Source organism: Actinomadura citrea, from assembly GCF_013409045.1.
Taxonomy (GTDB): domain Bacteria; phylum Actinomycetota; class Actinomycetes; order Streptosporangiales; family Streptosporangiaceae; genus Spirillospora; species Spirillospora citrea.
Genome location: NZ_JACCBT010000001.1, coordinates 8824300 through 8992310, shown reverse-complemented (window position 1 = coordinate 8992310; position 168011 = coordinate 8824300). Strand labels below are relative to the sequence as shown.

The following is a 168011-nucleotide window of genomic DNA, read 5'->3' as shown; positions in this document are numbered from 1 at the left end:
TCGACGCCGCCACATGCGCGACGCGGCTGGCCGACTGGGTCCGGCGCGCATCCGTCGCCGAAATCAGTGACGTGCCCTCCCTGATCGTCCGGGTGCTGCGGGCCGCTCTGGAAGCCGAGGCCCACGCACCTGCGCGCGACCTCGCCCGAGCCGCCGCGCCAAGGCTGGCGCTCTCCCTCCACTGGGGATCGTGGACCGAGGTGCTCTCTCTCGGCTTGCGCGCCGCACGGGCACTCGGGTCGACTGAAGACGAGTCGTACTTCAAGAACGAGCAAGCAGCGCGATTGAAGGCGGCCGGCAAAGGCGCGGCGCTCGGCCTGGCCGCCGCGGCAGGGGCACACCACGCTCTGACGGCTCACGCGGCCCGCACCATCCCGAAACAGAAGGGCCCACTGCAGAAGTTGATCGCCAAACCCGCGGTCAGCGGGATCGCCGCCGCGACGGGGGTCGCCGCGGTGGTCGGCGGAGTCTCCTTCATGGGCACGCGAACGCCGACGTCCTTGTCCGGAAGAGAAGCGGCCCAGCCCCAGACGGTCGAGTCCTCGCCCCCCTCACCGCGAGGCCGCCACTCGACGTTCCGACCATCAGAACAGGACGGCGGAGAAGCCCCGCCCCGTAACGAGGTCGACCCGACGCACAAACTCGGACCCGAGCAGGACTCCGACCCGAAGAACTCATCCACACCGTCGTGCGATTCGATGCCGCACACCTTCTACCTCGGTGACATCTTCAGTTTCACAGTGCCGGAAAGATCCGGGTGGAAGCACTTCGAACGGGCCATCACGTGGGAGCCCTACCAGGGTTGGGAGAGGTGCTGGGGCGACGGTGATCTGGCAAGTCACACGGTGGTCGGGCCGGGCCGGCAGTCCTTCATCGTGAGGCCGCAAGGCTGCCCGGCCCAGCTCCGGCCAGGCCAGACCTGCCGCTTCTCCATCGACATCCGCATGACCGACTACATGCCGCGCTTCGCCTACATTCGCATTCCCGTCCCGGGGCGACCGTGGGGCATGAAATGGGAGCTCGCCGCAGAGGCGATGCCGCCAGACAGCCCCACCACCCAGCCGAGCCCGGACCCGTCCACGACCTGAGGGAGACACCATGGGGGAAGGAAACAACCTCCGGATCGGCAGCATCAGCGGCGACCTCAGCGGCAACGTCCTGAACGGCCAGAACATCGAACTGCACCAAGAGACGCCGCAGCCCCTCCCAGAGGAGTTCGCCGCCTTGGCAACCTATGCCCAGGCGGTCATCCAGGCACTTCCCGTCCTGGCCCTAGCAGCCGACCAGCAACAGTCTCTCCAGAACCACGCCGTCCAAATCCTCAATGAAATCCAAGCCCCTCAACCCGAACGCGCTCGTCTGACGCGCCTCCGAGCCTCTCTCCAAGCAGTCCTAGAAAACGCAGCAAGCAGCGCCCTGGCAACGGTCCTACTAACCATGACCACGCAATAGGTCAGCCACTCCAGACCGGCAGGCGCTTCAAGCCGACGAAACTGCCAGCGCGACAGTGCCATTAACCGGACCACTCCGGGACGGCTCGCCTGCAAATGCAGAATGAGAACGCTCGCATGTCGGGGCTAGGAGACAGCGACCACTCGACCACATGGCAGCCTGCGTAGAGATGATGTGAGGCTGGCCCGCACCCCCGGCGTGCCACTGAAGCGCGTCGACCCGGCCGCCCGGCTGGGATTGGTCCAGCCGGACGGTGTTGTGGCGGAGCGATCCCCCTCGCAAGACGCCGTGCAGGGGCCGCCGCCTGCAACCCCAACGCCGAGCTCGACGACGAGACCGATCATTTCGTGACGACCCCGATGCGGACATCGCAGGGGAAGGACCGACGACCCAGTCGCGAGTGGTCAGTGTCCATCTGGATACAAGAAGTCGCCCTGAGCTTCGTTTGCGCTCGGTGAGCCTGAGGGCACACTCGTCACGCAAAGTACTCGCGCGAACACAGCACTCCAGGATCCGAGGGAGCCCCCCATGGCGCGTTACGAGATCACGGTGGAGACCGGCAATGTCGAGAACGCCGGGACCGACGCCAACGTCCACATCACCCTCTACGGTTCGCTCGCCTCCGCGGGCCCGGTCAACCTGGACGACAGCAGGGACAACTTCGAGCAAGGCGCCATCGACCACTTCACCCTGGATCTGACCGAGGCCGGACGGCTGGAGACCATCGTCATCGGCCATGACAACTCGGGGAACAAATCCGGATGGTTCCTGAACCGGGTCACCGTCACCAAGGGCGGCGACACGGCGGAGTTCAGCGCCTACCGATGGCTCGCCACCGACGAGAACGACGGCAGAATCGAGGTGCGCTTGACGCGCCAGCAGTGACGAAAGGGACTCGGTCAGGCTTCGTAAGCACCACCGAGCGCACCCCACCTCTCTCCCGGACGTCGAGGAGATGAGCCTGTCGCTCAGTTAGAACTCAGGGCCCTAACTCGAAGGGAGAGTTAGGGCCCTGAACCATTCGTGCAGGCCGGATTTGAACCTACGGCCTCTTCATCCCGAAGGGCATATTGTGCGTTTTCTGCGGCTCGCAGAAAACGCTGGATCTCGATAAAATCCCAGGTAGATGGCCTGTTCGGCTGCCAGTGCGTGATCTCCAGGGTCACGCCATCACTCGCAGTCCGGGGTCAAACGAGGGTCAGATGATCAAGCCTGGGAGGCGGAAAGCCCATGGGGCAGACACGCAAGAGAGTGGGTAAGGACGGCAAGCCACGTTACACGGCCTACTACGACGACATTCGCGGCCAGCGAAGGTCTGCTGGAACCTTTGCGAGCAAGAAAGAAGCGGACAAAGCATGGCAGCGCGCCGAAGTTAAGGTCTCGGAAGGTAGAACCGGAGAACCTGCCCGCGGAAGGCAGCGATTCAGAGACTACGTCGAGAACACCTGGCTCCCGAACCACGAGATGGAGGCCAGCACCCGGGAGGGGTACACCTACGCCATCTACAAGCACCTCATGCCGGAGTTCGGCGGCATGCGGATGGTCGACATCCTCCCCGAGCACGTCCGAGCCTGGATCGCCAAGCTCAAGAACCAGGGCATGAAGCCCGTGACCATCCAGTGCAACAAGATCATCCTCAGTGCCATCTTCACCACGGCACTGGACGACCAGGTCACCTACCTGCACCCCTGCCGTGGGGTGAAGTCTCCGCCCATCGCGCGCAAGCCGCTCCAGATCGTCACGCCCGAGCAGTTCGATGACGTCTACAACGCCCTCCCCGAAGGCACCTTCCGCCTCCTCGCCGAAACCGAGATCGAGAGCGGCCTCCGCTGGGGCGAACTCAGCGAGCTGCGTCCCAGGGACCTCAACCTCAAGACGCGCATCCTCACGGTCAGCCGCACGGTCGTGGAGCTGAACCCGAAGTTCCACCCGGAGGGCGGCCACTTCCTCGTCAAGGACTACCCGAAGGACAAGGAGTACCGCCGCTTCAAGCTCAGCGCCCAGATGACCGAGAAGCTCGAAGAGCACATCAGGGCTGCGCGCCTCACCCGAGACGACCTCTTCTTCCACATGCCGCCCCAGGACAAGCCCCGCGCCCGCATCACCGAGATCCCAGACCCGGAGACACTCGGCCGAACCGAACCCAACGAGAAGGGACGCACCTACAACCACGGCACCCTCAGCGGCTACACGGCCGGCCACTGCCGCTGCGACTACTGCCGAGGCGCCTTCTCCCTCTACCGAGCCGCCCGCCGCGCCAACGGCAAAGACAACCCGCGCCCCCTCCGAACGCGCATGACGGACGGCCACATCCCCAACGACTGGTTCCGCCGCAACATCTGGAACCCGGCCATCGCCGCAGCCGGCCTCGACTTCAGGCCGACCATGCGCGACCTACGCCACGCCCACGCCTCCTGGCTCCTCAACGGCGGCGCCGACCTCCAGATAGTCAAAGAACGCCTAGGCCACGCCTCCATCGCCACAACAGAGCGCTACCTACACACCCTCCCCGACGCCGACGAAACCGCCCTGGAGGCGCTCGCCAGAACTCGCAGCAGGTCAAGCACTCGATAGCCGCGACGGGACTGTCTGAGAGCTGATCAACGGCTCACCCACAGACTTTCAGGCAGTCCCGTCGGGAGGGCTGTCTACTTAGCTGGCCGCAGGGGTGAGGTTCTCCCAATCGGCGCTGCCACCACCGACTTCGTCCATGAGAACGGGCACCAGACGTCCGTGGGTTCGACAACCTCAGCGCTCATGGCGCTGATCTAGTCCGTGATAAGTGGTTCCCTCGGAGACGGAGTTGACACATGGAGATGCGGGCGATCCGTTTCGAGGGTCGCATGCCCTGCTTTGGGGTATTCTCGACCGTCAAGTCCATGTGCTGTTGCACATCAAGTACCGTGACCGAGGCAAGCAGTTCAAGACCATGATGACCGCCCTTCATGCCGAACTGGCGCGACTTGGAGCAGAGCAGGCCACTGGACGGCACCGCAGCTGGAATAGGAGGTGAAAGCATATGACCACGGTCATTGAGCACATTCAAAGCGTGGATAAGGCGATCTGTGGAAATATTGAATCGCTGACGGATCAGCGAGCTCTATTGTCCCAGAACGTCCTTGCTCAGATCCGGAACCTGGTCGAGGGCGTCGCTGTTCGTCTACATGTGGGCAGGGATGACTCTGAGTACAAGTACGCGGTAATCGATCCAGGACTCGATTTCGTCAAGGCCAGTGGCAAGCTGAACTTCCTCGGGAAATTCCACAAGCTCCTACAGATCAGCGCGTCGCACTACACACTGGATGGGGACTCCTCGGAGCGCCTGATGCTCAAGTACTATGAGTACCTTCTGCGCATCCGGACCTTGCTATGGGAAAGTTGCGGGATCGCCGTACTGGCAAACCTGGAGTCGTTTCCGGTTGATCTGGACCCGTCGCTGCGCGAGTACCACGGAAAGATCGCTGCCAGAATCGAAGCCCTCCGTTCGACAGGATCGCGTAACGGAGTGCGAGATCGCTACTACATCCACAAGACGCGCCCGTTCTTCGTTGGCGGACGAATCTACTACGAGGTCACCTTCTACCGAGCCGTCAATCAGGTCAGCAAGTTCGACCGCCTCATTGCATTCACCGACATCGACATGACCGATAAGTACTCGGCCATGCTGACGCTCCAGCGTGACTCGATCGACGTCCTCGACCAGACGATGCCGATCACGATCATTCATGAGTGGGAGGTGTCGATCCGGCCTTGCGAGTTCGACAACTTCGCGCGACTCTTGGGCATCACCACCAACGTCCGGACCAGTTCCGTCGAGTACGGCTACCTGATGCGCGGCCTCACGGTGGGCTCGGGCAGCCTGCTCGACCTCATCGACATGCCCGACGACAAGTACGCGACCACTAAAGCCCAGGGCACAGCCAGGGTCACCAAAGCGCAGATCTTCCCCGTGCTGGACGAGGCACGCCGCATCGTGCGGTCGGCCGCTCCAGGACACAACGTCATCCGCTACCTCATGCTTCGGATGCACAACCGGGTTCTCAGGCCGCAATACCACGAGGAGAGCTGCGGCCGTCTGTCCGGGCTGAACCTTCCCTACGGCTGTATCCCATTTGACGATATGCCCTTCTGCACCTCACTGCCAGGACACAACCCGCGCTACTGGGACCTCGCTGAGAGCATCGACGCGACCGGCCGGAATCACGAACTGCTCGCCCGGCGAGTGCGAAACAACGTCGAGAGCCACGGAACGCTCTACACGCCCGCCTCCGATCTTGAGGAGTTCGGAGACGTCACCAAGCTGATTGCCATCCACAACGGCAAGCTCTACTACAAGCACACTGCGCGCCAGCTGGTGCAGGACAAGGGTTACGTCTTCGGCCGTGGATACGAGGACGACACTGTAGACATCGTTGAGAGACTCCAGGAGTATGCCTCGTCTGGGATCGACGGCTACACGGTGGCTGTCGAGCGCTGGCTGGATGAGGCGCCTCGCGGTATCGACGACGAAGCCAAGAAAAACGCGCTCAAGTCGCTGTTCAGTGAGTCGAAGGTGGCCCTGATCTACGGCGCGGCCGGCACGGGCAAGTCAACGATGGTCGACCACATCGCGAACTACTTCAACGACAAGACCAAGCTCTTCCTGGCTCACACCAACCCCGCGATCGACAACCTCAAGCGCAAGGTCACCGCTCAGGACTCGACCTTCCGGACGATCAGCAGCCAGATCCACCGGACCGCCTTGGACCCGGAGTATGACCTTCTGGTCATCGACGAGTGCAGCACTGTCAGTAATGCTGACCTGCTCAAGGTGCTGGACGAGACATCTTTCAAGTTGCTCGTCCTCGTCGGCGACGTCTACCAGATCGAGTCGATCAAGTTCGGCAACTGGTTCAGCATTATCCGTTCGTTCATCCCAAGCACTTCGGTGTCCGAGCTCACAACGCCGTTCCGAACCAAGAGCGAGTCTCTTCTGGGCTTCTGGGGCAAGGTGCGCAACGTCGAGGATGACCTCGCCGAGGTCATCGCCCGCAACGGTTACTCGACCGTACTCGACAAGTCTCTGTTCGAGGCTCAGCGCCAGGACGAGATCATCCTGTGCCTGAACTACGACGGGCTGTACGGCATCAACAATGTCAACCGCTTCCTTCAGAGCAGCAACCCGAATCCAGCGACGACCTGGCGTGTCTCCACCTACAAGGTCGGCGATCCTGTCCTGTTCAATGAGACCGAGCGGTTCCGGCCGGTGATCTACAACAACCTGAAGGGCCGGATCGTCGACATCGCCTACGCCCGGGGCCAGATCCAGTTCGACGTCGAGCTGGATCGACCGCTCACCGAGATCGACGTCGTCGGTGGAGAACTGGAGTGGGTAGAGGGCTCGACCGTGCGCTTCTCCGTTTACGACTATGACATCAGCGATGACGATGACGATTCAATCAACACCTCCGTGCCGTTCCAGGTCGCCTACGCCGTCTCGATCCACAAGGCGCAGGGTCTCGAGTACGACTCGGTGAAGATCGTAATTACTGATGCAAACGAGGGTGACATCACGCATAGCATCTTCTATACAGCCGTCACTCGGGCGCGCGAGAGCCTCAAAATCTTCTGGACCCCAGAGACCCAGCAATCTGTGCTTAAAAAGCTCAAGCGGGATGCAAGTACAAAGGATGTTGCGCTTCTGTCGAACCGTCGTGCACTTACACCCATTGCCAAGTCACGGTGTTCTTCGTGAGTCGGGGGTATGGGGCAGGTAGAAGACACTGAATGGCGGTGGTTCATGGCGGGGATAGTCGCGCAATGTTCAGCAGTAAGAACATCTGCCGCCGCGTGTGGTCGGTCTAGTCTTGTCCCTGGATGTAAGCGCAGCGTCGCAGGTGCGGCGGGCATGTGGAGATGTACGTCCGATAGCTGCAAGAGGTGCGACGCTCGGCAATCATGCGGCGGACCGACGAAAAGGCGTGAGCGGCCCGCACGACGGCATGCCCTGGGCGCCAGCGGCCGTGTCCTCGCCCTGTCCTGAAGGCTCATTGGAGAAGTTCATAGCGAAGCATCCAGATGTAGGCAGCTACAACGTTGCGCTCCTGACCGCGCGGCCGGGATCGGCCACGCGAATTTCGCGTCCAGGTTCTCGTTCACCGGTACGGTCTTGTCATGGGCGTACTAATCGACGAGCCTGTTGACGTCTTTTGCCGCCAAGCTCGGCGACGTTCCGACGAGCATCGGCAAGCTATGGCCGTAGCGGTGGAGCGCGACTGGCGATCCATTGCCGTCGGCATTCTCCGGCAGGAGCTTGACTCCTTGATCCGTGTGCACTATCTGCTCGACCAGTCCGACGCTGACAGATCTCGCATCATCGCCGAGTCAGTGTCCGGAATGAGGTGGCCTGCTTGGGATCGGCAGATGGTCCGTGCTGTGGAGAGCCAGTATGGCTGGGCCAGTGTCGTGTACGACTTCGGATGCAGCTTCATCCACCTGACCCGCGCTCACGACTATTTGGTGCGTGATCCATTCCAGGCCCTTTCGCTCGATGACCGTGAGATCATCGCGGACTTCCTGAATAGGTATCACCGAGACGCTCCTCTTGAACCAGTATCGACCGACTCGGCTTTTGATGACATCTACCCGTATCTTTCAGAAGTTCTGAAAAAAATCTCCACGAACCTTGAGCTTGCTCTGCAGAGGCTCCAGCAAGTAGTCCCCTCCTGACATCTTGCCGGGGCGAGGCCTTTTCTCGAGGTGGACCAGCTGAGGTGCTCCTGATCACGGGGTAGGCGCCAACACCTCTGCACCAGCGGAGCGCTACTCAGCCGTTCATGCCGCGGTCCGTCCACTGCTCCGCCGCTTCGGGACGACTCTTCGTCAACGCGGCAGTCCCAGCATCGGAGCCGTGATTGAGTGGTTGATCCGGATGATGGACGAAGCCTCCAAGCACTTGGCGCCAGTCGAAGACAAAGGCACATCGATGCCCGTCCCCAAGAGGGCAGCGGCGTCTCCAGTGGTGAGCGGGGGAAGCGACATAAAGCTGGATCGGTGCGTCGGCCTCCCGCCTGTCGCTTCGAGTCGCTCAGAGACTCGAAGCGACACATCAGCGCGGTGTGGGCAAACAGAGCGCGACGTACGCTAGGCGCTATGGGGGCGAACCTGCCCGCTGGGTGCGATCTGGTCGCGTATGGCGGGAACGCCGAGGACGTTGTGCTGATGCGGGCCTTCGGCGATCGGCCTGGCGGGTTCTTCGTAGATGTTGGGGCTGGGAACCCGGTTCAGGGGTCGCTGACCAAGAACTTGGTGGACCGGCTCGGATGGCGCGGGGTCAACATTGAGCCGCTGCCTGAGCGTTTCGAGAGCTTGCGGGCTGCTCGGCCGGGTGATGTGACGCTGGACGTGGCGATTGGGGAGCAGCCTGGTCTGGCGAGCTTCTTCCGGATCGTTCCAGGGCCTGGGAAGACTGGTGGCGGTGGCCTCAGCACGCTGGAGCCGGATGTGCTGGCGCTGCATTTGGCCGATGGATGGCGGTGCGAGGAGCTGCGCGTCGAGGTGACGCGGCTGGAGACGGTGCTGTCGGATTACGCGCAGCCAGGGTTCGATCTGTTGAAGGTAGATGTCGAGGGGTCTGAGGCGTCCGTATTGAACTCGGCGGATCTGGCGGCGTGGCGGCCGCAGGCGATCGTGATCGAGGCGACGGTGCCCTTGACCTCGCGTCCCAGCCATAACGAGTGGGAGCCGGGCGTGCTGGCGGCGGGGTATGAGTTTGCGTTGTTCGACGGACTGAACCGCTTCTACGCGCGAGACGACGAGCCTGAGCTCCGTGAGCGGTTGTCGGTGCCGGCCAACGTGCTGGACAACTACATCCCGTATCGATGGGCGGTGCGGCTGGGCTTGGCGGTTTAGAGGCTTAGCTCGTCTTCCACTAGTGCCAGTAGGTCCGGATGGTTGTCGCGCAGATGACGGGCTATCCACTGGCCGTCTGTGTCGGACAGTCCCAGGGCGGCGGTGTCGATGAAGCGCCGCAAGAGCATGAGCGGAAGCAGTGCGTCCAGGGCCGCCTGATCGACTTCGCCGTAACCCTCTAGGAGTGGTTCGGTCGACCCACCGTGTGGAAGGTCCACGGCAAGTGCCCAGGCCAGGTCGAGCATAGGCGGGCCCTGTTCGACGGCGCCGGGGTCCAGGATGCCGGTGAGGGTGTCGCCGTCGAACAGCGCGTTATGGCCGACGGCAACATCCCCGTGGATCGGCGTCATTGGCATCGCTTCGCAGGCGTCGCTGAAGCGTTGGGCGAGAGCAGGGTAGGCGCGAGGGGCAGCGCGGCGTGCCCAGCCGAGAAGGACGCCGAGTGCGCCGGGGTCGTCCAGCCGCAGGCCGGCGGCCGGGCTGTGCGAGTGCCACGAGCGCAGCATGCGTCCTAGCGCGCGCTGCTGCTCGAGAGTCGGGTGGTCGCTGTGTGTTCCGGGGAGCCGTTCGAGGACGGCCCACCAGGTGCCGCCAGGAACAGTGCCGTGGTCGAGGAGCCGTGGGGCCGGGATGCCGGTCGCGGTGCGGAGGTGCTCCAAGTGCAGGGCGGTCTCCAGGCGCTCGTGGGCGCGGCGCTGGAGCTTGATGACGGTGCGTTCCCCGTTGATGATGCCGTCATCGGCTTGCTGGACGGGTGGCCCATCGAATGCCGGAGAGGTGGACGCCGACCGCACAGTGCGATCGAGGACATCGCCGGGTAGCCGATTGGTAGGGATGAACGCCTCTCGGTCAGCCACGTCGAGCGGTGCGCACACACCGCGGTGCAGCCGCCGGAGCCGGTCTAGAGGCTGCTTCCAGCGCTGCACAGCGCTGTCGGTACTGTCCAGCCATCGCAAGGCCGCATCCCCTGGGACAGGGATGCTGGTCCACAAGCTGGTCACTTGAACCCAGACGGGTAGGCACTCGGGTTGCGGGCCTTGGGAAGACGCGCCAAGTCGCGTGGCGATGGTCGTGGCTCGGTCGATGCGTCCGTCGGCGGCGTATAGCAGTACCCGGATGGCTTCCGCGGGGGTGAGTTCCCCGGTGGCGCCGAGTTCTTCGTACTGGCGGGCTGCGCTTTCCAAGAGGTCTGCGGCCTGCGCGTGCTCGCCTCGCAAAGCGTGAGCCATGGAGGCGGCCAGGTCGCACTGGGCCACACCGATCAGTTCCCCGACGGAGGAGTTGAGGTCGCGGGCGCGGGGGACGAGGGCGAGGGTGCGGTCGGGGTCGAACCACATGAGTGCGAGGGCCAGGTGGCGCAGGGCGCGGGCTTCCCACAGCGGCGTTCCCGCGGCTTGGGCGGCTTCCAGCGTGGTCTCGAAGAGACGGGCGGCGTCGGCGAAGCGGGCGTTGTGGATGTAGGTGTGGCCGAGCATGTCGGCGACACGGATGCGGTCGAGGCCCTCGTCGGTGGCCTTGTCCATCAGTTCGGCGACCTGCCGGTAGTCACCGCGGCGAAGGGCGTTGTCGGCCAGGCCGAACAGAGCGCTCGCGCCGATCAGCGAGCCGTCGGGTGTGATCGTCGACAGGTGACCGATCGCTTCGTCCAGGTGCCCCGCGACGTGGGCGCGGGTGCCCAGTTCCCAGCGGTAGTAGTCGGCGAATGGGTCTATGGACTCGAGCGTTGCATGCTCACCGACCAACCTCCGCATCGCTTGGTAGCGGTCCTCAGCGTTGAGGTCGCCGCGGGTGGTCAGCCGAGCGACGGTGGACAGCCGCGTTAGCTCGGGTACTGCGTCCGGTGCGGGGAGGGACGCCAGGACCTGCCAGTGGCCGGCGACGCTCAGGCTGTAGGCGAGGTCCGCCAGCACTGGCGGCAGTACACCGTGCTCGATCGCGGCACGCAACAGCAGTAAGAACGCGGCGACGGTCCGGCGGCTCCGCTCAGCCAGCGAGGCCGACTCTTCCTCATCCCAGATCGACAGCGCGACCTTCGCGAGGTGGCTGATGGCGCACTGCAGGTGTTCGTGACGTTCGCTGAGTGTCCATCCATCGGGTGTGTGGGCGTCACAGTCCAGGACACTGCGTCGCAGGTTGTCGTGCAGCCGGTATGCGGGCCACACCGACTCCTCGCGCCGGACGAACGGGCGGGAGGTGAAGGCCTCGATCCGCCGGCGGCGGATGCCCGGGAGCATCGCTTGCAGCAGGTCGGCATCGAACGCTTCGAGTAGCGCGGCGGCACGCAGGAGGTCACGGTCGGTCTCCGACAGGTCCCTCATCGTCCGCAGCACCAGCTCGGGGAACCCGAGTCCGAACACCTCCGGGGGCGGTGTCTGGCCGCGCGCGAGGTACTGCCCGTACAGGCTCGCCGACAGGTCCAGATATAACGGTGACCCGCCGGATCCGGCGATCATCCGGTTCCGCACCGCCTCGTCGATCGCGGGGCGATCGTCCACGGTCAGCCGCGTCGTCAGATACTCGTTCGCGGACACCGGGTCGAAGCCGTCCAGCCTGAGCTGGACCGGTCCGGCGAGATCAGGCCAGCGGTGCGTGCCGCCGTAGGTCAGTCCAAGGGCACGGACCGGGTCGTGCCAGCCCAGCGGCAACCGGCTGGCCGCCAGGAACGCCACGCTCGGCATCAGGTAGACCAACCGCGAGACCAGGTCCTCCAGGCCGCCGCGCTCGGACGGCAGCCCTTGAACGATCTCCAGTGTGTCGAGAACGCACACCGCGAGTACGGGTCTCTTGGCGCGGGCGCGTTCCAGGTCGGCTGAAAGCAGGACGGGCATGTAGCCGAGCATCCGGTCGGGGTCGGGCTCATCGAGGATGGGGTCGAGCGCGGGCAACTCGTTGCGCAGCGACTTCAGCTTGGCCTTATGCGCCACGGTGCGTCCGAGCTTGTCCAAGACCTGGTAGGTGACGCTGATCGCGCCGAACCCGCCGAGGAACTGGTCGACGGTCCCGCTCACCTGATCCGCTGCTCGCCGTCCGTCCACCGACCCCTTGCCGAGAAAGGCGGCCAGCGACTCACCCGGATGCTTGCGCTCCCAGTAGAGGGCCAGCGCGACGTCGAAAGCCGGCCAGGAACGCGCCAGACCTCCCAGCCCAGCCCGGACGCGCAGTAGCAACGACTCGAAGCTGGAGCTGTCGGGGTCTGCGAAGTCCAGGACCGCGCACGCCCGATTCTTGGGAAGCCCGTCCAACTCTCCCCGAACCGCGAGGTCAGCGACGTGCCGCGTCAGGGTGGATTTGCCGATGCCGCCCTCTCCAGCCACCGCGAGGATGTTGACCGCGGGCCGCTGGAAGTCCATGAGCGCCTGGACGGGCCATTCACGTGCGGAGTGTTCGATCAACCAGCGATGACACCGATCGATCTGCTCCTCCCTGTTGGTGAACACCTCGTTGGTGGCGAACGGAGCCTCAGGCCCGTAGCCGAAGAACTGGTCGATGCTCACCGGAACAGCCGACCACATGGGACCGCTCGATGACAACGCCGTCCGCAGCGTGCCCTTTGCCAGGGGCGTCGTGAGCCAAGCGCTTGCGGGTTGTGGGCTGGCCTCGTGTGCTGGAGTACCTCTGGCCCTCCTGCGTCCAAGGTCGCTCTGCTTACGGCTGAGCCATGAAATCGAGCTCGTTCCTCTTCGCCCTGGCGACAAGGCCGGCAAAGCTGCCGATGGTAAGCGAGAGGTGCCCGCTGCTCGGGGCCTTGCTGTCTCGTAGACCGATGGCGTCGTCGAGCTGGGCGACCTCCACGCACTGGCCGCTCGTCCCATCGCTGGATCGGCTGCTCTTGCGCCACTGGGGGGAAGTCACGTCAAGGCCTCCATCAGATGCTTGATCAGGCTCCGACTGGAGTCTACGGGGAGGGAGACCGCCCCTATGCGGTCAAACCTGTCGAGCAGCCCGTCGACCTCGGCGGCCTCTGGGACGAGCCTTCCGCCGGTGGGGGCCTCGACGTAGCCGACCTGCCCCTCCCTGACCTTGATGACCTTGAACGGCCCGTCGAGCCCGGCATTCGCGCCCGCCGTGTTCGGGACGATCCGCAGCATCACGTTCGGTAGCTCTGACACCTCAAGCAGCTTGGCGAGTTGCTCCCGCATGACCGTCGTGCCACCCACCAGGCAGGCCATGGCTGTCTCCGCCAGGAGAACCCACAGATCGGCCGGGCTTTCCTTGGTCAGGATCTGCTGCCGCGCCATCCGCGCTTCCACCATCGCGTCTATCCCTGGCTCTCGCCCCTCAACCAGGAGGGCGCGTGCGTAGGCAGGCGTCTGCAGGAGGGCAGGAATCAGCTGGCCGCTGTAGATCCGCAGCACGGACGCGCGTCCCTCAGACTCCGTGAAGTTTTTGAACCAGTTGGGGTCGTGTCCGAGCCGCGCGTACCAAAGCATGATCGCGAACGTCCCGCCGGTGCTCCACCGCTCGTCGAGGACGGCCGCCTGAGCGTCGGTCAGCTTCGCTTCGCAGTTCTCCAGTCTGGAAATCGAGGAACGCGCACAGTTGAGGAGCTCGGCAAGGGCGTGTCCTGACATGCCGTGCTGCATGCGCTGGAAGCGCAGGTGGTGGGCCATCCACGCCCACATCGACGATCGCGGGTCGGGGGACTCGTTGATGTGCATCGTGTCTCCGTCCATCGGACGAATTTCCAGGTGATCCGAGGAATGGCGACACGGTAACTCTCGCGGAGCACGCTTGTCCCGGAAACTGCAGGTCAGAGCAGCAGGACGGGAATTCGATTATGTCGGACAAAGCAGAACAAGAACTGCATCCAAGGTGGCGCTGTCATCTCCTGACATGGCTGGCTGGCCAGTTGCCGCATCACCACGTACACCCCGAGGTCCTTGGTGTCGGCGAGAGAGCCGTCCTTCGTGTCACGAGCCGTCGGACCAACAAGGTCCGTTTCGTCGCCTGTGTCCCTGCCCCTCAGGCAGGAACGTGGGCCTGGGTGTGGTCTCGCGACTGGGCGCTGGTCACTGACCCTCGTGCCGTCCCCGCCATCGCGAAGGCGATGAGCTCATGACGACGTGGATCATTCTCGGTCGCGTAACCCTCCCGGCCACCCCCAAGAGCGTCGGTGAGGCCCGCCGGTTCGCCGCCGCGGTACTAGACGGCAGTGACCGCACCACCACGGCACAACTACTGATCTCCGAGGCCTGTACCAACAGCGTCAGGCACTCCGACTCCCGTCATGGCGGCTCGTTCACCCTCACGCTGTACGACTGCGGGAACTCCCTGCGCTGCGAGGTCATCGATGCGGGCGCCGCCACCATCCCCACTCGCCACCAGGGCTCCGAACCCCGCGACCACGGCCACGGCATCGTCCTCATCGAGACCCTTGCCGCCCGCTTCGGCTACGACACCGACACTGCCGGTCGCCTGCACACCTGGTTCGAACTGACCTGACGGCCCGCTCGCGTCGAGGCTGCGGCCACTGTCCCCCGTTGGTTCAGATTGGCGGGGTTGGGTTGCTGGGGACGAGCGGCGAGCCACGGTTGTGGTGCACACACCTTGACCAGCACGTTGGGAGCCTCATCGCGGAGTATCCCAGCGAGCCCGCCGCCACGATTGGCCGGCGAGACCGCGCCTCGATCCCCAGCTTCATCCCGAGCCTCCTCCATCGGCGAAGCGCACGCAGCGTAGGCGCGACTTGTCCCAGCCGTGCGTGCTGGCCCCGAGCGCCCTACCAACGGCCCGCCGCGCCCATCCGCCGGTGTGGACGGCGGCTGCGAAGCAGCGGCGGACGGCTCGTCCGCCGCGCGGCGGACGAGTGGACGGGCGCGGACGGCGTTAGGGCCACATCGACGCTTCCGGTTCGAGACTGACAGCGAAGCTGGCATCGGCGGCTGCCGGAAGCGAACAGCTGCCGTTCCGAATGTCGCCGCGACTCTGCACTGCTTGCCGGTCGGCTATGGGTGCTTGCGCGGGGACTCCCGCGAAAAATTACGGGAGTCAAGTGTCGCGGAGCCCACTCATCCTCGAGGGCAGATAACGTATCTCCTGTTCTCTGGAAACCAGAATTTCATGGCACTGAACGACATCCTTCGGTACGGCTTGGACTCTACCGACTGAGAATATCCTCAGTCGGTAGAGTCGAAGGGACGACCTAATAGAGGGCTGCAAGGTAGGGCCGTGTCGCGACACGGTATGGGCCCAGGATGATCCATACCGCGTCCCTTTGCTGAGTCGACCGGGCGCGGTCCGACGAGTACGGCAGGAGGTGGAACACGGACGAGGAGCAGGTCAGCAGGCAGAGCAAGCTGCAACGACGTTCGCAGCTCACAGGAGGGCGTCGACGAGATCGGGAGATGAGATTCCGAGTCAGCGAAGAGGAGTACAAGGAGATCTGTGAGGCAGCCCATCGAGCGGGCGCTGCCTACGGAACATTTATCGTCCACACCGTTCAGGCAGCCACTCGCCAGCACAGGCTCGGACAGCAACCGACCCTGGCGCTATGTGAGGAACTGCGCAGCATTGCGCGACAGCTGAACCGTATTGGTGTGAACATCAACCAACTGACTCGTATGGCGAACGCAACGGGACAGGCACCTCAAGAGCTATCCGCTTCGTTAACGTACCTGGAGAAGGTTCTCCGGAGAGTGGACGCCTCGTCTGTTGAGATAGGTCGGCTGCTGCGTTGATCGGGAAAGTGACGCGCGGCCAAAGCATCGCCCGACTGCTGTCGTACCTCTACGGATCAGGGAAACGTAACGAGCACGTCGATCCCCACCTTGTTGCGGGGTTCCGCCTGCCCGCAGCTCTGGAGCCCGGCACGGACACCAGAGGCGACCGCGACTACCGGCATCTAGTCGGAGTCCTCACCTCTCCACTCGACACCCTTCGCCACACACCGCTCGCCTTGCCGATCTGGCAGTGCTCGATTAGGGCAGCGCCCGCGGACCGACGCCTGTCGGACGAAGACTGGGCCGACATTGCTGAGGAGGTCATGCACCAGACCGGGTTGGCGCCGCGAGGCGATGACAGGGCATGCCGCTGGATCGCGGTCCGCCATGCCGAGGACCACATCCACCTCCTTGCCGTCCTGGCCCGCGAGGATGGACGCAACCCGAACCTTCGTCGCGACTACTTCAAGGTCGCCCATGCCTGCCACATCGTCGAAGACCGCTACGGCCTGACCCCAACCGCACCTGCCGACCGCACAGCAGCGCCCCGACCAACCCGAGCCGAGACGGAACTTGCTCACCGAAAGAAGTGGTCGGAACCGCCCCGCAGCACCCTCCGCCGGCACGTTGCCACCGCAGCTGCTGGAGCTGAGACCGAGGAGGACTTCTTCGTCGCCCTTGAGCAGGCCAGAGTGCTGGTCAAGGTCCGCGAGAGCGTCCGCACTCCTGGGGAGATCACGGGCTACGCGGTCGCGCTTCCCGGCCACACCAACCGAGAGGGGCAGCCGGTCTGGTTTGCTGGCGGCAAGCTCGCCGCTAACCTCACCCTTCCCAAACTCCGCTGCCGTTGGTCGGCTCCCGATGAAGGTAGGCATTTCGGCCAGCGCTCTTTCAGCCAAGCGAAGCTGACTCGCCAGGAGCGAGATGCCGCCTACCAACAGGCCGCAAGAGCCGCCGCGACCGCTACTTGGCAGCTGCGCCACATCCATGATCCCGCCGTTCGCGCCGACCTGGCAGCCGCGGCCTCCGACGTCTTACACGTAACCGCGGCCATCACCGGCAACCGGGAACTCGCCCGCGCGGCCGACTTCTATGACCGAGCAGCTCGCGAACCCTACGGGCGCCCACCCTCCGTTACGCCCTATGGCACGAACCTCCGTACGGTTGCGCGGGTTCTGGCTCTGTCCCAGATCGGAGGGTCGCACAGTCATGGCCCGAGCCTCGCCGGCGTCCTCTCCCACCTGATCGTGCAGCTCGCTGCCCTTATCGAAGCGATCGCGGAGCACCGGCAATCGCAGCAACGCTTCGCCCAAGCAGCCGCAGCCCGCAAGGCTGCTGCCCAGCTCACCCGACTCCGCCAACCGACTCCACGGCCAACAAACCCGACGTTGTTCCGGGCGCCGGCCAACGACACACACGACACAGCGCTGCGCGACTCGCTGCCGCCGGCTTCCCTCTGCCCTTCCCTACCCTGGAGGCAGATCGTCCCCACCGATCTACCCGGCCTGCGCCCACACCGCCGGCGCGCGCCAACCCTCGCCGCCCAGCGCACTAGCGACCAGAGAAGTTGGCGCCACACCGATAACGGTCGTGGCGTAACGACCGACGCCACCGCATACTAACGGAGCGTAAACAAGCGTAACGATACGCAGATGTGCGCCAGTGCGGCGTTCGAGACGACGAGCCTGCGCACCCTCACCCCACCACACAAGGAAGGCGAAGCCATGACGGACCACAGCCTCGGCACGTGCTCCAAGACCACAAGGAGTGACCCACATGACCGACGAAACGAAGGCTCACCCGACCGCTCGTAACGACGAAGACACCACGCGCCTCGCGACCAACCTGTACGAGCACGTTCGCCAGCTCAATCACGCCACTGTCGGCCCTCCGAGCCTCACCCTCCCCGCCACTGCGTACACCATCCTCGGTAACCTCAGCGCAGCCACCTACGGCCTCGATCAGGTGCTCCACCAGATCAGCCGCTTCCTCCTCCGGGAGCTGCAAGCCGACCGTCTCGGCCACGACCAGGCCGAAGACCTCGCGGAAGTCCTGAGCCGTCACGGGCAAGCTCTAGCCGAAGCCAGGCAGCACGCCCGAGCTCTCTGCGCGGCCCTCAGCAATGCCCAATCGGCCATCAATACCATCCACTCCCGCGCTACCCGCGTACGCGAAGCGCTCCCAACCATCGAGGTCAAAGCGCATGTGGACGACGCTGGCGTAGCAGCGGCGGCGAACGACTTTCCCAGACCGATCACCGATCCGACGCTCCTCGCACCGCCTCCTATCGGCGAACAAAACCACTCCATCCGCAGTCGCCGCGCAAGCACCCTGGAGGCCTGAGATGAAGCCGATGACCCACGAGGAGCTCGCCGCCCTTCCCACCACAACGACCATCGAGACCGCCGCCCGCGCCCTCGGCATCGGCCGAACCCGCGCGTACCAACTCGCCCGCGAGAACCGCTTTCCCTGCAGAATCATCCACATAGGCGCCACCTACCGAGTAGTGACAGCTGACCTGCAACTCCTCGTGTCCGGTACCGGCGGCGGCAGTCCCTAAGTTAGCTGTCAACTGATTTTAGTGCGGTGCTGAGCGAATAGCTGGTGTCGCTGGTGGTCGTCCTGGCCGATGAATGCTTTGAATTCTCCCAAGAGAAAGGCCACTTCGCCCGTTGAACGCTCTTTTTCGATCAACTCGAAGTCGTGGCTCAGATGAGAGAGCCGACGCTCCACCTCCGGCTGCACCAGCGGAGTCCCGTCATTCTCTAGCCTGGCGACCAACTGCTCGACCGTCATGGCCCGCTTCCGGCCGCGCAAGATCTTGTACACTGGGTCAAGGGTGACCTTTGTGCTCTCGATGAGGGAACGCTCCTTGGCAGTCTTCTGAATAGCTTCCTTGATTGCCACGCCGAGCGCTTTGGCGACAGGCGGGGGAAAAGCGTTGCCTATCTGCCGATACCTGGAGGTCTTGCCTCCGAGGAACTCCCATTCGGCAAAATCCTTACCGTACCAACCCTGGATCCGGGCAACCATCTCAACGGTGAGCATCGGGTGCTCGGCACCCTTGACTCTGGGGTTGGTCGGCCCAGGCGGGTCGTCGGCCACTCCCTTGGCGTCGACGCCCATGGCCGCCCAAGCTGCCTTGGCGCGCGTCGGGCCGAGGTCGGCACCGCCGTGTTTTTTGGAGCCACCTACAATAGTGGGTGCGATGTCATCGGCCTGCTTGATCCAGCTTTCGAGCTGTTCTGTGGTCCAGGTGCCCTCAGCCATCAAGTCCCGAAGCAATTCTCCGACTGTTTTAGGGCGCTCGATATGCGGCGTCGGCCAGTGGAAATGCCTAGCGTACTCGGGCTGAAGTGCCACTAGAACAAATCGAGGACGCAGCTGGGAAACGCCGAACTGGTCGGCTTGGAGCAACCTCCACTCGGCGATGTAACCGTCCTCGTGGAGTCGGTCGAGGACGTGCTTCCGATACGCGGTGAAGCGGTTCCCGCTCAAGCCTTTGACGTTTTCGAGGAGAAGAGCTTTGGGCTTAATGCGGCCGCACTGCTCGACTGCCCAAGCGAACAGGTCGCGCTCGTCGCTAGCGCCCAACTGCTTGCCTGCGATGCTGAATGGAGGGCATGGTACACCTCCGGCTAGCAGGTCTATATTGTTGTATTCGTCTAGATCCCAGCCCTCGTTGCTTTTGGAGTCCTCGCTGCGGTCAGAGTCCTCGCTGGGCTTCTTCCAGGTTCTCGGATCGGCTACATCGCCTACACGAACCGTGTCATTAGCTTCTTTTTCGTCGTATCCCAAGACTTTGACGAGGTTGTGGCGAAGTGTGCGAGCAGCATTCTCGTCCAGTTCGATCGCGAGGCGGTGGCGAAATCCGGCGCGTTCGAGGCCGAGTGTTTGACCACCTGCACCTGCGCAGATCTCTACGACCTCGAGCGGCTTGCCCTCGGCAGCTCCGGACAAGTTGTTCTCCCTCCAAGCACCGTTGAAACTCATATGCAGCTTTCACCCCGCGTATGCTTCAGTGCCTTCGTTGTAGTCTGGGGGGCTGGAGCGGGTCGTCCCACCATCCAGCATGCGACTGATGAGACCACGAGCTTACGGTCGGCCGGACCAGCCGTCGACTTCCGCCGCGCTCCTAGTGGAGCTCAGCCTCCAGTTGAGAAAGAACCTCAGCACGGGCATCCGCCGGCAGTCGTCGGTAGGCCGACCAGACTCGCTCGACGGGGGTGGAGACGCGGCGGTTGCGCTGGATATAGCGTGCAAGCCTTCTCCGCTCCGCTGGATCGAGGATCCGGATGTCGGCCAAGATCTCGTCGGCCCTGGCTGTGGCGTCAGGGCAGCCAGCTCGGCAGCGCTTGCACTCGGTGACGAGCAGCACCTCCTGGCGGCCGTCGGGGAGCACGGTGGTGCGTCGAGTTGCTGACAGCACCGCTGTCCTGTTGGGGTCATCCGGGTACTCCTCGCCGCCGGCGATACCGCAGACGGTGCACAGGAAGTCGTCACGCTCCAGGGTCGCCCTGATCTCCTTGGCGGACGCAGTGTTCCGGGGGCTCGCGGCACGCCGCTCTTTCGGATCCCAGACGGCTGCACCGATCTTGGCGAACCGCTGCTCCTCGGTGGTCAGGCTGGCGTCTTCCGTGTTGGCCAGGATGCTCCAGCCGTAGTCGCGGAGGTCGCGCACACGGCGGTCGATCTGCGAGACACCAGGGAAGGCGGCCCGGAGCTGCTCCTTGGTGAAGGTGTTGCCCTCCCCTACCTCCTGGACGAGCCACAGGGCAGCGCGGACCATACCGCCTGCTTTAAGTTCCGGGTCGTCCCAGGCGGGTGCGTTCACTCTGCCTCCCCTAACTACCGAGCGCTGGGTGTCTGCGGCACCCAGCGGCCGAGAGCGCTGGGTGCTCGAAGTCCACGGCGATCGCTACGCTAGCCCATTGGAGGGACATTGCTTATGGCTGCGAGTTTCGGCATTCCGCCTGAGGGCGAAACCATCAGGGCACTCGTCCAGGAGCGGCTGAAGCAGGCTGCGGCTGAGGACGGCGCCAAGATCACTGTCGAGTGGAGGGGCGCCGAGCAGCGGCACCTCTACGTGATCTCTATGCCGGTGGGCATGCTGTACTTCAACCCGGACACTCACCGTGTGCGTGCGCAGCGCACCCTCGATCCTGAACGCAACCAGGCCCTCAACGAGCGGCCGTGGAGTGAGGAAGGACAGGAGTACCTCCGCTACCTGCTGACCCGAGACCCGAAGGATCCGAGCAAGACCGATCCAGAGTACGCGGCGCTTCTCGAAGAACTAGAGGAGTTCGGCCAGCGGGACCCTGGGATCATCAGCCCGAACGGCATCCTGGTCGACGGAAACACTCGGTGCGCTGCGCTCAGAGAGCTGGGGAAGGAGCACATCCGGGTCGGAGTCCTGCCAGATGACACTAGTCGGCAGGACATCAACAGGGTCGAGCTCTCCCTGCAGCTTCGCCGCGATAAGCGCCGCGACTACTCGTACCTCAACAGGCTCATAGCGGTTGAGGAGGAGCTTGCCGCCGGACGCAAGCAGGAGGACATCGCCAGAGAGTTCAACATCAAGCTCCCAACCCTCCAACGGGACCGATGGGTCTACGAGTTGATCAACGATGCCATCGACCGCAGTAGGACCAAAGAGGGAATTGGCCTCCGCCTGGTGGATTTCGAAGACCACCAGGAGAAGCTGAGAGAGCTAGCGCGCGACTACGCCACGCTGGCTACGGCAGATCCCGACGGCGCTGAGCGGCTGAAGGAAGCGCGTCTTGCCATGGTGGTTCTCAACCTCCCCAAGACGACGCTCCGCCTTGCCGAAGCAAACTTCTATGAGCGCTATCTAGAGAAGCGGCTTCCTGAATCGCTTCGCTCAGACGGCGATGAGGGCGACGGCTCGGTCGGTATACCCGGGCTCGACGATGTTGTGGTCCCCGGAGATGCCGCTGACGTCAAAGCCGTCCGCGATCTCACCGACAAGCTTCTGAGAGCAGATGCGGCTAGAAGGGCTCCGGGCAAGATCCCTCCTGCCGAGGTCTCTGCTGCGAACACCATCTTCACCGAAGCCAGGGAGGTGTTCGAGACAGCAACCACCCTCGCTGGAAAGGACGCCCGGCTGCGCAAGCGGCGGATCGCCGTCCCGGAGCGGCTGACAGATGCAGCGGAGTTCATCGACCAGTGTGCTGCTGAGTTCGCAGAGGCGAGGGCTAAGCGCGCACTGGACGAGGAGACGTTCGACGATGCCTTGATCGCTCTGCGCGAGAGCCTCGCTCGCCTGGCCAAGCAGGCTGGCAGAACCTTCACGTCGCCTGGAGACGGCGTGGATTGGCTCCTCAACGCTACAAAGGACCGGTGAACGTGGACGCTGTTACCGGTCTAAGCCTCGAAATCGGTTTCGGCGACGACGCGGTTACTGCTCGGCTGCATGCGCGCAAGGACCGCGCATCGGACCTGCGGCGGCTGGCCTTGCGCTTCCAGAGCGGTGTCCAGCGTACGCCGACCATTCTCGACGTCGAGCTGGACGACCTGCTCAGCAACCTCCGTGCGCTCAGCATGTGGCCAGAGCCCAAGACTGTGCACTGGGAGCCGCAGCTGGCCAATCTCGCTAGAGACTCCACCGCTGACGCCCAGACTGTCGCCCAGCGGCTAGCGTCACCACCATCGGCCGCGGTTGAAGTTGCTCCTGAGGGCCTCCGCGACCTTCTCGGTCCCCTGTGGACAGGCAACCTCACGTCTTTCCAGCGCCGCGACATTGTCAAGCTCCTATCTCTGCGGCACGGCGCAAACTTCTCCGTCCCAGGGGCTGGCAAGACCCGTGTCGGTCTGGCTGTATTCCAAGCTCTGCGCCAGCAGGGCGATGTCGAGCGGTTGCTTGTCGTCGGTCCCAAGTCCGCCTACGAGTCCTGGCTGTACGAGAACAAGGTGTGCTTCAGCCGGCCTCTGCGGATGTCGCTGTACGGCAAGGCCCCTGATCCGTCAGCTGATGCTTTGATCATCAACTATGAGCGACTAGACGGCGCCCTCGACGAACTAGGTTCGTGGCTTTCGATGAGGCCGTCCCTGCTGCTGTTGGACGAAGCCCACCGGATGAAGGCTGGAGTCCGGGGCGTCTACGGATCAGCATGCCTAGCCCTCGGCCCTTTGGCCCGACGCAGACTCATTCTGACGGGTACACCAGCACCCAACGGTGCCAAGGATCTGGAGAACCTGCTCGGTTTCGTGTGGCCGGGCTTCGGCCGCCAGCAAGTGGTCCAAGCCGTCGGCGGCGGTGACCTCGCAAAGGCGAGCGAGGCCCTCCGCCCACTGTTCGTCCGTACGACGAAGCACGAGTTGGGCCTCCCCCCGGTCAGCACCAAGATCACACCGCTGGAGATGCCGCTCCTGCACAACGAGATCTACGAAGCACTCGTCGGCAGGTTCTCCGCGCGCGCCACTGGGTCGGAGGCCGACTTCCTAGCCTGGGGGAAGATCACGGTCTACTTGCTAATGGCCGCGACCAGCCCCGCGCTTCTGCACACAGGAACCACCCGCTATGAGCCGCTGGAATACCAGGTTCCGCCGCTGCAGGTGCCGAAGGGGACACCGCTGTTCGACCTTCTGCGGGACCTGCCAAGCTACGAGCTCTCGCCGAAGTACCGGGAAGCACTGGCCATCGTGGACGCGAACGCTGCTCAGGGACGGAAAACCCTGGTGTGGTCTACCTTTATCCGCAGCCTCAACACCCTCGAACGCATATTGAAAAGGTTCCGGCCGGCGCTGGTCCACGGCGGTACAGAGGACCGCCAGGCGGAGATCGATCGCTTCCGCAACGACCCCGACTGCATGGTGCTGCTTTCGAACCCGGCGACCCTCGGCGAGGGCATCAGCCTCCACCAGTGCTGCCACGACGCGGTGTACGTCGACCGGGACTTTGCTGCTGGCCGCTTCCTGCAAAGCATGGACCGGATCCACCGCCTCGGCCTGTCTCCCGAGGCAGAGACCCGGATCACCGTCCTGGCATCAGAGCAGACCATTGACGACGTCGTGAAGCTGCGGCTGGATGAAAAGCTCAACTTCATGGGGACAGTGCTGGACGATCCAGGCGTGAGGCAGCTCTCCGACCTCGATGAGGAACCGGCCGTCGGCGGCGGCCTTGACGAGGCCGACCTTCGGGCGCTGATGGGCCACGTCCGTGCCCGTACCGCCTGACCCCGTCCTGCGAGCCGCTTTCCGCTGGCTTGAGAAGCTGCCCCTCAACGGCCGAGCAAGGTGCCGGGCGCTGTTTACCACCCACGCGGAGTACAGCGACATCAGCCCTACGCAGTATGACGCCGCCTACAGATGGCTGGCGGAGGCTGGGCTGCTGCAAAATCCTGACGAGGCGCTGCCGGCCGGTGAGCTCATATTCCGAGCCGCCCTGCTTACTGGAGATGTCTCGTGGTTCCCGGATGCTGACGTCCATGTGCGCGTGCCGGCCGAGCTTCCCCTCGATGCGGCACGAGCCGCTGCGGCGCTCGGTCTAAGCGATTTTGAGGCTTACCAGGGGATCCACGCTCTGTGGGGCAAGGTCGATGCAGCCGAGCGTTCGCGGATCGGTGCCGCCGGCGAAACCGCCCTTGTAGAGCTGCTCTCGTCCTCAACAGCCGCGGGAATCGAGCATGTCGCTGCTTACTCCGACGGATACGGCTACGACATCGGGGTCCACGCCGGCCGGCATAGCCTGCACATCGAGGCCAAGGCCACCACACGCCGCAACCGCTTGACGTTCTTCCTGTCCCGTCGCGAATACGAGGTCATGCGGTGCGACCCGCTCTGGCAACTCGTCGTTCTGCAGCTCACAGACCGTTTCGCGATCAGAGCGATCGGTTCTGTTGCCAGTAGCTGGATTAAGGCCCAGGTGCCGGAGGACCAAGGATTGTATGGGCGCTGGGAAGCGTGCCGAGTGGAGGTGCCTGCAGAGCAGGCAGTAAGCGGGATCCCGCGGCTCGCTCCTGTTCTCGATCAAGAAGCCTCAACGCTGCTGCGCGGCTGAGATGGCCAGAGGCACTCAGCTGGCAGAGCGACGGGACTGGACAGCCTCGCAGACCGCGTGGGCGCAGTGGTCTGCTGGCTCGTGCTCCCAGAACCGCAGCACGAGCCACCCGGCGTTCGCGAGACGGGCATCCGTGTCGCGATCCCGCTCGACGTTGCGGCCGATTTTTCCCCGCCAGTACTCCGGGTTGGTCTTGGGCGGCACGAAGTGCTCCGGGCAACCGTGCCAGAAGCACCCGTCGATGAAGACAGCTACCCGAGTCGGCCGGAAGACCAGGTCCGCGGTCCTGCGCATCCCTGGGAGCGGCTTGGCTGCCACCCTGTACCGCAGCCCAGCTGCGTGGACCAGTGATCGGAGGGCGAGCTCAGGCGACGTGTCGCGATTGCGGTTTCCGAGCATGCTGCGGCGATTTGCAGCTGATGAGGCCCAAGAGCCTTCAGGGGGCTGCCAGGCCACGCCGGTCACGTCGCTATCAGTCGCGGGGCTTACCCGTCCCGTGTCGCGACGGCCCGAGCCCATATCTCCTCGAACTCCTGTCCGGTGATCGTACGAGGCCGGAACTCCTCATCGGCAGCGATCTCAGCTACTGTGCCCACGGGCGTCTCCGAGAGACTGGTCCCTGCAGCCTCATGGCGCTCGTCAGCGTACTGCAGGTGCCCGTCGCGGAACAGCTCGATCTTGCGAACCTCGTAGCCGTCGTCGCCGACCTCGCTGTAGATCTCGACTGGCTCCTCGCTGAAGCTGTGGACCCACTCGACTCTCAAGTACCAGACCATTCGTTCGCCCCCCAGGAGACGATCCTCCCATCGACCTGCAGCGGCTCGCGCCCGGGGACAAGGATGACGCAGCTCCTGCACTCAACCAAGGCAAGTCCCATGACGTCGACTTCAACGTAGTGCGTGAAGCGGCGCCCCTGCCACGGGACTCCCGCGAGGCGCCGGGACAGCTGGGCGAGGGACATCGCCCCTGGGGGTACATCGGAGAGATACTGGCCGTCGCCATAGCGCGCATCCTGCGGGTTCGCTTCCCGCAGAGACGGGAGCAGCGCACCGCTCACTCGAATGCCGTGCAGCCCTCGAGCGTCGGTGTAGTGCCACAGCGTCGCCTGCTCGCCTCGTCGAATGACCGCAGCTGCGGAGTCGTCCTTTTCCACGCAGGCAAGGCGATCAGTCTTGAGCACTCTGCGTCAACGGTTTCAACGCCCTGAAATATTTCACGGAACTGGGCTGCCGGTCACTGGCTCCTCGCATTCCAGCTGGTCGGCCGGTGGGATCCGCGGTTTGACTGCATGGAACGGCGAACCGTGCATGCAATGTGCAGTGCCGGTCCCTTCCAGTGTGCAAGAAAATGAAATACGGACAGTAGGGTGAAAAGCGTGCAGGGTGGGTGGACAGTCCGGGCATGCCGGACTAGTCTCCTGTCGTCATCGACTTCTCGGTACTGGGCAGTGAGGTGGTTCGGGAATGGAGCACCAGCAACACGCTGAATGGATACCTCGCGAGCAGACCCGCTTGGTCGGCGCCCTCCTCGAAGAGTCCGGCGTAGCCCAGAAGGTTATCTCAGGAAGGAGCAGGGAAGTGGCGGTGGCGTATAGGCTGCTGTGCCCTGACCTGCCGGGCGGTCTGGACCCTTCCACTGTCAGCCGCATGAAGACGGGCAGTGACCTAAGGAAGCTTAAAAGATGCAATCTCCGCTTGCTTCATCTGACGATCGCGTACGTCAAGTCTCCAAGAGGCGAGGAGAGGGCAGTCTCGGTCGGCGCAGTGGAAGAAGCAAACGACTTCGCTGATGCTGTGTTGCGTGCCGGCGGCGCGGTCGAGGAGTTGAAGCCTAGCTGCTTCAACCCAAATGATCCGCGCCATGATCGCGCGGCTGGGCTCTTCGGCGAGTATGGGATCAGTCTGCTTGAACGCGCAATCGCGCAGGATGACGAGAGATCCCTCCGGAAGATCGCTGTACTGCAGTGGCTTTCGGGCAACATCGATGATGCGCGCTACTGGAATGGCCGTGCGGGTAAAATGGCGTCGGGCACGCCGGAGGCCCTGGATGCCGAAGTCGCGGCATATGAGGCGTACTCCTCGGGTCGCTCGTACCTCTATAAAGGCCAAAGGGGGATTGCCGAAATCTATCTTGCGCTCGCGGCGGATGCAGGCCACAGGGATGCCGCTTTCCTGCTAGGCGATGCTCTTGAGGAGCTGCAGCGAAATGAGGAGGCTCGGCGTTGGTTCTCCACGGCGCAGAGCAACGGTCACGGCGAGGCTGGCAAGCGGCTTTCTGCCTTGGAAGAGGGGTCGCTGGAAGGCGACCTGCTAGACCTGTGCGGTGACATTGACGAAGGAGTGCTGGCCGAGGTTGACGATACCGACTCAGTGTCGGTAATTGGAGCTGATGCAGCCGCGAGCTATAGGAGGCAGATGTTGTGATATTGGTGTACGATACAAGCGGATCGACTAGACTGACTCAGTCGAGCTATTCTTTTAACATTTTCGCGTTATCAAAGGGGGGTGCCTAGCTGTATGACTTCAATTCTCGCCGCAGCCAGGAAAAAGTTCCATGACGACCTTGTCAATAGGCGTACACTTACGCTGTCGCCGAGTCATATTGCCTCCAATGCCGATAAAGGTCAAAAGACCAGCGTCGCTATAGCGGGAAGAATCGCACAGGATCTCGCCGCCCGCATCGTAGAGCAAAAAATACAGGGGCAGCGTGCGGGCCAGCAGTTCGAACAGGCTGTTGAGGTCTTTTTGAGGGAGACCTTTCCCTGTTTCCAATCACTACGCCCTGGCGATTGGACGATATATAACGTCGGCGGTTCCCGTAAAGAGTACCAGGTGGCCAAGTATGAGCCCTATACTCACCTGGCTGATCTGGCTCGCGCCGTCCAGAATGACCCGACCCTCGCCTCGGTATTGGGGAACTCATACGAGATTAGTCCCGACGTCCTGATCGTGCGGAGCCCAGAGTCGGACGAAGTGATTAATCGTGAACGAGAGCTTGTAGATGCCGAATTCGGGCGGTATGCCGTCATTCGAAGGGCGAACCAAAAGCGTGCGATCGTTCACGCTATTGTCTCGTGCAAATGGACTTTGCGAAGTGATCGCGCACAGAATGCGCGTTCCGAAGCATTGAATGTGATCCGGAACCGAAAAGGGCGCGCTCCGCATACTGTGGTCGTCACCGGGGAGCCATCACCGTCAAGGCTGGCCTCCCTGGCACTCGGAACCGGCGATATTGATACGGTGTACCACTTTGCACTGCCGGAGCTGATTGAGGCGGTTGGGGAGACCGAGAACGACGAGGCGATCGACATGCTCAACACCCTGGTAGACGGCAAACGAATCCGCGATATCACTGATCTGCCGCTGGATCTGGCCGTCTAGCCCTGCGCCCTGATGTCAGCTAGATCCGTGTAAGGCCCTCCAAAGAACGCGCTAGGCACTTGATGGGATCATTCACCTTTCCTCCGGCAGATACGGTTCAGTAGGCCGATTCGTTGGATAAGCGGGAGCAGGACTTCCGGGTTGGTGAACCAGACCGGTCCCCAGATCGAGTGGATGGCGTCCCAGTAGCCATCGGCGGTGGCAAGGTAGTCGAGGACGTCGCCGTGTTCGAAGTGTGCTTTGGGGAGGTGGGCCCAACGGGCACGGGCCTTCTGACACTGGGCTGGGAGATGTCCAAGCCGGTCGCAGTGATGCCCTTGGTGGTTATAGCGTCGCCTCGGCCGAGCCGAGCCCCAGGGCCGTCGTGGGATCGCCGAGTAGCTCGTCGCCGGGTACTGGGTCCAGACGAACGCGTTCTTGAGGGCTTCGTCGAGGGGTTGGTCTGTAACGCCTTCCGCGTGGTGGTCTCGTCTGGACCGTGGTCGGAGGCGGCATGTCGGCGGTTTCTCACGGGTGTGGGATGGCGCGGAGCCTGGTGTCACTGTAGCTCCGCGAGGTGCCGGCCGTCCGTCGGATGGGCGTGAGCCCGGCTGAGTGTTGGCTGCTGAGACGCTCTGTACGGCAGAGTTGGTCCCTGTGCAGCCGTGCTGGCCGTCGAGGCTGTGCGGGGTCACGAGGTTGTGATGGACGCGGCGGGCAGCTCGGCCCGCGATGCAGCCGTCCAGTAGACGACGATCCTGCGCTGCAGGAGTGTCGGGGCCACGGTTCAGATGGGGTATCGGAGGGGCTGAGATGTGGCCGCAGGGTGTCGGTGCGTGACCCTGGATGTCGTGGCGTCGCGTTCAGGGTCGGGGTCAGATGGGGGTCGAAAGATCTTGAGGCCGGTCTCCTTGGGGGAGAACCGGCCTCTGATCTGGCGTTTTCTGTCGGGGTGGCGGGATTTGAACCCACGACCTCTTCGTCCCGAACGAAGCGCGCTGCCAAGCTGCGCTACACCCCGGTGGTGGCTGCCCGGGAGTTGTACGTCCTCCCGGCGCCTAGTCCACCTTAGCGGATGCCGGGGAGTGCTGCGTCCCTGTTTTCCGGGCGGTGAAGGCGGTCACGGCGCCCGAGGTGGTGAGGGTGATGTCGGTCAGGAGGGCGGTCTCCAGCCAGGTTCGGAGGTCGGCCGCTGTTCCCGGGTTGCCGAAGGCGCCTTGGTGCTGGAGGAGCTTGATCAAGGGGTCTCGGCCGGCGCCCCTGACGAGGGTTGTGCCTTGGAGGGTGCCGCCTGGGCGTAGGACTCGGGTCAGTTCCTTGAGGGCGGCTTGGGGGTCCTCTAGGCAGTGGAGGCCGTTGTAGGTGAGGCACCGGTCGAAGGTGGAGGTGGGGAAGGGGAGGTTGTAGATGTCTGCCTGGACGAGGGTCGTTGTCTTGCGGCGGGCCCTCTTGAGCATCGTGTGGGAGAGGTCGGCGGCTACGTGGCGGGGGTTGTCGCGCACGGCCAGGCCGCCGCCGCAGGGGATGTCCAGGGTTAGGGCGGATGGGTCTTGGGCGGCTATGGCCATGTGCAGGTGGGTGATGTCGTAGTTCCAGAGGGCGCGGGCTCCCAGGCGGGAGAGGGGGCGGTTCTGGACGGCTACGTCGTACAGGGTGGCGAGGAGCGGGGCGGTCTTCCAGTTCACCGACGGGGGACGAGGGTGAGGAGGGAGGCCTCCGGGGGGCAGCAGAAGCGCATGGGGGCCTTCGGGGACGTGCCCAGGCCCGCGGAGACGTGGAGCCAGGAGCCGCGGTGCCTGTGGAGGCCCTTCACGCGGGGGCGGTCGATGCCGCAGTTGGTGGCCAGGGCGCCGTAGAAGGGGACGCAGACCTGGCCGCCGTGGGTGTGGCCGGCCAGGAGGAGGTCGTAGCCGTCGGCGGTGAAGCGGTCGAGGTTGCGGGGTTCCGGGGAGTGCATGATGCCGAGGTGGACGTCGGCCTGGGGGTCGACCGGGCCGGCGATCTTGTCGTAGCGGTCCCGGTTGATGTGGGAGTCGTCGATGCCGCCGAACTCGATGTCCAGTTCGCCGACCTTGAGGCGGCCGATGCGGTTGTTGAGGTCGAGCCAGCCGGCGGCCTGGAGGGAGGAGCCGAGCTCGCGGTAGGGGAGGTCGGGCTCGCGGCGGCGGCGGCCGTAGTCGGACTTGCTCGTGCGCCAGATGTAGCGGAGCGGGTTCTTCAGGACCGGGGAGTACAGGTCGTTGGAGCCGTAGACGAAGACGCCGGGGCGGTCGAGGAGGGGGCCGAGGGCGTCCAGGAAGGGGCCGATGGCGTCGCGGTGGGAGAGCGTGTCGCCGGTGTTGACGACGAGGTCGGGCTCCAGGGCGTCCAGCGAGCGGACCCAGTGGATCAGGCGGGACCGGCCGGGTGTGAGGTGCGCGTCGGAGATGTGCAGGATCTTCACCGAGGGGCGGCCCGGCGACAGCACCGGCACGTCGAAGCGGCGGAGGCGGAACCAGTTCCGCTCGATCAGCGAGGCGTACCCGAAGGTCGCGGCGCCCGCGCCCAGCACTCCCAGCGGCACGGCGTGGATCTTTCGCACGGCTCTCCCTTCTCAGGGGTCCATGCTTTCAGACATGGGCACCGGTCGGTAATCCTGATGAGGCGGAAGGTCGCGGACGGGCATGATGTTGTGCATGACCCTGAAGGAGAAGCTGGAGACCGATCTGTCGTCCGCGATGAAGGCGCGCGACGAGCTGCGGACGCGCACGCTGCGCATGGTGCTCACGGCGGTGAAGAACGAGGAGGTCGCCGGCAAGCAGTCGCGCACGCTTTCCGACGACGACGTCGTGAAGGTGCTCACGCGGGAGGCGAAGAAGCGGCGGGAGGCCGCGACGGCGTTCGGTGACGCGGGGCGCGAGGCGCAGGCGCAGGCGGAGCGGGACGAGGGCGAGGTGCTGGAGGGGTACCTGCCCGCTCAGCTGTCCGACGAGGAGCTGACGGCGCTGGTGGCGGACGCGATCGCCGAGACGGGCGCGTCGGGGCCCCGCGCGATGGGGCAGGTCATGAAGTCGGTGAATCCGAAGGTGGCCGGGCGCGCGGAGGGCGGGCGCGTCGCGGCGGAGGTGAAGCGGCAGCTCGCGGAATGAGAAAGGGCCCGGCTCGGCGCCGGGCCCTTTCGCGTCAGTCGCCGTCGGGCGGGGCGCCTCCGCCGCGCTTCTTGCCGGCGCTCACGTAGAGGATGACGGTGGTGCCGGGCGGGACGGAGGTGCCCGCGTCGGGCGAGGTGGACACGACCGTGCCCCTCGGCTGGTCGGAGTCGACGGAGCCGGACGCGACCTGGACGTTCAGGTCGGCGCCCTTGAGCTTGGCGGTCGCGGCGGCGACCGTGAGGCCCTTCACCTGCGGGACGTCCGTGGTGTCGCCGAAGTCGCGGGTCGGGGTCTGGAAACCGGGCGCGGGCTTGCCCGAGAGAGCGTTGCGCATGGACTGCTGCCACATGCCGCCGGGGATGTCCGCGCCGTAGACGCCGTAGACCTTGTACTGCCAGGGGCCGCGGAAGTCCCAGTAGGCGGTGGCGGCGGCGAGGTTCGGGGTGAACCCGGCGAAGACGGCGCAGGTGAACTCTTCACAGGTTCCGGTCTTGCCGGCGGCGGGACGTCCGATGCTGCGTCCGGCCGCGGTGCCCTTGGTGAGGACGCCCTGCAGGATCGAGTTCACCTTGTCGGCGACGTCCTGGTCGAGGGCCTGGTGGCAGTCCGGCTTGGGCAGCTTGAGCTTCTTGCCCTCGGGGTCGACGACCTCGGTCACCGAGACGGGGGCGCAGTACTTGCCGCGTGCGGCGAAGCCCGCGTAGGCGGCGGCGAGGTGCACCATGTCGATGTCGTTGACGCCGAGGACCTGCGACGCGATCGGCATCAGGGGGTCGCCGGTGGCCTGCTTCATCCCGAACTTCTCGGCCATCTTGACGGCGTTGCAGACGCCGACGCGCTTCTCCAGGACGGCGTAGAAGGTGTTGACCGAGTGCCAGGTGCCGGTCTTCAGGTTGAAGTTGCCCTTCTCGCTGTCGCCGGCGTTCGAGAGCGTCCAGGGACCGCCGCCGACCATGGCGTTCTTCACCTTCTTGCCGTCGAACATCCCGGTGTAGCGGCAGGGCTGGAACCCGCTGACCGTGGTGGTCTGCGGCGAGTTGATGGTCGTGCTGACCGGGATGCCCTGGTCGATGGCGGCGGCCAGGGTGAAGACCTTGAACGTCGAGCCCGCCGAGACGCCGCTTCCGCCGCCGTGCGCGGAGTCGGCGGGGAGGTTGATGGTCGTCCGGCCCTTGCCGGCGCCGTACCGCTTGCTCAGCCCGATGGCCCGGACCTTGCCGGTGCCGGGCTCGACCATCGCCTCGGCGCCGACGCGGTTGCCGCCGGGGGCGACGGTCCCGCGCAGGGCCCTGTCGACGGCGTGCTGGTCGTCCATGTCGAGCGTGGTGCGGATGGTGTAGCCGCCGCGGTTCAGCTTGTTGACGACGTTCTGCTGCTGCTTCGGCTTGAGCTGCCAGTACTTGCCGTCCGACAGGATGTTGAGCATGTCGTACTTCACGTACTCGCAGAAGTACGGCGCCTTGCTGGTCTCGCAGCCGCCGACCGGGTCGGTGCGGTTCAGCTGGATCGGCTTGGCGGCCTCCGAGTCGGCCTGCGCCTTGGTGATGTGACCGAGCTGCGCCATCCGGTAGAGGACGACGTCGCGCCGCTTGCGGGCGTCCTTGGGGTTGCGGATGGGGTCGAAGGCCGTGGGGTTCTGGGTGATCCCGGCGAGCAGGGCGGCCTGGCCGAGCCCCAGCTTGGACGCGGGGATGCTGAAGTACCGCTTGGACGCGGCCTGGACGCCGTATGCGCCGGCGCTGAAGTAGGCGACGTTCATGTAGCCCTCAAGGATCTGGTCCTTGGTGAGGCGCTGCTCGACGTCCAGCGCGTACCGGAGCTCGCGCAGCTTGCGTCCGACCGTGGGCGCGGTGACCTCGCGGTACTCCTCCTCGGTCTTGGCGCTGTCGACCAGGAGGTTCTTGACGTACTGCTGGGTGAGGGTGGAGCCGCCCTGCGTCTGCTCGGACTCGACGTTGGACGCCATCGCGCGGATGGTGCCCTTGAGGTCGAGCGCGCCGTGCTCGTAGAAGCGCGAGTCCTCGATGTCGACCATCGCCTGCCGCATGATGGGGGCGACCTGGTCGAGCCGGACGGACTCGCGGTACTTGTCGAAGAACGTGGCGACCTGCTTGCCGTTGCCGTCGTACATCACCGTCTTCTCGGACGGCGGTGTCGTCTTGAGCCGGCTGTCCATGTCCTCGAAGTTGTTGGCGGCGTCGCGGGCGGTCAGCCCCGCGCTGCCCACGGCGGGCAGCGCGATGAGCGCGACGATGAGGCCTGCCACCACCCCGGCACCTAGCAACCTGAACAGCGTGGACGCGGCCTGGGCCCGATCGTTCTTCGCAACGCGCACGGGGTCTAGGGTACGCGGGACGAGCAGTGCATTAGGGACAGGTCCCCCGGGGTTCGTGCTTTCCGGACCGGCTGATCAGGATCTTCGTCCGTTATGCCCCCATCGTGACAACCTGCGCGGTGTCTGGCGCGTCAACTGCAGGTAACTAGTCCGTTCCGGCGGTATGGCCCCGGTGGGCTATATCGAGAATGGGCCCAACGGGGGCTGTTGAAACGTCCCTCGCTTCCGTAAGTTCTTCCCCACGGCTTTCGTTTGGCGGCCTGACGTCCGCGCCCGTCCGGCCAAGGAGCGCAAATCGACACAGACCCTAGGGGAGTGGGGCCAAGATGTGGATCACGGATTGGACCGCCCGCGCCGCCTGCCGTAACGCGGATCCGGACGCTCTGTTCGTGCAGGGTGCGGCGCAGAACCGAGCCAAGCTCATCTGCCGCGGCTGCCCGGTGCGCACGGAGTGTCTCGCCGACGCTCTCGACAACCGGATCGAGTTCGGCGTGTGGGGCGGGATGACCGAGCGGGAGCGCCGAGCCCTGCTGCGGCGGCGACCGGATGTGCGCTCGTGGCGCGACCTGCTGGAGACCGCGAAGGAAGAGTACGAGCGGTCGGCGGAGATCGACGAGGAAGAACTCGTCGCCAGCGAAGAGCTCGTCGCAAGCTGAGTTCGACGGGTCCCCGGGGCCCGTCCGGCGGCGTCCGAGGATCGGCACGGTCCAAATAAAGCGTGGCCGGTAGGCCCGTACCACCCATTGGGTACGGGCCTATCGCCATGCCCGAAAATACGGGTTTTCGCTGATCAGAGTGCGAGATGGCGGAACGTCCGGGTAACGGCGCCGGAGTCCGGCCCGCGTGCAGTTCTCCGGCTGGACGTCAGGCGGCGGTGGGGGACGCGGTGGGAGCGGCCAGATCCTCGCCCACCTGGCGCAGGCCGTCGAGGTCGTGGACGTCCTCCGCCTGCGCCGGGACGGCCGTGACCGGCACGGTCGGGTGCGTCGACGCGAAGTGGTCGCGAAGGCGGTCCTCGCGGGCGGCCAGTTGCATGCGGTCGGTGTGCAGGCGCAGCAGGGCCGCGGTCAGCGTGTGCTCGCCGCGCTCCTCCAGCGTCTCGGCGGCGGCCTGGCTGCGGGCCGCCGACAGGACGTCGTCGGCGGTCTCGTGGACGCGGTTGACCACGAGACCGGCGAGCGGCATCCGCTCCTCGTCGAGGCGCTCGACGAAGTAGGACGCCTCGCGCAGGGCGTCGGGCTCGGGCGCTGCGACGACGAGGAACGCGGTGCCCGGGGTCTGCAGGAGCTTGAACGTCTTCTCGGCGCGCTCCCGGAACCCGCCGAACATGGTGTCGAAGGCGGCGACGAACGTCTGCACGTCGCGCAGCAGCTGGACGCCGAGGACCTTGTTGATGACGCCGGTGAACACGCCGAACCCGGCACTGATCACCTTGACGCCGAGGCGGCCGCCGGACTTGGCCGGGGCGGCGAGGATCTTCATGAAGCGGCCGTCGAGGAAGCGGCCCATCCGCTCGGGGGCGTCCAGGAAGTCCAGCGCGTTCCGGGACGGCGGGGTGTCGACGATGATCAGGTCCCAGGCGCCGGAGCGGTGCAGCTGCCCGAGCTTCTCCATCGCCATGTACTCCTGCGTGCCCGAGAGGCTGGACGACAGCGACTGGTAGAAGGGGTTGGCGAGGATCTGCTTGGCCCGGTCCGGGTCGGCGTGCGCCTCGACGATCTCGTCGAAGGTCCGCTTCATGTCGAGCATCATGGCGTGCAGCTCGCCGTCGCCGTCGATCTCGATCCGGCGCGGGTTGTTGTCGAGCTCCGACAGGCCCATCGACTGCGCGAGGCGGCGCGCCGGGTCGACGGTGAGGACGACGACGTCCCGTCCCCGTTCGGCGGCGCGCACTCCGAGGGCGGCGGCCGTGGTGGTCTTGCCGACCCCGCCCGACCCGCAGCACACGATGATCTTCGTGCGCGGGTCGTCGAGCAGCCCGTCGACGTCGAGCACCGGTGGGGTCTTGCCGGACTGGCTCATCGGTTCACCTCTGCCGGTCGGTCCCCGCCCGAACGGGGGGTCAGCCTCACCCAGGAGACGCCGCGGCCGGAGGCGTGGGCGGGGGCGGTCATGCGGCGCCCTGGTCGCGGAGGGCGGCGGCCAGGTCGTAGAGGCCCGCCAGGTCCATGCCGTCGGAGAGCTGGGGGAGGGTGTAGCGAGGCCGGTCGACGGAGTCCAGGCGCTCCTTCTCGCGGCGCTGGAGGGCGGTGCGGCGGGCGTGGTCGACGGCCTCCCCGGCGAGGACGGCGGCGATCGCCTCGGCGTCGTGCTCCAGGCCGGCGGCCTTCACGCCGCGGACGATCTCGTCGGTGTCCAGGGCCCCGGCGGCGGCCACGGCGAGGTCGTCCTCGGTGAGGACGGGCTGGTGCTCCATGTTGACGATCACGCCGCCGACCGGGAGCCCGACCGCGGTGAGGTCGCGGATGCCGTCCATCGTCTCCTGGACGGGCATCTCCTCCAGGAGCGTGACGAAGTGCACCGCGGTCTCGGGGCTGCGGACGACCTTCATCACGGTGTCGGCGTGGTTGCGGACGGGGCCGACCTTGGCGAGGCCGGAGACCTCGTCGTTGACGTTCAGGAACTTCGTGATGCGGCCGGTGGGCGGGGCGTCCATCACGACGGCGTCGTAGACGAACGAGCCGTCCTTCTTCTTGCGGCGCACCGACTCGGACGTCTTGCCGGTGAGGATGACGTCGCGCAGGCCGGGGGCGATGGTGGTGACGAAGTCGACGATGCCGAGCTTGGTCATCGCCTTCCCGGCGCGCTTGAGGTTGTAGAACATCTCGAGGTACTCGATGAGCGCCTCTTCGGTGTCGACGGCGAGCGCGTGGACGTCCCCGCCGTCCGGGGCGACGGCGACGCGGCGCTCCTCGTAGGGCAGGGGCGGGCAGTCGAAGAGCTGGGCGATGCCCTGGCGTCCCTCGACCTCGACGAGCAGCACCTTGCGGCCGCCGGCGGCGAGGGCCAGGGCGAGGGCGGCGGCGACGGTCGTCTTGCCCGTGCCGCCCTTGCCGGTGACCACATGGAGGCGTACGCCGTCCCAGTCGGTGTCTCTCGCGCTCACCCGATCGACCATATCGTTCACTCGTCAAACACTTGAGAGGGCGGTCGTCCTCATGCAAGTGATCCCTGACACGGTTCCCCCGCCCGGACGCTGTCATTCGGCCTGCCCGCGCGGTTAGCTTGAAAACGTGAACCGTGCTATGGACGGTTCCGTCCGGACCCTGACCGGTCCGGACGCCCGCCGGAGCTCCGGGGGCGCCTCCCGGGGCCCGGGCCCTCACGCGAAAGAGGTGCCGTGATGATAGCGGTAGCCCTGGTCATCCTGCTGATCGTCGTCGTCGGCGGCCTGATCGTCCTGGCGTCGTCCGTCCGCGTCGTGCAGCAGTTCGAGCACGGGATCGTGTTCCGGTTCGGGCAGGTCCAGCGGGACGGGCAGATGCGGCCCGGCGCGGTGCGCACCCCGGGCCTGACGGCGATCGTGCCGATCGCCGAGCGCATGCAGAAGGTCAGCCGGCAGACGATCACGATGGGGGTGCCCGGCCAGGACGGGATCACCCAGGACAACGTGAGCGTCCGCGTCGACGCGGTCGTGTACTTCCGGGTGATCGACCCGGTGAAGGCGATCGTGAACGTGCACAACTACCAGTACGCGGTGTCGCAGGTGGCGCAGACGTCGCTGCGGTCGGTGATCGGGCAGGCCGACATGCAGGAGCTGCTCGGCGAGCGCGAGAAGATCAACATGCGGCTGCGGGCGATCATCGACGAGATCACCGAGGGGCCGTGGGGCATCCTGATCGAGCGGGTCGAGATCAAGGACGTGTCGCTGCCGGAGGGCATGAAGCGGTCGATGGCCCGGCAGGCGGAGGCGGAGCGGGAGCGCCGCGCCCGCATCATCACCGCGGACGGCGAGTTCCAGGCGTCCAAGCGCCTCGCCGCCGCCGCGGAGATCATGTCGCAGGACCCGGCGGCCCTCCAGCTGCGCCTGCTGCAGACGGTCGTGGAGGTCTCCGCCGAGAAGAACAGCACGCTGGTCATGCCGCTGCCGGTGGAGATCCTGCGGTTCTTCGAGCGTGCCGCGGGCGGCCCGGGACGCTCCGAGGACGGCGGCGAGGGCAAGCCCGACCTCGGTGAGCGGCTCGCGAAGGCCGAGGAGGAGCTGGCCAGGGCCACGGAGCGGTCGTCGGCGCTGGAGTCGACCGAGGACGTCCCACCCGTCATCGGGCTGGACGAGCCCAAGCGCCGGGCGTCCGAGGTGGCCGCGCCGCAGGACGAGCAGCGGCGCGGCATCGGCGGCGGCGCGCCGGAGGCCGTGGAGGAGGAGCAGCCGCCCCGCTGACCGGCTCGCCTCACCGAGCCTGCGGCTGAGGTGAGGCGAGCGCGGCGTCCGGCGCGGCCACGGGCATGGTCAGGCGCCGGACGCCCGGTACCGCCGCCGTGCCCAGGCAGGCCGCGCCGACCAGGACGGCCGCCGTCCACAGCGGGACGGAGGGGCCCCAGACGGAGGCGGCCCACGGTGCGAGCGCGTAGCCGAGGGGCGCCGCGGCCAGCGACAGCAGCCAGTCGTAGGACGTCACCCGGGCCAGCGCCTGCGGCGGGATGGTCATCTGCACGACGGTCTCCCAGGTCGGGTTGAGGACGCCGAGGCCGGTGAGCGCCAGCCCGTAGGCCGCGACGAGCAGGGGCGCGGGCGCGGCGACGGCGAACAGGGCGAGGGGCAGCGCCAGCGCGGCCAGGCCCACGTTGGCGACGAGGACGGGACGGCGCGGGCGGACGCGGGCGGCCAGCAGCGCTCCGGCGACGAGCCCGGCGGCGCCCACCTGGACGGTCGCGATCCAGACCCCCTCGCCGCCGAGCCGATCGACGGCGAGGGCGGGGCCGAGGGTGAGCAGGACGGCGGACGTGCCGTTCCAGACGCCGTGCGCGATCAGGCTCGTCCAGTACCAGTCGCGCGAGCGGACCTCCGACCAGCCCTCCGCCAGGTCGGCCCGCAGTGAGCGCCGCGGGATCGGGACGTGCCGGACGCGCGCCAGGGCGAGGATCGCCGCGCTCGCGGCGAACGACGCCGAGTCCAGCAGGAACGTCCAGCCGGGGCCGATGGTCAGCACGAAGGTGCCGGCGAGGGCGGGGCCGGCCAGGCGGGTGGCGCCGTTGGCGACGCCCATCAGGGAGTTGGCCTTCTGCAGCCCGGAGGGCTCGACGGTGCCGGCGATCAAGGGTGAGACGGTCGGCGTCTGGAAGGCCGAGGCCGCGCCGCCGATCACCTGGGCGGCGGCGAGGTGCCACAGCCGAGGCTCGCCGCTCAGGAGTTCCAGCGCCGCGAACAGTTGCGCCGCGGCACCGGCGAGGTCGGTCGTGAGGGCGACGCCGCGTGCGTTCAGGCGGTCGGCGAGGACGCCCCCGAGGGGCAGCAGGAGCAGGCGCGGCACCATCGCGCAGCCGAGCACGAGGGCGAGCGCCGACGTGGAGCCCGTCGCCCGCAGGACGGCGAGCGCGAGGGCGGCGGGGACGGCGGCGTCCCCGGTCAGGGACAGGACGCGGGCGGCGAACAGCAGCCGGAAGTCCCGGCCGCGCAGGGGGTGGGTCATGGTCGAACAATATAGTTCGTTGTCGAACTAATCGCCAGGGAATTATTCTCCATCGAACGATGAAGGCGACTACGATCCCCGCATGGGTGACAGGGACCGGACCGACGACCACGTGGAGCGGTGGGCGCCGATCGTGCCCGACCTCGATCCCGACATCGAGGGCGCCGTGACCCGGATGGTCTTCTTCGTCAAGCACATCCGGCAGATGCGCGAGGAACTCCTCGCCGCCTCCGGCCTGCAGCGGCACGAGTTCGACACGCTGCACGCGCTCGCCGGGCGGCACGGCACCGCCGCGCCCTCCCAGCTCGCCGCCGACCTCGCCATGCCCCCGAACTCGATCACCGGCCGCCTGGACGCGCTGGAGCGCCGCGGCTTCGTCCGCCGGTCCCCGTCCGCCACCGACCGCCGCCGGGTCGTCGTCGAGTTGACCCCCGCCGGACGCTCCGCCTGGCGCGAGGCGATGGACGGCCTGGGCGTCGAGGAGACCCGCCTGCTCGGCGCCCTCGACCCCGCCGAGCGCCGCACCCTCGCCGACCTCCTCCGCCGCGTCATGCTCCGCGCCGAGCAGCCCGCCGGTCCGCCGCAGGGCCCTACGGGGTGAGGACCAGCCGTCCGCGCAGGCCGCCTGCTTCCAGCCGCGCGTGGGCCTTGGACGCCTCGGCGAGCGGGAGCGTGCCGGCGACGCGGGGCGTGAGGCGGCCCTCGTCCGCGAGCGCCGCGAGCCCGGCCATCGCCGCGGCGTCCGCGCGTATCCACACGTTGTGGACGGTGATCCCGCGCAGCGGGAGCGGGGTGGCCGGACCGCCGTTCACCGCCGCGAAGCTCCCGCCGTTCCGGACGGCGTCGAGGGCCGCTACCGAGAGGAGGGCCGCGTCGACGGCGCCGTCCACACCGCCCGGGACGAGCGCGCGGACGGCGTCCCCCAGGTGCGCCCCGCGCGGAACGAACATCTCCGCGCCGAGCCCGCGCACCAGTGCCTCGTCGGAGGCGGAGGCCGTGGCGGCGACGCGCAGACCGCGGTGGGCGGCCAGTTCCACCGCGTAGCCGCCGACGGCGCCCGCGGCTCCCGTGACGAGCAGCGTGGCTCCCGAGGGCAGGCCGAGGAGGTCGAGGGCCTGGAGGGCGGTCAGCCCGTTCAGCGGGATCGTCGCCGCCTCGACCGCCGGGACCGACCGCGGCGCGGGCGCGACGGCGTCCGCGTCCAGGACGATCGCGTCCGCGTAGGCGCCCAGCGGCACGTCGAGCCGGTCCTTGAGGCCGATGACCTCGTCGCCCACGGCGATCCGCGTCACACGCCCCCCGACCGCGTCGACGGTCCCGGCGACGTCCCAGCCGATGCCGACCGCGGGCCGCGAGCCGAACGGCGGCATCAGCCCCGCGCCGGCCAGCGCCCCCGAGCGGGTCGCGGCGTCGACCGGGTTGACCGCCGCGGCCGCCACCCGGATCCGTACCTGGCCGGGCCCCGGGACGGGCACCGGAGCGTCGGAGAGCTCCAACGCGCCGGGCCCGCCGGGTGTCCTCACGATGATCGCGCGCATGGCGGTGACTCCTCGGACGAAGTGGGTTCATGTGCGGGAGAGGCCCCGCACCGGCCACTGTCGCCGGAACAGCCGCGGGCCGGAAGAAGTTACTTCGGAGTGCGTTCGGCACCCGGAGGTGAACCCGCGGCATGGCCACGATGACGGCGGCGGAGCGTCGCGAGCAGGAGAAGGCGGCGTTCGACGTCTACATGGACGGATGCCCCACCCACCAGCTGATGGGGATCATCGGCAACAAGTGGAGCATGCTCGTCCTCGCCGACCTGGCGCACGGCGCACGCAGGTACGCCGAGGTCGGCAGGGCGCTCCCGGGGGTCAGCGCGAAGATGCTCACGCAGACGCTCCGCTCCCTGGAGCGGGACGGCTTCGTGGCGCGCAGCGTGACTCCGTCCGTGCCCGTCCAGGTCGAGTACACCCTGACGCGGCTGGGCGAACGGATCGTGCCTCTGCTGACGTCCATCCGGGAGTGGGCCGACCGGCACATCGACGAGATCCACGCGGCGCGCGAGCGGTACGGCGAGGGGGCCGGTCAGGCCGTCGGGGCGGACGGCCGATCGCTAGGGTGAGGGCCATGAAGAAGTGGGAGTACGCGACCGTTCCGCTGCTGGTGCACGCGACCAAGCAGATCCTCGACAACTGGGGCCAGGACGGGTGGGAGCTCGTCACCGTCCTGCCGGGGCCGAACCCCGAGAACCTCGTGGCCTACTTCAAGCGCGAAGTCCAGTAGCGGCCCGTCGGAACACCCCGTCGTAACGGACCTCAACGAGGAGGAATGCGCGATGAGCACGCCTGAAGAGCGGATCCGCGAGCTCGGCATCGAACTGCCGGAGGTCGTCCCGCCGGTCGCGTCCTACGTGCCGACGGCGCGGACGGGGTCGCTCGTCTACACCGCCGGCCAGATCCCGCTGGTCAAGGGCGAGCTGGGCGCCACCGGGAAGGTGGGCGCCGAGGTCAGCGCGGAGGAGGCGGCGCGCCAGGCGCGGATCTGCGCGCTGAACGCGATCGCGGCGCTGAAGGCGGAGGTCGGCGAGCTGTCGCGGATCGTGCGGATCGTGAAGGTCGTCGGGTTCGTCGCCAGCGCGCCGGACTTCCACGGCCAGCCGCAGGTGATCAACGGGGCGAGCGATCTGCTGGCCGAGGTGTTCGGGGACGCGGGCAGGCACGCGCGCAGCGCCGTCGGCGTCGCCGTCCTGCCGCGGGACGTGCCGGTCGAGGTGGAGCTGATCGCCGAGGTGGCGTGAGGCGCCGGGCTTGACGGAACGCCATTCGGTATGTCCGAATGGCTCGCCATGGGGATCACCAACGGACTCAAGCTGCCCGAGTCGTTCCGGGGGCAGGTCGAGGACATCCTGGAAGGCCGGACCGACCCGGTGGCCGCCAAGGACGCGGCGACCGTGGTCGTGCTGCGCGACCACGACGAGCACGGGCTCCAGGCGTTCATGCTGCGCCGCGTCCGGTCGATGGCGTTCGCGCCCGGCGCCTACGTGTTCCCCGGCGGCTCGGTCGACCCGCGCGACGGGGAGGCGGCGCTGGCGTGGTCCGGTCCGTCCCCCGCCGAATGGGGCAAGGCGTTCGACGCGGACGAGACGCTGGCCCGCGAGCTGGTGTGCGCGGCGGTCCGGGAGACGTTCGAGGAGACGCTCGTGCTGCTCGCCGGCCCGACCGGGGAGACGGTCGTGGACGACACGCGCGGCGACGACTGGGAGGCCGACCGGCAGGCGCTGCTGGACCGCTCACAGTCGTTCGGGGGGTTCCTCGACCGGCGCGGCCTCGTGCTGCGCTCGGACCTGCTGCGCCCGTGGGCGCACTGGATCACCCCGAAGATCGAGCGCAAGCGCTACGACACCCGCTTCTTCGTCGCCGCGATGCCGGCGGGTCAGCGGGCGAGGGACGTCAGCACCGAGGCCGACCAGGTCGCCTGGGTGAGCCCGGCGGAGGCCGCCGAGCGGGCGGCGCGCGGCGAGTGGATGATGCTGCCGCCGACGGTCGCGACGCTGGCGGAACTCGCCGGGTTCGCGACGGTGGCCGACGTGCTGGCCGCGCAGCGCGAGATCGTCGTGCAGGAGCCGGTCGCCGAGATCATCGACGGCGACGCCTACCTCGTGCTGCCCGAGGGCGTCGCGCGGCACTACCCGCAGGGCTGAGAACGTGTCCCGCCGGGTGCCCCTGACCCAGGCCCTCCTGTGGCGGCTGGCGGGCACCTCCGCGCTCCGGCGGCTGGAGCGTCTCGGCTGGAACCCGGCCCGTCACCCCGATCGCGCCTCGGGCAGGATGGGGGACATGACGGAGATCGACGGGATGGGTACCGACCGGGCGACCTGCGTGCTCGCCCCGAACCCGTCCGCCATGACCCTGGACGGCACCAACACCTGGATCATCGCCGAGCCCGGTGCCGCCGAGGCCGTCGTCGTCGACCCCGGGCCGAAGGACGGCGAGCACCTGCGGCGCGTCCTCCAGACGGTGGAGGCGCAGGGGCGGCGGGTCGGCCTGGTCCTGCTCACCCACGGGCACCCCGACCACTCCGCGGGGGCCGGGAAGTTCGCGAAGCTGGCGGGCGGCGGGGTCGGGGTGCGGGCGCTGGACCCCCGGCACCGGCTCGGCGACGAGGGCCTCGCGGAGGGCGACGTCGTCACCACGGGCGGCCTGGAGCTGCGGATCATGGAGACGCCGGGCCACAGCGACGACTCGCTGACGTTCTGGCTTCCGGCCGACGGCGCCGTCCTCACCGGCGACACCGTCCTCGGGTACGGGACGACCGTGCTGGAGGGGAGGCTCGGCGACTACCTCGGCTCGCTCGACCGGCTCCGCCGGTTCTCCGCCGACAGGGGGGCCGCGACCATCCTCCCCGGTCACGGGCCCAAGCTGGACGACCCCATCGCCGTCCTGGACCACTACATCGACCACCGCCGCGAGCGCCTCGCCCAGGTCGAGGCCGCCGTCGCCGCGGGCGCCCGCACGGCGCGGGAGGTCGTCGAGCGCGTCTACGCCGACGTGGACAGGTCCCTGTGGCCCGCGGCCGAGTGGTCGGTCCAGTCCCAGCTCGACTACCTCGCCGAGCGCGGGGCCGTCTGACCCCTCGGCTACTTCGAGCGCTTGCGGAGGCGCTCGATGTCGAGGATCACGACGGCGCGGGCCTCGATGCGCAGCCAGTTGCGCTGCGCGAAGTCGGCGAGGGCCTTGTTGACCGTCTCGCGGGACGCGCCGACGAGCTGGGCCAGTTCCTCCTGGGTGAGGTCGTGGTGGACGTGCAGGCCCGACTCCGACGGCTGGCCGAAGCGCTCCGCGAGGTCGAGCAGCGCCTTGGCGACGCGTCCGGGCACGTCGGTGAAGACCAGGTCGGCCATCACGTCGTTGGTCTTGCGGAGCCGCTGGGCGAGCGCGCGGAGCAGCTGCACGGCGACCTCGGGATGGCCGGTGAGCCAGGGCCGCAGGTCGTCGTGGCCGAGCCCGGCGAGGCGGCACTCGGTGACCGCGATGGCGCTCGCGGTGCGGGGGCGCGGGTCGAACAGCGACAGCTCCCCGAACATCTCGCTCGGGCCGAGCACGCTCAGCAGGTTCTCGCGCCCGTCCGGCGCCGTCCGGGTCAGCTTGATCTTTCCTTCGAGGACGACGTAGAGCCGGTCCCCGGTCTCGCCCTCGTTGAACAGCGTCTGTCCGCGGGCGAGACGCACCTCGGTCACGTTGGCGCGCAGCGCCTTGGCACCCTGCTCGTCGAGAGCCTCGAAGAGCGGAGCTCTGCTCAGAACGTCCACGTCGCGATCGGTCACGCTATTCCTCCTCGAACACCTACTTGCCTAGTGTGACGTACGTCCCACCGCGTACGTGAAGGCAGGGTCACGGCGCGCCGAAACGCGGGACCAGGGGTGATCCGTCCCGGGGGGCGCCCCCGATCCCGTTCGCCCAGTGTACGGACCACCGGGTGAATGCCGTCACACCGGTCTCATCGCCCGTTACGGGATGGCCCGGGCAGGGTAGCGGCCGTGCTTTAACCTGAGCGGATGCAGACGTCCGAGCCCGGGCCCACACCGCGCCGCCTGCCGAGGGGGCGCCACGCGCTTTCGCGCTCGGAGGTCGAGCGGGTGCACCGCGACCGGCTGTGCGGGGCCATGGCGGCGGCGATGGCGGAGAAAGGGTACGTCGGGACGTCGGTGGAGGACGTCCTGAAGCGGGCCAGGGTGTCCCGGCAGAGCTTCTACGCGCTGTACTCGTCCAAGCTCGACTGCTTCATGGCCGCCTTCAACCTGGCGGGTGTGCTGCTGCTGAAGCAGTTGGAGAGGGCTTCGCAGGGCGAGGGCGAGGGCGACGCGGCCGAGCGGAGGTCCTCGCAGGGCGAGGGCGGCGCGGCCGAGCGGTTCGAGCGCGTCTTCACCGCCTACCTGGAGGCGCTGGCGTCAGAGCCCGGGTACGCGCGGCTGTTCCTGGTGGAGGTGTACGCGGCGGGCCCGGAGGCCGTCCGGCGGCGGACGCAGATCCAGCGCGAGCTGGCGGTGGGCCTCGCCGACCTCATGGGCGTGACGGGCGACGCCGGCCGGTTCGCGTGCGAGGTCATCGTGTCGGCGGTGAGCTCGATGGTGACGCCGGCCGTCGCGGCGGGCGACATGGCGGCGCTGCGCGCGGTCGGGCCCCCGGTCATCGAGCACGTGCGCCTGCTGCTGCGCTCGGGCGTCCTGAACGGCTGATGCTCACCAGCGTGGTCGCGGTGCCGCGCGCGGGCGGGAGCGTGACGGTGAGCCGCCCGGTCGGCCCGGCGGCGGTCCTGATGACCTTGTGCGTCCTCCCGCGCGTCACGCCGATGACGAGGCGGGCGCCGGGGCGGTAGGACGCGGGGGTCGTGACGGTGGCGGCCCCGGCGGCGCGCAGGGCGAACCCCGTCGCGGAGGCGTTCGTCAGCGCGCTGAACTCCTGGGCCTTCGGCCGCTTGAGCGAGACCGTCCAGCCCCACTGCGTCCAGGTCGGGTCGACCGAGCGGTAGGAGGTCTTCGCGGGCGGGCGCGGCGGGGCGGCGAACGTCCGCATCAGCGGGCCCATGTGCTGCCGCAGGTCGCGGGCCCAGTACGGGAAGGTGTGGGTACCGAGCACGTAGTCGTCGTAGTGGCTGGGGATCTCCAGCGCTTCCAGCCGCCGGTGGAAGCTGGCGGTCGAGGCGTGCGCGAGGGCCTCGATGCCGATCGCGGCCGGGTCGGGGACGGGCGGGTCGAGCGGCCCCGGGAGACCGGTGGCGGTGTGGAGCGCGAGCCGCATCCCGCGCAGGTTGGGCGCGAGGGTCGCCGGGTCGTGCCCGCGCCAGCCGGCCGCGTTCGCGAGCCGGGAGCCGAAGATCGCGTCGGGGTTCACGCCGTTGTCGAAGGCCGCGACGTAGGACACGATCCCGGTCGCGCCGACGGAGACGACCGGGTCGTAGGCGATGTCGGGCGCCCCCGAGAACGACGCGGCGGACACGAACAGCGCGGGGTGGCGGGCGGCGTAGCTCATCGCCCCGAAGCCGCCCTGCGACAGGCCCGCGACGGCCCGGCCCTCCCGCCGGGAGACGGTGCGCAGGTTCCGGTCGATCCAGGGGATGAGCTGGGTGACGTGGAAGGTCTCCCACCTGGACGGACCGAGCCTGGTGCGCGGGTCGGCCCAGTCGGTGTACCAGCCGCCGCCGTTGCCGTCGAAGCCCCCGTCCGGCATGACGGTGATCAGCGGCCTACCGGCGGTGGTCCGCTCGGCGTCGCCGCGGGCGACCCAGTCGGAGGCGCGTCCGGACGTTCCGTGGAACAGGTACAGGACGGGGAAGCGGGCGCCGGGACGGCGGTCGTAGCCGGTCGGCAGCAGGACGCGCACGTCCACGGCCCGCCCCAGCGCGGCCGTGCTGACGCGGAGCGCGTACTGGCGGTCGTCGATGCGCCGCACGTTCACGACGTGGACGCCGCCGGAGTCGGTGAAGCGGACCGCCCGTCCCGCCGCGTGGGCGGGCATGGCGAGTCCCGCGGAGGTCGCGGTGAGGGTCAGGGTGAGCGCGAGGACTCGGGTGCGCATGGGGGCCTCCTCGGACGTGCCGGTCAGCGGCCTCCGGCGGGGCGGCGGGGCCGGTCGGGCTGGACGCGCAGCGTCGTGATCACGGTCGCGAGCATCTCGTAGTGGGCGGCGAGCATGGTCAGCTCGACGCACTCGCCCTCGGTGAGGTGGGTGCGCAGCCGCGTCCAGGTCTCGTCGTCCAGGTCCTGCTCGGCGTGGAGGCGGTCGGCGGCGGTGAGGATCGCGCGCTCGCGCGGCGTCCACCCGCCGGCGTCCGGACCGGCCTTGAGGCGTTCCACGTCCGGCTCGCGCACGCCCGCGCGGCGCGCGAGCCGGACGTGGTGGCCGAACTCGTAGTGGCAGTCGCGCAGGTGCGCGACGCGAAGGATCACCAGTTCGGTGTCCCGGCGCGGCAGGGTGCCGCCGGGCATGAGCCGCCCGGCGAACCACAGCCAGCCGCGGAACAGCCCGCGGCGGCGCGCCAGGGTCAGGAACAGGTTCGGCGGCCCGGTTCCGGCGGCGCGGCCCGCGGCGCGGCAGGCGAGCCAGTTGACCACTCCCACCTCGCGGATGCCGCCGGGAGTGGCACGGGGCGCCGTCACCGCTCGGGATCCGGCTGCGGCGTGGTCAGCTCGACCCGCTCGTTCCTGGCGATCTCCAGGATGTCGCGCAGCCCGCGCTGGACGAGGTGGTCGGCGACCGGCTGCACGGCCATCCGGACCGGCAGGACGCCGCCCACCCACCAGGGGGCGACGATCCGCCTGGACCGGCGGGCGATCCCGCGCTCCAGCGCGTCGATCCCCAGCTTCAGCGGCGCGACGCCGAAGGCCAGGCCGCTCCGGGGCGACGCGTCCATCAGGGCGGACGCGGCCTCGGTGCCGAACCCGCGGCGCGTCATGTCGGTGTCGAGCTCGGCGAAGTACGCGACACCGGCCTTCGCGCCCCACGGGCGCAGTTCGGCCCGCAGCGTGTTGCCCAGCGCCTCCACCGCGGCCTTGGACGCGCTGTAGGCGCCCAGCAGGGGCGCGTTGACGGCCGCGGCCAGGGACGACACGGCCAGCGCGTAGCCGCGTTCATGGCTGAGGTGGGGCCCGGCCGCGCGCAGCGTGTTGTAGACGCCCAGCACGTTGACCCGCAGGCTCTGCTCCATGACGGACGGGTCGCCGCCGATGACCGGCATCTGCGCGGCCACGCCCGCGTTGGCGACGACCACGTCCAGGCCGCCCAGTTCCCGGACGGCGCCGTCGACGACGTCCTCGACCGTGCCGCGGTCGGTCACGTCGCACGTCCACCAGGGCGCCGTCCCGCACCCGGCGGCGACGTCCGAGAGGAGGTCGGGCTCCAGCCCGGCGACCGCCACGCGCGCGCCGCGTTCGTGCAGCCGGGCGGCGAGCGCCGCGCCGATCCCCCGCGCGGCGCCGGTGATCAGCACGCGCCGTCCGGCGAGGGTCGCCGTCCAGCGGGACGAGTCCAGGATCATGCGGTGACCCTAACACTGGGGAACAGGGTTGTCTTTTTAAGATTGTTCACAAATCCACGTAATACGGGCGCGAGTCGGGTGTCTACTCCTGCGGTGAGCAAGCGACCTCCGAAGGTTGTGGTGAGATGCGTGCCTTGGGTTGGATGGCGTGGTGGTAGCGGGCGTGGGAACGCGGCCGGACGCCGACCTTCTGGCGGCCGCCGGGGAGGGCGACGAAGAGGCCTCGGACGAGCTGTTCCGGCGGCACCACACGGCGGTCCTGCGGTACGCGCGCGGGCTGGTCCGCGACCAGCACCTCGCCGAGGACCTGACGAGCGAGGCGTTCACCCGCACGTTCGCGGCGATGCGCCAGGGCGGCGGGCCCCGGGACGCCTGCAGGCCCTACCTCTACACCGTCGTGCGGAACACGGCCACCGACTGGGCGCGCGGCGCCCGTCGCACCGTCGTGACCGACGAGGTCGCCGAGTGGGCGTCGGACTCCGAGGAGGAGCCACCGGACGTCGACGAACTGGACGCGCTCGTCCGCGCCTTCCGGTCGCTGCCCGAACGGTGGCAGACCGTCCTCTGGTACACGGTCATCGAGGACGAGCCCGTCGGGCAGGTCGCGGAGCTGCTCGGCATGGAGAAGGGCGCCGTCTCCCAGCTCGCGTTCCGGGCGCGCGAAGGGCTCCGGCAGGCGTTCCTCGTCGCCGGCTCCGGGGGACGTCCCGAATGCGCGGAGTTCACCGCCCAGCTCGCCGCGAGCGTCCGCCGTCCCGGACGCCGGCGCAGCCGCGCCCTGCGCCAGCACCTGGAGTCCTGCGAGGAGTGCCGGCGGGCCTCCAAGGAGATGGCCGACATCAACGGGCGGCTGCGGCGGGCCCTGCCCGTCGGCGCCGTCCTGCTGGGGGCGCCGTCGGCGTCCCTCGGCCCTCTCGGGCCCCTCGCCCCCGCGGCGTCCCTGCCCGGCTGGACCCTTCCGGCCGCGGTGGCCGGCGGCGTCGCCACCGGCATCGCGATCATCCTGTTCACCACGGTCGGCGGCGGTCCGGGGGAGGACCCGCGCGCCGCACCGCCGCCCACGACGCCCACTCCGGCCGGCTCGGCACCGGAGGACGTCGCCCGGCCCGACTACACCGTCGGCACCCGGTCACCCGGTAGCGGCGCCCGGGTCCCCGGAGGTGGTGGCGACGGCGCGGCATCGTCCGGTGCGGGCCCCTTCCGCGTGCGGAGCACGACGCTGCAATCGTGCCTGGCGCCCAGCGGGACGTCCGTCGTGCAGCGCTCCTGCACCGACCCGGCGACCGGGTGGAAGCGCAGGAACACCGCCGGCGGCTTCACGCTGACGAGCAGTTCCACCGCCCGATGCCTGAGCCGCGGGACGCCCGCCGCGGGCGTCCCGTGGGAGGGCGGAAGCGAGTACTCGGTGGTCATGGCCGCCTGCGGCGGCTCGAACCAGGTCTGGAGGCTGGTGCGGGTAGCGCCGTCGGTCTACCGGCTCGCCAACGGCGACGGCTACTACCTCCAGGCGAGCTGGTCGGGTCTGAAGCCGGTGACGCTGAAACCGTCCTCCTACGCGGGCATGGCCGCCCAGGGCTGGGCCGTCGAGGCCACCGGCTGACCCCCCGGCTGACCGCACAGGCTGACCCTGTCGGCGGTCAGCCGTAGCTCAGGCGGTCGCGCGTACCGGCGGACTCGGGGGCGGGCTCGGCGTTGAGGGCGAGCCACGCGCGCAGGGCCATGTGCAGCTCCAGCCGGTCCGACGTCGCGTGCACGGCGTCCCCGAACAGATCGTCGAGCTGCCGCAGCCGGTACCGGACGGTCTGCGGGTGCAGGTGCAGGTGACCGGACACCTCCGTGGCGTTGAACCCGTGCTCCAGGCAGGCCAGCAGCGTCTCGGCGAGCCGGTAGCGCTGCGCCGGACGCGCGCCGAGCAGCGGCGCGAGCCTGCGGGCGATCACCTTCTCCACCAGCGCCCGCTCCCGCATCATCACCAGGATCGGCATGTGCCGCTCGGCCGGGATGGGCGTCGCGCCGCCGATCAGGCCCTGGCAGGCCAGGGCCAGGGTCTCGCGCGCCAGCCGCAGGGACGACCCGACCTCGCCGATCCCGCCCGCCGGGCCGATCGCGGCCGTCCAGCCGTGCAGCTGCCGCTCCAGCATCCGGGCGCGGCCGGGGCCCTCCGGATCCGGGACGATCAGGCAGGGCTCCCCCAGGTGCAGGCCCATCAGGACGTCCGGCGGCAGCGCCGGGTGCCGCGCGTCGGAGCCGTGCTCGCGGAGGGCGACGGCCGCTAACGCGCGAGGCAGCGGCCAGTCCGCCTCGCGGGCGGCCCCCTTCAGGTCCGCCGTGGAAGCGCCGTTCAGCAGCAGGTCGAGCAGGTGCCGCCGGTGGTCCTGGAGGGCGCCCGCGGCCCGCGCGGCGGCGTCCGCGTGGCCCTCGGCGACGATCGCCGCCAGCTGGTTCAGGTAGTCGAGTGCGGCGTTGGCGATGGCCGCGATGATCGCCGGGCTCGTCCGGCAGCCCATCCGCTCGGCGCGGTCGGTGAGCCGCTCGACGGCCAGGCCCGTCCCGATCCGCGTCGCCGCCTGCCAGGAGTCCAGCGTCCGTCCCTCGCTGGCCTCGCCGACCCCGATCTGCCGCCAGAACTCCACGACGTCCGCCGACGGGGCGGCCGGGTCGGCCATCAGCTCCAGGAAGTGCCCGATGGCGCACTCCACGCCCAGCTGCATCGCCTTGGCGTAGCGGGGATCGTGCGGCCGGACGAACTCCGGCAGCCGCCTCTGGATCAGGCGCACCGCCTCCGCGGCGATGCCCGGAACGTGCTCGCGAAGATCACCCGCGATCCGGGCGGCGCCCTCGAACGACAGGTCGAGCTCGATCCGCCGCACCGGAAGGCGGACCACCTGGCTGAGGTCGGACATGAGATCTCCTTCGGGGACGTCGTGCCCGGAGAGACGGCCCGCCCCCGCACCGATTACGCGGGTCGGCGCGACTTTCTCGTTCGGCCGGAACGAGGCCGCGAGGCTCTAGGCTGGCCGGTATGGCGACGGAGTCGACCCCGAAGGCGCGGGCTCGTAAGTGGAAGGACGAGACGCGGCTGGGGCTGGTGCGGCGGGCGCGCCGGATCAACCGGATCCTGGCCGAGACCTACCCCGACGCGCACTGCGAGCTGAACTTCGGCACCCCGTTCCAGCTCCTGGTCGCGACCGTGCTGTCGGCGCAGACCACCGACATGCGGGTCAACCTGACCACGCCCGCGCTGTTCGCCAAGTACCCCACCCCTGAGGACCTGGCCGCCGCCGACCCCGAGGACGTCGAGGCGATCCTGAAGCCCACCGGGTTCTTCCGCGCCAAGACCAAGTCGGTCATGGGCCTGTCGGCCGCGCTGCGCGACCAGTTCGACGGCGAGGTCCCCGGCCGCCTCGAAGACCTCGTCAAGCTGCCCGGCGTCGGGCGCAAGACGGCCAACGTCGTCCTGGGCAACGCGTTCGACGTCCCCGGCATCACCGTCGACACCCACTTCGGCCGCCTGGCCCGGCGCTTCGGCTGGACGGCCGAAGACGACCCCGTGAAGGTGGAAGAGGAGATCGGCGCCCTCATCCCGCGCAAGGACTGGACGATGCTGTCCCACAGGCTGATCTGGCACGGCCGCCGGATCTGCCACGCGCGCCGTCCCGCCTGCGGGGCGTGCCCGCTGGCGCGGCTGTGCCCGTCCTTCGGCGAGGGGCCGGTCGACGAGGAGACGGCGCGCAAGCTCGTCAAGCCCGGACCGTTCTCGTGAGCGGTGCCCCCGACCGCCCGGGAAGGAACGGGGCCGTTCCGGAGTTGGGACCGACGTGACCGACGCCGCCCCCGACTGCCCCGCCTGGCTCGACCGCTTCCGCTCCGAGGCGCCGAGGCTGCCCGTGCCGCCCGTGTTCCGGCCCGCTCCCGCCGCCCGCGCCGCCGCCGTCCTGATCCTGTTCGGCGAGGGACCGGTCGGCCCGGACGTCCTGCTCACCGAGCGCGCCGCCACCCTCAACAAGCACGCCGGGCAGCCCGCCTTCCCCGGCGGTCGCATCGACCCGACCGACGACGGCCCGGTCGCGGCGGCGCTGCGCGAGGCGTGGGAGGAGACCGGCGTCGAGCCCTCCGGCGTGGACGTGCTGTGCACGCTCCCAGAGCTGTACCTGTCGCACAGCGAGCACCGGGTCACGCCCGTCGCCGGCTGGTGGCGCGAGCCGTCGGAGGTCGCGCCCGGCCACCCCGGGGAGGTCGCGACGGTCGCGCGGGTCCCGATCAGCGAGCTGGTCGACCCTGCGAACCGGATGATGGTGAGGCACCCGTCCGGGATCAGGGTCGGCCCCGCGTTCCACGTCCGGGACATGCTCGTGTGGGGGTTCACGGCGGCGCTGCTGACCCAGGTGCTGGGCGCGGGCGGCTGGGACCGGCCGTGGGACACCTCCCGCGTCGAGGACCTGCCCGAGGACGTCGTGAGCCTCGCCGCGCGCGACCGAGGGGTGAACGTCGCCGCACGCGACTGAGCGGATGAACCTCGCCGCACGCGGCTGAGGCGTCTCGTCGTTTCCCACGAAATCGCCCGCCGGCCCGGCGGCCGTTCGTGCGCAGGTCAGGCGGGAGTTCGCGGTGGGTACGGCCGTCGTCACGGTCACGAGTCACCCCCGGCGGCTATCCGGCACGCCTCAAACTGGTCCATCGAGGGGACGTGAAGCGGCGGCGCGGACCTATACGGTGAAGCGGTGCTGCACGACCACATTCTCGACCTGATCCTGCTCGTGCTCGTCGTGCTGTTCGGAGTCTCGGGCTACCGGCAGGGCTTCATCGTGAGCCTGCTGAGCTTCGTCGGCTTCGTCGGCGGCGGCGTCATCGGGGTCCTGATCGCGCCGCCGATCGCCGAGGCCGCGGTGGACGGCGCCGCGCAGCAGGCGCTGCTCGCCATCGTGGTCGCGTTCCTGTCCGCCACCCTCGGGCAGCTCGTCGCCTCGTCCGTCGGCGCCGTCCTGCGCAACCGGGTGACCGGGATGAACGCCCGCACCGCCGACGCGGTCGGCGGCACGTTCGTCAGCGCGCTGTCGCTGCTGGTCGTCGCCTGGTTCTTCGGCAGCCTGGTCGCCAACTCCGAGTTCAAGCCCGTCCGTACGCAGGTCAAGGGCTCCTCGATCATCAACGGCATCAACGACGTGATGCCGCCGCAGGCGCAGACGTGGTTCGCCTCGTTCCAGGGGTTCGTCAAGAGCAGCGAGTTCCCGCAGGTCTTCAACGGCCTCGGCGGCGAGTCGGTGGTGCAGGTGCCGCCGCCCGACGAGTCCGTCCTGAACACCCGGGGCCTGAAGGCGGCCAAGAACAGCATCGTGAAGGTGGTCAGCACGGCGCCGCAGTGCCAGCGCCGCATCGAGGGCACCGGGTTCGTGTTCGCGCCGCAGCACATCATGACCAACGCGCACGTCGTCGCGGGCGCGCGCGGCTCCTCGGTGGTGGCGACGATCAACGGCGACACCAACCGCGGGCGGGTCGTGCTGTACGACCCGAAGCGCGACATCGCCGTCCTGTACGTGCCGGGGCTGAAGGCGCCGGCGCTGGAGTTCGCCAAGGAGGCCCGCGTCCGCGACAACGCGATCATCGCCGGGTTCCCGAAGAACCAGCCGTTCACGCCCGGGGCGGCCCGGATCCGCGCCCGGCAGACGGCGCGCGGGCCCGACATCTACCACTCCGGCCAGGTCAGCCGCGAGATCTACGCCATCCGCGGCAAGGTCGAGCCCGGCAATTCCGGCGGGCCGCTGCTGTCCACCGACGGCCGCGTCTACGGCGTCATCTTCGCCGCCGCCCTGGACACGCCGTCCACCGGCTACGCGCTCACCGCCGAAGAGGTCACGCCCGACGCGCGCGCGGGCGCCAACGCCACGAAGCCGGTCTCGACGCAGAGCTGCTCGGACTAGCGGGGGCTGCTCGGACTAGCGGGGGCTGCTCCGGCTAATCCGTGCTGAGGCGGAGTGTGATGGGGCCGTCATGAGGCTCTCGGGTCAGATCCCGTGCCTGCCGCACGATCCCTCGGACGTCGATGCCGTACGGAGGAGCCTCCTGGTACGGGACGATCCGGTCGGCGGCGCGGCTGAGGAGGGACTCGGCACCGCGTGCGTTTCCACGGCGGAGATGGGTTATCCCTACGGCGACCTGAGCGAGGCCCCGCCAGAGCTCCCGTTCGGACTCGGGGGCAGCCTTCCAGACCGCTTCCAGCACCTCATGAGCGTGGAACGGGCGGTCGGCGTCGAGAAGGCGCTGCGCCTCGACCAGGGCTTCGGCCGGTGGCATGTCGAGGTCGTCCGGCATCGTGGGTATGCCGGTCGCGCCGTGCGGCAGCGGACGTCCGTAAGCGTCCCGTGGGCGTGCGTTGCGTGGGCGTCCCGACTCGTCCCGATCCCGCATGCCTCCACGGTACGCGGGTTCAGCGTTCCGGCCCCGGGTCGGTCAGCCAGTCGAGGAGTTGGGCGTCGAACTCCTGCGGACGCTCCTGGTGGGGGAAATGCCCTGCGCCCTCTATGAGCGTCCAACGGTACGGGGCCTTCACGTAGCGTCCGGAGCCCTGCGCGCTGGCCGGGAGGGTGCACGTGTCGAGCGCGCCATGCACTTGGAGCGTTGCGGCATGGATGGGTGTGCGCATGCGGTGCGCGTAGCGGATGCCGTCCGGGCGGGCCTGGGAGCGGATGAGCCAGCGGTGGTACTCCAGCGCGCTGTGGGCGACCCCAGGGATCTGCACGGCCTTCCGTACGAGCCGCTCGGTGCGCTCGTCCGGCCAGTCCGGTCCCGACCAGTCGTGCAGGAGCTTCCCGACCAGGGCCGCGTCGTCGCGGACCAGGCGCTTTTCGGGCCACAGCGGCACCTGGAAGCCGAACGTGTGGCGCGCCGCCCAGCCCTGCCCGCGCGGGTCGCCGGCGACGGCCTGCCGCAGCCGCAGCGGATGCGGGGCGCCCACCACCGCCAGCCGCTGGACGATCTTCGGGTGGTAGACGGCCATCGTCCAGGCGAGCAGTCCGCCCCAGTCGTGCCCGACGACGGTCGCGTTCGCCTCGCCCAGCGCGCGGACGAGCCCGGCGGCGTCACCGGCCAGCGTGACCAGGTCGTATCCGCGCGGCGGCTTGTCGCTGCCGCCGTAGCCGCGCAGGTCGACGGCCGCCGCCCGGTAGCCCGCGGCGGGCAGCGAGACGAGCTGGTGGTGCCACGACCACCAGAACTCGGGGAAACCGTGCAACAGGAGGACGAGCGGCCCCTGGCCGGCCTCGGCGACGTGGAAGCGGGTCCCGCCGGCGCTGATCTGCCGGTGCGTCCACGGCCCGTCGACCTCGATCAGCGACGCCTCGTGCCCGGGCACGGCGCCGGTCAGCCCGTCAGCTCGGGATTGCCGGAGTCGCCGCGGTGGCGCAGGGCGGCGAGGTCGTCCTTGAGCGTCTTGCGGGTCCGCTTGGCCCCTTCGATCTTGCGGATGCGGAAGTACCCGATGGCGAGCAGGACCAGGGCGAGGAGCAGGTACACCCCGGCCACGATGAGGAACGCCGCCCAGTGCCAGATGCCGGCGGCCACGAGCCCGTAGGCGAACGCGATCGACAGCAGGATGACGATCAGCCCGCCGATCAGCGCGGCGATCGTGAACATCACGCTGCCCAGCGCGGCCTTCTTGGCGTCGGCCTTCAGTTCCAGCTTGGCCAGGTCCATCTCGGCCCTGATCAGGTCGGAGACGCTGCTCGACGCCAGGGCGACCAGCTCGCCGAGGGACTTGTCCTCGACGCGCTCGCCCGGTAGTGCCTCGGACATATGGCTTTTCTCCTTAGTCCGGGCGCGTGCGCAGACGCACCCTTCTCCGGAAGACGACGGCCGCGGCCGCCGAGGCGAGAACGCTCGCGATCAGGACCGCAGTCGTCACTCTCTCGAATTGTGACGGGTCGGTATAGGCCAAACCGCCGATCAGCAGCGAAACGGTGAAACCCACCCCGGCCAGAAGCGCGACTCCCGCGATCTCGTGCCAGTGCAGGTCCTCCCCGAGGGTCGCAAGGCCGAGCCGCACGGCCGTCCACGCCCCGCCGAGGACCCCCACGAACTTACCGACCAGGAGTCCGGCGATCACGCCGAGGGCCACCCGGTCGGTGAACACCGCGCCCAGCTGCGCCGCGCCGAGGCCCACGCCGGCCGACACGAAGGCGAACACCGGCACGGCCACGCCCGCCGAGAACGGCCGCAGCGCGTGGTCGGCGCGCTCGGCGTTCGTCGGCCGCCCGTCCGGTGTCTCCTTCGGGCTGGTGAGCATCCCCAGCGCGACGCCCGCGACGGTCGCGTGGATCCCGCTCCGCTGGAGGAAGTACCAGGCGAGGACGGCGACAGGCACGTACACCCACGGCGATCGGACGCCCCGGTGCTGAAGCCGCCCGTACACCCCGATCAGCGCCGCGCTGAGGAACAGCGGCGTCCAGTGCAGGGTGTCGGTGTAGAAGAGCGCGATGATGGTGATGGCTATCAGGTCGTCCACCACTGCCAGCGTCAGCAGGAACGCCCGCAGGGACGCCGGGCATGAGGTGAACGTCACGGCGAGCACCGCCAGCGCGAACGCGATGTCCGTCGCCGTCGGCACCGCCCACCCGCTGGACGCGCCCGGCGCGCCCGCGCTCACCGCCAGGAAGATCAGCGCCGGTACCGCCACCCCGGCCGCCGCCGCGATGACCGGCAGCGCCGCGTCCCGCGGATTGCGCAGCTCGCCGTGCGTCAGTTCCTCGCGCAGCTCCAGCCCGGCGATGAAGAAGAAGACCGCCAGCAGCCCGCTGGACGCCCAGTGCTGCACGTCCATATGGCCGAGATGCAGCCAGTGCGGATCGATCTCGAACGTCTGAAGGCTCTTGTAGGCGCCGTCCCACGGCGTGTTGGCCCACACCAGCGCCGCGACCGCCGCGAGCAGCATCACCACGCCGCCGATCGTCTCGGTGCGGAGCGCACTCGCGACCTGGATGCTGTAGCGGACGGTCGGACGGAAAGGCCACGTTGCTGCAACGCGGCGTTTCACGGGCGGGCGCGCCATAGAGAGAACCCCTGGGAAAGCGGCGGACGGCTGGACAAAGCCACGGCCCGCACGAGCACTACGGGACGTGCCTGCCGACCAGACTTCCCGGCGCACCTGGGGACATTTTACCTGGCCCGCTCATAGGAGAGCCCAATGCCCCCGGCTCGGCGCCGAAACGGCCCGCGCCCGGGTGTGCCGGGCGAGGGCCGTTTGCGGAGCCGGCGTGTGCCGCGAGGGTCAGTCGTCCGACTTGGCGCTGGGCAGCTTCTCGGAGATGAGGTCCATCACCGTGCTGTCCGCGAGCGTCGTGACGTCGCCGATGCTGCGGTTCTCCGCGACGTCCCGCAGCAGCCGCCGCATGATCTTGCCGGAGCGGGTCTTCGGCAGCTCGGGAACGATCATGATCTGGCGGGGCTTGGCGATCGGGCCGAGGGTCTTGGCGACGTGCTCGCGCAGCTCCCGGAGGAAGTCCTCGCCCTCGACGTCGCCGGCGTCGCCGCGCGGGATCACGAACGCGACGATGGCCTGCCCGGTGACCGGGTCCGTCGCGCCCACCACCGCCGACTCGGCGACCTTCGGGTGCGACACCAGCGCCGACTCCACCTCCGTCGTGGAGATGTTGTGCCCGGACACGAGCATGACGTCGTCCACGCGGCCGAGCAGCCACATGTCGCCGTCCGCGTCCTTCTTGGCGCCGTCACCGGCGAAGTACAGGCCCTCGAAACGCGACCAGTACGTCTTGACGTACCGCTCGTCGTCGCCCCAGATCGTGCGGAGCATGCTCGGCCACGGCTCCCGGACCACCATGAATCCGCCGCCGCCGTCCGGCACCGAGCGGCCCTGGTCGTCCACGACGTCCGCGGCGATGCCGGGGAGCGGGCGCATCGCCGCGCCCGGCTTGCCCTCGGTGATCCCCGGCAGCGGGCTGATCATGATGGCGCCGGTCTCGGTCTGCCACCACGTGTCGACCACCGGGGTCCGGTCGGCGCCGATGTTCCTGCGGTACCAGACGTAGGCCTCAGGGTTGATCGGCTCGCCGACCGACCCCAGCACGCGCAGGGACGACAGGTCGTACCGGGCCGGGATGTCGTCGCCCCACTTCATGAACGTGCGGATCGCCGTGGGCGCGGTGTAGAAGATGGACACCTTGTACTTCTGGATGACGTCCCACCAGCGGCCCTTGTCGGGGGTGTCGGGCGTCCCCTCGTAGATGACGCTGGTCGAGCCGTTGGCGAGCGGCCCGTACACGATGTAGGAGTGGCCCGTCACCCACCCGATGTCGGCCGAGCACCAGTAGACGTCCGTCTCCGGCTTCAGGTCGAACACCGCCCAGTGCGTGTACGCGCACTGGGTCAGGTAGCCGCCGCTGGTGTGCAGGATGCCCTTCGGCTTGCCCGTCGTCCCCGACGTGTACAGGATGTACAGCGGGTGCTCGGAGTCCATGGGCTCGGCGGTGTGCTCGTCGCTCTGCCGCTCGACGACGTCGTGCCACCACAGGTCGCGCTCGTTCTCGGCCACCTGCTCGCCGGTGCGGCGCACGACGAGCACGTGCTCGATCGTCGGTGCCTGCGCGACGGCCTCGTCCACGATGCCCTTGAGGTCGGACGGCTTGCCGCGGCGGAAGCCGCCGTCCGCGGTGATGACCAGCTTGGCCTGCGCGTCGTCGATGCGCGTCCGGAGGGCCTCCGCGGAGAAGCCGCCGAAAACCACCGAGTGGGTCGCGCCGATGCGGGCGCACGCCAGCATCGAGATCGGCAGCTCCGGGATCATCGGCAGGTAGATCGCGACCCGGTCGCCCTTGCGGACGCCCAGTTCGAGCAGGGCGTTGGCGGCCCTGTTCACCTCGCCCTGGAGGTCGGCATAGGTGAGGGTGCGGGAGTCACCCGGTTCCCCCTCCCAGTGGAACGCCACCTTCTCGCCGCGTCCGGCCTCCACGTGCCGGTCGACGCAGTTGTAGGCGACGTTCAGCTCGCCGCCCACGAACCACTTCGCGAACGGCGGGTTGCTCCAGTCCAGGACGTCGTCCCAGCGCTTCGTCCAGGCGAGCCGGTCCGCCTGCTCCGCCCAGAAGCCCAAGCGGTCCTCGGCGGCGCGCTCGTAGGCGTCGGCCTTGACGTTCGCCGAGGCGGCGAGGTCCGCGGGCGGGGGGAAACGGCGCGTCTCCTGCAGAAGGTTCGACAGTGTTTCTTGGCTCTGGCTCAACGCGAACTCCTTGCTAGCTCAAGCGGGGGTCGCCCGGTATCCCCACTTCACCAGGTAGGTCCCGGTCCCCACAAGGCCGCGATCCCGGGTGTCGGGGGGACGGGCGCGATCGGCGCATTCGGCTCCCGATCCTGCTTTGCGATGCCCGACACAGCGGGCCTTCCCACCTCCGGCGCCGGGGAACCGTTTCCGTTCCCCGCCCCGGTGGGCCGCTGCGTGGGTGCTCCGGACGACGGCATAAAGTCAGGCCGTGACCGATGCTCTAGCTGATGTTGCGAACCTTCCCGGCGTCGTCGACGCCGTCGACGAGGCGCGCAGGGCCGTGGACCGGTTGCTGGGCCACCGCGTCCTGCGGCGGCGCAGCGCCGAGGTGTCCACGGAGTCGGCGCTGCGCGGCGCCCGGGCCTCCGCCGTCCTCGACGGCGCCTCGGTCACGCTGGACGAGCTGCGCACCACCGACCACCCGTCCGACCCCGTCGTGCAGGGGGCGCTGCGCGTGTCGGCCGAGCTCGGGACGCTGACCGAGGTATGGCGCAAGGCGCCGCGGCAGGCACTGGCGCGCCTGCACGTCCTCGCTGCGGCGGACGCGGTCGACAGCGCCGATCTGGGACGTCCCCGCTCCGGCGATGGCGTCGTGAAAGACGTTCTCGGACTGGGCGAGCCGCCTTCGCCGTCCGAGGTGGCGGCGCGCCTGGACGCGCTGAGCGGGCTGCTGACCGAACCCACCAGAGCACCGGCTCTCGTGGTCTCGTCGATCGTGCACGGCGAACTCCTGACCCTGCGTCCGTTCGGCTGGGGAGACGGCATCGTCGCCCGTGCCGCCCAGCGGCTCACCCTTGTCGCACGCGGGCTCGACCCCAAATCCCTGGTCGCGCCTGAGGTCGGGCACCTCGAACTCTCCGACGAGTACGCCGAGGCCCTTCGCGCCTACACGTCCGGTACGGCGGAGGGCGTCGCGCGATGGATCGTCCACTGCTCCTCGGCCATCGCGGCCGCCGCGCGGGACTCGCAGGCCATCTGCGAAGCGTTCATGCGCGGCTGAGACCGTCACCTGGTAGGACCATGCTGGTCCCATGGCCGATCGCATGCACGGGCGCCCAGCGGCGCCGACGGAGACCACGATCTCGTCGGCGGACTGGGATTCGCGTGACCTGACGGGTGAGCGGCACGAAGGCGTCCTGTTCGTGGACGTGGACATGACCGAGGCCGGCGGCACCGGTGCCGTCTTCACCGACTGCACGTTCCGGGGTGTGCGCTTCAACGCGTCCAGCCACACCGACGGGGCGTTCCTGAACTGCACGTTCGTCCGGTGCGGCTTCTTCGACGCCGCCATCACGGGCTGCAAGTTCGTGGGCAGCGTGTTCGACGGCTGCACCTACGACCTGATGAAGGTCAAGGGCGGCGACTGGTCGTTCGCCGGCCTGCCCGGCGCGGATCTCCAGCGGGCCGCGTTCACGGACGTGCGCATGCGCGAAGCGGACCTCACCGGCGCCCGGTGCGCCGGGGCGGAGCTGCGCGGGGTCGACCTTTCGGGGGCGTACCTGCACAAGGCCGACTTCTCCGGCTGCGACCTGCGCGGCAGCGACCTGTCGTCGCTGGACCCGTTCACCGTCGAGCTGAGGCGCGCGGTGATCGACCCTTACCAGGCGGTGGTCCTCGCAACGGTGCTGGGCTTGGACGTCCGCGAGTAGGGCGGCTCAGCGGGGGTGCGGCGCAAGCGAAACGGCGTCCCTGCCGGGACGCCGCCGCTGGACACGTCACACCGGGTTACCAAGCGTGCACCTCATATCCGTCGGATCGGGTCAAGCCCGTCTCGACGCGCCTCCCGCGGCTGGTCGCGCGTGGGTACCCGGCTGCCGTGCCCGGACACTCGGTCCGTATGACCTGTCTACGCCTTATTTGCCCAGATGACAAGCCCCATTCCGAAAACGGCGCCTGGCCGGCGGGGGCGGTGCCGGAGGGGGCCTCGGTGACCCCTGAGACCAAGGAGGCATATTCCGGGCTTCCGTAAACGCCGTTCGGATCCCGGAATTGATCACTCAGGGTAACCATTTCCCTTTGCCGTCGATCACGCGAAGGCGCAGGAAAGATCTTTAGTTCTCCTGTACGCTCCCACTCCCGTCCCGTTGCACTTCGTGTGCGCCGGAACGGGGCCCAGCCGAGGCCGGGCGGTGCCCTGCGCCGGCCGTTCCGGCGGATCGTCGCCGTCAGGTGCGAAAAATCGCCACGTGCCGGGCGAGTTTGCCGCTCGACGGAACTCTCGACGATCGGGCAGCATATGTTGTATCCGCCTAGACTTGAGTCAGTGAGTTTGCTTCTTCCATAGAGCGGACTTACACAAGGCTTAGCCCGAACTCCCCGAACCTTTCTGGGAAAGCGGGCCGGCTCTACCCCCCCGGAGCCGGACCGCCGGCGACCCCCGCTCTCCCCCCCGGCGGGGGTCGCCCTGTCGTGAGGCGGCCGGGCGGTGGCCCCCGGGTAACGATCCCGCGCCACCGCCCGCCCGCCGCCTCGGGCGAAGTTATCCACAGTCGGCGGAAGCTTCTCGCCGCCCTCCCCGCGCGCCGCAGGGTGGATGTCTCCGAACGTCGAAGGAGCATCCGATGAATCTCGCGGCACTGATCGTCACCGGCGACCCCGCGCTCGCCGACGGCCTCCTCCGCCTCGCCGCCGCCGCGGACGCCCACGCCGAGGTCGCCTACGGCGCCGATGAGGCGAGACCCGCCTGGACCTGGCCCTCCCTCATCCTCGTGGGCGCCGACATCGCCGAGGACGTGGCGGCCGCCGGCCTCCAGCGCCGTCCGGGCGTCGTCCTCGTCACAGGCGGCGCCACCCCCGACGCCTACCGCCTGGCCGTGGAGGCCGGCGCCCAGGACGTCGTCGCCCTTCCCGACCACGAGGACTGGTTGATCGACGCCTTCGCCGCCGCCTGCGAACCCGAGGGCGGCTGGGCCACCGCCGTCTGCGTCGTCGGCGCCCGCGGCGGTGCCGGCGCCAGTGTCCTCGCGACCGCGCTCGGCCTCAGCGCGGCGGGCCAGGGCCTGCGCACCCTCCTCGTCGACGCCGACCCGTTCGGCGGCGGCGTCGACCTCCTCCTCGGGCTGGAGTCGCACGAGGGCGTCCGCTGGCACGACCTCGCCGAACGCCGCGGCCGTCTCAGCACCGCGACCCTCCGCGAGACCCTGCCCGGCTCGGGCGACCTGTCCGTCCTGTCGTGGCGCCGCGGCGAGCCCGTCCCGGTCGCCGAGGAGGCCGTCGGTTCCCTCTTCGACGCAGCCGCCCGCGGGTTCGACCTGGTCGTCGCGGACGTCCCCCGCCACCCCGGCGACATCGGCCGCGCGGCCCTGCGCGCCGCCGCCGTCACGTTCCTGCTCGTCCCGGCCGAGGTCCGCGCCACCGTGGCGGCCGACGGCCTCGCCACCGCCCTCCGCCGCGACACCGCCGACCTGCGCCTCGTCGTCCAAGGCCCCGCTCCGGGCGGCATCACCCCCGACGCGGTCGCGGGCGTCCTCGGCCTTCCGTTCGCCGGCTCCTTCGACCGCGACCGCCGCCTCCCCGCCGCCATCGACTCCGGCGACCTCGAACGCGCCTGCCGCCGCGGCCCCCTCGCCGACTTCTGCGCCACCGTCCTGGCCGACCTCGCCCTCCAGCCCGACGCGTACCGGGAGGCGGCATGACCGGCCTCTCCAGCGCCGTCCGCGACCGGCTCGCCAACACGGGCGGCGAAGCCACCACCGGCCGCGTCGCCGCCGCGCTCCGCGCCGAGGAACGCCTGCTGGGCGACCGCGAAGTACTGGCCCTGGCCGACGAGTTACGCGCCGAGTTCGTCGGCGCCGGCCCCCTGGAACCTCTCCTGCGCTCGCCGGACGTCACCGACGTCCTGGTGAACGGCCCCGACGAGGTCTGGATCGACACCGGCTCCGGCCTGGTCCGCACCGCGGTCCGCTTCCCGGACGAGGCGACCCTCCGCCGCCTGGCCCAGCGCCTCACCGCCGCCGCCGGCCGCCGCCTCGACGACGCCTCCCCCTATGCCGACGCCCGGCTCCCCGGCGGCGTCCGCCTGCACGCCGTCCTCCCCCCGGTGGCCGCGACCGGCACCTGCCTGTCCCTGCGCCTCCCCCGCCGCCGCGCCTTCACGCTGGACGAACTGGTCACGGCCCGCACCGTCCCACCCGAGGGCGCCGACCTCCTGGCCGCTTTGATCGAGTCCCGAGCGGCCTTTCTGATCACCGGCGGAACCGGCACCGGTAAGACGACGCTTCTGAGCGGCCTGCTGTCCCTGGCGAACCCGTCCGAGCGACTCCTCCTGGTGGAGGACTCGGCCGAACTGAAGCCCACCCACCCCCACGTCGTCAGGCTGGAGGCGCGTCCGCCCAACACCGAGGGCGCCGGAGGCGTGACACTGAACGACCTGGTCCGCCAAGCCCTCCGCATGCGCCCCGACCGCCTGGTGGTGGGCGAGGTGAGGGGCCCTGAGGTAGTGGTCCTCCTGCAAGCTCTGAATACGGGCCACGAGGGGGGCTGCGGCACCCTCCACGCGAACACGGCCGCCGACGTCCCCGCCCGCCTCGAAGCCCTGGCCTGCGCGGCGGGCCTCACCCGAGAGGCGGTCCACAGCCAGCTGGCCGCCGCCCTGGACATCATCGTCCACCTGGTCCGAGACCCAGGCGGAGGCCGCCGGCGAGTGGCCGAGATCTGCCTCCTCCAGCGAGACCCGACCGGCCTGGTCGGCGTCGTCCCCGCGGTCTCCTTCACCGCCTCCGGCGAGACCATCCCCGCCGCAGGCTCAAACGCACTCACCAGCCGCCTAAGAGCGACCTGGCGATGACCACGACCATCCCCTGCGCAGCCGCCGCCGTGCGGCCCTACCTGACGCCCGCCCCAGCACCCCACCGCCCCGACCGTCGGCAGGGTGCCCGGTGTTGATCGTCCTAGCCATCCTCTGCGCGGCCGCCGCTGTGTGGACCTCCATGGCGCCCACTCCGGCAACCCATCGCCTGGACCGCCTGGACCGCCTGGGCGCGCCTCCACCAGGCGACCCGATGCGTCCGCTACGCACCAGACTGGCGGCCTTAAGGGAGCACCGGACGCGGCCGCAACGTCGCCGAAGCTCGATCATCGAACTCTGCGACGCCATGGCCGCCGAACTGTCCGCCGGCCGAACCCCCGACGAAGCCTTCACCGCGGCCGCCGTCGTCCTCGACCCGCACATCTCCGAAGAACTGCTCAGCCTGCCCCGCCCGCCCCCCGATCACCTGCACGAACTGGCCGCGCTGCCGGGCGCGGAGGGCCTCCGCCTCCTGGCAGCCTGCTGGCGCGTCGGCTCCGAGCGCGGCGGCACCTTGGCCACCGTCCTGGACGGCCTGGCAAGCGCCCTCCGCGACGAGGAGGCCCAACGCCAGGACGTGTCCGTCCAACTGGCCGGCCCTCGCGCCACGGCCCGCCTCCTGGCTGCCCTCCCCCTTCTGGGCCTGGCCATGGCCGCCGCCCTGGGCGCCCGCCCCGTCCCGTTCCTCTGCACCACCCTCCCTGGCCTTACCTGCCTGATCACAGGCACAGCCCTCAACATCACCGGCCTCTACTGGACCCGCCACCTGGCCAAATCCGCTGAATCCCCCCGCTGACCGACGCCCCACCCACCCTGGAGAGCAGCCATGCACGCCCCAGGACTTCGGCTCCGCAACCCCCAGTCGCCCCACCTGGAAGGCCCCCTCAAGCGGCGCAGGACGCCGCCGGAGATCAGGTTGAGCAGGGGGCTCACTTCGGCGGTGGCGACGGTGCGATTACAGAGGCGTGCGCGGGGCGTGGTCAGTCGAGTAGAGAGCAGGTGAAGTGATGACGACGCTCATGGTCATGCTCTGCGCAGCGGCAGCGGGGTTTCTCCTTCCCAGGGGGATCGACACCTCCACGCGGAGGCTGTTCGGTCGGTTCGGAGGGCCTCCGCCGAGGCACGCGGCGGCCCGACGGCAACCCCCGCGGGTGAGAGCCCACGCTCGCCTACGGGGGCCGTCCGTCCCAGCCTCGGAGGTGAAGGAGCGGGACGGGCCTTCCGAGGCGTCCGGGCGCCGCGACATCATCCTCCGGCGGGTGGCTGCGGGAGTGGCGGGAGCGCTGTGCGCGGTGACGCTGGGCGGACTGGCCGGTGGAGTGATCGGCGTGCTGGTCGCCGCGGCCGTCTGGCTGTCCTTCAGCCGCCTCGGCAACGGGGAACGCCGCCGCAGGCGGGCGCGACTCATCGCCGATCTTCCCGTGGCGGTCGATCTCCTCGCCGCCTGCCTGCGCGGCGGCGCGCCCTGGCACGAGGCGGTCGACGCGGTCGCGGACGCGGTGGGAGGCCCGCTCGGCGAGGAACTGCGGGCCGTGTCCGTCCAGATCAGGCTGGGGGCCGACCCGGCGGAGGCCTGGCCGGCCTTGGCGGAGGAGCCGATGCTCGCCCCCTTGGCACGGGCGGCCGTTCGGGCGGCGTCGACGGGCGCGGCGCTGGCCCCGTCCCTCAGCCGCCTCGCCCGTGACCAGCGCCGCGTGGCCCGTTCGGCCGCCGCCGCCAGGGCACGAGCGGCGGGCATCCGGGCGCTCGCGCCGCTCGGCCTGTGCTTCCTTCCCGCCTTCGTGCTCCTCGGCGTCGTCCCGGCCATCGCCGGGATCGCCTCGACGATCCTCCTGCCCTGGTGAGCGGGTTATCCACAGAACGCGGTTCGCCCGTCGCCCGGCTTCCCGGCACAGCAGCCTGGAACCGACCACGAGCGAAAGGAGCCCCGATGAGGGCATGGAAGACGGTGGTGCGGCGATGGTCCGGAACCTGCAAGGACCGCGGGATGTCCACAGCCGAGTACGCGGTCGGCACCATCGCCGCGGCGGCCTTCGCCGGCCTGCTGTTCAAGATCGTGACCAGCCCGCAGGTGAAGACGATGCTCTTACAGATCATCGAGAAGGCCCTCAATCTGGCCGGTTGAGGGACGGCGGGATGGCCACGGCGGAGATCGCCGTGGCCCTCCCCTCCCTGGTGCTGATCACCGCGATCGCCCTGTGGGGCGTGAGGGCGGCGTCGATACAGCTCGCCTGTACGGACGCGGCCCGGACCGGCGCACGGGCGGCGGCGAGAGGCGAGTCGCTCACCGCCGTTCGCGAGCTGGTGGAGAGGGCCGTCCCGAAGGAGGCGACCATCAAGGTCCATCGCGACGAGGCCACCGTCAGCGTCGACATCTCGGCCCCCGTGACCTCCGCCGCCGCGATCGGTCTACCGGCCGTCATCGTCCACGCCCACGCGGCCGCCGAAACAGAACCCGGCCTCCCACCCGCCACCCAGTGACCCACCACCTGTGATGCACCAACCCCGTGACCCGCACTCGCCGCGACCCGCACCTGCAGCCCGCGATTTCAGTGGTCAAGGCCTGAGATGTCGCCATGACCGCGAGCACCTCTCCGGGCCACTCAAGGGGCGGAGGCGACCCGTGGAGACAGCTCGCCACTCATCAGATCGGAGAGACGATGCAAGCCCGCTTGCCCCTTCCCCAGGCGAAGTCCGACGCGGCCGGGAACGGTGCGGCGGGGAGCGGGACGCGAGGGCGGTGGCGGATGAGTTTCGGGGGTGGGGACCGGGGGTCGGGGACGGTTTGGGTGTTGGGGTTCGCGGTCGTCATCTGGGTGGTGGGGGTGGCGGCGATCCTGGTCGGCGGGGTTCGGGGTGCGCGGCATCGGGGGGAGGCGGCGGCGGACATGGCGGCGCTGGCGGGGGCGACGCGGGTCGCCGACGGGGGCCGGGCCGCCTGTGCGAGGGCCGGGGAGATCGCGGTCGGATCGGGGGCGCGGGTGGTGCGATGCCGGGTGCGGGGAGAGGTCGTCGACGTCTCGGTGGCCGTCGAAGTCCCGATGCTCATGGGGCTGAAGGGTCGGCGGATCGTTTCTCGGGCGAGGGCTGGCCCTGTGGAGCAGGACGGCGTACCCTGGCGCCACATGTCTCGTTGCACTGAGTGTCAATAGAGGCGGAGAGGGGTGCGGAGAATGGAAACACGTTCCTCTTCGTCATCCCTCTGTGACTTTTGCTACCCGGTGGTACGTTACGCTGCCGTAAGCCCATAGTCATCGCCAGGCGCGGCGCGTCCGGCGGAAGGCCGGCGCGAGCTGTCGAAGGGATTGAGGCCGTGACCATCATTCGCAGGATCGGTGCGATCGCGCTCGCGGCACCCCTTGCGATGAGCTTCCCGGTACTCGCCGCCCTGCCCGCGCAGGCGGCCTCGACCAGCGTCATCACCCCGGCGAACGGCGCCGTGATCAGCAGCGGGTCCCAGGTGACCGCGAAGGCCCACTTCGACTTCGCGATCACGATGCAGCTGCGGGTGGACGGCCCCGGGATAGGCGACACGTTCCTCCAGGAGAAGGGTCTCTCGGGCGATATGTCCGGAACCTTTTCGATCAACCGGAATGGTCGCTACAAGGTCTACCTGCTCGGCAAGCAGACGAACCACGTCTACGACGCCAACACGTTCACCGTGCGCATCGCGCCTGCGGCTCCCACCGGCGTGTCCGCCAGCGCGTCCGGCGGCAAGCTCGTGGTGAAGTGGAACCGCGGCCTCGAAGACGACCTCACCGGCTACACGCTCGCCGGGTCGGGCGTGAAGTCCAAGGCCGGCTCGCTGAACTCCCTCTGCTCGGGGACGAGTTGCTCCACCACCCTGTCGCTGACCAGGTCCAGCGGCGCGGCCTCCGTGGGCGTCAAGGCGATCCGGGCCACGGGCACGGGTGGATCGCTCTACTCGGGCACCGCTTCGGCGACCGCCTCGCTCGGAGGCGGGACCGGGTCCGCCCCTGGCGGCTCGGTGCCGTCCCTGCCGTCCGGCGGTTCCGGCGTCCCCAGCGCAGGGACGCCGCTGACGCCGTTCAACAACAAGTCGCCGGTCACCCTGCCGTCCGTCCAGCCGGACGGTGCGACGCCCGGGTTCACCTACCCCGCGCCGCAGATCGCCACCGACTCGCCGAAGGCTCAGAACGTCGCGGCGACCGACCGGCTCCAGTGGGGCAAGAGCGTCGGCATCGCGCTGGTCCTGCTGATCGTCGCCGCGCACCTCGGGACCTGGACGCGCCACCTGCGCTTCGCCCAGGCGGGCACGAGCAGCAACGGCATGGCGGCCCGCATCGCGCGCGGCGGCACCGGCCGCAAGCGGGTGAGCAGGTCACGCCAGCAGATCGCGCGCGCCGAGGCCCTCGCCAAGACCGCCCCGGTCGCCGCGGCCGGAGCCAGGCGCGCCCGCTCGTCCAAGCGCACCACCGGCACGGCCGTCCTCGACTCGAAGCCGAAGGCCGGCCGCCGTCCCGCGACCCTCGGCAAGCCCGCCGGCGGAGTGAGCGTCCGCCTCGCCAACCCCGGCGCGAAGCCGAAGCCCAAGCGTGGCCGCCGCCGCAAGTGATCCCCTGAACCACCTCCGACCGAGTGAAGTCCAGGCCGCCTGCGGGTGAGCTGGACGGGCTGAGTCGGCGACGCTGAAACGTGCACTCCTGCGCCGGTGTCACCGTTCAGTTGGTGGTGTGCCGAAGCCTGTGGGCGAGCTGCTTCCAGCGCGGATGGCTGCGTCCCGGCGTGAATCATGGTGAGGGTGCGAGGGACCGCCTGCCGTGGTCGGCTCGTGCCGGGGTGCCGGGGTGCCGGGGTGCCGGGGTGCCGGGGGTGCCGGGATGCCGGGGTGGGGCCGCTAGGGGGTTGGGCGGTCTTGGGTCAGGCCGGTGAGGATGCCGGTCAGGCCTCGTTCGAAGCGGTTCGTCAGGCCGGGGCGGGCGGTGAGCGTGTCGGCGACCGCTACCAGGTTCGGGTAGCGGTCGGAGGGCAGGTCGCTCAGGAAGCCGCTGATCTCGGCCAGGCGCGCCGGGTTGTCGGGGCCCTTGCCGAAGGCGGTCTCCTGGGCCGCGAAGCCGACGACGTAGAACATCAGCAGCAGGTAGCCGTAGCCCGCCAGCCGTTCGTCGAAGCCCGCGCGGCGCAGCACGCCGATGATGTGGTCGGCAAGCCGCAGCCCGTTGGGGCCGAACGCGAGCCTGCCCGGCATGAGCTGAGCGACCTGCGGGTGGGCGAGCAACGCGCGGCGGAGCGCGAGGCCGATCTCGTGGAGTTGCTCCACCCAGGGCCGGGTGTCGTCCTCGGGTAGCGGCACCTCGCCCAGCACGGTGTCGATCAGCAGGTCGAAGAGCTCGTCCTTGCCGCGGACGTGCCAGTAGAGGGACGGGGACTTGATCTGCAGCGCGGTCGCCAGCCGCCGCATGCTGAACGCGTCGGCTCCCTCGGCCTCCAGGAGTTCCAGCGCGGTCCGGGCGATCCGCGCCCGGTCCAGCCGGGTGACGCCGCCGTCGTCGGACAGGCCAAGTGCCATGGACTCAATCTAGCACTGCAAGGGAATCCCTAGCGGTGTTAGGGTCTCCCTAACATCGCTAGGGAGGAGTCGGCCGTGCGAACGGAGATCACGACGCCCGAGGGCACGGGCCGGACGGCCGCGGGGTGGTGGCCGCTGGCCGCCATCGCCCTCGCCGTCTTCATGCTCATGCTGGACGCGACGGTGGTGACCGTCGCGCTTCCGGATCTGGGCCGCGACCTGCACGCCGGCCTGGACGGCCTGCAATGGGCGATGAACGCCTACACCCTCGCGATGGCCGCGTTCCAGCTCACCGCCGGATCGCTCGCCGACCGGCTCGGACGGCGGCGCACCTTCCTCGCCGGGGTGGTGGCGTTCGCGGTATCGTCCCTGGCCTGTGGCCTGGCCACCGCACTGCCCGTCCTCATCGCCGCCCGCGTGGTGCAGGGCCTGGCGGGGGCTCTGATGTTCGCCACCACGCTCGCCCTGATCGCCCAGTGCTACGACGGACGCGACCGCGGCATTGCGCTGGGGGTGCGCGGCACGGTCGCGGGGCTCGCCGTCGTGCTCGGTCCGGTCGCCGGAGGTGCCCTGGTCTCCGGGTTCGGCTGGCGCTGGATCTTCCTGATCAATCTGCCGGTCGCGGCCCTGACCCTGGCCCTCGCGCACCGGTCGCTGCCACGTCGCGAGCACCTGGAGGTGAGGCGGCTCGACCTCGCCGGGCCGGTGCTGCTGGCGATCACGCTGGTGCTGCTGGTGCTCGCCCTGCTGCGGGGGGCCGACGACGTCCGTCTGTATGGGGGATCGGCCGCCGGGGCGGTCGCGTTCCTGCTCCTGCAAAGGCGCCGGCGCGAGCCGATGCTGGACCTCACGCTGTTCCGCAGCCGCGTGTTCACCGGGACGCAGGTGGGCTCGTTCACCGTCCAGGCGAGCGTGTTCGCATTGCTGATCTACCTGTCGGTCTACTTCCAGGAGCACGAGCACTACACGGCGCTGCGGACGGGCCTGGCGTTCCTGCCGCTGGTCGTCCCCATCCTGCTGGCCGGGCCGTTGGCGGGCGCGGTGATGGACCGGATGCCCAAGGGGGCACTGGTCGCGGGGGCGCTGGCCTCGCTGACCACGGGCATCGCGCTGATGGACGCCCACCTGACCACCGGCTTGATCGTCGCCGGGTTCGGCTGCGGCGTCGCGCTGCCCGTCCTGGGCGGCCTGGCCGTCGACATCCCCGACGAGCGGCATCTCGGGATGGCCTCGGGCGTCAACAACACCGTCCTCCAGGTCGGCATATCGGTCGGTATCGCCGTCTACGGGGCCGTGCTGGGGGCGGGTGCCCCCTCCCATGCCGATCTCGGCCGGCTCTTCTCGCTGGGCGCGGCGATCGCCCTCACCGGTGCCGTGCTCACTGCGATCATGCTCCGCGGCCGATCCCGTTGAGCAGGGCATCCGGTCGGCCGTCGAGCCGGGCGAGAAGGCGCCCGATCCGCTCGCACCCGGTGCCGAGTCCGGCCTCTTCCCGTCCGGGCGCTGGAGGCCTGCCCCAGCGAGCCGTCCTGCTCCTTCAGCCGCCGATCCGCTCGATGAATTCGCCGTGCGCGTGCGGGTCTGCCGAGGTCACGGCCGTGGCGGGTGGTGTTGGGGCGACGTACCGTGGGTTTATGCGTGAGCGGGGGAGCCGCCACTTTCCAGGACGGTCGGTGCCGCGGGGGGCGGCACCTGGATGCCCGACGCCCGTTCTGCGGGCGCCGCCGTGGGCGGGCTGAGGGATGGCCGGTCTGCGGGCTCGGTTGCTCGGGGGCGTGGAGCTGCGGCTCGACGGTGAGCCGCTACCGCCGCTGGAGTCCGCAAGAGTGGAGTCGCTGCTCGCCTACCTGCTGCTCCACCGGAACGCGCCGCAGTTGCGGCAGCGGCTGGCGTTCCTGCTGTGGCCGGATTCCACGGACGCCCAGGCGCGCACCAATCTGCGCAAGGTCCTGCACAATCTGCGCCGCTGCCTGCCGGAGACCGATCGCTTCATCGACATCGGCGCGCGGACGCTGCGGTGGCGCGAGGACGCGCCGTTGTGGTTGGACGTCGAGCAGTTCGAGCAGGCGCTCGCCGACGGGCGGCTGGAGGACGCCGTGCGCGTCTACCGCGGCGAGCTGCTGGAGGGCGACTACGACGAGTGGATCGCGGACGAGCGCGAGCGGCTCGCGGAGCTGCACATGGAGGCACTCGGGGAGCTGGCGCGCCGGCATGAGCGGGAGCGGAACTGGCCCGCGGCCATTCGCCGCGCCGAGCAGCTGGTCGGGTGCGACCCCCTGCGGGAGGAAGGCCATCGCCTGCTGATCCGGGTTTCCGGCGAAGGCGGCGACCGGGTCCGGGCGCTGCGCACCTACCACGTGTGCGCCGCGACGCTGGAGCGGGAGCTCGGTGTGGAGCCGTCCCCGGAGACGCGGGCGATGTACGAAGAGCTCCTGGCGGAGACGGCCCCCGCCGCGGACGACCGGCATGCGACGTCGCCGTTCGTCGGGCGCGAGGAGGAATGGGGCCGGCTGGCGGGCGCGTGGCGGGCGGCCGCCGGCGGAGGCGCGCGGTTCGTGCTGGTCAGCGGGGAGGCGGGTATCGGCAAGACCCGGCTGGTGGAGGAGTTGCGCGTGCGCGTCGACGCGGTCGCGGTCGAGGCGCGCGCCTACCCGGCGGAGGGGACGATCGCCTACGGGGTGGTGGCGGCATGGCTGCGCTCCCGTCCGGTGGCCGCGCGGTTGGCGAGGCTCGACCGCGCGGGGCTGACCGAGCTCTCCCGGCTGCTCCCCGAACTGGACGGCGACGTGGCGCCGCCCGCGCCGGTCTCCGAGACGGAGCTGCGGCGGCGGCTGCCGCGCGCCATCGGCCGTGCGCTGCTCAACGCCGGCGCGCCCCTGCTGCTGGTCGTGGACGACGCGCAGTGGGCGGACGCGCAGTCCCTGCGGTTGATCCACTACCTGGTCCGGGCGGCGCCGTCCGCGCGGCTGCTCGTCGCCGCCACCGCCCGCCGCGAGGACCTCGACGCGGGTCACCCGCTCGGCACGCTGATCGGGTCGCTCCAGTCGCTCGACCGGTTCACCGAGATCGGGCTCGGCCGGCTCGGCAGGGCGGAGACGGCGCTGCTGGCCGAGCGCGTCGCGGGAGCCCCGCTCGACGCCGGGCGGCTGCACCGCCTCCACGGCTACAGCGAGGGCAATCCGCTGTTCGTGGTGGAGGCCATGCGGGCGGACGCGCCGGCGGACACCGCGAAGGTGCAGGCGGTGATCGCGGGACGGCTGGAGCGGCTGTCGCGGCCGGCCGCGGAGCTGGCGGGCATCGCGGCGGTGGTGGGCCCCGCCTTCCCCGCCACCGTCCCGGCGAGGGTGAGCGGCTTCGACGAGCGGACGTTCGTCGCCGCGCTGGACGAGCTGTGGCGCCGCGGGATCGTCCGCGCGCACGGCCCCGGCGCCTACGACTTCAGCCATGGCCGGATCCGGGACGCCGCCTACGCCGCGCTGGGCCCGCCCCGCCAGCGTCGCGTCCACCTCGCGGTCGCCCGCGTGCTGGAGGAATGCGGCGGCACGGCGACGGCGCTGGCCTCGCACTTCGAGAGGGCCGGGGCGGTCGCGGACGCCGTCCGGTGGCATGAGCGGGCGGCCGGGGACGCGCAGTGGCTGCACGCGCACGCCGACGCGGCCAGGGAGCTGGAGCGGGCGCTGGCCCTGTCGGAGGGCTTGCCGCCGGGTCCTGGCACCGCCAGGACCCAGCTGCGGTTGCTCACCGCGCTGCCGGCGCCGCTCGTGGCCTGCGAGGGGTACGGGTCGGAGCGGATGGCGCGGGTGCACGCGCGGGCACTGCGGCTCGCGGACCGGCTCGGCGCCGAGCCGGAGCCGCCGCTCGTGTGGTCGCTCGCGCTGGCCGCGCTCACGCGGGGCGAATGGGCGGCGGCGCACGACTTCGGCGAGCGGCTGCGGGACCGCGCCGAGCGCGACGGCGACCAGGTCCTGCGGGTCGAGGCCGACCACGTCCGCGGGATCGCGGCCTACTGGTCGGGCGACCTGGAGCGGGCCCGCCGCCACCTCACGGCCGCGATACGGCGGTTCCGGCCGGCGCGGCGCGGTGCGCACGTGCTGCGCTACGGACAGGACACGGAGCTGATCGTCCGGCTGCGCCTGGCGCACGCGCTGTGGCTGCTCGGCCGCGGCGCCGAGGCCGACCGCGAGCGCGACGCGGCCCTGGCGGTCGCGCAGGGGTCCACCCACGCCTACAGCCGGGCGGTCACCTGGCTGTGGGCGGCGGTCGACGCCGTGGACCGCGGGGACGACGCGCAGTTCCGCCGCCACGTGCGCGGCCTGGAGGCGGACCTGGTGGAGGACGCTCCGCGCCAGGTCCGCGTTTCCATGGAGCTGTTCGGCGGATACCTCGACCTCCTCGCCGGACGGAGGGGCCCGGGCCTGGCGCGGCTGCGCCGCTTCCGCGACCAGGTCGTCCACGGGGAGGCGCCCGCGCCGGGCCTGCCGGGCGTCGCGACGCGGCTGCTCCTGGAGGGGTACGCGGTGGCGGCGGAGCCGGCGGCCGGGCTGGCCCTGGCGGACGAGGCGCTCGGCATGGGACGCGGCGCGCGGCTGTGGGAGGCCGAGATCCGGCGGCTGCGCGCGACGTTCCTCGCCACTCTCGGCGCACCGGACGGGGAGGTGGACGCGGAGCTGCGGCGGGCTCTCGCGGCGGCGCGCCGCCAGGGGCAGCGGGCGTTCGAGGAGCGGGTGCGCGGAACGCTCGCGGAACGCGGCCTTCGCCAGGATCGTGCCATCTGATCCGAGGAGGAGCCATGGCCACGATCGACCCGGTGAACGCCCTGCGCGGCGCACTCTCCGGCACGGTACTGCTGCCCGGCGAGTCCGGTTACGAGGAGGGGCGCCGCGTCTTCAACGCGATGATCGACCGCCGTCCGGCGGCGATCGCCCGGTGCGCCGACGCGGCCGACGTCGCGATGGCCGTCGACACCGCCCGCGAGCACGATCTCATCGTGGCGGTCCGCTGCGGCGGGCACAGCATCGCGGGTCTCGGCACCTGCGACGACGGCATGCTGATCGACCTGAGCGGGCTCAAGTCGATCAGCGTGGACCTCGCGGCGCGGACGGCGACGGCGGGCGGCGGCGTCCTGTGGGGCGAGTACGACGCGGTGACCCAGGAGTTCGGGATGCACAGCCCCGGCGGGCGCGTGACCACCACCGGCATCGGCGGGTTCACCACCGGCGGCGGCTACGGCTGGACGTCGTCCAAGTACGGTCTGGCCTGCGACAGCCTCGTCTCGGCCGAAGTGGTGCTCGCCGACGGGAGCATCGTGCGGGCGAGCGAGCGCGAGAACCCCGAACTGTTCTGGGGGATCCGGGGCGGCGGCGGCAACTTCGGCGTCGTCACCGAGTTCGAGTTCCGGCTGGACGCCCTCGGCCCGACCGTCTTCGCCGGCATGACCCTCTTCCCGATGGAGCGCGCCCTGGAGACCATGCGGGGCTGGCGCGACTGGGCGGACGCCGCGCCCGACGAGGTGGCCACCGCGTGCGCCGTCATCACCGCGCCGCCGGAGCCGTTCGTCCCACCGGACCTGCAGGGCAAGCCGGTGTTCGGCGTGCTCGCGATGTACGTCGGCGCTCCGGAGCTCGGCGAGGAGGCGATGCGCCCGCTCCGGGACCTCCGGCCGGTCGTCGACGTCCTCGCGCCGATGCCCTACGTCGACTTCCAGGCCGTCATCGACCCGATCAACGCGCCCGGATCCCGGGGGTACTGGCGCGGCGAGTACCTGCCCGAGCTGAGCGACGACGCCGTCGACGCGTACCTCTCCCACGCCGGCGGCCTGGCCGGACGCGGCGCCCCGCTGTCCCAGATGGTCGTCTTCCGGATCGGCCAGGGCGTCGCGAAGGTGCCGGACGAGGCGACGGCGTTCTCCCACCGGGACGCCCGCTACCTGTTCCATCCGATCTCGGCGTGGTCGGACCCGTCCGACGACGAAGCGATGATCGCCGCGACCCGCGCGTTCGCGGCGGCCATGCGGCCGTTCGGCACGGGGGCGTCGTACCTCAACTTCACCGCGGAGGGGAACCGCGTCCGGGACGCCTACGGCGAGGAGAAGTACGCGAGGCTGGTCGCGCTCAAGGACTCCTACGACCCCGCCAACGTGTTCCGCCTCAACCAGAACATCCGCCCGACGCATCCGGCGGAACCCGTGCTCGCGTGACGCGGGCCGGCTCGTTCGCCGGTTTCCCGGGGGACGGGTGTTGGTCGTGGGGCTGGCGAGCGTCCAGAGCACGGTCTAGGCTGCCTTGCCAGTCGGATCGTCTGGCTTGTGCGGCAATGCGGTCCGTCGTCCGAGACCTCGGCCCCCGTTCCGTACAGGGGCCCGATGGAGAGGGGACCCCCGCATGATCTTCCTGGGACTGCTCGTCGCGCTCGCCGCCGGCGCGGTCGGCGTCGCCGTGGCGCTGGACAACCCGGGCGCGGCCCGGCTGACCCTGTTCGGCGACGAGGTTCCGGGGATCACCTCGCAGTGGCAGGTCTTCATGGCCGGCGCCGTCGTCGCCATCGTGTTCATGGCGGGGATGATGGTCGCGTCGCTGGGGTTGCGGCGCGCGATGAACATGCGGCGCGAGCTGCGGGACCTGCGGGACGAGCACGAGGAGTCCCTGCAGACCCTGGAGATGGAGCGGCGCAAGCTGCAGCAGGCGCTGGCCCAGGCCCGGCGCGGGATGGACGACCCGGCCTCCGTCCCCGCCCAGCGCGTCGCGCCCAACTGACCGGGCTACTCCGGGGCCTCGTGCAGGAGGACGGCCAGAAGGTCGAGGGCGCCGCGCTTGTCCAGCGGGTCGTTGCCGTTGCCGCACTTGGGCGACTGGATGCAGGACGGGCAGCCGGAATCGCACTCGCAGGACGCGATGGCGTCGCGGGTCGCGCGTAGCCAGGACGCGGCGTCGCCGTAGCCGCGCTCGGCGAATCCGGCGCCGCCTTCATGGCCGTCGTAGACGAAGACGGTGAGCAGCCCGGTATCGGGGTGGACGGCAGTAGAGACACCGCCGATGTCCCAGCGGTCGCACGTGGCGAACAAGGGGAGCAGGCCGATCGAGGCGTGTTCGGCGGCGTGGGCTGCGCCTGCCAGGTCGAGGTCGTCCAAACGCGAGATCTGGGCTTCGGAGAGCGTCCACCATACGGCGCGCGTGCGGAGGGTCCGTGGCGGCAGGTCCAGAGGCTTCTCGCCGAGCATCTCCCCTGTCTGCAAGCGGCGCATCTGGTACGCGACCACCTGGCGGGTGACCTCGACGGTTCCGAAGCTGAGCGTGGCCTCGCCCCAGGAGACCGAGCGGAGCCGCTCCACGATGCTGATGTCGGTGACGTCGCGGGCGGTGGTCGAGTAGTCGGGGTCCGCCGCCTCGACGAGCGCGACGGAGTCGTCCAGGTCGAGGGTCTGGACGATGAACGACTCACCCTGGTGGATGTAGACGGCCCCCTCGTGGACGGTGGTGTGCGCGGACGGCTCGTCCACGGTGCCGAGGAGCCGTCCGGTGGAGGCCTCGACGACCTGGATGGGGGCGCCGCCCGCGCCCCGGATGTCGGCCAGGTCGCAGGCCCTGTCGCGGCGCGTCCAGTACCAGCCGGCGGGGCGGCGGCGCAGGAGACCGCGCCGCACCAGGTCCGGCAGCAGGTCGGCGGTCGCGGGCCCGAAGAGCGGGAGGTCGTCCTCGGTGAGCGGCATCTCGGACGCCGCCGCGCACAGGTGCGGTTCGAGGACGTAGGGGTTGTCGGGGTCGAGCACGGTGGCCTCGACCGGCGTCCCGAAGATCGCCTCGGGGTGGTGGACGAGGAACGTGTCGAGCGGGTCGTCGCGGGCCACCAGGACGGACAGGGCCGACTGCCCGGAACGTCCGGCACGTCCTGCCTGCTGCCAGAGCGACGCGCGAGTTCCCGGCCATCCGCAGACCAGGACCGCGTCGAGCCCGGAGACGTCCACGCCGAGCTCCAGCGCGTTCGTGCTCGCCAAGCCGATGATCGAGCGCGAGCGCAGGGCGGCCTCCAGGGCGCGCCGCTCCTCGGGCAGATAACCGGCACGGTAGGCGGCGACCTGCTCGGCCAAGCCGGGGGCGACCTCGTGCAGAGCGCGCTTGGCGCTGAGCGCCACCGACTCTGCACCGCGCCTGGACCGGACGAAGGCGAGCGTCTGGACGCCTTCGACAACAAGGTCCGCCAGGAGGTCACCGGCCTCGGCGGTGGCGGTACGGCGAACGGGCGCGCCCTGCTCGCCGCGCAGGTCCGTCAGCGGCGGCTCCCAGAGGGCGAACGTGGCGGGCCCGCGCGGGGAGGCATCGTCGTCCACGGCCACCACATCGAGGCCGGTGAGACGGGACGCGGCCGCGGCGGGCTCCGACGCGGTGGCCGAAGCGAGGATGAACGTGGGGGACGCGTGGTACCGCGCGCACACCCGGCGCAGGCGCCGCAGAACCTGCGCGACATGCGACCCGAAGACGCCGCGATATCCATGGGCCTCGTCGATGACGACATACCGGAGCCGACGCAGAAAGGACGACCACCGGGCATGCCCGGGAAGGAGTGACCTGTGCAGCATGTCCGGGTTGGTCAGTACGTAGTTGGCGTGCTGCCGGACCCACGTCCGTTCGTCCTGCGGCGTGTCGCCGTCGTAGGTCGCCGCGCGCACCCGCGTGAGGCGCAGGGAGCGCAGAGCGCGGAGCTGGTCGGCGGCCAGAGCCTTGGTCGGCGAGAGATAGAGGACCGTCCCCTCGTGGCGAGGGTTCTCCTCGCCCGCGTAGATCGCCTCGACGCAGGGCAGCAGGTAGGCGAGCGACTTGCCCGACGCCGTCCCTGTGGCGATGATCACAGAGCGTCCGGCGCGGGCGTGCTCGGCCGCGGCGGACTGGTGCTCCCACGGGGAGGCGATGCCGGCGGCGGCCAGCCGTTCCACCAAAAGCGGCGGCGACCAGGAGGGCCACGCGGCCCGGCGTCCCTGACGTGCGGGAACGCTCTCCACATGGGTGATGCGTTCGCGCCGTGCGGGGTCGGCGAGCAGCCGGTCCAGGGGAGTTGAGGATCTTTGGGCGCCCATCAGGTTTTCAGTGTGCCAGCCGGGGCAAAACTACGGGAACGCCCCGGCGCCGGAGGGCCCGTTCCCCCTGCTCTGACCCTGAGATCAGCAGGTCAGACGGGATGGCGCGAACTTTCGCCCGTGTGGGCGATTACGCGCGTACGCGACGCCGGAGCGTGGTTGAATCACGGCGAAGTCTCGGCGGCCGGCGCCCTACCCACGGGGCCGGACGGCGGGATCGGATAGTGCTGCACGGCGCGTGGAGGATCTGTGGATCTGAAGGTTAACGACTACACCACCGACGATGGCCTCACCGTCATCAACGTGGAGGGCGAGATCGACGTCTACACGGCGCCGAAGCTTCGCGAGAAGCTCATCGACCTGGTCAACAAGGGCAAGTTCCACCTGCTCGTGGACATGGAGAAGGTGGAGTTCCTCGACTCGACCGGGCTCGGCGTCCTCGTGGGCGGGCTGAAGCGGGTGCGGGCCCACGACGGCTCGCTGGAACTCGTGTGCACCCAGGAGCGCATCCTCAAGATCTTCCGGATCACGGGGTTGACCAAGGTCTTCGGCATTCACGACTCGATCGCCGAGGCCGAGGAGAAGCGCAAGGGCGCCAAGTAGGCGCCCCGCGGCCGAGATGTCGACTGTTGAACTGTCCTTCAGCGCGCTGCCCGTCCACGTTCGGACCGCCCGGCTGATCGTGACCGCCGTCGCCCGTCGCAGCGGCGTCGCCGAACCTCTGCTCGACGAGGTCCGGCTCGCGGTCGCCGAGGCGTGCTCCCGGGCCGTGGAGGCGCACCGCCGGCACTGCCCGGACGAACCCGTCCGCCTCGAACTGCGCGGCGAGAAGGGCCGCTTCGAGGTGATCGTCAGCGACACCGTCCCCGGCGACCTCCCGCCGGAGGGGCTCCCCGCAGCCGCTGCGGACGAGGGAGCGGACGAGTTCGAGTACGGCCTGGGCGAGGGCATCGCTGAACTGGGTCTGGCCGTCATCGCCGGGCTCGCCGACGACGTGGAGATCGCCAACACGCCGAAGGGGGTCCAGATACGGATGAGCTGGCCGGCCGAAGCCGAGGCGACCATCTAGACGTGTTCATGGCAGTGCCCTTCTTCTTCGGGCCTTGGCGGCCCGAAGAAGAAGCGCACTGTGTTTATTGCAGTGCCCTCCTCCTTCGGGCCCTGGGGGCCCTGCGTCGTCGGGGACTGCGGGCGATCGCTGGCATCGCTTCGTCTCGCCTTGCGGCTCGCTGCGCGATCAGGTTCTCGCTTCGCTTGAACCTGCCTTCGGACGCGATCGCGGCTGTTGGGGTTGTTGCGTGGTTGCGGCGTCGGCTGAGGTCGGCGCTGTGTAGGAGGGCAGTGCCCTCCTCCTTCGGGCCCTGGGGGCCCTGCGTCGTCGGGGACTGCGGGCGATCGCTGGCATCGCTTCGTCTCGCCTTGCGGCTCGCTGCGCGATCAGGTTCTCGCTTCGCTTGAACCTGCCTTCGGACGCGATCGCGGCTGTTGGGGTTGTTGCGGGGTTGCCCTGGGGGCGGAGGCCGGCGCAGTAGACGGCTTCCGCCGTCGTCTTCAGTACTTTCTGCTCTTGGCGCTACGCGCCTTCCCCATCGGTCCGGTGTACCCATCGGTCCGGTGTCCGGCGAGCGTCGGCATCGATCCGGCTCGCCTGGCTGTCCGCCGCACCAGCACGTTCCTGCTGCACCCGGACCTGCCTTCGGACGCGATGGCAGCTCATGCACGTGTCTCTCTCAAGGAACGCGCCCCATCGGGTGCACCTATCCATCCGGCGGGCCCGTACCGGAGACTGCCTCCCGGCCTGCCGGTGATGCGGTCTGGCCCCCGCCGAGTGCGCTTGTGCCCACGTACCGCGCCAGGGCGCCTCGTGTCGGGCCTGCTCCCCTGCGCCTCTCAATGCGTCTGTGCTGCCGTGGTGGCCTGACGCCCGAGCTGGGGCCGTGGTGACCGTGTGTGAGCACGGGCGGGGGCCGTGGTGGGGCTCGTGGGAGCGGTGGTGCCCGCGGTGTGAGACTCTCTTGCGATCAGCCGGGATTCGCCCCGATTTGGGTCTAGACATATTCCGTGTTAATGCCTAGCTTGAATGCGGACGCCGGTCGTCGTGCCGAGGTGCCGGTCATGCCCTGTGCCCGTCAAGGTATCGGCAGGGTAATGAAAGCCTGGCCCGGTTTGACCTGGGACGATGCCGCTTGATCAGGCCAATGTGTCAATTTCCGGCGTATCGCATGTTTCATTTCGGCGACATCTTCGTGAAGGGCGTCGCGGCCTTAACATTCGACTTACGCGTGCGTAGACTCCCGGCACCCGCGTTGCCGTGCGAGGCGTTCCAAATCGTGACTCGTTGGGTACGCGGTAAAGATCGCTTTTATGTCGGTCGCGATCGCAACGCCCCTGTCGAGGAGGACGGATGCCCGGGTTTTCCCTGTCAAGCCCGGCCAGCGCTGAAGTGGATCTCGGCGGCGGCGACCTTTCCCTGGTCGTCGTCGTCGCCGTGGTCGCACTGCTCGCACTGGCCGTCGCCGCGGGTCTCGTACGCGACGTCCTGGCCGCCGGCCAGGGCACCGCGAAGATGCAAGAGATCGCGCGCGCCGTTCAGGTGGGCGCAGGCGCCTACCTGAAACGCCAGTTCCGCACGGTCGCGATCTTCGTGGTCCTGATCCCGCTCATCCTGCTGCTCCTGCCCGCCGACTCCACCGGCGAGCGGATCGGCCGGTCCGTCTTCTTCGTCATCGGCGCGATCTTCTCGGCCGTCACCGGGTTCACCGGCATGTGGCTGGCCGTCCGGGGCAACGTCCGGGTCGCCGCGGCCGCCCGCGAGGAGGGCGGCGAGAAGACCGCGATGCGGATCGCCTTCCGCACCGGCGGCGTCGCCGGCATGTTCACCGTCGGCCTCGGCCTGTTCGGCGCCGCCGTCGTGGTCCTGGCCTACCAGGGCGACGCACCGAAGGTGCTGGAGGGCTTCGGCTTCGGAGCCGCGCTCCTCGCCATGTTCATGCGGGTCGGCGGTGGCATCTTCACCAAGGCCGCCGACGTCGGCGCCGACCTGGTCGGCAAGGTCGAGCAGGGCATCCCCGAGGACGACCCGCGCAACGCGGCGACGATCGCCGACAACGTGGGCGACAACGTCGGCGACTGCGCCGGCATGGCCGCCGACCTGTTCGAGTCTTACGCCGTCATGCTCGTCGCGGCGCTGATCCTCGGCACCGCGGCGTTCGGCAACCAGGGCCTGGTGTTCCCGCTGATCGTGCCGATGATCGGCGTGATCACCGCGGTGATCGGCATCTTCGCGGTGGCGCCCCGCGCGGGCGACCGCTCCGGAATGACCGCGATCAACCGGGGCTTCTTCATCTCCGCGGGGATCTCCGCGGTCCTCGTCGCGATCGCCGCGTTCGTGTACCTGCCCTCGTCCTTCGCGGACCTGGACGGCGTCACCGACAAGGGCATCGCGGGCCTGGACGCCGACCCGCGCTGGGTCGCGCTCGGCTCCGTCCTGATCGGGATCGTGCTCGCCAGCGCGATCCAGGTGCTCACCGGCTACTTCACCGAGACCAACCGCAAGCCGGTCAAGGAGGTCACCAACAGCGCCCGGACGGGCCCCGCCACCGTCATCCTGTCGGGCATCTCGCTCGGCCTCGAGTCGGCCGTCTACACCGCGCTGGTGATCAGTGCCGCCGTGTACGGGGCGTTCCTGCTCGGCTTCGGCAACACCACCGTCGCGCTGTTCGCGGTGGCGATGGCCGGCACCGGGCTGCTCACCACCGTCGGTGTGATCGTCTCGATGGACACCTTCGGGCCCGTCTCCGACAACGCCCAGGGCATCGCCGAGATGTCCGGGGACGTCCAGGGCGAGTCCGCCGCGGTGCTGGAGCGGCTGGACGCGGTCGGCAACACCACCAAGGCCATCACCAAGGGCATCGCGATCGCGACGGCGGTGCTCGCCGCGACCGCGCTGTTCGGCTCGTTCCGCACGACGGTGATCGCGGCGCTGGCGGACGCCTCGAAGGGCGCCAAGGACGCGATCGGCGCCGACTTCCTGAACTTCAACCTGTCCATCGCGAGCCCGAACGTGCTGATCGGGCTGATCATCGGCGCGGCCGTGGTGTTCATGTTCTCCGGCCTGGCGATCATGGCGGTGGGCCGCGCGGCGGGCCGGGTCGTGGTCGAGGTGCGCGAGCAGTTCCGCACCAAGCCCGGGATCATGGACTACACCGAGAAGCCCGACTACGACCGGGTCGTGGACATCTGCACCCGGGACGCGCAGCGCGAGCTCGCCACCCCGGGCCTGCTGGCCATCCTGACGCCGATCGCGGTCGGCTTCGCCCTCGGGTACGCGCCCCTCGGCGCCTTCCTCGGCGGCGCCATCGCGGCGGGCGTGCTGATGGCGGTGTTCCTCGCCAACTCCGGCGGCGCCTGGGACAACGCCAAGAAGCTCGTCGAGGAGGGCCACCTCGGCGGCAAGGGCAGCGAGGCGCACGAGGCCACGATCATCGGCGACACGGTCGGCGACCCCTTCAAGGACACCGCCGGACCCGCGATCAACCCGCTGATCAAGGTGATGAACCTGGTCGCGCTCCTGATCGCGGACGCGGTGGTGACCTATGCGGGCAACACCGCGCTGCGCGTCGGCGTCACGGTGCTGTCCGTCGCGGTCGTCGTCGCGGCGATCGTGATCTCCAAGCGGCGCGCCGACCCGATCGGCGGTCCGTCCACCGATCCCGCCGTCGAGGGCGGCAAGCCGGAGCCGGACGCCGCGAAGAGCGGCGAGGCGGCGGGCGCACTCGACGAGGGCGCCCCGAAAGAGGCGGCCGTAGGCGCCGACCCGGCGGGAGCGAAGGCCGAGTCGGACGCCGAGGAGTCGTCCGCGGGCAAGTCCTGACCGACTGAACGCGAGGGGCCGGTGGCGACGCGCCGCCGGCCCCTCGCGCGTTCCGAGGGGTCCCGTCCGACCACCCCGGGCCCGGTCGTACGCTGTGCGGGAGGGGTGGGGCGTCCCGCCCTCGACCCAGCGGATCGATCTCGGGAGGCGGCCGTGGCGAGCGGCGGCGGCAAGCGGGCGATGTCGGGGCCCAAGGGCTTCGCGATCGTGATCGGCGGAATGCTCGGCATCATGCTCGTGCTCTGGACCCTGGCGGCCCTCGCGGCCCCTTAATGTGGCGGCCATGCCCACGCTCATCGTGCTCCGCCACGCCAAGGCCGAAGCCGGCCTCGGCATACCCGACATCGACCGCAAGCTCACCGATCGCGGGCGCCGCGACGCGACCGCGGCCGGGGACTGGCTGCGCGCGACCGACCTCGTCCCCGGGCGGGTCCTGTGCTCGCCCGCCGCGCGGACCCGGGAGACCCTCGCCCGCCTGGCGCTGGACGCGGACGTCGCCTTCGAGCCCGGCATCTACGACAACGATCCCGACGGGCTCCTCGCCCTCGTCTCCGGGACGCCGGACGAGACCGGCACGCTCCTGCTGGTCGGGCACAACCCGTCCGTGCACCACCTCGTCCACGACCTGACCGGCCAGGCCCCCGACGCCTTCCCCACCTGCACCCTCGCCGTGATCGACCTTCCTCCCGGCGCGTGGACGGACGTCCGGCCCGGGCTCGGCACGCTGCGCACCGTCCACACGCCCAAGGACTGACGTTCACCGGCGCGGCTCGGCGGCCTCCAGGGACGACGCGATGACCTGGTCCACGTCCCCGCGCAGCTCCCCGATCGTGTAGCGGGTCCCGGAGACCTGCAACAGGGCGTGACGCAGCGGGGTGAGCTCGTCGGGGCCGACGCCCTCCTTGATCTCCGCGCGGCGTCGCCGGGTCAGCGTGGACAGGTAGGAGTCGAGCTCGGCGAGCTCCTCGCCGAGCTCCTCGACGGGCGTACCGGCCTCCGGATCGTGCTCCCCCGGATCCTCCAGCAGGCCGGCCGCGTCCTCCAGCTGGTCGGCGAGGCGGTCGAGGATCTCGGGGATCGGCCCGGTGTCCACGGCCCGCTCCCGGGACAGCTTCGCGACCGCGATGAGGTGGTCGCGGGCGCGGTGCGCTGCGGCCACGACTCTGCGCAGCCGGTCGTTCAGTTCGAGGTCGGGCACCCGCTCGTGGCCGAGCCGGGTCCGGGTCTCGGCGACCGCCTCCGCCGCCCGCTCCGCGGTCACGATCGTGTCGTGCGGCAGCCGGGTCCGCTCCCCGGCGAGGACGTCCGCCGTCATCCGGACGAGCGCGGCGTGCGTCCGCAGGAGCCGCTCGAGCTGGCCGGGCAGCCGTTCGAGGTGACCGGCGGGCCACAGCAGCAGGACGGCGAGGTAGGCCATCAGCGCCCCGGCGACCGTGAGGCCGATCCGCTCGCCGGCGATGCGCCAGTCGGCGGGCGCGGAGAAGTCCAGCAGCATCATCGCCAGGGGCGTCCCGAAGAGGGCCCAGTAGGAGAAGTTCACCGAGCGCATCGCGAAACCGGCCCCCGCGAAGCAGAACGCGATCACCGCGACGGTGGGCTGCCCGGGCGCGAGCGTCAGGATGACCGCGGCGACGGCGGCACCGGCCGCGGTGCCCCCGACGCGCTGGACGAGCCGGTCCACGGTCTCGCCGTAGGTGGCGCGCAGGCTCAGCATCGCCGTGATCGTCAGCCAGTGGCCGTGCGGGATCCCCAGCACGGCGGTGAGCGCCATCGACACGACCGCCGTCACGTACACCCGCGACGCCTGCCGGAACGTGGGGGAACGCGTGCGGACGGCGCGGCGCACCCGGTCCCAGACCGGCATCGGGTCGAGCGTGCCCGGCATCCGCGGCGCCGCGAACCCGATGCGCAGGCCGCCCGCGACGAGGCGGCGCGTGGAGGCGACCTCGCCGGCGATGCGGTCGACGGAGCGGCGCACCTGACCGATCAGCGCGACCGCGACCAGGTCCTCGTCGCCGGCGAGACCGGCGCGCCTGATCTGCTCGGCGGCGCGGACCATCCGCCGGACGGCGGCGGACTCCTCGCGGCCGAGCGGCGCCTCTCCCGCCGTCGCGACCGCCCCGGCCAGCAGCCGCAGCCGCGCCGCGAGCGCCGAGATCGCCGTCTGCGTCTCCAGCCGCCACTCGCGGTCCGGCGGGTAGTTCTTCGCCGCCTCCAGGACGGCCTGGAGCGTCACCGTCTCGTGCAGGATGCGCCCCAGCGCGTCGATCACCCGCTCGGGCCTCGTGGGTTCGTTCCCCGCCCGTCCCGACCGGTACAGCCCGTAGGTGGCGCGCGCCGCCGTCAGCGACTCCGACGCCGCCCTTCGCTTGGCCTCCCAGTCCGGGATGCGGGTGACCGCCAGCAGGTCGGGATTCGTCAGCTCGACGGCGTCGAGGGGCCCCGCGTCGTGGGCGCCCACGTCCTGCGCCACGGCGTCCAGCGCCTCGGCGACCGCGTCCGCGGACTCGCTCAGCGCCTCCCGCAGCGGCCGCAGCCGCCGCGCGGGCCACGGCGCCAGCAGCAGTCCGGCGGTGAGCAGCCCGCCCACCAGCTCCAGCAGCCCGATGTTCACCACGTCCGCGGACGGCGGCCGGACGGCGCTCAGCAGCACCGCGAGCCCCGCGGTCGACCCGATCCGCGGTACCGCCACGCCGAGCGCGACCAGCGGCGGCACCACGATCACGGCCGGCCACAGATGCCCGCTGAGCAGCCCGCCCACCCCGGACCCGACCGCGACGATCAGCACGCCGACGGTGAGGTTGCGCGCCCGCGCCCCGTACGGGCCCTCCGGTGCGCGCAGCGCGACGAGGTAGGCCCCGAGCGCGATCATCGACCCCTGCGCGGCGTGCCCGGTCAGCGCCCCGACGAGCAGCGGAACGGAGACCGCGACCGCGGCGGCCAGCCCGTAGAAGGGCGCGGCCTGCCCATGCACCTGGGCATAAGCCCCCCGCGCCCGCCGCAGCATGAGCAGTGTCTACCCAGGGTGACGACCCCCTGGAACCCGCTGTGTCTTCCCAGCGGGTCGCTACCCCTGGGGGTCCTCAGCGTCGGCGGCTTCTACCTCTTCGCGGGAGATGCCCAGGAGGAAGACGATGGTGTCCAGGTAGGGGACGTTGACGGCGGTGTCGGCGGCCTGGCGGACGACTGGTTTGGCGTTGTAGGCGATGCCGAGTCCGGCGGCCTGGAGCATGTCGAGGTCGTTGGCGCCGTCGCCGATCGCGACGGTCTGGCTGATCGGGATGCCGGCCTCGCGGGCGAAGCGCTCCAGGGCGGCGGCCTTCCCGGCGCGGTCGATGACCTGGCCGGTGACGCGGCCGGTGAGCTTGCCGTTCTGGATCTCCAGGGTGTTGGCGGCGGAGTAGTCGATGCCGAGGTCCTCGACGAGGGCGTCGGTGACCTGGGTGAAGCCGCCGCTGACGATCGCGAACTTGTAGTCGAGGCGCTTGAGGGTGCGGACCATGGTGCGGGCGCCGGCGGCGAGGCGGAGCCGGTCGCGGACGGCGTCGATGGCGGCCGCGTCCAGCCCGGCGAGGAGCGCGACCCGCTCGCGCAGGGAGCCCTCGAAGTCGAGCTCGCCGCGCATGGCGGCCTCGGTGACCTTGGCGACCTCGTCGAGGCAGCCGGCGTGCTCGGCGAGCAGCTCGATGACCTCGCCCTGGATGAGGGTGGAGTCGACGTCCATGACGATGAGCCGCTTGGCGCGCCGGTGCAGGCCGCTGTGCTGGACGGCGACGTCGACCCGCTGCTCGACGGCCTCGGCGGTGAGCGCGGCGCGCAGACCGTCCGGGTCGGCGCCGGAGACGTCCATCTCGATGCAGGTGACGGGGTTCTGGGCGAGGCGTTCGATGCGGTCGATGTTGGCGCCGTGCGCGGAGATCCGCCCGGCGATGCCCGCCATGGCGGCGGGCATCAGCGGGTTGCCGAGCACGGTGACGTGCAGGCGCCCGCTGCGCTTCGGCATCCGCTTGTTGCGCCCGGTGGACAGCTCGATCTCCATGTCGAGGTCGTTCGCGACGCGTTCGGCGGCGTTCCACACCCGTCCGATGTCGGCGCCCTCGGTGTAGGCGAGCAGGACGCCGAGGACGAGCCGTCCGCGGATCACGACCTGCTCCACGTCCGCCACCGTCAGTGGGAACTGCGAGAGTGTCCGGAAGAGGCGCGACGTGACGCCGGGGCGGTCGCGGCCGGTGAGTGTGATGAGCAGCGTGCGCTCTGCTGACCCGTCCATGCTGCTCCCAACGGTACCGGCCGCGCCGGGCGTCCCGCCCGTCAGGTCCGGCATGCGAGACGCTATCCGGGCAGGATCAGGTTCAGATCGCCGAATTCGTGCCAGAGATAGCGCTCGGCGAGGGCGGCCTCGTAGGTGGCGGTGAGCAGGTCGCGGCCCGCGATGGCGGTCAGCATCATCAGGTGGGACGACCTGGGCTCGTGCAGGCCGGTGAGGAGGCCGTCCACGGCTTGGACGCCGCCCTCGGGGGTCACGACGTGCTCGGTCCAGCCGGAGGACGCCTGGACGCGTCCCGCGGCGTCCACGGCCGTCTCCAGGGCGCGGACGGCGGTGGTGCCGACGGCGATCACCCGGCGGCCCTGGGCCCGGACGTGCCCGACGAGCGCCGCGGTCGGTTCGGGGACGGTGTAGCGCTCGGCGTAGGGCGGTTCGTGGGCCTCGGGGGACGCGACGCCCGTGTGGAGGGTGATCGGGGCGATCAGGACGCCGCGCGAGACCAGCCGCGTCACCAGTTCGGGCGTGAAGGGGCGGGCGGCGCTCGGCATCTCGGCGCCGCCGGACGAGCGGTCGTGGGCGAAGGCGGTCTGGTAGGCGGTGGCGGGCCAGTCCCGGTGGACGTACCCGTACCGGATCGGGACGCCGTGGCGCCGCAGGTAGGGGACGACGTCGGTGCTCAGCCGGGCCTGCCAGAGCCGGTCGGACTCCCCCCGGGCGCGGTGCCCGTGCCGTCCGACGAGGGTGAGGGTGGCGCCGCCGGGCATCGGAATCCACTCGCCGGGGGAGCCCCCCGCGTACGGGCGGCTGCCCTTGCCGGCGGGGCGGCGCAGCTCGACGAGCCACAGCCGGTCGTCGGCGCCGGGCACCGGGGTGGAGAAGTGCACGCTGATCCGGTCGAGCCGGACGGCGGCGGGCAGCGTGGCCGAGGTGTTGACGACGAGCAGGTCGCCCGGGTCGAGCAGGCCGGGCAGGTCGCGGAACGCGTGGTGGGAGACCTCGCCGGCGGCGCGCCGGGAGACCAGGAGCCGGACGCCGTCGCGGGTCCGGCCGCGCGCCTCGGGCGGCTCGTGCGCCTCCAAGGCGGTGGGGAGGGTGAAGTCGACGGTCATGTCCGGACCTCCAGGCGGAGAGCGGCGATCGCGCCGAACGCGGCGATCGCGGCGAACAGCGCCCCGGCGACGGCGAGCCCGGCGTCCAGCCGGGCGGCGCCGAAGCCGGTGACCAGCGCGCCCGCGACCCCGACCACGAGGGACGAGCCGAGGGTGTCGCTGATCTGCAGCGCGGAGGAGTTGACGCCCTGCTCGTCCTCGGCCGACAGGTCGAGCAGCAGGACGGAGAGGCTGCCGATCGAGAAGCCCATCCCGGCGCCGCCGATGATCCATGCCGGGGCGGCGAGCCAGCCGGAGAGCTGCAGGGCGACGGTGGCGAGGACGATCCCGGCGGTGACGAGGACGGCGCCGAGGAGGGCGAAGAACTCGCGGGAGCGCTCGGAGCGGCCCTGGATCTGGGACGCCGCCGACCACCCGAGCGCGCCGACCGTCAGGACGATCCCCGCCTGCGTGGCGCTGAAGTCGTGCAGCCGCGTCAGCGCCAGCGGGATGAAGACCTCGGTGCCGAAGAAGGCCCCCGACAGCAGGCCCCGGACGAGGATGACGCTCGGCAGCCCGCGGCGGAGCCGGAGCGTTCCGGCGGGCACCAGGCGGGGCAGCCCGAACGCCAGGCCCGCGAGGCCGGCGAGCACGGCGGGCAGCATCGTCCAGCCGGTCCCGTCGAGGCCGTAGAGGAGGACGCCGGTGCCGGCGGCGACGCAGAGGGCGGCGGGGTAGCGCGAGCGGCCCGGGACCGGGGCGGCACCGGACGGCGCGATGCCGCGCAGCACGGGGAGCAGCAGCAAGGCCGGCGGGATCACCAGCGGGACGAGCCCGAGGAACACCCACCGCCAGCCGGCGTGCTCGGCCAGGGCGCCGCCGGCGGCCGGGCCGATGAGCGACGGCAGCACCCAGGCGGCCGACAGCGCGGCGAAGACCCGGGACCGCAGATCCTCCGGGTAGACACGGGCGATCACCACGTACAGGGCGACGAGCGGGACCCCCGTGCCGAGGCCCTGCACGGCGCGCCCGGCGACGAACACCCACATGGACGGCGCGGCGCCCGCGACCACCATCCCAGCGACGAACACGCCGAGCCCGATCAGGAACGGCCGGGTCGGTCCCGACCGGTCGACCCAGCCGCCCGCGAGCACCGTGGACAGCAGGCTCGTGATCAGGGTCGCGCTGAAGCCCCACGCGTACAGGGCCAGGCCGTCCAGGTCGCCCGCGACCACCGGCATGACGGTGCCGACGGCCATGCTCTCGAACGCCAGCAGCGTCACGACCAGGACGATCCCGAGCGTCGCACCCCGGAATCCCGTGCCCAATATGCCCTGTTTTGTTGCCACCCGTTCATGATCAAGGACGCTGGTCATCCCGCGTCCGCCAGGTCCGCCGCCCGGTACCGCCCGCTCGGAAGGCGGCCGGAGACGAGCCGGTGGAGCGCGGCGGCGGCCTCCTCGGGCGGCGGGGCCGCGTCCGCGTCCTCGCCCGCCGCGCGGAGCATGTCGGTGTCCATCTCGCCCGGGTCCGCCCACCACACGGCCACGTCCGGCTCCTCGGCCGCGAGGACGTTCGACAGCTGCTCCAGGGCCGCCTTGGACGCCCCGTAGCCGCCCCACGTCTCGTAGCCCTCCACGGCCGCGTCCGAGGTGATGTTGAGGATCGCGCCGCGCCGCTCCCGCAGGCCGGGCAGGACGGCCTGGATCAGCGCGAGCGGCGCCAGGACGTTCGTCGCGAACGTGTCCGCCAGGGCGCCCTCGGGAAGCGAGGCGAGCCGGGGCATCGGCGTCGGGCCGAGCGTGCTCGCGTTGTTGACGAGCAGGTCGAGCCCGCTTTCGACCGCGCGGGCGAGGGCGTCCCGGTGCGCCGGATCGGCGACGTCCCCGGGGACCGCGGTCGCGCCGGTGCCGGCCGCGACCGCGGACAGCGCGGCGGCGTCGCGGGCGTCGATGACGAGGTTCCAGCCGTCTTCGGCGAGAGCGCGGGCGAGCGCCCGGCCGAGGCCCCGGGAGGCCCCGGTGATCAGTGCCGTCTTCATGCCCTCGACGCTAGGAATCGGCGCGCCCGTCGGCATCGGCCGACGGGTCCCCCGGGCCGTCGTCAGATGGTCCTAGGACCGGCGTCCCGCGCCCCGGGGAGGGACGGCGCGGCACGTACTCCCGCCGGCTGATTCGAGAAGACCCGCCTAGAGAGTACGGTCTTCACATGCGGGGCGCCGAAGGGCGCCCGCCGGGGGAGGGCGAGAGGCCGGAATGGTGACGGACGAGGGCTGCCGCGGCGACCAGGGCGCGACCCTGCACGCCGTCAGTTCCGCCGTGCTCGCCGTGACCCGCCACCTGTCCGTGCACGAGGTGCTCCAGGTGATCGTCCGGGCGGCCGCGCAGCTGCTGGACGCCCGGTACGCCGCGCTCGGCGTGCCCGACGACGAGGGCTCGTTCGCCGAGTTCGTCGTCGAGGGCGTCTCGGAGGAGGAATGGGAGCGGATCGGCCCGCTGCCCCGCCAGCACGGCATGCTGGCCGCGATGCTGAAGGGCGGCGCGCCGAAGCGGCTCGGCGACATCCGCAAGGAGGCCGAGTTCGAGGGCTGGCCGGTCGCGCACCCCGTCCTGAAGGACTTCCTCGGCGTGCCGATCCGCGACGGCGAGGACGTCCTCGGCATCGTCTTCCTGGCCAACAAGCGCCGGCCCGGCGGCTTCACCCAGGACGACGAAGACCTGCTCACCCTCTTCGCCGCGCACGCCGCGATCGCGATGGCGAACGCCCGCCTGTACGAGCACAACCGCGAGCTCACGGTCGTCGCCGAACGCAACCGCCTCGCCCGCGAGCTGCACGACGCCGTCGCGCAGAAGCTGTTCTCGCTGCGGCTGACGGCCCGCACGGCGTCCGCGCTGGCCGAGCGCGACCCGGTCCGGACCGTCCGGGAACTTCAGCAGGTGGAGCGGCTCGCCGCCGAGGCTCTCGCCGAGTTGCGCGCCGTCATCTTCGAGCTGCGTCCCGCCGATCTGGCGGACGGCCTCGTGGCCTCGCTGCGCAAGCACGTCGAGGTGCTCGACCGCGCGCACGAGTCCGCCGTCCGCCTCTGCGCCGACGAGGCGATCGTCCTGCCGGAGGCACACGAGGCCGTCGCCTTCCGCATCACCCAGGAGGCGCTCTACAACGCGCTGCGCCACGCCGGGGCGAGCACCGTGCAGGTGCGGCTCCGCACGGAGGACGAACGGGCCGTGCTAGAGGTCTCCGACGACGGCACCGGTTTCGACGCGTCCGAGGGGGAGCCCCAAGGCGGGCTGGGTCTCACCTCCATGCGCGAGAGGGCGGACTCGATCGGCGGCGACCTCACGATCGACGCCGCGCCCGGTGAGGGCACGACCGTCCGGCTGGAGGTGCCGCTGTGAACGCCGCGCGAGGGCCGATCCGGGTCCTGATCGCCGACGACCATCCGGTCGTCCGGCAGGGCCTGCGGACCTTCCTCGGCATCCAGGACGACATCGAGGTCGTCGGCGAGGCCGAGGACGGCACGTCGGCCGTGACACTGGCCGAATCCCTGAAGCCCGATATCGTGCTCATGGACCTGAAGATGCCGGGCGCCGACGGCCTGACCGCGCTGGCGGAGCTGCGGGCTCGCGGAGTGACGGCACGGGTCCTCGTCCTGACCAGCGTGACGGAACGCGGGCACGTGCTGCCGGCGGTCCAGGCCGGGGCGGCCGGATACCTGTACAAGGACGTCGACCCGCAGGCGCTGGTCCAGGCGATCCGGGCGGTCCACGACGGGCACGTCCTGTTCGCGCCCGACGCGGCCGAGGCGATGCTGCGGAACGGGACGGCGGGTGACGCGGGTCGGGACGACCGCGGCCTCGCCGCGCTGACCGAACGGGAACGGGAGGTGCTCGTGCACATAGCGCGGGGCAGGTCGAACCGGGAGATCGCCCGCGCCCTCGTGGTGTCCGAGAAGACGGTCAAGACGCACGTCAGTAATCTGCTCATGAAACTGGGAGTCCAGGATCGGACGCAGGCGGCGCTGTACGCGGTCCGGCACGGTGTGGGAAACACGAGTGCCGCCGGGGAAACCGGGAAGACCACCGCCCGCGGCTGATACAACTCCTCTGACAGGATCGTCATCGAAATTGGTATGAACGTAGCAATCAGGTACGCAGCAGGCAGCGACATCGGGTGCAACCGGGAGAACAACGAGGACTCCGGGTACGCCGGTGCGCGGTTGATCGCGGTCGCGGACGGCATGGGCGGGTATGCGGGCGGCGAGGTCGCGAGCTCGACCGTGATCGGCTCACTGCGCTCGCTGGACGCCGATGCCCACAAAGACGATCTTGTCGACATTCTGGGCCGCGCCGTGGCCGAGGCCAACGAGAAGTTGCGCATCGTCCGGGAGGAACGCCCCGACCTGAGCCGGATGGGCACCACGCTCACCGCCATGCTCTGGTCCGGCGAGTCCGTCGCGCTGGCGCACGTCGGTGACTCGCGCGGCTACCTGCTGCGCGACGGCGAGCTCTTCCAGATGACGCAGGACCACACCATGGACGAGCTGCTCAAGGCGGAGGCCGAGCAGGCCGGCCAGCAGGCCGATCCCGCCGAGACGTCCCGGCTCTCGCACGTGCTGTACCGCGTGCTGGACGGGCGCGAGGACCGCGAGCCCGACCTGCGGCTGCGCGAGGCCCGTCTCGGCGACCGGTACCTGCTGTGCTCGGACGGCCTCAGCGGCCCGGTCGACGCGCAGAAGATCTACGAGGTGCTGTCCGCCGAGGCCGACCCGCAGCGCGCCGTCGACCGGCTGATCGAGATGGCCCGCGACAACGGCGGTCCGGACAACATCACCGCGGTCATCGCCGACGTCGTCGAGGCCGAGCACCTCTCCGGCTCCGACGAGCCCGTCATCGTCGGCGCCGCCGCCCAGGCCTGACGCCCCGCCCGGCCCCGCAAGCCCCGGGCCGGACGCCGGACCCGGCCCGACGCTCCCCGGGCCGGTCGCTCCTTCGGGCCTCCATGCCCCCGGGCCAGGCGCGACGGCGCCGGCCCGCCCGCCCGTGCGACACGCCGCGCGCCCTGGCGTCCCGCCGCTCTCCTTCGCCTCCGGCGCATCCCCCTGCCCCGCCCGGTTCGCGCGCACGTCCCGTTCGCCGCACGCCCCGAACCGGACGATTCATTCATACTCGTAACGCGAAAGAGTGCCCATGTAGCAGGTGATTTGTCCTACTCTTGCCCGAGAGGTGGTGTCGCCGAGCGCTGAGTAACGGTCTAATAGCGGATCGTTGCGCGGACTTGACCCGCCTCAGGGTGCACCCGATATACGGGTCACTCACCTGTATGTCATCGAGGCGGAGGATTCGTTGGGGGGAGCGCCCGGGGCGGCGTCCGCCGGTGCACCGCGAGGTGCGCTCGGGGGGATCGTCAGCCGGACCCTCACCGCAGCGCGGCACGGACCCCAGGGTGTGGTGCTGCGTGTCGCGGCGATGGCCGTCGCGGCCATCGGCGCGTCATGGATCCATCGCGTGAACGACCCCGGCGTGCTCTGTCCCCTGCGGGCGCTCACCGGAATCCCGTGTCCCCTGTGCGGGGGCACGACCGTGTTCATCGAGTTCGGCTCGGGCCGTCCCGGCCAGGCCGTCCTCGCGAACCCGGTCGCGCTCACCGGCGCCGTCGCCGTCGCCGCCGCACCGCTGGGACTGGGTGAACGGTGGTGGGCACTCCAGCCGAAGACCCGTGCCTGGATGCTCGGCACCGCCCTCGTCGGGTCGGAGCTGTGGCAGCTCGTCCGGTTCGGTGTTCTGCGGGTTTGAGCCGCGGTCGGTCCTCGGTCAGACTTGCGGAGCCCACCGGGTCCGGCGGGCGTCACATAACCACAGGGTCAATCAATAAGGAGCAAGTGTGGGCAACCCCTACGACCCGTACGGTCAGCAGCCGGGCTACGGGCAGCAACAGCCCGGGTACGGCCAGCAGCCCCCGGCCCAGCCCGGCTACGGGCAGCCCGGCGGGCAGCCCGGCTATGGCCAGCCTCCGGCGCAGCCCGGTTACGGCCAGCCCCCGGCGCAGCCGGGCTACGGCCAGCCTCCGGCGCAGCCCGGGTACGGCCAGCAGCCCCCCGCCCAGCCCGGCTACGGCGCGCCCCAGGCGCCCTCCCAGCCGGGCTACGAGGTGCACCACCACCACTACGGCTCGGGCGGCCAGCTCGCCGAGTGGGGCTCGCGCGCCGGCGGCTACATCATCGACTACCTGATCTTCGGTGGTCCGGTGTTCGTGCTGTACATCCTGATGATCATCCTCTCCAGCTCCGGCAGCTCGGGCGCGGCGCTGTTCGGCGTCCTGCTCATGCTGATCGGCGCGGCCATCTCCATCGCGGGCGGCCTGTGGATCTGCTACCAGGAGGGCACCACCGGCCAGTCCATCGGCAAGCGGCAGATGGGCATCCGCCTCGTCAGCGCGCAGACCGGCCAGCCCATCGGCTTCGGCATGGCCTTCGTGCGCAAGATCGCACACGTCGCCGACAGCTTCCTGTGCTACATCGGCTTCCTCTGGCCGCTGTGGGACGAGCGCAAGCAGACCTTCGCCGACAAGATCTGCAACACCATCGTGGTCCGCGCCTGACCCACGACCCACGACAGCGGGGCGCCCCATCCGGGACGCCCCGCTTTCGCTGTCCAACCACAACCACACCAGTACAGCTAGCGCTCCGGTCCGGGGACCGGGCGGTTCTTTCTGTGGGGGGCGACCCCCCACACCCCCCGGCAAGGGCGGATCCGACCCGGCCCCCTCCCCTCCGCTAGCGCTCCGGTCCGGGGACCGGGCGGTTCTTTCTGTGGGGGGCGACCCCCACACCCCCCGGCAAGGGCGGATCCGACCCGGCCCCTCCCCTCCGCTAGCGCTCCGGTCCGGGGACCGGGTCGAACGCACTGTTGCAAGCCGCCACCAGGGCGCGGCGCACGGCGGCGTCCAGGAGGCGGAGGGCTTCGCCGCGGCGCCTCATCTGGTCGGCGCTGAGGCCGCGCTCGTCCATCTGCCGGGCGAGGTCGACGACGAAGGAGAGGCGTCCGGCGAGGGCGGCGACGCGGTGGGCGCGGGGCGGGTAGCCGGGGGACAGCGGGTGGTCGCCGCGGTCGGGATCGCGCAGGTCGACCAGCGCGTCCCCGATCTCGGGCGGCACGCCGGCGAAGTCGTCGACGGTCAGCAGCGCCTCGGTGGCGTCCCGCATGGCGAGCGTGAGCCGCCGGTCGGCCTCCGCGAGGGACGGGACGTCGGGCGGCGCCGCGGACGCGTCGTGCGTCGTCCAGCGGACGCCGACGTAGGACGAGCCGCGCCGGTCCTCCGACGGGACGAGCCCCATCGCCCGCCCGTCGAGCACGGCGACGGCCGCGGCGCCCGCATCGATCGCCGCGGCGTTGAAGGACGGCGGTCCGGTCAGTCCCAGCGGGTCGCCCGGCTCCGGCAGCGCCAGCCGCAGCGCCGCCAGCCCGCCGACGCGCAGGTCGCCGAGGCCGCGCCGCAGCGTCACCTCGGCGGGCGCACCGCCGACGATCTGCGGGCCCGCGCTCTTCTCGATCTCGTCGACGGCCTCGTCCAGGCCGACGTGCCCCGTCAGCCAGGCGTTGCCCCAGGCGACGAGGGCGATCGCGACGGCCCTGCTCATACGTCCGTGCTCATTCTCGGTCTCGTGCGTTCCGCAATGGGCATGCGATCCACGATAAGCGCTCGGATCGCCGGTGCCACCGGACGTAAGGGACCTCTCGCGGCGCGGGAGCGTTCCGGGGCCGTTCCCCGGGTGCGGTCCCGGGGGGCCACGGCCGCCCCGGATCGCATAGGTTCTTTCCTGCAAGCGGGAGCACGGACCACCGGATTGGGGACGAAGGCGCGCGATGGCAGGCGAGGTGCTTCAACTCCGCGGAGTCGGGGTCAGGCGCGGCGGGGCCACCCTGCTGCGCGACGTCACATGGACGGTGAACGAGGGCGACCGGTGGGTCATCGTCGGCCCGAACGGCGCGGGCAAGACCACGTTGCTGCAGGTCGCCGCCGCCATGCTGCATCCCACCGAGGGCAGCGTCGAGATCCTGGAGGAGGAGCTCGGCCGCACCGACGTGTTCGAGCTCCGGCCGCGGATCGGCCTCGCGAGCTCGTCCGTCGCGGAGAAGGTCCCGGCCGGCGAGACGGTCATCGACCTGGTGCTGACCGCCTCGTACGCGATCCTCGGGCGCTGGCAGGAGGAGTACGACTCGACCGACCTCGACCGCGCCGTCGCGCTGCTGGAGGCCCTCGGCGCCGCCGACCTGATCCGCCGGACGTTCAGCACCCTGTCGGAGGGCGAGCGCAAGCGCGTCCAGATCGCCCGCGCCCTGATGCCCGACCCCGAGCTGCTGCTGCTCGACGAGCCCGCCGCCGGCCTCGACCTCGGCGGGCGCGAGGATCTCGTCGCCCGCCTCGCCGCCCTCGCCGACGACCCGGCCGCGCCCGCCATCGCGATGGTCAGCCACCACGTGGAGGAGGTCCCGGAGGGCTTCACCCACGCGCTGCTGCTGCGCCGCGGGGAGATCGTCGCCCAGGGCAAGGTGGACGAGGTCTTCACCCGGGAGCACCTGTCGGAGACGTTCGGGCTCCCGCTGGCGATCGACCGCCAGAACGGCCGCTGGTACGCCCGCTCGGCCCGCTGAACCGGGCGGGACGCCACGAAACGACCCCCCGATCGACGGGGGCGCGCGGCGGAGTCCCTACGATGTGCGCCGTCGGGACTCGCAGCGCAGGGATGGGACGGACGTGAATCTGCTGGACGCGGCCGCCGTCTTCGCGGCCGGTGTGGCCGCCGGAGGCATCAACACCGTCGTCGGGTCCGGCTCCCTGATCACCTTCCCGACCCTGGTGGCGCTCGGCTACCCGCCCGTGGTCGCGAACATCTCCAACAACATCGGGCTCGTCCCGGGCGGCGTGACGGGCGCCTACGGCTACCGCCACGAGCTGAAGGGGCAGCGCGGACGGCTGACGCGCCTGGCCTCCGGCTCCCTCATCGGGGCCGTGATCGGCGGCCTGCTGCTGCTCGGCCTGCCCGCCGAGGCGTTCGACGTCATCGTCGTCGTGCTGATCATCATCGCGCTGGTCCTCGTGATCGTGCAGCCCCGCCTGCAGAAGTGGATGCTGCGCCGCCGGGAGGGCGAGCACCGTCCGCAGCACGGCGGCCCGGCGCTGTGGGTCGGGGTGCTGCTCGCGGGCATGTACGGCGGCTACTTCGGCGCCGCGCAGGGCATCATCCTCATCGCCCTGCTCGGCATCATGCTGGACGACGATCTGCAACGCCTGAACGCGGGGAAGAACGTCCTGTCGGCCGTCGTGAACGGCACCGCCGCGATCCTGTTCACGCTCATGTGGCTGTTCGCCGACACCGAGATCGACTGGTGGGTCGTGCTGCTCATCGCCGCGGGCTCCACCTGCGGGGGCATGATCGGCGCGAAGGTCGGCCGCCGCATCCCGCCGCTGGCACTGCGCGCCGTCATCGTCGTCGTGGGCGTCGTCGCCATCGTCAATCTCCTGGCCTGACCAGGGCTTTCGCACCTTTCGGGAGGATTACGAACCGCTCGTTCCGGGTAGGAGTCGAATATACGTTCGACTACCGGAGGTTCGCGCGCATGAAGGGCGACAGGGTCGAAATAGTGATCGACGCCGGGGGCGAGGGGACGCGGACGTACGAGGTCGCGGCGAGCCGGGCGGGCCGCCGCGTGGAGATCGCGACGCGGCGCGGCGTCGTGGAGGTCAGCGAGGTCACCCGGACGGGCACCCCCGTCCGCACGGCGCGCTTCATGGCGAGCCGTGTCCTGGCCCTGGTGGAGCACCCCGTGGCCTCCGACGGCCGCGAACCGTCCGGCTGACCGCCGCCAGACGGTCCCGGCGGGCCGGGCCCGGCCCGTCCGGTGACCGGCGGTCAGGACTTGCGGTGGGTCTCCGGAACGGCGTTCTGAGGCTCGGGAATCAGGGACGCGTAGACGATCACGTTGTCCACGTAGTGCCCCCGCTTGCGGTCGAATCTGCCGCCGCAGGTGACCAGGCGCAGTTCAGGCCGTCCGCGCTGCCCGTAGACGCTGTCGGTCGGGAACTCGTCCTTGTCGACGCGCTTGATCCGGTCGATGCGGAAGGCCGGCGCCGTGCCGTCCTCGCGGACGACCTCGATCCGGCGGCCCGGACGGAGCGCACCGAGCCGGTAGAAGGCGCCCGGGCCCGACTTGGAGTCGACGTGGCCGACGAGCACGCTGCTGCCGTTCTCGCCCGGCGTCGGGCCGTCCTCCCACCAGCCGACCTCCCGGACCCGGGTGAGCGGCGGAACGCCGAGCGTCCCGTCGCGTTCCGTGGTGACGCGGCGGATCCGCGCGTCGACCTTGATGGACGGTATTTTGATGCGTTCGGGCACGGACGGCCGGAGTGCGTTGTCCGGTTGGGGCTCCGCTTTTCTGGGAGCGGGCTGCACGAGGTCCGAGGACGGCGGTTGCGGCGGCGGATCGGTGCGGTCGCGCACCAGTCCGACGACGAACATCGCGGTCCCTGTCGCGATGAGCGCGGCGGCCAGCCGATACCAGAAACGGCTCGACCGGCCACCGCGCCTTCTCCTGTCCATGGGTTCAGGAAACGCCCTTCACCTGACGGCGACGGGCCACGACGACGATGCCGCCGCCCAGCGCGAGAACTCCGAGACCGGCGCCGGCCAGCATCGGGAAGCTCGACATCGAGGTGCCGCCGCCACCGGCGCTGACGCCCCCGCTCGGCCTGATCGGCTTGAGGTAGGTCCGCGAGACCCACTTGCCGATCAAGGCGGGCGGGACGCTGCCGCGCAGCTGGGTCCAGCCGCTGTTCTTGCAGTCGGCGCTGATGTGCAGGCGGTAGGCCAGCGTGCCGACCCGCTTGAACCTGGTGCCGGGACCGTTGCGGACCGCCAGGCCGGACCGTGCGGTGACCTCGTAGCGGCAGACGCGGATGGGCGTGATCGGCTTGAGATAGGCGCGCGAGACCCACCTGCCGATCCAGGCCGGCGGGACGCTGCCGCGCAGCTGGGTCCAGCCGCTGCTCTTGCAGTCGGCGCTGATGTGCTTGCGGTACGGCAGCGAGCCGACCTTCCGGAATCTGACGCCGGGACCCGTGCGGACCGCCAGGCCGGACCGTGCGGTGACCTCGTAGCGGCAGACCGCCGCCCGGTCGGCGGTGGTGGTCGCCGCCTCGGCGTGGGTCGCGGCCGTCGCCGCGACGGCGACGGCTCCGCCGGACAGCAGCGTCAGCCCGCCCGCCGTACCGGCCACGGCGAGTGCCATGCCGGTTCGCGCGCTTGTCCTCATGCTTCCCCCAACGAAATGATCTTCGATGCCGGAGGTGTCCGGCATCGTTTCCTTGATCACGCTTCCCGGGGGGAATTCCGCGCATGTCGTGCAGGTCGCAAACATTGGGAATGGTGATCAGTGTGCGGGGTGAAGACTTTCTCGCGGAACGGCCAACGGCAATCTCCTTACCGCCGACGAAAGGCTCATAATGGACATCCAGACCCCTTTAAAAGGGGTCAATCAGTGAAAAGCCCAAGATCTCCATGGTGTCCGGGCCATACCGGCACCATCACGAAGGACGGCGGGCATGCGGAAGGCGCCCGCGCGGATGTGCGCGAGCGCCTCAGAACGGAGCCCTCAGAACGGAGAAGTCAGACCGAAGAGGTCAGACCGGGCGGACCTGGAGGGTGCCCTCCTCGGTCACACGGGTCTCGAAGGACGGCTGGCGGGCCGTGGCCGGGCCGTGGACGACGGAGCCGTCGGCGACGCGGAACGTGCTGCCGTGCCAGGGGCAGACGACGCAGGTGTCGGCGCCGTCGTCGGTCAGGACGCGGCCCTGGTGGAGCGGGCCGGCGAGATGGCTGCAGCGGTCGGCGAGGACGTGCACGTCCTCGCCCTGCCGCAGGACGAACAGGTCGATGTAGCCGAGGCGCCGCGAGACGGGCCAGCCGTCCGGGAGGTCCTCGACGGCGCACAGGTCGTGCCAGCCGAGCGGGACCAGGTGGGCGAGCTGGTCGGCGTGGCTGGCGCCGGCGGCCTGCCGGAACGCCAGATGCCCGCCGAGGTAGGCGCCCGCGACGAGGGCGCTGAGGCCCGCGAAGCCGAGCGCGCGCCCGGCGGCGTCGCGGCCCTGGTAGCGGGCCACGAAGGACGCCGAGTACAGCATGCTCGCGGTGGCCGTCCCGGCGGCGTGGACGAGCCCGACGCGCTGCTGCTCGCGGTGCAGGGCCGACCAGTCGGCGATGCCGGTGAGGACGGTCGGGACGGCGCCGGCGAGCCCGGCGGCGACGAGGACCTGCGAGGCGCGGCGCGTGCCGGGGACAAGGTCGAGGACGGCGGCCGACATCCACAGTCCGATGGGCAGGTCGGTGAGCGGCGCGTGGGCCGGATGGCCGACCGGGACGCCGTGGAGGGCGTCCTTGACCGGCCCGGGACGCAGCACCCGCCGGACGGCCCCGGACAGCACCCGGATGGGACGGTCCAGGGCGCTGGCGTGCTCCAGCCCCTCGGTGGCGTCGGCCAGCCGCGCGGTCGCCTGGGGGCTCTCCCCGCGCCGGAAGATGTTGACCCGTCGGTTCATGCCCCTCCTTCGCGGTCCTGCTGGGACGCCTGTTGCGACCCTAGTCTCCCGCGTTCCTCCGCGGCCAGTCATACCTACCTGGTGCCGGGAGGGGCTAAACAACGGGTCAGCGCGCCGCCTCCAGGGTGACGGGCACCCCGTTGAGGACGGCGTTGCCCGAGAGCGGGTCGATCTCCTGCTCGTCGGTGACGGCGTTGACGTTCACCCCGGCGTGCCGGCTCGCGACGCGCGTCCTGGTCCCGGGGCGGTCGTGGCCCCAGCCGTGCGGCAGGCTGACCACCCCGGCCATGATCGTGTCGGTGGGCTCGGCGACGGCCTCCAGGGCGCCTGCCCGGGACGTGACGCGGACGGTGTCGCCCGCCGCGACGCCGAGGCGGTCGGCGTCGGCCGGGTTGAGCTGGAGGGTGCAGGTGTTCGAGCCGCGCACCAGCTCGGGGACGTTGTGCAGCCAGCTGTTGTTGGACCGCAGGTGGCGGCGCCCGATCAGCACCATGCCGCCGGACGTCCCCGGATCGCGCAGGGCGGAGCGCAGCCGGTCGACGTCGGCGGCGCACGTGGACGGGCACAGCTCGATCCGGCCGGACGTGGTGCACAGGACCTCGTCCAGCCGCGGCTTGAGGGCGCCGAGATCGAGCCCGTGCGGGTACTCGGTGCGCAGCCGCGTCAGCGTGAGACCGGTGACGCCGGAGGCGCCGCCGGGCTCCTCGCGGAGGGCGGGCTCGCCGCCGAACGCGTCGCCGTAGGGGCCGAGGCGGAGCATCATGTCGAGCCGCTGCTCGGTGAGGGGGCCGGTGTCGAGCATCTTGCGCAGCTCGTCGGGCTCGCGGCCGAGCACCGGGGAACCGGGGAGCGCGACGGCCTTCTCCAGCGTCGCCTTGATGATCATCTCGTCGAGCAGGGCGGGGTCGCCGTCCGTCCCGGAGGCGGCCAGGGCGAGCCGCGCGAGGATGTCGGCCTCGCTGGGCCGCCCCTCCGGCAGCGGGACGGCCGGCGGCGAGTAGCGCGCGTAGTCGCGGACGGCGAGCCCGGTCAGCGCGATGTCGTAGTGCGGGGTCTGCGCCGGGCGCGGCGGCGGCAGGACCACGTGCGCGTGCCGGGTCGTCTCGTTCAGGTAGGGGTCGACGCTGACCATGAACTCAAGGCCGGCGAGCGCGCGGTCGAGCCGGGCGGCGTTCGGCGCCGACAGGGCCGGGTTCCCGCCGATCGTGATCAGCGCCCTGATCCGGCCCTCACCGGGCGTCTCGATCTCGTCGGCGAGCGTCGCGACGGGCATCTCGCCGTTGACCTCGGGCAGCCCGCGGACGCGGCTGCGCCACCGCCCGGTCGTGAACGGCTTCTTGCGCCGGTACACCGGGGCGTGTGCGGGCCGCGGGAACATCGCCCCGCCCGGGCGGTCGAGGTTCCCGGTGAGGGTGTTCAGGACGTCCACGAGCCAGCTGTTGAGCGTCCCGTAGGCCTGCGTGCACGTCCCGATGCGGCCGTAGACGGCGGCGCGCTCGGCGGCGGCCAGCTCGCGCGCGGTCCGGCGGATCGTCGCGGCGCCGACGCCCGTGACGGCCGCGACGTCCTCGGGGGCGAAGTCGATGGCGAGGGCGCGCAGGTCGTCCAGGCCGTTGACGCGACCGGCCAGGTGCTCGGCGGTCCTGACCAGATCCTCGGCGAACAGGGTGTGGACGAGCGCCATCAGGAAGAACGCGTCCGTGCCCGGACGGATGAACACGTGCTCGTCGGCGAGCGCGGCCGTCCGCGTCCGGCGCGGGTCGACGACCGTGATCTTCCCGCCGCGCGCCCGGATCGCCTTGAGCCGTCCCGGGAAGTCGGGCGCGGACGCGAGGCTGCCGTTGGACTCCAGCGGATTCGCCCCGAGCATGAGCAGGTGCCCGGTGCGGTCGAGGTCGGGCACGGGGATCGCCAGGGGGTCGCCGAACATGTGCCCGCATGCCACGTGCTTCGGCATCTGGTCGGCGGTGCTCGCCGTGTAGAGGTTGCGGGTGCCGAGCGCCTTGACGATCGCGGACCCGTACAGCGGCCCGGCGATCGAGTGGGCCGTCGGGTTCCCGATGTAGACGGCGACGGAGTCGCGCCCGTGCCGCGCGACGACCTCCGCCAGCCTCCGGCTCACCGTCTCGAACGCCTCGTCCCACCCGGAGGCCTCGCCCGCCACGAGCGGCTCCGCGAGCCGGTCGGGGTCGCCGTCGAGGCTCCCGAGCGTCGCGCCCTTGGGGCAGATGTAGCCCTTGCTGAACGGGTCCTTCTCGTCGCCGCGGACGCGCGTGACCGTCCCGGCCTCGTCGAGGGTCAGTTCGAGCCCGCACAGGGCTTCACAGAGGGGGCAGGTGCGGAAGGCCGTGCGGTCGCCCATCGAGACACTCCTTGTGAACGGGACCGTCTCTCTATCATGGCCCGCCCGTCCCGGAGGGCGCCATGGCGGGGCATGGCCCATAGAGGCACTTTCGTGGTTCGGCCAGAGCCTGGACGCGCGGTCCGCGGGACGGGGTCAGGCGGAGAAGGGCGGGGCGGTTTTGAAGTCGGGGTGGAGTTCGATGGTGGGGGCCAGGGCGGTGAGGATGCGGCGGGCGCGCGACAGGGGGTGCTGGGGGAAGTGCGGGTCCCAGCCGGGGTCCTCGGAGAGGTTGCGGGGCAGGCCGCCCTGGATCTCCGGGGCGTAGGCGTGCTGGGCCCACCAGCGCATCATGTCCTGGAGGTCGCGGCCCTGCCCGTACTCGGTCAGGTAGTGGTTGAGCGCGGTGCTGTCGCGCATCCCGGTGACGCCCTGCTCCAGGCACTGGATCTTCAGGACGAGGCTGCGGTCCGCGCGCGGCACGGTGAAGGAGGCGATGTAGGCCACGCCGGTCGGACGGTCGGGCAGCGGCAGCTTGACGATCTGCTGGACGGCCGGGAGCCCGTCCAGCGTGGTCACGTCCAGTTCGATCAGTCCGCCGCCGGATTCGGCGGTCTTGGCGGCGGTGCCGCGGCGCAGGTGGTCGAGCTGCTCCAGGGGGGCGGGCAGGTCGGGCGGGAGGTCGAAGCCGTAGAGGGCGACGGTGTCGCCGTCGGCGTTGCGGAAGGCACCGGGTTGGAGCGGCTGCCAGCCGGTCTGGTCGAAACGCAGGGACATGAAGGTGCACGTTAACGCACGAAACGGGACGGAGGGAGCGGCCGGGCGGGAGGTCGCCCGGCCGCTCCCGGGTGAGGGGCGGCCCCGAGGCCGGGCCTCCCCTCCGGGGTTGGTCAGTCGACGTCCGCGGGGGGACGACAGGCGGGGCACAGGCCCCGGAACGTCACGTCGGCCGCCTCGATCCGGAAGCCGGTGCCGGTCGCCGGCTCCAGGCAGGGGACGTGCTCCGCGGCGCGGCCGGCGTCCTCGGCCGCTCCGCAGTTCCGGCACACCAGGCGATGGGCGCCGGCGGCGCGGCGCTCCGTCCGGGCGGGGCTCGCCACGGTCATCGGGTGCGCGGCCTCGGCGTCCGGGGTGCGGTCATGCGGGTCAACCTATCCCCGTAAACATGAACGGCTCAAGAGAAAGAGTTGTGCGTCTTTGCCGGGGCGCGGCGCGCTCGTGGCATGCTGGGCCGATCCGACCCAGAGGTCCATGGGGGGCCGGACGGAGGCGAGGCGATGGCCATGCGGGGGAAGACGGGCGTGCGGGGGTTGGCGGCCCTGGTCATGGCCGGGGTGTCGCTGGCCGCGGCGGGGTGCGGCGGCTCGGGCGAATCAGAGGCGGAGGGTCCGTCGCCTTCGGCGTCGCCGTCCGGCGGTCAGCAGGGCGGGACGCAGACGACGAAGGCCGCCAAGCAGCCGATCCTGCTCGCCTTCGGCGGCGACACGCACTTCGAGGGGTCGCTGCGCGGGCGGCTGGCCCGACCGTCCACGGCGCTCGGTCCGGTCGCCGAGCAGCTGCGCGCCGCGGACCTCGCCATGGTGAACCTGGAGACGGCCATCACGACCGGGGGGACGCCCGCGCCCGGCAAGCAGTTCACGTTCCGTGCCCCGGCGACCGCGTTCACGGCGCTGAAGGCGGCGGGCGTGGACGTGACCTCCATGGCCAACAACCACGGCATGGACTACATGGAAGGCGGCCTGCGCGACTCCTTGGCCGCCATCAAGCGCAGCGGGTTCCCGGTGGTCGGCATCGGCAAGAACGCGGACGCCGCCTACCGCCCGTACCGCGTCACGGTGAAGGGCAACAAGATCGCCATCGTCGGCGCCACGCAGGTGCTGGACGACCACCTGATCCAGGCGTGGACGGCCACCGGCACCAAGGGCGGTCTCGCGTCGGCCAAGGACATCCCGCGCATGGTGCAGGCGGTGAAGGAGGCGCGCCAAGGCTCGGACGTCGTCATCGTGCACCTGCACTGGGGCGCCGAGCTGAAGGGGTGCCCGCTGCCCCGGCAGCAGGAACTCGCCAAGGCGCTCGTCGCGGCCGGCGCCGACGTCGTGGTCGGTGGGCACGCGCACATCCCGCTGGGCGGCGGCTACATGAACGGCGCGTACGTCCACTACGGCATGGGCAACTTCGTGTTCTCCTCCGCGCAGGGCCAGACGGCGAAGTCCGGCGTGCTCTTCCTCAAGGTGGAGAACGGCAAGGTCACCAAGGACAAATGGAATCCCGCGCTCATCTCCGGCGGCATCCCCGTGCCGATGAAGGGCGCCGCCGCCAAGGCGGAGGTCAAGCGGTGGAACGGCCTGCGTTCGTGCACCGGTCTGAGCGCCCGTCCCTCCTGAGCCCGCCTCTCCCGCTGTGCTGGACTCTCCCACCATGGGAGGGCGCAGGGTGAGGTCCGTGAGCAAGGATCTCCTGCCGATCGGACGGTTCGCGCGGCTGTGCCGCCTGAGCGCCAAGCAACTGCGGCACTACGACGACCTGGGGCTGCTGGCCCCGGCGTGGATCGACCCCGCGTCCGGCTACCGGTACTACCGGCCCGGCCAGGCGCGGGACGCGCTGCTGATCGGGCTGCTGCGGTCGATGGACGTGCCGCTGCCGAACGTCGCGCGGGTCCTGTCCGGCGAGGGCGGCGCCCTCGCGGAGGCGCGTAACAGGGTCGAGGCGGAGGTCGCCCGGCGGCGGCGCGCCCTGCGGCTCCTGGACCGCGTGGTCGCCGAGGGCCTGCCGGAGACGGAGGTGTCGGTCGTCCGGGAGCCGGCGCGGCGCGTGTTCGTCGCGCGGGAGTCCGCGACGCCGACGACGATCGCGGAGGCGACGTCGGCGTGCGTGGCCCGGCTGCTGCCGAGGATGGGGCCGGGCGGCCTCCTGGTCGGCCTGTTCCCGCTGGACATGGGGGGCGAGTTCGACGTGCGGGTGACCGTCCAGCACGAGGACGGCGACGACCTCCTGCCCGGCGGCCGGTTCGCCGCGGCCCTCCACGTCGGTCCCTACGACGAGATCGCGCTCACGGTCCATGGCGTGCTCGCGTGGTTCGGCGACTACGGGCACACGCCCGCCGGGCCGGTCCGCGAGGTGTACCTCAACGACCCCGCGACCACGCCGCCCGAACACCTGGAGACCCGGGTGATGATTCACGTGGAGGATCCTCGATGAGGAGCGCAGCCGACCGGGAGACCGCGCCCGCGCAGGGCGCAGCGGGGTGGTACGAGGCGGCCGACGAGCCGGAGTTGGTGGAGCACGGGGCCGTGACCGGCCTGGCCGTCACCGGTCAGGGCGAGCCGGGAGGCGCCGCCTACAACGAGAGCGCGGGCGCGCTGTACGCGGTCATGGGGGCGCTCGGCGCGCCCATGGTGCCGTTGGAGGGGCGCTGGTGGGTCGAGGACGCCCGCTCGCCGTTCGAGGTGCCGCGCGAGGAGTGGCGGTGGCACCTGTTCCTCCGGCTCCCGGACGGGACGGCGACGATCGACGCCGCCCGTGCCGAGGTCTGCTCGGGGCTGCCCGCGGCCGCACGCGTCCAGCATGTTTCCTACACCGACGGGCGGTGCGTGCAGGTGTTGCACCTCGGACCGTACTCCGACGAGCCCGCGTCCCTCGCCCGGATGGAGTCGCTGATGAAGGCCGAAGGCCTCGTGCCGCACGGCCTGCACCACGAGGTCTACCTGTCCGACCCCCGGGAGGAGGATCCGGCCAAAATGCGCACGATCCTGCGCCAGCCGGTCCGTTAGGGAACTGTGGACACGCCGCTCCAGGGGCGTAGTTTCACGGGAAACGAGCTCCTAGGGACAGGCGGGCGTGCCGATGCGTGACCAGTGGGTGAGGTCGGGCGAGATCGAGCTGGCCGTGCGGGTGCGGGGCCTGGAGAGGCGGCCGACGGTCGTCCTCGTCCACGGCTACCCCGACACGGGCGCGATGTGGGACGAGGTCGCCGGGCGGCTCGCCGAGCGGTTCCGCGTCGTCGTCTACGACGTGCGCGGGGCCGGGGCGTCCGGTGTCCCGGCCGACCCGCTGGACTACCGGCTGGACGCGCTCATGGACGACCTGGAGGCCGTCCTCGACGGCGTGGGCGCCGACGAGCCCGTCCACCTGGTGGGGCACGACTGGGGCTCGGTGCAGGGCTGGGAGGCCGTCATCGGGGACCGGCTGCGCGGCCGCATCGCCTCGTTCACCTCGATCTCCGGGCCGGACCGGCGGCACATGGCCCGCTGGGCGCGGGAGGCCGTCCGGTCCGGGCCGCGGGGCGCCGCGCAGGTGCTCGGGCAGGCGCGGCGCAGCGTCTACATGCCGGTCCTGATGACGCCCTGTGTGGGCGAGGCCGCGGCCCGCGTGCTCGCCGCCGGGTTCGGCCGGGTGATGCGGCTGCGCGAGGGCGCCGAACCGCGCTCCGGGCACCCGGCCGACACGCTGCCCGCGGACGCCCGCAACGGGCTCGGCCTCTACCGCGCCAACATGGGCCGCGGCCGTGCCGACATGCGCCGCGGCCGTGCCGGCACGGACCGCGGCGCGGGCACCCTCGGCGACGGGCGGACGGACGTCCCCGTCCAGCTCATCGTCCCTGTCAAAGACCGCTACGGCTCGCAGTCGCTTCTGCTGTCCGCGCGCGGGCCCGTGGAACGCCTGTACGTGCGGCGCGCACCGGCGGGGCACTGGGTGGCGCGTAGCCACCCCGATCTCGTCGCCCGCTGGATCAGCGAGTTCGTAGAGCACATCGAGGGCGGGCCGGAGACGCCCGCGATCGCCCACGCGCGCGCGGCGGGACTCCCCGGCAAGGACTTCGGGGGCGATCTCGTCGTCATCACGGGCGCGGGCAGCGGCATCGGACGCGCCACCGCCCAGGCCTTCGCCGCCGCAGGGGCCCGCGTCGTCGTGGCCGACATCGACGAGGCCGCCGCCAAGCGCACGGTGGAGGAGATACGGGCGGCCGACGGCGAAGCCCATGTCTACGGCGTGGACGTCGCCGACGCCGAGGCGATGGAGCGGTTCGCCGACCACGTCCGCGACACGTTCGGCGTCCCCGACGTCGTCGTGAACAACGCGGGCGTCGCCCTCGCGGGGTCGCTGCTGGAGACGTCCGAGGAGGAGTGGAACCGCATCCGCTCCATCAACCTGGACGGCATGTACCGCGGTTCGCGCCTGTTCGGCCGCCAGATGGTGGAACGGGGCGAGTGGGGCCACATCGTCAACATCTCGTCGATGGCCGCCTACCTGCCAAGCGCGGACATGCCCGCGTACGGCGCCACCAAGGCCGCCGTCCTGCAGATGACCGAGAGCCTCCGCCTCGACCTCGACCGCCACGGGATCGGTGCCTCCGCCGTCTGCCCCGGGGTGATCGACACCCCCATCGTCGGCAGGACGCGTTTCGTCGGGCTGCCGCCCGGCGCGGAGACCGAGCTGCGTCAGCGGATAGGGCGGGCGTCCGAGCGCCGGGGGTTCTCGCCGGAGAAGGTCGCGCGGGCCATCCTGCGGGCCGTCCGGCAGGACAGGCCGGTGGTGCTCGTGACCGCCGAGGCGCGCTTCGGCCGCGCGCTGTCCCGCGTGTCGCCCACCGCGAACCGGGCCCTGGCCCGCGTCGGGCGCCGCGCCGGTGACCGCCTCCGGACGGGCATGGAGCGGCCGCGGGGCTGACTCAGGCCCGCATCAGGGTCTGCGAGGGCGTCTCGCCGAAGCGCTGCCGGTAGTGGGCGGCGAAACGGCTCATGTGGAAGTACCCGGCCGCCCCGGCCACCTCGGTGATCGCGCCGGGGCCGGGCCGGGCGACGGTGAGCGCGGCGCGGGCGCGGTCGAGCCGCACGCCGCGCAGGAGCTGCGTGGGCGTCATGCCCCACTCGGTCTGGCAGACGACCTGGAGCTGCCGCACGCCGAGCCCCACCGCCGCCGCGATGTCGGTGACCCCGATCGGGCGCTGGTGGTGCGCCTCGACCCACTCCCGGATGATCCCGGACAGATGGTGGGGGACCCGGTCGGAGGGCTCGGCGAGGCTCGGCGTGCCCGTGTGGGGCAGGCCGAGGAGGATCGCCGTCAGCAGCGACTCCTCCAGGCTGCGCTCCGCCAGCGGGTGGAGGCCGCCCTGCGCCGCCGCGTCGTCGAGGACGTCGCACACGTAGCGCCAGGTGCGCTCGACGATCGAGGACGGCACGAGGCTCTCGTCCCCGACGTTGTGGAAACGCAGCGGCGTGGCGTGGTCGCGCCCGAGATGGGCGCCCAGATGGTCGGCGAGCCGCCCGGTGCTCGTCGCGATGACCAGGCAGCCCTCGGTCGGATGCGGCGTCATCCGCATCGACTCGTCGTGCGACAGGACGAGGCTCCCCCTGGAGGTCTCCCGGCGCTTGGAGGCCCGGTACTCCACGCCCATGGGCGCCATCGGCGCGCACATGGCGAAATTTCCCTCCGTGGGCGGCGTGTCCACGATGACGCCGCCGCCCCCGTACCGCACCCAGACGAGGTTGACCGAGCCCACGCCGAGGGCGTTGACCAGGCCGTCCATCGGCACGCCGGGTTCGAGCGCCTGAAGGTCGTGGCCGACGGCGAACGGCTCGACCGTGTCGTGCAGGACTCCCATGTCCTTGCTCAGGACACGGCGGTGGGCGGACAGGGGCGGCTTTGTCGCGGAAGAAGTCATCGTCCTGGCCGGGGAGCCGTTTCCTCATCGTCGACGGACACAACACCTCGGGCCCGCAGCCGCGGCATGACCTCGGCGGCGAAGTAGCCCAACTCGTCAGCGTAATTGAGGAACGACAGAGCGATACCATCGAATCCCGCATGAGCGAAATCCGCCAGGCCGTCCGCGACGTCGTCGGGGTCGCCGACCAGCGGGCAGCTGCCGTGGCCGGCCGCGAACCTGTCGCGGTACACCTGGAGCATCTCCGGCGTGAACGACTGCGCGTGCAGCCCCTGCAGCCGCATCACCTCGTCGACGGCGGGCCAGTCGGCGCGCTCGTCGGCGTAGTAGTGCAGGAAGTCCTCCGCCTCCTTCCTCGTCGGCCGGCACACGACATGGCCGAGCGTGAAGACGCCCACCGTCCGGCCGTGGGAGGCGGCCTCGGCGCGGATGGCCTTCACGATCTCGGCCCCGTCCTGCGGGCCGCCGACGACGGTGAACGCCCGGTCGGCGTTGCGTGCGGCGAACGTGCGTCCCTGCCTGGACGACCCGGCGTTGATGACGGGGAGGCTGTGCCCGTTGAACGGCTTGGGCCTGCCCACGACGTGCTTGAGCTGGAAGAACCGTCCCTCGTGGTCGAACGGCTCGTCGGACGACCAGATGCGCCTGACGACGTCCCACCATTCCTGCGCGAGGTCGTACCGCGTGTCGTGGTCGCCGGGCAGCGAGAGGCCGAACATCTCGTACTCGGGAGCGTGCCACCCGGCCACGATGTTCAGCCCGACCCGCCCCTTGCTGAGATGGTCGGCGGTCGCGAGCTGCTTGGCCGCGACGACGGGATGGTGGAACGCGGTGTGGACGGTGGTGAACACGCGGAGCCGGCTCGTCTGGGCGAGCAGCCCGGACGCCCACACCAGCGGATCGAGGGCGCTGCGGTGGAAGTCGGTGTCCGGCCCCCAGTCCGTCCAGCGCGCGACCGGCAGGAGGAAGTCGATGCCGACCTCGTCCGCGATCCGGGCGAGCCGGAGATTGTCGTCCCAGGTGGCGTGCCATCGCTCCGGCGCGGTGGTGATGGCCAGCCCCGATTCGGTGTTGGGGGAGAACAGGCCGAGTTGGAATTTCATGCAGAACCTTTCCTATCCAGCGCGTCCGATATTGCCGGTCCGTTGTGCCCAGTATCGGAAGGCGTCACCACGATGGGCAACGCGGGGACATAGAGTGGCCGCCATGCAGGCGCGCGTGCTCACCTTCAACACCCTTTTCAGGGGAGAGGCCCGGGCCCGGGCGGGGGTCCTGGCCGAGACGATCGAGCGGTCGGACTACGACGTCGTCTGCCTGCAGGAAGTCATCTCGTGGCGGGTCCTTGGCCTGCTGCGGCGCGTCGCGACCTCCTACCCCCACGTCGCCTACACGCCGATGTTCCCGCTCGTGCGCGGCGGACTCGTGACCCTTTCCCGCCACCCGGTGACCCGCCGCCATTTTCGGGCGTACGTTCCGGCCCGGCCGGCACGTCCTGAATGGCTGCTGAGCAAGGGCGCCCTGTTCACCCGGATCCGCCTCCCCGGCGGTCACCTGACCGTCGTGAACACCCACCTTTCGGCGAACCTGGACATGGACTGGTCCCCGTCCAACGTCTACGCGCAGGTCGAGAAGGCCGAGCTGCACCGGCTGGCGGCGGCCGTCAACCAGATCCCGAAGGCGGAACCGCTGGTGGCGATGGGCGATTTCAACGTCCCCCGCGATTCCCCCTACCTTGCGGAGTTCGTTTCGAGCACCGGCTTGCGGGACGTTTTCGGCGGCGACACGGAACCGACCTTCCGTCCCGAATACGCCGAGATCGGCGCCATCGACCAGCTCCTGGTCAGGCCGGGCATCGAGGCGAAGACGCGCCTGGTCTTCAAGGAGAAGGTCCGGCTTCCCGGCGGGCGTTCGGCCGTCCTGTCCGACCATTACGGGATCGAGGCCGACCTCACCGCCGGAGGCGCGGGCGAGGCCTAGCCGTCCTTGCGGGCCACGGCCGTCCAGCCGGCGTCGGTGATGTACTCGCCGCCGTAGGGGCGCCATTCGTGCAGGCGGACGACGCCCGGGTCGACGATGGTGAGGCCGTCGAGGAGGGCGGTCACCTGGTCACGGGTCCTGGCCACCAGGCTCGCGCTCGCCGCCTGCGACCGGTAGGTCTCCCCGACCCGCACGTTGCGCTGCTCCTCCAGTGCCGCGTGCGACAGGATGACGTGGCTGCCCGCGGGCAGGACGTCGGTGAAGCGCCGGACGAGCGCCGCCGGGTCCTCCTCGTCCTGGAGGAAGTGCAGGACGGCGACGAACAGCACGCACACCGGGCGCCGGAAATCGAGCAGCGCGTGCACCTGCGAGTCGTCCAGCACCGTGTCCGGTTCGCGCATGTCGGCCTGGACGATCGTGGTCAGCTCGTCCGTGGCGACCAGTGCCCGCGCGTGGACCGTCACCATCGGGTCGTTGTCGACGTACGCGACCCGCGCGCCGGGCTGCTCCTCCCGCGCGATCTCGTGCACGTTGCCCTGCGTGGGCAGGCCGGTGCCGATGTCCAGGAACTGGTCGATACCGCGACCGGCCACGTACCGGACGGCGCGCTGGAGGAACGCGCGGTTCGCGCGGGCGACCCCCTCGACCGTGGGCAGCGCCTGCGTGACCGCCTCCGCCGCGTCGCGGTCCGAGGCGTAGTTGTCCTTGCCGCCCAGGAAGTAGTCGTACATGCGGGCCACGCTCGGCGTACCGGTGTCGACACCGGGCACGGGCGAGGCATCTCCGGAGTCCGCCATCCCGTCGCCACGACCTTCCTCACCGGCCCAAATCGTGATCATTCAGTCTACGCCGCCCGGGAGTCGCGCGAGGGCGGGCGGCGGTTAGGCTGACGTCATGTGCGAGACCGCCGGCGGCATGGGGGAGGCGGCGGCGTCGATGCCGCGCCCGGTGCGGGGGGCGGCGGTCGATCCCGTCCCGCTGGAGCCGGTGGACGAGGTCGAGATCGTCACCCTGGTCGACAACGTCTACGACGCCCTCCTGGGCGATGACGAGCGGACCCGCCGGGCGGGCTCCGGCGCGGGCGTGGTGGCGGCGCCGCAGTTCGAGGGCGGCCGCACCACCGCGGGGATGATCGCCGAACACGGGTTCTCCGCGCTGGTCACGGTGCGCCGGGCCGACCGCTCCACGACCCTGCTGTTCGACACCGGCCGGTCGCCCGACGCGATGGTCACGAACGCCGACAGGCTCGGCATCGACCTCGGCGACGTCCAGGGCGTCGTCCTCAGCCACGGCCATTTCGACCACGCGGGCGGGCTGGCGGGGATGGTGGGCCTGCGCGGCGTGCGGTCGATGCCGATGGTGCTGCATCCGCTGGTCTGGACGAGGCGCCGCCTCGCCGTGCCCGGCCGGGACGTGGAGGAACTGCCCACGCTGAGCAGGCGGGCGCTGGACGGGGAGGGCTTCCAGGTCATCGAGCGCCGCGAGCCCTCGCTGCTCCTGGACGGCAGCGTCCTGATCACCGGCGAGGTGGACCGGACGACCGGGTTCGAGCACGGCATGCCGCCCCCGCACCAGGCGTGGACGGGCAAGGAGTGGGTGCACGATCCCCTCGTCCTCGACGACCAGGCGCTCGTCGTCGACGTCCGGGGCCGCGGACTGGTCGTGCTGACCGGCTGCGGCCACGCGGGGGCGATCAACATCGTCCGGCACGCGCAGCGGCTGACGGGGGTCGAGAGGCTGCACGCGCTCGTCGGCGGGCTGCACCTCGGCGGTCCGGCCTTCGAACCGGTCATCCCGCCCACCGTCGCCGCCCTCACGGACCTCGCGCCGGGGCTCGTCGTCCCGGGGCACTGCACCGGCTGGCGCGCCCAGCACGCACTGGCCGCAGCCCTTCCCGACGCCTGGGTGCAGGGCAGCAGCGGCACCGCCTACCGCCTGAGCGCCGCGTAGCGCGCCCCCTTCACGACGGCTTGCGGGCCTCGATGAGGGTGCGGGACGCATGGGCGGTGAAGACGCCGTCGCGCCGGATCTGCCCGTCCAGTTCGCGCAGGCGGTCGCGGTGGCCTTCGACGGTGAAGCCGGGGACGATCCAGATCACCTTGCGCAGGAAGTAGACGACCGCGCCGACGTCGAAGAACTCCATCGGCAGGCGCTCGGCGCGCAGATCGACGATGTCGAGCCCCGCGGCCCGGGCCTCGGCGCTCTCGGCCTCGGGGTCCCGTTCGCGGCGGGCTGCGGGCTGGGGGCCGAGGAAGAACTCGGTCAGCTCGAAGACGCTCGCCGGGCCGACGTGCTGGGCGAAGTAGGTCCCGCCGGGGGCGAGGACCCGCGCGATCTCGTCCCACCGGATCACGACCGGATGGCGGCTGACGACCAGGTCGAACGCCTCGTCGGCGAACGGGAGCGGCGGCTCGCCGGAGTCGGCGACGACGACGGCGCCCCTCGGGTGCAGGAGCCGGGCGGCCTTCGCGACGTTCGGCGGCCAGGACTCGGTCGCCGCCATCGTCGGCGGGAGCTTCGCGGCTCCGGCGAGCACCTCTCCCCCGCCGGTCTGGACGTCGAGTGCCGCCCGCGCCCGGCCCAGCCGCTCGCTCATCAGGCGCTGGTAGCCCCAGGACGGGCGCTGCTCGGTCGCGCGGCCGTCCAGCCAGGAGAAGTCCCAGCCCGCCACGGACACGCTCCCGGCCTCGGCGACCAGATCGTCGAAAGTCCGCTCGCTCATCTCGGAAGCCCCAGCATCGTCCGGCAGGGGGCGAGACCCTCGATCGTGACGGGGACGGTGCGGTGGCGTTCCCAGTCGGCCCGGGTGAGCCGGTACCGCTGCTCGACGGTCATGGCCCCGCGTACGACGTGGCGCTCCACTCCGTTGGGCTGGTACCCGAGCTTGCGCGACACCGCGTTCGAGGCATGGTTGGCCTCGAACGCGACGGAGGCGGCTTCCTCGGCGTCCAGGCCGGCGAAGGCCAGGTGCAGGACGGCCGCTCTCATCTCCGTGCCGATCCCCCGGCCGTGATGCCGGCGACCGAGCCACGAACCGGTCTTGACCTGCCGGAGGACGAGGAGATCCTGCGCCCAGAGGGACTGCTGCCCGACGACTTCGCCCTCATGGAACACGGTGAGGTCGAGCTCCCACTTCTCGGGTGTCCATTCCGCGAGGTTCCTCCAGTGATGCTGGATGACGCCGCGCGCGACCTCGGCGGGCGGGCGGTCCGTCCACGGCACGAGGAACGGCATCGTCTCCGGGTCGTGCACACCCTCGGCGGCGAGGTCGGCCAGCGCGGCGAGTTCCTCGGGCGAGGGCAGCCGCAGCTCCAGCCGCGGCGTCGTCAGCCGCAACCCGAGCGGCGGAAAGTGATCGACCAGCATCCCCTTACCATGACCCGTCCCGCCCTCTCCGGCACCTGGTTTTGCGGTCCGATCAGTGCCCGAGGACGAGGAAGACGATGCCGCCGACGACGTGGGCGATGACGGTCAGGGCCAGGACGGCCACGAACAGGGCCTTCGCGGTGGGGTGGTCGAAGTGGGAGCCGGGGCGTCCGCGCTGGGACGACCTGCTCTGCGCCTGCTGTTCGAGCTCGTCCAGGGACGGCAGGAAGGACGGTCGCTTGAGGGCCATCGAGGGAGCGTCCTCCTTGGTCGGGGTGCTGTGTCCACCTCCTTCAACGCGCCGCGAGCCGCTTCTCATCCGCCGCCCGCCGGGCGTCATGACCAGCGCACGCCCCTGGCCGCGCCGAGGCCGGGACGAGGAACCTGCGCGCAGGCCGCGTGCGACTCCTCGATCTCGCGCATCAGGCCGTGCGGAGCTCGTTGATCGCCACCTTCTGCTTCGGGGCGCCGTCCGTGCCGCCGCCCGCGACGCCCTTCTTGGCGACCGCGTCCACGATGTCCATGCCGGACGTGACCCGGCCGAAGACCGTGTAGGACGCGGGGAGGCTCGTGGTGTCGCCGTACAGGATGAAGAACTGGCTGCCGTTGGTGTTCGGGCCCGCGTTGGCCATGGCCACGGCCCCCCGCGTGTAGCGCGCCGAGCTCAGGCTCTCGTCGTCGAACTGGTAGCCGGGCCCGCCCGCCCCGGTCCCGCTCGGATCGCCGCACTGGAGGACCTGGAGGCCCGGGTCCGTCGTGAGCCGGTGGCATGAGGTGCGGTCGTAGAACTTCTGGGCCGCGAGGTAGGCCAGGGAGTTCACCGTGCAGGGCGCCGTTCCGGCGTCCAGTGAGATCTGGAGCGTGCCGAGCCCGGTCTCGACGGTGGCGCGGGACGGGGCCGTCGCCGGGAGGGCGACCGGGGGCTTCCCGACCTCCTTGACGTTCGCGCCGGTCGCGGGCCGGTAGGCGCACGACTTGGACGACGCGGACTGGGCGACCGGCGTCCGGCCGCCCTCGGCCCTGCCGTCGCTCTTGAGGAGGAGCGCGGCGACGAGCCCGCTGGCCAGGATCACGACCGCGGCGGCCGCTCCGGCGAGGAGGAGCACCCGGCCGCCTCGCCCGGTCTGGGGCCGGCTCCCCGGGTACGTCCCGAGAGGCGGTGGGGACGGGGGTGGCGTGGGTGGCGTGGGTGGCGTCCAGCCTGCGGCGGACGGGTGCGTCGCGGCCGGTGGCGTCCAGTTCCCGGCCTGGGGTGGTGCGGCCGGTCGCGCGACGGCCGAGGTGCCCTCCGCGAGGAGGTCGGCGTTCGGGCCGAGTCCGAGCAGCCGCTGCAGCACCTGGATGGCGGTCGGGCGGGCCGCGGGGTCCTTCTCCAGGCTGGACGCGACGAGCGTCCGCAGGTCCCCGGTCAGCGCGCCCAGGTCCGGCTCCTGGTAGAGGATCCGCTGCATGATGGCCGGCACCGAGTCGCTGCCGAACGGCGGGACGCCGTTCGCGGCGAACGCCATTGTGCAGCCCCACGCGAACATGTCCAGCGGCGCGCCGCCCGCGGACCCCGCCACCTGCTCGGGCGCCATGTAGGCGGGGGTGCCGACGGCGCCGGTCAGGGTGGCGGAAGTGGCCTCCAGCGGGCGCGCGATGCCGAAGTCGATGACCTTGGGGCCGTCCGGGCCGAGCAGCACGTTGGCCGGTTTGAAGTCGCGGTGGACGACGCCCGCCTCATGGATGGCCGCGAGCGCGGTCGCGGTGCCGATGGCGAGCGTGACCAGCTCCGCCGGGGACGCCGCGCCCTCCTGGAGGACCCGGTCGCGCAGGGAGGGCCCGTCGATGTACTCGCTGATGATGTAGGGGATGTCGCCGTCGGCGTCCGCCGCGAGGATGCGGGCGGTGCAGAACGGGGCGACGCGGCGGGCCGCCGCCAGCTCCCGGTCGAAGAGGGTGCGGGCCCGCTCGTCCCGTCCGATGTCGGCGTGCAGGAGCTTCACGGCGACCCGCTGCCCGGTGCCGGATTCGCCCAGGTAGACGATGCCCTGGGCGCCCTCGCCGAGCCGGGCCGTCAGCCGGGAGCCGCCGATCTCGCGGGGGTCGGTGGCGCGCAGCGGGCGGGTCTCCGGCATCAAGAACCTCCACGACGAAGCGGAGAGAGAAGCCTATCCGCGGCGGTGCGCGTGCTCGTTCAGCTCCAGATCGACGAAGGCGCCGATCATCGCCCGCCACACCGTCTCGGCGACCTCGGGCGAGAGCCCGGCGTCCGCGGCCCGCTCCCGCGCCAGGGCGACCACCCGTTCCACCCGGTCGGGCGCGCGGACCGCCCGCTCGTCGCGCTTGAAGGCGGCGGCCTCGCGCACCAGCCCTTCGCGTTCGGCCAGCAGTCGGACGAGCCGCCCGTCGATGGCGTCGATCCGGGCGCGCACGCCCGCGAGCGTCTCAGGAGTCTCCATGCGCATCAGCATGCCGCACTGCGGGCGACGGGCATGCGTCAGGCGTGGGAGCGGCCGCCCGCCGGGCCCGTCAGCGACGCCTGGACGACGCGATGAGGTCCCGGTACCAGCCGTAGGACGCCTTCGGCGTGCGCTTCTGCGTCTCGTAGTCGACGTGGACGAGCCCGAAGCGGGGGTGGTAGCCCTCGGCCCATTCGAAGTTGTCCAGGAGCGACCAGGCGAAGTAGCCGCGGATGTCGACGCCCTCGTCGACGGCGGTCCGCACGGCGGCGATGTGGGCGTCCAGGAACTCGATGCGGGCCGGGTCGTCCACGGCGCCGTCCGGACCGGGCTCGTCGGCGAACGAGCAGCCGTTCTCGGTGATGTGGAGCGGCGGCAGGTCGTAGCGGGAGTCGAGGGTGCGCAGCAGCGACAGGAAGGCGTCCGGGACGATCGGCCAGCCCATCCCCGTCGTCGGGTACTCGGTGATGTCCACGATGTCGAACGGCAGCGGGCCCTCGGCCGGGGTCGCGATCCGTGTGGGGTTGTAGTAGTTCACTCCCAGGAAGTCGATGGGCGAGGCGATGACCGACATGTCCTCGGAGCGGATGTACGGCGCGTCCCCCATCAGGTCCGGGTAGCGGCCGAGCAGGACGGGGTCGGTGAACAGCCGGTTCATGAACGCGTCGAAGGCGTCGGCCGCGGGCTGGTCGGCGGGGGAGGCGGCCCAGGCCGGGGAGTAGTGGTTCGTCAGCCCGATCCTGCGCGCGCCCCGGCTGCGCAGGGCGTTGACGGCGAGGCCGTGGGCGAGGAGCTGGTGGTGCGCGGTGGGCAGCGCGTCGAGCAGGAGCGTCCTGCCGGGGGCGTAGACGCCGAACGCGTAGCCGTAGGCGGTGACGACCACGGGCTCGTTCAGAGTTATCCACATGTCGACGCGGTCGGAGAGGCGCTCGGCCGCCAGGTAGGAGAATTCGGCGAACCGGTAGGCGGTGTCACGCTCCATCCAGCCGCCGGCGTCTTCGAGCGGCTGCGGGAGGTCCCAGTGGTAGAGCGTGGCGGCGGGGGCGATGCCGGCGGTGAGCAGGCCGTCCACGAGCCGGTCGTAGAAGTCGAGGCCCTCGGCGTTGACGGCGCCGCTGCCGGAGGGCTGCACGCGCGGCCACGCGATCGAGAACCGGTACGCGTCGACGCCGAGGCCCGCCATCAGCGCGACGTCCTCGGGCCAGCGGTGGTAATGGTCGCAGGCGACGTCGCCGGTGTGGCCGTCGCGGGTCCGCCCGGGCGTGTGGGAGAACGTGTCCCAGGTGGACGGTCCCCGCCCGTCCTCCCCGACCGCGCCCTCGATCTGGTAGGCGGCGGTGGCGACGCCCCAGCGGAAGTCCTCCGGAAGACCCATCCGCGCTTCCTTCCCCCATGGTCCGACCGAAAATGCGAATAGCCTTCGGATATTAGTGGCGGGGTGGTGCGGGCGGAAGACTCCCGCGACCCAGAGGTATGGCACGCTGTGCATGCTCAGCACCGCTGCGTCCGAGGGACAATGGCGGGGTGACCGAGATCCGAACCCCGCTCCGCCGCCGTCCCGCCCAGCGCCGCAGCGCCGAACGCGTCCAGCGGATGCTGGACGCCTGCGCCGACATCCTGGACGAGGACGGCTACGACGGCCTGACCACGACGCGCATCGCCCAGCGCGCCGAGGTGGCGATCGGCTCGGTGTACCAGTTCTTCCCCGACAAGCGGGCGGTCGCGCAGGCGCTCGCGCTGCGCAACCTGGAGGAGTTCGGCGACCGGATCTCCGCGCGGCTCGCCGCGGGCAGGTTCGGCGACTGGTCCGACACCGTCGGCGCGATCATCGAGATCTTCGTCGAGATGCACCGGACCGTGCCCGGCTTCCGGGTGCTGCGCTTCGGCGACGTCGCCGACGTCAACCTGCTCGACTCCGACGCCGACAACAACGCGGTGGTCGCCGACCGGCTCCGCCGCATGATCGTGGACACGTTCGGCGTCCAGGACACCCCCGGCCTCGCCACCGCGCTCGCCATCTCGGTCGAGGCCGGCGACGCCGTGCTGAAGATGGCGTTCCGCCGCAGCCCGGACGGCGACCCGGAGATCGTCGCCGAGGCCGAGCGGCTGATCCACGGCTACCTGGCCGCGCACATCCAGGAGTACTGACCCCGAGGTCGGGCGCATCCGGGAAACGCCGGATGAAAGGGACTCGCTATGGCAGACTCCCCTCCGCAAACCGACACGGAACGGGTGAGTTCGCTGGACGAGGAAAGACTCCAGACACAGCGCAGGCTGCTGATCCGGCAGCGGGTGCGCCTGATGGTGAACCAGTACGAGGTGCACGCGGAGGGGCCGGGCGGCGGGGAGGGCGAGCTGCTCGCCTTCGCGCAGCAGAAGCGGCTGGCGTTCAAGGAGCAGGTCACCCTGTACTCGGACGACTCCAAGACGCGCCCGATCCTCGGCTTCAAGGCGCGCAAGCGCATCGACCTCGCGTCGGCGTACGACATCACGGACGCCCACGGGCAGCCGATCGGGGTGTTCCGCAAGGACTTCAAGAAGTCGCTGCTCGCCTCCACCTGGCATCTGGAGCAGCCGGGCCTCGGCGTGACCACCGGCAGCGAGCGCAACAAGTTCGTCGCCCTGCTGCGGCGTGTCTGGCAGTTCATCCCGTACGTGGAGAACCTGCCGTTCGCGTGGCCGTACCACTTCGACTTCTACGCCGGCGACCAGGTCGTCTTCAGCGTCGAGAAGAAGTTCGGCTTCCGCGACCGCTACGTCGTCGAGATCGGCGATCCGCGCCTGGACCGCCGCCTCGTCATCGCCCAGGCCGTCGGCCTGGACGCCCTCCAGTCCCGCTGACCCCCGGGACCGTTCCGCCCGCTCGCCCGCACCCTCTCCCCGGGGGCGCGGGCGACCGTGTTCGGGCGACTGTTATCGGTAGCCCTCCCGTCACGGGTTCCGGCGACTCCCTGGCCTCCGCGGGCTTTACATGTTACGAAGGCATGTAAAGCCAAGGGCGGTGCACACCCGCGTCGCGATCGTGCGGCGTCACCCCTGGAGGAGGATCCCCCCGTGAGTTCCCACGATCTCTACGTCACGCCGGTCCCGAACGACACGTGGAACGTCCCGATGGCGGGCGACACCCGCTTCACCTGGGAGTACGACGACGGCCGCGACCGGCTGCTGAACCTGTACCAGAAGGGCAAGGACAAGCAGTGGGACGCGCAGAAGCGCATCGACTGGGACCTTGAGGTCGATCCGATCAACATCGCCGGGCTGCCGGAGAACTTCAACCCGCTGTTCGGGTCCGACATCTGGGACAAGATGTCACAGAAGGAGAAGGACGAGTTCGGCCGCCACCAGGGCTCGTGGCTGTTCAGCCAGTTCCTGCACGGCGAGCAGGGCGCGCTGAACGTCTCGGCGCGCATCGTCCAGACCGTCCCCGACCTGGACTCGAAGTTCTACGCCGCCACCCAGACCATGGACGAGGCGCGGCACGTCGAGCTGTACGCGAAGTTCGTGCACGAGAAGATCGGCATGTACTACCCGATCAACCAGGACCTGGCGAAGCTGCTCGCCGAGTCGCTGGAGGACAGCCGCTGGGACCTGCCCTACCTCGGCATGCAGGTCCTCATCGAGGGGCTCGCCCTCGCCGCGTTCGGGCTGTACCGGGACATGTCGACGAACCCGCTCGTCAAGCAGCTCCTCGCCTACGTCATGCAGGACGAGGCGCGGCACGTCGCGTTCGGGCGGCTCGCGCTCAAGGACTACTACGCCGAGCTCACCGACAAGGAGCGGGCCGAGCGCGAGGAGTTCGTCGTCGAGGGCTGCTACCTGATGCGCGACCGTTTCAAGGGCCGCGAGATCTTCGAGCAGCTCGACATGCCGGTCGACCGGTGCATGGAGTACGTCGACAACTCCGACATGTACACCCTTTACCAGTCGCTGCTCTTCAGTCGCATCGTCCCGTGTGTCCGGGATGTGGGCCTCTGGGGTGACAAGGTGCAGGCCGCCTACCAGGACATGGGCGTCCTCGACAACGCCAAGGCCGACCTCGAAGCCCTGATGAAGCAGGACGAGGAGATCGCCGAGAAGGTCGACGAGGAGCGCTACGCGACCGAGCTCGCCGCCCGCAAGGGCGAGGTCGACCAGGCCATCTCCCTCGGCGCCGCCGAGTAGCCCGGACGGCCCCCGCAGGCGGGGGTGCCCCTCGGGGCGCCCCCGCTCTTGCTTTATCGGAAATTGTCGGCATTTGGCATTTCGCCGCACACCTATGATCAGTCCATCTAGATCTTTCTGGTTTCCCCAAGTCATTTTCGAATCGGCCGCATGCGGCACCGTCGTGTACTAGCGTCCCCGCTCGACGGTGCGCCGGGATTCACCAGCCGCTCGGGCGCACGCCACATGTGCAGGGCCAATCCGAAAACCCCGGGGGAAAGAATGAACCGCTCCGCCAGAAGCCTGTTGAGGGTCTCCGTCCTCGCCTCGTTCGCCACCGCGATCGCCGTGGCGGCCGCGCCGACGGACGCCGCACCCGCCAAGGCGGCGCCGAGCGCGGTGGCCGGCCCGTCGACGCTCCTCTACGAGACCGCCACCACGGGCCACGGCATCATGCGCACGCTCCCGGACCCGGCCGCCGGGACGGGCGGCCGGACCGCCGCGCTGGGTGCCGGCGCCTCGGACGGGTTCCTCCGGGCCGTTCCGGCGGGCCCGGGGATGCGCGCCGCCCGCGCCCGGTGCCGGGTACGCCCGGCGAAGACGGTCGAGTCGAGCACCGGGCTGGGGCTGCCGGACGCGCAGCTGCCGGCCGTCGGCCAGACCCCGATCGGCGGGCTCCCCCAGGGCGACTGCCCAGGTGCGACCCAGCGCGACGCGCGCGAACGCAAGCCGGGGACGGCGCTGCCCGTCCTGTCCGGCGGAGGGGGCGACGTCCCCGGGACGCTGCTCGGCGGCACCGGCAAGCTGGGCAAGGTCGTCCCCACCGGAAAGCTCGGCCAGGGTCTGCCCACCGGCAAGCTCCTGTCCACCGGCAAGCTCGGCCGCCGTGAGGCGGCACGGCCCGCCGTGCCGAACGGCCGTGCCGCCGAGACGCCCATCAGCCTGGCCGGCCCCGGGCCGAACTCCGGGCTGCCGAACCTCGGGTCCCTGCTCGGCGGCGCGACCCCCGGCGGCCTGCCCCTCGGCTCGGTGCTCTTCCCGCCGGCCGCCCGGTACGCCGGACCGGCCCCGGCCGGCGACCTGGTCGGGCAGGCCGACGGCACCGTGAACAAGGCCGGGAGCGGCCTCGGCAAGACCGAGGGCGACGTCGGCAACGTGGTGGACGTGCTGAAGGCACGTGACGGCTCCCGCAGGACGGCGGACGGGCCGGCGGGCGGAGGGCCGGCGGGCGGCCCGCTGTCCATGCCGGACGCGTCCGCGCTCAGCGTGCCGAAGGTGCCGGCGCTGCCCGCGGTTCCGAGCGCGCCGGTCGTCCAGGAGCGCGGCTGACACACGACCGGTCCTCCCAGCTCACGGGGCGGTCCAGCGGAAGTGATCTTCCGCGGGACCGCCCCGTTCCGTTGTGCCGGATCCTTTGTTATCCGTCCGAGATCAGCGGTATGCACGCAGTAAAGACGATCTTGAAATGCGGTCACCGAATGAAGTTGATCAGCTTCATGGGGCAAAAGCTGAGGTGACAAATCCCACAAACAACGGCTCCAGGGCTTGATCTATGGAGGACACAACGTACGGTCAGGGACTTGTGCGGCGCTTCAGCTATTTCGAAAAGTGAAGATGCCTTTCCAGCCGCACCTGCCGGACGCCGATCCGCGATCAAGCGGGCGCGCCTGAAAGAGCGGCGCGGGGCGGGCTGAGGAGCCCGCGGGCGGCGGGGGATCCGGGGGACGCAAGACGTCGCCTGGCCACGTCGCGAGAGAACGGCGGTGAGATCCGCCGGGCGTCCGGGGTCCTGTCCCCTAACAAAGGACTCCTCTGTGGGTAGCCCTGTCAGGCGTCTTCTTCGAGCGCGCCTACGCACCATCCTGATCGTCTCCGGCGCCGCCGTCGCCGTCCTGGCCGCGGGCGCGTTCGCCCTGGCCGGGCGCGACGGCCCGGCCGACTCGGCACAGGCGGCGCAGACCGCGCCCGAGGCCGTTGACCCGCTGGCGGACCGTCCGCACGGCGAGCCGACCCGGGCCGACCGAGGCCGGCCCCGCTCTCCGGAGCCGTCGCCTTCGAAGACTCCCAAGAAGAGCAAGAAGAAGAAGTCGTCGAAGGCCGACGACCAGGCCGCGAACCTGGCGAAGCCCAAGAAGAAGAAGCAGTACAAGGTTGTGAGGTCGGGGTCCTGCGAGGCCTCCTACTACTGGGAGGGCCAGATGACCGCCAGTGGCGAGCCCTTCGACCCGAGCGAGCTGACGGCCGCGCACAAGACACTGCCGCTGGGCTCGAAGGTCCGGGTGACCAACAAGCACAACGACCGTTCGGTCATCGTCCGCATCAATGACCGCGGTCCGTACGCGGGCGGACGCTGCCTGGACCTGTCCAAGGCCGCCATGAAGAAGGTCGGCGGCACCGGATCGGGCGTCATCCCCGTCCGCTACGAGGTTCTGTCCAAGGGCTGATCCCGTCGGCTCTCACCCGTCCGGCGGGCGCCGCAGCGTGCCCGCCGGACGGTCAGACCCCGTGGCCCAGCCCGGCACCCGTCCGCGCGCCCGGGATGTTCCCGGCACCGGACGACCACGAACCGTGCCGCCGCTCCATCGGCTGCGTGTCACCGGTCGCCTCGGCCGACCCGCCATCGGGCCCGGCCTGCGCGGCCTGCGCGGCCGCCCCGGGTGCCGGCGTGGCGAGACGATCGCGGAACCAGTCGGTGAGGGCGCCGTCGACCCGGACGGCCTCGGTGATCGGCGGGCGCGGCTCGGTGCCGGGCTCGGCGGCCAGCGCGTGTCCCATCCGGAACGTGGTGGACTCCGCCTGGCCGCCGTGCCTGCGCAGTTCGTCGCGGAGCGCCGTGATCTCCCGAGCGGGGACGACGCGGTCCTTGGCGCCGCCGACCAGCAGGACCGGCACGTCCCGTCCGGCGATGTCGGCGGCGAGGGTCCCGAGGTCGAGCCGGTCGGCGAGCGCGGCGGCGTGCTCGCTCCATAGGCGTTCCGAACCGGACCGCTTCTCCACCGCCCGGGCGGCCCGCGCCGGAGCGACGACGGGCGCGACGAGCGCGGCGATGCTCACCGGCACCGCACCGTGGGCCAGGGCGAGCAGGGCGGCCGCGCCGCCCGCGCTGAAGCCCGCGAGACCGACCGGACCATCCTCCGGGATGTCGAGGTCGCGGCGGATCTGCGCGAGCGCGTCCGGCAGCCGCCGGGCGGCGTTCTCCACGGCCGCGCAGTACGCCTCGATGCTCTCGGTCTCCAGGATCGCGCCGGAGCCGAGGCCGCCGGGCGAGCGCCCCGGCAGGTCCAGGTAGACGCGCCACACGGGCACACCCGTCATCGGGATCGCCGTCGCGAGCGCACTCGCCGTCCGGGGCGGGTCGAAGCCGGGCCAGACCACGATCAGCCGGGTCGGGCCGGACGCGGTCGCGTCGACGGCCGTCGGGGGCAGCGCGACGTAGACGTCGCCTGCCGCGGTGCCGTGGACGGGGCGGTTCGTATGGTCGCCGCTCATATCGGTACGTCAGCTCCTGCGATGCTCGACGGGCCATGCCGGTCGTGCCGGGCGGAGGCGGCGCTCCCCCCGGATCCCTCATGCTCGCAGCGGACGCCAGCCGACACGCCGCGAACCGCCGCACGTCGACCACGAGAGTGATGAACACCTCACCTTTGGTCACCCTGATCAAGCGCGACCGTCGGATCCGTCCGGCGATCACCCTGGCGGCGGCCGGGACGGTCCGACTGTGACCCCCGCCTCATGATCGATCGAAGGGAACAAACCCGGCACTCGTCGCGTCCTAGTCGTACGTGGGCGTTGCGGGGGCGCGCCCTCACAGATGTCCCGGATACAAGGAGTGCTGGTGGACAGGAAGCGCAGTGCGGCCGCCGCCGGGCAGGCCTGGCATATCTACCGCGAGACGCTCGAACCCGAGGCGCCGGGATTCTGGAAGCGCGTCCGCGCCGTCCCCAGGATGCTGAAGTCGGTCCTGCGCGGGCAGTACAAGGGGATGTCCTTCGGGACGCTCGGACTGCTCGCCCTCGGGCTCGTCTACATCATCTCCCCGATCGACGCCGTTCCCGACGTCATCCCCGTCGTCGGCATCGCGGACGACACCGGCCTGGCCCTCTGGCTGGCCTCCGTCCTGGTGAAGTCCGCGGGCGACTTCGTCGCCTGGGAGCGCGGCGGGCGCCCCACCGTCATCGTCGGCGAGCCCGTCGACTGAGAACGGCAGGACGTCAGGAAGCGGTCGGGCCGAGTTCCTTGGCGAAACGGTCGGCGGCGTCGCGCATGATGGGCACGACGTTCGGGACGGTCTCGTGCGTCATGCGTCCTGAAGGCCCCGACACCGAGATGGCCGTCAGCGTCGGCGCGCCTTGCAGCGCCACCGCGACGCAGCGGACACCGACCTCCTGCTCCTCGTCGTCGAGCGCGTAGCCCTGCCGGCGGATCTGTTCGAGCTCCGCCAGCAGGGCTTCCGCATCCGTGAAGGTGTTGGGCGTGTGCGCGTCCATGCCCGTCCTGGCGAGGATCTCGCGGACCCGCTGGTCGGGCAGCTGCGCGAGGAGCGCTTTACCCACGCCCGTGCAGTGCGGCTGGACACGCCGTCCCACCTCGGTGAACATCCGCATCGAGTGCTTGGACGGCACCTGCGCGACGTACACGGCCTCGTCGCCCTCCAGGACCGCCATGTTGGCCGTCTCGCCGACCTCCTCCACCAGGCGGGACAGCACCGGGCGCGCCCACGTGCCGAGCAGGCGGCTCGCGCCCTCGCCGAGCCGGATGAGGCGCGGACCCAGGGCATAGCGCTTGGACGGCTCCTGCCGGACATAGCCCTGGTTGACCAGCGTCCGCATCAGCCGGTAGATCGTCGGCATCGGCAGGCCGGAGGCCTCCGTCAGCTCCGACAGCGCCATCTCGCCCCCCGCGTCAGCCAGATGCTCCAGCAGATCGAACGCGCGGACCAGCGACCGAACGCCCTCCGTCACCCGTGACTCCTCTCCCTCGCGATCACCCGATTCTACGGAGATGTGATTTCGCTGTGCGAAAGAGGGTGGGTTGCCGGGGTGAGGTGCGTTACTCCGGCGAGTGATGTGGCAATAACTCTTTGTGTCCGACGTTATGGGCACCGCCCCCGGGTGGCCATGAGCAGACCGCTAGGGGGAGCGTGTGCGAGGGGAGCGTCGAAGGGCCCGCTGGGGCGCGATCACCGTGAGCAGTGCGCTGGCCGCGCCGCTCACCCTGATGGGCCCCGCCGCCCGGGCGACACCAGAGACGGCCCCGTCGAACGTCCGGTTGCGCGTGGTCACGACACCCGACGTGGTCACGTCCCATGGATCCGACTACACGTTGTCATTCACCGTCCGGGTCCGCGCCCAAGGCGGTGTCGCCCGCCAGGTCGGCCTGCGCCTCACTGCCGGCCACCCGTTGTCCTGGACCAGCCGCACGCCGGACTGCTCGCCGCTCGGCTCCGGCCAGGGCCTGCACTGCACTCTGGGCGCTGTGGGTTCGGAGGGTCGTGAACGTAGGGGAACAGTCCGATTCCCGGCCTCGATGGTGAAGGGACCGTCCGCGAGACCGCTGAGCATCCTCGCCGTTGTGGACGCCTCCAACGCCCCACGCCGCTCGACCCGCACGGTCTTCGACTTCTCCAGGACCGCCCGGAACGTGTTGAACGGCGCTTCCCGTAGCCCGTCCAGCACCGTCCCGGTGTCGAGCCCCCGACTCGGGGGCGAACTCACGCCCTGCACGAGCGACAAGGCGAGTTCCGGCGGGAAGCGGTGCCCGACTCCAGCCACCAGGCCCGACCCGACCAAGCCGACGAACTGCAAGAAGGCCAACACGAGCGCGGGCGCCCGCCCATGCCCGCCTAGCGGCGACCCCACGCCCGGTGCCAAGTCGAACCCGAACACGTCCCCCGGCGCAGGCGCAGCGCCGACGCACTGCGCAGCGGGCAACTCCAACAGAAACGGCCGGCCGTGCACGTCGCCTTCCGACGGCGAGCCGACGCATGGCGCCAAGCCGCGGCCCAGTGCGCAGCCTGGTGCGACTGGCGCGCCGACGCACGGTGTTAAGCCGGGTCCCAGTCGGGCGCCGAGCCCGGGCAGCGCGCCGCCGCATGGTGCTAAGCCCCACTCTGGGGCTCCTCCTCGTCCGGTGGGGCCCGGAGGCCCGCCTACGCCGTGCGTGGGTAGCAGCACGACCGTGGGTGGGTGGCCGTGTCCGACGACGGTTGAAGGGGAGCCGCCTCACGTTGCCGTGCCGTCCCACAGCGACAAGCCAAGACAGAGCGCCAACCCGCCTTCTGGCGGCCTGCCGACTCACAGCACCAAGCCGAGCCACAGTGCCGGGCCGAGCCACAGTGCCGGGCCGAGCCAGAGCGCGGAGCCGAGCCAGAGCGCGAAGCCGTCCGAGAGTCCGAAGCCGAGTCTTGGCGCCGAGCCGTCGCACGGTGTGAAGCCTTCGCACGATGTGGAGCCGGGGGAGAGCGGGAAGCCGAGTCAGGACGGTAAGCCGAAGGCGGGTGCCCAGCAGGGCGGGGGCGGGCCGCCGCCCGGGGGCGGGCCTTTCGTGAGCGGGCCTGATGCACCGGGCGGGGTCGGGCAGCCGGGTGCCGGGGTCCCGGTCGCTCCGAATCTGCCTGGGCCCGCGGTGCCGACGCCGCCGGCGCCGGTCGTCCTGCCGCCGGTGAAGCCTCCGAACCTCCCGCCGGTGGCCGAGGAGAACCACACGACCCTGATGTCCCCGGCCGGCATGGAGGAAGGGGACGGGACGGACTGGGCGGTCGTGCTCGCCGTGGCCCTGGTGGCCGAGATCGGCCTCCTGTGGGGCGCGGCCTGCATCGTGCTGACGCGGCGCCGGGCGGCGCTCAGCCGCGCCGAGTCCAGGGCAGAGCGGGACAGAACGGGCTGATGCCAACGAAGGGGGTAGGGCGACGCGAACGGATGCGTACCCCGCTCCTGCCTCCGAATCGTCGGACGAGTGACCTGGTATCGACCCGAAAAGGATCCGGTGTCAGTAAGCTGACCGGCGACGGTAAACGCGGTCGTGACGGACAGGGGATCCGGTATGTCAGACGCGACGCTGCAGTGCCCGAAGTGCGACTCCCAGCTCGACACTCACGAACGCCACGGGGTCGTGATCGAGGAATGCCCGGGATGCAAGGGCGTCTTTCTCGACCGCGGTGAGCTGGAGCAGCTCATCGACGCGGAGAGCCGCTACCTCGCCGAGCTCCCGGACGAGGTGAACCCGGCGACGACGTACCAGGGGCGGCACCGCCGGGGCATCATGGAGCAGATCTTCTCCGCTGAACAGTAGCCCCGGGCACGGTCGGTGACCGGTCGGAAGCCCTGGTGTGAAAGGGGATTTCCTCTTGTCACGGGGATGACAAACCGTGCTTCGGCGAATGTGACCGGGAGCTAATATCGCCCGCTGACTACCATCCGGTAGCTTGTGATCATCGCCGGTCACCGGGGCGTCCAGACAGAGTCGTCCGGCGGGCGCGGCGCACCTTGGCCGGCGGAGTGCAACCCCCTCACGGCACCGTCCACGGCCCCGTCCGGCCCGTCCCCCTCGGGAGATGATCAATGGCATTGGGCTCGTTGCTTCCCGAACTCCTGCCCGGCGGCTCCGGCCGCACCCCGCTGATCGAGCGGGTCGCGCGGTGGGCGAGGGAGAAGCCGGACGCCCCGGCCTACACCTTCGTCGACTACTCGGCCGACCCGTCCGGCGCGCACCTCACGCTGAGCTGGGCCGAGACCGACCGGCGGGCGCGCGCCATGGCGGTGACGCTCCGGCAGGTCACCGGGCCCGGGGAGCGCGCCGCGCTGCTGCTGCCGCAGACGCTCGAATACATGATGACCATGCTCGGCGCCCTGTACTCGCACGTCATCGCGGTCCCGCTGTTCTCGCCCGACCTGCCGGGGCACGCCGACCGGCTGATCGGCGCCTACGCCGACGCCGAGCCCGCGGTGATCGTCACGACGCGGAACGCGCTGCCGCACGTGGAGAAGTTCCTCGCCGACCACGACGTCCCGCAGCCGAAGGAGATCGTGTTCGCCGAGGAGGTCGACCTGGCCCTGGCGGACCGCTGGCGGGACGAGACGATCGCGTTCGACGACGTCGCCTACCTGCAGTACACGTCGGGATCGACGCGCCGTCCGGCCGGAGTGGAGATCACCCACGGGAACGTGACGGCGAACGCCGCGCAGCTGTGGGCGGGGTGGGCGCCCGAGAAGCCGGACCCCGAGCTGGTGAGCTGGCTGCCGCTGTTCCACGACATGGGGTTGATCGCGACGATGGCACTGCCGCTGGTGCGCGGCGACCACGCCATCTACACCGACCCCGTCTCGTTCATCATGAACCCGATGCGGTGGCTGCAGCTCATCGCGGAGCGGCCCGGCAAGAACGTCTACACCGCCGGGCCGAACTTCGCCTACGAGTACGTCGCGTCCATGGCCGCGCCGGAGAAGATCGCCCACCTGGACCTGTCCGGGCTGACGACCTGCCTGAACGGCGCGGAGCCGATCCGCACCTCGACGCTGTCGACGTTCGCCGACGCGCTGGCGCCGGCCGGGCTGCGTCCGGGCGCGCAGGCGCCGGGGTACGGGCTGGCCGAGGCCACCGTGTTCGTCACGGCCGCCGCCGAGGACGTCCCGCCGAAGATCATCTCCGTGGACCGGGAGGCGCTCACCCAGGGCGACCTGCGGCTCCGCGAGGACGACGCGGACGGGACGAGCGCGCTCGTGTCGTGCGGGCGCCCGTGCGGGCAGATCGTCGCGATCGTCGACCCCGAGGCCCGCGTCGAGCAGCCGGACGGGCGGGTCGGCGAGATCTGGGTGCACGGCCCCAACACGGCACCCGGCTACTGGCGCAACTCCGAGCGGAGCCAGGAGACGTTCGGCGGCGAGCTGTCCGAACCCGGGGACCTGCCGTCCGGTCCGTGGATGAAGACCGGTGACTACGGAGTCGTCCACGAGGGTGAGCTTTATGTGACCGGACGTATCAAGGACCTCATCATCGTGGACGGCCGCAACCACTACCCGCAGGACATCGAGGTCACGGCGCAGGAGGCGCACCCGGCGGTCCGCCCCGACCACGTGGCCGCGTTCGCGCTCACCGGGGAGGAGACCGAGCGGCTGGTGGTCGTCGCCGAGCGCAACCGCCGGGTCCCCCTCGGGCGGCTCGACGTGGACGAGGTGGAGTCCGCGGTCCGCGCGGCCGTCAACGTCGAGCACGAGATGAGCGTCCACGCGTTCGTGTTGATAGAACCGGGTGGCGTGTCGCGCACCTCCAGCGGGAAGATCGCACGGGCCGCGACACGGCAGCGCTTCCTCGACGGCGACCTCGCGACGACTGCGGACCGCCTGGCGTCTCGCAGGTAACGACGGAAACCGGCCGCGCGGAGGCAAGGGAGCCTCCGGGCGGCCGTGGCGAAACAGGAGGATCATGCTTTCGGGGCTGGGGCGTCTCATCCACCGGCGACGCTGGACCAGCCTCGTCCTGATCCTGATCATGACCGGGGTGGCGGGCGCCTGGGGACTCGGCGTGTTCGCCAAGTTCAAGGAGGGCGGCTTCGAGGACCCCGACGCGTCCTCGACGCTCGTCGCCAAGCTGGGCGCGACCTACTTCGGCAGCACCAACCCCGACGTCCTCGTCCTGTATTCGAGCGACACGATGACGGTGGACGACCCGCGCTTCGAGGCGAGCGTCGTCACCACCATCGCGCGGCTGCCCAAGGCCCAGGTCGACGAGATCATCTCCTACTGGTCGTTCAACGGCGAGGCCGCGCGCACGTTCGCCTCCCACGACCGGCACTCGACCTTCGTCGCGGTGAAGCTGAAGGGCAAGGAGGGCGCGGACAAGACGGAGAACTACCACGCCGTCAAGGACCGCATGGCCGCGCCAGGGCTCGACGTCCGGTACGGCGGCAGCGTCCCGCTGGGCGAGGAGTTCGGCAAGCAGGTCGTGGCCGACATCGTCCGCGCGGAGACCATCACCGCACTGCCCCTGCTCATCCTGCTCGTCATCCTGTTCGGCGCCGTGATGGCCTCGGTCCTGCCCATCGTCGTGGCCGTCTTCTCGACGGTCGGCGGACTGGCCGTCCTGCACGTGGTGACGTACACGGCGGACGTGACGTCCTTCGCTCTGGAAGTCGTCACGATGATGGGCGTCGGCCTGGCGATCGACTACTCGCTGTTCATCATCAGCCGTTTCCGTGAGGAACTTCAGCGCGGCATGGCCGCGCAAGGTCTGCCACCCGGAAAACCCTGGAAGCGGGAACGCGACAAGGCAGCGCGCAAGGCCGCGAAGAAGGCGTACAGGACGGCGCTCAAACCCATACGCGAGGCCGCCCTGGCCGCCACCATGGCGACCGCCGGCCGCACCATCATGGTCAGCGGCATCACCGTCTCGGCGGCTCTCGCGGGCCTCCTGCTCTTCCCGCAGATGTTCCTCCGGACGATCGGGCTCGCCGGCATAGCCACCGTCATGGTCGCGGTGTTCGGAGCCACCGTCCTGCTGCCGACGCTCTTGGCCCTCCTAGGGCCGCGTGTCGAAGGCGGGCAGATGTGGTGGCGGCGCCCCACGGCCAAGCGCGCGCGGCGAGACCCCGAGAGCGGCTTCTGGTACCGGCTCGGTCACAGCGTGATGAAGCACCCGCTCCCGTACTTCGCGGTCGTGCTCGTCATCCTGGGCGTGATGTTCGTGCCGTTCCTGAACGTCCAGTTCGGCAGCGTGGACGCCCGCGTCCTGCCCAAGGGCAGCCCCACCCGCGCCGTGGTCGAGACCATCAAGAAGGACTTCCCCAACGGATCCGTCGAGCCGATCGACGTGGTGGTGTCCGGAGACCTCATCCCGCGCGACTGGACGCCGTCCGGCAAGGGCGACCCCATCCCGCCCTACCTGGAGCAGTTCAGGAAGCAGCTCGCGTCCCTCCCCGGTGTCACCGAGGCCCAGTTCACCGGCTACTCCGGCTCGTACGGGGGCGTGCGCATCTCCGTCACGCACAAGTACGAGCCGATGGACCAGCACGCCCAGGATCTCGTCACCAAGATCCGCGGGTTGAGCCTGTCCAAGGACGGCTACCCGATGCACATCGACGTCGGCGGCAGCACCGCCGCCCAGATGGACCTGATGTCGAGCCTGATGAGATCTCTGCCGAAGATGGCGCTCGTCGTCGGGATCGCCACGTTCGTCCTGCTCTTCATGTTCTTCGGCTCGATCGTCCTGCCGCTGAAGGCCATCGTCATGAACGTCCTGTCGATCGGCGCCTCGTTCGGCGCGATCGTCTGGGGCTTCCAGTACGGGCACCTCGCCGGGCTGCTGGACTTCACCCCCACCGGCGGCGTCGAGGCCACCAGCATGATCCTCATCCTCGCGGTCGTGTTCGGCCTGTCCATGGACTACGAGGTCTTCCTGCTGAGCCGCATCCGCGAGGAATGGGACCTCACGCACGACAACCGCGTCGCCGTCGCGTCCGGGATGCAGCACACGGGCGGCATCATCACCAGCGCCGCGCTGCTCTTCCTCCTCGTCATCGCCGCGTTCAGCATGGCCGGGATCACCGTCGTGAAGCTGATCGGCGTCGGCATGTTCGTGGCCGTCGTCGTGGACGCCGCTCTCGTCCGCTCCCTCCTCGTCCCCGCCACGATGCGCTTCATGGGCGCGGCCAACTGGTGGTTGCCGGGCTTCCTCGCCGGCCTGCACGCCCGCATGGACCTGCGCGAGCGCAACGCCCTCGTCCCGGCCGGCGCCACCGTGACCCCGCCCCGACTCCCGGAAGAGCAGCCCTTCCCCTACGCCATCAACTGGGCGGACGCGACCCCGCCTCCCACGGGCGCCGCGCCGCCGAACGGGCACGCCCGCCCGGACATCGCCGACCCGACCGGGATGCGGCCCGCCATGCCGGAGCCACCTCTCGCCCGCCAGGACCCCGAACCGCCCGGCCCGAATGCTCCTTCGGCCAAGGCCCCCGTGGACGTGCCGCGCGCCCGTCGGCGACCGGACACGAACGCCGCGTTCCAGCCCGCCCCGCAGCCGGGCGCAGGCGAGTCGCCGAAAATGGTCTTCCGGACGGCTCCGGCTGACGCGGAGTCCGGCCGGCCGCCGCAGCCCGATGGAGCGCCCTGGGCGCCGTGGGCGAACGGCCCGCCGCAACCGGCGCCGCGCACCGCCCCCCGCAGCAGACGCGTGATCGTCCCCAACCCGGACGGCTCAGGCTGGCACTGGGGCGAAGAACAGGACGCCCCAAACCCCTGAAAAGGCAGGGACGCATTTGATGCGGCTCAGTCCGTGCACCGACCGGGGGACGAGGTGTGACGACCTGGGCATGCATGGACTGGATGCAGGTGGCAGGACGAACCTGATGAAGCGGTCGAGTCCTGACCAGACGACTTGACCGCCGACCGCTCCGCAAGACACGCCTTGCCTGGCCGTAAGGCATGCCGCACCCCGTCGCCCCGTCGGAGGAGGGGCCGCTCGCGCGATGTGACGATGACGTCCATCAAAGGAGCGAGTCGATGATCTCCTGTGCCCGTCCGATGCCGTCCTCGTCCCGGATGCGGCGGCCCAGCTCACTCGCCCGGTCGGCCATCCCCTGATCCCGGACCGCGCGCCGGATCTTCGAGGCGAGCCGCGGCACGGTCATCGCGCGGAACGGCAGCGGGGCGGGCCCCGCCCCCAGCGCCGCGACGCGTTCGCCCCAGTACGGCTGGTCGCCGAAGAACGGGCACACCACGGTGGGCACACCCGCCCGCAGCCCCGCCGCCGTCGTGCCGGCGCCCCCGTGGTGCACGACCGCCGCCATGCGCGGGAACAGCCACGAGTGCGGCACGTCCCGGACGGCGAACACGTCCTCGTCCGACCTCGCCGGGTCGCCCTGCACGATGCCCCGGACTCCGGCGAGCTTCAGCGCCGCCCGCACGGCCATGCCGGTCATCTCGGCGTCCTTCGGCACCATGCTCCCGAACCCGACGTACACCGGCGCGGGCCCCGCCGCCAGGAACTCTGCGAGTTCCCCGGGAGGCTCCCACTCCGGCTCGTCGAGGAACCAGTAGCCCGTCAGGTTCACGTTGGAGGCCCAGTCCCCGGGGCGCGGAACCACAACCGGACTGAAGCACGCCAGCACCGGGGCACCGTCGGTCCGCCGGCCCCGCAACGGCAGCCGCGGCAATCCGAGCGACCTGTCCCGCCACGGGTTGATGAACGGGCGCGAGAGCTGCCACGCGATCTGGTCGACCGCGAGGAAGCTCGCCCGATTCGCCCAAGGCCCGAGCACGCGCGCCTGCGGGACGAACGGGTGCGGGAACGCCCCGGTCGGCTCGCTCGGCTGGAAATGAATCAACGCCCACGGAACACCGAGATGTTCGCCCAGATGCCGAGGAAGGAATCCCAGTGTGGGGCCCAAGATCAGATCCGCGCCCTTACAGGCGTCCGAACACTCCGCCAGCAGCCGCTCGGCCATCGGCCCGAGGATCCGCCGGAAGCCGCCGAGGAACTTCACCGGATTCCGCCCCCCGGCCAGCAACTCCTGCCCGGCGTCCGATTCGAGGATCTCCGTCGGATCCGCCGTCAGCGGCGCGAGCTCCAGCCCCGCCGCGACGACCATGGGCGAGTACCGCGCACTCGCCACCAGCCGCACGTCGTCTCCCCGCGCCCGCAGCGCCCGCCCCAGCGCCACGCAGGGCTGGATGTCCCCCCGCGACCCCGCCGCGAAGATCACGATCCGGCTCACGCTACCTCCTACCAGGCATCACTGCGCGGGACGATGTGAGGGCCCTCCGCCGGCTCCTCCTCGGGCACGTAAGGCTCGTACCACCCCTCCGGCGGCGCCGGCCGCCCCCCGTCCTCGAGTTCGTCGCACCCCACCGAACTCCCGTCCGCCGGACCGGCACCCGCCCCCTCCACCACCGAAGCGGCGCCGCCCCCGGCGCCGCCCTCCGAGCCGTCCGCAAGCCCCTCGCCACTCTTCGCAGGCTCCCCGGCGTCCACCGGACGCCCGTGCGGCGGCGCCGCTGCGCCCTCGGACGACGGCGTCCCGGCCTCGCGGACGATGGCCTCCGGCCCGTGGAACCGTCCCCCGCCACTCTCGCCGAGGCCGGTGTGCGCATCGGGTTTCATCGGGTGTTCGTACGGCAGAGTGGTCGCGCTCTCGCCCGGGAGCTCCCCAGGGCCCTCGGCGGCTCCCAGGTCGTCTCCCCAGCGGCCCTCAGCACCTTCGCCAAGCTCGACATGCTCCCGAAGGCTTGTTGGACTTTCGTACGCGCTCGTGTTCTTTGCCTCTTCGGTCTCCCTGGGGCCGACTCCCGATCCGGGCGGAATCCCGACTGGCTCTTCGGGGTCGGCGTGTTCTGCGAAGGGCATCGGACTTTCGTGCGGTGGCGCGTCCATCGCCGGCGGGTCATCGGCGACCTCGGCGTCGGATCCCGAGCGGTTCTCCCATGGGAGCTCGGCCCCCAGTTCAGGACGCTCTCGGGAGTCTGCCGCAGGTCCGCGCGGTGGCTCGCTCATGGCCTCGGGCGTCCCGGCGGGCTCCAGGCCGCCGCCGGGTGGGGCCTCTTCGCCCTCGACGGTCTCCCCGTGGTCGACCTCCACGAGGGCGGGCGCCTCCTCCGAGGCAGCACGCAGGCCCGCCTCGTCCCACTGGGAGTCGGGCGCTCCGGCGATATCGCGTTCGTCCTGTGAGCTTGGGCTCCGCAGGGCTTTCGCGTCTTGGGACGGTGCCGTGTCCCGGCGCGGGGGGCTCCCCGGGGTGGCGGAGTGAGGGAGCGTTGCGGGGGGCTCGGGCAATGGTCCGGTCGGTGAGGGGCCGGAGGGGCCGGGGGCGCCGGGGGGCGGCTCGGGGGTGGGCCAGTCTTTCCAAGGGTTGGGGGTGGGCGGAGGCGGGGGCCAGGGGGTTTCGGTGGTCCAGGCGTGGGTGTCGTCTTGGGGCTTCGGGTCGGAGTCGGTCCACCAGTGGGGGCCCGGAGTGGGGTCGGGCATGGGGTCTTCCTCCCAGGTGAGGGGGAGTGGGAGGGGCTCGCCCGGCGGGGTGGCGACGGCGATCGGGGCGGTCAGGGCGGGGACGGGGTCGCGGGGTGGCGAGGCGGGGCGGCGGGGTGCGGGTTCGACGAGGGGGGAGGACTTGCCGTGCTTGGGGCCCAGCCAGCCGCGGCGGCTGGGGAGGGTGAGGCCGCTGATCAGGCCGCCGATGAGGACGAGAGCGGCGCCGAGGATGAGGCCGGAGGCGGTGCCGCTGCGGAACGTCTCCAGCTCGGCGGCGCTCGCGCCCTCCTCCGGGACGTGGTGGATGAGCAGGCCGACGATGGCGATGCCGAAGGCGCCCGAGGCCTCGCGGATGACGTTGATGATGCCGCTCGCGACGCCCGCCTGCTGCTCCGGGACGGCCTTCAGGACGTACATGACGAGCGGCATGCCCATCGCGGCGCCGACGCCGACGATCATGACGCCGGGCATGAGGTCGGCGTAGCCGTCGCCCTGCTGGATGGTGGAGAACAGGAACATGCCGAAGGCCATGAGGGCGAGGCCGCCGCCGATGGCGGGGCGGGGGCCGAGCTTGGCGGCCAGCCAGAACGCGACGGGCGTCATGACCATGATGGCGATGGACGGCGGCAGCATCACCAGGCCCGCCTGGGGCGGGGAGAAGCCGAGGAAGCGCTGCAGGAACGTCGCCGAATAGAAGATCATCCCGTTGAAGCCGATGCCGTAGAGCATCTGGGAGAGCAGGCCGCCGGCGAAGACCCGGTTGCGGAAGAACCGCAGATTGATCATCGGGTCGGGAGCCCAGCTCTCCACCAGGACGAAGCAGGCCAGGGCGATGAACGCGAGCGCGAACACGCTGAGGACGGACGGGTCGGCCCAGCCGTGCTTGTTCCCGGACTCCAGCCCGTAGGTGAAGGCGAACAGCATCGTGGCGGAGATGAGCACGCCGGGCAGGTCGACGCGGGCGTCGCGGTTCTCGCCCTTGCCGGTGAGGACGACCAGGCCGAGCAGGATGACCAGGATGCCGGGGACGATGTTGATCAGGAAGATCCAGCCCCAGCTCCACTGCTGGACGATGAAGCCGCCGATGGTGGGGCCGAGGGCGGTGGCGCTGGAGCCGGCGCCGACCCAGACGATCGTGCCGAGGGAGCGCTGCTTGTCGGTGCGTCCGACGGTGACCATGACCTGCGTGGCGGGGAGTGCCAGCGCGGCGCCGGCGCCCTGCGCGACGCGGGCGAGGATGAGGGTCGCCGAGTCGGGGGCGAGGCCGCAGACGGCGGACGCGGCGGTGAAGACGACCATCCCGGACACGAAGGTGACGCGGCAGCCGAAGACGTCGGTGAGGCGCCCGCCCGCCACCATCAGGCACGAGAACATCAGGATGTAGCCGGTGGCGACCCAGTCCTTGGCCGAGTTGGACATGTCGAGGTCGCTCATGATGGTGGGCAGCGCGTTCGCGACCACCGTGTTGTCCATGGTGATCATGAATGCGCTGACGGCCACCACCGCCAGCGCCCATCGATATCGGCCGCGGGTCAACAGTCCGTACGGCGTGAACTCCCGCACCGGCCGCGGAAATCCGCCGCTTCCCCCTAAAAACAGTCGTCGCTATTGTTACTATTGGTTTGCACTTCGTTACTCAGCCCTGACTCCAGGCCGTGGTACCACAACTATCCCATCAGGCCACATTGGTTACTGCCGAGTCTTGTCATCGCCGTGACAAGACATGGGGGAGAAAAGTGGTCTGGGTGCGCATCGTGAGTCGGTCATCGTAAGACAAAGTGGTCCCTCCGCTTCGCCGAACGATCCCGGTTTCATGGGGGGAACCCACCGCATGCAGAGCAACGATCGTTCCGGAGCCGCGCGGGAGAACGCGCAGGACGAGACACGGATCAGCGAGGATTCGGTCCGCCGGCACCTGATCGAGCAGATCGCGCGCCGCTCCAGGACCACCGCCGCCGAAGTCGACCCCGACCGGCCGCTGGAGGAGTTCGGTCTGGCCTCCAGGGACGCGGTCGCGATCGCCGGCGAGCTTGAGCAGATGCTCGGGCGGGCCCTCCCCGCCACCCTCGTCTGGGAACATCCGACGATCAACAAGCTCTCCGTCGCGCTGGCCGGCGGGACCCCCGAGGAGACCCCGGCGCCGGAGCCGGCCGTGAGGCGGGCCGCGGGCGACGAGCCGATCGCCGTCGTCGGCGTCGGTCTGCGCTTCCCCGGCGGCGGCCGCGACCTGACCGGCCCGGACGACTACTGGCGCTTCCTGACCGGGCGCGGCGACGCGATCCGCGAGGTGCCGGACGGCCGGTGGGACGCGTTCGACGACGGCTCCCCCGAGGTCGGCGACCTGCTCGCCAGTACGACGCGGCTCGGCGGCTTCCTCCGGGACGTCGCCGAGTTCGACGCGCAGTTCTTCGGCATCACCCCGCGCGAGGCCGCGGTCATGGACCCGCAGCAGCGGCTCGTCCTCGAGGTCGCGTGGGAGGCGTTCGAGCACGCCGGCATCGGCCCGGCGTCGCTGCGCGGCAGCCGCACGGGCGTCTTCGTCGGCGTGTCCGCGCCGGAGTACGCCGCGTTCACGGCGTCCGACCTGGCGTCCCTCGAACCGTTCACGGCGACGGGCGCGGCGCTCAGCATCATCGCGGGCCGGCTGTCGTACCTGCTCGACCTGCGCGGCCCCAGCATGATCGTCGACACGGCGTGCTCGTCGTCGCTGGTCTCGGCGCATCTCGCCGTGCAGGCGCTGCGCAGCGGCGAGGCCGACGTGGCGCTGGCCGGGGGCGTGAACCTGCTGCTGTCGCCGACCGTCACGATGACGTTCGACCTCGCCGGCGGGACGGCGGCGGACGGGCACTGCAAGGCGTTCGACGCGTCCGCCGACGGCATGGTCCGCGCGGAGGGCTGCGGCGCCGTCGTCCTGAAGCGGCTGTCGGACGCGGAGCGGGACGGCGACCGCGTCCTCGCCGTGATCCGCGGCTCCGGCGTCAACTCCGACGGGCGCTCGAACGGCCTCGTCGCCCCGAACTCCGACGCGCAGCGCGCCCTGCTGCGGGACGTGTACGCGAGCGCGGGCATCGACACGCGAGAGGTCGACTACGTCGAGGCCCACGGGACGGGGACGTTCCTCGGCGACCCCATCGAGGCCAAGGCCGTCGGCGACGTCCTGGGCGCGGGCCGCGACCCCGAGGAGCCGCTGCTGCTCGGCTCCGCGAAGTCCAATCTCGGGCACATGGAGTCCGCGGCGGGCATCGCGGGCCTCATCAAGACGGTCCTCGCGCTGCACCACCGGGTCATTCCGCCGAGCGCGCACTACAAGGAGCCCAACCCGCACATCCCGTTCGACGAGCTGCGCCTCGCGGTCGTCGCGGAGGAGACGCCGTGGCCTGACCGGGGGCGTCCCGCACGGGCCGGTGTGTCCGGATTCGGCTTCGGCGGGACGAACGCGCACGTCGTCCTGGAAGAGGCGCCCGCGCAGGAGACGACCGTCCATCCGGCCGTGGTCAGGACGTTCCCGCTGTCCGACACCAGCGACGACCGTATCCGCGACCATGCGGCCCTCCTGGCCGAGTGGCTCCCGAACCAGGACGTGAGTCTCGCCGACGTCGCCCGCACCCTGCACCGGCGTGCCGGCCGTGGACGGGCCCGCGCCGCCGTGGCCGCCAGAGACCGCGCAGGGCTCGTCGAAGGGCTGACCGCCCTCGCCGAAGGCCGTCCCCACCCGGGATCGGTGACGGGTACGGCGCTCGGCGCGCCCGGCCGTCCCGTGTGGGTGTTCTCCGGCTACGGGGCACAGCGCGCGGGCATGGCGCAGCGGCTCCTGGAGGAGGAGCCCGCGTTCGCCGAGGCCATCGACGACCTGGACGGCCTGTTCGCCGAGGAGGGCGGCCCCGACCTGTGGACGCTCCTCGAAGAGGGCCGCAGGCCGGACGGCCCGGCCGACACGATGCCGGTGCTGTTCGCCATCCAGGTCGCCCTCGCCCGCATGTGGCGGGCGTACGGCGTCACGCCCGGCGCGGTGGTCGGCCACTCGATGGGCGAGGTCGCGGCGGCCGTCGTCGCGGGCGCGCTCACCGTGGAGGACGGCGTCCGCGTCATCTGCCGCCGGTCCCGCCTGCTGACGCGGCTCGTCGGCGGCGGTGCGATGGCGGTCCTCGGCGCGTCCGCCGCTGAGGTCGCACGGCTCGGCGCGGGCCTGCCCGAGGTCTACGCGGCCGTGCACTCCTCGCCGAGGCAGACCGTGGTGACCGGAGACGCCGACCAGATCGCCGAGATCGTCAAGCGGGCCGAGGCCGAGGGCCGGCTCGCCCGGCTGGTGCAGGCCGAGGGCGCAGGCCACTCGCCCCAGGTCGACCCTCTCCTTCCCGAGCTGCGCGAACTCCTCGCCGACGTGGGCGCCGAGCGGGGCGCCCCGCTCGCCGAAGGCATCAGGCTCTATACCAGCGCCCTGGACGACCCCCGCGCCTACCTCGACTCCGCGTCCGCCCTCGGCGTCGACCACTGGGCGGCGAACCTGCGGAACGCGGTGCGGCTCACGGACGCCGTCGCGGCCGCCGCAGACGACGGGTTCCGGACGTTCGTCGAGGTCAACGCGCACCCGATCCTGGCGCACGCGGTCGGCGAGACCCTGGAGGGGACGGGCGCGCTCGTCACCCACACGCTCAAGCGGGCGCCGAAGGGCCAGGAGACCGACGACACGCTGACGTTCCACGCGCAGCTCGCCACCCTGGCCGCGCACGGCCATGCGACCGGCAGGCCCGTGGACGGAGGGATCGTCGACGTCCCGCAGTCGCCGTGGCGGCACGAGCGGCACTGGGTCGACCTGTCGGCGCGCACGCCCGGCAAGAACGACGAACATCCGCTCCTCGGCGCGTATGTGGAGCTTCCCGGCGAAGACCGGCACGCCTGGCGCGCCGACGTGGGGCTCGCCGCCCGGCCGTGGCCGGCCGCGGCGGCCGTCCACGGGCTGCACGCCCTGCCGGTCGCGGCGTTCGCGGAGATGGCGCTCGCCGCCGGGGCGGCCGCGCTCGGCGGCGAGGACGTCCGTGTCAACAGCCTGTGGATGGAGCGGCCGCTCGCGCTCGCCGACCACACGACCGTGACGACGACGTTCACCGAGGCGGAGCAGCGGGTGGAGATCCACGCGCTGACCCCGGCGGGCACGTGGGCGCGGCTGGCCAGCGCGGACGTCGGCGAGGACCACCGTCCCCCCGCCGCTACCGGACCGGGCGCGGCCACCGAGGTCGCCGCCGCCGAGCGCGGCAGCCGCCACTACCGGCTGCACCCCGAGGTCTTCGACCGCTGCCTGTCCGTCCTGTCGGACGAGGCGGCGGGAGGCGACGGCGGCGTGTGGCGGGCCGAGACGATCGGCAGCCTCCGCGTGTTCGGCCCGACGCATCGCGGCGGGCACGTGCGGGCGAAGGTCGTCCGGAACGAGGAGGACGTGACGGGCTCGGTCGCGCTTCTGGCGGCGGACGGCCAGGTCCTCGCCGAGGCGACCGGCATCGTGCTCCGACGGGTCGAGCGCCACGACGTCCCCGTCCCGCTCGCCGACAAGCTGGTCGAACTCGTCTGGGACGAGACGCCCCTTCCGGAGGGCGCCGAGCCGTCCGAAGGCGGCACCTGGCTGGTGCTGGCCGAGGAGGACGACGCGCTGGGCGACGCGACGGCCGCCGGCCTGGAAGAACGCGGGAAGCGCGTCGTCCGGCACCGCCCGACGAAACGGCCGCCGGACGACCACCCGGCCATGGACGAGCCGGTCGAGGGCGTCGTGCTCGTCCCGTCCGCCGATCTCGTGGACGAGGAGCTCGTCCTCGCCGTCGCCGGGGTGAGCCGCTCGCTCCCCGACGGCCCCCGCCTCTATGTCGCGACCCGCTCCGCCTTGCCCCTGGCAGGCGAGGGCGTCCCCGGCCACGGATTCGTCAGCGCGCTCACCAGGGTTCTGGCATTCGAACGCACCGTCCAGCGCGCCACCCATGTGGACGTCGACCGACCCGCGGATCTCGTCGCGGAACTCCTGGCGGGCGACGACGCGCGGGAGGTCGCCTGGCGCGCCGGCACCCGGCATGTGGCGCGCCTCGCCCAAGCCGTCCTGCCCGAGGCGCCGGCCAAGAAGAAGCGTGTCGTCCGGCGTGGCGGTGCCTACGTCATCACCGGCGGGTACGGCGGGATCGGCCTGGTCACCGCACGGCTGCTGGCCGAGCGGGGTGCCGGGCGCATCGTCCTGTCCGGGCGCGGCGGCCCCGACGCCGACGCCGAGAAGGTGATCGCCCGCCTGCGCGAGGACGGCGTGGACGTGGGCATCGTGCTCGGCGACATCGCCCGGCCCGGCACGGCCGAGCGCCTCGTCAGGGTCGCCCAGGAGGGCGGAACCAGGCTGTGCGGCGTGGTCCACGGCGCCGGAGCGATCGACGACCGGCTGATCGCCGACCTCGGCCCGGAGGATCTCCACAGGGTGTGGACGGCGAAGGTCGAGGGCGCGCGGCGGCTCAGCGAGGCCACCTGGGACCTCGACCTCGACTGGCTCGTCATGCACTCCTCGGCGGCCGCGCTGCTCGGCTCGCCGGGGCAGGCCGCCTACGCCGCCGCGAACGCCGCGATCGACGCGCTCATGGCGTACCGGCGCGCGAACGGGCGCCCCGGGACGACCATCAACTGGGGCACGTGGTCGCAGGTCGGCGGGGCCGCCGAGACGTCGGTCACCGTGATCGACCCGATCAGCCCGGCGGAGGGCGCGGAGGCGCTGGAGGCGCTCCTCGTGCACGGCAGGGCGGCGACGGGCGTGCTGCGCTTCGATCCCGCCACCGCGGTCGGGCTGTTCCCCGAGATCCGGAACATGCCGTACTTCGCCGCGCTCACCGAGGCGGCCGACGAGCTGGGCGCCGACGACGCCGGCGACTGGCCCGGTGTGGAGGCGCTCAGGGAGCTCGACCCGGCGACCGCCCGCAGGATGATCGCGGCGCAGGTCAGGCACCGGATCGCGGCCGTGCTCGGCTTCGATCCGCAGCGCCTGGACCCGTCCGTCCCGCTCACCGACCTCGGCCTGGACTCCCTCGTCGCGGTCCGGATCAAGAGCGGCGTCGAGCACGACCTCGGGCTGACCGTCCCGGCGTCGGTGCTGCTCCAGGGCGCCAGCGTGAACGTGTTCGAGGAGTGGGCGGCCGGCGAGCTCGGTCTGGCCGACGCCCCCGCTCCCGCGGCGGTCTCGAACGCCGAGTCCGGGTACGTGATGCCGCGCGACGCCGCCGAGCGCCTCGCCGTCCGCATCTTCGAGGACGTCCTCGGCCTCGACCGCGTCGGCGTCACCGCCGACTTCTTCTCCGACCTCGGCGGGCGGGACGACCAGGCCGACCGGGTCGTCGCGCTCGTCGCGCAGGAGCTCGGCGCCGAGGTCACCCGCGGGGAGCTGTTCGAGCCGCCGACGGCGCAGAACGTCGCCGAGTACCTCAGGGCGGCCGACGAGGAGGCGGCGCGGCAGACCGTACGCCCGCTGAACCGGAGCCGTTCCGGGGGGCGTGGGGGGCCGTCCCCCCACGATGACACGTCCGGCGACCGGCGGCCGATCTTCATCGCGCACCCGGCCGGCGGCACCACCGCCTGCTACCGCCAGCTCATCGACCTGCTCGGCGACGACCAGCCGGTGTACGGGCTGGAGCGGTTCGAGGACGCGCCGCCGGTCGAGGAGCGCGCCGCCCGCTACGTCCGGCACCTGCTGGAGGCGCAGCCCGAGGGCGCGTTCCGGCTCGGCGGCTGGTCGTTCGGCGGCGTCCTCGCCTACGAGACGGCCCGGCAGCTGACGGCGGCGGGGCGCGAGGTCGAGTTCGTCGCGCTGTTCGACGCGGGCCTACCGCTGGCCGTGGACGACGAGTCCGACACGCTCGCCCGCCGCTTCTCCGCGTTCGCCGACTACATCAACGAGACCTACGGCCTGGAGGTCGCCCTCACCTACGAGGAGCTGTCCGGGCTGGACGAGGAGTCACAGTTCGCGCTGGTCATGGAGCGTGCGGCGCCGCTGGTGGACCACATCCCCCCGGCGGCGCTCACCCACCAGCTCACGTCCCACCAGGACACCCGTTCCCTGGAGGCGTACAAGCCGGAGCCCTACGACGGGCACGTCGTCCTCTACTACGCGCCCGAGGAGACCCCCTGGGCGGTGCGGGACGCACGCTACGTGCTCGACGGGACCAACGGTTTCGGCGGGCTCTGCGCCGACCTGGAGATCGTCACGATCCCCGGTGCGCACCATCTCAACCTGCTCGATCCGCCCGGTGTGGGCGTTCTCGCCGCACACCTGGAGGCCCGGCTCGCGGGACGGCGGGAGAGCGACGCCGTCCCCACGCCGATCACGGCCCGCTGAGGGCCGCCCCCCGAACCCCGTTCCACGGAGGACACCCCCATGGCCCACTCCGGCCCGTCCCACGCCCTGCTCGACGCCGTCCGGTCCGGCGCGAGCGGTCCCGAGCTGCAGGAGATCGACCTGCCGACCCGCTTCCGCGCGGCGTTCACCCGCAAGGACGAGGTCGGGATCTTCGAGGGCCAGACCGACAAGGACGTGCGCCGCTCCCTGCACGTCGGCGAGGTCGAGATGCCCGAGCTCGCGCCCGACGAGTGCGTCGTGGCGGTGATGTCCGCCGCGATCAACTTCAACACCGTCTGGTCGGCGATCTTCGAGCCGGTCCCGACGTTCGCGTTCCTGGAGAAGTTCGGCCGGCAGGGCTGGCACGGCGCCCGGCACGACCTGCCGTACCACATCCTCGGCTCGGACGGCTCGGGCGTCGTCGTGCGCACCGGCAGCGGCGTGAAGAGCTGGAAGGTCGGCGACAAGGTCGTGCTGTCCCCGTCCTACGTGGACGAGGAGGACCACGGCTCCTACGACGACGGCATGATGTCGGAGAGCCAGCTCGCGTGGGGCTTCGAGACGAACTTCGGGTCGCTCGGCGAGTACTGCATCGTCAAGGCGAACCAGCTGATCCGCAAGCCCGCCCACCTGACGTGGGAGGAGGCCGGCTCGAACACGCTGTGCGCCGCGACCGCCTACCGGATGCTCGTCGGGTCGCACGGCGCCCGCATGAAGCAGGGCGACGTCGTGCTGATCTGGGGCGCGACCGGCGGGCTCGGCTCGTACGCGACGCAGCTCGTCAAGAACGGCGGCGGCATCCCGGTCGGGGTGGTCTCCTCCGACGAGAAGGCGGACATCGTCCGGTCGCAGGGCTGCGAGCACGTCATCAACCGCAACGACCTGGAACTCGGCGAGCAGGGCCTGCGGCACCCCAAGGCGGGCCGGATGCTGGGCGAGGCGATCCGCCGGCTCGTCGGCGAGGACCCCGGCATCGTGTTCGAGTACCTCGGCCGCGAGACGTTCGGCGCGTCCGTCTACGTCGCCAAGCGCGGCGGCAAGATCGTCACCTGCGGCTCCTCCACCGGATACCGGCACGAGTACGACAACCGGTTCCTGTGGATGCGGCTGAAGAGCATCATCGGCTCGCACGGCTTCAACTACCACGAGGCCGTCGAGATCAACCGGCTGATCGGGCTCGGCATGATCCACCCGACGCTGTCGAAGGTCTTCCCGCTGGACGAGGCCGGCGACGCGACCCGGGCCGTCCAGACGAACCAGCACATCGGCAAGGTCGCGGTCCTGTGCGGCGCCACCGGCGAGGGCCAGGGTGTGGACGACCCGGCGCTGCGCGAGCGCATCGGCGAGGAGAAGCTCAACCTCTACCGCCGCTGACACGCGCCGGCGGGACGGGCCCGATGCGCGGGGCCCGTCCCTTTGTCTCCACCCTCTCTGAGGGCGCGTCGAAGAACGTTTCGTCGACAGCACGAGGCACGGATAGCGATTCTTCGGAACGGCATGAGCGTCCCCGCAAAGACGCGGCTACCCACTCACGTCAGTGCCGACGCAGTACTCGCGACGCGACGGCGCCGATGGGCGCGCTGGCGGCAGGCCGGACCGCAGTAGCGAGGCGGCCGCCCGGTGGCACGGACACGTAGCCGCGAGCCGCATTCCACGCAATGTTTCGGGGCTGTGGTTTCGTGACGCGGCACGGACGAAATGTCACGGAACATTTCATTTTTCGTGACGGCCGGGATCCGCAATCCGTCCAGCAGCAGCCGCACCAGTCGTGTGCCGCGTGCCCGGTTCCGGTGTGCCGAACGCAGCGCGATACCGCCGACGGCCAGCGCGGACAGATCGTCGGCCTGTACGTCGGCGCGTATCGCGCCGGCCTGTTTCGCGTCGTACAGCAAGCGCTCCAGCGCCTCGCGGAACCGCTGCGCCGCAGCGGTCAGCACGGCGCGCGGCCAGCCCTGGTCGGCGGTGAGCGCATCGCAGACGTGCTGGCGGCCCGCCGACTTCTCGATCACTTCGAGCAGGAAGCCGAACAGCGCGTCACCGGGCGCGGCGCGGGCGGCCCACCGATCGGCGGCGGCCACCAGACCCTCGATGTGCTCGGCGAACACCGCCTCGACCAGGACATCTTTGCTCGGGAAGTGCCGGTAGACGGTCGCGGGGCCGACTCCGGCGCGCTGCGCGATCCGGCCGAGCGGCACCCCCAGCCCCTCTGCGGCGAACATGCGCATCGCCGTGCGTAGCACGAGCTCTCGGTTGCGGCGGGCGTCGGCGCGCCCGGCATGCCCCGCACTCGGTGCTGCTGTCATGTCACGAAATCCTTGTCTGCGGCGTGGAAACGGGTGGAGCATTCCGGATCATGTCATCCTCCAGCATCGCCGGAAAGGGCACCATGACCACCGCAACACCGGCCGACCCCGACTCCCCGATCCTCATCTCCGGCGCCACCGGCAAGCAAGGCGGCGCCACCGCCCGGCGGTTGCTCGCCGAAGGGCGGCCGGTGCGCGCCCTGGTGCGCGACCTGACCGCACCCGCCGCCGCCGCGCTGGCCGCCGCAGGCGCCCAGCTCGTGCGCGGCGACTTCGATGATGCGGCGAGTCTGCCGCCCGCGCTCGACGGCGTCGCCGCCGTGTTCGGCATACCGCCCGTGGCCTTCGGAGCGGCCGGACCCGACACAGATCTCGAAGTGGCCCGTGGCCGGGTGCTGATCGACGCTGCGGCCGCGGCGGGAATCGAGCAGGTCGTGTTCAGCACCGTCGCCTCGACCTCGGCCGCATCGCGGGGCTCGGAGGGGAAAGCGCTGATCGAGGAGTACCTGCGCGACCGCATCGCGCTGCCCACCGTGCTGCGCCCGGTCCGGTTCATGACCAACTACCTCGGCGTCGCCGGGGCGATCGGCATCGACGGCATCTCCCACGGCCTGCACCGGCATCTCTTCCCTCCACACGAGCCCATGCAGATCATCACGCTGGAGGACATCGCCGACTTCGCCGCGCTCGCGTTCGCCGACCCCGCCCGGTTCGCCGGACGAACCCTGGAACTGGCCGGCGACGAACCGACCCCGGTCGAGGCCGCCGCCGCGATCGCCGAGGCCACCGGCATTCCGCTCCGGTACGAGCAGCTCACCGACGCCGAGGTCGCCGCGCTCGGCCCGGAGATCGCCGAGATCAAGAAGCACTGGGAGGCCGGCCACCGCTGGCACGCCGACATCGAGGCCCTGCGCGTCATCCACCCGGGACTGCGCACCCTCGCCGACTGGCTCACCGAATCCGGCGCCGCCGCCATCCGCGCCCGTCTCACCACCCCCTGACCCCGAGTGCCGTTGCAGGACTGACCCGCCAGTTCCACCAGAACGGCGCATGGAGCGCGGCGACCACTTCGGGATCGCCCTGGCGGCCGATCGCGAACCCGAACCCCCGGCGCCCATCTGTGCCCGTCGCAATTTCCGCGTCGGCGCGAACGACAATGGGATCGTTGAGCAGTCGCTCAGGTGGGCAGCGGCCGATCGTTCACGACGTGTTTCATCACGAGCGTGGAGTTCAGCCGCTGCACGCCCGGCAACGCCGCGAGGACGTCGTCCTCCAGTTCCTGATACGCCTTCAGATCCGCGGTGACGATGCGCAGCAGGTAGTCGGGATCGCCGAAGAGTCGCTGGGCCTGCACCACCTCCGGCACCTGCGCGACGGCGGCCTCGAAGCCGAGCAGCGTGTCGCGGTCCTCCTGCCGCATGGTGACGAACACCAGCGCCTGGAAGGTCAGGCCGAGCGCGGCGGCGTCCACGACCGCGCGGTATCCGCGGATCGTGCCGCTGCGCTCCAGTTCCCGCAGCCGCCGGTGGCACGGCGAGACGCTCAACCCCACCCGCGCCGCGAGTTCGGTGACGGTCAGCCGGCCGTCCTCCTGGAGCACGGCAAGGATCTTCCGATCGATGGCGTCCACGCAGCAGATCCTTCCACAAAGGAGCCTTTTTCCGGCACTATTTGAAACCACTTTCTGCCAATTCAATCGTATTCTCCCCGTAAATGGTCGCAAGGCGGGGAGGAAGGCGATGGCAACGGGATCGGTGCTCGCGTTCTGGGCGGTGTCGCTGCTGCTCATCGCCGTCCCGGGCGCGGACTGGGCCTTCACCATCGGCGCCGGGCTGCGCAGCGGTTCGGTCGTCCCCGCCGTGGGCGGTCTGGTCGTCGGCTACGCCGCGGTGACCGTGATCGTCGCGGCGGGCGTCGGCGCACTCGTCGCCGGTTCCCCGTCCGTCCTGACGGGCCTCACCGCCGTCGGCGGCCTCTACCTCATCTGGCACGGCGCGACGACCTTCACCCGCCCCTCCGCCCTCGACGTCCGGGCCGGCGTCGGCACCGACTGGAGCACCTTCCTGCGCGGCATCGGCGTGAGCGGCCTCAATCCCAAGGGCCTGCTGATCTTCCTCGCGCTCCTGCCCCAGTTCACCGATCCGCACTACGCCTGGCCCGTCCCCGTGCAGCTCGCCGTCCTGGGCTTGACCTTCATGGCCACCTGCGCCGCGTTCTACCTCTGCCTCGGCACCCTGACCCGCACCGTCCTGGACCCCCGCCCCGCAGCCGCCCGCACCGTCACCCGCCTGTCCGGAGCCGCGATGACCGCCCTGGGCACCTGGCTCTTCCTGGACCACCTCCTGCCCTGACCAGCGCCGGTCCGCAACAGGCCGCAGCTCGTCCCCGAACTGTTGCGGAGCGTGGGGTGCCCCGGGATGAGTCTCTGCGCTCACCACGCCAAGGCGAGACTTGGGGTCAGAGGCAAGGGTGCGATGCCGGCAGGGCCAGGTGGTGGAGGCCCGCCCGGATGCGGGCCGGGTGCATGTCCTGCGCCGTGACGAGGTAGTCGATCACGTCGGCGCGCAGGGCGGTGAAGACGGCGTGGGCCAGGTAGTCGGCGTCCTCGCCAGGCCGGGCGGCGCCGAGGCGGCGGCCCAGTTCCGCGATCCAGAACCCGCTGGCCTCGTTGGCGTAGTAGGCGTGGGGTCCGCGGTGCTCCAGGGCTCGGATTAGGCCGCGATTCGCCCAGACGAAGTCGAAGAGGCCGTCGAGGTAGGAGTGAAGCGCCTCGTCCGGCGCGGCGCCTGGCCCGAGCGGCGGCGGGCCGGACTCCACGGCCTCTCGCAGCGCCGAGACCCGCGGGTGCAGCACCGCCTGGATGAGGGCGGTCCGGTCACCGAAGCGGCGGAACACGGTTCCTTTTCCCACACCGGCCGCGTTGGCGATCTCGCTCATGGAGACGTCCTGCACGTTTCCCCGGTCGAACAGCGCGGCCGCCGCCGCCAGGATCGCCTCGCGATTGCGCGCGGCGTCCGCCCGTTCCGTTCTGCCCACCCGTTCTCCTTGCCTATCCGGACCGCTGGTCCGTATGGTACTCCGGAGCGATATCCGGACCGCCGGTCCGGTTCAATGGGACGGGAGCGATGCCACATGACTTCAGAGGCAGACTGGCGGGAGATGGCCGCGCGGGCGATCGAGGACATCCGCGCGGCACCCGTCCAGCCCTACCGCGAGGGAGTGCCCGCCCGCCGCGTGGTCAGGGTGGACGGACGGCGCACAGGGCGGCCCCGCCCATTCGGGATCAACGTGACCCGCGTCGGCGGCCGGCTCTACCTGTGCTCGTCCATCCGGCGGCGCGACTGGGTGCGCAACCTCCTGGCGGCCGGTCGCTGCACCATCGAGCGGGACGGTCCGGACGGAACGGACACCGACTACTCCGCCGTCCTGGTCGAGGGCACGGAGGCGGCCGAGGTCCTCGCGACATACCTGCCCCAGGCCGGATTCGAGGACCCCGAGCTGCCGTTCGCCGTCGACGCGTCCATCGCCGAGATCGCTCCGCATACGACGACCACGGCCGTCTTCCGCCTCGCCCCCCGCTGAACGCCGCCTGTTGCGGAGGGAGCCCGCACGATAGAGCAGGACGATCCGTGGGCCGGTTGCTGCCGTGGAACGAGTGACCGAGCGTAGCGGCGGTGGTCTGACCAGGTCGGTCTCGGTGAAGTCAGGGAGCCTCTTCCCGCGGGGGCGAAGATTATGAATTTTTCTCACGTCACCGGCCGAACCTGGACGTTTGCCGACCTAAACTTTGCGCCTTGGGCACGTCGCGGGTCATGATTTGCCCCACACAGGTCCCATAAGTAAGTAATTACCCCGTGTGAACGGCGCGCAACGCAGGGGGACGGAGCTGGGAGGTTCTGTGGCGAACGACGGTTCGACCACCAGCGGGCGCCCGTGGGCGGATCTGCCGAGGGAACTGGCGGATCACATGCGACCTCACCTCGACGAGGTGGCGGACGACATGATCCAGGAGATTCAGACACGCGTCAGGGAGTACGACCGGCCGGGGGACGGCTCCTACTCGGGGACCCTCCGGCTCGCCGTCGAGCGCGTGCTCCACTTCTTCGTCGAGCGGGTGGCCGATCCCGGCCATGATCCCGCTCCGGTGACCGACTTCTTCCGCGCCATCGGCCGCGGCGAGGCGGGCGAGGGGCGCAGCCTCGACGCGATGCAGACGGCGATGCGGGTCGGCGGCATGGTGGCGTGGCGGCGGATGACCGAGGGCGCGGAGGCCCTGCAGGTGCCGCCGCGCACCCTCGGCGCCGTCGGCGAGGTCCTGATGCAGTTCCAGGACGAACTGGCGCATGCCGCCGCGGAGGGTTTCTCGCAGGCCAAGGCGGCGGTCGCGGGCGAGATGCAGCGCCGCCGCAAGCGCCTGCTCGACCTGCTGTTCGCCGACCCGCCCGCCGCGCAGGAGGCGATCGCCGACCTCGCCGCCGCCGCGCACTGGCCCGTCCCGCGCACGGTCGCCGCGGTCGCGCTCGGACGGCACCACGCCGACACCCGCCAGCCCGCGTTCCCGCCGGACGTGCTGGCCGACCTGACCCGGCGCACCCCCAGCCTGATCATCCCCGACCCGGACGGCCCCGGCCGGGCCAAGCTCGTGGACCGCGCCCTGTCCGGGACGCTCGCCGTCGTCGGCCCGACCGTCCCGCTGATGGAGGCGGCGCGCTCGATCCAGTGGGCGCGCAAGACGCTGTGCCTGGTCCAGCGCGGCGTGATCGAGGCCGACAGCGGCGTGATCCGCAGCGTGGAGCACATGTCCACGCTGATCCTGTTCCAGGACGAGGGGCTCATCACCTCGCTGGCCGACCTGCGGCTCGCGCCGCTGGCGCACCTGCGGGCCAGCCAGCAGGACCGGCTCGCCGAGACGCTGCTGGCGTGGCTGCAGTCGGGACGCAACGCCAACGAGGTCGCGATGCGGCTGCACGTCCACCCGCAGACCGTCCGGTACCGGCTGCGCCAGCTGGAGGAGCTGTTCGGCGACCAGCTCCTGGACCCGGACCTGCGCTTCGACCTGGAGATCGTGCTGCGCGCCCGGGCACTGCTGGCCGACAACGCGGGGGAGCGGATCATGCCGCCGGCCCGTGCGGCGGTCGGGGACTCGGGCGAGGTCGTCACCCTGCGGCGCGGCTGATCAGAGCCGGTGGGAGGCCCGCAGCCGCTCGGCGGTGGCGACGCGCTCGGCCAGCCGGGTCTGCGCGTCGCAGAGCAGCCACAGCTCGCCCTCGTCGGTGGCGACGATCTCCTCAAGGCAGCCGTTGAGGAGCTGGTAGTCCGACAGGGGGGTGACGCGGGTGGCGCGCAGGCCGGTGTCCGAGCGCTCGCTGTGCCAGCCCGGCATGCACATGGTCGCCGACATGAAGCGGGGCTCCCTCGGTCGGTTCATGGTAGGTCTACCATAGAACCACCAAACACTGACCACAATGAGTTCGCCGCAACCCCGAGAGGGTGCGGGAGCAAGTGGGATCTGTACGGTATGAGGTCAATGCACCGACCTGGAGCAGGATCTGGTATGCCGCGACCCCCCGCGAAGGCACAGGCGATCAGCAACGCGCTCGCCGCCCGTATCGTCGAGGGCGAGCTGGACCCGGCCGCCTGGCTGCCGTCCGAGCGGGAACTGGCGCGCGTGTACGAGGCCGACCGCTCCACCGTCCGGCGGGCGCTGCGGCTGCTGGCCGAGCAGGGCCTCGTCCATCTGCGGCACGGCGCGGGCGCGCAGGTGCGGGCGGCTCCGCGGGTGCGGCGCGCGGCGTCCGACATCACGCGCCAGGTCGGGGACTGGCGGGGGTTCCACGTGTCGGCGCGGCGGGACGGGGGCACCCCGTTCACCCGGACGGCCGTCGCCGAGGTGGAGGCCGACGACCGGCTCGCGTTCCGCCTGGACGTCCCGGTCGGGGCGCGGGTGCTGGAGCGGGCGCGCGTCCAGGGCGTCGAGGGGGAGCCGCCCGTCCAGACGGCGACGACCTGGGTGGTCCTTGAGATCGTGGAGCAGATCCCGGTCCTGCGCGAGATCGACACGGGGCCGGGCGGCATCTACTCCCGGCTGGAGGAGGCGGGCTACCGGATCACGTTCGAGGAGTCGGTGACGTGCCGGCTGCCCCGCCCGGACGAGCAGGAGACGCTGGAGATCAAGCCCGACCAGCCCGTCCTGACGCTGTGGCGCCGTGCCCACGACCAGAACGAGCGGGTCGTCGAGGCCACCCACCGGGTGGTGGTCGGCGACCGGCACGAACTCGTCTACCGCTACGGGGCGGGCGTATGAGCGGCGAGGAGCGGCCCGCGGTGCGCCAGGTCGCGTCGCGCGTCGTCTACGAGAACCCGTGGATGGTCGTCCGGGAGGACGAGGTCGAGCGGCTGGACGGTTCGCGCGGCATGTACGGGGTGGTCGACAAGCCCGACTTCGTGCTGGTCATCCCGGAAGAGGGGGACGGATTCCACCTCGTCGAGGAGTACCGGTACCCGATCGGCAGGCGCACGTGGAGCTTCCCGCAGGGCTCGGCCCCCGGCCGGCGCGAGGCCGACCCGGAGGAGCTGGCCCGGCGGGAGCTCGCCGAGGAGACCGGGCTGCGCGCCGGGACGCTGCGGCGCCTCGGGTACCTGCACTGCGCGCACGGGACGAGCGGTCAGGGTTTCACGATCTTCGTCGCGTCCGACCTGGAGGCCGGGGAGGCCGACCGGGAGCCCGAGGAGCAGGACATGCGGCAGAAGTGGGTGTCGCGGGAGGAGTTCAAGGCGCTCGTCCGGGACGGCCGCATCACCGACGACTCGACTCTCGCCGCGTTCGCCCTGCTCACCATTGATCTGACCGGGTAGCGAGGTCCGGAGGGATCACGACGCGGATGCGGCAGCCGGTGGGGGTGTCCATGACGGTGATGTCGCCGCCGTGCAGCTCGGTGGCCCAGTTCGCGATGGCCAGGCCCAGCCCCGTGCCGCCGCCGGGCGTGCCGGCGCCGGACGCGGACCCGCGGGAGAAGCGCTCGAACACGCGGGCGCGCTCCTCGGGCGGGATGCCGGGCCCCTCGTCGGCCACCTCGATGACCAGTCCGCCGGGCGGGTTCGCGGGACGGGCCTTGACCGTGACGGGGCGGCCGTCCGGGCTGTGCCGGGCGGCGTTGTCGAGCAGGTTGGCGACGACCTGGTGGAGGCGGTCGCGGTCGGCGGCGGCGCGCAGGCCGGGCGTGACGTCCGGCTCGAACACCGCCTCCGGGCGGCCCGCCCGCGCCTCCGCGACGACGTCGGCGACGAAGCCGGCGATGTCGAGGTCGGTCACGTCGAGCGCCGCCGCGCCCGCCTCGACCCGCGACAGGTCCAGCAGCTGGGTGACGAGGCGTCCGAGCCGCTCGGTCTGGTCGAGGGCCGTCTCCAGGACGTCGGGCGTCGCGGGCGTGACGCCGTCCGCGACGTTCTCCAGGACGGCCCGCAGCGCGCTGATGGGGGTGCGCAGCTCGTGCGAGACGTTCGCGACGAACTCGCGGCGCTGCCGGTCGACCTCGGCGAGGTCGGCGGCCATCCGGTTGAACGCCTGCGCCAGCTCCCCGACCTCGTCGCGCGAGGTGGCGCGCACCCGGCGGCTGTAGTCGCCGCGCGCCATCGCCCGCGCCGCCGCGGTCATCTCGCGCAGCGGCGCGGTCATGCCGTGGGCGAGCAGCTGGATGACGACCAGCGAGATGAGCACGCCGAGCGGCATCGTCTGCCGGGCGCGGAACCCCAGCGGGTACCCCCACAGCACGATCAGGACGGCGACGCACGCGGTCACGACGACCACGACGCCGAACTTCACCTTGATCGACCGGAGCGGGTCCAGCGGCCGGGGCAGCCGCGCCCACAGCCTGCGGGCGAGACCGGCGCCCTCGGCGGTCACGGCGCGGCCTCCAGGCTGTAGCCGACGCCGTGCACGGTACGGATCAGCTCCTGGCCGAGCTTGCGCCGCAGGGCCTTGACGTGGCTGTCGACGACCCGCGTGCCGGACGCGTCCGCCCAGTCCCACACCCGTTCCAGCAGGACGGCGCGGGTGAGCACCGTCCCCCGGTTGCGCAGCAGGCACGCGAGCAGGTCGAACTCGGTCGGCGTGAGGTGCACCTCGCGGCCGTCCCGGCGCACCCGGCGGGCCCGCTGGTCGACCTCCAGGTCTCCGACGCGCACCCGCCCGCCCCCGGTGTCCATCGCGGGCCGCTCGACGCGGCGCAGCACGGCGCGTATGCGCGCCACCAGCTCGCGCATGCTGAACGGCTTGGTCACGTAGTCGTCGGCGCCGACGCCGAGGCCGACGAGCAGGTCGGTCTCGTCGTCGCGCGCCGTCAGCATCAGCACGGGCACGGGACGTTCCGCCTGGACCCGGCGGCAGACCTCAAGGCCGTCGAACCCGGGCAGCATCACGTCCAGCACGATGAGGTGCGGCTCGTACGCGCGGGCGCGCTCGACCGCCGAGGGCCCGTCCCCGGCCGTCTCGACGCCGAAGCCCTCGGCCGCCAGCCGGTCGGCCACCGCCCGCGCGATCGTCGGCTCGTCCTCGACGACGAGGACGCGCGTCTCGTGTCCACTCACGCCACCGACTCTAGAAGGCCGTTTCGTGGAGGCGGGGTGTGGTCTGTGCGGGAGCTGTGAAGATCCTCGGACTACCAGGTGTGGACGGGCTCGTTGTCGCGCCCGTGCTCGACGTAGGCGCGGGTCATCATGCGCAGGGCGTCGTGGCGGCCGACGCCGTGCTCCTCCTCCAGGGCCCGGACGGTGTTGATCTGCCAGGCGGCGCCGGTCTGGCCGGTGACGCAGCGGCGCTCGATGATGCCGAGGAGGCGGTCGCGGCGGGCGGGGTCGACGCCCCAGCGGTCGAGCCCCTCGTGGGCGAGGGGGAGCAGCTTGCGCAGGACGAGCTCGGCGGCGGGCACCTCGCCCATGCCGGGCCAGTAGAGGGTCGATTCGAGGCCGCCGCGTGCGGCGCGGTGCAGGTTCTCCTCGGCGGTGGCGAAGGACATGCGGGACCAGACGGGGCGGTCCTCCTCGGCCAGCATCCGGACGACGCCGTAGTAGAAGGCGCCGTTGGCGACGACGTCGGCGACGGACGGCCCGGCCGGCAGGACGCGGTTCTCCACGCGCAGGTGGGGGCGGCCCTTCACGACGGCGTAGATGGGGCGGTTCCAGCGGTAGATCGTTCCGTTGTGGAGGGTGAGCTCGCCGAGCTCGGGGATGCCGCCCTGGTCCAGCACCTCGCGGGGGTCCTCGTCGTCGCACAGCGGCAGCAGGGACGGGAAGTACCGGGCGTTCTCCTCGAAGAGGTCGAACACGGAGGTGATCCAGCGTTCGCCGAACCACACGCGGGGCCGGACGCCCTGCGTCTTCAGCTCGTCCGGGCGGGTGTCGGTGGCCTGCTCGAACAGGGTGATGCGGGTCTCGTGCCAGAGCTGATGGCCGAACAGGAACGGCGAGTTGGCGCCCATCGCGACCTGCGCGCCCGCGACGGCCTGGGCCGCGTTCCAGTACGCGCCGAACTCGTCGGGGCTGACCTGCAGGTGGAACTGGACGCTGGTGCAGGCGGCCTCGGGGATGATCGTGTCGGTGTGCATGCGCAGCGGCTCGGGACCGTCGATGTCGATGCGCATCTCCTCCCCGCGCGCGGCGAAGATCTGGTCGTTCAGCATCTTGTAGCGGGCGTTGGAGGACAGGGTCTCCTCGCCGATGTCGGTGCGCCGCAGGGTCGGCAGGATGCCGATCATCACGAGCCGGCCACCCACCTCGCGGGCCCGGTCGTCGGCGTGCGCGAGGTGGTCGCGGACCTCCGTCTCCAGGGCTCCCGTGCCCTCGCCGCCGAGCTCCCGGGGCGGGATGTTGATCTCCAGGTTGAACTGGCCCAGCTCGGTGGCCCACGCCGGGTCCGCGATCGCCTTGAGCACGTCCGCGTTGCGCATCAGCGGGTCGCCGAGCGAGTCGATCAGGTTGAGCTCGATCTCCAGGCCGATGTGCGGGCGCTCGAAGTCGAACTGGGATTCGCCCAGCATCCGGGCCAGCACGTCGAGGCACCTGCGCACCTTGTCGCGATACCGTCGCCGGTCCTCGCCGCTGATGGAGACCGAAGCCACGTCCCTGCCCATGTGTGTCCGTCCCTGTACTCCGGAGGGAATCGTCATAAAACGGGATGTCCCAGTAAGCGATGGTGAAAACACGGCGCGCAGTTTCGGGCTCCCCGTTTCATGACCGGCCGGTAGCGTGTGTCGTCACGCCCGGAGACCGGTACGTCCTCGTGGAGGGCCCATGCGCATGCGCCCCCGGTCCATCCGGGCCAGGGACACGCTCGTCGCCGCCGTGATCGCCGCACTGGTGCTCGGCGTCACCGCGATCGGCGTGGACGTCGCCGTGCGCAGCGCCGTCAAGGCCGAACTGCTCCGTCGGACGCAGGTGGACGCCCGGCGCGTCAGCGGCGGCGTCCGCGACGGGACGCTGGAGGGCCGGATCCGCGACGAGTCCCGCGGCCTCGTGCTGATCCAGGTCGTCGAGCCCGGCGGGCGGGTGACGAACGCCACACCCGCCGCAACGGACAGACCACCGGTGAGCAGACTCTGGCCGCCGAGCAACATGCGCGTCCAGGACTTCACCGAGTGCCGCGGCCGATGGCCGGACCGGGAGTGTTTCGTGGCCGAGGCCATCCGGGTCAGCACCGCGCGCGACTCCGTCGTGGTGTACGCGGCCGCGCGGCAGCCGTCCTATCTGGTGGACGGTCTCCTGGAGGGGGTGCTCGGCTCGGGCGTGCTGCTGCTGGCCGCCGTCGCCGCGGGGGTCACCTGGCGCGTCGTCGGGCGCACGCTCGGCCCCGTCGAGGCGATCCGCGCCCAGCTCGCGGAGATCAGCGCCACCGACCTCAGCCGCCGGGTGCCGCAGCCCCGGGGCCAGGACGAGATCGCGCAGCTCGCCCGAACCGCCAACGAGACGCTCGACCGGCTGGAGCGGGCCGTCGCACGGCAGCGGCAGTTCGCCTCGGACGCCTCACACGAGCTGCGCACCCCGATCGCGGGGCTCCGGGCCAACCTGGAGGACGCCTCCATGCACCCGGAGGACAACGACCTGCGGGGCGTCATCGCGTCGGCGCTGCGTGACACCGACCGGCTGGAGTCGATCGTCACCGACCTGCTGCTGCTCGCCCGCATCGGGACCGGCGGGAGCGCGGCGCAGGAACCGATCGACCTGGCGGCGCTCGCCGGCGCCGAGGTCCGCCGGCGCTCGTCCGATCTGAAGATCGTCACCGAGCTGTCCCGCGGCGTCGAGGTGCGCGGGGTGCGGATGCAGCTCGTCCGGCTGCTGGGCAACCTGCTCGACAACGCCGAGCGCTACGCCGGATCGTGCGTGACGGTGGAGGTGGGCAGGGACGGCGGCCGGGCGCTGCTCGTCGTCGCCGACGACGGCATCGGCGTCCCGCCCGCCGACAGGGAACGCGTCTTCGAGCGCTTCACCCGCCTGGACTCCGCGCGCAGCCGCGGCACCGGCGGCGCCGGCCTCGGCCTCGCGATCGCCCGCGAGATCGCCCGGGCGCACGGCGGGACGCTGCGGATCGAGGACCACCCGTCCGGCGCCCGCTTCGCCCTGCGCCTGCCCCTGGAATAACACCCCCGGGGACAGCGGAAGGGCCGCCCGGGACGGGCGGCCCTTCCGGCAGTCGTGGGCCCCTCAGGCGCGGACCGCCTGGATCTCCAGCTGGATGTCGACCTTGTCGCCGAGCAGGGCCTTGTCGCCCTTCAGCGGCACGTTGAACTCGATGCCCCAGTCCTTGCGGTTGATCGTGGTCGTGGCGGAGAAGCCTGCGCGGGTGCCGCCCCACGGGTCCTCGCCGACGCCGTTGTACTCGACCGTGAGGGTGATCGGACGGGTGACGCCCTTGATCGTCAGCTCGCCGTCCAGGAGGTACTCGCCGTCCTGCGCGCGGACGCCCTTGGTCGCGAAGGTCATGGTCGGGTGGTTCTCCACGTCGAGGACGTCCGAGGTCCGCACGTGGGCGTCCCGGTCGGCGTGGCGGGTGTCGATCGAGGTGACCTGGATCTCCGCCGTGGCGGTGGACTCCGACAGCTCCTCGGCGATCTGCACGGACCCGGTGAAGTCGGTGAACGTGCCGCGCACCTTGGTCATCAGGTGCCGGATGACGAAGGTGACCTCGGAGTGGGCGGGGTCGATGTTCCAGGTTCCGGCGGTCAGCTCGGGGGCGACGGCGGCGATGCTCATGGGAACTCCTGTCGCAATGCTTGAAACTTCAACGAACTCGTCGAAGGTTAGTTGAGGGTTCAAACAGATGTCAATCCCGGCTTGTTCCCGCAACGCGGCACCGGCCTGAGAAGGCGGCGGAGAAGGCGGCGGAGAAGGCGGCGGAGAAGGCGGCGGAGCACGGATCGCGACTTCTTCCGCACACCGTGCAACCTCCCCGGGCCCTCGCGCGTAGAGACCGGGCACAGAGGCGAGCCGGAGCCCCTTTCCGGCGGGATCACTTGGAGTCTTCGTGAGCGACGAACCACCGCGCGCCGCCGGGCGGACGGCCCGGACGGCGGCACCGGCCCTGCTGGTGACGGCCCTGATCGTGACCGGATGCGGGGGTGGGCACAAGGGGGCGGCCGCCGGCGCGTCCCCCGCCGGCGGCCTGGAGAGGCTCCCCGAGGCCACCACGTACACGACGCTGGACGACCTGCCGCGGGACGAGGCCCCGTCCGCCAAGAGCGACGGGACCGTGGTGCACCCGAACGACACGGTTCCCGTGTCGGCGAAGCCGGGCGCGCCCGCCGTCGCGGAACTGCCGAGCACCCAGCTCAAGGGCCCCACCTGGGTGCCCGTCGTGGAGAGCCGCCCCGGCTGGCGGCGCGTGCTGCTGCCGAGCCGCCCGAACGGCGTGACCGGCTGGATCCCCGACTCCGGCCTGAAGGCCGCGCGCAGTTCCAGTGCCGTCAAGGTGGACCTCGGCGACAGGAGGCTGACCCTGCTCCGGGGCGGCCGCCAGGTGGGCGCGTGGTCGGTGGCGGTCGGCGCGCCGAAGACGCCGACGCCCACCGGACGGACGTTCCTGCTCGCCTCCCTCGCCCCCGAGAAGCCCACCTACAGCCCGCTGGTCCTGCCGGTGGGCGCGCACTCGGCCACCCTCGACACCTTCGGCGGCGGCCCCGGGACGGTCGCGTTCCACGGCTGGCCGACGAAGTCGGTGTTCGGCAAGGCCGTCACGCACGGTTGCGTCCGGGTGCCCGCCGAGGCGCTGAAGCAGCTCGCCAAGGTCCCGCTCGGGACGTCCGTCCAGATCACGGACTGACGCTCCCGCGATCCACCCGGCCGTACGGCCGGGCCGCCGAACCCCACCCCATCCCCACGATCACGAACCCCTGAGGAGAGAACCGTGCGTTTGCAGGCACTCACCAAGTGCGCGGCCGTCGCCGGCGCGCTGGCCCTGCCCTTCGCCCTGTCCGCCGCCCCCGCCTCCGCCGCCCCGTCCGCCGCCCCCGGCGGCGCCGGTTCGGCGGTCGCCATCTCCGCCACCGGCTCCGTCGTCGTCCCGCCGACCTCCTCGGTGGCGTCCGCGGCGCAGCGGCCCACCAGCAAGAGCGCGGCGGAGCTGCCCGCCAACCCGCTCGTCGAGGCGCGGCTGCTGAACGGCTCGGCCTGGGCCGGGCACGGCCGCGCGTCCGTCGCCGACCTGCGGGTGGCCAAGCTCGGCCTGTCCGCGCACGCGGTCTCCGCCAAGTGCGAGAACGGCACCGGGGTCTCCCACGTGGTGGGCGCGACGCTGGGCACCCGGGCGCTGAAGCTCGGCGCGACGCCCAACACCACCGTCACCACCGACCTGAAGGGCCTCGGCGCGGTCACGGTCACGCTGAACAAGCAGGTCCGCGGCTACGACGGGAACCTCACGGTCACCGCCATCGAGGTGTCGGCGACCCTGGCGGGCAAGACGCAGACGATCAGCATCGCGTCCGCCAGCTGCGGCAAGAGCGGAGGCGGCCAGCCCGGTCAGCCCGGCCAGCCCGGCAAGCCGTCCCAGCCGTCGCAGCCGGGCGAGCCCTCGTCGCCCTCGGTCCCGCCCGGCGAGGCCCCCGCCCCGACCCCGGTCCCCGGCGACCTCCCGGTCACCGGCTGAGCCCCCGTGAGGCCGGGGTCCGCGCCACCCGTCGCGCGGACCCCGGCCTTCTCACGTCCGGGCGGTCAGCGGACGGGACGCCGGAAGGTCGCGCGGTAGTCCTTCGGGCGCCGCCCGGTGTGCTTGGCGAAGAGGGCGGCGAAGGTCCCGGGGTCCCGGTACCCGACCGCGGCGGCGATGGCGGCGACCGTCCGGTCCGTGGTCTCCAGGAGGTGGCGTGCGCGCCGGACGCGGGCCGACTGGAGGTACTCCAGCGGGCTCCGGCCCGTCTCCTGCGCGAAGCGCCGCAGCAGCGTCCGGGTGCTGACGTTGAACGCCTCGGCCAGCGCGGCGAGGTCGTACCGGGCGGCGAGGGCCTGGTCCAGGTGCCGCATGACCCGGCGGGAGAACTCGTGCCCGGGCTGCGGAAGGAGCCGGGCGTCGACGTACGGGGCCTGGGACGAGCGCGCGTCGTCCACGAGCGCCATCCGCGCGGTCGCCCGCGCCACGCCGGCGCCGCTGTGCCGGCGCACCAGCTCCAGGGCGAAGTCGTACATGGCGCTGAACGCCGCCGTGGTGGTCACGCCCGCGTCGGTGACGACCAGGAGGTCGGGCCGGACGTCGGAGGACGGGCAGCGCCGGGCCAGCTCGTCCGCGAACAGCCACGCCGTCGTGGCCCGGCGCCGGTCGAGCAGCCCGGCCGCGGCGAGCAGGAACGCGCCGACGCAGATCGAGACCACCGCGCCTCCCGCGGCGGCGTGCGAGCGGACGGCCGTGATCTCCGGGGCCAGCCCCGCGAGCTTCGCGTCCACGTCGAGACCCGGATGGAGCTCGAAACCCGGCACGACGAGGACGTCGGCCTCGCGGAGCGGGGAGGCGGCCAGCGCCACGCCTCCGGAGGCGACCACGCGGCGGCGCGGCGACACCACCGACACCTCGTAGCCGGCGCGATCCGGACCGGCGACGTGCCCGGCCATCGTCAGCAGATCGGGCACGCCGAACACCTCCGAGGCGAAGCAGCCCGGATAAGCCAGCACCGCCACCCGCAACGCGCCCACGCCCGCCTCCCGCCCTTCATCCTGTGGCGAGATTACCCCCGCACATGGCGATCCGGCCTCTCCCGGGGCGGCCCGCCGTCCGGCCACGCTGTCTCCATGAACACTCTCGACGAGCACCTTGACGACCCGATCTCGGATTTCTCCCGTCGGCTCGTGGACGTGGACGGGGTGGTGAAGACGGTGTACGCCGCGGGCACCGGCCCGGCCGTCGTGGTGATGCCCGAGATGCCCGGCATCAGTCCAGACGTCCTGCGGTTGGCGCGGTGGGTGCGGGACGCGGGCCTCACCGTCCATGTTCCCTCGCTCTTCGGCCGCGACGGCGCCCACCCCACGACCGAGGACGGCGAGCGGATCGTCCGCCGGACGTGTGTGAGCGCCGAGTTCCGGGCGTTCGCCGGGGGCGGCACCAGTCCCGTCACGGCATGGCTGCGCGGGCTCGCCCGCCAGGCCCACGCCGAGTGCGGCGGGCCGGGGGTCGGGGCGATCGGGCTCTGCTTCACCGGGAACTTCGCCCTCACCATGGCGCTCGAACCGGCCGTCATAGCGCCGGTCGTCAACCACCCGTCACTGCCGCTGGACGACCCCGCCGGCCTGGAACTCGGCGACGAGGACGCCCGCGCGGTGAAGGAGCGCGTCGCGCGCGACGGCCTGACCGTCCTCGCCTACCGCTTCGACAACGACCGGTGGTGCACCGGCCAGCGGTTCGCCGCCTACCGGGCCCTGCTCGGGGACGCCTTCGACGGCCGCGTGCTCCCCGGCGGCGTCGCGAACACCGACCCGCCGCCGTTCTTCCGCGACGTGGTCGCGAGCCCCCACAGCGTCGTCACCGCCCACCTCGTGGACGAGGAAGGGCACCCCACGCTCCGGGCCAGGGACGAGATCCTCGCCTACCTGACCGAGCGACTGAAGCCCCAGGGAGCCTGAGGCACTAGGACGCGGCGGCCTCGGGGCGGGCGGCGCGGAGCGGGTGCGCGCTGCCCTCCAGCAGGACCTTCGCCACGAGGGCCGGGTCGTCGGCCATGGGGACGTGGCCGCAGCCCTCCAGCCAGACGAAGCGGGCGTGGGGAAGGCGGCGCTGGGCGCGGATGGCCTGGCTGCGCAGGAGCAGGCGGTCCTTCGTGCCCCAGGCGATGGTCACGGGGACGTCGGCGCAGGAGCCGAGGAACCGGGTGGTGCGGCCCGCGCGGAGGGTGGGCTCGAAGCCCGGGGCGTCGCGCATGGCTCGGGCGTCGCCCGCGAGGGTCTCGATGTCCATCAGGTCGGGACGGCCGTAGATCATGCCGAACATGAGCGTGCGGCGGCGCGGGGAGCGGGCCAGCCGGGTGAGGAAGGTCTCGGGGACGCGGGCGCCGAGCCGCGACGCGCGCAGCACCGACATGCCGTAGCGGAACTCCAGGTTGGTGAAGAAACCGGCCGGGGACAGGGCGGTCGCCGAGCTGGCGAGGCCGCGGTCGGCGGCTTCGAGGGCGAACAGGCCGCCGAGGGAGTTGCCCGCGATGTGCGGGCGGTCCAGGCCGAGGGCGGCGAAGGCGTCCGCGAGGGCGGAGACGGCCGTGTCCAGCGTGTAGGGGGCGCCGTCGGGCAGCGGCGGGGAGTCGCCGAAGCCGGGCAGGTCGACCGCGAATACCTCGCGTTCGGCGGCGAGCAGGTCCATGACCGGGGCCCACCCCTGGCGGCGGTGGCCGATGCCGTGCAGCAGGACGAGGGGCGGCCCCTCGCCGCGGCGCTCGAAAGCGATGTTCACCCGCGCTTTGTCCACGGGCGAAGGGTAGGCCGGAAGTTACTCAGTGGTCACTAGTGATGCTCGTCACGGTGCACTCGGCGGGGCGGCGGTGCTCCAGGGCGGTGCGCAGTTGCGCGCGGCCCCGGTGGATGCGGGAGCGGACGGTGCCGAGCTTGACGTTCAGCGACGCGGCGATCTCCTCGTACGACAGGCCCTCGATGTCGCACAGGACGACCGCGGCGCGGTACTCGGGGGCGAGCCCGTCCAGCGCCTTCTGGATGTCGTGGTCGAGGTGCTGCTCGTCGTAGGCCTGCGCGGGGCTCGGCTCGCGGCCCTGCAGGCGCTCGGCGGCGTCGTCGGCGAGGAGGTCGAACCGGATGCGCTGCTTGCGGCGGGCGCGGTCGAGGAACAGGTTCGTCGTGATCCGGTGCAGCCAGCCCTCGAACGTGCCGGGACTGTAGGAGGACAGGGAGCGGAAGACCCGGATGAAGACGTCCTGGGTGAGGTCCTCGGCGTCGTGGCGGTTGCCCGTCAGCCGGTACGCCAGCCGGAACACCCGGGTCGAGTGCTCGCTGACGATCTCCTCCCACGTCGGCGGGGTCCACGCCATCGCACCTGCGCTCACCACTACCCCCGTCTGATACTCAATCGTTACGGCCAAGCATGCCGGTACCCAGATAAGAGCCGTGTAAGAACCTTGGGCGTGGCCGGATCAGGCACGTGATATGTGACTCATCTCATTGGACCGAATGTCGACAAGGATTGAGTCGGCGCCGGTCCCCATGGAGGATCGGGGTCAGTCCCCACCCCGACACGCGAGGACGTGGCATGGCGCGAAGCTACAACCTGGCCGACCTGCTCGAGATCCTGGCCGCGGCGGGGCCGGACCGCCCCGCCCTGGTGGCCGGCGGGGAGCGGCGGACGTACCGGCAGCTCAGCGAGCGGGCGAGCCGGGTCGGGCACCATCTCGCCGAGGCCGGGGTGCGGCCGGGCGAGCACGTGGCGATCCTCGCCCACAACCGGGCCGAGTGGATCGAGGCGATGCTCGGCGCGTTCAAGATCCGTGCGGTGCCGATCCCGGTGAACTTCCGCTACGTCGCCGCCGAGCTGCGCCACGTCCTGGCCGACTCCGACTCGGTGGCGCTCATCGGGGAGCGTTCGCTGCTGGCCAGGGTGGAGGAGATCCGCGGCGAGCTGCCGGAGCTGCGGCACGTCGTCGTGCTGGAGGACGGCTCCGCGGCCGAGATCCCCGGCGCGGTCGAGTACGAGAAGGCGCTGGCGGGCTCCGCCACCGGCGACGACTTCCCCGAACGCTCCAGCGACGACCGCTACATCATGTACACGGGCGGCACGACCGGCTATCCGAAGGGCGTCGAGTGGCGCTGCGAGGACATCTTCTTCGGCGCGCTCGGCGGCGGGAACGTCCTCGGCGACCCCATCGGCAGCCCCGACGAGCTGGCCGCCAACGCCGACCAGCCCGCGATGGCCGTGCTCGACTGCGCGCCCGTCATGCACGGCGCCGGCCAGTGGGTCGCGTTCATGGGGTTGTTCAGCGGCGCCAAGGTCGTCCTCTACACGGACCACGCGTTCGACGCGGACCAGGCCCTGCGGCTGCTCGCCGAGGAGCAGGCGAACGTGATGATGCTGGTCGGCGACGTCATGGCGCGCCCGGTCGCCAAGGCGCTCGCCTCCGGCGACCACGACACCTCCTCGCTGATGGCGATCGCGTCCGGCGGCGCGCCGCTGACCGAGGGGGCGAAGGCCGCGCTGCAGAGGCACCTGCCGAACGTCATGTTCCTCGACAACTACGGCGCGTCGGAGACCGGCGCGTGCGGCCCGTCCGTCGGAGGCAGGGAGGGGACGGCCCGGTTCATGATGAAGCCCGGCATCACCGTCCTCGACGACGACCTGAACGTCGTCCGGCCCGGCGAGATCGGCAGGCTGGCCCGAAGCGGCCACATCCCGCTCGGCTACTACAACGATCCCGCGAAGACGGCGTCGACGTTCTTCACCGCCGCCGACGGGACGCGCTGGTCGGTCCCCGGCGACTTCGCGAGCCTGGAGGAGGACGGGACGATCACGCTGCTCGGCCGCGGCTCCCTGGTGATCAACACGGGCGGCGAGAAGGTGTACCCGGAGGAGGTCGAGGTCGCGCTCAAGGACCACCCCGCCGTGGAGGACGCGGTCGTCGTGGGCCTGCCGGACGAGCGGTTCGGGCAGCGCGTGGCCGCCGTCGTCTCCGCGCGTCCCGGCGCGACCGTGACCCTTGAGGATTTGACCGAGTACTGCCGCGAACGGCTCGCGGGCTACAAGCTTCCGCGGCAGATGACCCTGGTCGATGAGGTACAGCGAACCGCCGTCGGGAAGTCCGATTACAAGTGGGCCAGGAGCGTGCTCGCGTAGAGCCTTGGTAAAGTCACCGCGCGTGGGTTATACCACGCCCGGGCGCTTTTTCCTCGGCGGCGACCAGTCAAGAATCAATTGATGCCGAGGGAGCGTGCCTTGAGCGCGTTCCGGCGATTAACCGCCGCATGAGTGGGGATCGACTGATACCGCTCGCGCGCCGGTATCGCCTGCTCTCTGTCGTCGGCAGAGGCGGCATGGGCACCGTCTGGCGGGCGTACGACGAGA

General features: G+C 70.9%; 150 protein-coding genes and 1 tRNA gene (1 of these 151 running past the window's edge). 87 read left to right on the top strand and 64 right to left on the bottom strand.

The window, feature by feature from the left end:
• The 7 genes from BJ999_RS41180 to BJ999_RS41150 form a co-directional block, all read left to right on the top strand.
• On the top strand, positions 1-1088 hold a 1088-nt coding region (locus BJ999_RS41180), incomplete at its 5' end, for a hypothetical protein (RefSeq protein ID WP_218935450.1).
• 10 nt (positions 1089-1098) lie between these two features.
• Positions 1099-1452, top strand: coding sequence for a hypothetical protein (locus BJ999_RS41175; RefSeq protein WP_179838236.1), 354 nt, complete (start codon positions 1099-1101; stop codon positions 1450-1452).
• A 528-nt stretch (positions 1453-1980) separates the two neighbouring features.
• On the top strand, positions 1981-2337 hold the full coding sequence (locus BJ999_RS41170; RefSeq protein WP_179838235.1) for a PLAT/LH2 domain-containing protein: 357 nt from the start codon (positions 1981-1983) through the stop codon (positions 2335-2337).
• Positions 2338-2682: 345 nt separating this feature from the next.
• Positions 2683-4026: a tyrosine-type recombinase/integrase gene (locus BJ999_RS41165; RefSeq protein ID WP_179838234.1), complete on the top strand. Its 1344-nt coding sequence runs from the start codon at positions 2683-2685 to the stop codon at positions 4024-4026.
• Positions 4027-4471: 445 nt separating this feature from the next.
• Positions 4472-7186, top strand: a complete 2715-nt coding sequence (locus tag BJ999_RS41160) for an ATP-dependent DNA helicase (RefSeq protein ID WP_179838233.1) — start codon at positions 4472-4474, stop codon at positions 7184-7186.
• A gap of 419 nt (positions 7187-7605) precedes the next feature.
• Positions 7606-8160 (top strand): hypothetical protein, encoded by a 555-nt coding sequence (locus BJ999_RS41155; protein WP_179838232.1) that lies wholly within the window; start codon positions 7606-7608, stop codon positions 8158-8160.
• Between the two features lie 423 nt (positions 8161-8583).
• Positions 8584-9342, top strand: a complete 759-nt coding sequence (locus tag BJ999_RS41150) for an FkbM family methyltransferase (RefSeq protein WP_179838231.1) — start codon at positions 8584-8586, stop codon at positions 9340-9342.
• Here BJ999_RS41150 and BJ999_RS43935 read toward each other — a convergent pair.
• The 3 genes from BJ999_RS43935 to BJ999_RS41135 form a co-directional block, all read right to left on the bottom strand.
• The gene (locus tag BJ999_RS43935) at positions 9339-12836 is read right to left on the bottom strand and encodes a phosphotransferase (RefSeq protein ID WP_179838230.1); all 3498 of its coding nucleotides are present in this window, start codon (positions 12834-12836) and stop codon (positions 9339-9341) included. The genes BJ999_RS41150 and BJ999_RS43935 overlap by 4 nt on opposite strands.
• Positions 12837-12987: 151 nt before the next feature.
• The gene (locus BJ999_RS41140) at positions 12988-13194 is read right to left on the bottom strand and encodes a DUF397 domain-containing protein (RefSeq protein WP_179838229.1); all 207 of its coding nucleotides are present in this window, start codon (positions 13192-13194) and stop codon (positions 12988-12990) included.
• Positions 13191-14000, bottom strand: a complete 810-nt coding sequence (locus tag BJ999_RS41135) for a helix-turn-helix domain-containing protein (RefSeq protein WP_179838228.1) — start codon at positions 13998-14000, stop codon at positions 13191-13193. Before BJ999_RS41135 ends, BJ999_RS41140 begins: the two co-directional genes overlap by 4 nt.
• 397 nt (positions 14001-14397) lie before the next feature.
• Here BJ999_RS41135 and BJ999_RS41130 point away from each other — a divergent pair, with 397 nt between their 5' ends.
• From BJ999_RS41130 to BJ999_RS41110, 5 genes are all read left to right on the top strand, one after another.
• Entirely contained in the window at positions 14398-14784 is a 387-nt protein-coding gene (locus tag BJ999_RS41130) for an ATP-binding protein (RefSeq protein WP_179838227.1), read from the top strand.
• A gap of 854 nt (positions 14785-15638) precedes the next feature.
• Positions 15639-16019 carry a MobC family plasmid mobilization relaxosome protein gene (locus BJ999_RS44155; RefSeq protein ID WP_373292690.1) on the top strand — a complete coding sequence of 127 codons (381 nt, stop codon included), beginning with the start codon at positions 15639-15641 and terminating at the stop codon, positions 16017-16019.
• On the top strand, positions 16016-17623 hold the full coding sequence (locus BJ999_RS41120) for a relaxase family protein (RefSeq protein ID WP_179838225.1): 1608 nt from the start codon (positions 16016-16018) through the stop codon (positions 17621-17623). Before BJ999_RS44155 ends, BJ999_RS41120 begins: the two co-directional genes overlap by 4 nt.
• A 154-nt stretch (positions 17624-17777) precedes the next feature.
• A complete protein-coding gene (locus BJ999_RS41115; protein WP_179838224.1) occupies positions 17778-18344 on the top strand; it encodes a hypothetical protein in 567 nt (188 codons plus the stop codon).
• Between the two features lies 1 nt (position 18345).
• Entirely contained in the window at positions 18346-18561 is a 216-nt protein-coding gene (locus BJ999_RS41110) for a helix-turn-helix domain-containing protein (RefSeq protein WP_229810056.1), read from the top strand.
• Between the two features lie 8 nt (positions 18562-18569).
• Here BJ999_RS41110 and BJ999_RS41105 read toward each other — a convergent pair whose 3' ends face one another.
• Both BJ999_RS41105 and BJ999_RS41100 read right to left on the bottom strand, forming a co-directional pair.
• Complete coding sequence (locus BJ999_RS41105) at positions 18570-19961, bottom strand: DNA cytosine methyltransferase (protein ID WP_229810055.1); 1392 nt, start codon at positions 19959-19961, stop codon at positions 18570-18572.
• A gap of 175 nt (positions 19962-20136) precedes the next feature.
• Positions 20137-20835: a hypothetical protein gene (locus BJ999_RS41100; protein WP_229810054.1), complete on the bottom strand. Its 699-nt coding sequence runs from the start codon at positions 20833-20835 to the stop codon at positions 20137-20139.
• Positions 20836-20949: 114 nt separating this feature from the next.
• Between BJ999_RS41100 and BJ999_RS41095 the strand changes: the two genes are divergently transcribed.
• Genes BJ999_RS41095 through BJ999_RS43930 form a run of 3 tightly spaced genes read left to right on the top strand, consistent with a single transcriptional unit; the run spans position 20950 to position 25020 of the window.
• Positions 20950-22365: a ParB/RepB/Spo0J family partition protein gene (locus BJ999_RS41095; protein WP_179838222.1), complete on the top strand. Its 1416-nt coding sequence runs from the start codon at positions 20950-20952 to the stop codon at positions 22363-22365.
• Positions 22362-24197, top strand: a complete 1836-nt coding sequence (locus BJ999_RS41090) for a DEAD/DEAH box helicase (protein WP_229810053.1) — start codon at positions 22362-22364, stop codon at positions 24195-24197. The genes BJ999_RS41095 and BJ999_RS41090 overlap by 4 nt, the downstream gene beginning before the upstream one ends.
• On the top strand, positions 24181-25020 hold the full coding sequence (locus BJ999_RS43930; RefSeq protein ID WP_179838221.1) for a protein NO VEIN domain-containing protein: 840 nt from the start codon (positions 24181-24183) through the stop codon (positions 25018-25020). The genes BJ999_RS41090 and BJ999_RS43930 overlap by 17 nt, the downstream gene beginning before the upstream one ends.
• 15 nt (positions 25021-25035) lie before the next feature.
• Here BJ999_RS43930 and BJ999_RS41080 read toward each other — a convergent pair whose 3' ends face one another.
• Genes BJ999_RS41080 through BJ999_RS41070 form a run of 3 tightly spaced genes read right to left on the bottom strand, consistent with a single transcriptional unit; the run spans position 25036 to position 26173 of the window.
• On the bottom strand, positions 25036-25539 hold the full coding sequence (locus BJ999_RS41080; RefSeq protein ID WP_179838220.1) for a very short patch repair endonuclease: 504 nt from the start codon (positions 25537-25539) through the stop codon (positions 25036-25038).
• Positions 25506-25796, bottom strand: a complete 291-nt coding sequence (locus BJ999_RS41075) for a DUF6881 domain-containing protein (protein ID WP_179838219.1) — start codon at positions 25794-25796, stop codon at positions 25506-25508. Before BJ999_RS41075 ends, BJ999_RS41080 begins: the two co-directional genes overlap by 34 nt.
• Entirely contained in the window at positions 25781-26173 is a 393-nt protein-coding gene (locus BJ999_RS41070) for an HYD1 signature containing ADP-ribosyltransferase family protein (RefSeq protein WP_179838218.1), read from the bottom strand. The genes BJ999_RS41075 and BJ999_RS41070 overlap by 16 nt, the downstream gene beginning before the upstream one ends.
• 310 nt (positions 26174-26483) lie before the next feature.
• Here BJ999_RS41070 and BJ999_RS41065 point away from each other — a divergent pair, with 310 nt between their 5' ends.
• Both BJ999_RS41065 and BJ999_RS41060 read left to right on the top strand, forming a co-directional pair.
• Complete coding sequence (locus BJ999_RS41065; protein ID WP_179838217.1) at positions 26484-27443, top strand: tetratricopeptide repeat protein; 960 nt, start codon at positions 26484-26486, stop codon at positions 27441-27443.
• Positions 27444-27536: 93 nt separating this feature from the next.
• A complete protein-coding gene (locus BJ999_RS41060; RefSeq protein ID WP_179838216.1) occupies positions 27537-28400 on the top strand; it encodes an NgoMIV family type II restriction endonuclease in 864 nt (287 codons plus the stop codon).
• A 926-nt stretch (positions 28401-29326) separates the two neighbouring features.
• Here BJ999_RS41060 and BJ999_RS41055 read toward each other — a convergent pair.
• The 3 genes from BJ999_RS41055 to BJ999_RS41045 all read right to left on the bottom strand — a co-directional run bounded on the left by BJ999_RS41055 (position 29327) and on the right by BJ999_RS41045 (position 30960).
• Positions 29327-29400 (bottom strand) — tRNA-Pro (locus BJ999_RS41055).
• Positions 29401-29437: 37 nt separating this feature from the next.
• On the bottom strand, positions 29438-30064 hold the full coding sequence (locus BJ999_RS41050; RefSeq protein ID WP_179838215.1) for a class I SAM-dependent methyltransferase: 627 nt from the start codon (positions 30062-30064) through the stop codon (positions 29438-29440).
• Positions 30061-30960, bottom strand: coding sequence for a metallophosphoesterase (locus tag BJ999_RS41045; RefSeq protein WP_179838214.1), 900 nt, complete (start codon positions 30958-30960; stop codon positions 30061-30063). The genes BJ999_RS41050 and BJ999_RS41045 overlap by 4 nt, the downstream gene beginning before the upstream one ends.
• A gap of 94 nt (positions 30961-31054) precedes the next feature.
• On the opposite strand from BJ999_RS41045, the gene BJ999_RS41040 reads away from it, so the two are divergent.
• On the top strand, positions 31055-31507 hold the full coding sequence (locus BJ999_RS41040; protein WP_179838213.1) for a GatB/YqeY domain-containing protein: 453 nt from the start codon (positions 31055-31057) through the stop codon (positions 31505-31507).
• Between the two features lie 34 nt (positions 31508-31541).
• On the opposite strand, the gene BJ999_RS41035 is transcribed toward BJ999_RS41040, so the two are convergent.
• The gene (locus tag BJ999_RS41035) at positions 31542-33845 is read right to left on the bottom strand and encodes a penicillin-binding protein (RefSeq protein WP_179838212.1); all 2304 of its coding nucleotides are present in this window, start codon (positions 33843-33845) and stop codon (positions 31542-31544) included.
• A 326-nt stretch (positions 33846-34171) separates the two neighbouring features.
• Between BJ999_RS41035 and BJ999_RS41030 the strand changes: the two genes are divergently transcribed.
• Positions 34172-34501 (top strand): WhiB family transcriptional regulator, encoded by a 330-nt coding sequence (locus BJ999_RS41030; RefSeq protein ID WP_179838211.1) that lies wholly within the window; start codon positions 34172-34174, stop codon positions 34499-34501.
• A gap of 208 nt (positions 34502-34709) precedes the next feature.
• Here the strand turns inward: BJ999_RS41030 and bagB are convergent, their stop codons facing one another.
• Positions 34710-35867 (bottom strand): ATPase BagB, encoded by a 1158-nt coding sequence (bagB, locus tag BJ999_RS41025; protein WP_179838210.1) that lies wholly within the window; start codon positions 35865-35867, stop codon positions 34710-34712.
• Positions 35868-35955: 88 nt separating this feature from the next.
• Positions 35956-36951, bottom strand: a complete 996-nt coding sequence (gene bagA / locus BJ999_RS41020; RefSeq protein ID WP_229810051.1) for an ATPase BagA — start codon at positions 36949-36951, stop codon at positions 35956-35958.
• A 237-nt stretch (positions 36952-37188) separates the two neighbouring features.
• Between bagA and BJ999_RS41015 the strand changes: the two genes are divergently transcribed.
• Positions 37189-38226: a slipin family protein gene (locus tag BJ999_RS41015; protein ID WP_179839156.1), complete on the top strand. Its 1038-nt coding sequence runs from the start codon at positions 37189-37191 to the stop codon at positions 38224-38226.
• Between the two features lie 10 nt (positions 38227-38236).
• Here the strand turns inward: BJ999_RS41015 and BJ999_RS41010 are convergent, their stop codons facing one another.
• Positions 38237-39475 (bottom strand): MFS transporter, encoded by a 1239-nt coding sequence (locus BJ999_RS41010; RefSeq protein ID WP_179838208.1) that lies wholly within the window; start codon positions 39473-39475, stop codon positions 38237-38239.
• Between the two features lie 82 nt (positions 39476-39557).
• On the opposite strand from BJ999_RS41010, the gene BJ999_RS41005 reads away from it, so the two are divergent.
• On the top strand, positions 39558-40076 hold the full coding sequence (locus BJ999_RS41005) for a MarR family winged helix-turn-helix transcriptional regulator (RefSeq protein ID WP_179838207.1): 519 nt from the start codon (positions 39558-39560) through the stop codon (positions 40074-40076).
• Here the strand turns inward: BJ999_RS41005 and BJ999_RS41000 are convergent.
• The gene (locus BJ999_RS41000) at positions 40066-41013 is read right to left on the bottom strand and encodes an NADP-dependent oxidoreductase (protein WP_179838206.1); all 948 of its coding nucleotides are present in this window, start codon (positions 41011-41013) and stop codon (positions 40066-40068) included. The genes BJ999_RS41005 and BJ999_RS41000 overlap by 11 nt on opposite strands.
• 131 nt (positions 41014-41144) lie before the next feature.
• Between BJ999_RS41000 and BJ999_RS40995 the strand changes: the two genes are divergently transcribed.
• Genes BJ999_RS40995 through BJ999_RS40975 form a run of 5 tightly spaced genes read left to right on the top strand, consistent with a single transcriptional unit; the run spans position 41145 to position 44085 of the window.
• Positions 41145-41579: a winged helix-turn-helix transcriptional regulator gene (locus BJ999_RS40995; protein WP_179838205.1), complete on the top strand. Its 435-nt coding sequence runs from the start codon at positions 41145-41147 to the stop codon at positions 41577-41579.
• Positions 41580-41584: 5 nt separating this feature from the next.
• Positions 41585-41740 (top strand): Sp36 family protein, encoded by a 156-nt coding sequence (locus BJ999_RS40990; protein ID WP_149264350.1) that lies wholly within the window; start codon positions 41585-41587, stop codon positions 41738-41740.
• Positions 41741-41792: 52 nt separating this feature from the next.
• Positions 41793-42254, top strand: coding sequence for a RidA family protein (locus BJ999_RS40985; protein WP_179838204.1), 462 nt, complete (start codon positions 41793-41795; stop codon positions 42252-42254).
• Positions 42255-42284: 30 nt separating this feature from the next.
• On the top strand, positions 42285-43157 hold the full coding sequence (locus tag BJ999_RS40980) for an NUDIX hydrolase (protein WP_373292676.1): 873 nt from the start codon (positions 42285-42287) through the stop codon (positions 43155-43157).
• 4 nt (positions 43158-43161) lie between these two features.
• Positions 43162-44085: an MBL fold metallo-hydrolase gene (locus tag BJ999_RS40975; RefSeq protein WP_229810050.1), complete on the top strand. Its 924-nt coding sequence runs from the start codon at positions 43162-43164 to the stop codon at positions 44083-44085.
• 8 nt (positions 44086-44093) lie between these two features.
• On the opposite strand, the gene BJ999_RS40970 is transcribed toward BJ999_RS40975, so the two are convergent.
• The gene (locus BJ999_RS40970; RefSeq protein ID WP_021591516.1) at positions 44094-44780 is read right to left on the bottom strand and encodes a Crp/Fnr family transcriptional regulator; all 687 of its coding nucleotides are present in this window, start codon (positions 44778-44780) and stop codon (positions 44094-44096) included.
• A 231-nt stretch (positions 44781-45011) separates the two neighbouring features.
• Between BJ999_RS40970 and BJ999_RS40965 the strand changes: the two genes are divergently transcribed.
• Complete coding sequence (locus BJ999_RS40965; RefSeq protein ID WP_179838203.1) at positions 45012-45692, top strand: TetR/AcrR family transcriptional regulator; 681 nt, start codon at positions 45012-45014, stop codon at positions 45690-45692.
• Here the strand turns inward: BJ999_RS40965 and BJ999_RS40960 are convergent.
• From BJ999_RS40960 to BJ999_RS40950, 3 genes are read right to left on the bottom strand one after another with little or no spacing between them, the layout of a single operon-like run.
• Positions 45643-47031 (bottom strand): alpha/beta hydrolase, encoded by a 1389-nt coding sequence (locus tag BJ999_RS40960; RefSeq protein ID WP_179838202.1) that lies wholly within the window; start codon positions 47029-47031, stop codon positions 45643-45645. The two genes, BJ999_RS40965 and BJ999_RS40960, sit on opposite strands and share 50 nt — an antisense overlap.
• Before the next feature lie 23 nt (positions 47032-47054).
• Positions 47055-47612, bottom strand: a complete 558-nt coding sequence (locus BJ999_RS40955) for a carboxymuconolactone decarboxylase family protein (RefSeq protein WP_179838201.1) — start codon at positions 47610-47612, stop codon at positions 47055-47057.
• Positions 47609-48490 (bottom strand): SDR family NAD(P)-dependent oxidoreductase, encoded by an 882-nt coding sequence (locus tag BJ999_RS40950; RefSeq protein ID WP_179838200.1) that lies wholly within the window; start codon positions 48488-48490, stop codon positions 47609-47611. Before BJ999_RS40950 ends, BJ999_RS40955 begins: the two co-directional genes overlap by 4 nt.
• Positions 48491-48653: 163 nt before the next feature.
• On the opposite strand from BJ999_RS40950, the gene BJ999_RS40945 reads away from it, so the two are divergent.
• Positions 48654-50090, top strand: coding sequence for a sigma-70 family RNA polymerase sigma factor (locus BJ999_RS40945; RefSeq protein ID WP_179838199.1), 1437 nt, complete (start codon positions 48654-48656; stop codon positions 50088-50090).
• 37 nt (positions 50091-50127) lie between these two features.
• Here the strand turns inward: BJ999_RS40945 and BJ999_RS40940 are convergent, their stop codons facing one another.
• Complete coding sequence (locus BJ999_RS40940) at positions 50128-51393, bottom strand: PucR family transcriptional regulator (RefSeq protein WP_179838198.1); 1266 nt, start codon at positions 51391-51393, stop codon at positions 50128-50130.
• Between the two features lie 119 nt (positions 51394-51512).
• Here BJ999_RS40940 and nth point away from each other — a divergent pair, with 119 nt between their 5' ends.
• The 3 genes from nth to BJ999_RS40925 all read left to right on the top strand — a co-directional run bounded on the left by nth (position 51513) and on the right by BJ999_RS40925 (position 54408).
• Positions 51513-52253 carry an endonuclease III gene (nth, locus tag BJ999_RS40935; RefSeq protein ID WP_179838197.1) on the top strand — a complete coding sequence of 247 codons (741 nt, stop codon included), beginning with the start codon at positions 51513-51515 and terminating at the stop codon, positions 52251-52253.
• Positions 52254-52308: 55 nt separating this feature from the next.
• Positions 52309-52995 (top strand): NUDIX hydrolase, encoded by a 687-nt coding sequence (locus BJ999_RS40930; protein WP_179838196.1) that lies wholly within the window; start codon positions 52309-52311, stop codon positions 52993-52995.
• A gap of 216 nt (positions 52996-53211) precedes the next feature.
• Complete coding sequence (locus BJ999_RS40925; protein ID WP_179838195.1) at positions 53212-54408, top strand: MarP family serine protease; 1197 nt, start codon at positions 53212-53214, stop codon at positions 54406-54408.
• A 34-nt stretch (positions 54409-54442) separates the two neighbouring features.
• Here BJ999_RS40925 and BJ999_RS40920 read toward each other — a convergent pair whose 3' ends face one another.
• From BJ999_RS40920 to acs, 5 genes are all read right to left on the bottom strand, one after another.
• A complete protein-coding gene (locus tag BJ999_RS40920) occupies positions 54443-54799 on the bottom strand; it encodes a DUF309 domain-containing protein (protein ID WP_308427191.1) in 357 nt (118 codons plus the stop codon).
• A gap of 115 nt (positions 54800-54914) precedes the next feature.
• The gene (locus BJ999_RS40915) at positions 54915-55838 is read right to left on the bottom strand and encodes an alpha/beta fold hydrolase (protein WP_179838193.1); all 924 of its coding nucleotides are present in this window, start codon (positions 55836-55838) and stop codon (positions 54915-54917) included.
• An 8-nt stretch (positions 55839-55846) separates the two neighbouring features.
• Positions 55847-56278 (bottom strand): phage holin family protein, encoded by a 432-nt coding sequence (locus tag BJ999_RS40910; RefSeq protein WP_179838192.1) that lies wholly within the window; start codon positions 56276-56278, stop codon positions 55847-55849.
• Positions 56279-56291: 13 nt separating this feature from the next.
• Positions 56292-57515 (bottom strand): Na+/H+ antiporter NhaA, encoded by a 1224-nt coding sequence (gene nhaA / locus BJ999_RS40905; protein WP_179838191.1) that lies wholly within the window; start codon positions 57513-57515, stop codon positions 56292-56294.
• Between the two features lie 234 nt (positions 57516-57749).
• Complete coding sequence (acs, locus tag BJ999_RS40900) at positions 57750-59714, bottom strand: acetate--CoA ligase (protein WP_179838190.1); 1965 nt, start codon at positions 59712-59714, stop codon at positions 57750-57752.
• Positions 59715-59964: 250 nt separating this feature from the next.
• Here acs and BJ999_RS40895 point away from each other — a divergent pair, with 250 nt between their 5' ends.
• From BJ999_RS40895 to BJ999_RS40850, 10 genes are all read left to right on the top strand, one after another.
• Positions 59965-60756, top strand: a complete 792-nt coding sequence (locus BJ999_RS40895; RefSeq protein WP_179838189.1) for a Fic family protein — start codon at positions 59965-59967, stop codon at positions 60754-60756.
• Between the two features lie 31 nt (positions 60757-60787).
• Entirely contained in the window at positions 60788-61405 is a 618-nt protein-coding gene (locus tag BJ999_RS40890) for a pentapeptide repeat-containing protein (RefSeq protein WP_179838188.1), read from the top strand.
• 912 nt (positions 61406-62317) lie between these two features.
• Positions 62318-63391, top strand: coding sequence for a septum site-determining protein Ssd (gene ssd, locus BJ999_RS40885; protein ID WP_179838187.1), 1074 nt, complete (start codon positions 62318-62320; stop codon positions 63389-63391).
• The gene (locus tag BJ999_RS40880) at positions 63388-64542 is read left to right on the top strand and encodes a TadA family conjugal transfer-associated ATPase (protein WP_179838186.1); all 1155 of its coding nucleotides are present in this window, start codon (positions 63388-63390) and stop codon (positions 64540-64542) included. Before ssd ends, BJ999_RS40880 begins: the two co-directional genes overlap by 4 nt.
• Positions 64543-64849: 307 nt before the next feature.
• Entirely contained in the window at positions 64850-65338 is a 489-nt protein-coding gene (locus tag BJ999_RS43365) for a type II secretion system F family protein (protein WP_268247763.1), read from the top strand.
• 463 nt (positions 65339-65801) lie between these two features.
• Positions 65802-66386 carry a type II secretion system F family protein gene (locus tag BJ999_RS40870; protein WP_229810049.1) on the top strand — a complete coding sequence of 195 codons (585 nt, stop codon included), beginning with the start codon at positions 65802-65804 and terminating at the stop codon, positions 66384-66386.
• An 86-nt stretch (positions 66387-66472) separates the two neighbouring features.
• Positions 66473-66667 (top strand): DUF4244 domain-containing protein, encoded by a 195-nt coding sequence (locus tag BJ999_RS40865; RefSeq protein ID WP_179838184.1) that lies wholly within the window; start codon positions 66473-66475, stop codon positions 66665-66667.
• 11 nt (positions 66668-66678) lie between these two features.
• Positions 66679-67023, top strand: coding sequence for a TadE family type IV pilus minor pilin (locus tag BJ999_RS40860; protein ID WP_179838183.1), 345 nt, complete (start codon positions 66679-66681; stop codon positions 67021-67023).
• Positions 67024-67118: 95 nt separating this feature from the next.
• Positions 67119-67694 carry an Rv3654c family TadE-like protein gene (locus BJ999_RS44150; RefSeq protein WP_373292674.1) on the top strand — a complete coding sequence of 192 codons (576 nt, stop codon included), beginning with the start codon at positions 67119-67121 and terminating at the stop codon, positions 67692-67694.
• A gap of 161 nt (positions 67695-67855) precedes the next feature.
• Positions 67856-69118, top strand: a complete 1263-nt coding sequence (locus BJ999_RS40850) for a hypothetical protein (protein ID WP_179838181.1) — start codon at positions 67856-67858, stop codon at positions 69116-69118.
• 282 nt (positions 69119-69400) lie between these two features.
• Here BJ999_RS40850 and BJ999_RS40845 read toward each other — a convergent pair whose 3' ends face one another.
• Complete coding sequence (locus tag BJ999_RS40845) at positions 69401-70072, bottom strand: TetR/AcrR family transcriptional regulator C-terminal domain-containing protein (RefSeq protein WP_179838180.1); 672 nt, start codon at positions 70070-70072, stop codon at positions 69401-69403.
• A gap of 75 nt (positions 70073-70147) precedes the next feature.
• Here BJ999_RS40845 and BJ999_RS40840 point away from each other — a divergent pair, with 75 nt between their 5' ends.
• The 4 genes from BJ999_RS40840 to BJ999_RS40825 all read left to right on the top strand — a co-directional run bounded on the left by BJ999_RS40840 (position 70148) and on the right by BJ999_RS40825 (position 76824).
• Positions 70148-71485 (top strand): MFS transporter, encoded by a 1338-nt coding sequence (locus BJ999_RS40840; protein WP_179838179.1) that lies wholly within the window; start codon positions 70148-70150, stop codon positions 71483-71485.
• 362 nt (positions 71486-71847) lie between these two features.
• Positions 71848-74847, top strand: a complete 3000-nt coding sequence (locus tag BJ999_RS40835; RefSeq protein ID WP_179838178.1) for an ATP-binding protein — start codon at positions 71848-71850, stop codon at positions 74845-74847.
• A gap of 14 nt (positions 74848-74861) precedes the next feature.
• Entirely contained in the window at positions 74862-76268 is a 1407-nt protein-coding gene (locus tag BJ999_RS40830; protein WP_179838177.1) for an FAD-binding oxidoreductase, read from the top strand.
• Positions 76269-76452: 184 nt separating this feature from the next.
• The gene (locus BJ999_RS40825) at positions 76453-76824 is read left to right on the top strand and encodes a hypothetical protein (RefSeq protein ID WP_179838176.1); all 372 of its coding nucleotides are present in this window, start codon (positions 76453-76455) and stop codon (positions 76822-76824) included.
• A 5-nt stretch (positions 76825-76829) separates the two neighbouring features.
• Here BJ999_RS40825 and BJ999_RS40820 read toward each other — a convergent pair whose 3' ends face one another.
• Positions 76830-79139, bottom strand: coding sequence for a DEAD/DEAH box helicase (locus BJ999_RS40820; protein ID WP_179838175.1), 2310 nt, complete (start codon positions 79137-79139; stop codon positions 76830-76832).
• A 249-nt stretch (positions 79140-79388) separates the two neighbouring features.
• Between BJ999_RS40820 and BJ999_RS40815 the strand changes: the two genes are divergently transcribed.
• The 4 genes from BJ999_RS40815 (at position 79389) to BJ999_RS40800 (ending at position 84766) form a co-directional block, all read left to right on the top strand.
• Complete coding sequence (locus BJ999_RS40815; protein ID WP_021597910.1) at positions 79389-79742, top strand: STAS domain-containing protein; 354 nt, start codon at positions 79389-79391, stop codon at positions 79740-79742.
• A gap of 16 nt (positions 79743-79758) precedes the next feature.
• Positions 79759-80208, top strand: a complete 450-nt coding sequence (locus BJ999_RS40810) for an ATP-binding protein (protein WP_179838174.1) — start codon at positions 79759-79761, stop codon at positions 80206-80208.
• A gap of 1335 nt (positions 80209-81543) precedes the next feature.
• Positions 81544-84012 (top strand): sodium-translocating pyrophosphatase, encoded by a 2469-nt coding sequence (locus BJ999_RS40805; protein ID WP_179838173.1) that lies wholly within the window; start codon positions 81544-81546, stop codon positions 84010-84012.
• A gap of 283 nt (positions 84013-84295) precedes the next feature.
• Positions 84296-84766 carry a SixA phosphatase family protein gene (locus tag BJ999_RS40800; RefSeq protein ID WP_179838172.1) on the top strand — a complete coding sequence of 157 codons (471 nt, stop codon included), beginning with the start codon at positions 84296-84298 and terminating at the stop codon, positions 84764-84766.
• A gap of 3 nt (positions 84767-84769) precedes the next feature.
• Here BJ999_RS40800 and BJ999_RS40795 read toward each other — a convergent pair whose 3' ends face one another.
• The 5 genes from BJ999_RS40795 to BJ999_RS40775 form a co-directional block, all read right to left on the bottom strand.
• The gene (locus BJ999_RS40795) at positions 84770-87019 is read right to left on the bottom strand and encodes an FUSC family protein (protein ID WP_179838171.1); all 2250 of its coding nucleotides are present in this window, start codon (positions 87017-87019) and stop codon (positions 84770-84772) included.
• Positions 87020-87079: 60 nt separating this feature from the next.
• Positions 87080-88282, bottom strand: coding sequence for a phosphoserine phosphatase SerB (gene serB / locus BJ999_RS40790; RefSeq protein WP_179838170.1), 1203 nt, complete (start codon positions 88280-88282; stop codon positions 87080-87082).
• Positions 88283-88344: 62 nt separating this feature from the next.
• Entirely contained in the window at positions 88345-89388 is a 1044-nt protein-coding gene (locus BJ999_RS40785; RefSeq protein ID WP_179838169.1) for an S-adenosylmethionine:tRNA ribosyltransferase-isomerase, read from the bottom strand.
• Positions 89385-90716 (bottom strand): MFS transporter, encoded by a 1332-nt coding sequence (locus BJ999_RS40780; protein ID WP_229810046.1) that lies wholly within the window; start codon positions 90714-90716, stop codon positions 89385-89387. Before BJ999_RS40780 ends, BJ999_RS40785 begins: the two co-directional genes overlap by 4 nt.
• 23 nt (positions 90717-90739) lie before the next feature.
• On the bottom strand, positions 90740-91408 hold the full coding sequence (locus tag BJ999_RS40775) for an SDR family NAD(P)-dependent oxidoreductase (protein ID WP_179838167.1): 669 nt from the start codon (positions 91406-91408) through the stop codon (positions 90740-90742).
• A 214-nt stretch (positions 91409-91622) separates the two neighbouring features.
• On the opposite strand from BJ999_RS40775, the gene BJ999_RS40770 reads away from it, so the two are divergent.
• From BJ999_RS40770 to BJ999_RS43925, 5 genes are all read left to right on the top strand, one after another.
• Positions 91623-92762, top strand: a complete 1140-nt coding sequence (locus BJ999_RS40770; RefSeq protein WP_179838166.1) for a GAF domain-containing sensor histidine kinase — start codon at positions 91623-91625, stop codon at positions 92760-92762.
• Entirely contained in the window at positions 92759-93460 is a 702-nt protein-coding gene (locus BJ999_RS40765; protein ID WP_179838165.1) for a response regulator, read from the top strand. The genes BJ999_RS40770 and BJ999_RS40765 overlap by 4 nt, the downstream gene beginning before the upstream one ends.
• A 36-nt stretch (positions 93461-93496) precedes the next feature.
• Positions 93497-94282 carry a PP2C family protein-serine/threonine phosphatase gene (locus tag BJ999_RS40760; protein WP_179838164.1) on the top strand — a complete coding sequence of 262 codons (786 nt, stop codon included), beginning with the start codon at positions 93497-93499 and terminating at the stop codon, positions 94280-94282.
• A gap of 532 nt (positions 94283-94814) precedes the next feature.
• Positions 94815-95159 (top strand): DUF2752 domain-containing protein, encoded by a 345-nt coding sequence (locus tag BJ999_RS40755; RefSeq protein WP_229810045.1) that lies wholly within the window; start codon positions 94815-94817, stop codon positions 95157-95159.
• 88 nt (positions 95160-95247) lie between these two features.
• Entirely contained in the window at positions 95248-95964 is a 717-nt protein-coding gene (locus BJ999_RS43925; RefSeq protein ID WP_179838163.1) for an RDD family protein, read from the top strand.
• 271 nt (positions 95965-96235) lie between these two features.
• On the opposite strand, the gene BJ999_RS40745 is transcribed toward BJ999_RS43925, so the two are convergent.
• Positions 96236-97003: a hypothetical protein gene (locus BJ999_RS40745; protein ID WP_179838162.1), complete on the bottom strand. Its 768-nt coding sequence runs from the start codon at positions 97001-97003 to the stop codon at positions 96236-96238.
• A gap of 226 nt (positions 97004-97229) precedes the next feature.
• Between BJ999_RS40745 and BJ999_RS40740 the strand changes: the two genes are divergently transcribed.
• The 3 genes from BJ999_RS40740 (at position 97230) to BJ999_RS40730 (ending at position 99224) form a co-directional block, all read left to right on the top strand.
• Positions 97230-98018, top strand: coding sequence for an ABC transporter ATP-binding protein (locus BJ999_RS40740; protein WP_179838161.1), 789 nt, complete (start codon positions 97230-97232; stop codon positions 98016-98018).
• Positions 98019-98121: 103 nt separating this feature from the next.
• Positions 98122-98895, top strand: a complete 774-nt coding sequence (locus BJ999_RS40735; protein ID WP_179838160.1) for a sulfite exporter TauE/SafE family protein — start codon at positions 98122-98124, stop codon at positions 98893-98895.
• Between the two features lie 89 nt (positions 98896-98984).
• Positions 98985-99224: a hypothetical protein gene (locus tag BJ999_RS40730; RefSeq protein WP_179838159.1), complete on the top strand. Its 240-nt coding sequence runs from the start codon at positions 98985-98987 to the stop codon at positions 99222-99224.
• 53 nt (positions 99225-99277) lie between these two features.
• Here BJ999_RS40730 and BJ999_RS40725 read toward each other — a convergent pair whose 3' ends face one another.
• The 6 genes from BJ999_RS40725 to BJ999_RS40700 all read right to left on the bottom strand — a co-directional run bounded on the left by BJ999_RS40725 (position 99278) and on the right by BJ999_RS40700 (position 105405).
• A complete protein-coding gene (locus BJ999_RS40725) occupies positions 99278-99964 on the bottom strand; it encodes a class F sortase (protein ID WP_179838158.1) in 687 nt (228 codons plus the stop codon).
• Positions 99965-99968: 4 nt separating this feature from the next.
• Positions 99969-100652, bottom strand: a complete 684-nt coding sequence (locus tag BJ999_RS40720) for an SH3 domain-containing protein (RefSeq protein WP_179838157.1) — start codon at positions 100650-100652, stop codon at positions 99969-99971.
• A gap of 391 nt (positions 100653-101043) precedes the next feature.
• Complete coding sequence (locus BJ999_RS40715) at positions 101044-101958, bottom strand: Rieske (2Fe-2S) protein (RefSeq protein ID WP_179838156.1); 915 nt, start codon at positions 101956-101958, stop codon at positions 101044-101046.
• Between the two features lie 106 nt (positions 101959-102064).
• Complete coding sequence (locus BJ999_RS40710; RefSeq protein WP_179838155.1) at positions 102065-104320, bottom strand: molybdopterin oxidoreductase family protein; 2256 nt, start codon at positions 104318-104320, stop codon at positions 102065-102067.
• Positions 104321-104455: 135 nt separating this feature from the next.
• Positions 104456-105076, bottom strand: a complete 621-nt coding sequence (locus tag BJ999_RS40705) for a hypothetical protein (RefSeq protein WP_218935448.1) — start codon at positions 105074-105076, stop codon at positions 104456-104458.
• A gap of 113 nt (positions 105077-105189) precedes the next feature.
• Positions 105190-105405 (bottom strand): hypothetical protein, encoded by a 216-nt coding sequence (locus BJ999_RS40700; protein ID WP_179838154.1) that lies wholly within the window; start codon positions 105403-105405, stop codon positions 105190-105192.
• Positions 105406-105576: 171 nt separating this feature from the next.
• On the opposite strand from BJ999_RS40700, the gene BJ999_RS40695 reads away from it, so the two are divergent.
• From BJ999_RS40695 to BJ999_RS40680, 4 genes are all read left to right on the top strand, one after another.
• Positions 105577-106683 (top strand): CapA family protein, encoded by a 1107-nt coding sequence (locus BJ999_RS40695; protein WP_229810044.1) that lies wholly within the window; start codon positions 105577-105579, stop codon positions 106681-106683.
• A gap of 58 nt (positions 106684-106741) precedes the next feature.
• The gene (locus BJ999_RS40690) at positions 106742-107497 is read left to right on the top strand and encodes a GyrI-like domain-containing protein (RefSeq protein ID WP_179838153.1); all 756 of its coding nucleotides are present in this window, start codon (positions 106742-106744) and stop codon (positions 107495-107497) included.
• Positions 107494-108069: a GyrI-like domain-containing protein gene (locus BJ999_RS40685; protein ID WP_179838152.1), complete on the top strand. Its 576-nt coding sequence runs from the start codon at positions 107494-107496 to the stop codon at positions 108067-108069. The genes BJ999_RS40690 and BJ999_RS40685 overlap by 4 nt, the downstream gene beginning before the upstream one ends.
• Before the next feature lie 73 nt (positions 108070-108142).
• Entirely contained in the window at positions 108143-109966 is a 1824-nt protein-coding gene (locus BJ999_RS40680) for an SDR family oxidoreductase (protein ID WP_179839150.1), read from the top strand.
• Between the two features lies 1 nt (position 109967).
• Here the strand turns inward: BJ999_RS40680 and BJ999_RS40675 are convergent, their stop codons facing one another.
• Complete coding sequence (locus BJ999_RS40675) at positions 109968-110900, bottom strand: AraC family transcriptional regulator (RefSeq protein ID WP_189269913.1); 933 nt, start codon at positions 110898-110900, stop codon at positions 109968-109970.
• A 56-nt stretch (positions 110901-110956) separates the two neighbouring features.
• The gene (locus BJ999_RS40670) at positions 110957-112063 is read right to left on the bottom strand and encodes an LLM class flavin-dependent oxidoreductase (RefSeq protein ID WP_179838150.1); all 1107 of its coding nucleotides are present in this window, start codon (positions 112061-112063) and stop codon (positions 110957-110959) included.
• 103 nt (positions 112064-112166) lie between these two features.
• On the opposite strand from BJ999_RS40670, the gene BJ999_RS40665 reads away from it, so the two are divergent.
• Positions 112167-112937 carry an endonuclease/exonuclease/phosphatase family protein gene (locus BJ999_RS40665; RefSeq protein ID WP_179838149.1) on the top strand — a complete coding sequence of 257 codons (771 nt, stop codon included), beginning with the start codon at positions 112167-112169 and terminating at the stop codon, positions 112935-112937.
• On the opposite strand, the gene BJ999_RS40660 is transcribed toward BJ999_RS40665, so the two are convergent.
• Positions 112934-113707: an SAM-dependent methyltransferase gene (locus tag BJ999_RS40660; RefSeq protein ID WP_229810043.1), complete on the bottom strand. Its 774-nt coding sequence runs from the start codon at positions 113705-113707 to the stop codon at positions 112934-112936. The genes BJ999_RS40665 and BJ999_RS40660 overlap by 4 nt on opposite strands.
• Positions 113708-113831: 124 nt before the next feature.
• On the opposite strand from BJ999_RS40660, the gene BJ999_RS40655 reads away from it, so the two are divergent.
• A complete protein-coding gene (locus BJ999_RS40655) occupies positions 113832-114887 on the top strand; it encodes an MBL fold metallo-hydrolase (protein WP_179838147.1) in 1056 nt (351 codons plus the stop codon).
• 10 nt (positions 114888-114897) lie between these two features.
• Here BJ999_RS40655 and BJ999_RS40650 read toward each other — a convergent pair whose 3' ends face one another.
• From BJ999_RS40650 to BJ999_RS40625, 6 genes are all read right to left on the bottom strand, one after another.
• The gene (locus BJ999_RS40650) at positions 114898-115659 is read right to left on the bottom strand and encodes a class I SAM-dependent methyltransferase (protein ID WP_179838146.1); all 762 of its coding nucleotides are present in this window, start codon (positions 115657-115659) and stop codon (positions 114898-114900) included.
• Positions 115656-116303, bottom strand: a complete 648-nt coding sequence (locus BJ999_RS40645) for a GNAT family N-acetyltransferase (RefSeq protein ID WP_179838145.1) — start codon at positions 116301-116303, stop codon at positions 115656-115658. The genes BJ999_RS40650 and BJ999_RS40645 overlap by 4 nt, the downstream gene beginning before the upstream one ends.
• Positions 116304-116355: 52 nt before the next feature.
• Positions 116356-116553 (bottom strand): hypothetical protein, encoded by a 198-nt coding sequence (locus tag BJ999_RS40640; RefSeq protein ID WP_179838144.1) that lies wholly within the window; start codon positions 116551-116553, stop codon positions 116356-116358.
• A gap of 172 nt (positions 116554-116725) precedes the next feature.
• The gene (locus BJ999_RS40635) at positions 116726-118420 is read right to left on the bottom strand and encodes a protein kinase domain-containing protein (protein WP_179838143.1); all 1695 of its coding nucleotides are present in this window, start codon (positions 118418-118420) and stop codon (positions 116726-116728) included.
• Positions 118421-118453: 33 nt separating this feature from the next.
• A complete protein-coding gene (locus BJ999_RS40630) occupies positions 118454-118744 on the bottom strand; it encodes a chorismate mutase (protein WP_218935446.1) in 291 nt (96 codons plus the stop codon).
• A 70-nt stretch (positions 118745-118814) separates the two neighbouring features.
• Complete coding sequence (locus BJ999_RS40625) at positions 118815-120119, bottom strand: GH1 family beta-glucosidase (RefSeq protein ID WP_179838141.1); 1305 nt, start codon at positions 120117-120119, stop codon at positions 118815-118817.
• A 149-nt stretch (positions 120120-120268) separates the two neighbouring features.
• Between BJ999_RS40625 and BJ999_RS40620 the strand changes: the two genes are divergently transcribed.
• The 5 genes from BJ999_RS40620 (at position 120269) to BJ999_RS40600 (ending at position 125328) form a co-directional block, all read left to right on the top strand.
• Positions 120269-120892: a TetR/AcrR family transcriptional regulator gene (locus BJ999_RS40620; protein WP_229810042.1), complete on the top strand. Its 624-nt coding sequence runs from the start codon at positions 120269-120271 to the stop codon at positions 120890-120892.
• A gap of 84 nt (positions 120893-120976) precedes the next feature.
• Positions 120977-121585 (top strand): LURP-one-related family protein, encoded by a 609-nt coding sequence (locus tag BJ999_RS40615; protein ID WP_338070793.1) that lies wholly within the window; start codon positions 120977-120979, stop codon positions 121583-121585.
• A gap of 213 nt (positions 121586-121798) precedes the next feature.
• Positions 121799-122905 carry a ferritin-like domain-containing protein gene (locus BJ999_RS40610; protein ID WP_179838139.1) on the top strand — a complete coding sequence of 369 codons (1107 nt, stop codon included), beginning with the start codon at positions 121799-121801 and terminating at the stop codon, positions 122903-122905.
• Positions 122906-123190: 285 nt separating this feature from the next.
• Positions 123191-124213 carry a hypothetical protein gene (locus BJ999_RS40605; RefSeq protein ID WP_179838138.1) on the top strand — a complete coding sequence of 341 codons (1023 nt, stop codon included), beginning with the start codon at positions 123191-123193 and terminating at the stop codon, positions 124211-124213.
• Positions 124214-124698: 485 nt separating this feature from the next.
• Positions 124699-125328 (top strand): septal ring lytic transglycosylase RlpA family protein, encoded by a 630-nt coding sequence (locus BJ999_RS40600; RefSeq protein ID WP_179838137.1) that lies wholly within the window; start codon positions 124699-124701, stop codon positions 125326-125328.
• Positions 125329-125380: 52 nt separating this feature from the next.
• Here BJ999_RS40600 and BJ999_RS40595 read toward each other — a convergent pair whose 3' ends face one another.
• A complete protein-coding gene (locus BJ999_RS40595) occupies positions 125381-126373 on the bottom strand; it encodes an alpha/beta hydrolase (protein ID WP_179838136.1) in 993 nt (330 codons plus the stop codon).
• Between the two features lie 346 nt (positions 126374-126719).
• On the opposite strand from BJ999_RS40595, the gene BJ999_RS43920 reads away from it, so the two are divergent.
• Entirely contained in the window at positions 126720-127082 is a 363-nt protein-coding gene (locus BJ999_RS43920) for a YkvA family protein (protein ID WP_179838135.1), read from the top strand.
• A gap of 13 nt (positions 127083-127095) precedes the next feature.
• Here the strand turns inward: BJ999_RS43920 and BJ999_RS40585 are convergent, their stop codons facing one another.
• On the bottom strand, positions 127096-127845 hold the full coding sequence (locus tag BJ999_RS40585) for an IclR family transcriptional regulator (RefSeq protein WP_179838134.1): 750 nt from the start codon (positions 127843-127845) through the stop codon (positions 127096-127098).
• A gap of 1663 nt (positions 127846-129508) precedes the next feature.
• Between BJ999_RS40585 and BJ999_RS40580 the strand changes: the two genes are divergently transcribed.
• From BJ999_RS40580 to BJ999_RS40565, 4 genes are all read left to right on the top strand, one after another.
• Complete coding sequence (locus BJ999_RS40580; RefSeq protein ID WP_179838133.1) at positions 129509-129769, top strand: hypothetical protein; 261 nt, start codon at positions 129509-129511, stop codon at positions 129767-129769.
• Positions 129770-129925: 156 nt separating this feature from the next.
• Positions 129926-130174 (top strand): TFIIB-type zinc ribbon-containing protein, encoded by a 249-nt coding sequence (locus tag BJ999_RS40575; protein WP_179838132.1) that lies wholly within the window; start codon positions 129926-129928, stop codon positions 130172-130174.
• Positions 130175-130443: 269 nt separating this feature from the next.
• Positions 130444-132240 (top strand): fatty acyl-AMP ligase, encoded by a 1797-nt coding sequence (locus tag BJ999_RS40570; RefSeq protein ID WP_179838131.1) that lies wholly within the window; start codon positions 130444-130446, stop codon positions 132238-132240.
• Between the two features lie 64 nt (positions 132241-132304).
• Positions 132305-135115, top strand: coding sequence for an MMPL family transporter (locus BJ999_RS40565; protein WP_179838130.1), 2811 nt, complete (start codon positions 132305-132307; stop codon positions 135113-135115).
• A gap of 244 nt (positions 135116-135359) precedes the next feature.
• Here BJ999_RS40565 and BJ999_RS40560 read toward each other — a convergent pair whose 3' ends face one another.
• Positions 135360-136589: a glycosyltransferase gene (locus tag BJ999_RS40560; RefSeq protein WP_179838129.1), complete on the bottom strand. Its 1230-nt coding sequence runs from the start codon at positions 136587-136589 to the stop codon at positions 135360-135362.
• A gap of 8 nt (positions 136590-136597) precedes the next feature.
• A complete protein-coding gene (locus BJ999_RS43360) occupies positions 136598-139312 on the bottom strand; it encodes an MDR family MFS transporter (RefSeq protein WP_268247762.1) in 2715 nt (904 codons plus the stop codon).
• 358 nt (positions 139313-139670) lie between these two features.
• On the opposite strand from BJ999_RS43360, the gene BJ999_RS40550 reads away from it, so the two are divergent.
• Positions 139671-146186, top strand: a complete 6516-nt coding sequence (locus BJ999_RS40550) for a type I polyketide synthase (protein WP_179838127.1) — start codon at positions 139671-139673, stop codon at positions 146184-146186.
• 39 nt (positions 146187-146225) lie between these two features.
• Positions 146226-147560, top strand: a complete 1335-nt coding sequence (gene ccrA / locus BJ999_RS40545) for a crotonyl-CoA carboxylase/reductase (RefSeq protein ID WP_179838126.1) — start codon at positions 146226-146228, stop codon at positions 147558-147560.
• 155 nt (positions 147561-147715) lie between these two features.
• On the opposite strand, the gene BJ999_RS40540 is transcribed toward ccrA, so the two are convergent.
• Positions 147716-148489, bottom strand: coding sequence for a TetR/AcrR family transcriptional regulator (locus BJ999_RS40540; RefSeq protein ID WP_179838125.1), 774 nt, complete (start codon positions 148487-148489; stop codon positions 147716-147718).
• 50 nt (positions 148490-148539) lie between these two features.
• Here BJ999_RS40540 and BJ999_RS40535 point away from each other — a divergent pair, with 50 nt between their 5' ends.
• Complete coding sequence (locus tag BJ999_RS40535) at positions 148540-149490, top strand: NmrA family NAD(P)-binding protein (RefSeq protein WP_229810040.1); 951 nt, start codon at positions 148540-148542, stop codon at positions 149488-149490.
• 176 nt (positions 149491-149666) lie between these two features.
• Here the strand turns inward: BJ999_RS40535 and BJ999_RS40530 are convergent, their stop codons facing one another.
• On the bottom strand, positions 149667-150119 hold the full coding sequence (locus BJ999_RS40530; RefSeq protein WP_179838124.1) for an Lrp/AsnC family transcriptional regulator: 453 nt from the start codon (positions 150117-150119) through the stop codon (positions 149667-149669).
• 109 nt (positions 150120-150228) lie between these two features.
• On the opposite strand from BJ999_RS40530, the gene BJ999_RS40525 reads away from it, so the two are divergent.
• Entirely contained in the window at positions 150229-150840 is a 612-nt protein-coding gene (locus tag BJ999_RS40525) for a LysE family translocator (RefSeq protein WP_179838123.1), read from the top strand.
• Positions 150841-150946: 106 nt separating this feature from the next.
• Here BJ999_RS40525 and BJ999_RS40520 read toward each other — a convergent pair whose 3' ends face one another.
• Positions 150947-151525 (bottom strand): TetR/AcrR family transcriptional regulator, encoded by a 579-nt coding sequence (locus tag BJ999_RS40520; RefSeq protein ID WP_179838122.1) that lies wholly within the window; start codon positions 151523-151525, stop codon positions 150947-150949.
• A gap of 96 nt (positions 151526-151621) precedes the next feature.
• Here BJ999_RS40520 and BJ999_RS40515 point away from each other — a divergent pair, with 96 nt between their 5' ends.
• Entirely contained in the window at positions 151622-152071 is a 450-nt protein-coding gene (locus tag BJ999_RS40515; protein ID WP_179838121.1) for a nitroreductase/quinone reductase family protein, read from the top strand.
• A 274-nt stretch (positions 152072-152345) separates the two neighbouring features.
• Positions 152346-153665: a PucR-like N-terminal domain-containing protein gene (locus tag BJ999_RS40510; RefSeq protein WP_476723717.1), complete on the top strand. Its 1320-nt coding sequence runs from the start codon at positions 152346-152348 to the stop codon at positions 153663-153665.
• Here BJ999_RS40510 and BJ999_RS40505 read toward each other — a convergent pair whose 3' ends face one another.
• Positions 153666-153917 carry a hypothetical protein gene (locus tag BJ999_RS40505; RefSeq protein ID WP_179838119.1) on the bottom strand — a complete coding sequence of 84 codons (252 nt, stop codon included), beginning with the start codon at positions 153915-153917 and terminating at the stop codon, positions 153666-153668.
• Positions 153918-154043: 126 nt separating this feature from the next.
• Between BJ999_RS40505 and BJ999_RS40500 the strand changes: the two genes are divergently transcribed.
• Together BJ999_RS40500 and BJ999_RS40495 are read left to right on the top strand one after the other, a co-directional pair.
• Positions 154044-154793, top strand: a complete 750-nt coding sequence (locus BJ999_RS40500) for a GntR family transcriptional regulator (RefSeq protein WP_179838118.1) — start codon at positions 154044-154046, stop codon at positions 154791-154793.
• Positions 154790-155344, top strand: a complete 555-nt coding sequence (locus tag BJ999_RS40495) for an NUDIX domain-containing protein (RefSeq protein ID WP_179838117.1) — start codon at positions 154790-154792, stop codon at positions 155342-155344. The genes BJ999_RS40500 and BJ999_RS40495 overlap by 4 nt, the downstream gene beginning before the upstream one ends.
• Here the strand turns inward: BJ999_RS40495 and BJ999_RS40490 are convergent.
• The 3 genes from BJ999_RS40490 to BJ999_RS40480 all read right to left on the bottom strand — a co-directional run bounded on the left by BJ999_RS40490 (position 155322) and on the right by BJ999_RS40480 (position 158616).
• On the bottom strand, positions 155322-156392 hold the full coding sequence (locus BJ999_RS40490) for a sensor histidine kinase (protein WP_229810038.1): 1071 nt from the start codon (positions 156390-156392) through the stop codon (positions 155322-155324). The two genes, BJ999_RS40495 and BJ999_RS40490, sit on opposite strands and share 23 nt — an antisense overlap.
• The gene (locus BJ999_RS40485) at positions 156389-157075 is read right to left on the bottom strand and encodes a response regulator transcription factor (protein WP_179838116.1); all 687 of its coding nucleotides are present in this window, start codon (positions 157073-157075) and stop codon (positions 156389-156391) included. The genes BJ999_RS40490 and BJ999_RS40485 overlap by 4 nt, the downstream gene beginning before the upstream one ends.
• 71 nt (positions 157076-157146) lie before the next feature.
• Positions 157147-158616: a glutamate-cysteine ligase family protein gene (locus BJ999_RS40480; protein ID WP_179838115.1), complete on the bottom strand. Its 1470-nt coding sequence runs from the start codon at positions 158614-158616 to the stop codon at positions 157147-157149.
• 160 nt (positions 158617-158776) lie between these two features.
• On the opposite strand from BJ999_RS40480, the gene BJ999_RS40475 reads away from it, so the two are divergent.
• Positions 158777-160120: a sensor histidine kinase gene (locus BJ999_RS40475; RefSeq protein WP_179838114.1), complete on the top strand. Its 1344-nt coding sequence runs from the start codon at positions 158777-158779 to the stop codon at positions 160118-160120.
• Between the two features lie 63 nt (positions 160121-160183).
• Here BJ999_RS40475 and BJ999_RS40470 read toward each other — a convergent pair whose 3' ends face one another.
• The gene (locus BJ999_RS40470) at positions 160184-160732 is read right to left on the bottom strand and encodes a YceI family protein (protein WP_179838113.1); all 549 of its coding nucleotides are present in this window, start codon (positions 160730-160732) and stop codon (positions 160184-160186) included.
• Between the two features lie 271 nt (positions 160733-161003).
• Between BJ999_RS40470 and BJ999_RS40465 the strand changes: the two genes are divergently transcribed.
• A complete protein-coding gene (locus BJ999_RS40465; RefSeq protein ID WP_179838112.1) occupies positions 161004-161798 on the top strand; it encodes a L,D-transpeptidase in 795 nt (264 codons plus the stop codon).
• An 84-nt stretch (positions 161799-161882) separates the two neighbouring features.
• Entirely contained in the window at positions 161883-162620 is a 738-nt protein-coding gene (locus BJ999_RS40460) for a choice-of-anchor P family protein (RefSeq protein ID WP_179838111.1), read from the top strand.
• A gap of 65 nt (positions 162621-162685) precedes the next feature.
• Here the strand turns inward: BJ999_RS40460 and BJ999_RS40455 are convergent, their stop codons facing one another.
• Complete coding sequence (locus BJ999_RS40455) at positions 162686-163657, bottom strand: GlxA family transcriptional regulator (protein ID WP_179838110.1); 972 nt, start codon at positions 163655-163657, stop codon at positions 162686-162688.
• A gap of 96 nt (positions 163658-163753) precedes the next feature.
• Here BJ999_RS40455 and BJ999_RS40450 point away from each other — a divergent pair, with 96 nt between their 5' ends.
• Entirely contained in the window at positions 163754-164581 is an 828-nt protein-coding gene (locus tag BJ999_RS40450) for a dienelactone hydrolase family protein (RefSeq protein WP_179838109.1), read from the top strand.
• 4 nt (positions 164582-164585) lie between these two features.
• Here the strand turns inward: BJ999_RS40450 and BJ999_RS40445 are convergent, their stop codons facing one another.
• Both BJ999_RS40445 and sigE read right to left on the bottom strand, forming a co-directional pair.
• Positions 164586-165416, bottom strand: coding sequence for an alpha/beta fold hydrolase (locus BJ999_RS40445; RefSeq protein ID WP_229810037.1), 831 nt, complete (start codon positions 165414-165416; stop codon positions 164586-164588).
• 25 nt (positions 165417-165441) lie between these two features.
• Positions 165442-165990: an RNA polymerase sigma factor SigE gene (gene sigE, locus BJ999_RS40440; protein ID WP_179839145.1), complete on the bottom strand. Its 549-nt coding sequence runs from the start codon at positions 165988-165990 to the stop codon at positions 165442-165444.
• Positions 165991-166208: 218 nt separating this feature from the next.
• Between sigE and BJ999_RS40435 the strand changes: the two genes are divergently transcribed.
• Together BJ999_RS40435 and BJ999_RS40430 are read left to right on the top strand one after the other, a co-directional pair.
• The gene (locus tag BJ999_RS40435) at positions 166209-167783 is read left to right on the top strand and encodes an acyl-CoA synthetase (RefSeq protein WP_179838108.1); all 1575 of its coding nucleotides are present in this window, start codon (positions 166209-166211) and stop codon (positions 167781-167783) included.
• 128 nt (positions 167784-167911) lie between these two features.
• Positions 167912-168011, top strand: the start of a protein-coding gene (locus BJ999_RS40430) for a serine/threonine-protein kinase (RefSeq protein ID WP_268247761.1). 1547 nt of this gene lie beyond the right edge of the window; only the first 100 of its 1647 coding nucleotides appear in the window; it begins with the start codon at positions 167912-167914; its stop codon lies off the right edge, out of view.

Excerpts from the sequence above, each read along its gene's own strand:
- BJ999_RS41175 (WP_179838236.1), top strand. The coding sequence starts at position 1,099 with ATGGGGGAAGGAAACAACCTCCGGATCGGCAGCATCAGCGGCGACCTC.
- BJ999_RS41170 (WP_179838235.1), top strand. The coding sequence starts at position 1,981 with ATGGCGCGTTACGAGATCACGGTGGAGACCGGCAATGTCGAGAACGCC.
- BJ999_RS41165 (WP_179838234.1), top strand. The coding sequence starts at position 2,683 with ATGGGGCAGACACGCAAGAGAGTGGGTAAGGACGGCAAGCCACGTTAC.
- BJ999_RS41160 (WP_179838233.1), top strand. The coding sequence starts at position 4,472 with ATGACCACGGTCATTGAGCACATTCAAAGCGTGGATAAGGCGATCTGT.
- BJ999_RS41155 (WP_179838232.1), top strand. The coding sequence starts at position 7,606 with ATGGGCGTACTAATCGACGAGCCTGTTGACGTCTTTTGCCGCCAAGCT.
- BJ999_RS41150 (WP_179838231.1), top strand. The coding sequence starts at position 8,584 with ATGGGGGCGAACCTGCCCGCTGGGTGCGATCTGGTCGCGTATGGCGGG.
- BJ999_RS41135 (WP_179838228.1), bottom strand. The coding sequence starts at position 14,000 with ATGCACATCAACGAGTCCCCCGACCCGCGATCGTCGATGTGGGCGTGG.
- BJ999_RS41130 (WP_179838227.1), top strand. The coding sequence starts at position 14,398 with ATGACGACGTGGATCATTCTCGGTCGCGTAACCCTCCCGGCCACCCCC.
- BJ999_RS41115 (WP_179838224.1), top strand. The coding sequence starts at position 17,778 with ATGACCGACGAAACGAAGGCTCACCCGACCGCTCGTAACGACGAAGAC.
- BJ999_RS41110 (WP_229810056.1), top strand. The coding sequence starts at position 18,346 with ATGAAGCCGATGACCCACGAGGAGCTCGCCGCCCTTCCCACCACAACG.
- BJ999_RS41095 (WP_179838222.1), top strand. The coding sequence starts at position 20,950 with ATGGCTGCGAGTTTCGGCATTCCGCCTGAGGGCGAAACCATCAGGGCA.
- BJ999_RS41080 (WP_179838220.1), bottom strand. The coding sequence starts at position 25,539 with ATGGGCTCGGGCCGTCGCGACACGGGACGGGTAAGCCCCGCGACTGAT.
- BJ999_RS41075 (WP_179838219.1), bottom strand. The coding sequence starts at position 25,796 with ATGGTCTGGTACTTGAGAGTCGAGTGGGTCCACAGCTTCAGCGAGGAG.
- BJ999_RS41065 (WP_179838217.1), top strand. The coding sequence starts at position 26,484 with ATGGAGCACCAGCAACACGCTGAATGGATACCTCGCGAGCAGACCCGC.
- BJ999_RS41060 (WP_179838216.1), top strand. The coding sequence starts at position 27,537 with ATGACTTCAATTCTCGCCGCAGCCAGGAAAAAGTTCCATGACGACCTT.
- BJ999_RS41040 (WP_179838213.1), top strand. The coding sequence starts at position 31,055 with ATGACCCTGAAGGAGAAGCTGGAGACCGATCTGTCGTCCGCGATGAAG.
- BJ999_RS41030 (WP_179838211.1), top strand. The coding sequence starts at position 34,172 with ATGTGGATCACGGATTGGACCGCCCGCGCCGCCTGCCGTAACGCGGAT.
- bagB (WP_179838210.1), bottom strand. The coding sequence starts at position 35,867 with ATGAGCCAGTCCGGCAAGACCCCACCGGTGCTCGACGTCGACGGGCTG.
- BJ999_RS41015 (WP_179839156.1), top strand. The coding sequence starts at position 37,189 with ATGATAGCGGTAGCCCTGGTCATCCTGCTGATCGTCGTCGTCGGCGGC.
- BJ999_RS41010 (WP_179838208.1), bottom strand. The coding sequence starts at position 39,475 with ATGACCCACCCCCTGCGCGGCCGGGACTTCCGGCTGCTGTTCGCCGCC.
- BJ999_RS41005 (WP_179838207.1), top strand. The coding sequence starts at position 39,558 with ATGGGTGACAGGGACCGGACCGACGACCACGTGGAGCGGTGGGCGCCG.
- BJ999_RS41000 (WP_179838206.1), bottom strand. The coding sequence starts at position 41,013 with ATGCGCGCGATCATCGTGAGGACACCCGGCGGGCCCGGCGCGTTGGAG.
- BJ999_RS40995 (WP_179838205.1), top strand. The coding sequence starts at position 41,145 with ATGGCCACGATGACGGCGGCGGAGCGTCGCGAGCAGGAGAAGGCGGCG.
- BJ999_RS40990 (WP_149264350.1), top strand. The coding sequence starts at position 41,585 with ATGAAGAAGTGGGAGTACGCGACCGTTCCGCTGCTGGTGCACGCGACC.
- BJ999_RS40985 (WP_179838204.1), top strand. The coding sequence starts at position 41,793 with ATGAGCACGCCTGAAGAGCGGATCCGCGAGCTCGGCATCGAACTGCCG.
- BJ999_RS40980 (WP_373292676.1), top strand. The coding sequence starts at position 42,285 with ATGTCCGAATGGCTCGCCATGGGGATCACCAACGGACTCAAGCTGCCC.
- BJ999_RS40965 (WP_179838203.1), top strand. The coding sequence starts at position 45,012 with ATGCAGACGTCCGAGCCCGGGCCCACACCGCGCCGCCTGCCGAGGGGG.
- BJ999_RS40960 (WP_179838202.1), bottom strand. The coding sequence starts at position 47,031 with ATGCGCACCCGAGTCCTCGCGCTCACCCTGACCCTCACCGCGACCTCC.
- BJ999_RS40950 (WP_179838200.1), bottom strand. The coding sequence starts at position 48,490 with ATGATCCTGGACTCGTCCCGCTGGACGGCGACCCTCGCCGGACGGCGC.
- BJ999_RS40940 (WP_179838198.1), bottom strand. The coding sequence starts at position 51,393 with ATGTCCGACCTCAGCCAGGTGGTCCGCCTTCCGGTGCGGCGGATCGAG.
- nth (WP_179838197.1), top strand. The coding sequence starts at position 51,513 with ATGGCGACGGAGTCGACCCCGAAGGCGCGGGCTCGTAAGTGGAAGGAC.
- BJ999_RS40920 (WP_308427191.1), bottom strand. The coding sequence starts at position 54,799 with ATGCCGGACGACCTCGACATGCCACCGGCCGAAGCCCTGGTCGAGGCG.
- BJ999_RS40910 (WP_179838192.1), bottom strand. The coding sequence starts at position 56,278 with ATGTCCGAGGCACTACCGGGCGAGCGCGTCGAGGACAAGTCCCTCGGC.
- BJ999_RS40890 (WP_179838188.1), top strand. The coding sequence starts at position 60,788 with ATGGCCGATCGCATGCACGGGCGCCCAGCGGCGCCGACGGAGACCACG.
- ssd (WP_179838187.1), top strand. The coding sequence starts at position 62,318 with ATGAATCTCGCGGCACTGATCGTCACCGGCGACCCCGCGCTCGCCGAC.
- BJ999_RS40880 (WP_179838186.1), top strand. The coding sequence starts at position 63,388 with ATGACCGGCCTCTCCAGCGCCGTCCGCGACCGGCTCGCCAACACGGGC.
- BJ999_RS43365 (WP_268247763.1), top strand. The coding sequence starts at position 64,850 with ATGGCCGCCGAACTGTCCGCCGGCCGAACCCCCGACGAAGCCTTCACC.
- BJ999_RS40865 (WP_179838184.1), top strand. The coding sequence starts at position 66,473 with ATGAGGGCATGGAAGACGGTGGTGCGGCGATGGTCCGGAACCTGCAAG.
- BJ999_RS40860 (WP_179838183.1), top strand. The coding sequence starts at position 66,679 with ATGGCCACGGCGGAGATCGCCGTGGCCCTCCCCTCCCTGGTGCTGATC.
- BJ999_RS44150 (WP_373292674.1), top strand. The coding sequence starts at position 67,119 with ATGACCGCGAGCACCTCTCCGGGCCACTCAAGGGGCGGAGGCGACCCG.
- BJ999_RS40845 (WP_179838180.1), bottom strand. The coding sequence starts at position 70,072 with ATGGCACTTGGCCTGTCCGACGACGGCGGCGTCACCCGGCTGGACCGG.
- BJ999_RS40830 (WP_179838177.1), top strand. The coding sequence starts at position 74,862 with ATGGCCACGATCGACCCGGTGAACGCCCTGCGCGGCGCACTCTCCGGC.
- BJ999_RS40825 (WP_179838176.1), top strand. The coding sequence starts at position 76,453 with ATGATCTTCCTGGGACTGCTCGTCGCGCTCGCCGCCGGCGCGGTCGGC.
- BJ999_RS40820 (WP_179838175.1), bottom strand. The coding sequence starts at position 79,139 with ATGGGCGCCCAAAGATCCTCAACTCCCCTGGACCGGCTGCTCGCCGAC.
- BJ999_RS40810 (WP_179838174.1), top strand. The coding sequence starts at position 79,759 with ATGTCGACTGTTGAACTGTCCTTCAGCGCGCTGCCCGTCCACGTTCGG.
- BJ999_RS40805 (WP_179838173.1), top strand. The coding sequence starts at position 81,544 with ATGCCCGGGTTTTCCCTGTCAAGCCCGGCCAGCGCTGAAGTGGATCTC.
- BJ999_RS40800 (WP_179838172.1), top strand. The coding sequence starts at position 84,296 with ATGCCCACGCTCATCGTGCTCCGCCACGCCAAGGCCGAAGCCGGCCTC.
- BJ999_RS40795 (WP_179838171.1), bottom strand. The coding sequence starts at position 87,019 with ATGCTGCGGCGGGCGCGGGGGGCTTATGCCCAGGTGCATGGGCAGGCC.
- serB (WP_179838170.1), bottom strand. The coding sequence starts at position 88,282 with ATGGACGGGTCAGCAGAGCGCACGCTGCTCATCACACTCACCGGCCGC.
- BJ999_RS40785 (WP_179838169.1), bottom strand. The coding sequence starts at position 89,388 with ATGACCGTCGACTTCACCCTCCCCACCGCCTTGGAGGCGCACGAGCCG.
- BJ999_RS40775 (WP_179838167.1), bottom strand. The coding sequence starts at position 91,408 with ATGAAGACGGCACTGATCACCGGGGCCTCCCGGGGCCTCGGCCGGGCG.
- BJ999_RS40770 (WP_179838166.1), top strand. The coding sequence starts at position 91,623 with ATGGTGACGGACGAGGGCTGCCGCGGCGACCAGGGCGCGACCCTGCAC.
- BJ999_RS40760 (WP_179838164.1), top strand. The coding sequence starts at position 93,497 with ATGAACGTAGCAATCAGGTACGCAGCAGGCAGCGACATCGGGTGCAAC.
- BJ999_RS40745 (WP_179838162.1), bottom strand. The coding sequence starts at position 97,003 with ATGAGCAGGGCCGTCGCGATCGCCCTCGTCGCCTGGGGCAACGCCTGG.
- BJ999_RS40740 (WP_179838161.1), top strand. The coding sequence starts at position 97,230 with ATGGCAGGCGAGGTGCTTCAACTCCGCGGAGTCGGGGTCAGGCGCGGC.
- BJ999_RS40730 (WP_179838159.1), top strand. The coding sequence starts at position 98,985 with ATGAAGGGCGACAGGGTCGAAATAGTGATCGACGCCGGGGGCGAGGGG.
- BJ999_RS40725 (WP_179838158.1), bottom strand. The coding sequence starts at position 99,964 with ATGGACAGGAGAAGGCGCGGTGGCCGGTCGAGCCGTTTCTGGTATCGG.
- BJ999_RS40720 (WP_179838157.1), bottom strand. The coding sequence starts at position 100,652 with ATGGCACTCGCCGTGGCCGGTACGGCGGGCGGGCTGACGCTGCTGTCC.
- BJ999_RS40715 (WP_179838156.1), bottom strand. The coding sequence starts at position 101,958 with ATGAACCGACGGGTCAACATCTTCCGGCGCGGGGAGAGCCCCCAGGCG.
- BJ999_RS40710 (WP_179838155.1), bottom strand. The coding sequence starts at position 104,320 with ATGGGCGACCGCACGGCCTTCCGCACCTGCCCCCTCTGTGAAGCCCTG.
- BJ999_RS40705 (WP_218935448.1), bottom strand. The coding sequence starts at position 105,076 with ATGTCCCTGCGTTTCGACCAGACCGGCTGGCAGCCGCTCCAACCCGGT.
- BJ999_RS40700 (WP_179838154.1), bottom strand. The coding sequence starts at position 105,405 with ATGACCGTGGCGAGCCCCGCCCGGACGGAGCGCCGCGCCGCCGGCGCC.
- BJ999_RS40695 (WP_229810044.1), top strand. The coding sequence starts at position 105,577 with ATGGCCATGCGGGGGAAGACGGGCGTGCGGGGGTTGGCGGCCCTGGTC.
- BJ999_RS40685 (WP_179838152.1), top strand. The coding sequence starts at position 107,494 with ATGAGGAGCGCAGCCGACCGGGAGACCGCGCCCGCGCAGGGCGCAGCG.
- BJ999_RS40680 (WP_179839150.1), top strand. The coding sequence starts at position 108,143 with ATGCGTGACCAGTGGGTGAGGTCGGGCGAGATCGAGCTGGCCGTGCGG.
- BJ999_RS40675 (WP_189269913.1), bottom strand. The coding sequence starts at position 110,900 with ATGGGAGTCCTGCACGACACGGTCGAGCCGTTCGCCGTCGGCCACGAC.
- BJ999_RS40670 (WP_179838150.1), bottom strand. The coding sequence starts at position 112,063 with ATGAAATTCCAACTCGGCCTGTTCTCCCCCAACACCGAATCGGGGCTG.
- BJ999_RS40665 (WP_179838149.1), top strand. The coding sequence starts at position 112,167 with ATGCAGGCGCGCGTGCTCACCTTCAACACCCTTTTCAGGGGAGAGGCC.
- BJ999_RS40655 (WP_179838147.1), top strand. The coding sequence starts at position 113,832 with ATGTGCGAGACCGCCGGCGGCATGGGGGAGGCGGCGGCGTCGATGCCG.
- BJ999_RS40650 (WP_179838146.1), bottom strand. The coding sequence starts at position 115,659 with ATGAGCGAGCGGACTTTCGACGATCTGGTCGCCGAGGCCGGGAGCGTG.
- BJ999_RS40645 (WP_179838145.1), bottom strand. The coding sequence starts at position 116,303 with ATGCTGGTCGATCACTTTCCGCCGCTCGGGTTGCGGCTGACGACGCCG.
- BJ999_RS40640 (WP_179838144.1), bottom strand. The coding sequence starts at position 116,553 with ATGGCCCTCAAGCGACCGTCCTTCCTGCCGTCCCTGGACGAGCTCGAA.
- BJ999_RS40635 (WP_179838143.1), bottom strand. The coding sequence starts at position 118,420 with ATGCCGGAGACCCGCCCGCTGCGCGCCACCGACCCCCGCGAGATCGGC.
- BJ999_RS40630 (WP_218935446.1), bottom strand. The coding sequence starts at position 118,744 with ATGGAGACTCCTGAGACGCTCGCGGGCGTGCGCGCCCGGATCGACGCC.
- BJ999_RS40625 (WP_179838141.1), bottom strand. The coding sequence starts at position 120,119 with ATGGGTCTTCCGGAGGACTTCCGCTGGGGCGTCGCCACCGCCGCCTAC.
- BJ999_RS40595 (WP_179838136.1), bottom strand. The coding sequence starts at position 126,373 with ATGAGCGGCGACCATACGAACCGCCCCGTCCACGGCACCGCGGCAGGC.
- BJ999_RS40575 (WP_179838132.1), top strand. The coding sequence starts at position 129,926 with ATGTCAGACGCGACGCTGCAGTGCCCGAAGTGCGACTCCCAGCTCGAC.
- BJ999_RS40570 (WP_179838131.1), top strand. The coding sequence starts at position 130,444 with ATGGCATTGGGCTCGTTGCTTCCCGAACTCCTGCCCGGCGGCTCCGGC.
- BJ999_RS40565 (WP_179838130.1), top strand. The coding sequence starts at position 132,305 with ATGCTTTCGGGGCTGGGGCGTCTCATCCACCGGCGACGCTGGACCAGC.
- BJ999_RS43360 (WP_268247762.1), bottom strand. The coding sequence starts at position 139,312 with ATGGACAACACGGTGGTCGCGAACGCGCTGCCCACCATCATGAGCGAC.
- BJ999_RS40550 (WP_179838127.1), top strand. The coding sequence starts at position 139,671 with ATGCAGAGCAACGATCGTTCCGGAGCCGCGCGGGAGAACGCGCAGGAC.
- ccrA (WP_179838126.1), top strand. The coding sequence starts at position 146,226 with ATGGCCCACTCCGGCCCGTCCCACGCCCTGCTCGACGCCGTCCGGTCC.
- BJ999_RS40540 (WP_179838125.1), bottom strand. The coding sequence starts at position 148,489 with ATGACAGCAGCACCGAGTGCGGGGCATGCCGGGCGCGCCGACGCCCGC.
- BJ999_RS40535 (WP_229810040.1), top strand. The coding sequence starts at position 148,540 with ATGTCATCCTCCAGCATCGCCGGAAAGGGCACCATGACCACCGCAACA.
- BJ999_RS40525 (WP_179838123.1), top strand. The coding sequence starts at position 150,229 with ATGGCAACGGGATCGGTGCTCGCGTTCTGGGCGGTGTCGCTGCTGCTC.
- BJ999_RS40515 (WP_179838121.1), top strand. The coding sequence starts at position 151,622 with ATGACTTCAGAGGCAGACTGGCGGGAGATGGCCGCGCGGGCGATCGAG.
- BJ999_RS40505 (WP_179838119.1), bottom strand. The coding sequence starts at position 153,917 with ATGAACCGACCGAGGGAGCCCCGCTTCATGTCGGCGACCATGTGCATG.
- BJ999_RS40500 (WP_179838118.1), top strand. The coding sequence starts at position 154,044 with ATGCCGCGACCCCCCGCGAAGGCACAGGCGATCAGCAACGCGCTCGCC.
- BJ999_RS40495 (WP_179838117.1), top strand. The coding sequence starts at position 154,790 with ATGAGCGGCGAGGAGCGGCCCGCGGTGCGCCAGGTCGCGTCGCGCGTC.
- BJ999_RS40480 (WP_179838115.1), bottom strand. The coding sequence starts at position 158,616 with ATGGGCAGGGACGTGGCTTCGGTCTCCATCAGCGGCGAGGACCGGCGA.
- BJ999_RS40475 (WP_179838114.1), top strand. The coding sequence starts at position 158,777 with ATGCGCATGCGCCCCCGGTCCATCCGGGCCAGGGACACGCTCGTCGCC.
- BJ999_RS40470 (WP_179838113.1), bottom strand. The coding sequence starts at position 160,732 with ATGAGCATCGCCGCCGTCGCCCCCGAGCTGACCGCCGGAACCTGGAAC.
- BJ999_RS40450 (WP_179838109.1), top strand. The coding sequence starts at position 163,754 with ATGAACACTCTCGACGAGCACCTTGACGACCCGATCTCGGATTTCTCC.
- sigE (WP_179839145.1), bottom strand. The coding sequence starts at position 165,990 with ATGGCGTGGACCCCGCCGACGTGGGAGGAGATCGTCAGCGAGCACTCG.
- BJ999_RS40435 (WP_179838108.1), top strand. The coding sequence starts at position 166,209 with ATGGCGCGAAGCTACAACCTGGCCGACCTGCTCGAGATCCTGGCCGCG.